Raw genomic sequence first — 225,125 nt, forward strand, 5'->3', positions numbered from 1 at the left:
CTACTCCCCTACTCCCCTACTCCCCTACTATCTTACTATCTTACTATCTTACCACCCTCACCACCGTCCGGTCCGACAGCAGCGGCAGCAGCCGCGCCATGGTTTGCGCCGTGACAGCCACGCAGCCTTGCGTCGGCGTGAAGCCGGGGCGCGCCAGATGGAAGAAGATGGCGCTGCCGCGCCCGCGCCGGCGCGGCGACAGGTTCCAGTCGAGCACCAGGCAGGCATCGTAGAGCCTGTCGTCGCGCCGCATGCGTTCGTGGCTGGCGCCATAGGGAATCCTGACCGGCCTGTTGTAGTTGCGGTCGTCAGGCACTTCGCACCAGCCCAGATCGGGCCCGATCGGCGTCATCGCCAGCCGGGTCCTGCGGCCGCTGGAGAACTGATCCCCCCGGAAATACCCCGACAGGATCCGCATCGCGGCCAGCGGCGTGGCGCCGTCGCCTTCGCGCTTGTCGGCCGAGATGCCGCCGCGCCCCAGCGCACAGGCAAACACCGTTTTCCCGGCCTGCAGCAGGCCCTGGCTTGGATGCCCAGGCCTCGCCCGCACGGTCAGCACACGCAGCCCTTTTCGCAAAATTGCGCCGGCTGCATTGCGATCGTGTTTTTTCTTGTATGATCGTGCCACGGAACAAATCACTGTGAACGGCTGTTACGCCGGTCAGCTTCCGCATAAACAGGCAGCGGTCAACTGAATTTTCTTTTCAAAACAACGGATTGATCCATGACTTCACGCACCATACTGATCGTCGACGACGATGACGACCTGCGCGGCACGCTGGTCGAGCAATTATCCCTTTACGAGGAATTCGACGTGCTGCAGGAATCGACTGCGGCAAAAGGTGTCGCCGCAGCGCGCGGCGGCCTCATCGATCTGCTCATCATGGATGTCGGGCTGCCCGACATGGATGGCCGCGAAGCGGTGAAGATCCTGCGCAAGGGCGGCTACAAGGCGCCCATCATCATGCTGACCGGTCACGACACCGATTCGGATACGATTCTTGGTCTCGAGGCCGGCGCCAACGACTATGTGACGAAGCCGTTCCGCTTCGCCGTGCTGCTGGCGCGCATTCGGGCGCAGTTGCGCCAGCATGAGCAGAGCGAGGATGCCACCTTCTCGGTCGGGCCCTATACTTTCAAGCCCAGCCAGAAACTGCTGCTCGACCCGCGCGGCGGCAAGGTGCGGCTGACGGAGAAGGAGGCCTCGATCATCAAATATCTCTATCGCGCCGACCAGAAGGTGGTGACGCGCGACGTGCTGCTCGAGGAGGTGTGGGGCTACAATTCCGGCGTCACCACGCACACGCTGGAAACCCATGTCTACCGGCTGCGCCAGAAGATCGAGCGCGATCCTTCCAATGCGGAAATTCTTGTGACAGAAAGCGGCGGCTACAAGCTGGTTCCTTAAACATTTTCATTATCCAATGAGCGGCCGGGCGGGGCCGCTTTCGGGTACGATCCAGTTGGAGGGTGGTTTGGATCGAACTCGCAGAGGAGGAGTCGGACTGTCGGTTCGGGGACATAGCTAGATGGCGCTGGATGACGACATCCGCGTTCTGTCCGCCGTGAGGCTCTTCGAGGGCTTCACGCAGGAACAACTGCGCCTGCTCGCCTTTGGCGCCGAGAACACCAGGCTGATTGCCAACCACAAGCTCTATCGCGAGGACGACGAGGCCGATTCCGCCTATATCGTTGTCAGCGGGCGCATCGTGCTCTACCGGGAGCAGAATGGTGAACGCATCCCGATTGGCACGGCAGACCCCGGCACGATCCTGAGCGAACTGGCATTGATCGCCGACACCAACCGGTTGACCAGCGCCTCGGCCGAGATCGATTCGGAAGTGATGCGCCTCAGCCGCAAGATGTTCCGCCGCATCCTGGAGGAATATCCCGAGATCGCGGTCAAGCTGCACCAGCGCATCTCGGAGGAATTTCAGGCGATGATCCGCCGCATCGAGGAACTGGCGCCGCGCTTCTCCGGCTAAATCTAGCGTACCCACGAAGCTGCTGGCTTCGCAGCCGAAGGGAGAAGTGTTTTCAACGACAGCGATGAACTGGTCGTGGCGCACTGCGGCCGTCCGGACGCCCGGATCCAGCGGCAAGGCTCCGTTGACAGGCAAGAGGTGAAATCCTAAAGCACCTCGAAGGCGGCCGGCGCAGCAGGCGCCATCACCACCAGGCTCCTGGGGGGAGCGAGCCATGCCATCAGGGCGGTACGAGACCATTATCTTGTATTCCCGCAATGACGCGTTCGGCGACGGACTGATCCGGATTCCGGCATTGCGCGCCGCCAGAACGGCATTCCCCGATAGTTTCATCGTCTACGGAACCACCCGGTCGTCATCCCTTGAACATAGCCTCAATCGCCATGCCGGCCATTTGGTCGATGCGATCAATGTGCGGACGCCGCTGGCGCGCCTGATCGCCGGTCACAGCAAGGGCAAGGGGCGATTGGCCGTCGTCGATTTCCGCATCTCGGCGCGTTGGCTGCTTCAGGCCTCGGCATCACTGCTCGGCCGCGGCATTGCCTATGAGGCAAACTTTCCGGCTTTCGCCCTTTCCTGGCGCCTGGGCCAAAGGCCTGAAGCACGACCCGGGCACAATGCCTGGCGCTACCATCGCCTCATCGAACGCCTTGCCGGCAAGCGGCTGCCTTTCGATCATCGGCTGGAGCCTAGCCCGGCCGCACGAGCGGCGGCCAGGAGCCTTGCGGACGGCAAGCATGCTCCCTTGATCATTATCGCGGCGCATGGCAGCGCCAGCAAGCGCATGTCGGCGGATCAGGTTGCCGCAATCGCCGACAGCCTGATCGCCGACGGGGTGAACCTTCTCTATGTGAAAACCCCCGGCGACGGTCCCGATATGGCTGAGCTGGCTCAGCGCGTGCCGAAGCTGCGGCTTGTCGATTCCGCCGCGATCGGAGGTGTCGATATCGGTGACATCTTGCTGGCGCTCGGCGAGTTTGCCGATCTTTACATCGGCGCCGAAGGCGGTACCGCACATCTCATGGCAACGGTGATGACGCCGATGGTTATCCTCAATGGCGGCGCCAACATGGCCCGTTGGAGGCCGCTTTCGAACTGCGTGGACGTGATCGCGACCCGCCATGCCAGCCCGACCGGCCTGGTCGCCGATGTCCCGGCGCCGACAATCATCGAAGCGGCGCAACGGATGCTGGCGACACGCCGCCGCGACCATCCCCATCTACCGGATCTCGCAGGCCTGTCAGCGCAGCAGCCCTGGGGCAACGACATGCGTGAAGACGTGAAGCGCGCCGTTTGAGTTCGAATTTATTTGGACGCGCTTCGAAGCGTGCTGGGATTCAGGTCGGGCATTTGCAGGCCGGCCTCCCCTGAACATCGGCGCCATGGTACAATGGGTTCGGTGGAGCGAAGCGCTGCAACCGTTCGATGCTGACCACCGGCACAATGCAGGCGGAGTTCTCGGCGCGGCAGAACTGGCAGCCATCGTAATGGATTAGGCATAGGTCAGCACTTCTTGATCTTTGATTCCAATGGAGTTCCTCTCAGTCCTCAATGAGAATAGCTAATGCCAGAGAACAGCGCGCCGAACACAAAGCATGGCGGCGAATGGACAATAGCCTGGCGCTTGGTCGTGGTGGCGGCGGCGGCGATTAACGTTGCGATGCTCTTGGCCGCGCTGTCCGTCGCGCAAATTCGTGGTCTGGACGCGTGGATCTTTTATCGAGATCCATCCGCAGCCGCCGGAGTCGGTTTCTATACGGGGTGGATTTCGTCCCTGGGTGCTTCGCTATGGATCGGCTCCGGCGCCGCAACCCTGTTTGCTGGCCTGCTCACGCGCCGATGGGATTGCACGTTTCTCGGCGGCCTTACCCTCCTCTTGGGCCTCGATGACCTGTTGTTGATCCATGAGGACGTGCTGCCCATTGTTGGGATACCGGAGATCGTTCCGATGATTGCCTACGCCGCCGCCGGGTTGTTCTGGTTCTTCCGGCTGCGACGGAAAACATTCGACGGCACGATCATCTTTGTGGCCGCAGGCTTCCTGCTGGCGATGTCAGCATCGATCGACCAGCTCGGAGAGCTGTTTCCTACCCCCGGTTCTGCGGCCGCCATCGCCGAGGACGTCGTCAAAGAGCTTGGCATCTTCCTCTGGGCGGCAGGTGCCGTTGGGTACGCGGCGATGGTGACACGATTGGGCCGCCCGTGGGTGGATCCAGCCGGTCCCAACTCTACAGACTGACTGCCGCACGCGGGCATTTTCGACCAGACTAGTCCAGATCGAACCGCGCGATGACAGGCACATGGTCCGACGGGCGCTCCCAGCCGCGCGCCAGACGCAGGATCTCGTAGCCGGAAAAGCTGGGCACAAGGTTCGGCGACGACCAGACGTGGTCGAGGCGGCGGCCGCGATTGGACAGCTCCCAATCCTGCGCGCGATAGCTCCACCAGGTGTAGAGCTTCTGCTCATCCGGCACGTTGAGCCGCATCAGGTCGGCCCAGTTGCCGGCGCGACGCATCGCCTCGAAATTTTCCGTCTCGACCGGCGTGTGGCTGACCACGTTGAGCAATTGCTTGTGCGACCAGACGTCATGTTCGAGCGGGGCGATGTTGAGGTCGCCGACCAGCACCGAGCCGGACACCTCGTCATGTTCTGCCCGGATGGCATTCATCTCGGCAACGAAATCGAGCTTGTGCTTGAACTTCCTGTTGATGACGGGATCCGGTTCGTCGCCGCCCGCCGGGACGTAGAAATTATGCAGCAGGATCGCCTTGCCGCCGGCCCGCACCGTCACCGAGAGGTGCCGGCTGTCCTCGATTTCGCAAAAGCGTCGCTTTTCGACCAATTCGATCGGCCGCCGCGCCACGGTTGCTACGCCGTGGTAGCCCTTCTGGCCATGGAAGGCGATGTGCTCGTAGCCGAGCTTGCGGAAAGCCTTCTCGGGGAACAGTTCGTCGGGAACCTTGGTTTCCTGCAGGCACAGCACGTCGGGCGCATGCTCGACGAGCAGGCGCTCGACGATCGGCATGCGAAGGCGAACGGAGTTGATGTTCCAGGTGGCGATGGAGAAGGGCATTTGGCAATCCAGGACAGCGTGCAACCGGCCAGAACCGATGGGTCCCGGCGGGGAAGACGCCTTTTGACGGAGTCGGTCCGGGAAATTGCCAGCCGCAAGCCGCAAAGACAAGCCGGGCAACGCTCGACGAGGCGCGGCCCGGTGCTTTCCACAGCTATTGGAGCGTTTGAAGCTAGCGCGCCTTGTTGGTGTTGAGCTCGCGGTTCGCCGTGTAGTCGATGGCGAAAGTATCCGGCGCGAAGCTGACGCCTTCCTTGGTGTTGAAGATCATCACCGTCGTATCCTTGCCCTGCGCGTCGGTGATCGTCCACTGCCGCAAGTCGAAGGTTTTCGGATCGAACATCATGGTGATCTTCGAATTGCCGAACACCGATTTGTCGGCGAGCTGGATGGTTGTGAGGTCGTCCTCCTGCTTGACGCTTTTGACGCGGTCGCCGGAGAGGTCGATCCTGTTGTCGAGCAGCAGCTTCAAGGGTGTCTTCGACAGCGGATAGAGATCGGACGTGTTGAGCCTCTTGTTCAGGATGACCACCGACTGGCCGTCTGAAATCACCCGGAAGTTCGAAGAGCCGTCGTAGTTGAAGCGGATCTTGCCCGGCCGTTCGAGGAAGAACTTGCCGCCGGTCTGCTCGCCCTTGGGGCCGAACTGCACGAATTCGCCGCTCATCGATTTGACCGAGGAAAAGTGGTCGGCGATCTTCTGCGCAGCGGCCGGCACAGCCGCCTGCGCCGAGGCCAGCACCTGGAAGCCGGGCACCGCGTTGAAGGCTGCCGCCCCTGCAAACGCCAGACCGAGGCCCAGCAACTGACGCCGGGATGGAGCAAATGTGCTGAGCGCTGAAAGATCGTTTTTCATGTCGGTCACTCTCGTCTGATTCCTGAGTTGTTCTGTGCTTGGACCCCCAGTTGGGCTGAAATTTGGCGGGTCGGGCGTCCCTTGGTCGCTTCAACGCCTTGAAAGGTTCAAGGTTGCCGGATGTCGCAAGGGTCAGGCTTTCTGGTCAGAACTTGTCCTCTTCGGTCGGCACCAGGATCTCGCGCTTGCCGGCATGGTTGGCCGGGCCGACGATACCTTCCTTCTCCATCTTCTCGATGATCGAGGCAGCGCGGTTATAGCCGATGCCCAGCCGGCGCTGGATATAGCTGGTCGAGGCCTTGCCATCGCGCAGCACCACGGAGACCGCTTGATCGTAAGGATCGTCGGAATCCTCGAAATTGCTGTTGCCGCCACCGCCGCTCGCTCCACCCTTGCCTGACGGCTCGTCGTCATCCTCGCCATCATCCTCGGTGATGGCGTCGAGATACTCCGGCACGCCCTGCAGCTTCAGATGCGCGACGATCTTCTCGACCTCTTCATCGGCGACGAACGGGCCGTGCACGCGCTGGATACGGCCGCCGCCGGCCATGTAGAGCATGTCGCCCATGCCGAGCAGCTGCTCGGCGCCCTGCTCGCCCAGAATGGTGCGGCTGTCGATCTTCGACGTCACCTGGAAGGAGATGCGGGTCGGGAAATTGGCCTTGATGGTGCCGGTGATGACGTCGACCGACGGCCGCTGCGTTGCCATGATGACATGGATGCCGGCGGCGCGCGCCATCTGCGCCAGGCGCTGCACGGCACCTTCGATGTCCTTGCCGGCGACCATCATCAGGTCGGCCATCTCGTCGATGATGACGACGATATAAGGCATCGGCTCGAGATCGAGGTTCTCGGTCTCGTAGATCGCCTCGCCGGTCTGGCGGTCGAAGCCGGTCTGAACGGTGCGCGAGATCTTCTCACCCTTCTTGTCCGCCTGGCTGACACGGGCGTTGAAGCCGTCGATGTTGCGCACGCCGACCTTGGACATTTTGCGGTAGCGGTCCTCCATCTCGCGCACGGTCCATTTCAGCGCCACCACCGCCTTCTTCGGATCGGTGACGACGGGCGTCAGCAGATGCGGGATGCCGTCATAGACCGAGAGTTCCAGCATCTTCGGATCGATCATGATCAGCCGGCAATCCTGCGGCGTCAGCCGGTAGAGCAGCGACAGGATCATGGTGTTGATGGCGACCGACTTGCCCGAGCCGGTGGTGCCGGCGACCAGCACGTGCGGCATCTTGGCGATGTCGACGATGACCGCCTCGCCATTGATGGTCTTGCCCAGCGCCAGTGCCAGCTTGGCCTTCGTCGTCTCGAAGTCGCGGCTGGCCAGGATCTCCCTGAGATAGACGGTTTCGCGCTTGGCGTTCGGCAGTTCGATGCCGATGGCGTTGCGGCCGGGCACCACCGCGACGCGGCAGGCGATGGCGCTCATCGAGCGGGCGATGTCGTCGGACAGGCCGATGACGCGCGACGATTTGATGCCGGGCGCCGGTTCGAGCTCATAGAGCGTGACGACCGGACCCGGACGGACGGCGATGATCTCGCCCTTGACGCCGAAATCCTCCAGCACGCCTTCGAGCAGGCGCGCGTTCTGTTCCAGCGCGTCCTTGGACAGGCTGGCGTCGCGCACCACGTTCTTCGGCTCGGAGAGGAAGTGCAGCGACGGCATTTCGAATTTTTCAGAGCCGATCAGCGATGTCTGCGCCTCGCGCTGCACACGGGCGCCGGGCACGGGGCGCGCCGCCGGCGCCTCGACGCGCGTGGCGGCATCGGAACGGAACGGCTGTACCTTGGCGGTCGGCGCGCCTCGGCGTTGCACGACAGGCTCATCGTCGAAATCGGCATCCTCGCCCGCATTGTCGAAGCGGTCGTCGAAGATATCGGCATCGTCGGGGTCGAGCGAGGCGCTGCGGTCGTTGACCATGGCGGCGAAGAATTCCGGCTCGACGCGGGCGCGGCCATCCTGGCTCATCCGCTGCTCGGCGAACTCGGCCGATTCGACCCGTTCGGCGGCGCGGCGCCAGGCGGTGGAGCGCTGCTCCATCTCCGGCTCGTACTCGTCCCGCTCCTGCCTGCGGCGCACGGCGCGGCGGTGCATCCACGCGCGCAGCGACAGCCACCAATGGGTGATGGCGCCGAGCGCCAGGATGCCCTCGTCGCCTTCGTCCTCGTCATTGTCGAACAAAAGGTCGTCCTCGCGCGGATCGACGGCGGGCTCGTCCTCCATCACGGCAAAGCCGTTCTTGCGTCCGATCAGCGCCGAGCCATGGGCGAAGAGCCACAGTGCGGGCGCCGACAGCAGGATGGCGATGATGCTGGCGATCAGCCCGGTCGGATAGCCGCCGATGACGACACCGGGGATCTTCAGCACCATGTCGCCGAACACGCCGCCGAGGCCGGTGGGCAGCGGCCAGGTCTTGGGCGGCACCACGCAGCCGACCATCGCCGCGGCCAGCAGCGCGAAGCCGAACCAGGACAACCCGCGCTTGGGCAGCCTGTCGACACCGCGCGCGGAAAACAGCAGGAAGCCCCAGATGACCGTCGGAACCAGGGCGGCGACGGCGGCGAGGCCGAAGAACTGCATGGCGAGGTCGGAGAACACGGCACCCGCATAGCCCATGGCGTTGGTGACGGAGTTGTTCGTCGCGTGGGAAAAACTCGGATCGGCGACATTCCAGGTGGCAAGGCTGGCAACGCCAAAGGCGGCCAGCGCGAACAGGCCGACGCCAACCAGCCGCCCGACCTGACGCCGCGCGAACGCCTGGATGCCGTGCCCCGTATCGGCCAGCGCGAGCGGTGCTGAAGCCCCTGAACGCATGCTCTTCCCCGTCTGTCGTGGACTCGCCGGGTGCGTGGCGCACTCCGGCAGATTCGGGTCTCAGACTATCGGTGGGAAGGTTAAGGGCGCATTAACTATAAGAGGTTGAGACGCTCAAACCTCATTACCGCCGGTTGAGCCGTATGAGGCAATGATGGACGACGGACCGATGGAGCTCCATCGAACGAAACAATGGCGGGCTGCCGGCCCGCCATTGGTCGTCTGAACGGAGATCGGGCCTCGGCCCGATCGCGGCAAATCAGTTGGCGCCGCCGAGCGCCTGCACATTGGCGCAGAATTCCGCATGCGGCTTGCTCATCGCCGCATCCTGGCATTCCTTCTTCATCGCTTCCTGCTTTTCCATCGGCATGGCCATGAAAGCTGTCTTGAAGCCCGCCATCGGCTTCATGGTTTTCATGCCGGAATCCGTGAAGAACGGCGCCATGTTGTCGGGCTCGTCCAGAGCACCGGCAAACGCCACGCCGCCGATCATGGAAAGAGCAAGCGCTCCGAGACAGATGTTCTTGAGGTTCATGAGATGGTTTCCTTCCCTGTTGTTTGGCACGAGCGTCAGAACGACGATCGTCCCCACGGTTCGGAACCAGAGCGGTCGTTGTTTCCTCAAAAAACATGATCACGCGAACGTGATTGCGTGAAGCCGGGCATTGCCGGAATGGCTTGCCAAAAAAAGAGGCCCGGATGCGATCCGGGCCTCAATGCGTGAACTCCTTTCGGGAGCGTCACGACGGGATCTTTCAAAGCAATTCCAGGAGAACTGTGCAGCGCTTTCCATTCGGAATTGCGTGGAGATATGGGGCCGGCGGGAGGAGGGTTCCGCCCTTACGGCACCACTTCGCCATGCTGGGAGATGTCGAGGCCTTCGACCTCTTCCTGGGTCGTCGGGCGCAGGCCGACAAGCGCCTTGACGATGTAGAGGAGCACGAAGGTGGCAATGCCGGTCCACACGATGGTGACGGCAACGCCGTAGATCTGCTTGCCGAGCGAAGCACCTGCGCCGAGGCTGTTGATCGCCGGGTCGGCGAGCACGCCGGTGAGCAGAGCGCCGACCACACCGCCGACGCCATGCACGCCGAAGGCGTCGAGCGAGTCGTCATAGCCGAACATGTGCTTGACCTTGACCGCCGAGAGGTAGCAGACGACGCCTGCGACGATGCCGACGATGAAGGCACCGGTCGGGTTGACGAAGCCGGAAGCCGGCGTCACCGCGACCAGGCCGGCAACCGCACCCGAGATGATGCCGAGCACGGAAGGCTTCTTGGCGACGATCCATTCGGCGAACATCCAGGCCAGTGCCGCCGCGGCGGTGGCAACCTGGGTGTTGAGCATGGCAGCGCCGGCAAGACCGTCGGCTGCCAGTTCCGAACCGGCGTTGAAGCCGAACCAGCCAACCCACAGCAGTGAAGCGCCGATCACCGAATAGACCAGGTTATGCGGCGCCATGTTGGTGGTGCCATAGCCTTCGCGCTTGCCGAGAACCAGCGCACAGACCAGACCGGCGACACCGGCGTTGATGTGAACGACCGTACCGCCGGCAAAGTCGAGCACGCCCGCCGATCCGAGGAAGCCGCCACCCCAGACCCAATGCGCGATCGGCACGTAGACGACCAGCAGCCACAACGCCATGAAGATCAGCAGCGCCGAGAACTTCATGCGTTCGGCGAAGGCGCCGGCAATGAGCGCCGGCGTGATGATGGCGAATGTCATCTGGAACATCGAGAACACGAATTCAGGAATGTTGGCGACGCCCGGCAGCCACAGCGAGGCCGTGGTGATGCCGTGATGGAAGAACTTCGAGGTGCCGCCGATATAGCTGTTCACGCCGCCGCCGTCCGAGAAGGCCAGCGAATAGCCGAACATGAACCACAGCACCGTCACCAGGCAGGTGATGGCGAAGCTCTGCATGACGGTGGCGAGCACGTTCTTCTTGCGCACCATGCCGCCGTAGAACAGCGCCAGGCCCGGAATGGTCATCATCAGCACCAGCGCCGTCGAGGTCAGCATCCAGGCGGTGTTGCCGGTGTCGAGCACCGGGGTCGGGGCAGCAGCCGGCGCGGCCGCGGCTGCGGCCGGTGCCGCTTCCTGTGCGAAGGCGGCAACCGTGCCCAATGCTGCGAGAGTAAGCGAACCCAAAAGGGCAGCTCGTCCCGTCGTCTTCAAGGTGGAAGGAATATTCATTGAACTCTCCATTGGAATACGTGATCGCCGCTCAGAGCGCGTCGGTGTCTGTTTCGCCGGTGCGGATGCGCACCGCCTGATCGATGCCGAAAACGAAGATCTTGCCGTCGCCGATCTGGCCGGTCTTGGCGGCTGCGGTGATGGCTTCGACGGCCTTGTCGACCATGTCGGCACTGACCGCGACTTCGATCTTGATCTTCGGCAGGAAGCTGACCGCGTATTCCGCCCCGCGATAGATCTCCGTATGCCCTTTCTGACGCCCGTAGCCTTTGACTTCGGTGACGGTCAGGCCCTGGATGCCGACGGCGGTGAGCGCTTCGCGTACCTCGTCGAGCTTGAACGGCTTGATGATTGCCATCACGATTTTCATAAGGTTTCACCCTTTGCTGTTGCGGTCCCCCGCGTTTGTACACCTTCACCGATCCCAAAGAGCCGGAGAGTGCCCACAAGGATTCAAGCTCCGTGCCAAGTGCGGAAGCAGGGTGTTAACCCACTGTAAACAAAGAGATTAGGGAGTGCGCCGACGCAACCTGCCCACAGCTGCGGCGATACGCCTGCTTAAAAATTGGGCAAATTTCGAAAAATGCCTACTCTGCAGGCGATCGCTTGAGCCGGATCAGCCCTTCCTGCGCAACCGAGGCAATCAGCGTACCGTCGCGGGCAAACAGCGAGCCGCGTGTAAAGCCGCGCGAGCCCTGCGTCGACGGGCTGTCCTGCGTGTAGAGCATCCAGTCGTCGAGCGCATGGCTGCGGTGGAACCACATGGCGTGGTCGAGGCTCGCCGCCTGGATATCGCGATCGAAAATGGCGCGGCCATGCGCGAAGGTCGATGTGTCGAGCAGCGTCATGTCGGAGAGATAGGCGAGCACCGCTGCCTGGATGGCGCGGTCCGCCGGCACCGGACCGGTGGTGCGGATCCAGATGTTCTGCTTTGGCTCCAGCTTTTCGCGGCTGGTGTAATGCTTCAGCATCACCGGCTTCATCTCGATCGGCCGGTCGCGCTCCCAGTAGCGTTTGATCCCATCGGGCACCGCCTCGCCGAATTTGCCCAGCAATTCGCGTTGCGACAGCAATGTGTCCGGCCCCGGAACGTCCTGCGGCATCGGCACCTGGTGCTCCAGGCCGACCTCATCCTGCTGGAACGAGGCTTCGAGCGAAAAGATCGCCTGGCCGTGCTGGACCGCCACCACGCGCCGCGTGGTGAAGGAGCCGCCGTCGCGAATGCGGTCGACCTCGTAGACGATCGGCACCTTGGTGTCGCCGGGCCGCATGAAATAGCCGTGCAGCGAATGCACGTACCGATCGGGATCCACTGTCCGCTGCGCCGCCACCAGCGCCTGGGCGATGGTCTGGCCGCCGAACACGCGCTGCCAGTCGAGCAGCGGGCTGCGACCACGATACAGATTGTGTTCCAGCTTCTCGAGGTCGAGAATGCCGAGAAGCTCGTCCATGGCTGCCGTCATATTTCGCGCCCTCGCCGCAGAAGTGTTATGGCGGTTTCCGACAGGACGGACAGGCAGTCAAGGGCGCAAGACCCGGCCGGCGCAGGAGCGAAGATGATGGAACGCAAGGCGGACACGAAAAACAGATCCGGGCTCGATGTCCTGGTCGCCGGCGCCGGCTATGTCGGCCTGGCCGCCGCCGTATCGCTGAAACAGGCGCGACCGGGCCTCGCCATCGCTCTCGTCGATGCGGCACCTGCTGGCGCCTGGCAAAGGGATGGCCGCGCCTCGGCCATTGCCGCTGCCGCCTGCCGCATGCTCGACCAGCTCGGCGTGTGGGCCGAGATCGCACCCCAGGCGCAGGCGATCACTGAGATGATCATCACCGATTCGCGCACCGCCGATCCGGTGCGTCCGGTCTTCCTGACCTTCGGCGGCGAAGTGGCGCCGGGCGAGCCCTTTGCGCATATGGTCGCCAACAAGGTGCTGAACGGCGCCTTGCGGGCCAGCGCCGAAAGGCTCGGCATCGATATCATCGAAGGCGTCGCGGTGCAGGGCTTCGAGACCAACGGCAGTGGCATCACCGTGCATCTCGCCGACGGCGCAGCGCTGAAGGCGCGGCTGCTGGTCGCCGCCGACGGCGTCAACTCGAAGCTGCGCGACATGGCCGGCATCAAGACGGTGAAGTGGGAATATGGCCAGTCCGGCATCGTCTGCACGGTAGCGCATGAACGCCCGCACAATGGTCGCGCCGAAGAGCATTTCCTGCCGGCCGGGCCTTTCGCCACATTGCCGCTCAAACCCGGTGAGGACGGCACCAACCGCTCGTCGATCGTCTGGGTCGAGCGTACGCCCGATGCCGAGAAGCTGGTGGCCGGTGACGATCTCCTGTTCGAACACGAACTCGAGCAGCGTTTTGGCCTGAAGCTTGGCGAGATCCGCGTTACTGATGCGCCGCGCGCCTGGCCGCTCGGCTTGACCATTGCGCGTGCTTTCGTCGCGCCCCGCATCGCACTCGCCGGCGATGCCGCCCACGGCATCCACCCGATCGCCGGCCAGGGCCTCAATCTCGGCTTCAAGGATGTCGCGGCCCTTGCCGAGGTGATCGTCGAGGCCGACCGGCTCGGCCAGGACATCGGCGCGCTCGACGTCCTCGAACGCTACCAGCAGTGGCGCCGCTTCGACACGGTGCAGATGGGCATCACCACGGACGCGCTGAATCGGCTGTTTTCCAACGATATCGGCCCGCTGCGAACCGTCCGCGACATCGGCCTCGGCCTTGTCGAACGCATGCCGCGCCTGAAGGATTTTTTTATCCGGCAGGCGTCGGGGTTGTCCGCCAGCACGCCGCGATTGTTGAAGGGCGAGGCGATCTGAGCGCTATCGCTCAGTTGACCTCGAAACCCAGCTTCTGCCGCAGCCGCAATATCCTCTGGTCGGATATTTCGAGGCGTTTTTCCCCGCCCTGGGCGGCGCGGTTGACCATCTGCAGCAGATCGTTCCGCTCGGCGACATCGAGGCGTTCGCGCAGGAACGGCGCCAGCTTGTCGATGACGACGGTGGTGTCGTCGACCTGCGCCGCCGCCCATTTGGCGTAGATCACCGCCTCGTCGGTCTTCTTCTTGTCGGCGATCTCGGAAATCACCGCGCGGATGACAGCCTCGCGCTGCGGCAGGATGGGCCCATCCTCGGAGACGATTGATGTGATCAGCGTAGCCGCCGCTACGACCGGATCATCGATCGCCGTCAGAGGCGACAGAGCCGCCTGCTTGCGCAGCTTCTTGCGACGGATGTTGCCCTGCACGCGCCCGACAACGTCCGCAACCTCGCGAGCCGCGTCGTTCATCGCCTTCATCCGGTACCACCAGAACGCCGCCGCGCCCATCACGCCAAGGATAGCAATCAGGAAAGGCATGTCGAAATCCCCAAGAACCCCGGCGACGATAGGAGAACTCTCGCCTTGCTTCAACACGCAAAAGTTGCGCACCAAATGAACCGGGACGATCGTTCAATCGAACGCCTTGGTTTCCGCGTGGCTGTAGCACATGGCGGGGGCTATGACCCCGGCACACTGTAGATCGCCCGCACCTCGATGGTGCCGATTTCGGCCAGCGGGATCTCGCCGGCGATCTCCAGCGCCTGGTCGAGATTGTCGGCCTCGATCATGACGAAGCCAAGCAACTGCTCCTTGGTTTCGGCGAACGGGCCGTCGGTGATCAGCCGCTTGCCCTGGCGTCGCCGCACCGTCTTCGACGTTTTCACCGATTGCAGCGCCTGCGCGACGATCAGCACCCCACGATGATCCAATGACCGGTCATGAGCCATCGAATCGGCATCGAGCTTGGCCAGACGCTCCGGCGTCATGGCATGGAGGTCGTTTTCCTCGCCATAGACCAGACAGACATATTTCATTTCCAGCTCCCTTGCTGTGACGAACCATAGGCGATCACGGTATCGGTTGAGTTCTTGCCGGCAGCGACATGGTCGAGAAGGCTGACCGCAATGCCGATGATTGCAACTGCCGCAAGCAGCCGGCCGAAGCCGGAGGGCGGCACATGCAGCGGGCCGCTTTTCCCTGGATCAGCCGTTCGGCAGGTGCTTGTCCAATGGGCAGAAAACAGATTGTTCATGCGAACCTCCATCCGCCACGAGAATCTGTGGCCGCCCGCAGGACGCTCGGGGCCGATGCAAGTCGACATTTTGCACGCACATTTTTTTCAAAAAAGATTCGGTGGGGCTCGCCGGTGCTGCATGCGCGCGCAAACAGCGCGGTGGCCTTCCCTCGCGCCCGCGCTATAGTTGGGAGGAACGCCGCCTGGCCGGCGCCACCGCTGTAATAAGGAGGAATTCATGGACCGCACCGCAAACGCCGTCTGGAAAGGCAATCTGAAAGAGGGCACGGGCACGCTCGACACCCAGAGCGGAACCCTGAAGGGCACGCCCTATTCGTTCAAAGCGCGCTTCGAGGACGAGAGCGGCAAATCCGGCACCAACCCTGAAGAGCTGATCGCGGCGGCGCACGCCGGCTGCTTTGCCATGCAGTTTTCGCATTTCCTGGCCGAGAACGGCACCCCCGCCACCGAACTCGACGCCAAGGCCGTGGTGACGCTGGTTCCCGGCACCGGGATCACCGGCAGCGCCCTCACAGTGGTCGGCAAGGTCCCGGGCATCGACGCGGCGAAGTTCAAGGAATTGGCCGAAAGGGCCAAGGCCGGCTGTCCGGTCTCGAAGGCGCTCGGCGCCATAAACGTATCGCTCGACGCCAAGCTCGGCTGAAGGCCCGAACGGCAAATTCATCCAGAAACCGCTGGCCCTTGGGCCGGCGTTTTCGTTTGCGGTCAGCCCTTCAACGCGGCCGCCCGCACATCCGATGGCGTCGCGCCGTAGCGCCGCCGGAACGCCCGGTTGAAATAGGAGAGGTCGTTGAAGCCTGCCTCGAAGGCGATCGCCGTGATGCTGCGTCCGGCATGACGAGGATTGCTGAGCATCCGATGCGCGCGCAACAGGCGCTGGCACAGCATGAAATCCGACAGCGACGTGCCTTCGCTCTCGAACAGTTTTCTGATGTAGCGGGCCGAAAGGCGGTGACGGCGGGCGATGTCTTCGGCCGACAGGTCGCCGCCATGGGCTGTTATTTCGGCCTTGATGGCACGCAGCCGCGCCACGCGCACGCCTCGGCCCCGGGCGATTTCTGCCGCGTCTCGGGTGGCACCCATGGCCAGAGCGACGAGATCGAAAATATGCGTCGTCGCCAGATGCCAGGCCTCCGGGGTCAGCACGTCGCCGGCATCCTGGATCGACCTGACATAGTCGAGCAGCAGCCGCATCGCCCCGCCGGAGGTTGGCAGCGGCTGCATCAGCGCCGGCGCCGGGTCGCCGATCAGCGGTGACAGTGCCTTGAGCGAGAAGCTCATATTGACGAAGCGAAGACCGCCTGGCTGGATGACATTGAGGCCGACCTCCTCGCCGCTCATCATCAGCGCCTGGCCGTTGCCGACCGGCTCCTCGCGGCCGCGATGCTTCATCACGCTTGCGCCATCGAGGGCGACCAGGAGGACGAGATCGTCGCTGTCGATCAGCGACGTCGAATGATGGACGCGGAATTCCGAACACGTGCCCGTGGCGATGCCGAGGCCAGGCAACGCGCGCACCTGCATATCGACATGCGTCGGGCCGAGTGGATCGAGATCGACCTTGAGCACCGTGCGGCCATAGACCTCGCGCATGACCTCGACGCGATCCCGCTCCGGAAGCGCGTCCGTCATCAGTCGGAACGAGGCGGTTGGCCCCATCGTCGCCGTCACCGGCATCCCCCATGCCTCAGGTCAATCAGAAGCGGCGTGATATGCGCCGCGCCTCCGAAAACGTCAATACAGGGCCGTTTGGGCCGTTTTTAGGGCCGCTGCGTCCAAGCTGCCCGCTTTTGCCGGACCTAGTTTGCAGCGCGTTTCCGATCAGGAAGCGCATCGCAAACAGCCACAAGGGGGTTCGATGTATCATTTGCAATTGTTCAGGACACTGTCGGGGCTCGCCTCGGCAGGCTTCAATCCACGCGTCTATCTGTTGTCCATCGCTCTCGGCGGAACCGTCGCCGACCATCGCGATCCGAAGCGGCCGTGTGGGGAGCGTCGGCCATGAGCGTCCGGCATACAGTCCTGGCGGCACCGGTCCTGTGCCTCGGCCTATCGGGCTGCGTCGGCATCAACCCGGTTTCTGCGGTCGTCGGCATGGCCGGCATGGCGGCGGCCAACTCCGCCGGCATGGCGCAATCGAGCGTCATCAGCCCGCAGGAGCAGGCGAAGTACGCCTCGATGTCCTGTGCGGATCTGCGGCAATTGATGGCAGGTTACGAAGAGGCGAAGAATCATGGGCCGTCGGTCAAGAAATACGGCGGCATGGCGCCGGCCGGCAAGACGGCGATCGTCAACAATGTCATCGGCACGCGGCTTGTCTATCTCCGGCAGCTTGTTGCGAGCAAAGGATGTTGAGGGCCTCGTCACACCACGCCTGCCGGGCGGCACTTGTCGGGCTTGCCGGCTGGCTGGCCTTCAGCGCCGGCGGCGCTTACGGCCAGGGCAAGGGACCGACGACACGCTCGCGCCTCGGTGCGATGCCGGGAGCGCTCGTCGGCAAGTGGGGTTTTGCAGTTGCCAGCGGCAATTATTGCGACACATTCAGCAACTGCGATCCAGGCAGCGGCGGCAGCGTCACCTTTACCTTCGGGGCTGACGGGCGCACCTATTACGCGCTGTTCCAATCGTCTCTGGTCGACGGCTGCGGTCAGGTCCGGTCGCTGACCCTGAAAACCGGCAAGGCCTCCGTGCGCGGTTCGACCCTGGTTTTCACGCCGACGGCAGGAACCTACAAATCCGTCAATGGTTGCCGGCCCGACCTTACGGGCCTCTGGAAATTCAAGCCCGGTGACCTGAAGCCGGTCTCCTTGCGTTGGCAACTGGACGGCAACCAGTTGCGGCTGATCGACCCCGACGGCGAAGCGAGCGGCGTTTACTCGAGGAGGTGAACCTAGCGCTCGCCGGTCAGCGCGTCGATGCGGGCGCGTAACATTGCAATCTCCTCCTCGAGGGCGCTGACGCGCTCCTCGAGGCCGGAGGCAGATGAAGCAGCCGACGCAGCCTGCATGGCGATGGGGGCGATCTGCGGAATCCCGCTCAGCAGATGGACGTAACGCTCCTCGCGCTGGCCCGGTCCGCGTGGGATTTCCTGGATGAGTGGCGGTCGGCGGCCGATCAGCATGTCGAGCTCGGCGCGCAAATCTTCGATCGACGAAAACCGTGCCATGCGCTCGGTGCGCGCCGACAATTCATGGGCCGTCTGCGGCCCGCGCAGCAACAGCAAGCCGATCAAGGCGGTCTGCGGTGTGGTCAGCGAGAAGCGCTGCGCCATCTGGTGCTCGTAGCGCTCGACACGCGAACCGAACATCTGCCGCACCAGCCCCTTTTGTTCGAGCAGCTTCAGCCCCCGGTGCACCTCGCTCTGCTCCAGCGCCATCACCGGCTCGCGCGCCGTCTTCTGGTTGGCGGCGGCCAGTGCCGCGTTGAGCGTCAGCGGATAGACATCCGGCGTCAGCTCCTTCTTCTCGATCAGGCAGCCGAGAATGCGAGCTTCCACAGGGGAAAGGATGGGAAGGTCATCGCTCATTGGATTACTCTCGCCGGCAACCAACCAACCGCCTAAACCCTTCTCTCCACCATCATCTTCTTGATCTCCGCGATCGCCTTGGCCGGGTTGAGGCCTTTGGGGCAGGTCTGCGCGCAGTTCATGATGGTGTGGCAGCGATAGAGCCGGAACGGGTCTTCGAGATTGTCGAGCCGCTCGCCGGTGGCCTCGTCGCGGCTATCGATCAGCCAGCGATAGGCCTGCAGAAGCGTTGCCGGGCCGAGATAGCGGTCGCCGTTCCACCAATAGCTCGGGCACGAGGTCGAGCAGCAGGCGCACAATATGCATTCATAGAGCCCGTCGAGCTTCTCGCGGTCCTCATGGCTCTGCAGCCACTCCTTGGCCGGCTCCGGCGACACCGTCTTCAGCCAAGGCTGGATCGACGCGTGCTGGGCGTAGAAATTGGTGAGGTCGGGCACCAGATCCTTGACCACCTGCATATGCGGCAGCGGGTAGACTTTTACCGCGCCCGAAATGTCGTCGCAGCCCTTGGTGCAGGCGAGCGTGTTGGAACCGTCGATGTTCATGGCGCAGGAGCCGCAAATGCCTTCGCGGCAGGAACGCCGCAAGGTCAGCGTCGGGTCGATCTTGTTCTTGATCCACAGCAGCGCGTCGAGCACCATCGGCCCGCAGTCGTCCATGTCGACGAAATAGGTATCGATGCGCGGGTTCTCGTCGTCGTCCGGCGACCAGCGATAGATGCGGTATTCCCGCAGATTGGTGGCGCCCTCCGGCTTCGGCCAGGTCTTGCCCGGCTTGATCTGCGAATTCTTGGGGAGCGTGAGTTCAACCATGTTCGATCCTCAATACACTCTGGCCTTGGGCGCGATCTTGGCGAGGCTGATGCCGCCGTCCTTTTCAGCCAGCTGCGGCTCGGTGTGCACCGGCCGGTAGGAGAGTGCCACCTCGCCGTCTTCGCTCAGCCTGGCCAGCGTATGCTTGCGCCAGACCGCGTCGTCGCGCGCCGAAAAGTCCTCGCGTGCGTGCGCGCCACGGCTCTCCTTGCGCGCCTCGGCGCTGTAGACCGTGGTGATGGCATTGGCCATCAGGTTTTCCAGCTCCAGCGTTTCGACCAGATCGGAGTTCCAGATCATCGAGCGGTCGGACACTTTGATGTCCTTCAACTCGCCCCAGATCTGCGAAATGCGCTTACAGCCATTTTCGAGCGACTCCTGCGTGCGGAATACGGCCGCGTCTTCCTGCATCGCCTTCTGCATCTTTTCACGCAGCACCGCCGTCGGTGTCGAGCCGTTGGCGTAACGCAGCCGGTCGAAGCGGTCCATGATCTTTTCGACCGAGGCTTCGTTGGGCGAAGGGATCGCCGACTTGCGGTCGATGACCTGGCCGGCGCGGATCGCCGCCGCGCGGCCGAACACCACAAGATCGATCAACGAATTCGAACCGAGCCTGTTGGCGCCGTGCACGGAGGCGCAGCCGGCTTCGCCGACAGCCATCAATCCGGGCGACACCTGGTCTGGATTGAGCGCCGTCGGATTGAGCACCTCGCCCCAGTAATTGGTCGGCACGCCGCCCATATTGTAGTGGACCGTGGGCAGCACCGGGATCGGCTCCTTGGTCAGGTCGACACCGGCAAAGATCTTGGCCGATTCCGAAATGCCCGGCAGCCGCTCATGCAGGACGGCGGGATCGAGATGGTCGAGATGCAGGAAGATGTGGTCCTTGTTCTTGCCGACGCCGCGGCCTTCGCGGATCTCCAGCGTCATGCAGCGCGAGACGACGTCGCGCGAGGCAAGGTCCTTGGCTGACGGCGCGTAGCGCTCCATGAAGCGCTCGCCCTCGGAATTGACGAGATAGCCGCCCTCGCCGCGCGCACCCTCGGTGATCAGGCAGCCGGCGCCATAGATGCCGGTCGGGTGGAATTGCACGAACTCCATGTCCTGCAGCGGAAAGCCGGCACGCGCGGCCATGCCGCCGCCGTCGCCGGTGCAGGTGTGCGCCGAGGTGGCCGAGAAATAGGCGCGGCCATAGCCGCCGGTCGCCAGCACCACCATCTTGGCCGAGAAGCGGTGGATGGTGCCGTCATCCAGGTTCCAGGCGACGACACCGGTGCAGGTGCCGTCCGGCTCCATGATCAGGTCGAGCGCGAAATACTCGATGAAGAACTGCGCATTGTTCTTCAGCGACTGGCCGTAAAGCGTATGCAGGATGGCATGCCCGGTGCGGTCGGCGGCGGCACAGGTGCGCTGCACGGGGGGACCTTCGCCATAGTTCATCATGTGGCCGCCGAACGGCCGCTGGTAGATCTTGCCCTCTTCGGTGCGCGAAAACGGCACGCCGTAATGTTCGAGCTCGTAGACCGCGGCCGGCGCCTCGCGCACCAGATATTCCATGGCGTCGACATCGCCCAGCCAGTCCGAGCCCTTGACGGTGTCGTACATGTGCCATTGCCAGGAATCGGGACCCATGTTGGACAGCGAGGCGGCAATGCCGCCTTGCGCCGCCACCGTGTGCGAGCGGGTCGGGAACACCTTGCTGATGCAGGCGGTGCGCAGCCCCTGTTCGGCCATGCCGAGCGTGGCGCGCAGGCCGGCGCCGCCGGCGCCAACGACCACCACGTCGAACTTGTGGTCGACAAGGGTATAGCCTGCCGTGTTGGCTTGTTTCGCGTCCTTGGCCAACTCAGCCTCCGAATGCCAGCTTGAGCAGGGCGAAGATCGAGGCGACGCCGACCGCTATGGTGAAAAATGTATTGAGCGCGATCAGCGCCAGCTTCATGCCTTCGCCATGCACGTAATCCTCAATGATCACCTGCATGCCGATCCGCATATGGGTGAGACCGGAGATGAGCACCAGGGCCATCACCAGCGCCACGAACGGGTTGGCAAGGGCTGCCCGCACATGCTCGTGGTCGGCGCCGTTGAGCGCGATCAGGAAACCGACGAAGAACAGGATCAGCGGGATGTTGGCGATCGCGGTCAGGCGCTGGCGCCAGAAATGCCCGGTGCCCTCGCGGGCGGAGCCGAGGCCGCGGACCCTCGCCAGCGGCGTGCGCATGTCGGTGTTTTTGCCGCTCATCATCAAGCTCCCCGCGCCATGGTGCCGGCGATCCAGATCAGCAGCGTGAGCAGGATCGAGCCGGCCAGCGTCGCCCAGGCGATCTTCGAGGCGGTATGCTTTTCCAGGCCCGCGCCCGTGTCCCAGATGAGGTGCCGTACGCCGCCCAGCATATGATGCATCAGCGCCCAGGTGTAGCCGAACAGGATGATCCGGCCGAGCCAGGTGCCGAAGGCCGAATTGGCCCAATCGAAGGTCGCCTGCGAGCTTGCCGCCGCCATCAGCCACAGGGCGACCAGCAGCGTGCCGAAATACAGCGCGCCGCCGGTGATGCGGTGAATGATCGACATCGTCATGGTGATCGGCGGCCGGTACACGGTGAGGTGCGGCGAAATCGGCCGTTCACGTCTGGCAAATTCGCGGGTGGCTGGTGATTTGCTCATGGCTCCCCCAGTTCGGCGTCTCTCTGGAGCCTCAGGTGGAAATGCGGCATTGCCGCTTCCGGTTGCGACTTCGGACAGCCGGTTTCTAATGCTCTTTTTGCACCGCGTCAAAGCCAGAAAACCGTTTCGAAAACGTAATTTAGTCTGACTAAAAGGCGGGCTTTGGCTTCAATCGATTAGGCTGGGAAGGCCTGAAGCCGGCTCGATATCGCTGCAGTGCAACATATCTGGCTCCAGGGCCCAGCGGTGGTGAGACTGGCGTCAGCGTTTGCAGGTCTGCGGCGTCGATCCCTTCTTCATCACCAGCGCCTCGCGCCCGTCGATCACGATTGCGTCATGCGTGGCCGCCTGGTAGCGGCTGCTCTGGTTGGCAGGCGACGCCGCAAACTCCTCGGTCGCGCCGTCGGACCCGACCACACGCAACGACGTGCCTAGATTTTGGATGAAAATCATACCGTTGTTGCCGCATCTATAGGTGGCCGTGCCTATGCCTGGTCGCGGCGCGGTAAGGTCGGTGATGATCTTGGGTGCAGCTGCCGGAGGCACCGCGGCTGCGACGGACTGCTGGGCCGGCGCAGGTGAGACGACGACGGTATTGGCTGCCTTCGGCGCGCTGTCTTGCGGCACACAGGCAGCGACGACACCGAGCAACGGGAAAACGGACACCCAAATCGGCCGGCGTAGCGCCATATGCTGTCCTCCCGCGCGGCAAGCGGCCACGATGCTTTGTCCAGATCACGATCGTCCCGACGCCAAGGCGGACGCCGCCGCGATGGTGCGGCCAAGCATGGCCGAATGATGGCCACCGGGTTTTCCATCCAGTCGGATATTAACGGATATTAACCATGTTTACCGAGACATCGCCGCCAAACGCGCCGGCCTCTTAACAAAGGTTAAGAAACCGTTAATTTCTGATTCGAGGAGGCTTTCCCTCAAGACACGGAGGACGCCATGCGTTCGAATTCGGGCAAATCGCGCCTTGCGGCGCTCGTCGTAGCAGCCTCGGTCGCCGGCCTTGCAGCGCCAGCGCTTGCCGGCGCACGGCATCAGGATCGCGTCTACGCCGATTCCTTCGGCAACCTCGTCGTCGACAGCGCCGCCGGCTACAAGCGCATCATCGTCGGCCAAGGCAGGCTGGCCAAGCAGCTCTCCGACTACACCAGCGCCGGCCAGCCCAAGGTGATCTACGAGAACGAAGCCGACGAAATCGGCGGTTATAGCGATTGCTACCGGCCGCCGGTGCTGGTGAAGGGCCGCTCCTATATGTACGGCCTCTCCGACGGCGAGATGCCCGAACTCAGCCCCTGCCGTTAGCTTCCGTTCCGGCTGACGACCAGTTGCCGGCAGGCCCGACGGAGACGCGCACGCAATCGCGCCCGGCATTCTTCGCCTGATAGAGCGCCTGGTCGGCCCGCCGCATCAGATCGGCAAAGTCTTCGCTCGCATGGAGTTCGGCGACGCCGAAGCTCGCGGTGCAGCGGTTGTCAGCCGGCAGTCCGTCTATGGGCAGCGCGCCGAAGGCGCTGCGCGTCCCCTCGGCGAACAGCCGCGCCGCGGCAAGGTTGGTTCCCGGCAGGATGATGGCGAACTCCTCGCCGCCAATGCGGCCGGCAACGTGATGCGCGGCGGCGGCTTCACGCAGGAAGCCTGCAAAAGTCTCGATCACCCGGTCGCCGGACGCATGGCCGAAGCTGTCGTTGACGCTCTTGAAATGATCGAGATCGGCTATGACCAGCGCGACCGGCACGCCTTGCCGCAGGGCGCCAAGCACCGCCAGTTCGGCATGGCGGGTGAAGCCGCCGCGATTGAGCAGGCGCGAAAGCGTGTCCGTCTCCGACTTCGACGTCACTTCGGCAAGCACGTCGCGAACCAGGATGGCCAGCATCAGCAGCGCCAGCGCCAGCGCAAAGACAGTGCCGAGCGATTGCGACACCAGCGCGTAGTTGCTTTGCAGATAGGCTTGCGGATTGGCGCCCCAGCCGCCGAGCGCATGGGCGATGAATGGCTTGGAGGCAAACTGCAGGCCGCTCGCCGCCAGCACGGCCATCAATATGCGATCGAGACGGGCAAGCTTTTGCCTCGATGACCAGACGATGGCCAGCCCGATGAACTGCATGACCGCATAGGGAAGCTGGTAAGCCATGATGCGGATCAGCGACTGGCGGGGCAGGTCCTGTACGAAATACACAGCTATGGTGGTGGCCAACAGGAAAAACAGCATCGCCTTCCAGGGCGGCGCCACGCCGTATTTGCGGGCAAGCCCGCCATTGAACGCAATGGTGGCGGCAAGGAAGACCGCGAAGGCGGCAACGACCGGGAGCCGCGCGTCGGCAAAAGCGGGAATGGAGAATTCGATGGCCGAATAGGCCATGCCCAGCAGATAGCCAAATGCCAGCCAGCGCGCCGGCGCCCGGCCGACATCGTGGAAGGCGACCGCCATGAAGCAGGCCGCCAGCAGGCCGGCAACCGACAGATTGATCAACAGGATGAAGTTGGCGCCGCTCATGTTCTCCCGCACCCGCGCCGACAGCTAATCATCGACGGGCGAAGAAGACGTTAACGTCCTGGCCGGCCAGGATTCAGCCGGTCTTGAGCGGCTCCGGCAGGAACGCCGTTTCCGGCCGCTCATAGGACAGGCGTACACTGTCGCGGCCGTTCTTCTTGGCCTTGTAGAGCGCATCGTCGGCACGGCGCATCAGCGGCTCCAGCGCCTCGTCACCGCTGCGGGCCGCCACGCCGAAGCTTGCCGTCACCTTCGTTCCCTGGGGAAGCCCGTCGACATGGCCGGCCGAATAGACCGTGCGCACCGCTTCGGCGAACAGCCGTGCCGCGGCAAGATCGCTGAGTGGCAGCAGCACGGCGAATTCCTCGCCGCCGATACGCCCGGCAACACCGCGCGCGCCGGCCGCCGACCGAAGCTTGGCGGCGAAATCGGCAATCACGCGATCGCCCGCCCCATGCCCATGCACATCGTTGAGCGCCTTGAAATGATCGAGGTCGGCCAGCACCAACGCGACCGGGAACCGCGCCGAGGCGCAGTGCCGCAAGAGCAGCATGCCGCGCTCCTCGAAGCCACGCCGGTTGAGCAGGCCCGACAGGGGGTCGGTAAAGGTCTCGGTCTTCAACGCCTTCAACACGTCGAGTGCCGCGGCGGAAAACAGGCACAGCGCGATAAGCAGCGACAGCAGCGCGTGCGACAGCAGCGCCGTCGTCCAGTAGGACGAGCCATAGAACCCGTCATAGCTCGTGAAGGGCCCGTGCGCGATGACGACGATAAGGGTGCGCACGAAGAAGTTGACGCCCGACAGCAGCGACAGCACGAACAGGATTTTCTCGGTCGGGCCGTTGTTGCGCACCGGGCGCAGTTCGGCGGCAACCAGAAGGCTGATACCGCCGAAAGCGAAGTTCATCGCCAGGATGCGCCAGGTGAGATCCGGCGCGATGAACAGGAACCAGCAGAACGACGCCAGTCCCCCGCAGGCCAGCGCGCCGATCCCCACATAGGGCACCTTGCGGCCATAGCGGTGGACGATGGCGCCGGCCAGGCAGCAGCCGGCGATGCTGAAGCAGATGTTCGACACCAGCTTGGTCAGCGGCATGCCGATCGGCAAGGTGAAATACTGAAGCAGGAAGCCCACCGCCGAGAGACTGTAGCTGAGCGCCAGCACGGCCAGATAGGGGCGGTGGCGCTGATAGGACCATAGCACGAGGAACGCCGCGCCGAGCGCCAGCGCGATCGTCGGGTTAAGCAGCGCTATGAGCAGACCCGTGTCCAAACGACTATGACTTCCCCTCGCTTACGTCGGGGAAGAGCTTAGAGGGCAAGCCCAAACAAGCGGTTAAGCCTCGCCGCAAGCAGGACCGCCATCTCAAAATAATGTCAGGGAACCGCCGTCTCCGGTCAGCGTTCCTTCGTTGACAATCTGGAGCGACCGATGGCCGACACAATCACACTGACCGACCACGATGCGATCCGCTCGTGGGCTGCCGGGCGCGCCGGCTTTCCCGCAATCGTCGACATCTCGCCCGAAGCGGGGACGCAGCCCATGTTGAGGCTGGTCTTCGGCCAGCACGCCTATCAGGATCAGGACCAGCCTGAACGGCCGCTCAATGCGGGGGGCTATGAACTCGTCGAATGGGACGAATGGTTCAAGCTCTTCGAAGAACAACAGCTTGCGCTTGTGGTCGCGGCCGAACAGCCCGGACGCCGCGAGGAGTTCCACGAACTCGTCCGCCGCGACGGGAAGCGTTGACCCGAGCCGGGTGCGGCTCGGGTCCGTTCAAGTCTGGACTACTTCCACTCGCGAATGTCGACGAAGTGGCCGGCGATCGCCGCCGCGGCCGCCATCGCCGGCGACACCAGATGGGTGCGGCCCTTGAAGCCTTGCCGGCCCTCGAAATTGCGGTTCGAAGTCGAGGCGCAGCGTTCATGCGGCTTCAGCCGGTCGTCGTTCATGGCCAGGCACATCGAGCAGCCCGGCTCGCGCCAATCGAAACCGGCGGCGACAAAGATCTTGTCGAGGCCTTCGGCTTCCGCCTGTTCCTTGACCAGGCCGGAGCCCGGCACGATCATCGCATCGACATGCGGGCTGACCGTCTTGCCTTCGACCACCTTGGCGACGGCGCGCAGATCCTCGATGCGGCCATTGGTGCAGGAACCGATGAAGACGCGGTCGAGCGTGATGTCGGTGATCCTGGTGCCCGGCGTCAGACCCATATAGTCGAGCGCGCGCTGCTTGGAGGTGCGCTTGTTCTCATCGGTGATGTCGTCCGGGTTCGGCACGATGCCTTGCACCGACACGACGTCCTCGGGCGAAGAGCCCCAGGAGACGATCGGCGGCAGCTTGGCCGCGTCGAGCACGATCACCTTGTCGAAATGCGCGCCCTCGTCGGACTGTAGCGTCTTCCAGTATTCGAGTGCCGCATCCCAGGCCGCGCCCTTCGGCGCGCGGGGCTTGTCCTTGACATAGGCGAAGGTCGTCTCGTCCGCGGCGATCAGGCCGGCGCGCGCGCCGCCTTCGATCGACATGTTGCAGATCGTCATGCGGCCCTCCATCGACAGCGCACGGATCGCCTCGCCGGCATATTCGATGACATAGCCGGTGCCACCGGCAGTGCCGATCTCGCCGATGATGGCCAGGATGATGTCCTTGGCGGTGACACCTTCCGGCAATTGGCCGTCGACACGCACCAGCATGTTCTTGGCCTTGCGCTGGATCAGCGTCTGCGTCGCCAGAACATGCTCGACCTCGGATGTGCCGATGCCATGCGCCAGCGCGCCGAAAGCGCCGTGCGTCGAGGTGTGGCTGTCGCCGCAGACGATGGTCATGCCGGGCAGTGTAAAGCCCTGCTCCGGACCGATGATGTGGACGATGCCCTGGCGGATATCGTTCTCGGAATAATATTCGACGCCGAAATCCCTGGCGTTCTTGGCCAGCGCCTCGACCTGGATGCGGCTTTCCTCGTTCTTGATGCCGAACTTGCGCTCGGGCGAAGTCGAGACATTGTGATCGACCACGGCCAGCGTCTTTTCCGGATGCCGGACTTTACGGCCGGTCATGCGCAGGCCTTCGAAGGCCTGCGGACTGGTCACTTCATGGACCAGGTGGCGGTCGATGTAGAGCAGGCAGGTGCCGTCTTCCTGGCGATCGACGACATGGTCGTCGAAAATCTTGTCGTAGAGGGTGCGCGGTGCGCTCATGTGCGTAAATCCGTCGATATGAGAATGGGAAAGAGCAGGTGCCGGACCTCCGGCCCGGCGAAACGACCCCGATGGGTCGGCCTAGGGTAGTCGGCTGGTCAGCGCCCCGGACACGCGCGCGGAGAAGCGCGACGGCAGGCGTTTTCTGTCCTGCAGCACGAACCCCTTGTAGGCCGGATCGCCAAAAAGCTCTTCCATGGCGTGGCTCATATCAATGTTTTGGGTTTTCGGCAATTGGAAGCTGCCTTCGCAGAACTCGGGTTCCTCGTCCTCACTTCCACACCTTCAGGGGGAGAGGAAGGAAGCCAAGATCGGAGAACGCGCCGCTCAGATCACTTCAAACACAAAAGTCTTCACCAGCGCATCCGGCTCGGCGATCGCATAGCAGCGGAACCACGGGCTTTCCTCGACCGGCCGCCATTTCCCAGTCTGCTCCAACTCATCGAACACCGCCTGGAAGCCGCCGCTCTCGAACACCCGGTCGCGCACGGTGAAGATCGCATGGCCGCCCTTGCGGGTGATGCGCACCAGTTCGTGCAGGCCTGTCGCCGGCGCATGGCTGATGGTGAACACGCCTGTCGAGAAGAAGGCGCGGAAATACCCGTCCGGCCACGGCAGCGGACCGCCCAGCATTGCCTGCTTCAGTTCGCTGTAGGCATTGCGGCTGCCGGCGATCTTCAGCATATCGTCCGAGAGGTCGAGCCCCGCAATGTCGCGGTAGCCGAGCGCATTCAGCGACGGTCCCGACAGGCCGGTGCCGCAGCCGGCATCGAGCAACGGGCCATCGCCCGCCGGCACATGGCGCGCCACCCAGGCGGTGATCAGGAAAGGCAGGAGGTAGCCGAGCGAGGCGGTCTCGCTGTCATAGGTCCCGGCCCATGCGGCATAGGCCTCTTCAAGCGCTTCCGGCGTGTCGGCCGTATAGACGGAATCCAGCGCCGCATTGGCTTTGTCGACGATCATGGGACCTCCTCAACGGGAATGCTCGGGGATCGTAGCGCTGCCTTGGCCGAAAAACTATTCCTCGTGCTGGCGGCGCAGCCGCCGTTCCAGCGCCCTGAGCGCCAGCGACAGGCCGACGGTCAGGATGAGGTAGATGTAGGCTGTTATCGAATAGGTCTCGAAGAAGCGAAAGGAGCCGGCGGCGTAGACCTTGCCCATCTGCGTGATGTCGGCAACGCCGAGCACCGAGACCAGCGAGGAATCCTTGACCAGTGCGACGAAATCATTGCCGAGGGGCGGCAGGATGGTGCGGATCGCCTGTGGAAACACGATGAGCCGGAAACGCTGCGCGCGGGTCAGCCCGAGCGCCTTCGCCGCTTCGATCTGGCCCTTCTCCACCGCCTGGATGCCGGCCCGGAAAACCTCCGAGATGAAAGCCGAATAGCCGATGGTCAGCGCCATGATGGCGCGCCACAACAGCGACACGTCGCGCACCAAAAGCTCGCCGAACAGGCCGGCGCTTTGCAGCGGCGCGGTCAGCGCGTTCCAGGCCGCGACGAAGGCCGGCGCGCCGGCAAAGGCGATCCAGAACAACAGCACCAGGATCGGCACGCCGCGGATGATCTCGACATAGAAGCGCGCGATCTGGCGCAGCCAGCGCGAACCCGACATTCCCATCAGCGCGATGCCGAGCCCAATGGCCGACGCCAGCACGAAGGCAATCACGGTGACGAAGATGGTGACGCCGATGCCCTTGGCGACCGTGGCGAACACCTGGGCATAGAGATTGCTGGTGGCGACGAAGACGGCCACCGCGATCGCGATGGTCACGGCCACGACGAGCCACCAGGGGAAGTCGGCTTTGGAGGAAGAGGCGGGAGGCATCAAAAGGATTGCGCCAAGGCAGCCCCCTCTGGCCTGCCGGCCATCTCCCCCTCAAGGGGGGAGATTGGCAGCTTCGTCGACGGCACTCTTTTTACAACTTTGGTGATTGGTGAAAGCGGAAAAAACAGCCAATCTCCCCCCTTGAGGGGGAGATGCCCGGCAAGGCAGAGGGGGGCGTTCAAGCGCGAAGTCAGTGCGAAATCACTGCCCCATCTTGTAATCAAGAAACCACTTCTTGTTCAGCGCATCGAACGTCCCGTCCGCCTTCAACGCCGCAATCGCCGCATTGACCGGCTTCACCAGGTCGGAACCCTTCGGGAAGATGAAGCCGAAATCCTCGGTGCCGAGCGGTCCGCCGATCAGCTTCAGCTTGCCCTCGGAGGCGTCGACATAGCCCTTCCCCGCGGTGCCGTCGGTCAAGACGACGTCAACGTCGCCGGATTTCAGTGCCTGCACCGTGGCGCCGAAGGTCTCGAACAGCTTGATGCGCGGGTTCTGCTCATTGCCGTCGAGCACGCTGTAGACGGCGGTGTAGAAGGGCGTGGTACCGGCCTGCGCGCCGATCAGCCCATCCTTGAAGGCGCCGAAGGTCTTGGCGTCGGTGAAACGGCTTTCATCGCCGCGCACCAGCATGAACTGTTCCGAGCGCATATAGGGGTCGGAGAAATCGACCTTCTCCTTGCGGTCGTCCTTGATGGTGATGCCGGTCATGCCGATGTTGTACTGGTTGTCGGAAACCGCCTGGATCATCGCGTCCCAGGATGTGTTCTGGTACTCGACGGCGAAATTCAGCCGCTTGGCGATCTCGTTCATCGCATCATATTCCCAGCCGATCTGCTTGCCGGTCTTGGCATCGATGAACTGCAGCGGCGGATAGGCGTTTTCGGTCACAACCACCACCTTTTTGCCGCCGAGGTCGGGCAGCGCCTGCGCAAAGGCGGCAACGGGTACCAGGACGAGGGCAAGCAGGCCTGCCAGCAGCAGTTTCGATTTGGTCATGACACACTCCCCGGAAATTGAAGGACCCGGGCACGGCCGGGCTTGTAGGAAAATCCGGCGCCGACTTTAGCTTTCCGCAAGCGTCATGCAAGACGGTCCGCTGCGTCAGCGCGCGCGAAAAGGGATTCCGATGCCTTCATTTCCGGGATTCAGGAATGAACGGTGTCGCGGCAGCGATCAGCTCCGCTTCACGATGCCGGCATCCGCCTTGCGCAAGCCGGAGACGAACCGTGTCAGCGTGCGGTGCAGGGATTTCAACTCGTCGGCATCCAGCGGCAGGTTGCAAAGCATCGCCGCCGGCACGCTTTTGGCCTGCTCACGCAACGCTTGTCCCTTCGCTGTCGGCTCGACCAGAACCCGGCGCTCGTCGGCGGGGTCGCGCCGGCGTGTGACCAGGCCACCGGCCTCCAGCCGCTTGAGCAGCGGCGTCAGCGTCGCCGAATCCAGCCCGAGCGCTTCGCCAAGCTCGCCGACCGTGCTTGGAGCCCGTTCCCAGAGCGCCAACATGGCCAGATATTGCGGATAGGTCAGGCCGAGCGGATCGAGCAGCGGGCGGTAGAGCTTCGTCATCAGCCCGCTTGCCGAATAGAGCGCGAAGCAGAGCTGTTGGTCGAGCCGCGGAACGTGAAACGTCCCGGTGGCCTCCGCCGGGACGTCCCTGGTGCTCTTTGTCGTCTTTTCCGTCATGCCGCCTTTACCGAAAGCGCTACGTCGACATTGCCCCTGATGGCGTTGGAATAGGGGCAGATCTTGTGCGCCTCCGATACAAGCGCTTCCGCCGCCGCCTGATCAAGGCCTTTCGTTTCCGCCGCGAGCGCGACACCGAGCTTAAAGCCTTCGCCATCGGGAAGCAGGCTGACGGTGGAGGTTACCCCGGCATCCGTCAGCGACAGCTTCTGTTTGCGCGCGACAAAGCGGATGGCGCTTTCGAAGCAGGCGGCATAGCCGATAGCGAACAGTTGCTCGGGATTGGTGGCGCCCCCCGGCCCGCCGAGTTCTTTGGGCATTGCCAGATCGACCTTGAGCAGACCGTCGCTGGTCTCGCCATGGCCGGCGCGGCCGCCGGTGACGTGAGCCTGTGTGGTGTAGAGTGCCATATCAAATCTCCAATTACTTTGTGCGCGATTATTTAGTTCACAAAGTAATGCGCCGTCAACAGCCGGATCCTGTGTCTGGCGCTGAAAGCGTTCACAGTCTGGTGAAACGAAAAAAGGCGGCCGAAGCCGCCTTTTTGAATGGGATTTCCGAAAACCTTATTCGGCAGGGGTCGCTTCTGCGGCGGCCTTGGCTGCTGCTTCGGCCTCGGCGGCGGCCTTCTTCTCGGCGGCGTCCTGGGCGGCCTTCTCGACGGCCAGGGCCTCGGCTGCTGCCACCTTCTCGGCTTCGATACGGGCCTTCTCGGCGTTCAGCGCATCGCGCTCCTCATCGTTCAGCTTGCGGGCGCGCACGCCGGTGTTTTCAGAAATACGGGCCGATTTGCCGCGACGATCGCGCAGGTAGTAGAGCTTGGCGCGACGCACCTTGCCGCGGCGAACGATCTCGACGCCTTCAACCATCGGCGAGTAGACCGGGAACACGCGCTCGACACCTTCGCCGTAGGAAATCTTGCGAACCGTGAAGTTCTCCTGGAAGCCGGCGCCGGCGCGGGCGATGACGACGCCCTCATAGGCCTGGACGCGGGTGCGGGTGCCTTCGGTCACGCGGACCTGGACGCGCACGGTGTCGCCGGGCTGGAATTCGGGAAGCTTGCGCTTGGCTTCGATCTTGGCGGCCTGTTCGGCCTCGAGCTGACGGAGAATATCCATCTCAAAAGTCCACTTCTTGTTCTTCCGACAGTCAGAGCGTCCGACACTCGCCTTGCAGTTCCATTGACCGCTTGGCTATGCCTTTTGTCTCCAAGACATTTGTCTTTGAAACATCAGGCAGGGGCGACTACACCGTCATTGTTGACGGGTCCGGCAGATTCTTTCTGGCCGGTACGGGCGGGCACATACAGCTATTTCGCCGCTTTGTCACGCCTTGGGCGCGCATTTTCTGCTCGCATGGCACCATCGTAATCCTGCCGTGCCGGGTTGCGCCGGTCGTTCAGGCTTTCTAAAGCCTGAAATAACACAGTTTTGAGCGGCCGCAATTCATGTCTGTCTTCGATGCCATCGTGCTGTTTCTAGCGGGCTTTCTGTCAGGCGCCGCCAATGCGGTCGCCGGTGGCGGCACCTTCATCACCTTCGGCGCCATGACGTTGGTCGGCCTGCCGCCGATCGTTGCCAACGCCACCTCCTCGGTGACGCAATTTCCAGGCTACATCACCTCGACCCTCGCCTACTCGGCCGATATCAGGCACTTCTGGCGCGGCGCGCTGCTGCTGTGCCTGATCTCGGCCGTGGGCGCACTGGCCGGCGCTCTGATCCTTTTGGCGCTCGACAATCCCTCGTTTCGCGCTCTGGTGCCGTGGCTGCTGCTAGCCGCGACGGCCCTGTTCGCCGCCGGCCCCTGGCTGAAACCAGTGCCAAAGCCCGGCCATGAAGCGGCGGTGGGCTCGCTGGCCGGCTCGCTCGCGCAGTTTCTCACCGCCATCTATGGGGGCTTCTTCGGCGCCGGCATGGGCGTGATGATGCTGGCGACGCTCGGCCTCACCCAGGCCGGCGACTATCACCGGCTGAACGCGTTGAAGAACATGCTGGCCATGGTCATCGCCGCTGTCGCGATCGTCGTCTTCGTCTCGGGCGGCGTCGTCGCCTGGCCGCAGGCGATCATCATGATCCCGGGCGGCGCGCTCGGCGGCTATGCCGGCGTCTGGATCGCCAAGCGGGTGCCGCAAAACGCCGTGCGCGGCTTCGTCGTCGCCGTCGGCCTGTTTTTGGCCTTCTATTATTTTGCCAAGGGCTGAGCAGCGGCAAGCAGGTCCGGACGCCTCTCGGCTGTCAGTCTTTCTGACTCCGCCCGCCGCCAGGCGGCGATCTTCTTGTGATTGCCGGAAATCAGGACCTCGGGAATGTCACGGCCTTCGAACTCCTGCGGCCGCGTATAGTGCGGATGTTCGAGCAGGCCGTTTTCAAAACTCTCTTCCTCGCCCGACATCGCGTTGCCCATGACCCCGGGCAGCAGCCGCACCACCGCGTCGAGCAGCACAAGGGCGGCCGGCTCACCACCCGAGAGAATGAAATCGCCGATCGAGACTTCCTCCAATCCCCGCGCGTCGATCACCCGCTGGTCGACGCCTTCGAAGCGGCCGCACAGGATGACGGCGCCCGGCCCAGCGGCCAGCTCGCGCACACGCGCCTGGGTCAGCGGCTTGCCGCGCGGGCTCATCAGCAGCCGGGGCCGCGCATCGCCTTCCGGCGAAGCATGGTCGATGGCTTTCGCCAGCACGTCGGCGCGCATCACCATGCCGGCGCCGCCGCCGGCGGGCGTGTCGTCGACGGTGCGATGGCGGTCGGTGGCGAAGTCGCGGATCTGGATCGTCTCCAGCGACCACGTCCCGGCCTCGAGCGCCCGGCCGGCCAACGACAGGCCGAGCGCGCCGGGAAACATCTCGGGGTAAAGCGTCAGCACCGAAGCGGAAAAACTCACCGGTTGCCCCCGGCATCGCTCGGTCCGCGCGGCCTGCCCTTCGGATCGAAGTCTTCCTCACGCGGACCACCGCCATCCTCGTCATCGACCAGCCCGGCTGCCGCCGGATCGACACGAACAAAACCCTCGGCGATCGACACTTGCGGTACGGCAGCCTGTGTGAACGGGATCAGCACGCCCTTGCGCCCGCCCAGCGTCACGTCGAGAATGTCGCCGCCGCCGAAATTGTGCACCGCGACCACCTTGCCAAGCACGGCACCCGTGTCGTCGCGGACTTCGAGGCCGACGAGGTCGGCATGGTAGAATTCGTCTTCCTCGCCATCGTCCGGCAGCATCGAACGGTCGACGAACAGCTCCGTGCCGGCCAGCGCCTCGGCCGCATTGCGGTCGGCAATGCCCTTGAAACGGACCACGACGACGGTGTTGGCGGGCCTGATGTCGACGATCTGGAAGGCGCGCCCGTCCCTGGCGTAGAGCGGCCCGTAGTCGGCCAGCGCCAGCGGCTCGCCGGTGAAGGTCTTCACCCGCAATTCGCCCTTGATGCCATGGGCGGCGCCGATCACGGCCATCTGGACAGGATTCTGGAGCTTGCTCATGGCGAAATATCCTTTGGCCTGCTCTAGCCCCACGCGGCTGTCATTTCAATGACGGGCTATTCACCGCTTCCTAACCCGAATATCCGAAAATGCCGCCATGCAGGAATTCCTCATCCCGGCCAAACCCGATCTCCAGGCGGCGCGCGAAAGCTGGCTGAAGATGCTGGCGCGAGAACGTCGGCTGTCGCCCGAGACGGTGGAAGCCTATGAGCGCGACACGCGTCAGTTCCTGCATTTCCTCACCGGCCATTGCGGCGGCTCGCCCGGCATTTCGGACATCGCCGATCTGCGCCCGGCGGATTTGCGCGGCTTCCTTGCCGCCCGCCGCAATGCCGGCGCCGGCGCCCGCACGCTGGGCCGGGGTCTCGCCGGCATTCGTTCGCTGCTGCGTTTCCTCGAGCGGCGCGGCCTCGCCAATGCGGCCGGTGCGGCGGCACTGCGCGCGCCGCGCCAGCCCAAATCGCTGCCCAAGCCGCTGACGGCGAGCGATGCCAAGCATATCGTTTCCATCGAAGGCCAACTGGCGGAGGAACCCTGGATCGCAGCCCGCAACGCCGCCGTGCTGACGCTGCTCTACGGCTCTGGCCTGCGCATTTCCGAGGCGCTCGGCCTGACCGGCGCCGATCTGGCGTCGGCGGCCGACACGGTGCTGCGCGTTGCCGGCAAGGGCGGCAAGACGCGCCTGGTGCCGGTGCTGCCGGTGGCGCTCAGGGCAATCGCCGAATATCGCCGGCTCTGCCCCTACCATCTCGACCCCAAGGGCCTGTTGTTTCGCGGCGCCCGCGGCGGCCCGCTCAACCCGGCCATCGTCCAGCGCGACATGGCCAAGCTGCGCTCGGCGCTCAACCTGCCCGATACCGCGACGCCGCATGCACTGCGCCATTCCTTCGCCACGCATCTGCTCGGCCGCGGCGGTGATTTGCGCACCATCCAGGAACTGCTCGGCCACGCCAGCCTGTCGACGACGCAAATCTACACCGGCGTCGACACCGCGAGGCTGCTCGAGATTTATGAGCAGGCGCATCCCAGGGCGTGAACGCCAGTAACGTTCACCATTTGGCCGAAAGCCTCCCCAACGTCGTCATCCCTGGGCGAAGCAGGAGCGAAGCTCCGTCGCGGAGACCCTGGGATGACGAAGAAATGGGCGTTTCCGCTAATCGTTGAAGCATGAGCCCCATCGACGTCAGTTGAGCGCGATAGCCAGTCCAAGACAATTTCTCAGCACAGGTTAACCGTTTTGCCGCTTTTCAGTCCTAGAAGAGGCTCATGAAACGCGTCATAGCCATCGCCGACCGTGCTGCTTCCGTGTCGCTGAAGCTGCTCGTCGCGCTCAATGTTCTGTTCTTCCTGTCGTTCCTCGCCGTGCTGCTGTTCGCGGCCGGCAAGGCGCATGCCGAAGTCCCGACCTGCACCGGTGCCGACATGCTGTCGGCCCTGCAGAAGAACGATCCGGCGAGCTACCGCAAGATCGAAGCGGAAGCCGCCGCGACGCCGAACGGCAAGGGCCTGTTATGGAAGCTGGAAAAGCCCGGCGAGAAGCCGTCCTTCCTGTTCGGCACCATGCATATGACCGACCCGCGCGTCACCACGCTGCCTCCCGAAGCGCAGAAAGCCTATGACGCCGCCGGCACCATCATCATCGAAACCACGGACGTGCTCGACAAGCAGAAGATGATGGTCGCGATGCTCAAAGAGCCGGACCTGATGATGTTCACTGATTCGACGACGCTGGCGTCGCTGCTGTCGCCCGACGATGCGGCGGCCATGAACGCCGCGCTCGACGCACGCGGCATTCCTCCGGCAACGGTTGCCAAGATGAAGCCGTGGATGCTCTCGGCCATGATGGCACTGCCGGCCTGCGAGCTGGCCCGCCAGTCAGGCGGCGCCCCGGTGCTCGATGTCAGACTGGCGCAAGGTGCGAAGGCTTCCGGCAAGCCGGTGGAAGGATTGGAGACGGCTGAAAGCCAGCTGCGCGCCATGGCCTCGCTGCCGCTGGCGTTTCACATGAAGGGCCTCGTCGACACGCTGAAGCTCGGCGATAAGATCAACGACATCAACGAAACCATGATCGTGCTCTACCAGCGCGGCGACACCGGAATGTTCTGGCCGCTGTTTCGCGTGGCCATGCCGGAGGGCACGGACGACCCCGCGGGCTATGCGGCGTTCGAGGAAACCATGATCACCAGCCGCAACAAGGTGATGGTCGAGCATGCCGAACCGATCCTTGCCAGGGGCAACGTCTTCATGGCGGTCGGCGCCCTCCACCTTCCCGGCCCCGAAGGCCTGGTCGAGGATTTCCGCAAGGCCGGTTACACCGTCACGCCTGTCGGACTTTAGTGACTTCAGCTTACTTCGCCAGGATCTGGGCCAGCATCGCCGGGACGACCATCCGGTGAAACGGCATGATGATCGCGAGATAGGCGCGCCCGAGCCAATTGTGCGTCTTGACGATCGTCGTCGCGGCCACCTCTTGCCGGCCGCTGCCAAGATCCCTGACTTCGACCAGAACACGGAAATCGAGATGTCGGTCGTCGAGGCCAAGCACAACCTTGCCGGGAAACTGGCTGATGAGCGGAAATATCCCGATCCGGCCCGACGGCAACACCGCAGTTTCCAAGCCCGTCTTCAGCCGGAACGGCCTGACGGCAAGATTGCGCAGCGCCATGAGCCTGCCGACCCAGGGCGGCGTTCGCCCCAGAGCGCGTTCGGCCGCGCCGAATGCGGTTAAGGAAAGGCCTTCAGTGACCAGCACATAGCGGTCTGCGAACTGGGCTCTGGCGAGAGCATCGCAGTGATTCGGGACAAGCTGAGCTGACGGATTCGTCACGGCAAAACCCTCTGATTCGACCTTAACAGACGCAAACTTGGCGCGCTGCGTGGCGAAACGACGCCACTCCGGCTGCGGAAGGGCAGGATTGTCCTTGTTTTTGGCGTTTTCCAACCCTAGCGTGAAACCAGTTCAATGATTGCGCGTTGTATGGTGTTGATTGATATTTTTCATCCACGGAGGACACTTTTATGGCGAACACACCGAATCCAAACGACCCGTTCAATTCGTCCACCAACGCACCAAGGCCAAGTGGCGGCGGCGGTGGTAGCGGTTGGCTGATTGCACTGGTCGTCGTTATTCTGGCGGTTGTCGCGTATTATGTTTTCGGAAGAAGTGGTGAGCACCCGGCACCCGCCGAGCCGCCGGCGGCCAGCACACCGGCCCCAGCGCCTGCACCGGCGGAACCGATGAAGCCGGCTGAACCTGCGCCCGCGCCTGCTCCGGCACCTGCAGAACCGGCGCCTGCCCCGGCACCCGCGCCCGCACCGGCTCCTGCGCCGGCACCAGCCCCTGCGCCGGCACCTGCACCGGCCCAGTGATTGGCTCGATATCAGTTACGAACGGCCCGCTGAAAAGCGGGCCGTTTTGTTTTGTAGGGGCCGCCAGAAAGGCCTTTCCAGAAACTCGCTCCGGTGAGTCAGCTGGTGTGGTTTTCGAGAACCGGAGCGCAGCGGACATTGGGTCCGTGAGCAGCGCATGACCCCGAAGATCAGTCCGATTTTTTCGGAGAGGATCATGCGCCAATCAAAAAGGGTCACAGCATCCTTTGAGCGTCCAGGAGGGACGCGCGGCGCTGTGAAAGCGGAGAAAACCTCGCCAGATGGCCGCCGGAGTAGAGTTTATGAAAGGGCCTTAGATGTGGATCGGCTTGAAGAACGTCGCCAGCGCCGCCTCCTTGATCGCCTCCGACATCGTCGGGTGCGCATGGCAGGTGCGGGCGAGATCCTCCGACGAACCGCCGAACTCCATCAGCACCGCCGCCTCGTGGATCATCTCGCCGGCGCCGAAGCCGACGATATGGACGCCGAGCACGCGGTCGCTTTGCTTGTCGGCGAGGATCTTCACAAAACCGTCCGTGTGCAGCATGGCGCGCGCCCGGCCATTGGCGCTGAACGGGAACTTTCCGATCTTGTAGTCGATGCCGGCCTTCTTCAATTCTTCCTCGGTCTTGCCGACCGAGGCGATTTCCGGGCTGGTGTAGACGACGCTCGGAATGACGTCATAGTTCACGTGGCCGGCCTGACCGGCAATGGTTTCCGCTACCGCCACGCCCTCATCCTCGGCCTTGTGCGCCAGCATCGGCCCGGCGATGACATCGCCGATGGCATAGATGCCCGGGATATTGGTCTTGAGATGGCCATCGGTCTTGACCCGGCCGCGCTCGTCGACCTCGACGCCGGCTTCCCCGAGCCCGAGGCTGTCGGCATAGGCGCGGCGGCCGGTGGCGATCAGCACGGCATCGGCCTCGATGGTCTCGGCGGCGCCGCCCTTGACCGGCTCGAAGGTGATGGTCGCACCCTTCTTGGCCTTGGCGACGCCGGTGACCTTGGCGCCGAGCTTGAACTCGAAGCCCTGTTTGCCCAGCAACCGCTGGAATTGCTTGGAGACCTCGCCGTCCATGCCGCCCAGGATGGTGTCGAGGAATTCGACCACGGTGACCTTGGCGCCGAGCCGCGCCCACACCGAGCCGAGCTCGAGCCCGATGACACCGCCGCCGACCACCACCAGATGGCCGGGAACCTTATCCAGCGACAGCGCGCCGGTCGACGACACGATCACCTTCTCGTCGATGTCGACCTTGACGCCGGGAATGCCGGCGACATCCGAGCCGGTGGCGATGACGATGTTCTTCGTCTCGATCTCCTCGACCTTGCCGTCCTCGGAGGTGACCGACACTTTACCGGCGGCGAGCACCTTGCCGGTGCCGCGGAAACTATCGATCTTGTTCTTCTTGAACAGGAAGGCGACGCCGTTGACGTTCGACGACACCGTCGCATCCTTGTGCGCCATCATCTTCTTCAGGTTCAATTTCGGCGCCGATGTCTCGACGCCGAGCGTGTCGAAGGAGTGGCCGGCCTCGGCGAACATCTCGGAGGCATGGAGCAGCGCCTTGGACGGGATGCAGCCGATGTTCAGGCAGGTGCCGCCGAAGGTCGCGTTCTTCTCGACCACCGCAACCCTGAGCCCGAGCTGCGCCGCCTTGATGGCGCAGACATAGCCGCCGGGTCCCGATCCGATGATAACGACGTCATAAGCCATGATACTGTCCTTCTGTTTTGAGCATGATGCCGAAAAGTGTGACGCGGTTTTCGGATAACATCATGCTCGATCTGCTTGAGAGCGCTCAGCGGCCGCCGCTTACATTCAGGATCGCGCCCGTCGTATAGGACGCGGCGTCGGAGAGAAGATAGAGAACCGCGCCCGCGACTTCATCCACTGTACCGGCTCTTTTCATCGGCAGCAGATCGCGGAACCGCTCCACCCGGTCCGGCTGCCCGCCGGAGGCGTGGATGTCCGTGTCGATGATGCCCGGCCGCACCGCATTGACGCGGATGCCTTCTAGCGCCACCTCACGGGCGAGCCCGACGGTGAAGGTGTCGATGGCGCCCTTGGAGGCGGCATAATCGACATATTCGCCCGGCGAGCCCAATGTCGCCGCGGCCGACGAGATGTTGACGATGGATCCGCCCGACCCGCCATGACGGGTCGACATGCGCTTCACCGCCTCGCGGGCGCAGAGGAACGAGCCGACGACATTGATGCGCATCATGCGCTCCAGCCGCGAAACATCCATCTCGTCGACGCGCGCCTTGACGTCGACGATGCCGGCATTGTTGACGAAGGCATCGAGCCGTCCATAGGCGCGGTCGACGGCCTCGAACATGGCCACGATATCGGACTCCTTGCCGACATCGCCCTTGACCGCGAAAGCCTCGCCGCCGGCGGCCTCGATCTCGGCGACCAGCGCCTTGGCGGCCTCCTGGTTCGAAGCGTAGTTGACCGCGACCCGGTAGCCGGCCTTCGATCCGAGCCGGCAGATCGCGGCGCCGATGCCGCGGCTGCCGCCGGTGACCAGCAGCACCTTTTGCGTCCCGCTCATTCCTGGCATCCCTTCAAGGCAAACACATCCCACGGCACTTTCGAAAATCCGCTGCCGCCATAGGCGCTGGATTGGCGCAACGCCGACCCGAGGTCCGGCAGGATCAGCGTCTTCGGCGCTTCGACGCCTTCAGCCGGCAGCAGTCCGATGTTGCCCTTTTCATCCGCCGTGTAGATGACGCCGTGCCAGGGCGTGCAGGCGGCAAGCTCCTCGCCGGTGACGTCGCCCTCGGGGCATTTGTGCATCAGCGCACCGTTCGGCCGCGATACGCCTTCATTCCACATGACGATGCCGTTGAGCACCACATCATTGTCGAGAATCATGCGGAAGGTGTTGGTGACGGTCGCCGAGGTGCCGGTCGGCGTGAAGTCGATCTCGCTGCCGCTCTGTGTATCGCCATAGACAGCGAGCTCGATCGGACAGGCGGCGTGAGCGCCGGCAGCGGCCAGCACCATGCCGGCCGCGATCGATGCGATCGAAAGCACCTTGGAAAGGCTAAGGGAACGGGTCGTCATTCTGCCGCGCAGATCCCTTCCTCCGGCACACATTCCAACAGCCGGATCAGCACCAGACCTCAGAGATCAAGCACCAGCCGTTCCGGATCCTCCAGGCTTTCCTTGACGCGGACCAGGAAGGTCACCGCTTCCTTGCCGTCGACGATGCGGTGATCGTAGCTGAGCGCCAGGTACATCATCGGCCGGATCACGATCTGGCCGCCCACTACGACCGGCCGGTCCTGGATCTTGTGCATGCCCAGAATGCCCGACTGCGGCGCGTTTAGGATCGGCGTCGACATCAGCGACCCGTAGACGCCACCGTTGGAAATCGTAAACGTGCCGCCCTGCATGTCGGCGACCGACAGCTTGCCGTCGCGCGCGGCGATGCCCAGCCGGCCGATGTCCTTCTCGATCTCGGCGATCGACATCTGGTCGGCATCGCGCACCACCGGCACGACAAGGCCCTTTTCGGTGCCCACGGCGACGCCGATATGGGCATAGTTCTTGAAGATGATGTCGGTGCCGTCGATCTCGGCATTGACCGAGGGGATTTCCTTCAGGGCGTGGGTGACGGCTTTGGTGAAGAAGCCCATGAAGCCGAGCTTCACGCCGTGCTTCTTCTCGAACACGTCCTTGTACTTGGTGCGCAGCGCCATCACCGCTGACATGTCGACCTCGTTGAAGGTGGTCAGCATGGCTGCGGTCGACTGCGCTTCCTTGAGGCGGCGCGCGATGGTCTGGCGCAATTTGGTCATGCGCACGCGCTCCTCGCGCGATGCATCGTCGCCCGCGGACGGCGCCCGCACGGCAACCGGTGCCGGTGCTGCTTTCGGTGTCTCGGCCGGCTGCGACGGCGCGCCCTTGGAGATGGCGTCGAGCACGTCACCTTTCAGCACCTGGCCGCGCTTTCCCGAACCGGAGATCTGGTCGACCGAGAGATTGCTTTCGGCGATCAGTTTCGCCGCGGCCGGTGCCGGTGGCATGGTGCGCGGCTCGACCGGGCCGGCATCGCCGGCGATCTTGGCGGTCTCGGCCGCGGCCTGCTTGCCGGTCGATGCCGCATCCGGCGACGAGGCCTGCGACACCGCTTGCGGCTTCGTGGCGGGAGCCGCGCCGCCTGCCGAAATCGACCCCAGCAGCGCGCCGACACCGACCGTCTCGCCTTCCTTGACGGTGATCTCACCCAGCGTGCCGGCGGCGGCGGCAGGCACCTCCACCGTCACCTTGTCGGTCTCGAGCTCGACCAGCGGTTCATCGGCGGCGATTGTATCGCCAACCTTCTTGAACCATTTGCCGACGGTCGCTTCAGTGACGGATTCGCCGAGAGTGGGAACGCGGATTTCGGTAGCCATTGTGCCTGTCCGTTTTCTTTCGGTTCTGTTGTTCGCCCAGATCTTCTCTATTCACCAAGCGCGTCTTCGAGCAAGGCGGCGAGCTGGGCGAGATGCTTCGACATCAGTCCGGTCGCCGGCGAGGCGGCGGCCGGACGGCCGGTGTAGCGCACCCGCTGATGCTTGGCGTCGATATGCGCCAGCACCCATTCCAGATACGGGTCGATGAACGACCAGGCGCCCATGTTCTTGGGCTCCTCCTGGCACCACACCATCTCGGCATTGCGGAACCGCGACAGTTCGGTGATCAGCGCCTTGGCCGGGAACGGGTAAAGCTGCTCGACGCGCAGCAGATAGATGTCGTTGATGCCGCGCTTCTCGCGCTCCTCATAGAGGTCGTAATAGACCTTGCCCGAACACAGCACGACGCGGCGGATCTTGGAATCCTTGACCAGCTTGATCGCTTGTCCGGAAAGCAGCTGCGCATCGTCCCACAGCAACCGGTGGAACGAGCTTTCGCCCGAAATTTCCGGCAGCGTCGACACCGCGCGCTTGTGGCGCAGCAGCGACTTCGGCGTCATCAGAATCAGCGGCTTGCGGAAGTCGCGCTTCAGCTGCCGGCGCAATATGTGGAAGTAGTTGGCCGGCGTGGTGCAGTTGGCGACTTGCATGTTGTCTTCGGCGCAAAGCTGCAGGAAGCGTTCGAGCCGGGCCGAGGAATGTTCCGGACCCTGGCCTTCATAGCCATGCGGCAAGAGGCAGACGAGGCCCGACATTCTGAGCCACTTGCGTTCGCCTGACGAGATGAACTGGTCGAACACCACCTGGGCGCCGTTGGCGAAGTCGCCGAACTGCGCTTCCCACAAGGTCAACGCCTTTGGCTCGGCCAGGCTGTAGCCGTATTCGAAGCCCAGAACCGCCTCTTCCGACAGCATCGAGTTGATGACTTCGTAGCCGGCCTGAGCCGCCGACAGATTGTTGAGCGGGATGTAGCGGGTCTCGTCGCGCTGGTCGTAGAGCACGGAATGGCGCTGCGAGAAGGTGCCGCGTTCGGAATCCTGCCCCGACAGGCGGATCGGATTGCCGTCGAGCAGGATGGCGCCGAAGGCCAGCGCCTCGGCCGTCGACCAGTCGATGCCTTCGCCGGACTCGATCGCCTGGCGGCGGTTTTCGAGGAAGCGGATGATCGTCTTGTGCGCCTCGAAGTCCTTCGGCACCTCGGTCAGCTTCCTGCCGATTTCCTTCAGTGTCTTGACCGGCACGGCGGTCTTGCCGCGCCGCTGTTCGTCCTGGTTGTCGGCAGTGCGCAGGCCCGACCAGGCGCCGTCGAGCCAGTCAGCCTTGTTGGGCTTGTAGTGCTGGCCGACTTCCCATTCGGATTCCAGATGCGCCCGCCAGTCGGCTTTCAACTGGTCGAGCTCGGCCTGGGTGAGGTGACCCTCGGCGATCAGCCGGTCGCCATAGATCTGCACCGTCGTCTTGTGGTTGCGGATGTTGCGGTACATGATCGGCTGGGTGAAGGCCGGTTCGTCGCCCTCATTGTGGCCGAAGCGGCGATAGCAGAACATATCGACCACAACAGGCTTGAAAAACTTCATGCGAAACTCGATCGCCACCTTGGTGGCGTGCACCACGGCTTCCGGGTCGTCGCCATTGACGTGGAAGATCGGTGCTTCGATCATCTTGGCGACGTCGGACGGATAGGGCGAGGAGCGCGAAAAGCGCGGGTTGGTGGTGAAACCAATCTGGTTGTTGATGATGAAATGCAGCGTGCCGGCGACGCGGTGGCCGCGCAGGCCGGACAGGCCGAGGATCTCGGCGATCACGCCCTGACCGGCGAAGGCGGCATCGCCATGCAGCAAGAGCGGCAGCACCTTGGCGCGCTCTTCCAGCGGCACGATTTCCTCGCGGCTGCGGCCGAACAGATAATCCTGCTTGGCGCGCGCCTTGCCCATCACCACCGGATCGACGATTTCCAGATGCGAGGGGTTGGCGGTCAAGGACAGATGCACCTTGTTGCCGTCGAACTCGCGGTCCGACGAGGCGCCGAGATGGTACTTGACGTCGCCCGAGCCTTCGACCTCATCGGGTGCCGCAGAGCCGCCCTTGAACTCGTGGAAGATGGCGCGGTGCGGCTTGGCCATCACCTGGGAGAGCACGTTCAGCCGGCCGCGATGCGCCATGCCGAGCACGATTTCCTTCATGCCGAGCTGGCCGCCGCGCTTGACGATCTGCTCCAGCGCCGGGATCAGCGCCTCACTGCCATCGAGGCCGAAGCGCTTGGTGCCCTTGTACTTGACGTCGATGAACTGCTCGAAGCCTTCAGCCTCGACCAGCTTCTGCAGGATCGCCTTCTTGCCGGCGGCGGTGAAGGTGATCTCCTTGTCGGCACCCTCGATGCGCGCCTGGATCCAGGCCTTTTCCTCAGGGTCGGAAATATGCATGAACTCGACGCCGAGCGTGGAGCAATAGGTGCGGGTCAGGATTTCCAGCATCTGCCGGATGCTGCCGAATTCAAGCCCCAGCACATTGTCGAGGAAGATCGGCCGGTCGTAATCGGCTTCGGTGAAGCCGTAGTTTTCCGGCGACAGCTCGTTGTAATCCTCGAGCGGCTTGGCGATGCCGAGCGGATCGAGATTGGCGTGCAGATGGCCGCGCATGCGGTAGGCGCGGATCATCATGATGGCGCGCACCGAATCGCGCGTCGCCTGGTGCACGTCGGCGTCGGACAGGACGACGCCATTGGTGACCGCCTTGTCCTTGACCTTCTTTTCGATCGTCTTCTCGACGATGCCCCAATTGCCGTCGAGCGCCGACACCAGTTCGCCATTGGCCTGCAGCGGCCAGGAGGGCTTGGCCCAGGAGGCGCCCTTGGCGTTCCTGCGCACATCGCCGGAATCGTCTTTCAGCCCGGCGAAGAACTCCTGCCATTCGGGATTGACCGAGGCTGGATCGTCCTCATAGGCGGCATAAAGCGCGTCGATGTAATCGGCATTGCCGCCATAGAGGAAAGAGGTGAGAGAAAATTGGTCGTTGGCCTGATCTTGTCTTGCCATTTTTGTCCGCGGAGCCCGGCTCCGTCTCCTGTTTTTGGAGGGGAGTAGGGGAATAAGGGAATAGGGGAGCAGGGCTTTTTGCCGCTGCTATTTTCCCTACTGCCCTACTCCCTTACTCCCCTACTCCCTTACCCTTTGATCGCTTCGACCAAGGTCGTGCCCAGCCTTGCCGGCGACGGCGAAACTTTTATCCCGGCCGATTCCATCGCCGCGATCTTGTCTTCGGCGCCGCCCTTGCCGCCGGAGATGACCGCGCCGGCGTGGCCCATGGTGCGGCCGGCCGGCGCCGTGCGCCCGGCGATGAAGCCGGCCATCGGCTTCTTGCGGCCACGCTTGGCTTCGTCCTTGAGGAACTGCGCGGCGTCTTCCTCGGCCGAACCGCCGATCTCGCCGATCATGATGATCGACTTGGTCTCCTCGTCGGCGAGGAACATCTCGAGCATGTCGATGAACTCGGTGCCTTTGACGGGGTCGCCGCCAATGCCGACGGCGGTGGTCTGGCCGAGGCCGACATTGGTGGTCTGGAACACTGCCTCATAAGTAAGCGTTCCCGACCGCGAAACAACGCCGACCGAGCCCTTGCGGAAGATGTTTCCGGGCATGATGCCGATCTTGCATTCGTTGGGCGTCAGCACGCCCGGGCAGTTCGGGCCGATCAGCCGCGAGGTCGAACGGTCGAGCCTGGCCTTGACCCTGATCATGTCCATCACCGGTATGCCTTCGGTGATGCAGATGATCAGCGGGATCTCGGCCTCGATCGCTTCGAGGATGGCTTCGGCGGCGCCTGCCGGCGGCACATAGACGACGGACGCATTGGCACCGGTCTTTTCCTTGCCCTCGGCGACGGTGGCGAAGATCGGCAGGCTTTCGCCCTTCGCGCCGGTCCACGTCTCGCCACCCTTCTTGGGATGGATGCCGCCGACCATTTTCGTGCCGTGATAGGCCAGCGCCTGTTCGGTGTGGAACGTGCCGGTCTTGCCGGTCAGGCCCTGCACCAGCACCTTGGTGTTCTTGTCGACGAGGATGGACATGGGAGCCCTTTTCTAAAAACCGTTGATCGAGGAAAACATGGTCAGAGCCGCTTCAAGTCGGCGACGGTGAGGTCGCTCTTGGCGTTGCCGGTGTTGAGCGTCGTTGCCGGCTCGAACATCAGCACCACGGGCTCAACGGTGAGCGAGCGCGGCCGGTGTTCGACGCCGCGCGGCACGACGATGAAATCGCCCTCGCCGAGTTCGACCGGGCCGTCGCGGAAATCGATGGCAATACGCCCACGCAGCACGAGGAAGGCTTCGTCCTCATTGTCATGCGCGTGCCAATCGAAGACCTCGCCGAACTTGGCGACCTTCGCCTGGCTGTCGTTGACGTCGCCGGCGATATGCGGATCGAAGACCTTCTTGATCTTTTGATCCGCAGCCTCGACCAGGTTTATCTTATGCGGAGGCACCAGATCAGCCCTTCACCGCCGCCACGATCTTCTTGGCTGCATCGTCGAGATCGTCGGCCGACACCACGTTCAGGCCGCTGTCGTTGATGATCTTCTTGCCCAGCTCGGCATTGGTGCCTTCCAGGCGCACCACCAGCGGCACTTCCAGGCCGACTTCCTTGACCGCGGCAATGACGCCCTCGGCAATGATGTCGCACTTCATGATGCCGCCGAAGATGTTGATCAGGATGCCCTTGACCGCCGGATCCCTGGTGATGATCTTGAACGCCGCCGTCACTTTTTCCTTGGACGCACCGCCGCCGACATCGAGGAAGTTGGCGGGTTCGGCGCCATAGAGCTTGATGATGTCCATCGTCGCCATGGCAAGGCCGGCGCCGTTGACCATGCAGCCGATATTGCCGTCGAGCGCGACATAGGCGAGGTCGTATTTCGACGCCTCGATTTCCTTCTCGTCCTCTTCGGTGGTGTCGCGCAGTTCGAGCACGTCGGGGTGACGGAACAGCGCGTTGTTGTCGAACGACACTTTTGCGTCGAGCACGCGCAGCCGGCCGTTCTTCATGACGATCAGCGGATTGACCTCGAGCAGGCTCATGTCCTTCTCGACGAAGGCCTTGTAGAGGATCGGGAACAGCGTATCGCCGTCCTTGGCCGCATCGCCGTCGAGCTTGAGCGCGCCGTTGAGCGCCTTCAGGTCGGCTGAAGTGACACCTTTTTCCGGGTCGATGGCGACGGTGATGATCTTTTCCGGCGTGTCATGCGCGACCGCCTCGATGTCCATGCCGCCCTCGGTCGAGACGACGAAGGCAATGCGGCCGACCGAACGGTCGACCAGGATCGACAGATAGAGCTCGCGTTCGATGTCGGCGCCGTCTTCGATATAGAGGCGGTTGACCTGCTTGCCGGCCGGGCCGGTCTGCTTGGTCACCAGAGTGTTGCCCAGCATCTCGTTGGCGTTGGCGACGACATCGGCCACCGATTTCGCCAGCCGCACGCCGCCCTTGGCGTCCGGGCCGAGCTCGGTGAATTTGCCCTTGCCGCGGCCGCCGGCATGGATCTGGCTCTTCACCACATAGAGCGGGCCCGGCAGCGCCTTGGCGGCGGCTTCCGCTTCGCTCGCCTTGAACACCGGCACGCCTTCGGCCACCGGCGCGCCGAACGACTTCAGCAGTGCCTTGCCCTGATACTCATGGATGTTCATCTGTATGGTCTCCGGATCGACTGGGGGTTCACTTACTGGAGATTCATTTGGAGGCGAGTTGCGGCGCGATCTTGACGCAGGCCTCGGTCAGGCCCTGCACCGTCGCCACGGAGGAGTCGAACATCTTCTGCTCGCTCTTGTTGAGCTCGATCTCGATGATGCGCTCGACGCCGCCGGCGCCGATCACCACGGGAACGCCGACATAGGTATTCTTGACGCCATACTGGCCGGAGAGATACGCCGCACAGGGCAGCACGCGCTTCTTGTCCTTGAGATAGGCTTCGGCCATCGAGATCGCCGAAGCGGCCGGCGCGTAATAGGCCGAGCCGGTCTTGAGCAGGCCGACGATCTCGGCGCCGCCGTCGCGGGTGCGCTGCACGATCTGGTCGAGCTTCTCCTTCGAGGTCCAGCCCATCTTGATGAGGTCGGGCAGCGGAATGCCCGATACCGTCGAGTAGCGGATCATCGGCACCATGGAATCGCCGTGGCCGCCGAGCACGAAGGCGGTGACGTCCTCGACCGAGACCTTGAATTCCTCGGCCAGGAAATAGCGGAAGCGCGCGCTGTCGAGCACGCCGGCCATGCCGACGACGTGGCTGTTGGGCAGGCCTGAGAACTTCTGCAGCGCCCACACCATGGCGTCGAGCGGGTTTGTGATGCAGATGACGAAAGCCTTCGGCGCATACTTCTTCAGCCCGGCGCCGACCTGCTCCATGACCTTAAGGTTGATGCCCAGAAGGTCGTCGCGGCTCATGCCGGGCTTGCGCGGCACGCCGGCGGTGACGATACAGACGTCGGCGCCTTCGATGCCGGCATAGTCGTTGATGCCGGTGAGCCTGGAGTCGAAGCCATCGACAGGCGACGACTGCGCGATATCGAGCCCCTTGCCCTGCGGGATACCTTCGGCAATATCGAACAGCACCACGTCGCCGAGGTCCTTGAGGCCGATCATGTGAGCGAGCGTGCCGCCGATCATGCCAGAGCCGATAAGCGCTATCTTGTTGCGTGCCATGTGAGGATGTTTTCCCTTTGTCGGTGACGACGTCTCAAATCTCTGTGACTTGATGGCGGCGTCGAAGAAGAGGCCGGAATGCTGCGGGGAACCGCGAATTTTCGCCGCACCCAATAGCCCCGGCACGGAAAAAATTCAAACGATTATTTTGGCGTCAGTGTTTTCAATCGGTTAGATCATTTGGGATTTACGTAAACGTCAAAGTTTGTAAGCCGACTTGGGAGGAAATAACCGACGAAGATGGAAATCGTAAGGCTGAATGCGGGTAATGACGCCCTTGTGATGCGGGTGGCCGAGGAGGTTCGAGTTGTAGACGTTGGCATGACAGAGAGGGGCAAAGGATCGCTACCGATGCATTCCCTGGAAATTCAGGCCTGCGCCTGCTGTGCCTCTGGCGCCGGCTTCCCTTTCTGCCGCTCCGCCCAATCCTCCAGCCAGTCGCGGCTTTGCATCTCGATCAGCCGCGATGCGGTGCGCTCGAACTCGAAGACCTCCACGCCGCGCTTGGCGGCATAAAGCGCTTGCGGCGGCGCTTCGGCGCTCACCACCAGCCGCACATGATGGTCGTAGAGCGTGTCGATCAGAAGGATGAAGCGTTTGGCCTCGTTGCGCTTGCCTTCGCCGAGCACCGGGACGTGGTCGATGAAAATGGTTGAGAAGCGTCCGGCGATCGCCAGGAAATCGCGCGCGCCAAGCGGCTTTTCGCAGAGATCGGCGAAGGAGAACCGCGCCGCATCGCCTGCCGCACGCGGCACGATCACCTGCCGCCCTTTGAGGGCAATCGATGTCTCGGCGGTCGGCGCGTTGCGCGTCATGGCTTGCCAGGCCTCGTCGAGTAGCTGGTCCGCCGCCGCATCGGCCGGCGTGACATAGACCGGTGTCCGGGCGAGCTTTTCCAGCCGGTAGTCCTTGTCGGCATCGAGCGCCAGCACCTGTGTGTGCCGCTCCAGTATGCCGATGAAGGGCAGGAAAAGCTGACGGTTCAGCCCGTCGCTGTAGAGGTTTTCCGGCGCCACATTCGAGGTGGCGACCAGCACCACACCGCTGGCAAACAGCGCCGAAAACAACCTGGACAGGATCATCGCGTCGGCGATGTCGGTGACCGAGAACTCGTCGAAGCACAGCACCCAGGCTTGCTCGGCAAGGGCCTTGGCCACCGGCGGGATCGGGTCGTCCTGCTTGACGTCGCCGTTCTTGCGCGCCTGCCGGTGCTTCTGGATACGGTCCTGCACGTCCGCCATGAAGTCGTTGAAGTGGACGCGGCGCTTGCGCCGCACCGGCAGCAACTCGAAGAACATATCCATCAGCATGGTCTTGCCGCGACCGACGCCGCCATGGATGTAAAGGCCTTTGACGGCCTCATGCGTCTCGCGCTTGCGGGCGAACAGCCAGCCCAGCGCGCTCGACTTATGCGCCAGCCGCTTGGCCGAAATCTCATCGGTCAGCAGGTCGAGCGCCGCAACGATCCGTTCCTGCGCCGGATCGCGGTCGATCGTACCGGTTTCCACCAGATGCTCGTAGCGCTGCCTGACGGTCGCATGGGTCTGGAGGCCGTCACGCAGATGCATCGGTCACGTCATTTGTTTATGCATGTCGCTGTCCCGAAATCGGGGTCACTTCTGCGCGACACGCATTCGGAGGACTAAAGCGGTCGTGTCTGAACGGATTCAGACGACCCGCTTTAGATCTTTGTTTTCCCAAAACCGCGGTCACTTTTGGGCGACATGCATTAGCCTACCTTGTAAGCGAAATCGGCTGGCCGTTGGAAGTCTGGCCGTCGAATTTCGAGCCGCCCGAGGAATAGAGCCGCGCCAGCGCACCGCCACTCTCGTCATAGAGCGTCAGCTGCTTGCCGGCGACGTTCCACGACTTGACGCCGTCCATCGGCGCCGGGCAATGCAGCGGCCCAGCGCGGAAGCCGGCGCCGAATTTGGTCTGCGGTGTCGCCACCTTGCAGCTCTGGCCCGCAACGCTGGCGTTCCAGACACCGGCGACGCTGGCGGCAGTCACGTCCGAAGCGCCGGCCGGCGCCGAACCATCCGAAGGCAGCGCGGCGACCTGCGTGTTCGCAGGAGCGGTCGGGAATTGAGACGGGTCGGTGGTGCCGGGCGATGCCGGCGGCGGCAGTTGGTTCGCCGTCACCTTGCCGGCGGGCGCGGCCTCCAGCGGTGCCGGCTGCTGGTCATCCATCGAGGAGAAACGCGAGGTCGAACAGCCGCTCGCAACGAGCGCCGCCAGCGATACGGCCACCAGACCGGTTTTCGAAAAAGTCATTCCAACCTCCGTCGGATCCGGCTGGGGGGAAGCCGTCCGCACAATCTCACCCCCACCAAGATGGAGAAGGTGGCGAAATTTCAACCCGATATGGTTAAAATACAGTTTGCAGCAAGAATTGTTGCAAATTTATCGCAATCGCGGCGGCTGACCGCTTGTCGCGCGTCGCCTGGGGATCCGGTCAAAGCAGTGCAGCGCCGACATCGACGGTTGGACGCTTGCGCGAGCCGCCTTAGCGCCTATGTCTGGAAAACGAAACACCTGCCGGAGCCGCAAAATTGGCCGCGAGAAAGACAGCCGCCAATCGCTATTATAGCGGCCCGCCCAGCGACCATTTCGACGGCGCATTGTTCTTCAATCCCGACGGCCAGCCACCCGGCCGTTTCGCCGACCTGCTGAAATGGCAGTTGAATGGCCAGCGCTCGAAATGGCCGGCGAGCGATGCAAGCCCCTTTCCGCAGGCAAAGCCGGCGACAAGGGTCGAGGGCGCCGCGCTGGAAGTGACCATGGTTGGTCATTCCACCTTGCTGGTCCAGACGGCCGGTCTGAACATCCTTACCGATCCGGTATGGTCGTTGCGCGCCTCGCCGCTTTCCTTCGCCGGACCAAAACGCATCAATGCGCCAGGCATCGCCTTGCCGACCTGCCGCCGATCGACCTCGTGCTGGTCAGCCACAACCACTATGACCATCTCGACCTCGCCACGTTGAAGCGGCTGAAGGCCGGCCACGACCCGCTGGTGCTCACTCCGCTCGGCAACGACGCCATCATCGAAGCCGCCGTGCCCGGCATGCGACTGTCGGCGCATGACTGGGGCGACAGCGTCGAGATCGGCAATGGCGCCGCCGTCCATGTCGAGCCGGTGCATCACTGGTCGGCGCGTGGCGCCCGAGACCGGCGCATGGCGCTCTGGGCCGGCTTTGTCGTCGAAACGCCTGACGGCAAGCTCTATTTCGCCGGCGATACCGGCTTCCACGATGGCATCAACTACCGGCGGATGGCCGAGAAACATGGCGGTTTCCGCTTCGCCATCCTGCCGATCGGCGCCTATGAGCCGCGCTGGTTCATGGCGCCGCAGCACCAGAATCCTGGGAAGCCGTGCAAGGCATGACGCTGTGCAACGCCGCCCATGCCGCCGGCTGTCACTGGGGCACCTTCCAGCTCACCGACGAGCTGATCGACGAGCCGGCGCGCAAATTGACCGAGGCGCTTGACGATCAAGGCATCGGTTCGACGGAACCCCAGCGCTGCAACCGCGTTTTCATGTGGTTGAAATATCTGCCGGTTTGCGAGGCATTGTCATGCTCAAATGGATTATCATTCTCCTGATCGTCGCCGCGGCGGCGAGCTTGCTCGGCATGCCGGCACTGGCAGGTGCCGCGGCCACCGGTGCGCGTATCCTTATCGGCATCGTTCTGATCATCTTCCTGCTGGTGGTGCTGGGCATTTTCGCCGTCACGTAAGTCCGGCGCTTTCGCCGAGACCAAGCGGCTGCGCACTGGTAATTCCTGCCCGTTTCCGCCATATAGCGCCAAACGGACACGGAATTTTTCGGAGCAATGGCCAGCACTGCCCCTTTCGCCAAGATGAACGGCATCGGCAACGAGATCATCGTTGCCGATATGCGTGGCCGTGCCGATCGGGTGACGGCGGCGGCGGCGGTTGCGCTGAACGCCGATGCCGCGACCAGCTTCGACCAGATCATGGCGATCCATGACGCCAGGACGTCTGGCACCGCCTTTTTCATCGACATCCTGAATTCCGATGGAACCGGTGCGCAGGCCTGCGGCAATGGCATGCGCTGCGTCGTCCAGGCGCTCGCCGCCGAGACCGGCCAGAAGATCTTCACCTTCGAGACCGTGGCGGGCATCCTCAATGCGCGCGAACACGCCGACGGTTCGATCTCGGTCGACATGGGCACGCCGCGCTTCGGCTGGCAGGATATCCCGCTGGCCGAGGAATTCCGCGACACCCGCATGATCGAGCTGCAGATCGGCCCGATCGACGCCCCCGTGCTGCATTCACCCTCGGTCGTTTCGATGGGCAACCCGCACGCGATCTTCTGGGTCGACAACGACGTCTGGTCCTACGAGCTCGACCGCTTCGGTCCGCTGCTCGAGAACCACCCGATGTTCCCCGAGCGCGCCAACATAACCATCGCTCAGGTTACTTCGCCCGAAACCATGATCATCCGCACCTGGGAACGCGGCGCCGGCCTGACCAAGGCCTGCGGCTCGGCCTCCTGCGCGGCCGTGGTGGCCGCGGCCCGCACCAACCGGACCGGCCGCAGCGTCAGTCTGTTGACGCCAGGCGGCGGCACGCTGCATGTCGAATGGCGCGACGATGACCACGTGGTCCTGACCGGCGCCGCCGAATGGGAATTTTCCGGCAACTTCGACCCGTCGATCGGGACATGGGCCCGCGACACTGAAAGCGCGGCCTGATGTCCGCTCTGCCCAAGAGCCCGGTGTCCCCGGGGATCGATGTCGTCACCTTCGGCTGCCGGCTCAACACCTATGAATCGCAGGTGATGCGGCGCGAGGCTGAAAGTGCGGGCCTCGGCGCGTTGGAAGGTGGCGCCGTGATCTTCAACACCTGCGCCGTGACAGGCGAAGCAGTGCGCCAGGCCAAGCAGGCGATCCGCAAGGCGCGCCGCGACAACCCGCAGGCGCGCATCATCGTCACCGGCTGCGCCGCGCAGACCGAGCCTGAAAAATTCGCCGCCATGGACGAGGTCGATCTCGTGCTTGGCAATGAAGAGAAGCTGAACGCGAATTCCTACCGCGCGCTGCCGGATTTCGGCGTCAACGACACCGAGAAGGCGCGCGTCAACGACATTTTTTCCGTACGCGAGACCGCAGGTCACATGGTCGACGCCATCGAGGGCCGCGCACGCGCCTTCGTCCAGGTGCAGAACGGCTGCGACCACCGCTGCACCTTCTGCATCATTCCCTACGGCCGCGGCAATTCGCGCTCGGTGCCGATGGGCGCCGTGGTCGAGCAGGTCAAGCGGCTCGCCGGCAACGGCTATGCCGAGATCGTTCTGACCGGCGTCGACATGACTTCATTCGGCGCCGACCTGCCGGGCGCGCCGAAGCTCGGCAAACTGGTGAAGACCATCCTGAAACAGGTGCCCGATGTGAAGCGCCTGCGGCTGTCGTCGATCGATTCGATCGAGGCCGACGACGATTTGCTCGACGCCATCGCCACCGAGCCCCGGTTGATGCCGCATCTGCATCTGTCGCTGCAGTCGGGCGACGACATGATCCTGAAGCGGATGAAGCGAAGGCATCTGCGCGATCAGTCGATCCGCTTCTGCGAGGATGTGCGCAAGCTGCGCCCCGGTATCGTCTTTGGCGCCGACATCATCGCCGGCTTCCCGACCGAGACCGACGAAATGTTCGAGAACTCGGAGAAAATTGTCGAGGAGTGTGGCCTGACCCATCTCCACGTCTTCCCCTTCAGCCCACGCGAAGGCACGCCTGCCGCGCGCATGCCGCAGCTCCGCCGCGAGGTGGTCAAGCAGCGCGCCGCCCGGCTGCGCGCCGCCGGTGAAGTTGCCTATGTCAGGCATCTGTCGTTGCTCACCGGTACGCGTCAGTCGATCCTGATCGAGCGAGACGGCCTTGGCCGCACCGAGGGTTTTACGCTTGCCGCACTCGGCACGGGCGCACCGGGTGAGATCGTCGAGGCCGATATATCGGGCCACGATGGTACCAGGCTGATCGCGGCGCCGCTTGCCGCCCGCGCCGCCTGAGAAACGCAAAGCATGGCTGGTTTTTTCAAGAAGATATTTTCGTTCGGCAAGAAAGAGGTGGTCGAGGAACGGATCGACGAGACCGCCCCGCTACCGCCGATCAAATGGGAAGCACTCGATGCGCTGAAGCCGGCGGCCGAACAGGTCGTCCCGGAGTTCTTGAAGCGCGATGAGCCGCGGCCCGAGGCAGAAACGACGCCGACGGTCGAGCCGGAGGTAATTCCTGCGCCGGAACCGGCGCCTGTCGAGGAACCGGTGCCCGCGCCGGAGCCGACCATCCCGCCAGCACCGGAGCCGACTGTTCCCTCCGAGCCGGAACCTCTGCCGGAGCCCGCGCCGAAAGAAGAACCGGCGCCCGCGCCAGAGACTCCAGAGCCGCCGGCGCCCGAGGAAGTTCCGCTCACCCCTGCGACTCCCGAACCCACGCCCGAACGGCAGCCGCAAGAAGTCCCAGCGCCGGCGCCGGCCGAACCGGAGATCGTCCCGTCACGCCCGGAAAAGCGGCCGGAGCCGGCACCAGTCGAAGTGCCGACGCCGGCCGAGGTTCCGGCAGAAACACCAGCGCCGATCGAGGTGCCCACACCGGCGCCGTCCCCTCTTCAGCCGTCTTCAGAGGCCGGCGCCGCTCCTCATCCGCCTGCCGGCACCTTCTCCCCGTATAGCGACGGGGAGAAGGAAGAAGTTTCAGCGCCGACGCCCGAAGCACCCGCCGCCGAAATCGCACCTCCCATTCGCCAGCCTGCGCCGATCGAATCGCAGCCGGTCATTGCGGAAATTGCGCCCGAGCCGCAGCCTCTTCCACCACCCGCGCCGGAGCCGAAAGCCGCCCCCGGCAAGGTGACCGTCACCAAGAAGGTCGAGCAGAAGGCCGAGCCGCAAAAAGCGCCGGAGCCGGCACCGAGGCGCTCTTGGTTCCAGCGCATGAAGGACGGGCTTGCCCGCTCGTCCAAGGAACTGACCGGCAACATTGCCGGCGTCTTCACCAAGCGCAAGCTGGACGAAGAGACTTTGCAGGACCTGGAGGATGTGCTGATCCGCGCCGATCTCGGCATGGAGACCGCCTTGCGCGTTACCGACGCGCTGGCCGCCAGCCGCTACGGCAAGGACGTTTCCGACACCGAGGTCCGCGCCATCATGGCGGCCGAGGTGGAAAAAGTGCTGACCCATGTCGCCATGCCGCTGGAGCTCGACCTCTCGCACAAGCCGCATGTCATCCTGGTGGTTGGCGTCAACGGCACCGGCAAGACCACCACCATCGGCAAGCTCGCCGCCAAGCTGACCGATGGCGGCCTGTCGGTCATGCTCGCCGCCGGCGACACGTTCCGCGCGGCAGCCATCGAGCAGCTGAAGATCTGGGGCGAGCGGACGAAATCGCCGGTCATCGCCTCCAAGCTCGGCGCCGATGCCGCCGGCCTTGCCTATGATGCATTCGAGCGGGCGAAAGAGGCCGGCTCCGACGTGCTGATCATCGACACCGCCGGCCGTCTGCAGAACAAGACCGAACTGATGGCCGAGCTCGAAAAGATCGTCCGCGTGCTCGGCAAGCTCGATCCGGAAGCGCCGCACACCGTGCTGCAGACGGTCGACGCCACCACCGGCCAGAACGCGCTCAACCAGGTCGAGATCTTCCGCAATGTCGCCGGCGTCAACGGCCTGGTGATGACCAAGCTGGACGGCACGGCGCGCGGCGGTATTCTGGTGGCGATCGCGGCAAAGCACAAATTGCCGGTCTATTTCATCGGCGTCGGCGAACAGGTCGACGACCTCGAACCTTTCTCAGCAAGCGAATTCGCCAGGGCGATCGCTGGAGTAGCTTAACAAGCATGTCCCAAAAAGGTGCAGACTTTTTGGATCAGATCATGCGCAAGAAAGAGATTCCATGAACCCACCCATTCTCGAACGCGATCCGTCGGACCCGCAGAAGCAGAAGAAGGAAGGCGTCAATCCGCTGCTCAAGCTGGTGCTGGAGCTGGGTCCGTTGATGGTGTTCTTCTTCGCCAATGCGCGCAGCGGATGGCTGGTGCAGAAATTCCCTGTTCTGGCCGAGTTCGGCGGGCCGATCTTCGTCGCCACCGGCCTGTTCATGGCCGCCACGGCAATCGCGCTGATCGCCTCGTGGCTGCTCACCCGCACCTTGCCGATCATGCCGATGGTGTCGGGCGTCGTCGTCTTCATTTTCGGCGCGCTGACGCTCTATCTGCAGGACGACATCTTCATCAAGATGAAGCCGACCATCGTCAACACGCTGTTCGGCGGGGTGCTGCTCGGCGGCCTGTATTTCGGCAAGTCGCTGCTTGGCTATGTCTTCGATTCAGCCTTCAGCCTCGACGCTGAAGGCTGGCGCAAGCTGACCTTCCGCTGGGGCCTGTTCTTCCTGTTCCTGGCCATCGTCAATGAGGTGGTGTGGCGCAATTTTTCCACCGACGCCTGGGTTACTTTCAAGGTCTGGGGCATCATGCCGATCACGCTTCTGTTCACCTTCAGCCAGATGCCGCTGATCCTGCGCCATTCGCTGGACGACAAGACCGGCAAAGAAGAGAAGGCCGGGAAATAGAGCCTGCAAATAAGGGGAAAGGGCCATGGAATTCGTCACCACGCGCGACCAGTTGAGGACGATCTACAAGACGCCACGACCGACCGACGGTTCTATCCGAAAGGAGCTGAAAAAACTTGACGGCCATTGCCGCTCCTTCATCGGCAAGAGCCCATTCGTGCTGATTGGCTCGTCCGACGGTGCCGGCAATGCCGACGTGACGCCGAAGGGCGACAAACCGGGCTTTGCCACCGTTCTGGACGACACCACCATCGCCATTCCCGACCGGCCCGGCAACAACCGGCTCGACACGCTGGAAAACATCCTCGTCAATCCCCCGGTCGGGCTGCTCTTCCTCATCCCCGGCATGAACGAGACGCTGCGCGTCAACGGCGATGCCCGCATCACCGTCGACGCAAATTTGCGCGAACGGCTCGCCGTCGACGGCAGGGAGCCGCAAAGCGTTGTCGTGGTCAGCGTCAAGGCGGCCTACATGCACTGCGCAAAAGCCTTCATGCGCTCGGATTTGTGGAAGCCGGAAACCTGGTACGACCGCGCGACGCTGCCGACGCTCGGCCAGATCATGCGCGATCAGCTGGCGGTTGCCGATTCCGCCGAGGCGACCGACCGCTGGCTCGACGAGGAATACAAGAAGACGATGTGGTAGTTTTTGCGGACGCGATTCGCGTCTGGACCGATTCCATACCTTGCTGAACATCCTTGCCATTTCCGGCAGCCTGCGCGCGGCCTCCACAAATTCGGCGCTGATCGCCACACTGGCGCGCGAAGCGCCGTCCGGCTGCCGCGTCACCGTCCATGACGGGCTTGGCCGTTTGCCGATCTTCAATCCCGACGATGAAGGCGAGCGGACACCGCTCGAAGCCTCCAAGCTGATCCATGCCGTCAGTCGAGCCGACGGCCTGATCATCTCCTGTCCGGAATATGCCCATGGCGTGCCGGGCGGGCTGAAGAACGCGCTCGACTGGCTGGTCTCGCGCGATGCCGCCGTCGCCAAGCCCGCCATGCTGGTACACGCCTCGCCGCGCTCGCTGTTCGCCCGCGCCGCATTGGCTGAGATCATGCGCACCATGTCGTTCGCGCTTTACGACGATGTGCTGGAGATCGCCCTGCTCGGCAGGAAGCCGCCGGAGGTGGCGGGCATCCTGGCGGCGCCGGCGAACCGGCAGGCGATGCATGATGCACTGAATGCCTTCGCGGAGTTTATCCGCTCGCGTTGAGCGGCGGCCTCTCTTCCTTCTCCCCTTGTGGGTCCGAAGGACGGGGCGAGACCCGTGGCTCGCCCCAGGGTGGTGGCCTCGCGAGCGAGGTCGGATGAGGGATGTTCCAGCTTGGCACTGACGGCAATCCGTCACCCACCCTCAACCGTCTCGGCCTCCCAAAAGGGGAGAAGGAAAGATCGCGCATTACCCCTTTCGCAGCGTCTCCACATCGGTCTTCCCAACGTACCAATCGCGGGCGTTGACCTCTTCAAAAACCACCCAGACATCGTCGTTGCTCAGCCCGGTGGCGTCCATGATGGCCGCGGTGACCTTCTTGGCGATATCCGCCTTCTTGCCCGCCGGATCGGCGGCGATCACTTCCTTGACGATGCGGATGTTGACGAATGGCATTTCTTGTCCTCCCGGGGATGTTCGTGCTCACGACCCGCTTCGATGAAACCGTCGAACGGTCGCCAGTGTTCAACTCTCAGTATGTCTTGGCGCCGTTGACCATCAGCCGCACCATGTAGAGCGACGTGGTGCCGGCGATGTAGAGGCAATTCAGCTTGTTGCCGCCGAACACGCAATTGGCGGTGACTTCCGGCACCTTGACCTTGCCGATCAGCGTGCCGTCCGGATCGTAGCAATGGATGCCATCGGCGGCACTGGTCCAGATGCGGCCGTCCTCGTCGAGCCTGAAGCCGTCGAACAGGCCGGCGGTGCAGTCGGCGAAGACTTTTTCGCCGGAGACTTTCTTGCCGCCCTTGCCGACATTGAACACCCGCATATGCGCCGGATTCTGCGCGCCATGCGTGCGGCCGGTATCGACGACATAAAGCTTGCTCTCGTCCAGCGAGAAGGCGAGGCCGTTGGGCCTGACCATGTCGGTGATGACGGCTTCGAGCTCGCCGGTGCCGGGATCGACCCGGTAGACGTGGCAGGCGCCGATTTCGCTCTCAGCCCTGTCGCCCTCATAATCCGTATCGATGCCGTAGCTTGGATCGGTGAACCAGATGGAACCGTCGGATTTCACCACCGCGTCGTTGGGCGAATTCAGCCGCTTGCCTTTCCATTTGGCCGCGATCGTGGTGACCGAGCCGTCGAACTCGGTGCGGCTGACGCGGCGGCCCGAATGCTCGCAGGTGATCAGCCGGCCCTGCCGGTCGACGGTGTTGCCGTTCGAGTTGCCGGACGGCTGCCGGAAGACGCTGACATTGCCGTCGGTCTCGTCATAACGCAGCATGCGATTGTTGGGGATGTCGGACCAGACGACATAGCGGCCGGCGGCGAACCAGGCCGGCCCCTCCGCCCACTGGCATCCGGTGAACAGCTTCTCGACCTGCGCGTTGCCGTTGAACAGGCGCGCGAAGCGCGGATCGAGAATTTCATAATAGTCTGCGGCCGCCATGCTTTCCTCCCGGCATCAATGACAGGGATCAAGCCAGCCGGAGGGACAGAAGGCAATGTGGGTACGCACAGTGTCCCACAAAAGATCGCTTGCCGGCTCTGCGCATGACGTTAGCGCCGCATTAACCGGCTATGCGTCCAGCGCAATGGTGCATTGCAACATCTTCTTTTTGCAATGCACCATTACTATGTCATGCTTCGTATCGATCAAGGGAGGAAGAAACCGCCGCCGAAATGCGGCGCCAAAAAGGAACCTTGCTATGATCCTCGACAGTCTCATGACCCGCGCTCGCAACAGCATTGCCAAGCGCAAGCACTACAACCGCCTTGTCGCCGAAATCGACAGCTTTTCCAGCCGCGATCTGGCCGACATGCGCGCCGACCGCTCGGAAATGCTCTACCAGATCCACAAGCAGATCTACGGCTGATCTCAAGCCCGATAAGACGCGCCGCCAAGGTGCGTTGAGATTCAGGTCAGGCCGAGTCGAAAACGGTGGTTTCCGAGAACCGGAGCGGAGCGTACTTTTGGTACGCGAGCACCGGAAGCGCAGGAAGCCGCTGTTTGCAGGCCGGCATCACCTGAATATCAATGCGCCGCCAGTGCCTTGTCGATCTGCGGCAACAGCAACGCCTGCACCGTCTCGGGCGTCAGCGGGCCGACATGTTTGTAGGCGATCTTGCCGTCCTTGCCGATGACGAAGGTTTCCGGCACGCCGTAGACGCCCCAGTCGATCGCCGCGCGGCCCGCTTCGTCGACCCCTATCGCCTGGAACGGATTGCCGAGATCGCCGAGGAACCGGCGTGCGTTTTCGGGCCGGTCCTTGTAGTTCAGCGCTGCCATGGTGAAACGCTTATCCTGCGACAACGCCAGAAGCACCGGGTGCTCTTCGCGGCATGGCGCGCACCACGACGCGAAGACGTTGACCAATGTGACCTTGCCGGCGAAGGTTTTCGAATCGAGCCCCGGCAGGTTTGAGCCCTCCAGCGCCGGCAGGCTGGTTTGCGGCGCAGGCAGGCCGATCAGGGCCGACGGCACTTCCGAAGCATCGCGCCCCGACAGCAGTTGCGACAGGAACAGTCCGGCCAGGCCGAGGAAGATCAGCAGCGGCAGAAGCACGAACAGGCGACGACTGGGCGGCGGCGTTTCCGTTTCGGTGCTCATGGCTTGGCGACCTTGTCGGAGCGACGCCTCACGCCGGACGCCTCCAGTTCGGCAAGCTCACGCTTGCGCGCCCGCTGGTCGAGCAGGATCCAGCCGATCAATCCGGCCAGCACCACGGCAGTGATGCCATAGGCGGCGGTCACGTAGAGTGCATGCGCACTCATGCGGCAGGTCCCGCTGAAGTGGGGCCTTCCAAGCCGATCATGTCGCCCAGTCTAGACATGCTTTTCCTTAGCCTCGCTCCGTCGGCTTCGCAATCGGTCGCCGAGCCGCAGTCATACGCTGCGTCAATCCGTGCCATGGCGCAGCGCCAGCGCCGCCGAGACCGGACCCAGCACGCCAAGAAACAGGGTCAGCGCGGCAAGAATGAGGAAGGGCTGCAGAAACGGGTCGGGATTGGCGGTCGCCCCATAGCTTGCCGAAACGCCGAAGATCAGCACCGGGATGGTCAGTGGCAGCACCAGCACCGAGATCAGCAGCCCGCCACGCGGCAGCGCCACCGCCACCGCCGCACCGGCGGCGCCGATGAACGTGATGGCCGGCGTGCCGACCAGCAGCGTCAGCGCCGTGGCGCCGATGCCGAGCGGCTCCATGTTCATGAACAGGCCGAGCAAGGGAGCCGCAATGACCAGCGGCAGCACGCTGCCCGCCCAATGCGCCAGGCATTTCACCAGCACTGTCAGAGCCAGCATATGGCGATCGTTGCCGAGCACCAGGAGATCGAGCGAACCGTCCTCGCGATCGGCCTGGAACAACCGGTCGAGCCCGAGCAGGCAGGACAACAGCGCGCCGATCCACAGGATGGCCGGTCCGATGCGGGCCAGCAGCTTCAGGTCCGGCCCGACCCCGAACGGGATGGTGACGATGACGGCGAGGAAGAAGATGACCCCGGTCAGCGCTCCGCCGCCGGCACGAATGTTGAGGCGGATGTCGCGCAGGAAGAGCGCTAGCATGGTTTGAGATGCTTTCGCCCAGACACCATCAACCGGCTTCCCCCATCCTCAACTCCATCCCCTCGATCCCGAGCGGCAGATGCGTCGCCGCGACAATCATCCCGCCATCCGCGCAATGCCTCGCCATCAACCCCGCAAACCGCGCCTCCGCCGCCTTGTCCAGCCCCGCCGTCGGCTCGTCCAGCAGCCACAATGGCCGGTGGCTGACCAAAAGCCTGGCGATCGCCGCGCGGCGCCGCTGCCCGGTCGATAGATAGCCGAACGGCAGGTGGCCGATGCCGCCGAGCCCGACCGTTTCCAGCGCCTCTTCGACGCCGAGCTGTCCGTCGCCATTGAAGTCTCGCCAAAAGCGCAAATTCTCCGCCACGCTGAGCGCCGGCTTCATTGCGTTCTGGTGGCCGAGATAGTGACAGGCCGAGGCAACAGACGGAAACGCTTCGCCCCCGTCTTCGACCTTCATGACGCCCTCAATCCTCACGCTGCCTTCCGCCGCCGGCAGCAGCCCGGCGATGATCCGCAGCAAGGTCGACTTGCCCGATCCGTTCGGCCCGGTGACGATAAGCGCCTGACACTCCTCCAAGGCAAAGCCGATGCCGGAAAACACCGCGTCGCCGCCTCGCTCGCCGCCCAGATTTTCGGCGATCAGCCGCATTCCTCGCCTGCCCTGAAACCATGTGTCGCGGCCGCTGCCGCATCGCACAAAATTGCTTTCCAACTGTCTAGAACTATTCCAGAAAATTCTCTATATGCGGTGCATCCGTGCCAGCGGTCGGCACGGGAACAGAATTAGCGCCGAACCAGCGCACGCGCCGCCTTGAACGGCTCGGGTTGCTTGGGAACGGACAGCGGAAATGGCCGTACCCGCACCTTTGCGCGTGATTGCATGCCATCGGCGTCCGTTCCCTTTCAGGCTGAACAGACAAGGATCGCACGTGTCAAAATCCCTCGACAGTTTCAATTGCCGCCGCACGCTGACCGCAGGCGGCGCTGAATATGCCTATTTCGATCTCATCGAGGCCGAAAAGAACGGCCTTACCGGCATCTCGCAACTGCCCTATTCGATGAAGGTGCTGCTGGAAAACCTGCTGCGCAACGAAGACGGCCGCTCCGTCACCAAGGAATCGATCCAGGCGGTGGCCGGCTGGCTGACCGACAAGGGCACCGCCGGCGTCGAGATCGCCTATCGGCCGGCCCGCGTGCTGATGCAGGATTTCACCGGCGTTCCGGCCGTGGTCGATCTTGCCGCAATGCGCGACGCCATGGCTTCGCTCGGCGGCGATCCGCAGAAGATCAACCCGCTGGTGCCGGTCGACCTCGTCATCGACCATTCCGTCATCGTCGACGAATTCGGCACGCCGATGGCCTTCGCCCGCAATGTCGAGCTGGAATATGAGCGCAACGAAGAGCGCTACAAATTCCTGAAATGGGGCCAGCAGGCGTTCCGCAACTTCCGCGTCGTGCCGCCCGGCACCGGCATCTGCCATCAGGTCAACCTCGAATATCTCGGCCAGGTGGTGTGGACCAACACCGAGGACGGCGAAACCACAGCCTATCCCGACACCTGCGTCGGCACCGATTCGCACACCACCATGATCAACGGCCTGGGCGTGCTCGGCTGGGGCGTCGGCGGCATCGAGGCCGAGGCGGCCATGCTCGGCCAGCCGGTCTCCATGCTGCTGCCGGAAGTCATCGGCTTCCGTCTCACCGGCAAGCTGAAAGAGGGCGTCACCGCCACCGACCTCGTGCTCACCGTCACCCAGATGCTGCGCAAGAAGGGGGTCGTCGGCAAGTTCGTCGAGTTCTTCGGCCCGGGCCTCTCCAACATGACGCTGGCCGACCGCGCCACCATCGGCAACATGGCCCCCGAATATGGCGCCACCTGCGGTTTCTTCCCAGTCGACTCGGAAACCATCCGCTATCTCACAATGTCCGGCCGCAGCGAGGACCGCATCGCGCTGGTCGAGGCCTACGCCAAGGCGCAGGGCCTGTGGCGTGAAACCGGCTCGGCCGACCCTGTCTTCACTGATCTGCTCGAGCTCGAACTTGGTTCCGTCGTGCCGTCGATGGCCGGCCCCAAGCGGCCTGAAGGCCGCGTCGCCCTGGAAGGCATTCCGGAAGGCTTCGCCAAGGCGATGGAGACCGAATACAAGAAGGCGGCCGAAATCTCCAAGCGCTATGCCGTCGAAGGCACCGACCATGATCTCGGTCACGGCGATGTCGTCATTGCCGCCATCACCTCCTGCACCAACACCTCGAACCCGAGCGTGCTGATCGGCGCCGGTCTTTTGGCCCGCAATGCCAACCGGCTCGGTTTGAAGCAGAAGCCGTGGGTGAAGACCTCGCTGGCTCCCGGCAGCCAGGTGGTCGCCGAATATCTGGAGAAATCCGGCCTGCAGAAGGAGCTCGACCAGATCGGCTTCAACCTGGTCGGCTTCGGCTGCACCACCTGTATCGGCAATTCCGGCCCGCTGCCGGCGCCGATCTCCAAAACCATCAACGACAAGGGCCTGATCGCCGCCGCGGTCCTGTCCGGCAATCGCAACTTCGAAGGCCGTGTCTCGCCTGACGTGCAGGCCAACTATCTGGCCTCGCCGCCGCTGGTCGTCGCGCACGCGCTGGCCGGAACTGTCACCAAGGACCTCACGACAGAGCCGCTCGGCGAGGACAAGAACGGCGAGCCGGTCTACCTCAAGGACATCTGGCCGAGCTCGGCCGAAATCCAGGAGTTCATCGAGAAGAACGTCACCCGCGAGCTGTTCGCCCGCAAGTATGCCGACGTCTTCAAGGGCGACGAGTACTGGCAGAACGTCAAGGCGCCGGAAGGCCAGACCTATGCCTGGGACGACAACTCGACCTATGTGCAGAACCCGCCCTATTTCGCCGGCATGACATCAGGTTTCGGCAAGATCGGCGACATCAAGGGCGCCCGCGTGCTCGGCCTGTTCGGCGACAAGATCACCACCGATCACATCTCGCCGGCCGGATCGATCAAGGCAGCGTCGCCGGCCGGAAAATATCTCACCGACCACGGCGTCGGTGTCGCCGACTTCAACCAGTACGGCACGCGGCGCGGCAATCACGAGGTGATGATGCGCGGCACCTTCGCCAACATCCGCATCCGCAACCACATGCTGGGCGAGAACGGCCGCGAGGGCGGCTACACCATTCACTACCCGTCGAAGGAAGAGGAATCGATCTACGACGCGGCGATGGAGTACAAAAGGGAAGGCGTGCCGCTGGTCGTCTTCGCCGGCGTCGAATACGGCAACGGCTCGTCGCGCGACTGGGCGGCCAAGGGAACCAATCTGCTCGGTGTCCGCGCGGTCATCGCCCAGTCCTTCGAGCGCATCCATCGCTCGAACCTGGTCGGCATGGGCGTTATCCCCTTCGTCTTCGAGGAAGGCACCTCATGGGCATCGCTCAACCTCAAGGGAGACGAGCTGGTCGAGATCGACGGACTGAGCACCATCAAGCCGCGCCAGACGATGATCGCCAAAATCACCTATGGCGACGGCACGGTGAAGAACGTGCCGATCATCTGCCGCATCGATACGCTGGATGAGCTCGACTACTTCAAGAACGGCGGCATCCTGCAATACGTGCTGCGCGATCTGGCAGCTTAGTAAGGGAGTAGGGGAGTAGGGGAGTAGGGGAGTAGGGAAGGGAATACCTATTCCCCTATTCCCCTATTCCCCTATTCCCCTATTCCCCTATTCCCCTATTCCCCTATTCCCTTACTTTCGGCTTCCCGAACCGCGCCGCGGCGGCCAACAACACACCCAGCATCAGCCCGTTGAGGATGTGCCAGAGGAAGTGCGTGCCGAGCGGGAAGCCGCCGCAGACCAGCGGGTCGATCATCCGGCAGATGACGGACACCACGAAGATCGCCGACCCGGCCAGATTGTACCAGCCGGCGCGATTGCCGCTGGCGGCCACCAGCGCGCCGAAGAAGGCGAGCGCCAGGAACGGCGGCAGATAGCCCGTCGTGCCGTTCGACGCCTGGCGCAGCCAGTCCGGCACGGCAACGGTTATCGCCCCGGCAATCACATAGAAGGCGATGAAGATGGCGATGGCTTTGCCCCATCGCATGCCGAGGAAGCGACGCAGATTGAACAGCGTGTAGGCCAGCGTGAAGCCGGCGATCGGCAGCACGTCGGCCCAGACCGTGCCCTTGGTGGCAAAAGTGTGAAAGATCGTCGAGCCGATGCCGATCGCCACCACCCACCAGGCCAGAACCTCGGCGAAGGCGCCGGTGCCCAGCCTTCGCACCTCGCGCACGCCCCACAGGCCGGCGGCGATGAAGGCGAAGTTGGTCAGGGCGTTGACCGGTTCGGACCAGAATTCCGGGCCGGTCCGCTCGCAATAGAGGTCGACCGGCGCCAAAAACGTTTGCCACATCGCGATTGCCGCCCGAATCGGTTTCTATCCTGAAGCGCAGATCCTTCCTATTGCGGCGTTGCGGTCGGCTGCAACGGCAAAATTTCACCGCAACGTGACTTCCCGTTGACTTCCGGTTCTGCCACATATTTCAGCAATCAAGATAAAGCCGGCATCACCGGCGGGAATCGGAATGGCCATGGCCTCGCGAAAATCATTGTGGCTGGCAGCTCTTGCGCTGGCCTTCTCGGCGTCTGCCGGCGCCGGGCATGCCGGCGAATCCGATCGCGCCCAGACCGACCGGGTCCAGATCGAAAAGCCATTGGGCGTGGTCGAGCTGTTCACCAGCCAGGGCTGCAGTTCCTGCCCGCCGGCCGATACTCTGTTCTCCGAACTTGCCGCCAAGGAAGACATCGTCGCGCTCGCCTATCACGTCGACTACTGGGACTATCTCGGCTGGCAGGACACGCTCGGCCGCAAGGAGAACACCGAGCGGCAATACGACTATATGCGCGCCTTCGGCAGCCGCTCCGTCTATACGCCGCAGGCCGTCATCAATGGCCGCGTCCATGTCAACGGCGCCAACCGCGGCGAGGTCGATGGTGCGCTCGCCCGCATGGCCAAGAGCGGTGAAGGCATGCGCGTCGCCGTCAAGGTCAGCCGTACCAGCGATCGCGTGATGATCGACGCCGGCGATGCCGGCAACGGCCCCAGCGACGCCCATGTCGTCATCGTCTATTTCGACCCGCCGCAGACGGTCAAAGTCGGCGAGGGCGAAAATACCGGCCGCAAGATGACCTACTGGAACGCCGTCACCGGCATCCAGACCGCCGGCATGTGGCATGGCAAGGCACAGCGCTACGAACTGCCGATGAGCGAGATTGCCAAAAAGGGCGGCTGCGCCGTGCTGCTGCAGTCGGTCGGCAAGGACGGCATGCCCGGTCCCATTCTCGGCGCCGCATTCATCCACAAGCCTTGAGATAGAGCGCTCAAACCCCTGCCGCGGTAGCGCGAAGGTTCACCTATCACCAGCCAATAAAAAACCGACGTCAGCTTGCTTCTGACGCCGGTCATTTAGGTTTTGGGATCGTCGCTCCCGGTTCTTCCGAGGAAGAGCCGAGGTTGGTTCGATCCGACGCAGACCCGTGGGCGGGGGGCTTGGGGTTTACGAGCCGGTGCCGGACCGAACCGTCTCAGGCAACGCCGGTAAATTCGTCGGACATTGGGGCATGAGCGCGGATAAAAAAAGGCAGAAATGTGGCGGAACATCACCAATTCCAACACGGCGTTTCATAAAAGTGACTGGACGTGACGGAAACGGCGCGGCGCGGGGCTCGGTTCGCCGGGCCTTGCAATTCAGTCGCGAACACGCCAACTTTGGTTGGCAAAGATTCATTTTGAAGGATCGAGGCATGACCGATGACAGTGGCGGGACGGGGGATGGGGACGCATCCGCAATAATCCCGCTGCACGAGGCGCGACGCGAACGTCTCGATCAGCCGGTGCGGTTCGACCGACGCGAGCTGGACCAGATCCTCAGGCTCTACGGACGCATGGTCGCCGCCAATGAATGGCGCGACTACGCCATCGATCATCTCGCCGACCGCGCTGTCTTTTCCGTCTTCCGCCGCACCAGCGAAGTGCCGCTGTTCCAGATCGTCAAGGATCCGAAACTGGCCCGCAAGCAGGGCGCCTTTGCCGTCATCGCCGCCGGCGGCCGCATCTTGAAACGCGGCCAGGAACTCGGCCGCGTGCTCGGTGTGTTCGACAGCAAGTTGAAGCTGGTCGAAGCCTGAGCAGGGAATTAGAGCAGGGGAATTGAAGAAATGGAGAATTGATGAGTTGAAGAAAAGGCCTCGGCGTCATCTGTTGCCGCCGCTTCTTTTTATTCTTCAGTTCTTCAATTGCGCAATTCTTCAGTTCCTTCTTCAGTCCCCTCTAAGGCGAAACTTCCGCTCTGGCAGCGAACTCGGATCGGGCGGCGCCGATGCCCCGCCATTCAGCGACAGCTGCATGAACACCGTGTCCAGCCAGCGCCCGTGCTTGTAGCCGGAGCCTTCCAGGCGGCCCGAATGGCGAAAGCCGAGCTTTTCGTGCAGCCGCACCGAGGCGCTGTCGGGACGGCCATCGCCGATCACCGCGATGATCTGGCGAAAGCCCGCCGTCGTCACCGCCTCGATCAGGCTTTGCATCAGCTTGAGCCCGACGCCCTGGCCCTTGGCCTCGGGCGCGACATAGACCGAATCCTCGACAATGAAGCGATAGGCCGGGCGTGGCCGGAAGGCACCGGCATAGGCGTAGCCGAGAACCGCGCCGTCCTTCTCCGCCACAAGGTAGGGAAAGCCGCCGGCCATCAGGCTGTCGAATCGAACACCCATCTCCGCGCGGCTCGGCGGCTCCAACTCATAGCTCGCCGTGCCTTGGGCGACCGCGTCGGCGTAGATGCCGGTGATGCTGTCGAGGTCGGCCGCTGTCGCCGGTCGAATCGTAATAGTGCTCATAGTTTATGGGTGCCATTTCTCTGCTCGCGATAACAGCAAAGCCCGGCACAAAAGAAAAGGGCGGCCGTTGGGCCGCCCTTTTGGAACTCGATGGTCCAGCATGCTGAACTAGCGACGGTCGCCCATGAACTGCAGCAGGAACATGAACAGGTTGATGAAGTCGAGATAGAGCGTCAGCGCGCCCATGATCGCCTTGCGGCCGGCAACGTCCGAACTGTCGCCCTCGAAATACATCTCCTTGATCTTCTGCGTGTCATAGGCGGTGAGGCCCGCGAAGACCAGCACGCCGATCGCCGACACGGCAAACGACAGCGCCGACGACTGCAGGAAGATGTTGATCACCGACGCGATGATGATGCCGAACACGCCCATGATCAGGAACGAGCCCATCGCCGTCAGGTCGCGCTTGGTGGTGTAGCCGAACAGCGACAGCGCACCGAAGGCGGCGGCCGTGGCGAAGAAGGTCTGTGAAATGCTGGCCGTGGTGTAGACCAGGAAGATCGAAGACAGCGACAGGCCGACGAGACCGGCATAGACCCAGAACGTCGTCTGCGCTGCCGAAACGCTCATCGACTGGACGCGGAACGACAGGAACAGCACGGCGGCCAGCGGCGCCAGCATCACCACCCAGCGCAGCGGCGAGCCGAAGATCGCGTAGCCGAAGGACGTCAGCATCTCGCCGCTCGGCAGCGTCGCGACAGCCGAAGCCGGATCGGTGGTGGTGGCCAGCATGATCGTGCCGACAGCGGCAAGACCGGTGATGAGGAGGCCAAGCCCCATCAGATTGTAAACCTTGATCATGTAGGCGCGCAGGCCCTGATCGATGTCGGCACCGACGCCGACGCCGGGCACGGCGCGCGTCTGGTAGTTGCGAATGGGATCAGCCATTGTAGTCCTCTATTGCTTCTGCCCCGTCCGGTGTCAGGTCCTTCCGGACCTGGGCGCCGCTGGCAGGGCTCCAGCATGCCTGTGGCGAAATATGATGGTTATTCGCGTCAAGAACAAGACCGTAACCGGATGTAACGGTTCGTGAGAGGGCGAAGCGCCGTTTCCTCGGCTTTTCGGACGGCTTTCTTACCAAGATTTAATCCAGGATGCCCGTTCCGGGCCTGTCGTCACAGGTTGCGCAGCACCGGTGCTGCCTTGTGGCCGAGCACCCGCCAAGTACCGGCGAGACCAATGCCGACCGTGATCACCAGCGAAAACAGAATGGTTGCCACCGCCACCTCCGGCATGAAATGCGACGGCAGAGTCATGATGCGCGCGACGACGAACCAGGCGGCTGCGCTGCCCGCCGCCAGCGCGAAAATGGCGGTGGCCAGCCCGATCAGCATATATTCGAGCGAGAAGGCCGATATCAGCGTCGTGCGTGTCGCGCCCAGCGTCTTCAACACCACCGCATCATGGATGCGCGCCCGGTTGCCGGCTGCAAGCGCGCCGGCCAGCACCAGCACCGAAGCGATCAGCGCCACGCCAGCGGCCGCCCGGATCGCCGTGCCGAGCTGTCCGACCAGCCGGTTGACGATGTCGAGCGCGTCCTTGACCCGCACCGTCGTCACCGCCGGGAAGGCGCGGGTGACGGCGTTGAGGATGCGGGCGTCGTCGGCCGTCGATGCACTCTTTTCGGTCAGCGTCGCCATCCAGCCATGCGGGGCGCCCGCGAATGTGTTGGGCGAGAAGACCATGACGAAATTGATACCCATCGTCTCCCATTCGACTTGGCGGAAACTGGCGATCCTGGCCGTGACGTTGCGGCCCAGCACATTGACGGTGATGGTGTCGCCGAGCTTCAGCCCGATCTCCTTGCCTTCTTGCGCCGAAAACGAAACCAGCGGTTCGCCGCTGTAATTTTCGGGCCACCAACTGCCCTCGGTCAGCGTCGCGTTCTCCGGCTGCCTGGTGTCATAGGTCAGGCCGCGATCCCCCCTCAGCACCCAGGCGCCTTCCGCCGGCACCTTCACCTTGTCGACATCGACACCGTTCAGCGCCATCACCCGGCCGCGCAGCATCGGCACCTTGGCCAGCACGCCCTGCGGCGCCTCCTTGCCGATCAGCGCCGAGAAGGACGCGACATCGGCGCTCTGGATGTCGACGAAGAAGAAGTTCGGCGCCCGTTCCGGCAGGCTGCCTGAGATCTGTCGCCTGAGATTGCCGTCGATCAGCGCCAGCGTCACCAATAGCGTCAGCCCGAGCCCCAGGGACAGCACCACCGATGGCGTCAGGGCGCCTGGCCGATGGATGTTGCCGATGGCGAGCCTGAGCGCCACGAAGCGCACGCGCGGGCTTTTCCTGGCCGCCCATTGCACCAGTGCGCCGACCGAGCGCAGCACCAGGAAGGCGAAGACGGTAGCGCCGACAAAGATCGAGGCGATGCGCTGGTCGCCCGAGAACAGAATGGCCAGCGCCGCAAGCAGCAGCGCGATGCCTATGGCCGCCGCGACATAGGCGGGGCGCGGCAAGCCGCGGCCTTCCAGTCCCATTTCGCGAAACAGCGCGGTTGCCGGCACGTCGCGGGCGCGGCCGAGCGGCAGCAGCGCGAAAGCCAACGTCACCAGCAGGCCGAACAGCGCCGCCATGCCGAGCGCGCCGGGATAGAAGCCGCCTTCGGCCGGCACCGGAATGACGGATTGCAAGGCCGCGCTCGCCGCGAAGGGCATTAGTGCGCCGAGCACAAGGCCTAGCACGACACCCAATCCGGCTATGATCAGGATCTGCACGAGATAGACGGCAAAGACGAAGCCGCCCGAAGCGCCCAGGCTCTTGAAGGTGGCGATGACGCCGCGCTTGCCGTCGAGATAGGCGCGCACCGCATTGGCGACGCCGACGCCGCCGACCACCAGCGCCGTCAGCCCGACCAGGGTCAGGAACTGCGAGAAGCGTTCGATGTTGGACGACAGCGCGGGCGCCGCGTTGCTGCGCGTGCGGATCGACCAGCCGGCTTCCGGAAAATCCGTGGCGGCCTGATCCTGGATGGCCTTGAGCCTTGCCTCGTCGGCGTCCGCCGGCAGCCGGATTTTGTAGGCATTCTCGACCAGGCTGCCCGGCTGGATCAGTCCAGTGGCCGCCAACCCTTCGGTCGAGATCATCAGCCTCGGCGCGAAGCCGAAGCCGTCGGACACGGCATCCGGTTCGGCGACCAGCTTGGCGCGCAGTTCGAAAGTAGCGGTGCCGAGCTTCAGCCGGTCGCCAAGCTTGACGTGCAACCGCTCGAACAGAAGATCGGGCGCTGCCGCACCGAAGACGCCGAACTCTTCGCCGAACAGTTCCTGTTTCGACAGCGCCGGCTCGGTCTCCAGCGTGCCATAGAGCGGATAGACATGGTCGACCGCCTTGGCCTCGACCAGCGCCTGGTCGGATCCGTCGGCGAGACGCGCCATCGAACGCATGCTGGCGGTCCGCGAAACCGTGCCGAGCCCGTCAAGGAAGCTGCGCTCCGCCTGACTGGCGTCACGCTGGTTGATCTGGAAGCGAAGATCGCCGCCAAGCAGCGTCTGGCCCTGATTGGCGACACCGGCGGTGATCGAACGCGCCACCGAGTTGACGCCGCCGATGGCCGCGACGCCGAGCGCGATGCAGGCGAGGAAGATCAGGAAACCGGACAGGCCGCCGCGCATCTCGCGCAGCGAGAAGCGGACAGCGAGCCTCAACGTCCGGGACAGCGGCATCAGGCCGTCACCTTGACCGGCGCCGGTGCCTCGATCCGGCCCGAGTGCATCGAAACCTGGCGCGAACAGCGTGCCGCGAGCGCCGGATCATGCGTCACCAGCACCAGCGTCATGCCGCGCTCGGCCGCCTTCGCAAACAGGAGGTCGGCGACCTGCCGCCCGGTCGCCTGGTCCAGATTGCCGGTCGGCTCGTCGGCGATCAGGATGCGCGGCGACGGCGCCAATGCGCGGGCGATCGCCACGCGCTGCTGCTCGCCGCCCGACAATTCGCCGGGATAGTGGGTGACGCGGTCGCTGAGGCCAACCGCCGCCAGCTCGCGCGCCGCCACCGCGAACGGATCGGAATGGCCGGCCAGTTCCAGCGGCACCGCGACATTTTCGAGCGCCGTCATGTTGGGAATGAGATGGAAGGACTGGAACACGATGCCAATGTTTCGGCCACGAAACGAAGCAATCTGGTCCTCGCTTTTGCCGTTGAGCAGCTCGCCGGCGATTCGGACCGTACCCGAATCGACCCTTTCCAGGCCTGCCAGGACCATCAGCAAGGTCGACTTGCCGGAACCCGAAGGTCCGACGATGCCGGTCGCCTCGCCGGTCGCCACGTCGAGGCTCACCCCCTTCAGCACATGGACCGATGAAGCGCCCTCGCCAAGGGTCAGGGACACGTCTTTCAGCGCGATGACGGCTTCTGTCAAAATGAAATCGTCCTATATCTGGGAATGAAGGCTCTGCTTGCCGGAAGCCGTCGACTGGAGAATTCCTAGCTCATATGGGGCCTGCCGCATGTCTTTCAAACGCAGTATTGCCGCAGGCTTCGTGGTTTTCCTCGCCATTTGCGGCGTCATGTCGTCGGCGCGTGCCGAGCCGTTCAAGATCGTCGGCTTCGGTGACAGCCTGATGGCGGGCTATGGCCTTGGACCCGACCAGGGCTTTACCGACAGGCTGCAGGCAGCGCTTGGCGCCAAAGGCCACGACGTGACCGTCGCCAATGCCGGCGTCTCCGGCGACACGACGAGCGGCGGCCTGGCGCGGCTTGACTGGTCGGTGCCGGACGGCACGCAGCTGGTCATCCTCGAACTCGGCGCCAACGACATGCTGCGCGGCGTCTCGCCCGACATCACCAAAAAGAACCTCGACGAGATGCTGAGCAAGCTGAAGCAGCGCAAGATTGCCGTGCTTCTGGCCGGCATGCGCGCCGCACCCAATCTCGGTCCCGACTACCAGAGCGCCTTCGACGCCATTTTCCCGGACCTGGCGAAGAAATACGACGTCGCGCTCTACCCGTTCTTTCTCGACGGCGTCGCCGGCCAGCCCGGCATGCAGCTCGAGGACGGCCTGCATCCGAGCGCACGAGGCGTCGACCAGATGGTCGAACGCATCCTGCCCGCGGTCGAGAAGGTGATCGCGGCGGTGCCGGGCGATTCCTAGCGGGTTGGAACTGTTTCCGCCCGGCGAGCTTTTAACAGGGACTGTGGCCAACAAACCTCTTGCTCCGTTTGACTATCGATGATTCGCTATGGGTGACAGTTCGATTCGAGGAAGGGAGGCTCTTCATGCCGCGTCTTTTCACCGCCCTCGAAATTCCGCGTGACGCTGCCCTTTCGCTGTCCCTGCTGCGGGGCGGCTTGCCGGGAGCTCGCTGGATCGACGTCGAAAACTACCATCTGACGCTGCGCTTCATCGGCGATGTTCCCGGCCATGTCGCCGACGAGATCGCCAACGCGCTCGACCGCGTCCACCGCCCTTCTTTCTCGCTGGCGCTGACCGGCGTCGGCGCTTTCGGCCAGAAGAAGCCGCATGCGGTATGGGCGGGCGCTTCCGCCTCGCCCGATCTGGCCGCCCTTCAAGGTGAGGTCGACCGCATCTGCCAGCGGCTCGGCATCCCGGCCGACCCGCGCAAATTCATGCCGCATGTGACGCTGGCGCGCTTGCGCAATTCGACCCCGCTGGACGTTGCCCAATATCTGTCGGCGCGCGGCAATTTCTCGACGCTGCCGTTCCGCATCGGCCGTTTCGTTTTGATGTCGTCGCGCGATTCGGTCGGCGGCGGACCCTACATCGTCGAGGAAGCCTGGCCGCTGTCAGGCACGGACGCCCGCGCCTCCAGCCTTGTCGCCAGCGCCTCCGACGCCTCGCGGATCATGCGATAGGCGGAAGCGAAGGCTTCTGCCTCGTCATGATAAGGATCCGGCACGTCGCGTGCCTTTCCCTGCGCGAATTCCAGGAACAGATGGATACGGTCCTGCACGGCCGCCGGCGCCAGCGCCTTCAGGTCAGCGACATTCGACCGGTCCATGCCAAGGATCAGGTCGAAACGGTGGAGGTCCTGCGGCGTGACCTTGCGCGCCCTCTGCCCGGAAATGTCGACGCCGTGCCGCATGGCGACCGCGATCGCGCGTCGATCGGGGGCAGAGCCGGCCTCCCAGTCACTGGTTCCCGCCGAATCGAGCAGGATATCCCGGGCCGACCCGCGCTCGGCCCAAACGGCGCGGAAGACACCTTCCGCCAGCGGCGACCGGCAGATGTTGCCGAGGCAGACGAAGAGAATGGAATTTATAGGCTTCGCGCTCATCGATCCGTCGCTATGGTGAGGGTCGTTTTCGAATAGCACAGGATAGGGACATGGCGAGAGAGAAACTGGGCAGGCAAGCCGCTGAAGCCGCATTGACGGGCCTCGACGGCTGGGCGCTGGCGGAAGACGGCGCCTCCATCAAGCGCACATTCACCTTCGCGAATTTCTCCGAGGCTTTCGCCTTCATGACCCGCGTCGCGCTTGCCGCCGAGGCGATGGATCATCATCCCGACTGGTCGAATGTCTACAAGACCGTCGACGTGACGCTGAACACCCACGACGCCGGCGGCGTCACTGCGCTCGATATCGATCTGGCCACGAAAATGAACCGTTTTGCCGGCGCCTGAGGCCTGGTATCGCCTCGGCAGGCCCAAATCGGCACCGGCATCTTGTAGCGGGGGTCGGGTTTCACCACATTTTCCCCCGCGGGGCAGGCGCCGGATGCGCATGAGCCCCGCAAGGAGAGACTGATGGCGCAACAATCCGGTTTTGATTTCTTCGGCTTTGGCGGCAAGCCGTCAGACGAGAGCGAAGTGCGCGAGAAATTCTGGCGCACAGCCAAGAAGGCCGCGCGGCAGATCCCCTTCATGGAAGAGGTCGTGGCCGCCTATTATTGCGCCATGGACAAGAACACGCCGCTGCGCGCCAAGGGCATTCTGCTGGCCGCGCTCGGCTATTTCGTGCTGCCGGTGGATGTCATCCCCGACTTCGTCTTCGGGCTTGGCTTCACCGACGACATCGCTGTGCTCACCGCCGCGATCACCGCCGTCAGTGCCCACATCACCACTGCGCACCGGCAGGCCGCCAGGGACGCCATGGCCGAGAAGGGCTGAACACGCGCGCGGAACGCCGTTGAAGCCGGCTTTCGGCGACAGCGTAAAAAGTCAAACTCTTGCCGCTTTCGTGGCCTTCAAGTCGCCAAAGGGATGTCGCGCCACCCGCTCGCAGGGCGGCGGCGCGGGTATGGTGGCGGTTTCCTCGGGGTGAGGGTCCTTTTCTCTTCGGAAATTCACCGTTTGGTAACCCAGATTAAATCAAAATGAAGCGACGGGCAGGACGCCAAGCCGGCCTGCCTCCGCACCATTTGGAATACGGGAAAAGCGATGCGCGGATTGATTGCGATAGTTTCGAGTCTGGCCCTGGTGGCCGTGGCAGCGCCGGCACTGGCGCAGTCGGCGACCAAGATCGGCCAGCACAATGCCTGGGGCACCTACAGCTACCAGGCATCGGGCGGCAAGGTCTGCTATGTCCTGACCGTGCCGACCGACAAGCAGCCGCCCACGCTCGACCATGGCGATATGTTCTTCTTCGTCAGCCAGCGGCCCGGCCAGCAAGTGTCCTACGAGCCGCAATTCATTGCCGGCTACAATTTCCAGGAAGGCTCCAAGGCCACCGTGACCATCGACAAGAAGACGTTTTCGATGTTCACGCGCGGCAAATCGGCCTGGGTCGAGAATGCCGCCGAGGAGCCGGTACTGATCGCCGCCATGAAGACCGGCACCGACATGAAGGTGACGGCGAAGTCCGGCCGCGGCAATCCCACCTCCTATGTCTTCTCTCTGAAGGGCATTTCGGCGGCGCTGACATCGATCGCCAAGTGTAAATAGGCAAAGCTACTTTTTTGAGGGAAAGGCCGGGCCGCGAAGTCCGGCCTTTTTTCTTTCATACTTGCCCCGGCCCGGCCTCCGCCCGGCGGCGCCGGATCGCCTCGGCGATGAAGACACGCGATAGCGCGTGATAGAGCGGCTCGTGCGAGATCATGCGCGCCGTGCCGTAGCCCAGCATCGAGGCCAGCATCAGCGCGATGACATTGTCGTGATTGCCGGTCATCTCCAGGATGATGACGAAGGCCGTCATCGGCGCTTGCACCACACCGGCGAAATAGCCGGCCATGCCGAGCAGTGCCGCCACCCCAGTGCTCGCGCCAAAGAGGAGGCCGAGCGAACTGCCGATGCCGGCGCCGACAGCCAGCGAGGGCGCGAAGATACCGCCCGGAATGCCCGAGATCATCGACAGCAATCCCGCCAGGAACTTTTCGGCGAAGAAGAACCACGGCAGCGGCGTGCCTTCGACGGCGCCCCGCGCCTGCACGTAACCGGTGCCGAAGGTCAGCCCGCCCGAGGCAATGCCGATCACCGCCACCGCAAGCCCGCAGATTGCGGCCACGATCAGGGCGCGCCGCAAAGGCTGCCCAGTGTTCCAGCGCCGGATCCGCCGCGTCGCCTTCAACGCCAGCAGCGAGAACAGCGCGCCGAACCCGCCGCCGATGACGCCGCAGGCAATCACCAGCGGCCACTCGGCGGCAAACGAGATGGTGTCCCTGGCGACGCCAAAATAGGTGTAGTTGCCGAGCAGCCCGAGCGAAGCGAGACCGGCCAGGATCACCGCCGTCAGCACCAGCCCGTTGGTTCGCGCCTCATAGGTGCGGCCCATCTCCTCGATGGCGAAGACGATGCCGGCCAGCGGCGTGTTGAAGGCGGCGGCAATCCCGGCGGCCGACCCGGCCAGGATCAGACCCCGGGCCTGCACCATGCCGCCCCAGCGTGCCGCCTGCAGCATCAGCGACGCGCCGACTTGCACCGTCGGACCCTCGCGGCCGATCGAGGCGCCGCAGAACAGGCCGACGATGGTGAGCATGATTTTGCCGGCCACCAGTTTGAGGGACAGGATGTGGCTGCGGTCCTCGTCGTCACGCAGATGGCGGGCGGCGATCGCCTGCGGAATGCCGCTGCCTTGCGAACCGGGAAAGAAGGTGTGGGCAAGCCAGGCGCACAGCACGAAACCCAACGGCGTAATGGCAAGCGGCAGATAGAAACGCCAGCCGCCTGCATCTCCTGTCATCAGTTGAAACAGTTCCTGCGCCCTGTCGGCCAGCACCGCGAACAGCACGCTGATCACACCGATGCCAAGCGCGCCGGCCCAGAACACCAGGCGCGGCTGCCAGACCCGCCGTGAGCCCCACATCGCGCGCGAACGCCGCAGCATGGGATATTTTCGCGATGTGCCGGCCATGTCTGTCCTCGAGCGGGGAATGTTTCGGCCTAACACAGCTGGGCAGTCTATTAAACTAGCGCCGGAAAAACCTGTCGTTGGCGCTCGCCTGAGTGCCAGGCGGAAGCATCGCTTCGGTGAAAGGTCGACCCCCACTCCGTCGAGCTACGCTCGACGGAGTGGGGGAAGCCATCAGCCAAACGCGCTGCCGCCGCAAGACAGGCATTATCGGGAGAAAAATGCCCGCCATGACGAGGGGCGGTGCCGACGTCGTTCCAAGGCGATCGTAGATCGTAAAGCTAGCTGAGCATGACTCTGCCCTCAACCTGTGCTATGCGCCGCGCTTCCTTTCCGGCACGATGCGTGAAATCGGCCGCAAACCGCTTATATCAGTGCAACCATGACCCTTTCATTCGATCTCACCACTGACAGCGCCCGCGACGCGTTGCGTGCCCGCTCGGCACAGCCCGAAAAGCAGTCGCTGATCGGCCTGACGCGGATCGAACTCGCCGAGACTCTGGTTGCATCAGGCGCTGTGCCCGAGCGCCAGGCGACAATGCGCGCCCAGCAGCTGTGGCACTGGATGTATGTGCGCGGCGTCTCCGATTTCGCCGGCATGTTCAACATCTCCAAGGATCTGCGTGCTGAGCTCGACAAGCATTTCACCGTCGCCAGGCCCGAGATCGTCGAGGAGCAGATTTCCGCCGACGGCACGCGAAAGTGGCTGTTCCGCTTTCCGCCGCGCGGCGCCGGCCGGCCTGTCGAGATCGAAACCGTCTACATTCCCGAAGAGGGTCGCGGCACGCTGTGCATCTCCTCGCAGGTGGGCTGCACGCTGACCTGCTCGTTCTGCCACACCGGCACGCAGAAGCTGGTGCGCAATCTGACGGCCGAGGAGATCCTCGCCCAGCTGCTCACCGCCCGCGACCGGCTCGGCGATTTCCCTGACCGCGACACGCCCGACGGCGCCATCGTGCCGGCCGAAGGCCGCAAAGTGTCCAATATCGTCATGATGGGCATGGGCGAGCCGCTTTACAATTTCGAAGCGGTGAAGAAGGCGCTGCTGATCGCTTCCGACGGTGACGGCCTGTCCCTGTCGAAGCGGCGCATCACGCTGTCGACCTCCGGCGTCGTGCCGGAAATCTTCCGCACCGGCGAGGAAATCGGCGTCATGCTGGCAATCTCGCTGCATGCCACCAATGACGATCTGCGCGACTTGCTTGTGCCGATCAACAAGAAGTATCCGCTGAAGGAACTGATCGCCGCCTGCCGCGCCTATCCCGGCCTGTCGAACGCCAAGCGCATCACCTTCGAATATGTGATGCTGAAGGACGTCAACGATTCCATCGAGGACGCCAAGGGACTGATCAAGCTGCTCAAGGGCATTCCGGCCAAGATCAACCTGATCCCGTTCAACCCGTGGCCGGGCACCAATTACCAGTGCTCGGACTGGGAAACGATCGAGAAATTCGCCGACTACATCAACAATGCCGGCTATGCCTCGCCGATCCGCACGCCGCGCGGCCGCGACATCCTCGCCGCCTGCGGCCAGCTCAAATCCGACTCCGAGCGCATGCGCAAGGTCGACCGGCTGGCTCTGGAAGCGATGATGATAGCGGGGCACGGCGAGGCGTGAACCGCCCCTTCGCCTGCCTAAGACGCCTCGCCATCATGGCGGTCGGCTATATCGCCGCCGTGCTGACCTCGATCCTGGTGCCGGTGCTGCTGATCGCTCTTCTGGAAGGCATCGAAGACGGCAACTGGTCGATCATTTTCGCCTTCGACTGGCTTGGCTCGTTCCCGCTCGCCGTGTTGACCGTAATGATCGGCGCGCTGTTGATCGTCGGCCCGGCGCTCTTTGTCGCCGAACGGTTCTCACTTCGAGGATGGTTCTACTTCGCCGCCACTGGTGCGATCACGTCCATTGCCTTTGGCGTATCCATGCCGCGCTCGGCCAGCAGCTTTGTCTTCAATCCGGGCTTTCTGGGTTTTCTCGCCACCGCCGGCATCGCCGCCGGTTGGATCTACTGGCTTCTGGCTGGACGCAGGTCCGGCACGGGCCGGAATCTGGGCCGGGATTGATGGCGCGTCTCGTCGGCTACCTCATCCGTTTCACCGTCATCCTGTTCGGCTATGCCGTCGCCTCGCTGGCGGCGAGCGCCTTCCTCAACATCCTGTTCCTGGCATCGCTCGGCTACACGCCGGAGCATGCGCATCCGACGGCGACGGCTTCCCTGTATTTTTCAATTCCCTTCGCCGCCCTGTTCGTCGCCTATTTCGCCCTGATGCCGGCCTCTGTCGTCATCCTGCTTGCCGAAATCCTGGGCCGGCGCGACTGGCTGTTCTATGCGCTGGCGGGCGCGGTGGTTGCCGGTGTTTTCCTCGGGCTTGCCGACCACAGCGGTGACACCGCCTTCGCCGTCAGGGACACCAGCGCCATCATGGCCGTGATCGGCAGCGGCATGGTCGGTGGTATCTTTTACTGGCTCAGCGCCGGGCGCTGGGCCGCAAGCTGGTGGCAAGGCGAACCAGAATCAAAAGAGGATGGCCGGACAGGATGACGGCGCCTACTTCGCCTGGGCCGTCAGGATCTTGAGGGCGAAGGCGGAGAACACGCCGGCAAACAGATAGTCGACCACCCGCGTAACGCGCGGGCTTGCCTTCATCGCCGCCGAAAACTTTTCCGCCGCCAGCACCATCGGCACCGTCACCGGGACCGACAGCACGATGAACATCGTGCCCAGGAAAAACAGCTTTCCCGGTGCGTTCGGATCATGTGCGGAGACGAACTGCGGCAGGAAGGTCATGAAGAACAGGATGATCTTCGGGTTGAGCAGATTGACGCCGAGGCCCGCCGCCCAGCTGCGCAACAGCGAAATCTCGGGTCCCGTCTTCTTCTCCGGCGAAAAGGCCGAGCCCCTGGTGATTGCCTGCCAGGCCAGGAAGACGAGATAGCCGGCGCCGAAGATCTTCAGCACGAAGAATGCCATCGGCGAGGCGACGATCAGCGCCGAGACGCCGACCACCACCAGCGTGGTGTGGATCAGCGTGCCGCACAGCGCGCCGGCCATCGAGGCAAAGCCGGTGGCACGGCCCTGGCTCAGCGTGCGCGAGACGAACAGGGTCATGTCCGGCCCCGGCGTGATCGCCAGGATGACCGTGGCGATGGCGAACTGGATCAGCGTGGTGGTGTCTGGAATGAACGACATGAGCGGCCCCGGGGAATTGGGAGGCCTATACAGGATGCGCCATGTCGACGCCAGACACAGCAGCGATCCGATCTCGATCCAGCAGGCGTCTGCACGGCATTCGCTGGGCGCCGGCCGCGGCAGTCCTATGCCTGCCTGCTCAGCCGTATCCTCGCTGGCTCCTCCGCGAAGAGTCGATCGTTGCGGACATCGGTGTCCCCGGTGATCTGGTCGATCGGCTTGGGCCGGCCGAGAAAATAGCCTTGCGCCTCATTGCAGCCTTCGACCTGCAGGATGGTGAGCTGGACATGTGTCTCGACGCCTTCGGCGAGCACCGGAATGTCGAGGCTGCGGCCCAGCGTCAGCACCGCCCGGATGATGGCCTTGGCCTGCGGGCTTCGCTCGACATCGGCCATGAATGAGCGGTCGAGCTTGATCTTGTCGAAGGGAAACGAGCGCAGCGTATCGAGCGATGAATAGCCGGTGCCGAAATCGTCGATCGCGATCGTCACCCCAAGCGCCTTGACCTGGCGCAGGACATGCAGCGTGCGCACCTTGTCGGCGACGATCGTCGATTCGGTCAACTCCAGCTCCAGCCGTTTCGGCGACAGCCCGGTCTCGATCAGGATCTGATGGACGAGCTTGGCGAGATCGGCATGGGCGAACTGCACCGGCGACAAATTGACCGCGATCTTGTGGCCATTGCCCCACGAGGCCGCCTGCCGGCACGCGGTCCGCAGCACCCATTCGCCGATCGCCATGATCGAGCCGTTCTCTTCGGCAATCGGGATGAATTCGGCGGGCGGGATCATGCCATGCACGGGATGGGTCCAGCGCAGCAGCGCTTCGTAGCCGCAGGTGGCGCCGGTCGGGACCGAGGTCTGCACCTGATAGTGAAGCGAAAGCTCGCCGCGGTCGATCGCCTGGCGAAGGTCGGTGGCCAAGGCGCGGCGCGCCCGCGCCGTCTCGTCCATGGCGGATTCGTAGAAGCAGACGGCTCGCGTCACGTCGTTCTTCGCCCGGTACATGGCAAGGTCGGCGTTGCTGACCAACCGCTCGCGGTCGGCCCCGTCGCGCGGATAGACCGCGCTCCGTGCTGAACTGCATCTTCTTAGTGCTGCGATGCGGGGCGCCATGGCACGGTCCCGCCAAAACGCCACGGCCCAGGCATCGCGCTCCCGCCATGCGCTGGACCAGAAGCCATGCATGCACGCGTGCTTGCTCGCTCTGCCGTTCCTGCTAAAAGGCGCTGCGACAATCTGTGACGCCCAGGCTGGGGCGTCCGCCACCGACGGGGTAAAAATGTCCAAAACCAAAGACATCAAGAAAGTCGTGCTCTCCTATTCCGGCGGTCTCGACACATCCATCATCCTGAAATGGCTGCAGACCGAGTTCGGCGCCGAGGTCATCACCTTCACCGCCGATCTCGGTCAGGGTGAAGAGCTGGAACCGGCGCGCCGCAAGGCCGAGATGATGGGCATCAAGGACATCCGTATCGTCGATGTGCGCGAGGAATTCGTCGCCGACTTCGTCTTCCCGATGTTCCGCGCCAACACCGTCTATGAAGGCACCTATCTGCTCGGCACCTCGATCGCCCGGCCGCTGATCTCCAAGCATCTGGTCGATATAGCCCGGGAAACCGGCGCCGATGCGATCGCGCATGGCGCCACCGGCAAGGGCAACGATCAGGTTCGCTTCGAGCTCTCGGCTTACGCACTGAACCCCGACATCAAGGTCATCGCGCCGTGGCGCGACTGGTCGTTCAAGTCGCGCACCGACCTGATGAACTTTGCCGAACAGCACCAGATCCCCGTGCCGAAGGACAAGAAGGGCGAGGCGCCGTTCTCGGTCGACGCCAACCTGCTGCACTCCTCTTCCGAGGGCAAGGTTCTGGAAGATCCATGGAGCGAGCCGCCGGAATTCGTCCACCAGCGCACCGTTTCGCCGATGGATGCGCCCGACAAGGTCACCGAGATCGAGATCGAGTTCCTGAAGGGCGACCCGATCGCGCTCAACGGCAAGAAGCTGTCGCCGGCAACCATGCTGGCGGCGCTCAACGATCTCGGCCGCGACAATGGCATCGGCCGGCTCGACCTGGTCGAGAACCGCTTCGTCGGCATGAAGTCGCGCGGCGTCTACGAAACGCCAGGCGGCACCATCCTGATCGCCGCCCACCGGGCCATCGAATCGATCACGCTCGACCGAGGTGCGGCCCACCTCAAGGACGAGTTCATGCCGCGTTACGCCGAGCTGATCTATAACGGCTTCTGGTTTGCGCCCGAACGGCTGATGCTGCAGGCGATGATCGACAAGAGCCAGGAAGACGTCGAGGGCACGGTGCGGCTCAAGCTCTACAAGGGCAACGTCATGGTCACCGGCCGCAAGTCGAAGAAGACGCTTTACTCCGATGCGCTGGTCACTTTCGAGGATGACCGTGGCGCCTATGACCAGAAGGACGCCGCCGGCTTCATCCGCCTCAATGCACTGCGGCTGAGAACGCTGGCAGCGCGCAACCGCGCCAAGTAGGGCGGATGCGCGGTTTCGGTCGCTGCCTGGCGCCGCTGGTTGTTCTGGCGACGCCGGCCGCCGGCCAGGAGTTCGACCCCGCCTCTCTTGACCTTCCCGCGCTGATCGAGTGCAGGGCGGACGTTCCGACTTACAACGACTTTGCCCTGTGGCTGTCCAGCGCACCGGGTGCCGTTGAAACGCTTGGCTGGAAGGAGGTTGCCTCCGCCAATCCGTTTCTCAGCCAATACGAACTGCCGGCCAAAATCCGCGTGTTCAACCGCGAGACAGGATCGATCGTGTTTACCGCTGCGGGGCCGATGGCCGTGCTCGACGGCGTTGCCGCGCCGGAGCTTGCAAAAGAACTCGACGTCATGGCCGTGTTTTCCACGCCGCAAAAATTCCTTGGCGAAAAGGTCGTTGTCCAAAGCACCGAAGAGTCGGAAGGATTGACCTTCTCCACCGACGTCAAGCTCAACGTCTCGACCGTCGAGTCCCATCCCGGCAAGACCCTGGCCGGCTGCTCCTACACGCTCGAAATCAAATAAAAACCCGGCATTCACGCCGGGTTTTCGATCAAGTCAAAAATGGCCGGGGCCTTCTGCCCGGTGCATGTTCCGTCAATCGCCGTCGATCGCCGTGGCAATGCGGGCGATGGCCTGCTGATAGACGCTCGCGGAATTCCAGCCGGCAATCGCGCCCATATTCGCACTCGCGCTCGCACCTGCCCGCCAGCCATGGCCCTTGAGGAAGTTGGCAGTGGAAGCCAGCGCCGTGCCCTTGTCGCGCAGGTTTCCGCCGCCGACGCCATATTTCAGGACGTTTCCTGGCAGGAACTGCGTGTGTCCGATCTCGCCATGCGCGGCCCCGACCGACGAGGCTGTCAACGCCCCGCGATCGACCAGCTTCAGGGCGGCGATCGCATGCGGGTAGAAGAACCCCGGGCGGCGGCAATCATAGGCAAGCGTCAAAATCGCAGAGACGGTGTTCTGGTTGCCCATGGCCGAACCGAAGCCGGTTTCCATACCCCAGATGGCCAGCAACACGCCCGGCGACACGCCGTAATTCGCTTCGATCTTGGAGAACAGCGCCGCATTCGACTTTTTCAGCGACCGGCCCTTGGAGATAATCGCCGCGCCGCCGCGCCGCCGCATGAAATCGTCCACCGAGCCGCTGAAGGCCTTGTGAATGCCGCGGTCGACGGAGATGGTCTTTGTCGCGTAGTTCGCCCCGGCCAGAGCGGCCAGCCCCTTGGCGCCCACACCTTCCGACCTGGCCTGCGCGGCAAAGTCCTGCTTCCAGGCCTCGAAGCCGGCGCCGGTCTTGCCGCAGCTGGCCGCTGCCTGTGCGCCCGTCGCCAGCGCAAGCACCGCCATCGCGGCCGCTGCAAACATCTTTCCCTTGGCAAGAATTGCCATGTTGATCTCCTGGTTGCCTGAATCACGTCCCAATTGCGAACTTGCCAGCGAAACGCGCACTTGTCACTGTCACCGCTGCAATGCTGGCGAATGCCGTGGAATTTGCCTAGGATCAAGTGATTATTGTGGCAAGGGGGCTGCATGCAAGACGTTGATGTCGTCATCATCGGCGCCGGCTCGGCGGGTCTTGCCGCTGCCAAAACCCTGCAGGCGGCGGGGCTTTCCTTCACGCTGCTCGAAGCGATGGACCGAATCGGCGGGCGAGCCTGGACCAGCGACCAGCATTTCGGCGTGCCTTTCGACATCGGCTGCGCCTGGCTGCATGCCGCCGACCGCAATCCCTATTTTCCCGAAGCGCAAGTGGCAGGCTGGACGTTGCATCATCACGACATGAATGTCGATCATCTCTACTACCGCGAGCGCAAGGCGAGCGAAGCGGAAGAAGCCGACATGAAGGCCGCCGACGCAAAGCTGTTCGAACTGCTGGCCAGGCATGAAGTGAAGGACGGAGATGACGATCGTCTTTCGGCGCTGTTGGCAAAAGGCCATGCGCCGCGCGCCGCCGCCACCTTCGCCGGGCCGATGGATTTCGGCGCCGACGAGGACGAAATCTCGATCCTGGACTTCCAAGCCGCCGCCGATCTCGACCCGAACTACTTCAGCAAGGAGGGCCTTGGCGCGCTGGTGGCGCGTTTCGGCGCCGGCGTGCCGGTCGAACTGTCGACGCCGGTGCGTAAGATCCTGTGGGACGTGCCCGGCGTCGCCTGCGTCACCGATCGCGGCACCGTCCGCGCCAAAGCGGTGATCGTGACCGCTTCGCCGGCGGTGCTCGCCTTCGAGGAGATCGCGTTCTCGCCGGCCCTGCCCGACACCCATTTTGGCGCCTTCTTCGACCTGCCGATGGGCATGCTGACCAAATTGCCGGTCGAAATATCGGGCACAAGGCTCGGGCTGCAGCCTTTCGACGACCTGCTGATCGAACGGATGGCCAGGCACGACATCTATTTCCTGTGCTTCCCGTTCGACCTTGACCTGATGGTCGGGTTCGTCGGCGGCGATTTCGCCTGGGAAATGTCGGCGGCCGGCGAGGCGGCCGGCATCGACTTCGTCGTCGACCGGCTGTGCGGCATCTTCGGTGGCGATACGCGCAAGCATGTCGGACGCGCCATGATGACCAATTGGGGCGGCGAGCGCTTCGTGCGCGGCGCCTACGTCGCCGCCCGCCCTGGCCGTTCACTGGCGCGCGCCGCGCTCATGCAGCCGGTGGCCGACAAGATCTTCTTCGCCGGCGAGCACTTGGCCGGCCCGCTGATGCAGACCTGCGGCGGCGCACGGCTGTCGGGCGAAGCGGTGGCAAGACAGGTTGTCGCCCAGCTTGCGGCCAAATAGCTTCAGGAAAATGTGGAACGCCGCGCGGCTGTTCGCGTTGGGCACGGGCCGCCGTGAACATCTATGTCACCTCCGGTGAATTGAGACCGACATGAAACTCTTCGACTGCCCCCATTGCGGCCATCGCATCTATTTCGAGAACGCCCAGTGCCTGAACTGCGGGAACCCCGTGCTCTACGATCCCGAGCACGCCTGTTTCGCGCTGGCGAGCGCCGACGGCATCTTCCAGTGCACCAACGCCGATGAATGCGCCTGCAACTGGATGGCCGAGCCCGGACACGCCTTTTGCCGCGCCTGTGCGCTCAACCAGTTGATCCCGGATCTCTCCGTCGACGGCAACCGCCGCCGCTGGATCCGTGTCGAAGCGGCGAAGAAGCGCGCCATCTATTCGCTGCTGGCCTTCGGGCTGCCGGTGGCGCCCAAGCAGAACCCCGCCGACGAGATCGGGCTGGCCTTCGACTTCCTCGCCGATCCGATCGGCGGCGGCCCCGGCGGCGAGCGGATCCTGACCGGCCACGACAATGGCCTGATCACGCTCAACGTCGCCGAGGCGGATTCGGCCGAGCGCGAAAAGCGCCGCGTCGAGATGGGCGAGAACTACCGCACCTTGCTCGGTCATTTCCGTCATGAGCTTGGGCACTATTATTGGGACCGCCTGATCCGCGACGATCCGCACCGGCTCGAAGCTTTCCGCGCACTGTTCGGCGATGACCGCGCCGATTACGAACAGGCGCTGAAGGCCTATTATGCCAATGGTGCGCCGCCCGACTGGCAGCAAGGCCACATCTCGGCCTATGCGACCTCGCATCCATGGGAGGACTGGGCCGAGACCTGGGCTCACCACCTGCACATCACCGACACGCTGGAAATGGTGCACGCACTGAACTTTCCGCTCGGCCGGCTGGAGACGGTGGAGGCCAACGACTTGCCGCGCGGCGACACAGGCGGCGAATTGCAGGCCGCACCCTCGGAGCCGCCGACCGCGCCCGAGTCTTTCGAAAAGATCCTGGCCCGCTGGCTGGTGCTGTCGGAAGCCTCCAATTCGATCAACCGCTGCATGGGCCTGCCGGACCTCTATCCCTTTGTCATTTCGGACGTCACGGCGCGGAAATTGGACTTCGTTCACGAACTTCTGACCGATTTGCCTGGAGAACAGGGAACAAATCGTGAGTTGGCACAGGCGCTTTAGCGGGAACGCATGAGCTGCTGCCCCGTTTTCGCTGGCGAGGGACCATGAAAACGGAGAGAAACCATGAAATCCCTGTTGTTTCCGGCGGTCGCCGGAATGCTGACCGTGATGTCGGGCGCCGCGTTTGCCGACACCGCCGTCTCAGCCGTCACCGATCTTAACGTTCGCGCCGGACCCGGCCCGCAATACCCTGTCATCGGCGTGCTCGCCGCCGGTCAGTCGGCAACGCTCAATGGCTGCATCGAAAACAGCAAATGGTGCACCATAGCCGAGGCCGGCGGCCAGGGCTGGGTCTATTCCGACTATGTGACGGCCGATATAGGCGGCAGCCGGGTGGTGCTGACGCAACGGCGCGCCAGCGTTGCTGTCGTCTCGCCGCCGGAGGACATCGGCAACTACTCGACCGATTATACCGGCGCGATCATCGCCAGCGATCCGGTCGTCGATGACTTCCCGCCGCCCCCGGCTGAAGTCCGCACCTATGTCGACACGCACCGCCTCGATCCCATCTATCTCGATGGCGAAGTGGTCACCGGCGCGACCCTGCCCGACACCGTCGAGCTGCGCGAGATTCCAGACTACAATTACCGCTATGTCTATGTGAACGGCCAGCGGGCGCTGATCGATCCGCAGACCCGGCGCATCATGTACGTCGTGCGCTGACGACAATTGACATAAGCGGCCGCTGCCACAGCAGCGGCCGCCGGCAGGCGGCACCGCAGCGTCGCCTCTTGTGCGCCGACGCTGCTCTGAGCATTGTCCTTTGCGGAAGACTTCCGATTTTTCCGGCGGTCGGTTAGTCAATAGGCGATGACTTTGGCAAAGGAGCCCGCGTGACCATCGATCCGGCCGCCTTCGAGCGCTACAGGCATTCGCCGAACGCCAGGACGACCTTGCCGCGCCTGTTGCTCGGAACGGGGATCGTCGTCCTTTTTTGGGCAGCAACCACCGTGGCCGTGCTGGTCGGCGGCACCTATGCCTTCTTCGCCCGGCAGGCGGCCCCATCATCCGGCATGCAGGGTTTCCTCGCCTCGCCCATCGGCATTCTCACCGCGCTCGTCTCGTTCGCCGGCATCTGGATCGGCCTGTGGGTCGCGATGCGCTGGGTGCATGGCGAGAAGCTGTCGGCGCTGCTCGGCAACAGCCGGCGTGTTTCATGGTCCGGCTTCCTCAAGGGGCTGATCGCGGTGCTGATCACCTCGTTGATCTCCGAAATCCTGCTCTATCTCTTGCAGCCGCAGATCGCGCGCGGCCCGATCAGCCTGTCGTCCTGGCTGCTGTTTGCGATCCCGATCGCCGCGCTCACTCTGTTGCAGACCTCGTCGGAAGAGTTGCTGTTTCGCGGCTACCTGCTGCGCGGGCTGGCCAGCCGGTTCAAGAGCCCGTTCATCTGGGCGCTGCTGCCGGCCCTGCTGTTCACCTCGCTGCATTGGAGTGCGAGTTCGTCGCCAGCCATCAACGCCTGTGTGCTGGCGTCGATCGCCGCTTTCGCGTTGCTGCTGACGCTTGTCGTTTACGCAACAGGCAATCTCGGCGCCGCGCTGGGTGCTCATCTCGGCAACAACCTGACCGGCTTCCTGCTGATCTCGCATCAGGAAAGCTACAATTCCTTCGCCCTGTTCAACGCCAGGCCGCTCGAGGGACCGGGCTGGGCAACGTCGGATGCGGTTCTCATCGCCTTCATCGGCATCGCCTGCAGCCTGCTGACCATCGGGCTGCTTTTGCATCCGCGCTCGCCGCTCAAGGTCGCCGCCGAGCTTCCGGACCGCGCGAGCACGGCCTGAATGCGGGTCCGGGAATGACGCTACCCGGCCCTTGTCTTGACTCTTGCGCAGATTTCCTGTCTACACGCCCCGAATTCCGCGACGAGTATCCCTCCGAGCAAGCCGACCAGGACGCCGAAACCTCTTTGAGGTGAAGTGCTGTAAATCGATCCTGGAGGCCAACACCCGGCAGCGCTGAGCGCCCCCGGGTGCTTTTTGGTTTTGGCTTTTGCTTGGACTTTTGGTTGGACACTGGGCGCGAACGCATTACCTCTCGGGCACCATCCGGGTGCCAGGGAAAAGGAAAACGAATGTTTGAATCGCTACAGGAACGTCTTGGTTCGATCCTGAACGGCCTGACCGGCCGCGGCGCGCTGTCGGAGGCTGATGTCTCGGCGGCGCTGCGCGAGGTGCGCCGTGCGCTGCTCGAAGCCGACGTGGCGCTGGAAGTGGTGCGCTCCTTCACCGACAAGGTGCGCGAGAAGGCCGTCGGCGCTGCCGTGGTCAAGTCGATCAAGCCCGGCCAGATGGTCGTCAAGATCGTTCATGACGAACTGGTCGACATGCTCGGCGCTGAAGGCGTCGCCATCGATCTCAATGCCCCGGCGCCGGTCGTCATCATGATGGTCGGCCTGCAGGGTTCCGGCAAGACGACCACTTCGGCCAAGATCGCCAAGCGTCTTTCCGAGCGTCAGAACAAGAAGGTCCTGATGGCCTCGCTCGACACGCGGCGCCCCGCCGCGCAGGAGCAGCTTCGCCAGCTCGGCGAACAGGTCAAGGTCGCCACGCTGCCGATCATCGACGGCCAGTCGCCGGTCGACATCGCGCGCCGCGCCGTGCAGGCGGCCAAGCTCGGCGGCCACGACGTCGTCATCCTCGACACCGCCGGCCGCACCCATATCGACGAGCCGCTGATGGTCGAGATGGCCGACATCAAGAAGGTATCGAGCCCGCACGAAATCCTGCTGGTCGCCGATTCGCTGACCGGCCAGGACGCCGTCAACCTGGCCAAGAGCTTCGACGAGCGCGTCGGCATCACCGGTCTCGTGCTGACCCGCATGGACGGCGACGGCCGTGGCGGTGCTGCCCTTTCGATGCGCGCCGTCACCGGCAAGCCGATCAAGCTGATCGGCACCGGCGAAAAGATGGACGGGCTGGAGGAATTCCACCCCAAGCGCATCGCTGACCGCATCCTCGGCATGGGCGACATTGTCTCGCTCGTCGAAAAGGCCGCCGAGAACATCGACGCCGAACAGGCGGCGGCGATGGCCAAGAAGATGCAGTCGGGCAAGTTCGACCTGAACGATCTCGCCGGCCAGCTTCAGCAGATGTCGAAGATGGGCGGCATGGGCGGCATCATGGGCATGATGCCCGGCATGGGCAAGATGAAGGACCAGATGGCCGCCGCCGGTCTCGACGACAAGATGTTCGGCCGCCAGCTCGCCATCATCTCGTCGATGACCAAGGCAGAGCGCGCCAATCCCGATTTGCTCAAGCATTCGCGCAAGAAGCGCATCGCTGCCGGTTCCGGCACCGACGCGGCCGAAATCAACAAGCTGCTCAAAATGCATCGCGGCATGGCCGACATGATGAAGGCAATGGGCGGCAAGGGCAAAGGCGGCGGCCTGATGCGCGGCATGATGGGCGGCCTCGCCTCCAAGATGGGCCTCGGCGGCATGATGCCCGGCGGTATGGGTGGCATGATGGGCGGCGGCATGCCGGACCTGTCGAAGATGGATCCCAAGCAGCTCGAAGCCTTGCAGAAGCAGGCGCAGGCAGCCGGCCTAGGCGGCGGCATGAAAGGCCTTCCCGGCGGCGGTGGCCTGCCCAGCGGCATGCCAGGTTTGCCCGGCGGCATGAAACTTCCCGGGCTTCCCGGCCTCGGCGGTGGCGGGCTGCCCGGCCTTGGCAAGAAGAAGTGAGGACGCCATGAACGAAGAAAAGGACATGGCCGACGCCCGCGCCCTCCTGGCAGATTACCGGGCGTCGATCGACAACATCGACGCAGCCCTCATCCACATGCTTGCCGAGCGCTTCCGCTGCACCAAGGCGGTTGGCGTGCTGAAGGCGACTCATGGCTTGCCGCCGGCCGACCCGGCACGCGAGCAGCAGCAGATCGCCCGGCTTCGCCAACTGGCGAAGGATGCCCATCTCGACCCGGATTTCGCGGAAAAGTTCCTCAACTTCGTCGTCCGCGAAGTGATCCGCCACCACGAACAGATCGCCGCTTCCAACGGCGTGACGAAAACCAACTGAAACCCAATCAACGAACTTAGTTTTTAGGAGAAAAGAAATGCCCTTGAAGATCCGACTGGCCCGTGCGGGCTCGAAGAAGCGTCCTTACTACCACGTCGTCATTGCCGACGCCCGTTCGCCGCGTGACGGCCGGTTCATCGAGTCCATCGGCTCGTGGAACCCGCTGCTGCCCAAGGACGGCGAACGCGTCAAGGTCGACGCCGACCGCGTCAAGCATTGGCTGGCGCATGGCGCCCAGCCGACCGACCGCGTGCTGCGCTTCCTCGACGAGGCCGGCCTCGTCAAGCGCGACGCCCGTTCCAACCCGAAGAAGGCCGAGCCGGGCAAGAAGGCGCAGGAACGCGCTGCTCTTCTGAAGAAGGCGCAGGAAGATGCCGCTGCTGCCGTTGCCGCCGCCGCGGCTGCACCGGCCGAGGCGGAAGCCGCAACCGCCGAATAAGTATTTGCTCTATCGCATCCAGGAAAACGGCGGGCCATGTGCCCGCCGTTTTTTCATTCGACCCTGTCTGTAAAAGCCGCCCGGTCAATAGCCGCGCGGGCAGCGGTCAATATAGACGCGGCCACGGCTATCGCGGTAGCGGCATTCGCCACGCTCGCTCGCCCGGCCGATCAGCGCGCCGGCAACAGCGCCGACAGCACCACCGACGACGGCGCCTTCAACCGGATCGCCGGCGACGGCCGCACCGACGGCAGCGCCACCGAGGCCGCCTACGGCCGCGCCTTTTTCCGTTTGCGAACAAGCGGCGAGCGGCACCAGCAGCGCCATCAAAAGCATCGTTTTCTTCATCGTCGTTCCTCTCCGATAGGAGCCGCCTCCGCCGCCGGGCGAATCTCTAACTCGCAACTCGACGATTCGATCCCTGAGATATTGCCCGGCAAAGGGTTCAGGCTTCGAGCCGAAAGCGGTGCTTCGATCCGGATCTAACGGCTGAACGGGATCAGCGCGCGGAGCCTGGAATCGCGCAGATACAGGCCACCCCACAGGATAATGCCGAGATAGACGCCGAACAGAATGTGCGAGAACAGCGGGTTGTCGACGCGGACATTGGTGGCGATGGCGCCGCCCATATAGGCAGTAAGCAGGATGGCGCCGAGCACCGAGGTGCGCGGCAGCGCGTAGAGAGCGGTCGAGATCAGGCCGATGACGCCAAGCATGCGCGCGACATTCGGATCGGCCGGCCAGCCAAGCGGTACCATCGTCTGGATGACGATATCGAGCGGCGGCAGCTTGATGGCGCCGTCGAAGATCATGAACAGCACGATGACGCCGCTGAGCGCGCGGCCGGTCCACAAAGCGCCCGGCGAGACGGGCGCGGTTTCGGAAATGCTCATGATGGTCCCTCCTGATGGTTCTATCCCCTTCTTGCTGGGGTCGAACCAAGGACGTGGCATGGAGCGGCGATCCGACAGCGGGGCAGATTCTTTTAAGCCCGCGCGCCTTTGCCTACGAAAAATAGAACTTTTCCGCCGGGATCATCTTCGGCGGCGTTTCGCCAAGCGCCTCGAACACCGAGATTTCGCAGACACGGCAGAGGCTGTCGAGAGCGAGGTCGTTGGCTTCGGTCCCGAACGGATCCTCGAGCTCTTCCGACAGCGCGTCGAGGCCGAAGAAAGTGTAGGCGATCAGCGCGGTGAACAGCGGCGTCGCCCAACCGGTGGTCGAGATCAGGCCGATCGGCAGCAGCAGGCAGACGATATAGGCCGTGCGATGCACCAGCAGCGTGTAGGCGAACGGCAAGGGCGTACCGGCGATCCGCTCGCAGCCGGCCTGGATGGCCGCGACCGACGCGAGCCTCTCATCGAGGATACGAAAGCCGATCGTGTCGACGTCGCCCGCCAGGCGCTGCGCATTGGCACGCCGGCCCATGCGCCTGACCATCTCATCCGCCGGATTGGAAAAGGCTGCTGCCTTGTCCGCCTCCGCGTCGATGAAGGCACGGGCATCCTTCATGCTGTCGATCTTGCGCAACTGCCCGCGCAGGAAATGACAGAAGGCGAGCGCTTCCATCAGCAGGGCGCGCTGTTCGGTCTGGTCCGGGATGAGGCTGGTGGTGGCGCGTGCCAGGTTGCGCATTTCGAAGACCAGCGCGCCCCACAGCTTGCGCGCCTCCCACCAACGGTCGTAGGCGGCGTTGTTGCGGAACGAGAGATAGATCGACAATGTCACGCCGACCAGGCCGAAAGGCGTGATGTTGAAGACGCTGAAATCAAGCTGGAACCGGCGCGCCGCGGCCAGGATGATCGCGGAATAAAGCGCGAAGCCCAATATTTGCGGCAGAATGCGTGGCACGACCGAACCGCGCATGATGAAGAACAGCTGCAGGAATGTGGGGCGCGGGCGAACGATCATCGAAGGCCTTTCACGGACCGGCACTGGCCCTCAGCTTCTCTATTGTGCGATGCGACAGCTCTGCAAGCCCAGCCGCCAGCGACATCGCCATGTCGTCCTTGCAGCGCCTGGACTATCGGCACGCGCCGGTCGCGGATATTGAAGAGCACGTGGGCTGCGGCCCGTTTTTTGCAGGCGAGGGAAGACAGATGGCCGGCGAAACCGATCTCAAGACACTGCTGGCGTCGATGACACCGGAGCTGCTCGCCGGCGCCTATGTCTTCGTCACGCTGGCACCCGGCGTCCCTCAGCCGGAAGGCGTTGAGCCGGTGATGGTGTTTCGCGAGCGCGAGGGTGTGACGCTGATCGTGACCGAGGAGGAGGCCAACGCCGCGGCACTGACCGCTTCGTTCCGCTGCCGGATGCTGACGCTGAACATCCATTCGTCGCTGGAAGCCGTCGGCTTCCTCGCCGCCATCACCACGCGCCTGGCCGCCGCCGGCATGGGCGTGAACCCGGTTTCGGCCTTTTATCACGACCATCTGTTCGTTCCCGCCGATAGGGCGGAGGAGGCACTGAAGCTGCTGATCGGGCTGGCCGAAGACAACCGAGTGTAGCGCATCGGCGAAGCTGCCGATCTCCCTCGTGGGGGAGATTGGCCTTCATCAATGCTCCGCAAACCTTCAGCATCCCGGCCGAGGGCGGAGCCCGCGACCGCGGGCCAGCCGCGCTAGCGGCGGTGCGGCCCGTGAGCGAAAACTAAATCAGCCGTCAGGCCGCCTTCTTCTTCGGCTGGATCAGGCCGCGCTCGACCAAAAGCTCGGCGATCTGCACCGCGTTGAGTGCGGCGCCCTTGCGCAGATTGTCGGAGACGATCCACATCGACAGGCCGTTGTCGATGGTCGAATCCTCGCGGATGCGCGAGATGAAGGTGGCGTCCTCGCCGGCCGATTCCAGCGGCGTGATGTAGCCTCCGTCCTCGCGCTTGTCCAAGACCTGGCAGCCTGGGGCTTCACGCAGGATATCCCGCGCGTCGTCGGCGGTGATCGGCTTTTCGAACTCGATGTTGACCGCTTCCGAGTGGCCGATGAACACCGGCACGCGCACGCAGGTCGCCGTCAGCTTGATCTTGGGATCGAGCATCTTCTTGGTCTCGGCGACCATCTTCCATTCTTCCTTGGTGAAGCCGTCGTCGAGGAAGACGTCGATATGCGGGATGACGTTGAAGGCGATGCGCTTGGTGAACTTCTTGACGTCGACGGTGTCGGCGACAAACACCGCGCGTGTCTGCGTGAACAGCTCGTCCATGCCTTCCTTGCCGGCGCCAGACACCGACTGGTAGGTGGCGACAACGACGCGCTTGATGGTGGCGAAATCGTGCAGCGGCTTCAGCGCCACCACCAGCTGCGCCGTCGAGCAGTTCGGATTGGCGATGATGTTCTTGCGCGTGAACAGCGAGATCGCGTCCGGGTTCACTTCCGGCACGATCAGCGGCACGTCCTGGTCGTAGCGGAAGGCCGACGAATTATCGATGACGACGCAGCCCTGCTTGCCGATCTTCGGCGACCATTCCTTGGAGACGTTGCCGCCGGCCGACATGATGCAGATATCGGTGTCGGAAAAATCATACTGGTCAAGCGACTTCACCTTCAGCGTGCGGTCGCCGAACGACACTTCCGTGCCCTGGCTGCGCCGTGAGGCCAGCGCCACCACCTCGCTTACCGGAAAGCCGCGCTCTTCCAGTATGTTGAGCATTTCCCGGCCCACATTGCCCGTGGCGCCGACGATCGCTACCTTGAAACTCATCGAAAAATCTCCTGTCCCTCTCCGCTTGGTTTTTGGAGAAACCCGCTGGCCGCTGCGGGTTCCGTCCCCCGGGCCGAACCCGGGAGAGGGTGGTTAGGCCAAGGGAATCACACCGTTTTGGTGGTGGTTTTGCCAGTTTTCTCGGCCAAGAATGTGGTTTTGCTGAAACGAGGAGATGCGCCGACGCGCCCGGCCCAATGATGTGCATTGAGGCTGGGGGCATCGAATGCAGGAAGAGCCGTCAAAAGGCCGCGCATCGAAACTGTCCCGTTCGGTGCCGGCTTTTACGCGGTTTGCGGCAAGAGTCAATTGCCGAGCGGCGCCTGGTTTTGCGCGCGCCCTGTACAATCGCGGCTGCGCGAAGTACGAACGGCCAAGATTGTTTGGCTGGCGCGAGGCCCGCCCCGGCATGTGCTCCGTGATGAGCGCGGACCCTAAAATTCCGAAAGAGTGAGATGTCCAACTTCGAAGCACTTGTTCCAGCGCTTGCCAGGGCGCTGGAGAAACGCGGCTATTCCGAGCTGACGCCCGTCCAGAAGGCGGTCGTGGCGCCCGAGCTCGGCGAGGCCGATGCGCTGGTTTCGGCGCAGACCGGCTCCGGCAAGACGGTGGCCTTCGGCCTCGCTCTGGCGCCGACCCTGCTTGAGGGCGCGGAGCGCTTCGGCCACGCCGCCGCACCGCTGGCGCTGGCGGTGGCGCCGACGCGCGAACTCGCCTTGCAGGTGACGCGCGAACTGGAATGGCTCTACGAACTGACCGGTGCCACCGTGGCGTCCTGCGTCGGCGGCATGGACATGCGCTCGGAGCGGCGTGTGCTGGAGCGTGGCGCCCATATCGTCGTCGGCACGCCCGGCCGGCTGCGCGACCACATCACCCGGCGCTCGCTCGACATGTCGGCGCTGAAGGCGGTGGTGCTCGACGAGGCCGACGAGATGCTCGATCTCGGCTTTCGCGAAGACCTCGAATTCATCCTCGACGCCGCTCCGGCCGAACGCCGGACGCTGATGTTCTCGGCCACGGTGCCGCGCTCGATCGCCACGCTCGCCCAGGGCTATCAGCGCGATGCGGTGCGCATTTCGGCCGCCGGCGAGGAGAAGCAGCATCTCGACATCGAATATCGGGCGCTGAGCGTCGCCCAGCCCGACCGCGAGAACGCCATCATCAATGTGCTGCGCTATTACGAAGCCAAGAACGCGCTGGTGTTCTGCAACACGCGTGCCGCCGTCAATCATCTGACCGCGCGCTTCAACAACCGCAACTTCTCCGTCGTCGCCCTGTCGGGCGAGCTCAGCCAGAATGAGCGCAGCCATGCGCTGCAAGCGATGCGGGACGGCCGCGCAAAAGTCTGTATCGCCACCGATGTCGCGGCGCGCGGCATCGACCTGCCCAATCTTGAGCTGGTCATCCACGCCGATTTGCCGACCAACCCGGAAACGCTGCTGCACCGCAGCGGCCGCACCGGCCGCGCCGGGCGCAAGGGCGTCAGCGCGCTGATCGTGCCCAACAGCGCCCGCAAGCGCACCGAACGGCTGTTGCAGAACGCCGGCCTCAAGGCGACATGGGCGAGCCCGCCCTCGGCCGACGACGTGATGCGGCGCGACGACGAGCGCATCCTTGCCGATCCGGCTTTCGATGAGCCGGTGAAGGAGGACGAGCGCTCCTTCATCGACGCGCTGCTCGCCAGGCATGGCGCCGAACAGGTGGCCGCTGCCTTCGTGCGCCAGTGCCGCGCCAGCCGCTCGGCCCCCGAGGACCTCATGGAGATCGCGCCCTTCACGCCGTCGCGTGAAAGACCGGCGGGCGAAGGTTTCGCGCGCCGCGACGAGGCGCCCAGCCGCCGCGACGATTTCGGCGACAGCGTCTGGTTCTCGCTGTCGATCGGGCGCCGGCAGAATGCCGAGCCGCGCTGGCTCATCCCGATGCTATGCCGCACCGGCAGCATCTCGAAGCGAGAGATCGGCGCCATCAAGATGCAGCCGGAAGAGACCTACGTGCAGATCGCAGCGGATTGGGCAGACCGCTTCCTGGCCGCGATCGGTCCCGACCGGAAGCTGCAAGGCAACATCCTGGTGAAGCGGCTCGACGGTACGCCCGATCTGTCGCGCGCCGGCTATCAGCCGCCAAGCCCCGACAAGAAGCCGCATCGCGGCAAGGCGCCGTTCGATCCCAACGCGCCGAAGCGCAAATTCGAAAAACGTGCACCGGCAGCAGCCGATCAGCGCCCGACCGCCCCGCATGATGCAAAGCCATGGGCGAAGAAGCCGGGCAAGCCGAAATTCGACACCTCTGGTGCACCCAAGCACAAGAAGGCGAAGAAGCGGCCTTCGTAAGACCGGGCAACGAGCCTCATCCGCCCGCATGACGCCGGCCGCATCCCGATGCGGTCTTGCCCATCGGTTCGGCCATGTGCCACACCTTGGCAGGGACGTGGCAAGTGGGGGTGGCAAATGCGCGGCAAAGTGCTTCATTATGACGAAGTCCAGGGCTTCGGCTTCATCACCGGAGCCGACGGCAACCGCTACACCTTCACCCGCGAAAACCTGCGCCGGGAAACCACTATGCGGAAGGGCGCGGGCGTGGAATTCCAGGCGGGCGGCGGCCAGGCGCGCGACGTCTTTTTGATCGCCGCCGAGACGGCTGCGCCGGCCGGCGACGCTGGTACGAGCGCCGCGCCGACTCAAGCCGGTAACGCACCATCCGCTTCTGCGCCACAGGCCCAGCATTTCGGCCGTTCCTCCGGGCCGGCCGAGCCCACCGATCTCTGGGGCTATTTCTGGCGTGGCGTGACGCAGAACTATTTCAATTTCGCCGGACGTGCCCGCCGCAAGGAATATTGGGGTTATTTCCTGTTCTGGGTGGTCTCGCTGCTTGTCATCGGCGGTATCGGTCTTTTCGCCGACAACGAAATGGGCAATTTCGACAGCAGCGTATCGGCGGCGGTAACCGTCGGCCTTTGCGGCACCTTCGTCCTGGCGACACTGCTGCCCAGCCTCGGCATGACCGTTCGCCGCATCCATGACATCGGCCTCTCGGGCTGGCTTTATCTGGTGGTGCTGATCCCGACCATCGGCAGCCTGATCATCCTGGTCTTCGCGCTGATCCCGACGCAGGCCCGCGAAAACCAGTGGGGACCGGTGCCGGCGGGCGTCAGGGTCTAGGGATGATCGCCTTCAGCGCCTCGCCCGAAAGCCTGAGAAAGACCTTCTGGCCGTGGCGTTCTGCGCCAAGCCGGTCGTAGAAGCGCTGCGCGCCTTCGTTCCAGTCCTCGCTGGTCAGGTCGATGCGGCCGATGCCTTCGCGCAGGCAATGATCGGCGAGAAAGCCGATCAGCGCCCGGCCGACACCAGCGTTGCGGGCTTTGTCGCGCACGAACAGGTCCTTGAGGAACAGCAGCCGCTCGAGATCGATACCGGGATGCGCGATCGCCACCGACGCCAGGCCGCTGACCTCGCCCTCGATGAAGGCGAGCGCGAAATGCGGATAGGCCGGGCTTTCCTCGCCAAGCCATTTTCGTGCCGCAGACAGGGCCCGGTCGGCATCGAGAGGCCGTTGCCGATAATGTTCCGCCATCTCGCAAAACATGGCCGCGAGCGTCGTCGCGTCCTCGATCGTCGCCCAGCGGACGTCGACCGTCACGGTATCAGCCCAGGAATTTGGCGATGATCGCGTCGCCCATCTCAACCGTACCGACCTCGGTCATGCCATCGGACATGATGTCTTTCGTCCGCAGGCCCGCGTCGAGCACGGCGGCGATCGCGCCTTCGACGCGGTCGGCTTCATCGACCATGCCGAAGGAATAGCGCAGGCACATGGCGAAGGAGGCGATCATGGCGATCGGGTTGGCAATGCCCTTGCCGGCAATGTCGGGCGCCGAACCGTGCACCGGCTCGTACAGCGCCTTGCGCTTCTTGGTCTTGGCGTCAGGCGCGCCGAGCGAGGCCGACGGCAGCATGCCGATCGAGCCGGTCAGCATGGCGGCGATGTCGGACAGCATGTCGCCGAACAGATTGTCGGTGACGATGACGTCGAACTGTTTTGGCCAGCGCACCAGCTGCATGCCGCCGGCATCGGCCAGCATGTGGTCGAGCTTGACGTCGGCATAACGCGCCTTGTGGGTCTGGGTGACGACCTCGTTCCACAGCACACCCGACTTCATCACATTGCGCTTTTCCATCGAAGTGACATGGTTCTTGCGGGTCCGCGCCAGCTCGAAGGCGACGCCCGAAATGCGCTCGATCTCGAACGTGTCGTAGACCTGCGTGTCGATGCCGCGCTTCTGGCCGTTGCCGAGGTCGATGATCTGCTTGGGCTCGCCGAAATAGACGCCGCCGGTCAGCTCGCGCACGATCAATATGTCGAGACCTTCGACCACCTCCTGCTTGAGCGAAGAGGACGCTGCCAGTGCCGGATAGCAGATGGCCGGGCGCAGATTGGCGAACAGCTCCATGTCCTTGCGCAGCCGCAGCAGGCCGGCTTCTGGGCGCACTTCATAAGGCACCGCATCCCATTTCGGACCGCCGACGGCGCCGAACAGCACCGCGTCGGCCGCCATCGCCTTTTCCATGTCGGCATCGGAGATCGCCGCGCCATGCGCGTCATAGGCACAGCCGCCGACCAGCCCCTCATCGGTGGCAAAACCGCTGCCGAGCCTGTCGTTCATGACCGCGATCAGTTTCTTGACCTCGGCCATGGCCTCAGGACCGATGCCGTCACCGGGGAGCAGGAAAAGATGCTTCGTTGCCATGGAGAAACCGTCCTGGAAAGATTTGAACCGCGGCCTTGCTAAACGCCAAGCGAGTTGCATGCAAGCAGGAACGCAGCGATCACGGATAACCCGATTCGTTGGTGATCCGTAGCGCCCCCCTCTGCCCTGCCGGGCATCTCCCCCTCAAGGGGGAGATTGGCAGCATTATCGTTTCGCCTCTTCTTTCTGACGTGGAGATTGGCGAACGCCGAGGCGACATCCAATCTCCCCCCTTGAGGGGGAGATGGCCGGCAGGCCAGAGGGGGGCGCTGTCCCGCCGGCATACGTCATCACTGATGCGAGAGAATGTTGACCAGCCGACCGAACGGATCGCGGACGTAGAAGCGCCGCACGCCCCACGGTTCGTCGGCCGGTCCGTATTCGATGGCAAAGCCCGCCGCCTTCATGGCATCGAGCGCCGCATCCACGTCGTCGACCTCGATGGAGAGGTCGGGCACCGGCGTGCCGGAACCGCCTTGCGCCATGAAGCTGACCTGGACATCCATCTTTGCTTGCGAGCCGTAGGTTGCGATCCAGCCGAGATCCATCAGCACGTCGAGGCCGAGCACATCGTGGTAGAAACGCTTCGCCGCCGCGACATCCGCTGTCTCGATATTGGCAACAATGCGCTGGACTTTCATCGTCGGTCGCCCTTCAGGCCGTGCGCCGCAGCGCCGTCACCTCGATCTCGATCTTCATTTCCGGTTTGTTGAGTTGGCAGACGATCATCGTCGCTGTCGGCCTGATGTCACCGAACGTCTCGCCGAGGATCGGGAAGACTACATCCACGAAGGCCTGGTCGGTGATGTAGTAATGCGCCCGCACCACGTCAGCCATCTCGAAGCCGCCGTCCTTCAGCGCCTTGCCGATCGTCGCCAGGCAATTGCGCGTCTGCGCCTCCACCGTCTCCGGCATCGTCATCGTCGCATAGTCGTAGCCGGTGGTGCCGGACACAAAACACCAGTCGCCCTGCACCACGGCGCGCGAATAGCCGGCGGTCTTTTCGAACGGCGAACCGGTGGAGATGAGTTTGCGCATATGAGGGGCCTTGCTTGGGTTGTCGGCCAGCATTAGCAGGCGGAACGGCGCGGGTCGTGGGCCAAGCCAGGCAAACTGTTATCCCGGAAGCGAAGCGCGAACCTCCGAGATTGGTTGAAGCATCCCTTCCGTCGTCATCCTATGGCGGAGCAAGGAGCGTAGCGACGCGGCGCAGACCATAGGATGACGAAAGCGAGGGGGTGCTGCGCAACGCTAAAGCTTTAATTTGCCGCCCCCAGCGCCTTGTCCAACGCCGCCTTCACATCCGCCGGCCATGTCGCCACATCAGGCCAGGCGTTCGGCTGGCCATTGTCGCCGCGGCGCGCAAAATAGAGCCTGTGCTGGGCCGGGTCGACCGCCATGAAGCCGTCATTGCCGCCGCAATCATGCGGCACGCAGCCGCTGGCGTAGAAGGCGCCCGAAGCGGTCTTTTCGGTGCCGCCGCCGACCAGCAGGCTGGTCGCCATGTCGGCCATGTCCTTGCCGAGCAGCTTTTCCGCTTCCTTGTAGACGGCCTCATTGTGGAAGGCGTCGATGATGTTCTGGTACTTTTCCGGATCGATGTCCTTCCAGTCCGTGCCGGGTTCCGGCATGTAGGTCAGATTGCCCGAAATCGTCAGCCCGTCGGTCGGCGACCATTGCAAAGCCGGTTTCTCATCCCCCGGCAACAGGTAGGGCACGAAATAGATGGCGTTGTCGGACACCGCCGAGGGCGGGGCGCCGCACTGGTCCTGCTCGACAGTGGTGCTCTGGATCGTGCCGCCTTCCGGCTTCCAGACGATCACCGTCGCCGGCCCGCATTGGTTGCCGCCGTCGCCGACATCGAACAGCGCCACCTTGACGCCGCCGACCTCGACTATTTTGTCGAAGAAGACATCGTAATTGCTGGCCAGCTGCTTGCCGTCATAGGCAAGCACCTTCTCGCCATACTGTTCCTTCTGGGTGATGGTCAGCGTGCCGCCTTCGAATGGCACCGGGGCCTGCTTGTCGTCATCGGAAGCATCGGCGGCGTTCGTCCCCTGATCGGCGGACGGCTGCTCCGTCGCCGGGGCCGGCTGTGTGGCGGGCGTCTGGGTCTGCGCAGACGCGCTGGCGATTTGCCCCAGCAACAAGGCCAGCCCGCAAAGGCCGGCAAGAAGCGAACGTGTCATGACTGTCCCTCCACTCAGTCGCCGCGAACCGGCCCGAAAGGCCAGATCCACCCGTCCGGAGCGCGCCGCTCAGGCCCAGGGGCGCTGTTCGGCGTTGCGCTTCTCGAACGAAGCGATGGCGCCGGCTTTCTCCATGGTCAGGCCGATATCGTCGAGCCCGTTGAGCAGGCAGTGCCGCTTGAAGTCGTCGAGGTCGAATTTGACCACGCCGCCATCCGGCCCACGGATTTCCTTGGCTTCGAGGTCTACCGACACCGTGGCATTGGAGCCGCGCGAGGCGTCGTCCATCAGCTTCTCGAGATCCTCGGGGCTGACGGTGATCGGCAGGATGCCGTTCTTGAAGCAGTTGTTGTAGAAAATGTCGGCGAACGAGGTCGAGATGACGCAGCGAATACCGAAGTCGAGCAGCGCCCACGGCGCATGCTCTCGGCTGGAGCCGCAGCCGAAATTGTCGCCGGCGACCAGGATCTGCGCCTTGCGGTAGGCCGGCTTGTTGAGCACGAAATCCGGGTTTTCCGAACCGTCGTCCTTGTAGCGCATTTCGGCGAACAGGCCGGTGCCGAGCCCGGTGCGCTTGATCGTCTTGAGATAATCCTTCGGGATGATCATGTCGGTGTCGACATTGACGATCGGCATCGGAGCGGCGACGCCGGTGAGCTTGGTGAATTTTTCCATGGTTTTTGCCCGTGTTTTCGTTGCGGGGGAATTTGCTGAGGCCCGGTTTACACAAAGCCGGCGGCAAATAAAAGGCAACTGTTCGTGCATGGTGGCACAAGCCAGCCCGATGGTGCAATCTGGCGGCCATGGCAGAAAACGCACACGTCCTCTACGAAAGAGAACCCGCGCTCGACATCGCCGAATTCCGTCGCGTGCTGGTCGAATCCGGCCTCGGCGAGACACGGCCGATCGATGATGAAGCGCGGCTGCGGGCGATGCTGTCGGGCGCCAATCTGGTGCTGACCGCGCGCCTTGATATTCAGGGCAAGCCGCTGATCGGCGTCATCAGGGCGATCACCGACTTCTCCTGGGTCTGCTACATCTCCGAACTCGCCGTTTCCCGATCGGCACAGGGGCTCGGCATCGGCAAGGGCCTGATGGACGAGGCGCGCCGGCAGCTTGGACCATCGGTCGCCATCAGCCTGATCTCCATGCCCGATGCCGTCGGCTTCTACGAACGTATCGGCATGAAGCGCATGGCCGACGCCTTCTGGTTCGACCGCAAGGGCTGAGGCTCGCTCGAAATACTCTTCCGCAACCGTGGCGATCCTTCGCGCCAGCGTCAAAAAGGACCTTCCCTTCGCCCGCTCAAATCACATTCAATTCCCGGAACGCCCTTCCCTCCGCCACCCGCTCATACCCGAACGCCGAGCAATCCACCGTGCGATAACCGCCATGCACGATCAGCTCGGCCAGCGCTTTGCCCACTGCTGGCGCCTGCTGCAGGCCGTGGCCGGAAAAGCCGTTGGCGAATAGGAAATTGCCGACGTCGGGATGCGGACCGATCACCGCGTTCTGGTCGAGCGTGTTGTAGTCGTAGTGGCCGGCCCAGGCACGGGTCGGCTTGATCGCCTCGAAGGCGGGAATACGGGTCGCCAGCACCGGCCAGATCACCTCTTCGAACAGTGGCCAGTTTACCTCGAAGTCGCCGGGATCGGGTGCGCAGTCGCCTTCCTCCGGTTCGGCGCCGCCGGTGAGGTAGACCGAGCCTTCCGGACGGACATAGATGCCGGAGGGATCGACCAGCAGCGGCATGTCGGCATATTTCTCGCGCGCCTCGAAGACGAAGACATTGCGCTTGCGCGGCTCGACCGGCAGCTCGAGCCCGGCCATGGCAGCCACCTTGCCGGCGTTAGGGCCGGCGGCGTTGACGACGATGCCAGCCTCCAGCGTCTCGCCATTGCCCAGGCTCACTCCCGTGACGCGGTTGCCATCGCGCGCGATGCCGGTGACATCTGCGGCGATGAAATCGACTTTCTTCTGCCGCAGCGCCTTGCGGAACAGCGTCAGCATCGCATGCGCGTCGAACCAGCCTTCGCCGGTGCGGCCATAGGCGCCGGCTGAAATGCCCTCGGTCGACAGCCATGGGAACCGGCGCACCAGCTGATCCGCGTCCTCCAGCACAATGTCGGCGCCCTCGGCCATCTGCGCCTGGTGATTGCTCCTCAGGATCGGCAAGCCGTCCTCGCCGGCAAGGATGAGGTAGCCGCCCTCGCGAAAGCCGATATCGGCGTCATCCCCGAACTCTTCCTTCAGCCGCCGGAACAGCTTCAGCGTGAACTGCGACAGGCGGATGTTTTCCGGGATCGAGAATTGCTGGCGGATCGAGGCCATGGACAGCGTCGTTGCCGCATGCGCGAATTGCGGATCACGCTCGACCAGCGCGATCGTGCCGGAAAACCCTTGCTCACGCAGGTAATAGGCGACCGAGGAGCCGACGATGGCTCCGCCGATGATGACGATGTCGTAGCGCATGTTCTCTCCGATCCGGCCGATAGTGTCCTTCACGCCACCGGCAGAATGACCTCGAAGCGCGTGCCGCGCTCGCTGTCAACCAGCGCGATCATACCATCATGCGCTTTCAGGAGGGCCAGCACGATGCCAAGCCCCATGCCGGTGCCGCCCTGTTCGCGCCGCGTGGTGAAGAACGGCTCGAAAATGCGCGCCCGGTTGCTCGGCGAAATGCCGGCACCGTCGTCGCTGACCAGGATGCTCGCCTTGCCGCCGGCGCTCGTAGCGGAGACAGAAACCTGCGTCGCGCCATGCCTGGCCGAATTGTCGATGAGATTGGCCAGCACGATAGCCGCGTTCTCGGCCGATATGCGCAATCTGATGTCGCCGCCGGCCCCGATGCTAACCGTGAGCCTGCTATCGACGGGCAGCAGCGACAGTGCCGCACCGAGCGATGTGCTTTCGCCGCTCGGCGCCAGGTTTTCGGCGCGCGCCAGGTCGAGCAGGCGCCGCACCAGCAGATTGAGCCGCCCCGCATCGGTGACGATATTGTTGGAGAAACGCCGCCGCTCCGCATCGTCCATCGCGCCACCGGAATCGCGCAGCAATTCGGCCGCGCCCTGGATCGCCGTCAGCGGCGATTTGAGCTCATGCGAGACATGTGTGGCGAAAGTCTGGACCGAGTCCGACCGTGCCTGAAGCTTCTCGGCCATGTCGAGGAAGGCTGCGGACAGCTCCGCCATCTCTCGCGTGCCGTGGTGGTCGAGCGGCCGGATCGCCGTGCGGTCGCCGGCGGCGATGCGCTCGGTGCGGTCGATCAGCGCATAGATCGGCCGGCTGACGGTGCGCAGGAAGATGAGACCGATGAGCAGCGTGCCGCCGAGAATGGCGATCGCCGCCAACGTCACCTTGCCGCGTTCGCCATAGAGATGCTTGATGATGTTGTTGGGCGTCCGCGACACATAGACGACGCCGGCGACCTGGCCGTCGACAGCGACCGGCAGGGCGACGAAGACACGCACCTTGGTGCCGCGGCTGACCGAATAGAGCGGTGGCGTCGGCTGGTCGGGAATGCGCAGCCTGAGCGCGCTGGCATAGTGGCCGGCAAGTGCTGTGCGCACCTCTTCGACCGCACTGAGCGACTGGCCGACCTCGCCGCGCCCGGCAATGACGACGCCCCGGGGGTCGAGCAGCCGGAAGCCGGCCAACGTGGTTTTCTGGGTGGCGTCGAGGATGCCGGACAGGCGCGCGCCGATCACCGCGAAGGCGGGATCGACGATCACCGGCATCGCCGCCGGCCGGGTCGGCAGGACATAATCCGAGGCAAGATCGAGCTGCGGTTCGATTGGCCTGTAGAGCGGGTCCGGATTGACGCTGCGGCTTGAATCCCCACTTGGCTCCGGCATCGGCGCACCGAGCTTTTCCGGTGGGATGCCGGCGTCACGTACATCCCGCGCATAGATGGCGGCGATGGCAGCGCCTTGCGCGATCAGCTCCGCCTCGGTCTGGCGGATCAGCTGGTTCTCGTAGAGGCGGAAGAAGAACAGGCCGACCAGTGGCAAGGCCATCACCATGATCAGGATGGCGACGACGACCGTGGCAAGCCGTGGCCGCCATTTGCGGCCGATCCATTTGCTGGAGGCCGTCAGCCGCATCGGCCAAGCCGGAAGCCGACGCCATGCACCGTCTCGATGACATTTGGGCAACCCACGGCTGCCAGTTTGGCGCGGATGTTGCGGATGTGGCTGTCGACGGTGCGGCCGGCGACGTGGATGTTTGCGGCATAGGCGCTGGCCGTCACCGCGTCGCGGTCGAGCACATGCGCCGGCCGCGCCAGGAACCCCTTCAGGATCGAGAACTCTATTCCTGTCAACGATAACGGCTTGCCGTCGAAGCTGGCGGTATGGCTGGCCGGCGCCAGAGCCAGTTTGCCATGCGAAAACTGCCTGTCGTCGGCCGGTTCGGGCACCGCCGGGCGGGCGCGCCGCAGGATGACGTTGACGCGGGCAACCAGCTCGCGCGGGCTGAATGGTTTCGTCACATAGTCGTCGCCGCCCATTTCGAGCCCGAGGATGCGGTCGATCTCCTCGTCGCGCGCAGAGAGGAACAGCACCGGCACATCGGATATGTGCCGCAGCCGCCGGCAGACCTCCAGCCCGTCCATTTCCGGCATGCCGATATCGAGCACGACGAGGTCCGGTGCCCGGCGGCCGATTGCCTGCAAGGCGGCGGCACCGTCGGCCACCCCTGTCGTTTTCATGCCGGCCTTCTCCAAGGCAAAGCAGATCACCTCGCGGATGTGCGGGTCATCGTCGGCGACGAGGATGTGATGCGGCATGGATCAGCGGCCCGGCATGGAAGGTTCGATAGCGGAGGGAATCACGAACGGCTCCTTGGTGTCGAGATATCGAAGCAGCCGCCAGTCGCGAAAGCTCCAGGCCCGCCAGTTCTGCTGGATAGTTCGATACCAGATTTCGTCGCTGCCGCGCACGCCGGCCAGTTCGCGGACAGTGCCGGCGGCCGCCGTCTTGCCCTGGTGCTCGAGGAAGCGATCAAGCGCGGGAAACGCGCCCGGACCGAGCGAGTGAAGATACCAGGCGTCTAGGGGAATGCCCTGGCCGGTCATTTCGAGGGAATGGTCGACATTGTAATTGGCGATCGTTGCTGCGAAATTGATGAAACAGCCGGCATAAAGCGTCAGGGATAACGTCAGAAGATTGGCGGACAGCAGCCATTCGTTGGATTTTCTAAGCGCGATGCGGGCAATGATCAGGGCAAGGCCTGCTGCCACCAGCCCCATCCAGACAAAGGCGGCGACGCGCCAGTAGGTCAATGCATAGATGCCGACATAGAGGTCGAGCCGCAGGATCGACGAGATGACCAGCATGATGTTCTGCGCCACCCAGACATAGACCAGCCGGCGGATCAGCGGATCGGCCGAGGTTTCGCTGCCGGGTCGCAGCGCTGCCAGCACGAAGCCGGCGGCAAGCAGTGCCGTGACGATCAAGGGATAGGCGCCACGATGCGCGTAGGAGGCGTAGCTCAGCCCATCGGGAAGCGCTGCCCCGCCCCACAGATAGGCGGCGTCGAGCGCCGTCTGCAGCGCAAACAGGATGTTGAAGACGATCAGGGCGCGCAGGATGGCGGCCTTGCCGAACAGGATGTCTTCGATGGTGGTGGCGGTTTTGCCGGCTTGAGCGCTGACCGCCGGCAACGCGCGCGGGATGCGGCGAACCAGGCGCGGCATGCGCGGTCGCAGAAAAGCCCAGACAGCGGCGAGCACGAACAGCCAGAAGGCAATCCGCGCCAGCTGGATAAGATCGAGCAGCCTCACGAGATCGATCAGCGACAGCCAATAGTCGATGACCGGATTGGCGGCACCGAACAGCGCCAGGAAGACCGCGCCCAGCGTCAGCGGCATCACCCAGACGGCGATCGCCGCCAGCCGGATGCGGCGCCCACCGAACCGCCGCGCCGTCCTCCGCCAGCGGATGAAATCAATGACGAAGCGGAACGGCGCCGCCAGCCCGAACAGCACGATCTGCCCGGCAATGCGGGCGATGCTGTGCCGCAGCCGACCGCTCAACGAAAGCGCGAAGACGGTCAGCGCCGCCAGCGCGATCGAGACCGACAGGGTGCTGACATTTTCAGCCAGCGGCAGCAGCGGGACAAGCAAGGCGATGGGCTTGAGCCAGACCCGGCCGTCGTTGAAGGCGGCCGGGTGCACAGCGACGACCGCCGCGGCAATCAGCAGGGCGAACAGGAAAACCGTGATCCCGGCGGGCTGGCCATAGAACAGAAAATCCGCGAGCGCTGCCAGCAGGATGGCGACACCGAAACGGCTGCAATAGCTCGGCGCGGCGGAGAACAACGCTGTCATGACCTGGCTTTCCTGATGGCTTCCAGCCGAACCGTTGGCGGGCTTCTGCGGACAAAGGGAATGAGGGTTGCGACGGGACACGCGCGCGGCGGATCGGCCAGCCACCAGCCCTCGCTCCGCAGTCGGTGAGGCAGGGACCAACGGGGCTTTGCTCGCTTGTGCATGCCGCTTGTCTCGCAAGCGGGCGGGGAAAGGGCAGGGCGGATCCGAGGAGGTTTTCCGCAGGCCCGTGCAGTTTTCGTGCAGGGGTAAACGCTGCCGATCTCCCCCCTCGTGGGGGAGATTGGTAGCTTCATGCCCCGACTTGCCTCACCCGCCCACAAGCGGCATAGATCATCCATGGAAACCTATCGCCCGCGCCGCTCCGTGCTCTACATCCCGGCCTCCAGCGACAAGGCCTTGGCCAAGATCGCGCAGCTTGCCTGCGATGCCATCATCATCGACCTGGAAGACGCCGTCGCTCCGGCCGACAAGATCGCCGCCCGCGAAAAACTGGCCGGCATTTTCGCCGGCCATTCCGAGAGACGCTGCGAGATGATCGTGCGCATCAATGCGATATCAGGCGAATGGGGCGCCGACGACCTGCTGGCTGCCGCAAGCTGCGAACCCGACGGCATCCTTCTGCCCAAGGTCGACACGCCGCGCGACCTGCTCGCGGCCGGCGACGTGCTCGACGATAATTTCGCTCCCCACAGCGTGAAACTATGGGCGATGATCGAGACGCCCAAGGCGCTGCTCAACATCGGCGCCATCGCCGAACTTGGCCGCGATCCGGCCTCGCGGCTCAATTGTTTCGTTGCCGGAACGAATGATCTGGTCAAGGAGACCGGCATTCTGGCGACGCCTGACAGGCGCTACCTCGTGCCATGGCTGATGCAGATGGTGCTGGCCGCACGCGCCGGCGGCATCGACATGCTCGACGGCGTCTCCAACGATTTTCGCGACCTCGACGCTTTCGCCCATGAATGCGCGGAAGCCGCGGCCATGGGGTTCGACGGCAAGAGCCTCATCCACCCGGCCCAGATCGAAGCCGCCAACCGCGCCTTCGTGCCGTCCACGGAAGCGGTGGCCGAGGCACGCTCGGTGAAGGAAGCCTTCGCGCTCGCCGAGAATGCCGGCAAGGGCGTGATCGCGCTGAACGGCAGGATGGTCGAGCGGCTGCATCTGGCGAAGGCCGAAAAACTGCTGGCGAAGGCAGCCGCCATCGGGTCATAAATGCTCGATGGATGCGAGCGGGCTACAGCTACTCACGACAGGAATTGAACAATGAAACTCTACCGCTTTCTGTCCGCTCCGGACGATGCCAGCTTCTGCCACAAGGTGACAGCGGCGCTGAACAAGGGCTGGCATCTGTTCGGCTCGCCGACCTATGCCTACGACAAGAAGGCCAAAGCGATGCGTTGCGGCCAGGCCGTGGTCAAGGATATCGACGGTCAGGAATACGGGCCCGATACCAAGCTGAGTGACTGGTAGATTTGAAAAGCTCCGACGCAGGGTGTGTTGAGATTCAGGTCAGGCCGAGTCGAAAATGGTGGTTTCCGAGAACCGGAGCGGAGCGTACTTTTGGGTACGTGAGCACCGTTCTACCGCGACGCGGTAGAGCGGGGAAGCGCAGGAAGCCATCATTTGCAGGCCGGCATCACCTGAATATCAGCGCACCCTACTCCGCCGCCTCTTCGATCTTCTCCATATCATCGTCCGACAGGCCGAAATGGTGGCCGATCTCGTGGATCAGCACGTGGGTGACGATGTCGCCCAGCGTCTCTTCGTTCTCGGACCAGTAATCGAGGATGGCGCGGCGGTAGAGCGTGATGCGGTTCGGGCCTTCCCCGGTCTGCGGGTTCCAGCGCTCGGCGATGCCGCGTCCCTCGAACAGGCCGAGCAGGTCGAATGGCGTTTCCAGCGACAGATCGTCCATGATTTCGTCGGTCGGGAATTCGGCGATCTGGATGACGATCTCGCCGGTCAGCTTGCGAAAATCCTCCGGCAGATGGGCGTACGCCTCCAGCGCCAGGAACTCCATTTCGTCCATCGAGGGCGAGAGTTCGTCGTGCCAGGTGCGGGTCTTGTAGATGCGGGCCATGCTTTATCCTTTGATCCCGGCATATAGGCTTTCGCACCGGAATCGGCAAATGAACGGGCCGATGCGCCTGCGCCATCCCTGCAGAGAGGAATAAATTCCCCATGACTCTGCTTGACTCTTGGGATGCGCTCTGGAATCTATAGGAACATAACAGGAACAATTGTGAGTGGAAGCTGACCGTCATGGCGATGACCGCCGTGGCGCGGGAGACTGTTTTTGCCCTGCGCCGCCAGATCGCGAAAATCGAGGGAACGCTGCCCGAGCGCTTGGCTGCGCCGGCAGCCGCACCCTTTGATGCTGACGTCAACACTGATCTCACAATCGTCCGGCGTGGCATTGCCGCGGCGTTGCCGGATGCGTTCCTGCCTATCGGCGTCGGGCGCCTCGATGCCGCCCTGAGCGGCGGGCTGCCGAAGGCCGCCCTGAGCGAAATCCATGGGCTTGAAACCCGCGATGCCGGGGCCGTCGCCGGCTTCGCTTTGTCGCTCACCAGCCTGATCCTCAAGCAAACGCCGGGGCTGCCGGTGCTGTGGATCGGCACATCGGAGATTTTTCGCGAGGCCGGCTTTCCCTATGCCAGGGGGCTTCACGCCTCGTTCGGCATCGAGCCGGAGCAATTGCTGTTTTCCGAGGCGCCAAGGCTCGTCGATGCGCTGTGGGTCGCCGAGGAGGCGGCCCGGATGACGGCGCTCGCCGCCGTCATCCTGGAAATCCGCGGCAATCCGCAGCGGCTTGACCTGACCGCGACACGCCGGCTGCATGCAAGGGCGCAAGCGGCCGGCCGGCCGGTGTTCCTGCTGCGGCAGGCGGCTGGGCCCGAACCGACGGCGGCACCCGTCCGCCTCATCGTCGCCTCGGCGCCGGCGGTGCCGCGCGACACCATCGCCGGGCCGCTGGCCGGCTCGATCGGCCGCCCGGCCTTCACCCTCACCATCGGCAAGAGCCGCACGGCCCTGCCTGGACAATTCACACTGGAGTGGAACCCCGATGAACGCGCATTCGACGAAAGAGCGGGCGAGGCAAGAGACCGGGCAAAGAATCCTGTCCCTGTGGTTTCCCTATCTGGCGGCGGAAAGGATCCTGCGCCAGCGTCTGGGGCGGTCCTGGCGTTCCCGGTCGTCGGATCACCCATCTCACCCGCCGCTCGTGATCAGCCATCGCGACCGCAACGCACAGCGCATCTCGGCCCTCGACGAGCGGGCTGAGGCGCTGCACCTGAAGCGCGACATGGGCATCGCCGATGCGCGCGCCATGCATCCGTCGATCGACGTCGTCGAGGCCGATCCGGAAGCCGATCGCCGCCTGCTCGAAGGCCTCGCCGACTGGTGCGACCGCTACACCCCGCTGGTGGCGCTGGACGGGGCAGACGGCCTGTTTCTCGACGTCACCGGCTGCACCCATCTGTTCGGCGGCGAGCGCGCCATGCTGGACGACATCCTGTCGCGCTTCTTCCATCAGGGTTTCGATGTCCGCGCCGGGCTTGCCGCGACGCCGGGTGCGGCCTGGGCGGCGGCACGCTTTTGCGGCGACCGCATCGTTGTGTCAGGCGAGGAGGAGGCGCTGCTGGCGCCCCTGCCGCTGGCCGCGCTGCGCATAGAACCTTCGACCCGCACCAGCCTGGAAAGTGTGGGCCTGCGCACGGCGGGCGCCGTCATGGCGGCACCGCGCGCGCCGCTCGCCCGCCGCTTCGGCGCCCTGCTGCTCCTGCGCCTCGACCAGGCGCTTGGCCGGCTCGACGAGGCGGTGTCGCCGCGCCTGCCCGTCGCGCCGCTTTCGGTCGAACGCCACCTCGCCGAACCCGTCACCCTGACCGAGGACATCGAACGGCTGGTGGGCATGCTGGCGGCGACCTTGAAGACCGACCTCGAGCGCCGCGGCGAGGGCGCCCGGACGCTGGCGCTGCTGCTCTTTCGCGTCGACGGCGCCGTCAGCCGCATCGCGCTCGGTACCTCGCGGCCGATGCGCGAACCCATGCTGATCCAGAAACTGTTCCATGAAAGGCTGGCCGCGCTCGAACAGGATATCGATGCCGGCTATGGTTTCGATCTGGTGCGGCTCTCGGTGTTGGCATCAGCCACCTTCGACATGCAGCAGGCCGATCTTGCCGGCGAGGTGACCGACGACGGCGCCGATATCGCGCTGTTCGCCGACCGCATCCGCGCCCGGCTCGGCGATGGCGCGGTTCTCCGGGCAGTCGCGGTCGAAAGCCATCTGCCGGAGCGTGCCGTCGCCACCATCCCCTTCACCGACGCGCCGTGCCGGACCACGCCGCCGAAGAAGCCGGACAGGCTGCAGGCACCAAAAACCATATTTCCGCCGGAACGACCGATCCGGCTGTTCCGCTCGCCCGAACCCATCGATGTGCCGGCCACCGAAATGCCGGAAGGACCGCCGCTGAACTTCCGCTGGCGGCGCGCGCTCTACCGGGTCAAGCGCGCCGAAGGGCCGGAACGCATCGCCGCCGAATGGTGGCGGGAAGCGCCAAGCGACGAGGCGGCATCGACGCGCGACTATTTCCGCATCGAGGATGCCGACGGCCGCCGCTACTGGCTCTACCGGCAAGGCCTCTACGGCGGCGCCTCGCAAGTCCCGCCGCGCTGGTTCCTGCATGGAGTCTTCGCATGAACGCGCTGACCGTCATTCCCTATGCCGAGTTCGGCATCCAGTCGAATTTCTCCTTCCTGCGCGGCGCCTCCAAGCCGGAGGAGCTGGTGGTCGCGGCCAAGCTCCTGGGCTTCTCGGCGATCGGACTTGCCGATCGCAACACGGTGGCCGGCGTGGTGCGCGCCTGGCAGCAGGCCAAGGTCGAAAAACTCTCCTATCACCCCGGCTGCCGGCTGGTTTTTGACGACGGCACGCCGGACATCCTCGCCTATCCCCAGGACCGCAAGGGCTGGGGGCACCTCTGCCGCATGCTGACGCAAGCCAATCTGCGCGACGAGAACGAAAAAGGCGCCACCCTTCTCCAGCGCGGCGACCTGCTCGAATGGGGTGACCTGATGTCGCTGGCGGTCCTGCCCGGTCTGTCGACGGGGGCGCAAGACAGTCTTGCCTTGCTTGGTGAGCTCAAGGGCCGTTTCGGCAGGAACCTGCGGCTTGGCGTTTCGCCCGACTACGCCGGCAATGACCGTTTCCGCATCGAGCAGGCGGCAGCACTTGCCGAGAGCGCCGGCATTCCGCTGATGGCGACCAACGACGTTCTTTATCACACCGCCGAACGGCGCCCGTTGCAGGACGTGCTGACCGCGATCCGCCTCAACACGCCCGTTGCCGAGGTCGGGCTACAACTGGCCGCCAATGCCGAGCGCCATCTGAAGCCGCCGATGGAGATGGGCCGCCTGTTCCGCCGGCACCCGCAGGCGCTGGCCGAGACGCTGCGATTTGCGCAAGAGCTGACTTTTTCGCTCGGCGACCTCCAGTACAACTACCCCGACGAGCCGACGGAATCGGGTCTTGGTCCACAGGCTGAGCTGGCGCGACTGGCGCGGGAGGGAGCGGCGAACCGCTATCCGGCTGGTGTGCCGGATTCCGTGACCAAGCGCATCGAGGAAGAGCTCGCTTTGATCGAACGCCTCAACTATGCCCGCTATTTCCTGACTGTCTACGACATCGTCAAGTTCGCGCGCAGCAAGGATATTCTCTGCCAGGGACGTGGATCAGCCGCCAATTCGGTCGTCTGCTTCTGCATCGGCATCACCGAAGTGGGGCCGGAAAAAATCGATTCGCTCTTCGAGCGCTTCATTTCCGAGGAGAGAAACGAGCCGCCGGATATCGACGTCGATTTCGAGCACGAAAAGCGCGAAACTGTAATCCAGTACATCTACGAGAAATACAGCGGCAAGCGCACGGCACTTGCCGCCGCCGTCATCAGCTATCGCGGCCGTTCGGCGCTGCGCGAAGTGTCGAAGGCGATGGGCCTGTCCGAGGATGTCAGGGCATCGCTTTCCGGCTCGATCTGGGGTTGGTCGACATCGGAGCTTGGCGAGAAGGAAGCCCGCGCCGGCGGCCTCGACCGCACCGACCCGGTGTCGGGGCACGTGATGGAGCGTGCCAATGAGATCATGGGCTTCCCCCGCCATCTCTCCCAGCATGTCGGCGGCTTCGTCATCACCAGGGACCGGCTCGACGAGATTGTGCCTATCGTCAAGACGGCGATGGACGAGCGCAAGATGGTCGAATGGGACAAGGACGATCTCGACGCGGTGAAGATCTTGAAAGTCGACGTGCTGGCGCTCGGCATGCTGACCTGCCTGCAACGCGCCTTCACCTTGCTCACGGATCACTATCCTAATGCGCGGGATGATTATGGGCAGCCCTATGTGTTGGCCACCCTGCCGCCGGAGGACAGGCAGGTCTACAAGATGATCTGTCGCGCCGACACGCTCGGCGTCTTCCAGATCGAATCGCGGGCCCAGATGTCGATGCTGCCGCGCCTCCAGCCGAAAACCTTTTATGATCTCGTCATCGAGGTGGCGATCGTTCGGCCGGGCCCGATCCAGGGCGACATGGTCCATCCCTATCTGCGCCGCCGGCAAGGCAAGGAACAGGCCGAGTATCAAAAGCCGGAGCTGGAAGCGATCCTCAAGAAAACGCTTGGCGTACCGCTGTTCCAGGAACAGGCGATGAATATCGCCATCGTCGCCGGCGGTTTCAAACCGGGCGAAGCCGATGAACTGCGCCGCGCCATGGCCACCTTCAAGCGCACCGGCACCATCGGCAATTACCGCGACCGTATGATCAATGGCATGGTCGGCAAGGGCTACACGAAGGACTTCGCCGAGCGCTGCTTCAAGCAGATCGAGGGCTTTGGCGAATACGGCTTTCCTGAAAGCCATGCTGCTTCCTTCGCCCTGCTCGTCTATGCCTCCTGCTGGTTCAAGACCTTCTATCCCGACGTGTTCTGCGCCGCGATCCTGAATTCGCAGCCGATGGGGTTTTACCAGCCGGCCCAACTCGTGCGCGACGCAAGCGACCATGGCGTCGACATCCGCGACGTCGACGTCAATTTTTCGGTGTGGGATTGTACGTTGGAAAAGGCGCCATTCGATCCGGCCCGCATCCTGCCACGCCATGCCGAAATGCGCGGCGTCATCGAGACAAATCATGCGCTGCGGCTCGGCTTCAGGCAGATCAAGGGCCTGTCGAAGGAGCGCATGGAGGCTTTCGTCGAGCGGCGCGGCTCAGGCTATGTATCCGTCAGGGATGTCTGGCTGCGCTCCGGCCTCGATGTCGGCGAGATCGAAAAACTGGCGCAGGCCGATGCCTTTCGCTCGCTCGGTCTTGACCGTCGCGAAGCCCTGTGGGCGGTGCGCGCGCTCGACGGCAAGAGCGCCGCCGAAAGACTGCCGCTGTTCGACCAGCCGGCGCTTCGCCTGCGCGAGCTGGAACCGGAGACGAGGCTGCCGAAAATGCCGCTCGGCGAGCATGTCATCCACGATTACCGCGCGCTCGGCCTGTCGCTGAAGGCGCATCCGGTCGCCTTCCTGCGCGAGCGGCTCGACCGCGCCGGCGTCATCCCGAATGCGAATCTTCCTTCCGTGCGCGACGGCAGGCGCGTCTCGGTCGCCGGCCTCGTGCTGGTGCGGCAGCGCCCCGGCAAGGGCAATGCGATCTTCCTGACGCTGGAGGACGACAAGGCGGTGGCCAACATCATCTTCTGGCAAAGAACCTTCGACCGCTATCGGCCTATCGTCATGGGGGCCCGGTTCGTCAAGGTCACCGGGAAATTGCAGTCGGAATCGGGTGTGGTCCACATCGTTGCCGAGAAGATCGAGGATCTGACGCCCTGGCTGACCGTGCTTCTGGAGAAGGTCAGCGAGACTGCACCAGTGGTTCCTCCGAGAGACCTCGCCAAGGACGGTTCGGATCGCTCCAGCCCCGCCAAACAAAGCGCGCCGATCCGGCAGGATCTCGCAACGCTGTCGGAAGAAGCGGAACAGGTCATGCCCAAGGGGCGGAATTTTCAGTAGGCAAGGCCATGCCAAGAGCGGAACGAAAGCGGACGTCGGCGATCCTTCGCGCCCCCTCTGTCCTGCCGGCCTATTGGGTACAAGAAACGTGCCCCTCAGCCCGGCCCACCCAGACGCGGCGGCGGCGGGGCCAGCACATCCTCCACCGAAAGCGTCCGCGCCTCGGAAGGCAGCATGATCGGGATGCCGTCACGCACCGGATAGGCAATCTTGGCGACCCTGGAAATCAGTTCGCCGCGCTCCGGATCCCAGGCCAGCGGCCCCTTGGTCAGTGGGCAGGCCAGCAACTCCAGCAGCTTGGGGTCGACCTTCTTCCCGTCACGTCCGTCCGCCATCGCGCCCTCTTACTGCAAACTCGACCCAAAATCCTCATTCTCGCGCGCCAGCGCCATTTCGGTGATGGCGATCAGCGTCTCGGCCCGGGTCTTCAAATCCGCCGCTTCGAGCAGCGCCTGTTTCTCGGCTGGCCCATAGGGCGCCATCATCGACAACGCATTGACCAGCATGGCATTTTCGGCCCGGCTGACGCTTTCCCAGTCGGCCTCGAGGTCGTTGGCCTGCAGATAGGCGCGAAATGCCTTGAGCAGCGATGGCCGGTCGATCTCGTTGCCCGCCTGGTCCTCATCGAGATCGGCAAGGAAAGGCGAGGGCTTGCACTGGCGAAACGGCGTCTTGACCGTCAATTCGTGGGCGATGCGGAACCGGCACACGCCCTGCAGCGAAATCAGGTAACGGCCGTCGCCGCTCTCGGAAAAGGCGATGATGCGCCCGGCGCAACCGACATTGCAGAGTTCCGGCTCGCCGTCGTCGCGCAAGGCCCCGTCGAGACTGGGCTGGATGACGCCGATGAGCCGCGAGCCGGCGATCGCCTCGTCCACCATCTGCAGATAGCGCGGCTCGAAGATGTTGAGCGGCATGCGGCCTCCCGGCAGCAAAAGCGCCCCCTCGAGCGGAAAGATAGGGATCGTCGACGGCAAATCCTTGGCGAGCCGGTAATGCGCGTTTCCCGCTTGCACCTCATTCCTCCGATCGCGCCATCAAGAAGCGCGTGAGTTCTTGGCCCTAATCTGGCGCAATCATCGCCGACGCCAAGCCCGTGCGGCAAAACAACCGGCAGCCGGCTCAGGAAAACAGCAGCGCCGACAATTTGCGGCGCGCTGCCAGCGTCGCCTCGTCGGTCATGCCCCAGGCCTCGAACAGCTGCAGCAATTGCGTCCTCGCGCCATCCTCGTTCCAGGCCCGGTCGGCCTTGATGATGGCCAGCAGATTGTCGGCTGCGGCCGTACGGTCGCCGTTGGCGTTCTGGATCATGGCCAGATCGAAACGCGCCTGGTGATCTCCGGGATTTTCCGCAAGGCGCCGCTCGAATTCGGCTGGATTGCCGAGAGCCGCCGCCTGCGCCGCAACCGCCATCCTGGCGCGCAGGGCTGCCACCGGCGGCGCATCCTTCTTGGCCTCCGGGGCTGTTGCCAAAAGCGCCTCGGCGCCTTCCGTGTCGCCGGCCTCGAACAGCAGCTCTCCCAGTCCGGCGATCGCCTCGATCGTCTCCGGCGCCTGCGCCAGGATGGCGTCATAAATGTCGGCCGCGGTCTGCATGTCGCCGGCGTCGCGCGCCTCGGTCGCCGCAGCCAGAGCTTCGGCCACCGGCGGCGCGCCATTGCCCTTGCCGCCGACCTTGGTGATGAATTCGTTGATCTGGCTCTCCGGGATGGCGCCCATGAAGCCATCGACCGGCTGGCCGTCCTTGAAGGCGATGACCGCCGGGATCGACTGGATGCCGAGCTGGCCGGCGATCGACGGATGGTCGTCGATGTTCATCTTGACCAGCTTGACCCTGCCGCCGGCGGCCTTGACCGCCTTCTCCAGCTGCGGCGTCAGTTGCTTGCAAGGTCCGCACCAGGGCGCCCAGAAATCGACCAGCACCGGCTGGCGGCGCGATTCCTGGATGACATCGGCGGCAAAGGCAGCCGTCGTCGTGTCCTTGATCACATCGGCGGGAGCGGCGGGCGTATCGCCAAGCGCGACTTTCGCCGGCGCCGGCGCGGTTCCACCATACTGCACCGAGGTGGTGTACTGGCCGCCATTGCCGCCAAAGGGGCCGCCGAACGGATTGTTGTCGCTCATCTCTTTACCCTTCCGTGGCGCCGCCGGCCGGCGGCCAGGCGCCCTATGCTTCAGACCATCGGTTTTAAGCCATCCATGTGGCGATCACGCGGAGACTTTCAAGATAGCAGCATCGTGCCCGGTTGCCTCGACGAATCTGATCAGGTCGCTCGCTGCGATCGATGTCGTCGCCTCATTGGTCAGCGGATGCCCATTGATCACCGCATGCTCCATCAAATCCTTGTCGAGCACGAGCTTGACCCTGTTTGCCGTGTCGTTGATGATGCCAAAGACCGTGACGGCGCCCGGCGTGACGCCGAGCAGCTCCATCAGCATCTCCGGTTTGCCGAAAGAAACCCGGCTGGCGGCGCCGATCACCTGGTGGATCTGCTTCAGGTCGACGACCGCGTCCTCGCCGACGGTGACCAGAAAGAAATTGTCCTTCTTGTCCTTCAGGAACAGGTTTTTCGTGTGCCCGCCGGCGATCTCGCCGCGCAGCGCCTGCGAATCGGCGACGGTATAGAGCGGTGGATGGCGCTTGGTCGAGGCAGCAATGCCCAGCTCGGCAAGAAAGGCAAAAAGTTCGGCTTCGGTCTTCGGCATCGGTTTCGTCTTCGTCCCGTTTGTGAGCCCATGCCGTTTACGGCCAATGGGGCGGCCGACACAAGGCCGTCATGCGACATCACGGTGAGCGGCACCCGCCCTTTGCGGTGGCGCCCCCGCCGCGTGCCACTCGCGCGCCCGCCGGCGGCTTGCCGGCCTCGCTTGCCGGGTCGTAAAAAAGCCTGCGATTTCCCTGTTGCAATCGCCGCGCTCTTCAGCCATATAGGCCCGGCTTGCGGCCAAGACGCCGTGCGAGCGGGTGTAGCTCAGGGGTAGAGCACAACCTTGCCAAGGTTGGGGTCGAGCGTTCGAATCGCTTCACCCGCTCCAGTTTCCTCTTAGGAAATCAAGCATCGAAAAGCCGCGGTCCGCCGCGGCTTTTTCGTTTTTGGACATTGTCGAACTGGGAGCTTGGGCCGAACTGCGCTTCGTCCATCCGCCTCTCATGTCACATAAAATTACAGCCAGGAACGCTTCCCGCCTCGCCTCGTTAGCCCTCCACCACCTAACGATGGAGAAAAACCAATGCAGGATATTTCCGGTAAGCGCGTCGCTATCCTTGCGACAAACGGGTTCGAACAATCCGAGCTTGAAGTTCCGCTCAAAAAATTACGCGAGGCGGGCGCCGAGGTCGATGTCGTGTCGCTCGCAAGCGGCAAGATCAAAGGCTGGGACCTCAAGGACTGGGGTCGGGAGATTCCTGTCGACAAGACGTTGGATGAGGCGCGGTCGGACGACTATGACGCGATCGTCCTGCCTGGCGGGGTCATCAATCCGGATCTGCTGCGCGTCGAGCGAAAGGCCCTGGACTTCGTCGAATCGTTCTGGTCGGCCAAGAAGGTCGTCGGCGCGATCTGCCATGCGCCCTGGCTTCTCGCCGAGACCGGCATCGTAAGGGGTCGCCGGGTCACGTCTTACAAATCGATCAAGACCGATGTGATCAACGCCGGCGGTCTGTGGGAGGACACCGAAGTCGTCACCGACCAGGGGCTCGTCAGCAGTCGCAATCCCGGCGATCTCGACGCGTTCTGCGACAAGCTCGCCGAGGAGATCAGGGAAGGGCGGCACGACAGAAGGGTTGCTGCCTAGCCGCCTGTCCGCCCAGACGATCGACCGCGCAAGCTTTTCACAGTCAGCCCTTCGCCCCATCCGCCTTCCGCAGCGATGCCTGATGCACCAGCGAGGTCCAGCTGTTGGTCGAGGCGAGGTGGCAATAGAGCAGGCCGAGCGCGCCTGATTTGCGCAGGTCGAGAAACGCCTCGTCGCTCAATTTGTTGAAGGCCGGCTCGTCGATCACCTGGAAGTCGGTGAGGTTGAGCACCTCGCCACCCTCCAGCGTCACCTTGCTCTGGCGCGGCGAAAACAGGCCGTGCGCATCGATCTTTTCGACCATCTCGCGGGTGGCTCGGAAGTCGATCTGGAACTGGTTGCAGAAGGCGAGCGCCTGTCTGGTCGCTTCGGTCGGCTCGTTGCCGGCGAAGAACGGCAGGATCTTGTCGTCGCGCAACGGCGCCAGCAGCTGGTCGACGATGCGATTGCTGGCCCGGTCGGCGCACAGCGTCAGCCGGCCGGCCGATGTCGGGTCTTCGGCCAGGATGAAAGGATAGCGCCGGACATAGGCGGGGATGTAGTGCGGCCCGGTCCATTTGCCGTCGGCATCGACGAACAAATTCTCGTTCTGGCGCACGCCGGTGATGATCACCGGCGACTTGGCCGGGCCGATGAAGACGATCGGGTAGGAGCGCATCGCCGCCGGCATTTCCGACGCGACCACCGGAATGGCGTGCGCCGAGCGGGCGAAGCCGAAGTCACTGCGCGCGGTCAGGCCAAGCGAGCCGTGCCGCGCCGGATTGAGCGCCTCGGGCCTCGAATAGAACAGCGGCAGCGCATCGCCCGTCACGTCCGTCTTTGCATCCGCCATCATCCGTCTCCCGCACGCCCATCAGGCTGCCAATGGTCCCGAAGCCGGGATCTATGCTTTGTTTGCGCTGATCTTGGATCGAAAGGAATCCCGCGCAGGACAAAGTACTACAGCGTCTCTTGCGCGCATAAAAGGACAGGCGGTGCTGTATCTTTGGGATTTGCGGCGATCGATTGTCTTGGGGAACACGACCGCCGCCTGCCCGCCTCTGGACAGCTTGCGGCGAAGCGGCGACAGTGCCGCCGCTGGAGCAATTCCGGGAAAAGTGTGCAGCGGTTTTCCCCTGGCAATTGCGGAGAAACAAAGAGCTGGATCGGATCCGAACGCTGAACCGCTCCAGCGCAAAGATTGAGGCAAACGGGATGGCGTCGGTGTCGGATTTCGAGCAGGGACAAACCTTCACCATCGAAGCCGGGGGCAAGCAGATCCCGCTCGAACTGAGCGCGGTCAAGCCCATCGCCGCCAGCCCGCGCCCGGGTGGCGGTTTCTCGCTGCTGTTTAGAGGCCCGCGCGACATCGCGCTGCCGCAGGCGACCTACCTTTTCACTGGCACAAGCGGCAGCCACGAGATCTTCATCGTGCCGGTCGCCGCCGATGCGGCCGGGCGGCTGTACGAAGCGGTGTTCAACTAGGCGACGTTTGCTCTTTGAGGCGACGCTTGCGCTGCGGCGCGAAACCTTGACGCCAGCGGGACAGCCATCGTCTCACCCCGCCCCGCCACTCGGCGCCGCACATTCCATCAAATCGTATACACCCTTGTCCTCGACCACCGCAAAACCGAGCCTGACATAGAGCCACCTGGCCGGATTGTGCTTCTCGACGTGGATCGATACTGATTTGCCGGCTAACCATGCCTCGTCGATGAGATCGCGCAGCAGTGCGGTGCCGTAGCCCTTGCGGCGATGCTCCGGCAGGAAGGCAATGTCGATGATGCGGTGCTGGCCTGGCCAGCGCTCGATGTAGAGCCGGCCGATGTCTTTCCCCGCTCGTTCCACCACCAGCCAGTCGGCCTCGGGATAGTGTTTTCGGTAATGCGCGTGCTGCGCCTGGAACTGCATGTCGAGGAAGGCGGCCTTCTGTGCCTCGGTCCACGCCGTCACGGCGAGTTCTTCCACGCGCGTCGAGGCATAGAGCCGCGACAGGAACGGCAGATCCGCCTCTGTCGCGGCGCGGAAGCCGAGCCCGGCCTTCTCCGACCGGGACCAGGCTGCGAGCCGATACGCCTGCTTTGCCTCTGTCACGCTGCCTGACGTCAGACCGGCGGCGTCAGGTCGCGCACGACGACGATCTGCTTGAGGTTGCTGGTGGCCAGCGCCGTCCACGTCCACTCCCATTCGGAGCTGTCCATGGCCATCTGGTTGATGGTCCACAGACCATTTGTGCCGTCGTTCTGGACCATCATCGAAAACAGGGCAAGGCGGCCATCGGCATTGTAGTCGAGCGACAGGCTGGTGTTGGCGCCGGAGCCGCCGAAATCGCGCCATCCCGACCAGTTCTGGGTGGCGGCGTCATATTGGGCGTTGAAGGAGTGGACATGCTGCTGGTCGGAGGCGACCAGCATGATGTCGCCGTCGCCCTGGATGCCGGCGCAGAGCGTGTATTTGGGAACCCTGCTGTAACCGGGCGTCGCCCAGGCCGTCCAGGTGTCGGAGCCGGCCGGCAATTGCTTGGTGTGCAGGACCTGGCCTTGCTGCGTCATGGCAAACAGATTGGTGCCGCCCAGCGGACCGACAATCGGCGCCATTTCCGTGAAGGGGTAGCCGGCGTCGATCTGCACCCATGGCGTCCAGTCGGCGACCGTCAGCGCCTGGACCTTGGCCTGCTGGCAGCGATAGAGATGGAGGGCGGAGTTGATGCCGAACAGCGCGATGCGGCCGTCTGCCTGGCGCAGCGCCGTGATCGCCACGAGCTGCCCGGTCAGCTGGATCCAGGCGCTCCACGGCTGGACTGGCGGCCTGAGCTCGTCGACGGTGACGACGATCGGCGTCGTCGTGCCGGGCGGCGTGATGGTTTTCTGCACTTGAACAATCACATCCGGGTTCTGGTAGATCCACCAGATGCGGCCCAGATTGTCGGTGAGGAAGATTTCGACGCGGCCATCGGCATCGCGCGCCATCGTCAGTTTCTGATAGGAGGTGGCACCGGGCGGTGTGCCAATGCTCGTCGGCGCGGTCCATTTGTCGATCGGACCGATCTGGTTGGGGTCTTCGGTGATGAAGGACAGGTTGGTGGTGCCCGAGGCTTGCGCGACCACGGCGACGCGACCGTCCCTGGTGAGGCCCGCCGTCATGATCACCCAGGCGCCGGGCGCGATGAACGACCACGCCGCGGGCCATGACCCGTTCGGTGCGTCTTGAGCCTTCTGGATCAACTGACTTTTGGCGGAATCGATGCCCACCACCATCAGCCGCGACAGTTCGAAGAACGCCGCGCCGGCGGGCTTGTTCTGGTAGATGGGCGGGACGCTGGATCGCCGCGAGCGGGCGTTGGCCTTGGAAGCCGCCCGAGGCGCGGGCGCGGGCGTCCTTGCTGCGGGGGCCGATGCCTTCGACCTAGGTTCAGCTTTCTTGGCCATCGTATCGGTCCTGCCTTGTTGATTCGGAATTCCTCAGCCTCTCGGCGGGAAAAAGCCTTCCAGCGCGATGCAAAAAGTCAATGTCAGGTAGGGCATGCGATTGTTGTGCGGCAGACTGCCACCTGCCGGAGCCAGCATGTTCACTGCCATCGACACGATGTTAGCGGTCGTGTTCTTGTAGGCGTTGGCGTTGCTCGACCTGGCGATCGCCCGATCCGGCGTCGGGATCTGAAGCTCGGCAGGGTCGGTTACGGCGCGGATGTTGTGATTGTGCATCGGCATTTCCGATTCCAGTAGAGACACGGTATCCGAGCCACCGAACTGCCCTAGATCATAAAGCGCCAACCCTTGACCCTGGCCGGGTTGCATCGGCACATTGCCTTGCATGTCCGGCAAGCTGAAGGTCGATCTGCCATCGCCGCCATAGGTCGTGCCCAGCAGCGAGAACAAGGCCGTGTTTTGCGAGATCGGCATGAGCTGACCGTCGCAGGTCGCCCAGCCCCTGGGTGCGAAGTTGGACGGAAAAATTCGGATTTCCGCGACGAATTGGTCCGACATGGTCCTGTCCTTATGTTTGGGTCGGGAAAACGCCGAACAGTGAAATGATGAAATTGACACAGAGGTAAGGCTGCAGGTTGCTGTGAGGCTGGCTGCCACCCGTCATGCCGACCACAGGGTTGGCGAGGTTCGCCGTCGGTGTGTCCTCGACATAGAGCTTGCCTGTAGACGATTGGGCCACAACGTTGTTGGCGGGGCTCGTCTGGTTGGAGACGCTGCTCGTCGCCAGCATGGCGTGAGTGTGGCCGGTCATTTGCTGTATGTTCAGCGTCACGTCCTCGACGCCGCCGGTTTGCCCGATGATGAAACCGGTTCCCTGATGGACCGGCACGCGGCTGGCCAGGTTCGGCAGGTTGAATGTCTCCTGACCGTCGCCGCCATAGGTCGTGCCGATCAACTGGAACAGGGCATCGTTTTCGGAGATGGGTATCGTCTGGCCCTGACAGAACGCCCATCCGGCGGGCGCAAAGTTCCCCGCGAACATGCGAATCTCGCCGATGTAAACTGTCATGACTGCGCGTCCTTCAATTCCGCGACGGGAAGATACCTTGCAGGGCGATGCAAAAATTCAGCACCAGATAGGGCTGCATGTTTTCATGTGCCTGGCTGCCGCCCATCGTGGTGACGCTGCTGGGCACCAGCGTTGTCAGGTTCGATGTCGCGGGCGCGTAAAGCTGCGCGGGCGACGCCGCAAGCACATTGCCGCTGGCGACGAAGAGATCGCCGGAATCCGATGTCGCGCTGGCGGTGTGAGAATGCTGGGGAATCTCGGGCAGTGTGAGCGTATGCGCCTGCTCGCCGCCCCGCTCGCCCAGGAGATGACCTTGGCCGCCAGTATGAGTTGGCACGCGCCCGCGCAAATCGGGCAAGGCGAAAGTCGTTTGCCCATTGCCGCCATAGGTCGTGCCCAGCAGAGCAAACAATGCCTGGTTCTGGTTGATCGGCAGGAGCTGTCCGTCGCAGAACGCCCAACCTTGGGGAGGGAAGTTGAAAGAAATCAACTTGATTTCCGAGAGATACGGCTCGGCCATATACACCCCCAAACGTTCAATTTGTAGTAAAAAGCCAATCTCTACATGACGTTACGTTAGATCACCCACCGCCACAAAGCAATCTGCTCGGCCAATACATTTTGTAATTTATTCCAGCGCCACCGCGCGCAACGCCCGCCTATGGCAGGGGCGGCTCCGTAACCCCAACAATGGTCCCGAAGCCGGTGTTGTTGTGGTCGGCGGCCACTGTCGCGGCACCGCCACCCGAATGGCTGTTGAGACTGGCGAGATAGGCCTGAACCGCCGTGTCGTCGGTGGCGCTGCCGGCATAGCCTTCGATCTTGTCGATCACATTGAACCGCTGCCGCACGCGGATATCGGTGACGCCAGCTGACGGATCGACGCTCAGCGTATTTCCATGGATATCAAAAGTCAGCGCGCCATTGTCGGGCGTGCCGGAGGCACCAGCCTGGCTCGAGGTTATCCCGCCATTGACGCGGATCGCCTCGAGCGCGGCTGCGGTCGTCGTGCTGACGGTGTTGTTGGTGATGGTGGCATTGACGATCCCATTGCCGTCGCCGTTCGCGACCAGGATGCCATAGTTCGCGACGTGCGTGACAGTGTTGCCGTCGAGCTTGACGGTCACCGTGTTGCTGCCGGTGGCGGTCCCGTTGATGGAGACACTGATACCTGGTCCGGTGCCGGAATCCGCGTTGTTGATGTTGTTGTTGAGGATGTTGCCCGTGAACAGGCCACGCACGACCGGCGATGCGGCACCGCCGCGGTTGACGTTGATCTGCGAGCCCGCGCCGCCGGCACCAAACAGGGTCGCATAGTTCGCCGTGGTGAAGGTCGCGTTCAGCACATTGAAATTATAGGTGCCGGCGCCGTTCTGATCCATGTCCACGCCAACGAAATTGTCGGTGAAGGTGCCGCCGCTGCCGGCGACGCCGGCCTGGCCGACATCGAAATCGATGTTGCCCGAGCCGTTGTTGATGAGCTGGATACCTCTCGCGAAATTGCGCAGGAACGACGAGTTCGTGACAAGGCCGGTGATGTTGGCGGTGCCGTCGGCCTGCAGCAGCAGGCCGACATTGCCTGGCGGTCCCACGGAGGTGTCGCGGAAGGTCGAGCCCGAAACAGTGATGTTCAACGTGCCGCTGTTGTTGAAGACGTTGAAATTGTCCTCAAGGCCGTTCGCGATCACCGAATTGGTGATGGCGACGGTGCCGGTCAGGCCGTTATGGGCGGCGTCGGCGGCGCGGAAGCTGATCGAGCCTTCGTCGGCCGCGGCGCTGGTGCCGTTCGTGCCAGAGGTTGCGTTCACCACGCTATTGGTGAGCGCGAAGCCATTCACCTCGAACCCTCGGATACCGAAATTGTCGAAATCGTTCAGCTGCAGACCATTGAGCTGCACATCCTTCGTATTGCTGAGGTAGATGCCGGTGCCTTGCGTGGCGCTGCCATCGGCGCCGGTCTTGTTGGCGATGACGCCCCCGCCGGTCGCGCCGACGTTGGCGCCATTTCCAGTCACATGCAAGCCGCCATTGCCGAGCGCCGTGCCGGTATTGACCAGGATGATGCCGTTGGCGCTACCGCCATTCGATGTGATGCTCTGGAAGACAAGGTTCCCCGAGCCGATATTCGTGTTCTCGACATCGAGCGCGGTGCCGGTCCCCGAATTGATCGTGCTGCCGGAGCCGGTGGCGGTAACCGTGCCGCCGCCGGTGGCGCTGAAGCCGGTGGTGTCGCTGGTTGAGGTATCGATCGCCAGCTTGTTGGTGAAGCTGATCGTCGTGCCGTTGGTGCCGCCATTGGCCACCAGGTTGATGCCGTCGCTAAAGCTATTCGATGTTATGGCGCCGTCGAACGAGATCGTGCTGCCGCCGCCGGCGGTGCCGGTGTGGTTCTGGACGTCGATCGCGGTGGCGTTGGCGGTGTGGGTAATGGTGCCATTGTAATCGATATTGGCCGAACCGCCCGAAACCAGGAACGCCGTACCCGTTGCACCGCTCAGCGCGCCGGAACCGAGGTCGACCGTGCCGCTGACGTTGGTCAGCCTGACATTGTTGGCGCCGCCGACCGAATTGGTCGAATCGAGCGCGATGCTGGCGGCGACGCCAGAGAGATTGATCGCCTGGCCGGTGGTCGCCCTCACCGTTTCTGCGGCAGCGGTAGCTGTGATGCCCATCGTGCCGCCGGTTCCAACAATTCCGGTGCCGCTGGCGGTGTCGATGGTCACGCCGCCGGTGAAGCTGACCGTGCCGCCGGTTTGCGAGACGCCGACGCCGGTGGTCGTGTCAATGTTGGCGAGGCCGGTGATGTTGAGCGTACCGCTCGCCACCTGAATGCCGCCGCCCGCCGTGACGGCGCTGTTCAGTGTCACCGTGTTGAAGGTGAAGACGCCGGTGTTGCCGGCGTTGATCGCCATAATGCCGGCAGTCGTCGCCGCGGCAACGCTCGTGTTGCCGGTGACGGTGAAGGTACCGGCGACGCCGTCGAAAATGATGCCGCCGCTGCTGCCGCCTGAACTGATGCTGGTCACCACCATATTGACGGTCAGCGGATCGAGATCGAACGCCGCGCCATTCCCCGTGAAGACGCCGCCGCTGCTGCTGTTCAGCGTGAAATTGGTGGTCTTGGTGTTGGCTAGGACGCCGGTGCCGCCATTGTTGAAGACGCTGAACGCGCCGAGATCGAGGGTGCCGCTGGTGTTGGTGAAGCTGAGGCCGTCGCCCTGGACGCGCCCTGGGCCTGGTGAGCCAACACCGATCGTTCCGGCGCTGACAGTGCCGCCGGCGCCGTTGGAGTCGAAGCGGACATTGTTGAAGGCGATGCCGCCGCCAGTGCCGCCGAGCACAGTGTTGTCGGCAAAGGACTGGATCTCGACCGAGTTGTCCGTCGCGCTGATGTTCTGGCCGGCAAAGGACGCGGCCAGCGCCGATCCCGTCGATTTCAGCGTATTGCCGTCGATCGAAAGCAGAAGCGTGTTGGCCGGCGCAGCTGATGTGGAGAAATCGAGCGCCCTGCCGCCGGCCGCGATGTCGTTGTTGCGGAGGAAGAAACTGGAGGCGGACGTCGCGTTGACGGCGACACCAGTGCCGGTGCCTGTGTTGCGGATGATGAGGTTCTGGAGGCCGCCGGTGACGACGCCCGAGCCTGATGTCGCCAGATCGACCACCGAGCCGGCGGTGTTGCTCTGCAGGATCGGCCGTAGCGTGTCGATGCCCGCCGGTGCCGCGATGATCGGCGAGTTTTGCACGGTGGTGAAATGGAACGCAGCCGAAGCGCCGGCGCTGGTATCGACGCCGAGCTGCGAGACATCGACGGCCGCGTCGTCGCTCTTGAAGGCGAGCAGTACCTGCCCGTCATCGAGCTGGAACGACGTACCGCCGAGGTCAATCGTCGCCTGGCCGCCGTCGACGTTCTTGTCGATGAGCACAATGACATTGGCGGTAGATGCCTGGGCGTTGGTATAGGTGCCCGGATTGAGCAGGCTGCCGTCGCCAAGGGCGGTGGCATCGGCGGTGACATAGTAGACCTTGTACGAAGACAGGTTCGACGTGTCGCCGCTGAAGTTGACGTCGTTGAAATTGTAGTCGCCCGATGTCGGCAGCGTGTCGGTGGCGTGGATGACCTGGCCGTTGCCGAAGGTCTCGATCTTCGATTCGGCCGGGCTGCCGCCGTCGCCGAACACCAGCCTGGCGTTGGTGGCGCTGGAGAACTGGACGCCCTGGGCGACCTTGGTGATGGTCGACGTCTGACCAGCAGGGCCAGGATTGTTGTTGAGGAGGTCACCGAGCTGGATCTTGCCGGTGCCGGTTGTCGTCGTGCCGGCCATGTCGATGCCGAGCGAACCGGTGGAGTTGCCGCCGTCGACATCGAAATCGTCGGCCGTGATGGTGCTCGTGCCGAGCGCCGCGCCATTGAGGTCGAGGCCGACGGCGTTGGTGGCGCTTGCCGCGATCCCGATGTTCAGGCTGTGGAAATCCAGCGTCGAGCCGAGCGTGCCGGAAACCTGGACGCCGGTGCCAGTGATGCCCTGCAGGTCGACCGCCCCGAGATCGATGGCGCCGCCGCTGACATTGTTGAGTGATATGCCGGTCGCCGCGCCATTGGTCGAAATCGTGTCGAACTTGATGCCGTCCGCGCCGACCGTCGCGCCTGTCGCCCCGGCCACGACCGCCGTCGCATCGCCAAGCTTCAGCGCGGTTCCCGTGCCGGTGGTGATGGTGTTGCCGGTGCCGCTGACGCTGATCGTGCCGGCGCCGAAGGTGCTGGCGCTGAAGCCGGCGCCGCTGGCGGTGGTGATCTTGAGGTTGCCGCCGGTAAAGGCGAGCGAGCCCGTGCCCTGGGTCGGGCCGATGCTGGGGAGCTTGACGATGGCGCCGTTGGCGCCGCTGCTGGTGTCGAATATCTTCGAGGTGCCGGAGAAGGTGGCCGTTCCCTCGGACGATCCGTCAAACAAGACGCCGACGGCGCTCCCGGTATGATTGATCGTGCTCGAAATATTGTACACGCCCTCGGCGTTGCCGCTGAAGGTGAAGACCGCTGTCCCCGGCAGTGCTACTGCCGAGGTCGAAACGACCGAACCGCTCATGTTGAGCTCGCTCCAGTCGCCGCCGCCGACTTGCAAGACGCTACCCGCGCTGACGTTGATCGAGCCGGTGTAGTTCAGTGTGGCGTGGACAAGATCATTGCCGCCGGCGAGCGTGATCGCTGAACCAGTGGTGCTTGTCGTCGCGCCGATGCTGGCGCTGCCGCCATTCCCGCCAACGTTGACGGTCCCGCTCGAGGTCGTCAATGCGATACCGATCTCGGCGCCATCGATGTTCAGGGTGGATCCGGCGACATTGGCGATGTTTATGGTGCCGACCAGCGGCCCACCAATATCGAACCCTCTGTAGCTGACGTCGAGATCGGTCTTGCCGGTGAAATTGACCACGCCGGCGCCGCTCAGGCCGATCAATGAAGCGCCGATGTAGCCGGTATCCCTCAGGCCGCCAATGTTGACGTCGCCGCCGAGATTGATACCTCCAAGCAGCACACCAGCGCCGGTACTCGTGGATACGGCCGAGACGCTGTCGAAGGCAACGCCGCCGGCGCCGACATTGGCGCCGAACAAGATAAGACCGTCGGCGCCGGAATTGATCTCGTTGCCCGTGCCGGTGACCGTAACGGCGCCGGTGGTAAAATCTCCGAAGGCGATGAAGCCGGTGCCGGTCGTCGTCGTTATGTCGAGACCGCCATTGGTGAAATTGATCGCGGAATTGGTGTTGGGGGCCGGTGTGCCTGCGGGGAAATTGCCAACGAGACCCAGGCTGACGGCGTCCGTCGCGCCCGAGCTGATCACCTTGCTGGTGCCCGAGAAGGTGATCGCGGCCGAGTCGTTGCCGGCAATGACGATATTGCCGCCAGCGGCCGCGTTGGTATCAGTCAGGTTGCCCGACAGCGTCACCGAGCCGCCAGTCATGCTCTGGATCGAAACAGCCGCGCCGGTGCCGTTGCTGTTGATGGTGCCGGCATAGGAGATGATCGCGCTGCCGCCGCTCCCGGCAGTCGTCGAGCCGACATTGAAAGCCGTGTTCGCGCCGGTGTTGGTCAGCGTGCCGTCGCCAATGGTCACCGTGCCGGTCAGGTTCTGCAGGTTGATGCCGCCGCCGGTCAGCGTGCCCGCCGGACCGCTGTTGGGCAAGCTGCCACGCGTGACCGTGATGTCGCCGCTGCCGCCATTGGCGTCGAGCAGCGTGCCGGCGACGTTGATGTTGTTGTTGGTGATCGACAAATTGGTGTCGAGGCCGACGACCTTGAACGCTGTCTGGCCCACGGCGACATTGCTGACCGTGACGCCTTCGATGAAGATGCCGCCGGTATTGACGAAGCCAGCCGCGCTCCCGTTGACGAGGAAGACCGAGCCGCTGCCGCCGCTGAAGTCGAAAGCGGTGTCGCGCACCTGGTTGTTGCCGAGCAGATGCAGGGTATCGCTGCCCGTGCTCTTGACCACGCCCTCATCGCCGGTGACGTTGCCGCCAGTAGCGCCGAGATTGCCCTGGACATTGACCGGCTGGACGGTACCGGAGGTGAGGATGGAGGCGCCGTTGCCGAAGCCGATGATCGACTGGCCGGAATCGAGCGTGAACGGGGTGCCGCTGAGATCGACGGTGCCGACAAAGGCGAAGTTCAGCGTGCCGGTCATGGCATCGGCCTCGGCGACCGTGTAGGTGGTCACGTCGGCGCTGAGCCCGTCCGTGTTGGCGTGGACGATGCCACCGCCCTGGGAAATCATGATGGTCCCACCGACCGCGCTGGCCAGATGGGCGGCGCCGGTGAAGTTGACGTCGTCGAAATCATAATTGCCGAGCGTCGGATCGAGCCCGATCGTGTTGACGGTGTAGCCGCCGGCGGCGGCGCTGATGGAGGACTGCAGCCCATCGGCGGACGTGCCGTCGCCGAAGGTGAAGTTGGCGTTGGCCGAGGTCGCGGTGGCGCCGCTCGACGACAATTCGACGCCGACGCCGACATTGGAAATGCTGGAGCCGCGCAGGAAGGTGATGGTCTTGTTGCCGGTCGTCGACGACAGGTCGATGCCGCGCGAGGTCAGGCTGCCGGTGCCGGTGATCGTGGTCAGGCCGAAATCGGCCCTTGTCGAGGAACCGCTCGAGGAACCGCTGAAGTCGATGCCGGTCTGGTTGGCGCCAACCTCGTCGATCGTGGTCGTGCCGAAGCTGATATGTTCGTTGATGTCGAGGAACTCGATGCCGGCGGTGCTTGCCGCTCCCAGCGTAACCTGGGTTGTGCCGAAGGTGACCGTGCCATTGTCGGCAATGAAGATGCCGGTGCCGCCAGGCGTCGTCACGGTGACCTCGCCAAAGCTCGCCGATGCCGTGCTGGCGACATTGGTGACGGACAGGCCGGTGCCCGTGGCATTGGTGATCGACAGCGGCGCGGTCACGTTCAACGTCGCGGTGCCGCCGAGGCTGCTGACAAGCGCCCCGCCGCCACCCGTCGCCGACAAGGTCGGGCCAGTGAAGCTGATGGCGCCGCCGGCCGGGGTCAGCGTCGATCCGACATCGAACAGATCGCCGGTGCCGGTCGAGGTGACCGTACCGCTGAAGGTCACCGAGCCGCCGGTGGTGCCGTCGACCTTGACCGCCGCGCCTGGCGCGGTTGCCGAGCTGGAGATGTTGGCCGCTACGCCGACTGTCGCGCTGCCGCCGGAAACGACGACACCGTCGCCAGCGCCCGAATTGGTGATGGTGCCGCCGAGGATCGTGATCGAGCCCGTATTGTTGGTCAGGCTGACATCGGTGCCCGCGACATTGGTCGCCACCAGATTGGTGATGGTGAAGGTCGATGACGAAGCGTTGATTGCAAGGCCGTTGATGCCGGCAGCGGTGCCGCCGACAGTGACATTGCCACCCAGGAACTGGCCGCCCGAGACGGCATTGAAGTTGAGCGCCGTGGCCGTCGCAACGCCTGTCGTGATGCTGTCGAACGCCATGCCGCCGGTGCCGATGGTGATGCCGTCGAGATTGATCGCCCGGCCGGTGCCGGTGGTGATCTGCTCCGTGCCCGCGGCCGCGACTGTGATCGTGCCGCCCCCGGTGGCATCGAAGCCGGTACCGGTCGTCGTGGTCAGGTCCAGCCCGCCGGTGAATTTCACCGTGCCGCCGGTGTTGGCGGACAGGTCGATCGCGTTGGCCGAGCCCGTGCTGGCGGTGATCTTGCCGCCGAAGGTGGCGGTGCCGCCGGTCTGGCCGATGATCCTGACCGCGTTGGCCGCATTGGCCTGGTCGATCGTGCCGTTGTAGGTGACGTTGGGCACCGCACCGTTGATGTTGAAGGCTACATCGCCCGTGTTGGTGATGGAACTCGCGGCCGCGAAAGTCAGCGTGCCGCTCGAGCCGCTCCAGATGGCCACGCCCCTGCCGCCGCCACTGATGTCGAGATCGTCGAAGGTGGCGATGCCGTCGAAATTGTTGGCGAACAGCCCGACGCTGGCGGCACTGGTAATCTTGGTGTTGCCGGTGAAATCGACGGTCGCGTTCGAATCGACAAGCACGATGCCGGTTTGAGATGCGGTCTGGACGGTCAGGTCGTCGACCGAGACCGTGCCGGTCACACCATTGAGGTAGAGGCCGGACCCGACATTGCTGGCCGTCACGCCCTGGACGGTCAGGCCGTTGATGCCCAGGCCGTAGATCGCCGAGCCGGAACCCCCGGAAACGTTGAAATCGAGCAGCGTGTTGCCGTTGCCCAGCGTCACGACATTACCGCCGCCGGAACTGGTCAGCGTCGCCGCACCCGCTGAATCCGATATGGATTCGTCATGATGGATGTTGGTGCCGGTGACATTCAACGGCACCCCGCCGAGCGAGAACGCGCGGTCGTTGCCGAACGAGGCCAGTTCCTGTCCGTCGCTCAGCGAGAAGCCGGTGGCGTCGTCGATTGTCCCGCGGTTGACCAGGACAATGATGGCGTCGCTGGCGGTAATGCTGTCGGCATATTCGATCGAGGCGAGGTCGGTGATCGACGTGCCGCCGCCCGAAGCCCCGGCCGCAACGAAGATGTAATTGCGCAGATCGTAAAGTTGCGGGCCGGTAAACGCGGTCGTGCCGAAAGCGTAGTGGCCGCTGCCCTCATTGAGCCCGCGCGCATCGAGCGAGGCGGTGATGCCGGAGATGGAGCTGGAATTGCCGCCGAAGGTAAATTCGGCGTTGGCCGTGGCGCCCGGCGTGCCGGCAATGCCCAGCCGCACGCCGGTATCGACATTGGTGATGACGCCGCCATCGGTGATGATGATCACCGCGCCGCCAACGCTCGGCGACGTCAGATCGATGCCGATCGAGCCGGCAGCACCGGTGCCGGTGATGCTGAGCGACTGCGCGGTGAAATTGGTCTTGGATCCGGAGAAGTCGAGGCCGGTGCCGACACCCAGTCCGGAGATGACGATGTTGCCGGCGACCACCGCCGCATTGACGCCGGCAAACGAGATGCCGTCGGCGCCGGGGTTGGTGATGCTGATGTCGCCGAAGCGGATCGTCGCCGGCGAATCCGAAATGGCGATCGCCGGTCCGGTCGTGTTGGAGATCGTCGTCGCACCGTTGACGGTGAAGTTGCCCGCGACATTCTCCAGCACGACACCCGACGTGCCGCCGCTCTGGCTGATCGAGTCCAGCACCACATGGGCGGTGATCGGATCGATGAAGACGGCGGTGCCGCCATTGCCTGACACGGTGCCGCCGGTGGTGGTGAACGTGCCTCCGGTCGACGTGCCCTGCACGGTGATGCCGCGGTCGGTATTGTCCTGCGCATTGACGGTGGCGAAGGTGTAGGTGCCCTTGCCGGTGATATCGAGACCGTCGTCGAGATTGCCCTGCAGCAGCGTCGTGCCGGTGAAATTGTAGGTGCCGTCGCCGTCGATGTGCAGGCCGTCGAGGCCGTTGCCGGTGGCGGTGAAGTTGGAGTCGGTGATGCCGGTCGAACTGCCCGTGAAGTCGGCGCCGTTGCCGCCCGCACCGGTGACCGTCACATTGGTCAGCGTCGCGCCGGTGATGTTGTTGCCGAAGATGCCGTCGCCGCCGCCGGTGATGATGATACCGCTGAGCGTGTTGCCGTTGCCGAGCGTAAAGACGGGGTTGGCGACGTTGGTGCCCTGGATCGTGCCGTCGCTGCCGCCCAGGTTGAAGGTGCTGGTGCCGCCGCCGAAAAGCCTTGCGGTGACGCTTTCGCCGCCGCCGATGACGGTCTGTCCATTGGCAAGCGTCACCCCGCCAGTCGTCAGATTGCCGTTGCCGCCGAGTGCCACGACAAAACCGTTCGCACCCGACTTGGTCACGGCGTCGTCCAGCGTCGTCGGGTCGGCCAGCGTGCCGGCACCGGCGAGGCCGCCATCGGCGTAGTAGAACTTGCCGAAGGCGGCATTGGTGGCGGCGTTGATGGCGACACGCGTCGTCGAGCCGCCGGTCAGCGTCTGCGACTGGACGCGGACGCCGATATCGCCACGCACGCGCTCGTTGACGCGCTTGCGCAGGCCTTCGCTGACCGGATAGACCGGCTCCGGCCCGCTGTCGGCCCCATTGGCGGCGTGGTCCGAGCCGCTGCCGGGATTGAACGGGATGTTCAGCCGCACACTGCCGGCGAACTGGGTGTCGTCGCGATTGTCGTTGCGGACCTCGCCGGCGAAGACCAGTTCCGTGTTGCTGCCGAAAACATCGCCGATCGTATACTCGAAGCCGGCCTTGGCGCCCGTGACGCTGCCGTCGTCGCCATGCGGATCCTCGAAATGATAGACGCCAATGTCGAGCCGCAGCGAATGCTTGTCGGGCAGGTTGACCGGCACCTGCGCGCCGATCTCGCCCTCGATGCCCCATGCCGCGTAATCGCGGTGGTCGAGGACCGAGATCTGCTCGATCAGCTGGTTGCTGACCATCGACAGGGTCGAACTGGTCGAGTGATCCGTCGAATCACCCTTGATCGGCAGATAGACGTTCACATGCGCATCGAAATGAGGCGTGATCGCCTCGGCGCCCAGCGTGGCCGCGGTGAACTGGGTGGAGTTGTAGTTCTCGAGATTGAGATAGGCGTAGCCGCCGATCATCAGGTCCGGGTTGACGATGCGGCGAATGCCGAGGCCGACATCCTGGCCGGAACCATCCTTGAAATCGTGCTTGGCCCGGACATCCAGGAACAGCACGGATTCGGCCGTCTGCTTGAGCGGGATGAAACCTTCGAGCGCGCCGTTGCCGCCATTGTTGTCGGCGCCGATGATGGCGCGGATCTGCGGCTGCCATAGCCCGTTGGGATCGCCATAGGCGGCCATGCCTGAAAGGCCGAGCGCCAGCGTCGTCAGTGCCGTCGTCTTCCAGAGATGCCTGGCGATTCGCGAACGGCGATAGCCGGCGTGCACGCGGAAATCCTCCCCACGCGCCGCCATCTCACCAACTTGCCGAGGCGTCTCGGTAGTTCCCATCCCTGGCGAGTCCTTCGGGGACTGCACGCACCCCGTGTAAAATCTTACTCGAATTCTATTGTATAGCGAGTCTCCGGCGCTTCGATTTCTGAGGGCCTCCTGCAATATTGTTCGTTGTATCCGAAAAGCCACAGTAATTTCGCCGGCTTGCTTGCCTCCTGCTCGGCTTCCGGAACAGTCGCGGGTGTTGTATCAAGCCATGCTCGGGAGAATACCGGGCGCGGCGAGGAAACATGCAAGGCATCCGGCAAAACAACATGACATTTACTTTAGCTAGATCTAATTTACTTGGCATGGCCGCGGGGCTGGCCGCCCTGTGGCTTGCTCTGGCCACCGGCCCGGCCCTCGCCGAAGATGCCAAGCCGGCCCAGCCAAAGCCGGCTGAAACCAATGCAAAACCGGCCGATGCCAATCCGTGGGCGATGAACTGCTCCAGCGGTTCGGCGACCACCGAGCTTCAGTGCCAGCTTTCGCAGAACCTGACCGAGGCCAAGACCGGGCAGCGCGTGCTGACCGTGACCGTGCGCCGCGACAACGGCAATGGCAGCCTCGCCATGCTGCTTGCCCTGCCGCACGGCCTGTTCCTGCCGTCCGGCGCCTCCTTCCAGATCGACCAGGGCCAGAAGACGACGATTGCCATCCAGACCAGCGACCAGAACGGCGCCTATGCCGCCACGCCGCTGTCGGCGGATCTCATCAAGGCCATGAAGTCGGGGACCAATCTGAACATCGGCATGGAATCGGTCACCCGCAAGCCGGTCACCATCCCGGTGTCGCTGGCTGGCTTCACCGCTGCCGTCGCCAAGCTGGAATCGATCAAGTAGCTGTTGTCAGCGGCTTGATTGTCGATGCCCGGAATGCTCCGTTGCCGCTTCGGACAGTGGAGAAACCCATGACAGGCTTTGTCGACCGCCAGCGCGCGGCGCAACTGATGGACCGCGCCGGCATCGAGGCGCTGGTGCTGTGCGCGCCCGAGGCCTTCCACTATGCGACCGGAGCCTCGATCGGCCCGGCGGGACTGTTCCGGCGCGCCGGCGCCGGCTTTGTCGTCATCCCGGCTGGCCGAGACCTGCCGATCGGCGTCGTGGTGGCGGACTTCAATGCGGGACAATTGCAGCGGGTTCTGCCGGATGCTGTCATCCGCAGCCACCCGATCTGGATCGAAGCCGCCACGCTGGACGCCTCGACGTCAGGGCAAGGGTTGCCGCAACGCATCGAGGCCGGCCTTGCCGGCCGGGCGCCGGGTTTTTCTCGGCCCGCGACATTCGAACTCGCTCGTGCCGTCGACGAGCTGAAGCAGATCCTGACCGGGTTCGGGCTCGGGCGCGCAAGGGTCGGCGTCGACCTCGATTTTGTGCCCGCCGCCGATTTCTCGGTCATGCAGGCGCTGTTGCCGGCCTGCACGATGGTCGACGGCTCGGCCGTGCTCGACAGGTTGCGGGCCATCAAGTCGCCGCGCGAGATCGACCTGCTGCAGCAAGGCATCATCCTGTCGGAAGCCGGGCTGGAGCGGCTGCAGGTCGATGCGATGGCCGGCATGCGCCAGGCCGATCTCATTGCCCTCTACCGGCAAGGTGTCGCCACGGCCGCGTCCGGCCTGTCTCATCCGGTCCAAACTGCCGAATATGTGACGCTGGGCGCTCGGGCCAAAGATGCCGATGCGAAAGCGATGCCTGGCGATCCGCTGAAGTGCGACATGGTCTGCACGGTCGGCGGCTACGCCTCCGACATGTCGCGCAACTTCACCTTCGGGCCGCCATCCGCCGAGCAGGCCGAACTGCACGCCATTGCCGAGCGGGCCTTTGACGACGGGCTGGCGTCCCTTGTTGCGGGAACCACGCTCGCCCACGTGCATTGCGTCGCCACCGACAGCCTGGCGCGGCAAGGGCTGCGCACCTACCGCCGCGGCCATTTCGGCCATGGCGTCGGCCAGTCGGTGTTTTCCGAACAATGGCCGTTCATCGCCGCCGACAGCGATGTCGTGATCGAAACCGGCATGGTGCTGGCCTTCGAGATCCCGCTCTACATAGACGGCCTCGCCAGCTTCAATCTCGAGGACCAGTTCCTGATCACGCCGGACGGGCCCAAGCCGATGAACAGGCTGCCGCGACGGCTGGAGAGGATTGGATAACGAGGCGGGTCACTGCAGGGACAGCGCTCTACGCCCCCCTTGCCCTACCGGGCATCTCCCCCTCAAGGGGGGAGATTGGCAGCTTCGCCGTCTCGCCCACCTTACCGTGTAGATGATTTGGCGAAGGCTGTTGAGCGCGTAATCTCCCCCCTTGAGGGGGAGATGTCCGGCAGGACAGAGGGGGCGCCACGGAACTCGGCGGTGGGGTGCCAAGCACCTAACCACTCACCGCCGGCCTTCTCCCCCTCCACGGCATCTCTTGTTCCAGCTGCGCCGACGCGGCCAGCACCGTTGCCTCGTCGCCGTAGCGGCCGACCAGCTGCACGCCGATCGGGACGCCGTCTTTCGACCAGCCGAGCGGCAGCGAGATCGCCGGCTGGCCGGAGATGTTGAAGGGGAAGGCAAACACCGCGTCCGTCCATTTGGCATTGTAGCGGTCGATATCCGTCTCCGACATGTCGTAATAGCCGAGCGGGCGCGGCAGCTGCGTCAGCGTCGGGGTGATGAAGAGATCGTAGGCGCCAAGGTCGCCGACGATGTCGCGGCCGACCTGCCTGAGCTGCTCGACGTCGGAGATGTGCCTGGTGCCGCTGGTCGCACGGCCGCGCTCGATGATCGCGAAGGTCACCGCCTCGACATCGCCCGGTGTCACCGACCGCCCCATCACCGTTTCAAGGTAGTCGAAGGTCGCCGCCGTCTGCACGCAGGTCATGTTGGTGTAGGTCTTCCACACAGCATCGGCGTCGAGCGGCATGTCATGCTCCTCGACATGGTGGCCGAGCCGCTCGAGTACAGCCACGGTCTCCAGCACCGCCGCCTTCACCTCCGGATCGATCGCGGTGCCGTTGGGCGGCGTGACGGAAAAGCCGATGCGCAGCTTCGTTGGCGCCCGCGCCGACAGGCTGAGCCAGCTGCCATCAGGAACCGGCGGCGTGTAGGGGTCGCCCGGCAGCGCGCCGGCGACCGCGTCGAGATAGGCCGCCGTGTCGCGCACCGTGCGCGAGCAGCAGAGGAAATAGGCGCCGCCATACCAATAGTCGCCGAACGGCGCAAGGCTGACGCGGCCGCGCGACGGCTTCAGGCCGACGATGCCGCAGCAGGAGGCCGGGATGCGGATCGAGCCGGCGCCATCGCTGGCTTCGGCGATCGGCACCATGCGCGAAGCAATCGCCGCGGCCGCTCCGCCGCTGGAGCCGCCGGGCGTGATGCCTTCCTTCCACGGGTTCTTCGTCGCGCCGTAGAGCTTTGGCTCGGTGGTGATCGACCAGCCATTTTCTGGGGCGTTCGACTTGCCGACCAGCACCAGCCCGGCCGCCTTCATGCGGCGAACCACTTCGGTGTCGAAATCGGCGACGACATCTTTCAGGTAGAATGAGGAGTTGGTGTTCGGCGCCCCGGTCCAGGACGAGGCCAGCTCCTTGAGCAGGAATGGCACGCCGGCGAAGGGCGCTGATGTGTCGACCGTCTGCGCCTGGCCGCGCGCCATGTCGTAGAGGCGATGGATGACCGCATTGAGCGTCGGGTTGAGCCGCTCGACCAGCGTGATCGCCGCTTCCACCAGCTCCGCCGGGGTAACGTCGCCGCGCTTCACCAGCGCCGCAAGGTCCAGCGCGTCGGACTCGGCATAGGTTTTCAGCAGACTGTCGGTGACGGCGGCCATATCTCTCTCCTTCGGCGGATAGCTTGTGTTGATGCTGCTCCTGCGGAGAACTGTATTGGGGCATCGGCCCCCTCACCCAGCCTCCGCTTCGCTCGGCTGACCTCTCCCCGAGGGGAGAGGAGACTTGCAGCGCCAGCGCCACCCTCTTCTCCCCAACGGGGAGAAGGTGGCCGCGAAGCGGCCGGATGAGGGGGGCTGGCGCGACTTCAGGCCAGGTCGATGGTCCGTCCCAGTGCGATGCTCTGCTCGGCGGCCAGCACGATGCGCAGGCTGTTGACCGCCGCATCCATCTGCTCGGTGAGGTCGAGATCCTCGCGGATGGCGCGCAGGAAGAAGGCCTGCTCGCGATCGCACAGTTCCTGGTGGCCGGGTTCGTCCTCCATGCTGACGATCTCGTCGGGTTTGGAGAAATTCTTGTCGCCGTCGACAGCGGCATAGTGGATCTTCAGCGCATCGGTCTTGGTGTGGCGGTCGATGTCGGCGGAATTCGAAACCTCTGCCAGCTCGGCAACACTGCTTGCCTGCTGGCCGGCGACGATCGACACCGCGCCCTTGGGGCCGACGACGTCCTTCACGAAATAGGCCGTCTCGCTCATCATCGGGCCCCAGCCCGCCTCGTACCAGCCGACCGAACCGTCATCGAAGGTGACGTGCAGATGGCCGTAATTCTGCTTGTCGGCTTCCGCCCAGAGCTTGGCGCCGATGCCGTGCACGCGCACCGGCTTGGCGCCGGTCAGCTGGCACATGACGTCGACATAGTGGACGCCGCAATCGACGATCGGGATCAGCGAATCGATCAGGTTCTTGTGCCAGTGCCAGGCGCTGCCGCTGCTCTGCTGGTTGAGGTTGAGCCGCATCACCAGCGGCTTGCCGAGCGTCTTGCCGACCTCGATGAACTTGATCCACGACGGATGCACGCGCAGAATATAGCCGAGCACCAGCTTGCGGTTCTTGGCCCGCGCCGCCGCGACCACCTTCTCGGCATCCTCGTTGTTGGTGGCGAGCGGCTTTTCCATGAACACATGGCAGTTGGCGGCGATTGCCTTCAGCGCGTATTCGGCGTGGGTGTTCGGCCAGCTGTTGATCGAGACGGCGTCCGCTTTTGTTTCCTTCAGCGCCTGGTCGAAATCCTCGTAGAGTGGGTAGCCGGCTAACTCTTCCGGAATCTTCGTGTTGCTCTTGATCGACCGGCTCATGATGCCGACGATCTCGAAACCGTCGAGCCGGTGATAGGCGCTGGCATGCGACGCACCCATATTGCCGAGACCCACCACCAGCACTTTTACCTTGTCGGACACCGAATATCTCCCAGGTTTTGATTGAATTGTGCGCGGCGATCGGTTGCCGCTCGTATGTCTATCCGAGACAATCACCTCAGGTCAGCGCCGCCGCTCATTGCCCGGCCCTTTCCTCTCCCCCGTCGATCGGGGGAGAGGTGTCGAGCGAAGCTCGACGGAGTGGGGGTCGAGACCCTCGCCGCGCGCTTGAGGTCTCTTGCTCGTCAGATTGTGCCTGTCTTGTGGCGACTGCGCGTTTGACGAACGCCTTTCCCCACTCCGTCGCCGCTTCGCGGCGCCACCTCTCCCCCCTCCGGAGGGAGAGGAAAGGAGCCAAGGCAGGGTAATGGAGGGCGGCCGACATGACCCGTTGCGCAGCCCTACTTCACCGCCGAATCGAACAGATGCGCCTTGATCTTCTCGACATCGAGCGCGGCAAAACCTTCCGACAGCTTGACGCCGTCGGCATCGGCCTTGACCTTGGCCTTGTCGAAATCATTGGCCGGGCCGATCAGATCGTTGGTGCAGACATCCTCGGCCTTCACCGGAGCGGTGATCTGGCCGATCTTGTGGATTTCGTCGAAGAAGCCCTGCCAGCTCGCCATGTCGTGCGAGCCCCAGCCGCCGCGCTTGTCCATGTCGCCGCGGAAAACGTTGATCTGCTGCAGGATCGAGGTGGTGCCGAGCTCCGGCCCGAGATTCTTGGCCAGCGTCGGGAACTGCTCGAACACCGCTTCGACCGCCGCGCGTGGATTCTGGTAGCCGAATTCGAGGCCCATCGCCCAGCCGCGCAGGTACTTTTCCAAAAACGCCTTGCGGTCGGGATCCTCGAGATCGGCGGCACGCACGACGAAGGTGTTGGCCGGCAGCTTCGAATTCTGCACGCCGAGCCAGTATTCGAAGTCGAGCCCCTTGGCGATCCATTCGGCGCGCAGCCCTTCCCACGACAGGGCGGCGTCGCCCTGGCCGCCGGCCAGCGCCGTTCCCCAGGTCGGCCAGCCGGCCTCGACATATTTCACCTTCTTGATGTCGACGCCCTGCGCGGCCAGCAGCGGGTCGGTGATCGACTGCCAGGCGGCGGAGCCGAGCAGGATGGTCTTGCCTTCCAGCTTCTTCAGGTCGTTCGATCCCTCGCCCTTGCGGAAGGCGATGCTGAACGTGTCGCGCGCGCCCATATGGAACACCGACTTCAGCTTCATGCCGTTCTGGATGGCGAAGGAGAACACGCCGGGCGACGGGAAGCCCATATCGGCCTGGCCGACATCGACGAACTTCACCGTCGCGGTGCCGTCCGATGGTCCCGGCTGCATGTCGGTGTCCAGCCCGTCGAAATAGCCGGCCTTCTTGGCCGCCCAGTAGGGATAGTCGTCGAGCACTTCGAGCGTGCCGCGCGGCGAGATCCAGGTGAATTTTCCGTAGGGTTCGGCCCTGGCCTTCAGGCCGGTGGCGCCAAGCGCCGTCGCCGTCACCAGCCCGGCGCCGGTGACCTGCAGGAAGTAGCGGCGGCTGATCCCCGCCGGGTTGATCGAGTTCTCTTTGGTCATGGCATTCCCCTTTTTTGTTTGATGTCAGTTTCTTGCCGCCCGCCTCCCGGGCGCCGTCATATCCCTGTGTTCAAGCCTCCCAGCTCGCCCATTTCTTGCCGATCAGGAAGAACAGCACGTAGATCAGGATGCCGAGCGTCGACAGGATCAGCACCACTGCGAAGAACTGCGGCATCTGGATCATCGACGAATAGGTGGTCAGCCGGTTGCCGAGGCCGAAACCGCCGCCGACCATTTCCGCGCCGACCGCGGTCAGCAGGCCGAAGATGGCGCCGATCATCAGCCCGACCAGGATCATCGGCAGCGCCATCGGCGCACGGATCTTCCAGAAGATCTGCAGGGTGCTGGCGCCATAGGAACGCGCCAGCGCAATCTTGGCGCTGTCGACGCGGCGAAAGCCTGTCGCCGCATTGATCATCACCATCGGCCCGGCGGCCAGTGCCACCGCGATGATGCGCGGCGTGTAGCCGAAGCCGAAGCGCAGGATCAGAAGCGGCACCAGCGCCAGCATCGGCGTGGTGACCAGAAGCAGGATGTAAGGCGCGACGATCTTCTCTGCGAACGGGAATTGGGTGATGACGGCGGCCAGCACCAGGCCGATGATGGCGCCGATGGTGAAGCCGGACACCAGCTCGACCAGCGTGTAGCCGAGATGCGGCGCGATCAGCGGAAACTCGTCGAACAGCGCATAAGCGATCGAGCTCGGCGGCGGCATGATATAGAGCGGCACGTGGAACAGCCGCAGCGCCAGTTCGATGCCGCCGATGATGATCACCGCCACGACAAGAATGGCCGCCACCTCCTTGCCCGACTTGATGCCGGGGCCGCTGGCGAAGGCGGAAAGGTTGGTCAGGCTGACCTCATGGCCGTCGCCCGCCTTGGCGCCCGACTTGGACTTTGAGAATTCCGGAATGGCATCGCCCCCGCTCACGGCCTGATCCTCACGATTTCGGCGCTCGGGCGCTCCGGGGCTTTTGGCCGCGTGCGTTCGCCGACAATGTCCATCTTGATCCGGTTGGTGAGGTCGAAGACCTCCTTCGTCGCCATGATCTCCAGCGAACGCGGCCGTGGGAACGGCACGCGGTATTCCTTGGCGACGCGGCCAGGCCGGGCGCTCAGCACCACCACCCGGTCCGAGAGAAAAATCGCTTCCTCGATGCTGTGGGTGATGAAGACGATGGTTGTCTTGGTGTCGAGCCAGATCTCCTCGACCAGCCGGTTCATCTCCTCGCGGGTGAAACTGTCGAGCGCGCCGAACGGCTCGTCCATCAAAAGCACCGAGGGCTTTAGCGCCAGCGCCCGCACGATCGCCGCGCGCTGCTGCATGCCGCCCGACAGCTCGCGCGGAAACTTGCCGCCGAAGCCATCAAGCCCGACCCGGTTGAGCAGATGCGCGATCCACGCCCGGTCCGGCTTCTCGCTCTTGATCTCGAAGGGGAAGCGGATGTTGGCGTCGAGGTTGCGCCACGGCAGGAGGTTCGCCTCTTGGAAGACGATGCCGATATCGGGATGCGGACCGGTGATGGCCTTGCCGTCGAGCCGGATCTCGCCACTGGTCAGGCTGTGCAGGCCCGACATCGACCACAAAAGCGTGGTCTTGCCGCAGCCGGAAGGGCCGACGATCGAGACGATTTCATTGACGCTGACATCGAGGCTGCAGCGGTCCAGCGCCAGCAGGTCGCCGGAGGCCGTGTGATAGATCTTGGTGGCTGCCTGCACGCCAAGCTTCGGCTTTTTTGCATCGCCCGTGTTCATCTGCCCCCCGGGAAGATTGCGCGATGATCCATTGGCTCATCCCCAGCGAAAATCAGTCTGTAACTATCCTACTTTCCTGTCAAGCACCGACGATAGCGGCCGTATCGCGAAAATCGATTAGTATACCTATCATCTTGTTTTACCGTCGGTTTTACGGCCTTGAAATGCATGTTGCTTTCCTACATACTTCGGAACTGACACGGACCGGAGAGGAACGGAGGAAGGTGAGCTTTCCCCAACGACACGCTGCGGTTGCGATCCGGTCGGGCACGTGGAGCCAGGGCGTGCAAACATGCTAAGACGACAGCCTCGCAACCCAGGGAAAGACCAGGACCCCATGACCGACGCTGGCAGCCAGGACGAGCCTGTTCCAGGCCCCGATACCGAGAGACGCGATCCTGTCCGGCGCATCCCCGACATCATCTCGCTGGTCAAGGATTCCTACAGCGAATTGCGCCCGGCCGAACGGCGTGTCGCCGATGTCGTTCTCGACGACGTCAAATATGCCGTCGACGCCTCCAACGCCGCCCTTGCCCAGCGCGCCGGGGTCAGCGAACCGACGGTGACCCGGTTCTGCCGCGCCATCGGCTGCGAGGGCGTGCGCGATTTCAAGCTGAAGCTGGCGCAGAGCCTCGTCGTCGGCGCGCTCTACCTGGCCAAGTCGCCTTCCGTCAGCAATGACAATGGCATGCCGTTCTGGAACGCCGTGTTCGGCGAGGCGCGCCGGGCGCTGCAGGAGGCCGAGCGGCAGCTCGACCCGGCCCAGCTGCAGAAGGCCGCCGAGCTGATCGCCAAGGCGCGCCAGGTCACGGTCTTCGGCCTCGGCGGCAGCTCCTCGGCGCTGGCGCAGGAAACCCAATACCGGCTGTTCCGCTACGGCATAACAGTCAGCGCCCAGTGCGATCCCTATCTGATGCGCATGACCGCCTCGACGCTCAAGCCCGGCGATCTGGTGATCGCCATTTCGGCGACGGGACGCACCCGCGAGGTGATCGAGGCCGTCGAGCTCGCCAAGCATTACCGCGCCAATGCGATCGCCGTGACCGCGCCCGACACCGAGCTCGCCCGCACCTGCGACGTCAGGCTGACGGTGGCGGTGCCGGAATATCCCGACACGCTGAAGCCGACGGCATCGCGCTTCGCCTTTCTGGCGGCGATCGACCTGCTGGCGGTGGCCTCCGCCTACAAGCTCGACGGCTCGGCCCGCGAGACGGTGCGCCGCATCAAATACAACGCCCAGATCCACCGCACCGGCAAGGAGATGGAGCCGCTCGGAGACTAGGGCTGCGCTTTTCCTTCTCCCCTTGTGGGAGAAGGTGGATCGGCGCGTAGCGCCGAGACGGTTGAGGGGTGGGTGACGGAGTGCCGTCGGCGCCAAGCTGGAGCACCCCTCATCCGACCTCACTTCGTGAGGCCACCTTCTCCCCTTGTGGGAGAAGGGAAGCCGGACATGAAACGAAAGAGGGAAAGAGATGCTCGAAATAGCACCGACGAAACAGGCCGCCGCATGGCTCGAATCCCTGGCACAGGCACTCGCAGCCGGCGACGCTGCGGCGGCGAGCAACCTCTTCGTCGACGATTGCTACTGGCGCGATCTCCTGACCTTCACCTGGAACATCACGACCGTGGAAGGCCGCGCGGCGATCGCCGACATGCTGGCGACGACGCTGGCGACGGCCAAGCCGAGCGCGTGGCGGCTGACCGGCGAGGCGACCTCGGACGACGGCACCATCGAGGCCTGGTTCAGCTTCGAAACCGTGGTGGCCAGGGGGGAGGGCATCATGCGGCTGCGCGACGGCCGCTGCCGGACATTGTTCACGGCGATGGCCGACCTCAAGGGCTTCGAGGAGCGCAAGGGCGCGGCGCGGCCGCTCGGCGTGCGCCACAAGGCCGATCCCCAGCGCGAGACCTGGTCGGAGGCGCGGGCGCGCGAGACGCGCGAACTCGGCACTGATGAACAGCCCTATTGCCTGGTCATCGGCGGCGGCCAGGGCGGCATCATGCTGGGGGCGCGACTGCGCCAGCTCGGCGTGCCGGCCATCGTCATCGAGAAGAATGCCAGGCCGGGTGACTCATGGCGCAACCGCTACCGCACGCTCGTGCTGCACGATCCGGTCTGGTACGACCATCTGCCCTACATTCCCTTCCCCGAAAACTGGCCGGTGTTCACGCCCAAGGACAAGATGGGCGACTGGCTGGAAATGTATACGCGCGTCATGGAGCTCAACTACTGGGTCGCCACCAAATGCCTCAGCGCCAGCTATGACGAGGCCGAAAAAGTCTGGACCGTGGTCGTCGACCGCGTCGGCCGGCAGATCACGCTGAAGCCCAAGCACATCGTCTTCGCCACCGGCGCCTACGGCCCGCCGCGGCGGATCGATCTGCCGGGCGCCGGCCGGTTCAAGGGCGAGCTGCTGCACTCCAGCCAGTATGCCAGCGGCGACAAATTCCGCGGCAGGAAAGTCGCCGTCATTGGCGCTGCAAGCTCCGGCCACGATGTCTGCGTCGACCTCTGGGAGAGCGGCGCCGAGGTCACCATGATCCAGCGTTCGCCGACGACAGTGGTCAAGTCGGACACGCTGATGGAAGTCGGCTTCGAGATCTTCTCGGAAGACGCACTGTCGCGCGGCATCACCACCGAGAAGGCCGACATGATCGTCGCCTCGACGCCGTTCGCGCTGGTGCCCAAGGGCCAGCAGGCGCTTTACGAGGTGATCAAGGCGCGCGACGCGGCCTTCTACGACCGCTTGCGCGCCGCCGGCTTCGCCATCGATTTCGGCGACGACGAGACCGGCCTTCTGATGAAGGCCTACCGCACCGGCTCCGGCTACTACATCGATGTCGGCGCCTCCGACCTGATCATCGACGGCAAGATCGGCATCCGCAGCGGCGTCGCCATCAAGTCGCTGACCCCGAGCGGCATCCTGTTCGAGGACGGCAGTGAACTCGCCGCCGACGCCATCATCGCCTGCACCGGCTATCAGTCGATGAACGAGAATGTCGCCGCGATCGTTTCGCGCGAAGTCGCCGACAAGGTCGGCCCGTGCTGGGGCCTTGGCTCCGGCGTCAAGGGCGACCCCGGCCCCTGGCAAGGCGAGCTGCGCAATATGTGGAAGCCGACCGCCCAGGAAGCGCTCTGGTTCCACGGCGGCAATCTGGCGCTGTCGCGCTTCTATTCGAAATATGTGGCGCTGCAGATCAAGGCGCGGATGGAAGGCATTGAGACGCCGGTTTACGGGGCGGTGAGCAACGCCGGGTAAAGTCGACCCCCACTCCGTCGAGCTTCGCTCGCCACCTCTCCCCCGATCGACGGGGTAGAGGAAGGGCGCCACACAGATCGGCGAGGGAGAGGAAGGCGCGAGTTCGCCGCCCTTGGCTCCTTCCTCTCGCTCCGGAGGGGGGAGAGGTGGCGCTGCGAAGCAGCGACGGAGTGGGGGAAGCCATTCGCCAAGCGCACAGTCCCAAGACAGGCACAAGCTGGCGAGATCAGCTAGTCGTGCCGATGCCCAAAGTGCCTCGCCGCAACCTCGACATGGGTATGCGCGGCATGCGCCACAAACCGCTCAGTCTCGCTGACATCGTTGACCGCTTCGTTCGGCCACCAGGTGCCGCCGATAACGATGCCTTCGCACACCAGTCTCTGATCGGCGACCAATGACGCGCCGACCGCGTCGACGAAGGTGAAGCGGCCCGGGCGCTGACGGAGCACGGCGACGTCGCCGACCGTGCCGACGGCCAGTGTGCCCAGGTCAGGCCGCGCGATCGCCTGCGCCGGCGCTTGCGTGGCGGCGCGCAGGACCTCGACCAGCGGCATGCCGAGCGCCAGGAGCTTCGACATGCAGACGAGGATGTCGAAGGCGGGACCGTCGACGCAGTAGAGATGCACGTCGCTCGAGATCACGTCGGGCGCCAGCCCTTCTTCGAGCATGGCGCGGGCGACGGCGAAATCGAACGAGCCCATGCCGTGGCCGATGTCGAAGATGACGCCGCGCTCGCGCGCCAGCCGCATGTCGGGCCGCACCGCGCCGGAAGCGAACACCGGCGCATTCGGGAAAGGCCGGAAGCAATGGGTGAGAATGTCGCCCTTGCGCAGGCGCGGCAGCACTTCCGAGCGGCCGGGCGGCGGTTCGTCGATATGCGCCATCAGCGGCAGGCCGGCCTGGTCGGCGGCCTCCAGCGCCAGATCCACCGGCGCGATGCCGCTGGTGCCGCCGGCATGCTTGCCCGAGCGAACCTTTACGCCGACCACGACATCGCGGTGCTCGCGCACCGCAGCCACAACCTCGCGCGGTTCGCAGAGCCTGAGATCGCTGCACTCGCCGACCGACACCGTCTGCGAGAAGCCGAAAATGCCGGCAAAGGAAATGTTGACATAGGCCAGGATGCGAACCTTCGAGCGCTCCATGACATGGCGGCGGAAGCCGAGGAAATTGCCGGCGCCCGCACTGCCGGCATCGATGAAGGTGGTGGTGCCGCTCTTGGCGGCCAGCCGGTCGGCATCGACGCCAAGCGACGTGCCGCCCCAATAGACGTGGCTGTGCAGGTCGACCAGGCCCGGCGTGACGATGCAGCCGCCGGCATCGACGATCTGCGCGGCGCTGTCCGCCGGGATATCGGCGTCGACCGCGGCAACGCGGCCATTGGCGATGGCGACATCGCGCAGCGCGTCGAGGCCAGCGGCCGGATCGATCAGCCGTCCGCCCTTCAGCAGGAGGTCGAATTGCATGGAGTAACCTCCGCTCGTTGCTTTGCTTACAGAGGCCGATAGGCGACCGCCTCGACCTCGATCTTGATATCGATCATCAGCCGCGATTCGACCGTGGTGCGGGCCGGCGGGTTCTTCGGAAAGTGCCTGGCATAGACCGCGTTGAAGGCGCCGAAATCGCGCGCGTCTTCCAGCCACACGGTGGTCTTCACCACATCGTCCATGGTGCAGCCGGCCAGCGCCAGCGCGGCCTTGACGTTGGCGAGCACCTGCTCGGTCTGTTCCGATATGCCGCCCTTGACCACGATGCCGTCGCTGCCGACGGGAACCTGGCCCGAGACATAGACGAGATCGCCTGCCCGCACGGCGGGCGACAACGGCACATGCGACGTTCCAAAACACTGTTTCGGCAAGGGACAAGCCTCCTCTGATGACAGGACGGGGTGCCATTGCAGCGCCCGCTTCGATCGACATTTACGCCGATCCGGCCGATCCTCATAGGGGCCTTGTTGGAAAGCAACATTCTTGGAAATCTGCGTTGCTTTATTACAAGAGCCCTTGCATCGTACGCGCTGACGGGCGGCTTGGAAGCCGCACCGCATAGACGGATTTGCCAGAGCGGAGACAGCAGCAATGACCTACGACAAGAACCCGTTTCCATCAGGCGATGCCGATCGCCACGCGCTCTGGGAAATGCTGGTGCGGCGCGACATCGACGCCTTCATCGGCCAGGACTGGGCCATGGTCGAGGACGATTTCGTCGCCGAGAGTTTCTTCGGCATGCATGCGCATTTCCTGCACAACGCCGACGCCTGGCGGCTGCAGTTTCCAAGGCTCGAAGTCTATCGCGACGAATGGCTGCGCCAGGCCAAAGAGACGGCGGCGACCAAATTCGCCGAGCCGCTGCGCGAGGCGCTGTTTCGCGTCACCAACATGCGAGACATCGACGTCGACGGCGACCGCGCCGTGCTGCACAAGAAGTTCGACGGCTCGGTCGCCAAGGCGGACGGCAGCGTCGACCGGCTGAAATGGCAGACGCTGTATTTCTGCAGCAAGGTCGGCGGAAGCTGGAAGATATCAGGCTTCGTCGGCTACATGCCGCATCCGCTCGGCAGCTAGAGCCAGCTGATCAGTAGAGCGTGACGAAGGCCGGAAACAGCATGCCGGTCGCCCGGAAATGCTCGACCAGTTCGATGGCCGGGAAGATGGCGAGGAAATAGAGCCCGTCGAAAAACGTGCGCTTCAAAGCCCGCGTCGAGAACTGCAGTTCGTCATCGTCGCGGTAGAGCAGCGGGTTTGGCCAGAACCGGGGCGTGCTCTTGGTGTAGGCAAGATAGGCTGGGCCGAACTTGCCGAGCAGAAATTCGGCTTCCTTGCGCGCCGTGACGCGAAAGATGAAAAAGCTGGCAAGGCCCAGCGCCACGGCCGTCATCAGCGAGCCGTAGAGCAATCCAATGCCGACCGCGCCGACCGTCGAGAAGAAATAGAGCGGGTTCTGCGTGGTCGAGAACGGTCCCGTCGAGACCAGTTCCTCGTTCTTCTTGCCGCCGACATAGAGAATGCTCCACAGCCGCCCGACGACACAGACGAGCACCAGGCAAAAGCCGAAGAATTCGAGCGTTTCGTGCCCGTCGGAGCCCTCGCTCAGCCCCGGCTTGGTGAGAAACAGCAGCAACACCGCCAGCGCCGCCGCAACCCGCACGAAGATCAGGCGCTTGCGCTGGTCGAAGGCCTGGGAAACCGGCTTGAGGGTAGCGTAGGTCATTTGGTGTTTCCTGGGGCACTGACGAGTGCCCGTGAGCAATGGGCATGACATTGATGGCGGATGAAAGGCGCACGCCCTCTATCGGCGCAGCGCCGGGCGTTCGTAAAGGACTTTGCGCGGCCCACGTCCATTCTTACGAATTTGTATGCCGCCGGACAGGCCGGCGTGAACTCGTTTGCTTACGCTGCGCGGATCGCCACCGCCGCAACCGTCGACCTCAGGACTTCAGCCATGCTCGCGCCCAACAGGCAACAACCCGCCCCACCGAGCCACAACAGAGTTCCCGACGTCACTCTCGATTTCTGGGTGATCAAGTTGATGGCGGTCACCACCGGCGAGACCGCGGCGGACTATTTTGCCGACACGATCGGGCTTGGGCTGACCGTCACCTCGCTGATCATGACCGGCATCCTGATCGCTGCCCTCGTCCTGCAGTTTGCGCAGAAGCGTTACGTGCCGTGGGCCTACTGGCTGGCGGTGGTGCTGATCAGCATCGTCGGCACCCTGGTGACGGACAATCTCGTCGACACTTTCGGCGTGCGCCTGCAGACCACGACCATCGCCTTCTCGGTTGCGCTCGCCGCGACATTCGCGGTCTGGTACGCCAGCGAACGGACGCTGTCGATCCACACCATCTTCACCACCAGGCGCGAAATCTTCTACTGGCTGGCGATCCTCTTGACCTTCGCGCTCGGCACCGCCGCCGGCGATCTCGTCGCCGAAAGCTTCGACATGGGCTACCTCACCACAGGCCTGCTGTTCGGCGGCGCCATCGCGCTCATCGTGCTGGCCTACTGGCTGCTCAATCTCGACGGCATCCTGGCCTTCTGGCTCGCCTATATCCTGACGCGGCCGCTCGGCGCCTCCTTCGGTGACCTGCTGTCGCGATCGGCCAGGCATGGCGGCCTGGGCTTCGGCACCATCTTCACCAGCCTGCTCTTCCTCGGCTGTATCATTGCGCTCGTCCTGCACATGACCCTGAAGGGGACAACCGACGAAGCCGATGAACTGTTGCTGGACCTGGACTAGGTGCAGGGCGGATGCGCTAGCATTGACAATTGCCGAAAACCCCACCGCTTCGGCCAATCGTGAACGTTCTAGCGCCACCATCCCTGCGCCTTCGTGACATCCTAGGAACAAGCCCGTGCCGGTGATAGCCTGTCCATCTCGGCAACGGACCGGACCTTTCATGCGACTGCTTCTCGTCGAGGACGACCACAGGACGGCCGACTATATCGTCAGGGGACTGACCGAGGCCGGCCATGTCTGCGATCTCCTGCGCAACGGCCATGACGGGCTGTTCGCGGCGACCCGGGGCAAATACGACGTGATCGTCGCCGATCGGATGATCCCCGGTCTCGACGGCCTGTCGATGGTCAAGGCGGTGCGCGCCGCCGGCGTGCGCACGCCGGCGATCTTCCTCACCTCCGTCGGCGGCATCGACGACCGCGTCGAGGGGCTCGAGGCCGGCGGGGACGACTATCTGGTCAAGCCCTTCGCCTTTTCCGAACTCCTCGCTCGCATCAACGCGCTTGGCCGGCGGCCGGCGGCGCAGGAGCAGAAAACCGTCCTACGGGTCGCCGACCTCGAAATGGACCTGATCATGCGCCGCGTCACGAGGCGGGGCCAGCCAATCGACCTGCAGCCGCGGGAGTTCAGCTTGCTGGAAGTGCTGATGCGCGGCGAAGGCCGCGTCATCACCCGCACCATGCTTCTGGAGCGGGTCTGGGATTTTCATTTCGATCCCAGGACCAGCGTCGTCGAGACCCATATCAGCCGGCTGCGGGCCAAGGTCGACAAGCCCTTCGAAACCCAACTCATCCACACCGTCCGCAACACCGGCTACAGCCTGCACGCGCCATGACCGGAACCTGGTCCCGCCTGCTGCGCAGCACGCCATTCCGGCTTGCCCTGACCTTCGCCTTCCTGTTCGTGCTGGCCTTCGTCCTGTCTGGCGCCATCGTCTACCAGATGATGAGCGCCGATCTTGCCGAGCGGCTCGACGACACCATCAAGGAAACCTACGCGGTCGTCGCCGCGACCTATGCCGAGAACGATCTCAAGGAGCTGGTTGAGACCGTCGGCAGCCACTCCCTGCGCAGCCTCAAGAAGGAGCAGCTGTTTTCGTTGACCGACGCAACGGGCAATCGCCTGGCCGGCAACTTCACCGCGGCAGGGCTTCCCGACGGCTTCTCGATGTTCGACACCGAAATGCCCGGCGTGCCGCCCGGCGCCGAGTACCGCGCCTATTCCGGCCCGGTCGGCGGCAACACGCTGACCGTCGCCTTCAGCCTTTCCGAGACGGAGGAGCTGGAGAGGATCGTGCTGATGAGCTTTGGCTGGGGAACCCTGATCATCACCGGGCTGGCGGTCGCCGGCGGCGCCCTGCTCGCCTCGCGCGTCCAGCGCCGTCTCGACGGCATCGCCGCCACCATGGTGGATGTCTCGCATGGACGGCTGGACACCCGCATTCCGCTGACCGGCAAGGGCGACGACATCGACATCGTCTCCAGCCAGGTCAATGCCGCGCTCGACCGCCTGTCGGCGCTGGTCGAAGGCATGAAACAGGTCAGCGCCAACATCGCCCACGATCTGAAGACGCCGCTCAACCGGTTGCAGATGATCCTCGACACCGCGTCGGAAAAGAACCTGTCGGGCCGGAAAATCGCCGCTGAACTGGCGGAGGCGCATGCCGAGAGCCTGCAGATCAACGAGACCTTCGATGCCCTGCTGCGCATCGCGCAGATCGAGGCCGGCGCCCGCCGGGCGCGGTTCACCGATGTCGATCTGGGCGAGGTGCTGCAAACCATCGCCGAGATCTATGCCGATGTTGCCGAGGACGACGGAAAGTCGCTGTCGTTGGCGCAACCACAGGAAACGACGGACCGGATCCATGGCGATCGCGAGCTGCTGACGCAGATGTTCGCCAATCTGGTCGAGAACGCGTTGCGCCATTGTCCATCGGGCACGACGATAAAGCTGTCGGTGGCGCGCCAGGACGAACGCGTCGTTGCGGGCGTCGCCGACAACGGTCCCGGCATTCCGGCGGCAGAGCGCGAGAAAGTGTTCCAGCGGCTCTACCGGCTGGACCACAGCCGCTCGACATCAGGCAGCGGCCTCGGGCTCAGCCTTGTCCGGGCCATCGCCGATCTGCACGGCGCATCGATCACGCTCGAGGATTGCCGACCGGGACTTGCGGTGGTGGTGCGTTTTCCGCTGGCTACGGATTAGCCGGCGAAACGGCTGGTGCTGTTCAAGCCCAGCTTGGGTTGAGAGGTCCCCTCACCTATCTATCCGCGTCGACAGGATGATCGACGACAGCGTCCGCTCGACTCCATCCATGGCGCCGATCTGATCGAGCAGCATGTCGAGGTCGCGGATTGATGGCGCATCGACGATGACGATCATGTCGAAATTGCCGCTGACCGAATGCAGCGTCCTGACCGTCGCCAAACCGCGCAGGCCGCGCACCACCTTGTCGGCAAGCTTGGGCGTCACGGTGAGCAGCACATGCGCCCGCACCAGCCCCTGCTCATAATCCGGCGCCAGCCGCACGCCGTAGCCTGATATGATGCCGCGCTGCTCCAGCCGTTCGATCCGGCTCTGCACGGTTGTCCGCGAGACGCCAAGCCGCCGCGCCAGCTCGGCGGTCGAGGCGCGCGCATTCTCGCGCAGCAGCGAAAGCAGGGTCTGTTCGGCATCGCTGAGCATTTCGACGATTCTTCTCGGCGGACTGACCAATCAATGGGTTCGTTTCGTACAGAACCACGCTTCCTTTCGACGGGCAAGCTGCGAATCTGTGCTCACAACCAGTGAGGGATTTGTCATGAAGAAAATTGTCGTTGTCGGCGCCGGCAAGATCGGCTCGACCATTGCCGAGATGCTCGCCGCCACGGGAGATTATCAGGTCACGCTCGTCGACCGCTCGGCAGCACAGCTCGCAGCGGCCGAAGTCCCGGCCACGGTTGCGACGCTGGAGCTCGACATCGAAGCGTCCGGCACGCTTGAAGCCGCACTCGCCGGCAAATTCGCGGTGCTCAGCGCCGCTCCCTTCCATCTGACCACCCGCATCGCCGAGGCGGCGGCCAGTGCCGGCGTGCACTATCTCGACCTGACCGAGGACGTCGTCTCGACCCGCCGCGTCAAGGAATTGGCGCGTTCGGGCAGAAGCGCCTTCATTCCGCAATGCGGCCTGGCGCCGGGCTTCATCTCGATCGTCGCCAACGATCTCGCCAGCCGGTTCGATTCGCTGGAAAGCGTGCGCATGCGCGTCGGCGCCCTGCCGCAATACCCGTCCAACGCGCTGAACTACAATCTCACCTGGAGCACCGACGGCGTCATCAACGAATATTGCGAGCCCTGCGAGGCGATCGTCGAAGGCGAGCTGGTCGAGGTGCCGCCGCTGGAAGAGCGCGAGGAGTTCTCGCTCGACGGCGTCACCTACGAGGCATTCAACACCTCCGGCGGCCTCGGCACACTGGCCGAGACGCTGAAGGGCAAGGTGCGCACGCTCAACTACCGCACCATTCGCTACCCCGGCCACGCCGCGATCATGAAGGCGCTGCTCAACGACCTCGGCCTGCGCCATCGCCGCGACGTGCTGAAGGACATTTTTGAAAGCGCCCTGCCGGCGACATTGCAGGACGTCGTCATCGTCTTCGTCACCGTCTCCGGCCGCAAGAACGGCCGCCTGCTGCAGGAGACCTACGCCAACAAGGTCTATTCCCAGCGTATCGGCCAGGTGGTGCGCAGCGCCATCCAGATCACCACGGCGTCCGGCATCTGCGCCGTGCTCGACATGCTGGCCGACGGCAGCCTGCCGGCGACCGGCTTCATCAAGCAGGAAGACATCGCGCTGGACGCGTTTCTAGCCAACCGTTTTGGCCGCGCCTATGCCCAGCACGAAATGGTGAGTCGGCTGGCGGGGTGAAGCGGCGTGTCTCTCTTGTGGAGAGGCGGGCGGGACAGTGCCCCCCCTCTGCCCTGCCGGGCATCTCCCCCTCTAGGGGGGAGATCGGCTGTCATCTTAGATTTCGCCAATTTTTGAAAGTTTTGGAAGAGGCAGGTTGCCCGAAACTGCCAATCTCCCCCCTTGAGGGGAGATGTCCGGCAGAACAGAGGGGGGCGCTGTCCCGCCGGCATCACCGCTTTTGCGCCATCGCGAATTAAATATGCAGCGCGTGTCCCAGCGCCTTCAGCGCTGCTTCCTGGAATCCCTCGCCCTGCGTCGGATGCGCGTGGATGGTGCCGGCGATGTCCTCCAGCCGCGCGCCCATCTCCAGCGCCAGCCCGAACGCCGCCGCCAGTTCCGACACACCCTGCCCGACCGCCTGGATGCCGAGCACCAGATGGTTGTCGGCGCGGGCCAAGACGCGGACAAAGCCGTCCTCGCCCAGCTTCGTCATCGCCCGGCCGTTGGCCGCGAACGGGAACATGCCGATCTTGATCTCGCCGCCGAGCGCCTTGGCTTCTTCCGGCGAAAGACCAGCGGTCACCAGTTCGGGATCGGTGAAGCAAACGGCGGGTATCGAACGCTTGTCCCAGCTGCGCTTGTGGCCGGCAACGATCTCGGCGACCATCTCGCCCTGCGCCATCGCCCGGTGCGCCAGCATCGGCTCGCCGGTGACGTCGCCAATGGCGAAGATGCCGCGCATCGAGGTGCGGCACTGGTCGTCGATGCGGATGAATTTGCCGGCCATGTCGAGGTCGATCTGCTCGAGCCCCCAGCCTTCGGTCACCGGCTTGCGCCCGACCGTGACCAGGATTTTTTCGGCGGCGACCTTGGCGCTCTTGCCGTCCGAGGTCTCGACCAGCAACGCGTCACCCTTGGTTGAAAGCCCCTTGGCCTTGGCGCCCAGCATCACCTCGACGCCGAGCGCGGTGAGCCGCTTGACCACCGGCCGGGTCAGCTCGGCATCATACTGCGCCAGCACGCGCGGCAAGGCCTCGATCACGGTCACCTCAGCGCCCATCTTGGCAAATGCCATGCCCAGTTCCAGCCCAATATAGCCGCCACCGACGACCGCGAGATTTTTCGGCACGTCGCTGAGTGCCAGTGCCTCGGTTGACGAAATCACCCGACCGCCAAACGGCAGGAACGGCAGCTCCACCGGCGCCGAGCCGGAGGCGATGACGATCGTTTCGGCCCGGATCACCTGCACGCCCGTCTCGGTCTCGACCGCGACCGTCTTGCCGTCGCGAAAGCTCGCCCAGCCATGCACGGTTTTCACGCCTGCCTTCTTGAGCAGGCCGGCGACGCCACTGTTGAGCCGGCTGACGATGCCGTCCTTCCAGGCGACGGTCCGGGCAAGATCGAGCGTCGGCGCGGTGACCGAAATGCCGAGCGGGCTCTTGCCGCCCGCCATGTGCGACACCTTCTCGAACTCCTCCGCCGCATGGATCAGCGCCTTGGACGGGATGCAGCCGACATTGAGGCAGGTGCCGCCCGGCTTGCCGGCCTCGACGATCACCGTATCGACGCCGAGCTGTCCGGCCCGGATGGCGCAGACATAGCCGCCCGGCCCGGCGCCGATGACGAGCAGCTTGCAGGAGATTTCTTTCATGATGGCACGCTCTTTCTGGTGGCGAAGGCCCCCTCATCCGGCCGCTTCGCGGCCACCTTCTCCCCGGTGGGGAGAAGAGGCGAGCACAGACGCCGGCGACCTCCTCTCCCCTCGGGGAGAGGTCGGATTGCCCCGAATTGCCCTTCGCAATTCGGTTTTGGCAATCCGGGTGAGGGAGCCCTTGCGACCGTTCTCATCCCCTCAATCCACGAAAATCAGCGCCGGCGTTTCCAGCAGCGTCTTGATCCGCTGGATGAACACCGCCGCATCCCACCCATCGATCACCCGATGGTCGAAGCTCGACGACAGGTTCATCATCTTGCGCGGCATGAACTGGGTGCCGTCCCACACCGGCCGCACCATCATCTTGTTGACGCCGACGATCGCCACTTCCGGATGGTTGATGACCGGCGTCGTCGCCACGCCGCCCATGGCGCCGAGCGAGGTGATGGTGATGGTCGAGCCGGACAGCTCGTCGCGTGTTGCCGTGCCGGACTTGGCCGCCTCGGCCAGCCTGATGACCTCGGCGCCGCAATCCCAGATGTCGCGCGCCTCGGCGTGCTTGACCACCGGAACCACCAGCCCCGACGGCGTCTGTGCGGCGATGCCGATATGGATGCCGCCATGCTGATGGACGATGCCGGCCTCGTCGTCGAACAGGGAATTGAGATTGGGCTGGTCCGCGATCGCCTTGACCATCGCCCGCATCAGGAACGGCAGCAGCGTCAGTTTCGGCCGCTCCACGCCAGGACGCTTCTCCTTGTTGAGCGCCGCGCGCAATTCCTCCAGTGCGGTGACGTCGATCTCCTCGACATAGGTGATGTGCGGAATGCGCGATTTGGACAGCGACATCTTCTCGGCGATCTTGCGCCGCAAGCCGACCACCTTGATATCCTGCACAGCGTCGTTGCGGGCGAGGCCGGATGCCTTTGCGACCTGCGGCCCGCGGGCCAGGAACGCTTCGATGTCCTCATGGCCGATGCGACCGGCCGGACCGGATCCGGCAACCTGCCTGAGATCGATGCCGGCTTCTTTTGCCCGCAGACGAACGGCCGGCGACGCCAGCGGTCTTTCGCCTTGAAGCCGCGGCGCGCCGGAGACGGAAGGCTGCGCCGTGCTTTTCTGTGAGGCTGCCGGTTTCGCCTTGGGCTCGTCGCTCTTTGGGGATGTCTTCACGACCGGCGCAGCAGCCTCGGGCTTCGGCGTCGGAAGTTTTGCCGGAGGCTCAGCGGACACCGCTTCCGCTTCGGCGCCTTGCGGCTTGGCGTTGCCCTCGCCCGCCACCTTCAGCCGCACGATGGGCGAGCCGATGGCCACCGTGTCGCCGATCTCGGCGCCCAGCCACAGGATCTCGCCATCAACCGGCGAGGGGATTTCAACCGTCGCCTTGTCGGTCATGACTGCGGCGAGCACAGTGTCCTCGCGGACGATATCGCCGACCTTGACGTGCCATTCGACCAGCTCGGCCTCGGCGACGCCTTCGCCGACATCGGGCAGCTTGATGATGTGTTCGCCCATCTCAGGCTCCCATGGTTTCAAGCAAGGCACGGCCAACGCGGGCGGGACCGGGAAAATAATCCCACTCCTGCGCATGCGGATAGGGCGTGTCCCAGCCGGCAACGCGAGCAACCGGCGCTTCGAGGTGATAGAAACAGTTTTCCTGCACCAGCGCCGACAGCTCGGCGCCGAAGCCCGAGGTCAGCGTCGCCTCATGCACGATGACGCAGCGCCCGGTCTTTTTCACCGAGGCGACGATCGTATCGAGATCAAGCGGCAGCAGGGTCCTGAGGTCGATGATCTCGGCATCGATGCCGGTTTCTTCGACAGCCGCCTGCGCGACATAGACCATGGTGCCGTAGGCGAGCACGGTGAGGGCCGAGCCTGCCCTGCGGATCGCCGCCTTGCCGAGCGGCACCGTGTAGTGGCCGTCGGCCACCTCGCCCAGCTCATGCTTCGACCAGGGCGTCACCGGCCGGTCGTGATGACCATCGAACGGACCGTTGTAGAGCCGCTTCGGCTCGAGGAAGATCACCGGATCCGGATCCTCGATCGCCGCGATCAAAAGCCCCTTGGCGTCGTGCGGGTTGGACGGCACCACCGTCTTCAGCCCCGACACATGGGTGAACAGCGCCTCAGGGCTCTGGCTGTGCGTCTGGCCGCCAAAAATGCCGCCGCCGGTCGGCATGCGCACCACGATCGGGCAGGTGAAATCGCCGTTGGAGCGGTAGCGCAGCCGTGCCGCTTCCTGGGTCAGCTGGTCGTAGGCCGGGTACATGTAGTCGGCAAACTGAATTTCCACGCACGGCTTCAAGCCATAGGCGGCCATGCCTATGGCCGAGCCGACAATGCCGGATTCGTTGATCGGCGCATCGAAGCAGCGGCTCTTGCCGTATTTGGCCTGCAAGCCCTGCGTGCAGCGGAAGACGCCGCCGAAGAAGCCGACGTCCTCGCCGAACACGACGACTTTCTCGTCGCGCCCCATCGACACATCCATGGCATCGCGAATGGCCTCGATCATGGTCCGTCTCGGCATGGCTCAGACTCCCGCCTGCTGGCGCTGGCGCCTGAGATGCGGCGGCATCTCGGCATAGAGCCCCTCGAACATGTCGCGCGTCGACGGCTTGCCGCCGGCATGCAGCGTGCCGTGGCTTTCCGCTTCCTTCTGCGCCGCGATAACCGTGTCGAGGATTTCCGCCTCGGCCTGCGCGTGCCGCTCGTCCGACCAGACGCCGAGCGCGATGAGATGGTTCTTCAGCCGCACGATCGGGTCGCCGAGCGGCCAGGCGTCGGATTCGGTCTTCGGCCGGTAGGCGGACGGGTCGTCCGAGCTCGAATGTGCGCCGGCACGGTAGGTGACATATTCGACCAGCGTCGGCCCGAGATTGCTGCGCGCCCGCTCCGCCGCCCATTTGGCGACCGCATGCACCGCGAGATAGTCGTTGCCGTCGACGCGCAGTGACGGGATGCCGAAGCCGAGGCCCCTCGCCGCGAACGTGCCCGAACCGCCGCGCGCGATGCCTTGAAAGGTCGAGATCGCCCACTGGTTGTTGACGACATTGAGCACGACCGGCGCCTTGTAGGTGGAGGCGAACACCAGCGCCGAATGGAAATCGGACTCGGCCGTCGAGCCGTCGCCGATCCACGCGGCTGCGATGCGTGAATCGTTCGATATCGCCGAGGCCATCGCCCAGCCGACCGCCTGGATGTACTGCGTCGCCAGATTGCCGGAGATCGAGAAGAAGCCGTGCTCCTTCGAAGAATACATGACCGGCAATTGCCGGCCCTTCAGCGGGTCGGCTTCGTTGGAATAGATCTGGTTCATCATCGTGACCATCGGGTAGCCATCGGCAATCAGCAGCCCTGCCTGGCGATAGGTCGGAAAGTTCATGTCGCCCGGCGCCAGTGCCTTGCGGAAGGCGCAAGCCACAGCCTCTTCGCCCAGATGCTGCATGTAGAACGAGGTCTTGCCCTGCCGCTGCGCCATCTGCATGCGCGCATCGAAGGTCCGCAGCGTCATCATGTGGCGCAGGCCGGTGAGAAGTTCGTCGCTGGACAGCAGGCTGGCCCACGGGCCGACGGCCTCGCCAGTGCGGTTCAGCACGCGGATGATCGAGAAGGCATGATCGCGGATGGTGCGCGGATCGACATCGATCTCCGGGCGCGGCACAGAGCCGGCCTTGGGGATCGGCACATTGGAAAAGTCAGGCGTTCCGCCCGGCCGCACTTCCGGCTCCGGAACGTGGAAACGCAACATCCCAGCATCGGCCATGACCTTTGTCCTCCAATGTTGCCCGGAACAGATATTTGCATATCTGCGCCGCCAGTGCGAATTCGTCGGGTAGCCTGCGGACGTCGGTCCCGGCCACGCCGGCCGATCCAGCCTCCCGCACCCAAGATGAAGATATGTCCGCGAAATTTCTTGTCGATGTTGGGCGGTGGCGCGCAATTAGAGGGAAGGTTGGGCGAGGTTTGCCGGCAGATAAGGTGATTGGTCGACGAACTCGCGCCTTTCCTCTCCCCCGTCGATCGGGGGAGAGGAAGGGAGCCAAGGCTGGCCAACTCGCGCCCTTCCTCTCCCCCGTCGATCGGGGGAGAGGTGTCGAGCGAAGCTCGACGGAGTGGGGGTCGACCGTTCGCCCAAGCTGGATGCCGCCCCCACATCATGCTAACCAACCCGCCATGGCACAGAAGAAAGCATATGAGGTCGATGGCTGGCTCGCGAAGCCGGACCAGCGGATCTCCATCGTCCTGCTTTACGGCCCCGATCGCGGCCTCGTCTCCGAGCGAGCAAAGGCCTTTGCCGGCAAGACCGGCCTGCCGCTCGACGATCCCTTCTCGGTGGTCAGGCTGGAGGGGTCGGAGGTCGACCGAGACGAGGGCCGGCTGCTCGACGAGGCCCGCACCGTGCCGATGTTTTCCGACCGGCGCCTGCTGTGGGTGCGCAATGCCAGCGGCCAGAAGGCATTGGCCGACGACGTCAAGGCGCTGACGGCCGAGCCCGCGCGCGATGCGATCATTCTCATCGAGGCCGGCGACCTCAAGAAAGGTGTCGGCCTGCGCGCCATCGTCGAGGCGGCCGACAACGCCATGGCCCTGCCTTGCTATGCCGATGAAGCCCGCGACATCGACACCGTCATCGACGGCGAACTGGGCAGGGCCGGCATGTCGATGACCATGGAAGCGAGACAGGCGCTGCGCCGCAATCTCGGCGGCGACCGGCTGGCCTCGCGCGGTGAGATCGAGAAGCTTGTGCTCTACGCCCATGGCCAGACCGAGATCGGCCTGGAGGAGGTCAAAGCGATGTCAGGTGATGTCTCCGGCGCGTCTTTCGACGACGCGGTCGACGCGCTTCTCGAAGGCAAGATCGGCGACTTCGACACCGCCTTCACCCGCCATTGCCAGTCCGGCGGCCAGCCCTTCCTGGTGCTGTCCTCGGCAATGCGGCAGTTGCAGCAGATCCAGATCATGCGCGGCCAGATGGAGTCCGGCAACCGCAACGCCGCCTCGGTCGTTGCCGCCGCCCGCCCGCCGGTGTTTTTCTCCAGGCGCAAGCTGGTGGAGAAAGCGCTGGAACGCTGGAGCACCGAAGCGCTCGGCCGCGCGTTGACTCGGCTGCAGACGGCGGTGCTGCAGACCAGGCGGCGGCCGGATCTTTCCGTCGCGCTGGCAAGACAGGCGCTGCTTGGCATTGCGGTGGAGAGCAGCAGGTTGGCGCAGCGGTAGGAGAGCGATCCTCCTCTTCTCGGCGCCGAGCGCTGCCTCCATCGGTCAATTCATTGTCATGGCGCCCACCTGCTGGAAGGTTGGCAGCGCCTGTGGAAAGACCAGCACCGCCGCGCCGTAAAGAAGCAGAGCGATACCCGACACCTTTGCGATCCCACCTCCGGACGGGAGGGTCTTTTCCGCAAAGATCAGCAAGGTGACCACGGCCATTGCGGCGACGTTCATGATCCCGAGAGGAAAGAGGGCGAGAAACAAAAGCCAGCAGCAGCCCAGGCAAAAAAGTCCATGCTCCAGGCCCATGCGAACCGCACCCCAATAACCATCGCGCCATGAGGTCAGGATGAAGCCAATCGGCGTGCGGCATTTGGCCAGACACAGATCTTTCAGTGGGGAGAGTTGATAGGCGCCCCCAATCATCAGCAGCGCGCCGCCGATACGCGCGGCCGTCGCAGCGGACAAACCCACATGCCCGGCAAGCATCTCCGCACCCGCCGCACCGGCAAAGGCGATAACGCCCATCACGCCCCAAACCAGCATATACCCGGCCACGAACACCCAGCTCGAGACAAAGGTCTCGCCCCGGCTCTGTTTGCCGGCCTGGACCTGGTGAAACGTCAGGATCATGGGCGCGGCCGTCGGAAACATCATGGCAATCATCATGATCATCCAGATGGCAAGAAACAGCGGCGCCTTCATACCCATGGTGAGTGCGTACATTTCCATGCGCATGTCCGCGTCCATGCCCATCTGCTGCCAGACAAGCAGGGTCCACGCCGCCGCAGCGATAGCGATCAGCAGCGCGAGAATGATGTATCGCTGCAACGTCGGGGCCATGGACGAGGTCGTTCCGTGCTACGCTGCCTACGGCTACTGCTGCCCAGACCAATTGATCGGGGCGTAATGTCCGTTTCGGCGGGAATTGTCCCAGCTCATGCCATGATCGCTGAATGTACTGCCTTCCGCCCCCATCGCCAGGGCGAGCCAATCGGGATTGACAGGATGGCCTGTGGCCGCCCACATCTGCCCGTCCTCGCGCATTGTCGGCAGCGGCTCGACCGCCATCTGCATGACGCCCGCAATCTCCGCCGACCGCTTCTTGCCGTCTATCCGGTAGCTTATCGGCACCTTCTTGGCGCCAAGATTCGTGCCAATCATGAGTGCCAGCACCGCCATAGGGCCGCCCGCAGCGCCGGTGAAGATGGCACCTAGCGCCTCTGTTTGCCTGTCATCGGCCCGTTCGTCGATATAGGCGGCGGCCGTCCAATTGCCGTTTGCCATAGGACCCGGCGTGTGAGCGACCATCGCGACACTGAGCCCATCCAATCGAACGTCGCCGTAGTTGCCCGTGTTGATATGAAAGACCAAACCGACGTCGCAAACACCTTTCGTCGGCTTCGATGTCAGCTGCGCGTTGGTGGACAGCAGACAAGGACATACGACATCGCAGCTACAATTTTCGAAGTAACTTCCGGACAATTGCCAACGGACTGCCATTTGCACCTCCCACTTGCGTCAGGCGCGTCGGCATATCGCATTGGCGGGGCGGTGCCATTTCACGATTGTTGTAGGAACGGCAAATAGCCCCCGCCTCGACTGACCGGCACGCTAGGGCACATAATTTAAGCCATATCTAATATAGGTTACGCCGTTGCCTGGCACTGTCAAGCCGCGAGCGGCAGGGCTGGCGGCAGGCGCTGCTTGGGATCGCGGTTGAGAGCGCGAGGCTGGGGAGCGAGCCTGATCTCCCCCTCGAGGGGGAGATGTCGCCGAAGGCGACAGAGGGGGCCGCCGCGCGTGGGGCGCTGACCTCTTCTTCGTTCCCGCAGGGGCCCGGCGCTTGATGTGGGGCGACCCCCTCTGGCCTGCCGGCCATCCCCCCTCAAGGAGGGAGATTCGCGGCGTCACCGATTTCGCCAATCACGAGCGCCCCAAAAGGAAAAGGCCGGCCAAACGGCCAGCCCCTTTCCACATGCGCAATCTCCGGTCTCAATATACTTCGCCGGCTAACTAACGCTCCTGCTTCAGCCTTCTGCACAGCTCATCAAGCTGCTCCAGCGACCGGTATGAAACCCGCAAAGTGCCGCCCTTGCCCTTGTGATCCACTGACACAATCATGCCGATCGTATCGGTCAACAGCTTTTCCAGCGCCAGCGTATCGGCGTCCTTTTGCTCCGGACTTGGCGCCGGCTTGGCTTCCTTGGTGCTGCTGGTGCCGGCCGGTATCTGGGCCAGCGCTTCGGCCTGGCGCACCGAAAGGCCCTCTTCGACGATACGCTTGGCAAGGCCGGCCGGATCTTCCGCCGTCACCAGCGTGCGGGCATGGCCCGCCGACAGCGCGCCGTCGACCAGCATGTCGCGGATCACATCCGGCAGCTTCAGGAGCCTGAGCGTGTTGGCGACATGGCTGCGGCTTTTGCCGATCACCTGGCCGAGATCGGCCTGGGTGTAGCCGTGCTCATCGATCAGCTGCTGATAGCCAAGCGCTTCCTCGACCGCATTGAGGTCGGTGCGCTGGACGTTTTCGATGATCGCCAGCTCGAGCGCGGTGCGGTCGTTGACCTCGCGGATGATGACCGGGATCTCGGACAGCCCGGCGCGCTGCGCCGCGCGCCAGCGCCGCTCGCCGGCGATGATCTCGTAACGGCCGGCCTGTGCCGGCGAAGGACGCGCCACCACCGGCTGGACGACGCCGTGTTCGCGGATCGACTGGGCAAGGTCGGTCAGCTCGGCGTCGCCGAAATGCCGCCGCGGATTCTTCGGATTGGGGGTCAGGAACTCGATCGGCACCTTGCCGTCGGCGCTCATGCCTGGTTTTTCAGGCGCAGCTGGGCGATCGATCTCGCCGATCAGCGCCGCCAGCCCACGCCCCAGTCTCTTTCTCGAAAGGTCTTCGCTCATCTTTATTCCAGGTTCCGGATCGTTTCGGTATCGAATCGGCTCTTTAAATTGCAGGGAGTCTAATCAAGCGGCGCGTAACTTGCGCTCGCGGCGGATCACTTCCGACGCCAGTTGCAGATAGGCCTGACTGCCCGAGCATTTCAGATCGTAAAGGATCGCCGGCTTGCCGTAGGACGGCGCCTCGGACACCCGCACATTGCGCGGGATGACGGTCTCGTAGACCTTGTCGCCCATATGCGCCCGCACATCCTGCACCACCTGGTTGGCGAGATTGTTGCGGCCGTCATACATGGTCAGCACGATGCCCTGGATGGTGAGATCCGGATTGATCGAGCGGCGCACCTGCTCGACCGTCTCCAGCAACTGGCTGAGACCTTCGAGCGCGAAGAACTCGCATTGCAGCGGCACAAGAACAGAATCGGCCGCAGCCATTGAATTCAAGGTCAAAAGGTTGAGCGATGGCGGGCAATCGATCAGCACATAGCCAAAGGGTGCGCCGCGCTCGGTCGCGGCGCGCAGCGCATTACGCAACTTGAGCACCCGGTCGGGCGCGGAGGCGATCTCCATTTCAATGCCGAGCAGGTCGAGCGTCGACGGCACGATCGACAGGCCGGGCACCGCCGTCGGGATGGCCGCGGCCTCCAGCTCCAACTCGCCGGTCAACACGTCATAGGAGGACACCGTCCGATCCTTGCGGTCGATGCCGAGGCCGGTGCTGGCATTTCCCTGCGGATCGAGATCGACGATCAGCACCTTTTCGCCGATCGCGGCCAGCGCGGTCGCCAGATTGATGGCGGTGGTTGTCTTGCCGACGCCGCCTTTCTGGTTGGCTACGGTGATGATTCGGGGGCCATTCTTCATCATGGGTTTATGCCAGAAATTCATTTTGGGCGCCAAATCGCCTGTCAGTGACGGATCAGACAGGTCGCAGGTTGGACAATTCCAGGATGACGCCGCCAGCGTCGGTCACACTGGGATGTTCTACCAGATCGAAGGACCATCGGTGAACGCTTTCTTGCACTTCGGTGCGGTAATCCCGGCCTTTGTGGAACAGGCCGCGCGCGCCTGAAATCAGCCAGGGCGCCGACAGGTCCAGCAACGTCGAAAGCGGAGCCAGCGCCCGCGCCGTGACGATCTGCGGCGTCGAAACAAGCGCATGACTGTCGTCGATGCGGCGCGCCACCACCCGCGCCGGCAGGCTGAACTGCCCAATGACGGTCTGCAGGAAGGATGCTTTTTTGCGATTGCTTTCAACCAGATCGATGCTGGCGCCGTCGCGCTCGGCCAGCAGGAAAGCCATGACAAGGCCCGGAAATCCGCCGCCTGAGCCGATATCCACCCAGCGTGTGGCTTGGGGCTCTATGCGCGCGAGCTGCGCGCTGTCCAATATATGACGCTGCCAGACGTCGCCCGAGGTCGATTGCGCCACCAGATTGATGCTGCGATTCCACTTCTGGAACATCTGCTCGAACGCCACCAGCCGATCGAATGTTTCACGTGAAACCGGGCCTGCCGTGTCCTGCAGGCTCGCTAGGGTCATAGAACTCACGCAACATCCTTTTGCAGGCGCTGGGCGCTCTCCGCGTGACGGACATGCGCGACAATGATCGCCAGCGCCGCCGGCGTCATGCCTTCCATGCGCTGGGCATCGGCGATGGAGCGCGGCCGCCGCGCCTGCATCTTCTGCTTCAACTCGTTCGACAGACCCGGCACTCCGGCGAAATCGACCGTCTCGGGGATCAGCCGGCTCTCTTCATGCCGGATCTGCGCCACATCCGTCTTCTGGCGATCGAGATAGACTGAATATTTCGCCTCTGTTTCGAGGCGCTCCGCCGTCTTGCCGTCGATCGCCGCGAATCGCGAATCGATACGACCCAGCCAGGCCACGTCGACGTCGGGATAGGACAGCAATTCATAACCGGACCGGCGCACGCCGTCCCGGTTGATTTCCAGCCCATGACGCGCCGCCTCGTTGGGCGTCATTGTGAGCAACTTCGCCAGCTCCCGCGCTTCATCAAGATTCTGCATGACATCCCCGTAGCGTCGCATTCGCTGCGCCGAGGCGATGCCAAGCTTCGCAGCCACGGGCGTCAGCCGCTCATCGGCATTGTCGGCGCGTAGCGACAGCCGGAACTCGGCCCGCGACGTGAACATCCGGTAGGGCTCCGCAATGCCCCGGCTGGTCAAATCATCGACCATGACGCCGATATAGGCCTCGGTGCGGCTGAGCACGATCTGCTCGCTGCCCGCCGCCCGCCGCGCCGCATTGAGGCCGGCAAGCAAGCCTTGCCCGGCCGCTTCTTCATAGCCGGTCGTGCCGTTGATTTGCCCGGCGAGGAACAGGCCACTGACGCGCTTCGTCTCCAGCGTCTGATGCAGCTCGCGCGGATCGACATGATCATATTCGATGGCATAGCCGGGCTGCAGCATGACGGCTCGCTCCAGCCCCGGAATGGTTTTCAAGATGTCGAGCTGCACATCCTCGGGCAGCGAGGTCGAAATGCCATTGGGATAGACGGTGTCGTCGTCCAGGCCTTCCGGCTCCAGAAAAATCTGGTGCCCGTCCCTGTCCCCGAACTTGACGATCTTGTCCTCGATCGACGGGCAATAGCGCGGCCCAACGCCTTCGATCGATCCGGAATACATGGCCGAGCGACCGAGATTGGCGCGTATCAACTCATGCGTCGCGGTCGTCGTCCGCGTAATGCCGCAATCGATCTGCGGCGTGGTGATACGGTCGGTCATCAGCGAGAACGGCACCGGATCCGCATCCGCCGCCTGGCTTTCCAGCGACGCCCAGTCGATGGTCCGGCCATCGAGCCGCGGCGGCGTCCCGGTCTTCAGCCGTCCAAGCTTGAAGCCGGCGCGGTCCATCGTTGCCGACAGGCCGAGGCTCGCCTGCTCGTTCATGCGGCCGGCGACGATCTTCTTCTCGCCGATATGGATAAGCCCGCGCAGAAAAGTTCCGGTCGTCAGGACGACCGCGCCACAGACCAGGCGCCGGCCGTCGGCTAGGAGAACCGCCGTGATCTGCCCGTCGGCGATCTCGAAGTCCAGAACCTCGCCTTCGACCACGTCGAGATCGTTCTGCTGCCGAATCGCTTCCTGCATGGCAAGGCGATAGAGCTTTCTGTCGGCCTGCGTACGCGGGCCGCGCACCGCAGGGCCTTTGCGGCGGTTGAGCAGGCGGAACTGTATGCCGGCCGCATCCGCCACGCGGCCCATGAGGCCGTCCATGGCATCGATCTCGCGCACCAGGTGGCCCTTGCCGAGCCCGCCGATCGCGGGGTTGCACGACATGACGCCGATCGTGTCGAAACGCAGCGTCACCAGCGCCGTCCTGGCGCCGGCGCGCGCGGCAGCGCTGGCCGCCTCGCAACCCGCGTGGCCGCCGCCCACCACAACCACATCATAGCGATTGGTCATTTCCAAACGTCCTGGACTCAGAAGAATGAGGGACACATGTCCCTGCGGAGCGACGCTGTCAAGAAAACTCCGCGACAAGTTTCACGTGAAACAGCCGCGCCGCTAGTCAGCCCAGTGTTTCACGTGAGTCATCGGGCCGCCTGACACGTTTCACGTGAGTCATGCAGGCGGCGCAGCGCGGTGGTGGCCCAGATGAAGCCTACCCGCCTTCGGGGTTCGTCGAAAATCACGAAGCCATGCAGCAAAGCAACATACGATCTAAAGGGAGCTCACGCCGCAGCGACCCTGTTTCACGTGAGTCATTTCCCGATGCAGAACTGCGAGAAGATCACGTCCAGCATGTCCTCGACGTCGATGGCGCCGACGATTCGGCCGAGGCGATCGGCGGCGAGCCGCAACTCCTCCGCGCGCAACTCCTGCTCGTTCATCCGGCCGTCAGTGGCGCGATGCAGATGGCGGTTGGTCTCGCCAAGCAATTCGACGTGGCGAAGGCGCGACGGCAGGACATCGCCGACGCTGCCGGCTGACTCCGACGCGCGCCGGCCAATCTCCGCCAGCAATTCCTCCACGCCGGTCCCCTCCTCCACCGAGATGACAAGATCATAGTCGGCGGTCGCGTCGGGCACTGCACGGCCGTCGATCAGATCAAGCTTGGTGCCGACAAGCAGGGTGGGCGCCACGGTCGGCAGCTCACCGACATCCCTTGGTTTCGCCATGTCGTGAAGCAACAGCAAGAGATCGGCGCCATGCGCCTTGGCCCTCGCCTTCTCGATGCCGATCGCCTCGACCTTCCCCGGCGCATCGCGCAACCCGGCCGTATCCGTAAGCCGGACACGCAGCCCCTGAAGATCAAGTGTCACTTCAAGCAGGTCGCGGGTCGTGCCTGGTTCATCCGTTACTATAGCGGCATCGCGCCGCGCCAGGGCGTTGAACAGACTCGACTTACCGGCGTTGGGGGCACCGAGGATGACGACCTCAAAGCCGTCGCGAATGATCTCGGCGGCGCGAAATCCGGCGATGTGCCGGTCGATCTCGTCGATCATCGTTCTGACATCAGACCAGACCGCATCCGAAACGGAACCAGGGACGTCTTCCTCGTCGGCGAAATCGATCTCGGCCTCGATCATGGCGCGGGCATGGATCAGCCTGCGGCGCCAGCCGAGATAGAGTTCGCTCTGTACGCCGTCGGCATTCTGCACCGCGAAGCGCCGCTGCGCCTCCGTCTCGGCATTGACGAGATCCGCCAGCGCCTCGGTCTCGACCAGGTCTACCTTGCCGTTCAGAAAGGCGCGACGCGTGAATTCGCCCGGTTCCGCGTGCCTGACGCCGTCAAACCCGGTCATCGTCTCCAGCATTTTTGCCACAACGGCACGGCCGCCATGAACGTGGAATTCCGCGACGTCCTCGCCGGTGAAACTGGCCGGACCGGGAAAGAACACGACCAGCCCGGTGTCGAGCACGGCTCCATCGGGTGCCCGCATCTTGCGCAGAGCCGCCGCGCGGTCCTTAACCATAGCCCCAGCAATCGTTTCGACGACGAATCGAGTCTGTGGGCCGGAAATTCGGATGACGGCGACGCCGGCAGGCAGCCGGCCGCTCGACAGCGCTACGATGGAATCGCCTGAAATCATTTGCCCGCTCTACTGAACCGCCCTAGCTTCACGCCTATCAGCCAATCGCACCCGAGTTTGCCCAGTGACGCTGCCCGCGCAAAACCTGCTTGCCGAAGAAGCCAGCCCCTATCTGCAGCAGCACAGCGGCAATCCCGTCCACTGGCGGGCCTGGTCGCCGGCTTCGCTCGAAGAGGCGAAAGCGCTGGATAGGCCGATCCTGCTCTCGGTCGGCTATGCCGCCTGCCATTGGTGCCATGTCATGGCGCATGAAAGCTTCGAAAACGATGGCATCGCCGCCGTCATGAACCGTCTGTTCGTCAATATCAAGGTCGACCGCGAGGAGCGCCCGGACATCGACCAGATCTATATGGCGGCGCTGTCCTCGATGGGCGAGCAGGGCGGCTGGCCGCTGACCATGTTCCTGACCCCGGACGGCAAGCCGTTCTGGGGCGGCACCTATTTTCCGCGCGAGCCGCGCTACGGCCGCCCCGGCTTCATCCAGGTGATGGAGGCGGTGGACAAGGCGTGGCGGGAGAAGCGGGCGAGCCTCAACCAGAGCGCCGACGGCCTGACGACGCATGTCGAGGCGAGGCTCGCCGGTTCGCATGCCAGAACCGTGCTCGACCGCGCCACGCTGGCGGAATTGGCCAAGGGCATCGACGGCATGATCGACCGTGATCTCGGCGGATTGCGCGGCGCGCCTAAATTTCCCAACGCGCCGTTCATGCAAACGCTGTGGCTGTCCTGGCTGCGTGATGGCAATGCCGCCCATCGCGACGACGTCCTCAACAGCCTCGAACAGATGCTGCGCGGCGGCATCTACGACCACATCGGCGGCGGGCTCAGCCGCTACTCGACCGATGCCGAGTGGCTGGTGCCGCATTTCGAAAAGATGCTCTACGACAATGCCCAGCTCCTCCGCTTCTGCAACTGGGCCTATGCCGCAAGCGGCAATGAATTGTTCCGGGTGCGAATCGAAGAGACGATCGGCTGGCTGCTGCGCGAAATGCGCGTCGACGGCGGTGCCTTTGCCGCCAGTCTCGATGCCGACAGCGACGGCGAGGAAGGTCTGTTCTACACCTGGAGCCGCGACGAGATCGAAGCCGCCCTTGGCGACGATTCCGCATTGTTTTTCAAGCACTTCACGCTCTCCAGCCCGCATGGCTGGGAAGGCGAGCCGGTCGTCCACCAAACCTGGTCCCAGCAATCGCAATATGTGATCCACCGCGAAGAGATCAGCGCGCTCAAGGCGAAACTCCTTGCTGTCCGGGAAGAGCGGGTCAGGCCCGGCCTTGACGCAAAGACCCTCATCGACTGGAACGGCCAGATGATCGCGGCGCTTGCCGAGGCCGGCCGGGCGCTGGCGCGGCCTGACTGGATCGATGCGGCGGCAAAGGCCTTTGCCCATATCAGCGCTGCCAGCCGCGACGGCCGCCTGCCGCATTCGATGCTCGGTGCCAGAAAACTGTTCCCTGCTTTGTCCAGCGACTATGCCGCCATGGCCAACGCAGCGATCTCGCTGTTCGAGGCCACTGGAAATTGGAGCTATGTCGACCAGGCCGGCCAGTTTGTCGAGCAGCTCGAGCATTGGCACGCCGACGCCGAGAAGACAGGTTACTACCTGACTGCTTCCGACAGCACCGACGTGCCGATCCGCATCCGCGGCGATGTCGACGAAGCCATTCCGTCCGCCACCGGCCAGATCATCGAGGCGCTGGTCAGGCTCGCCTCCGTCACCGGCAATCTCGAGCTGCAGGAGAGAGCCTGGCACGTCGCCGAGCATGCCGCCGGCCGCGCGGCGCAGCAGGCCTATGGCCAGGCCGGCATCGTCAATGCCTGCGCGCTGGCGATCGAGCCGCTCAAGCTGGTGTTGGTGGATGAGTTCACAGATCCAAAGCTCGTTCCGGTTGCGAATCGAAACCCGGACCCGCGCCGCATCGACATCGTCGTGCCGATCGGTACGGCAGCGAATCGATCCTTGCTACCCGGTGGAATCCTGCCGCCGACCGACAAGGCAGGTGCATGGTTGTGCACGGGGCAGGTTTGTTTGCCGGCGGTGACGGATGCTGAAGAGCTCGAGCGATTGTTGCGACGGCGATAGTTTTGCTAACCGCCGGCGAGAGACGCCCCCCTCTGGCCTACCGGCCATCGCCCACTCAAAATGGGGAGATCGGCAGCTTCGCTGTTCCGTTCACCTTACGGCGTTGATAATTGCCGAAAACGACCAAGGGCGTAATCTCCCCCCTAGAGGGGGAGATGCCCGGCAGGGCAGAGGGGGGCGCGAAGGATCGCTACCCCATCCCCTTACGTGTTCATCGAATCGAAGAAATCCGCATTGGTCTTGGTCTGCTTCAGCTTGTCGATCAGGAACTCGATCGCGTCGGTGGTTCCCATCGGCGCCAGGATGCGGCGCAGCACGAAGATCTTTTGCAGGTCCTGCTTGGAAACCAGCAGGTCTTCCTTGCGGGTGCCGGACTTCAGGATGTCCATGGCCGGATAGATGCGCTTGTCGGCCACCTTGCGGTCGAGCTGGATTTCGCAGTTGCCGGTGCCCTTGAACTCTTCGAAGATGACTTCGTCCATGCGGCTGCCGGTATCGATCAGCGCGGTGGCGATAATGGTCAGCGAACCGCCTTCCTCGATGTTGCGGGCGGCGCCGAAGAAGCGCTTCGGCCGCTGCAGCGCGTTGGCGTCGACACCACCGGTCAGCACCTTGCCGGATGACGGCACGACGGTGTTGTAGGCGCGGCCGAGACGGGTGATCGAATCGAGCAGGATGACGACGTCGCGGCCATGTTCGACCAGGCGCTTGGCCTTCTCGATGACCATTTCGGCGACCTGCACGTGGCGCACCGCGGGCTCGTCGAAGGTCGAGGAGATCACCTCTCCCTTCACCGAGCGCTGCATGTCGGTCACTTCTTCCGGCCGCTCGTCGATCAGCAGCACGATCAGATAGCATTCCGGGTGGTTGGCGGTGATCGAGTGGGCGATGTTCTGCATCAGAACCGTCTTGCCGGTACGCGGCTGCGCGTTGATCAAGGCGCGCTGTCCCTTGCCGATCGGCGCCACCAGGTCGATCACACGGGCCGATATGTCCTTGGTGGTGACATTCTCGATCTCCATCTTCAGCCGCTTGGTCGGATAGAGCGGCGTCAGATTGTCGAAGTGGATCTTGTGACGGATCTTCTCGGGATCGTCGAAATTGATGGTGTTGACCTTGAGCAGCGCGAAATAGCGCTCGCCCTCTTTCGGGCTGCGGATCGGCCCTTCGACAGTATCGCCGGTCTTCAGCGAAAAGCGCCGGATCTGCGACGGTGAAATATAGATGTCGTCGGGACCTGGCAGGTAATTGGCGTTGGCGGAGCGCAGGAAGCCGAAACCGTCCTGCAGCACCTCGACCACGCCATCACCGATGATCTCGATCTCCTGGGCGGCCAGCTTCTTCAGGATCGCAAACATCAGCTCCTGCTTGCGCATGACGCTGGCGTTTTCGACCTCGAGCGATTCGGCATAAGCGATCAGCTCTGGCGGTTTCTTGTTCTTGAACTCGGCGAGTTTCATTTCTTGCATAGACGGACCTTGAATAGATGGAGTCTGGGTAGGCTTTGGGAAAATATCGGCGGGATGCGACAAATGCCGGGCGCGGCCGAAAACAACGAGGGGCGGCGCATGACGGGAAGGAAGACCCGTCTTTTATCGTCGGTCGGGTGAAAGAGCAAGCTGCGTTTTGCATGGCCTATGAAGGCCTAAACGCATCAATGCCTGTCGCAGTCTCCTGGCCGTTTTTGAGCGACATGCATCAGAACGGCTTGACCACCACCAGGATGACGATTGCGATCATCAGCAATGTGGGGATCTCGTTGACCATCCGCCAGTGCCTGGCCGGTTTTTCATTACGGTCCTCGGCGAATTTGCGCACCGCGCCGGCCAGATAGCCATGAACGGCGGACAGCAAAAGCACCGCTCCGATCTTGGCGTGCAGCCAGCCGCCCTGGAAACCGAAACCCTTCCAGGCGAGCCACAGGCCGAACACCCAGGTGACGATCATCGCCGGGTTGATGATGCCGCGCAGCAGGCGCCGCTCCATCACCTTGAAGGTTTCCGACTGCACCGAGCCCTTCTCGGCATCGGTGTGGTAGACCAGCAGCCGCGGCAGATAGAGCATGCCCGCCATCCACGAGATGACGGCGAGGATATGGATCGCCTTGGCCCAGGGGTAAAAACTGTCGGGTGCCGCGAAATACAAAAGCGCGGTGAAAACGATCAGCACGGCGATACCTGATATCATGCGCATCATCGCCTGGCCGGTGCTGTTCGTGTTGTTCATCTGAGCCATCAGCGTGTCGCGCTCCGCACCTGTTTCACCATCGCCTCGACATGGGCGATCGGCGTCTCCGGCGTGATGCCGTGACCGAGGTTGAAGATCAGCGGCCCGTCTCCCAGCGCTCTCAGGATCGCCTCGACGCCATCCGACAGCGCCTTGCCGCCAGCGACGAGCCGCAAGGGATCGAGATTGCCCTGAACCGCACCCGAGCGCTGCAATTCCTTCGCCGCGATCAGGGGCACCGTCCAGTCGATCCCCAGCGCCGTCACGCCGGTCTTCTGTCGATAGGTCCGGTAGCGCGAACCGGCGCCCTTGGGAAAACCGATGATCGGGACATCGGGATAAACCGCCCGCACCCGGCCAACGATCTCGGCCATCGGCTGAACGCAGAACAAATCGAAAGTTTCATCGTCCAGCACGCCGGACCAGGAATCGAAAATCTGCACCACATCCGCGCCCGCCTCGATCTGGCGGATGAGATAGGCGGCCGAATGTTCGGCAAGCACCTTCAGCAATCGTTGAAAGGCCACCGGCTCGCGATAGGCAAAAAGCCGCGCCGGCGCCTGGTCGGGCGTGCCATGGCCGGCAATCATGTAGGTCGCCACCGTCCACGGCGCGCCGCAGAAGCCGATCAGGGTTGTCTCGTCGGGCAATTTGGCCCGCAACCGGCGAACCGTCTCGTAGACCGGTTCGAGATTCACGTGAAACACCTTGCCTTCCAGAGCCAGAATCTGCGGCGCGGTGATCGGCGTCAGCAGCGGCCCTCTGCCCTCTTCGAAACGGACGTCACGGCCAAGCGCATGCGGAACGACAAGGATATCGGAAAACAGGATCGAAGCATCGAAGCCGAAGCGCTCGATCGGTTGCAAGGTCACTTCGACGGCAAGGTCTGGATCATAGCAGAGATCGAGGAACGAGCCTGCTCGCCTGCGTGTCTCCCGATACTCCGGCAGATAACGCCCTGCCTGACGCATCATCCAGAGCGGAGGCGGAAAATGAGCCTTGCCCTTCAGGACATCCAGCATGATCCGGTTCTGGGGCATCGAGCGCTCGCTTCTTCCGGCCTCTTCTATAATCAAAGATTCTTATATCTAAGATTCTTCTGATTCTAAGAGTCTGTTGGTTCTGGTGATTGCCACCTGTCCCGCTTTGCCCCGGAAAACACCAGCCAACATATTGTCGCGTGCTTCTTTTTCCCAGATGTAGGGTTCTGGGGATAGGTCGGAATCGATCAATCGAGTCAAAGCGTTAGGCAGAGCGGTGAAAGGCAGGTCCTGTGGACGGACTGTAGGCGAAAAAAGCCGTCCCCAAACTTGTCCCCAGTCGCCCGACGAAGCTGACAGCGCATCGAATTGTGGACAAACTGCCATCTGATACAGTCGCCTCCGACCGCCCCCTCTTTTCATCCCGCTTTATCCACAGAAGCCCACAGCCCCAGGTGACCCCCTGTGAACAAACCCCAGAGCTTCTTCCACCTGCACCTGATTTCCGACGCGACCGGCGAAACGCTGCTCGCCGCCGGCCGGGCGGCTTCGGCACAATACAAGGATGCGCGCGCCATCGAGCATATCTATCCGCTCATCCGCACCGAAAAGCAGGTGGCGAAGGTGTTCGAGGATATAGAGGAAGAGCCGGGCATCATCCTCTATACGGTCGTGGACCAGAAGCTGGCGCGCGGCATCGACGAGCGCTGCGCGGCCATGGGCCTGCCCTGTGTGTCGGTGCTGGAGCCGGTGCTGACCGTGTTCCAGTCCTATCTCGGCACCCCCGCCGGCCGCCGCGTCGGCGCCCAGCATGTTCTCGACGCCGAATATTTCCGCCGCATCGACGCGCTCAATTTCACCATGGACCATGATGACGGCCAGCTGCCGCTCAACATGGACGATGCCGATGTCGTGCTGATCGGCATTTCTCGCACGTCGAAGACGCCGACCAGCATCTATCTCGCCAACCGCGGCATCAAGACCGCCAACATCCCGATCGTGCTCGGTGTGCCGGTGCCGGAAAGCCTGGTTGCCGCCAGCAAGCCGCTCATCGTCGGGCTGATCGCCACCGCCGAGCGCATCTCGCACGTCCGGCAAAACCGCATCCTCGGCAACAGCAGCTCGTATGAGGCATCAGACTATGTCGACCGCGCGGCGATCAGCGAAGAACTCGCCTACGCCCGCAAGATCTGCACGCGCCATGGCTGGCCGATGATCGACGTCAGCCGCCGCTCGATCGAGGAAACGGCGGCGGCCATCGTTGCCCTGCGGGGGAAGAATAGATAGGGCAGGTAAGATAAGTGAGCACCAGCACCCCTCATCCGACCTCGCTTCGCGAGGCCACCTTCTCCCACAAGGGGAGAAGGAAGAACGTGGCACCGTCGTCTCCGCAAGATACCGCCAGTTGGCGATTTGCAGCGGCGTACGCGCGGGACTTCCCTTCTCCCCTTGTGGGAGAAGGTGGCCGAGCGAAGCTCGGTCGGATGAGGGGTGCGTGACGGAGCGCCAACATGGGTGAATCAGCATGATCGAAAAACTCATCCTTGCTTCCGGCAGTCCGTTCCGCAAGGCGATGCTGGTCAATGCCGGCGTCGATGTCGAGGCGGTGCCGGCCGATGTCGACGAGCGCGCGCTCGAGTCGCCTTTGCAGGATAGCGGCGTCTCGCCCGAGGACGTCGCCCTGGTGCTGGCCGAGGCTAAGGCGACCGAAGTCAGCGAGCGCAGGCCGGGCGCCCTGGTGCTGGGCTGCGACCAGACGCTGTCGCTCGGCGACGAGGTGTTCCACAAGTCGGCTGACATGGAGGGTGCCCGCCGTCATTTGCTGGCGCTGTCGGGCAAGACCCATCAGTTGAACAGCGCCGCCGTGCTGGTTCGCGACGGCAAGGTTCTGTGGCGGCATGTCGGCATCGCCTCGATGACCATGCGCAAGCTCGATCCCGCCTTTATCGGGCGCCATCTCGCCCGTGTCGGTGCCAAGGCGCTGGGAAGCGTCGGCGCCTATCAGATCGAAGGCGAAGGCATTCAATTGTTCGAGAAAATCGAGGGCGATCATTTCACCATTGTCGGCCTGCCGCTGTTGCCGCTGCTGGCCGAACTGCGAGACCTGGGGGCGATCGATGGCTGAGGCGTCGAAAAAAGCCTTCGTGTCGGGCCATCCGGTCAAGCATTCGCGCTCGCCGAAGATCCATGGTCACTGGCTGGCCAAACATGGCATCGACGGAAGCTACCAGGCCATCGATGTCGCGCCGCAAGACTTTGCCGTGTTCGTGGAAACATTGCAGGCAAACAATTACCGCGGTGGCAACATCACCATCCCGCACAAGGAAGCGGCCTTCGCATTGGCCGAACGCCGCGACCAGGCGGCGCAAGAAATCGGCGCCGTCAACACGCTGTGGTTCGAGGACGGCATCCTGTGGGGCGGCAACACTGACGGTCACGGCTTTGCCGCCAACCTCGACGATCATGCACCGGGCTGGGCAAGCAAGGGTCCGGCGGTGGTGCTCGGCGCCGGCGGCGCGTCGCGCGCCGTCATCCATGCGCTGAAGGAGCGCAGCGTTGCCGACATTCGCATCGTCAACCGCACTCTGGCCCGAGCGCAGGAATTGCGCGATCGTTTCGGCACCGGTGTCTCGGCGCATGGCATGGCGGCGACCAACGAACTGCTCGGCGATGCCGGCCTGCTGGTCAACACCACCGCGCTCGGCATGCATGGCAATGAAGGCCTGTCGGCGGATCCCGCCCGGCTGCCCGACCATGCCATCGTCACCGACATCGTCTATGTGCCACTGGAGACGCCGCTGCTTGCGGCCGCCCGAGCGCGAAATCTGAAGACGGTCGACGGTCTCGGCATGCTTCTGCATCAGGCCGTGCCTGGCTTCGAGCGCTGGTTCGGCATCAGGCCGCGGGTGACGGCCGAACTTCGGGCCCTGATCGTCGCCGATCTGGTGCCGAAGCCATGATCGTGCTCGGCCTCACCGGCTCGATCGGCATGGGCAAGTCGACCACAGCCAGGATGTTCACTGACGCCGGCGTGCCGGTCCACGATTCCGACGAGACGGTGCATCGCCTCTATGCCGGCAAGGCAGCACCCCTGGTCGAGGCCGCCTTTCCCGGCACCACATCCGCCGGCATGGTCGATCGTGCCAAACTTGGCGCGCGCGTGCTCGGCGATGCCGCGGCGCTGAAGCGGCTGGAAACCATCATCCACCCGCTGGTGCGCGCCGATGCCGATGCCTTTCTGGCCAGGCATCGTGGATCAGGCGCGCCGATCGCCGTCCTCGACATCCCCCTGCTCTTCGAAACCGGCGGCCGCAACCGCGTCGACAAGGTCGTCGTCGTCACCGCCCCGGCCGAGACCCAGCGCGAACGCGTGCTGGCGCGGCCGGGCATGACGGAGGAAAAGCTGGCGTCGATCCTGGCCAAGCAGGTGCCGGACGCGGAAAAACGCCGTCAGGCCGATTTCATCGTCGACACCGGCCAGGGGATGGACGCCGCGCGGGCGGAGGTCGCTGCAATCATCAGCCAGCTGATAGGGGTTGGCAAGCCAGGTGGTTGAGCCCACCGCTCGACCGCCAGCTGTCGATGTGAGAGCCGCTTATCTGCCTGCCGGCTTCGCTCGACACCTCTCCCCCGATCGACGGGGGAGAGGAAAGGTGCAGGGCGATGAGGGGCGGCGCAAACCTGTGCGATTGCCCTGGCCATCATAGTTTCTCATTGCCATTTTGTTCCGCTCTCACGATTCTGCTCCTTTGGAGCGACTGATTCGATGCGTGAGATCATCTTCGACACGGAAACCACCGGCCTCGATTCGCGCGACGACCGCGTGATCGAGCTGGGCGGCGTCGAACTGGTCAACCGTTTCCCGACCGGCAGGACCTTCCACCACTACATCAACCCGCAAGGCCGAGCGATCCATGTCGAGGCACAGGCGGTGCACGGCATCAGCGCGGCGGACCTCGCGGGCAAGCCGACCTTTGCCGAGATTGTGCAGGAGTGGCTGGACTTTACCGACGGCGCCAAGCTGGTCGCCCACAACGCCACTTTCGATGTCGGCTTCCTCAACGTCGAATTCGGCCGGCTGGGTCACCCTGTCATCGACAACGGCGTCGTCGTCGACACGCTGGCGCTGGCGCGCCGCAAGCACCCGATGGGTCCTAATTCGCTCGATGCGCTCTGCCGGCGCTACGGCATCGACAACACCAAGCGCACCAAGCACGGCGCCCTGCTCGATTCCGAATTGCTGGCCGAGGTCTATATCGAGCTGATCGGCGGCAAGCAGGCGGCCCTCATCCTCGACAGCGCCACCGCGCCGGCCCAGGGCGAGAATGTCCGCCAGATCGAAATCGTCGTCGCCCCGCGCCCGGCGCCACTGCCGCCGCGCGTGACAGAAGCCGAACGTGCCGCGCACGCCGGCATGGTCGGGACATTGGGTGAAAAGGCGCTGTGGCTGAAGGTTCACGGGAACTAAAATCGTCCCGTTGGCGATCCTTGGCGCCCCCCTCTGCCCTGCCGGCGCCTCAATCGTCCCGCCCAAAACAAAAAACCCGGCGCAAGGCCGGGCTTTTCACAATCCGTGGCAGGCAGCCCTCAGCTCACCTGGACCTTCGACGACGCCTGGTCCTCCGCCAGCTTCTGCTGGAACATCTGCGCGAAGTCGATCGGGTCGAGCATCAGCGGCGGGAAGCCGCCATTGCGGGTTGCCTCGGCGATGATCTGGCGGGCGAACGGGAACAAAAGACGCGGGCATTCGATGAACAGGATCGGCAGCATGTGTTCCTGCGGAAAGCCTGCGATGGCGAACACGCCGCCATAGACCAGCTCGACATTGAACAGCACTTCCTGGTCGAAGGACGCCTTGGCGTTGAGCGTCAGATTGACGTCGAACTGCTTGTCGGAGAGCGGGTTGGCGTTGACGTTGACATTGATGGCGATGCCCGGCGCCTTGTCGCGGCCGCGCAGCGAATTCGGCGCGCCGGGGCTTTCGAAGGACAGGTCCTTCACATATTGCGCCAGAACGTTGAGCGACGGCTGCGCCGCATTGCCGTTTCCGTTGGCTGCGCCGACCGGCGCGTCATCTTTGCTGGCCATAAGCCTTGTCCTCTTGCCTGGGCAGCGTCGCTGACCGAATTGAAATCGGGCGTTCGCTACCATGGCGGGGATGACAAGACAAGGTTTGCCGCCTTGCTTCCCGGCTGCGGCATGGAGATGGGACGGCGCGCTAATCGTCCTTCAGGCGACGCCACGGCGAGTTGTGATCCGGGCCGCGCTTCAGATCGTCCTCGCGCGAATAGTCGCCGTCTTCGAGGTCGATGACCCTGTCGCGCTGGCGGCCACGAAAACCGCCGGTCGAGAAATCGGTGGCGACGACAATGCGGCCCTTGAACCGGCTCCAGGCAAAGTCGCGCAACGGCGGCAGAAACAGCAGCAGGCCGATAATGTCGGTGATGAAGCCGGGGATGATCAGGAGGATCGCCGCAACCACGATCATGGCGCCGTGCGCAAGGTGGCGGCTGGGGTTCTGGCCGGCGGCCATCTCGTTGCGGATGCGGGCCATGACACCAAAACCCTGGTATCGGAGCAAAAGCACGCCGGCGATGCTCGAGGCCAGCACGAGGCCTACCGTCGCCAGCGCGCCGACCTCGCGGCCGACGATGACGAAACCGGCAATTTCCAGCAGCGGCAGTGCAAGGAGAAAGAAGGGAAGCAGCGAAATGCGCAAGTCTTGCCAACCTTTTTCGATCGTCATGACCGTTTTGATTGTTTTGGCCGCCAGCTGGCAATCGCCGCTGGCACTGAGGCTGTTAGATAGGTATGCCTGCCTTTGATTTGAATGATTGCGCCTTGCGCTCTATATGCTTTGAATGTTGAACGCTATGCGACCGCGGCCGTTGGGCCTGACGGTCCGGCCACAGGGCAGGGATTGATTGGCGGAAGATATGGGATTCTTCGACTTCGGCACGATTTTCTTCCTGATTGCGGCGGTGGTCATCTTTTTCCAGCTGCGCAATGTGCTGGGCCGCCGCACCGGCAGCGAACGGCCGCCCTTCGATCCCTATTCGGCGGCTCGCACCAGCGACAAGGATGCCGCCCAGAAATCCGAAAACGTCGTCTCGCTGCCGCGCAAGCGTCCGCCAGGCGAGCCGGCTCCCGACGCCTATGCCGCGATCGACGCTTTCGCCAAGCCCGATACCGACCTCAACAAGGGCCTGCGCACGATCAAGGACAATGATCCGTCCTTCGAGCCGAAGGGTTTCGTCGACGGCGCCAAGATGGCTTACGAGATGATCGTCATGGCCTATGCCGACGGCGATCGCAAAACGCTGAAGAACCTGTTGTCGCGCGAGGTCTATGACGGTTTTGTCGCCGCCATCGGCGAGCGCGAGGCCAAGGCGGAAAAGATCCAGTCCTCCTTCGTCGGCATCGACAAGGCCGATATCGTCTCGGCCGAGATGAAGGGCGGCGAGGCGCATGTCACGCTGCGCATCATCAGCGAGCTGATTTCGGCGACCCGCGACAAGGCCGGTGCCGTCATCGACGGCGACCCGGAAACCGTGGCCGAGGTCAAGGATGTCTGGACCTTCGCCCGTGACACGCGCTCGCGCGATCCGAACTGGAAGCTCGTCGCCACCGAGGAAGAAGACTAGGGAATACGCGGCGAGGCTCCGGTGTCGCTATCGCCTCTTTTTGTCGAGAAAGCCTTCGGCGATCTGCCCGGCTGGGGCGATGACGACCATTCGGCCGCCTTCGCCGCCTTTCGGCGCTCGGCCTTCCATGTCCTGACCAAACCCTATCGCAGCGGCGCGCTCGGCGTCGACTTCGACGCCTTTGCGGATGTCTACGCCGAGGCCCGGACCGTTTCGCCGGCGAATCGGTCGCCGGTTTTGACCCGCGGCGAAGCTCGCGCCTTCTTCGAGCGCCATTTTGTCCCGGCGCTTATCCCTGCCGAAAATGGGCTCGTCACCGGTTTCTATGAACCGCAGGTCGAGACGTCACCGGTGCGCACGGACCGGTTTTCGGTGCCGCTGCTGTCGCGCCCGGCCGATCTCGTCGATATCGATGACGCAAACCGGCCGCCGGGCCTGGACCCCTATCTCGCTTTCGCGCGCCAGACGCCGAACGGGCCGGTCGAATATCATGACCGTGGCGAGATCGAGCGCGGCGCGCTTGATGGCAAGGGCCTGGAAATCGCCTGGTTGGCCGACAAGGTCGATGCCTTCTTCATTCACGTGCAAGGTGCCGCACGCCTCGCCATGACCGACGGCCGGCTTGCCCGCGTCACCTATGCCGCCAAATCCGGCCAGCGCTTCACCGGACCAGGCAAGGTCCTGAGCGAGATTGGCGAGATCCCGCTGGCGGAAGTGACGATGCAATCGATCCGCGCCTGGTTCAAGGCGCATCCGGACCGCGTCGACGAGATCCTGTGGCAGAACCGCTCCTACATTTTCTTCCGCCCGGCCGATGTCGAGGACGTTGCCCTTGGTCCGATCGCCGCCGCCAAGGTGCCGCTGACGCCGGGCCGCTCGATCGCCGTCGACCGCCTGCTGCACACATTCGGCACGCCCTTTTACATCGACGCGCCGACGCTCGCCGCCTTCGACGCAAAACCATTCCGCCGCCTGATGATCGCGCAGGACACTGGCTCCGCCATCACCGGGCCGGCGCGGGGCGACCTGTTCGCCGGTTCGGGCGATGCCGCGGGCGAGATCGCCGGCGTGGTCCGCAATGCCGCGGATTTTTATGCGCTGGTGCCGCGCGCGCTCATTGCGGGTGCGGTCCGATGACCCGGCGCCCGGACAAGCTCAGCGAGGACGACCGGGTTCTGTGGAACCTGGTGGCGCGCACGGCCAAGCCGCTGAAGGGGAAATTTGCCGTGGACATCCCCGAAATTCCTGCCGAGGCCAAGCCAAGCCAGTCGCAGCCCGCCCAGCCCGTCGCCAATGTCGCAGGGACCGCGAAGCCGAAGGCGCAGCATGTCACGCACCGCCTCGACGAACCGACGCTGGACAAATTGTCGAAGGGCCGGCTGCCGATCGAGGGCCGCGTCGATCTGCACGGCATGACGCAGGACGAGGCCTACTCGCTGCTGTTCTCGTTTCTGCACCGGGCGCATGCCGGCGGCGTCCGCTATGTCCTGGTCATCACCGGCAAGGGCTCGTCCTCCGGCGGCGATGGCGTGTTGCGGCGCGCCGTGCCGGCCTGGCTGTCGACGCCTGCCTTCCGGCCGCTCGTCTCCAGCCACGACCATGCCGCCCGCAATCACGGCGGTTCGGGTGCGCTCTATATCCGCCTGCGGCGGGTCCGTTCATGAGGATGGGCGCATGACCCCGTTCGGCGAGAAGCTGCGGACGCTGAGAAGCGAACGTGGTGTCCGCCAGAAGGACATGGCGGCGGCGATCGGCGTCAGCGCCGCCTATCTGTCGGCGCTCGAACATGGCAGGCGAGGCGCCCCGACCTGGACGCTGATCCAGAAGATCATCGGCTATTTCAACATCATCTGGGACGATGCCGAGGAACTGGCGCGGCTGGCCGAGGCCTCGCACCCGCGTGTAAAACTCGACACGTCGGGTCTTTCCCCCGCCGCCACCGAGCTCGCCAATCTGCTGGCGGAAAACATCGAGAAACTCGACGAAACCGAGCTTCGCCGCATCACCGCATCGATCCGCGGGGCGTTGAACCAGCGGCCGTAGCCTGACGGTCCGCGCCGGTACAAGTTCGCCTGCCTCACGAGGACACTGCCCGCCGGCGGGCAAAGTGGTGAGATCATTTCTTGCCGGCGGTGCCGCCATTTCCACCCCGGCCATGATCGCCGTGGTCGTGGCCATTGTTTCCGCCGCCCAGGCAGTCCGACGCCCCGGCATCACCGCAACAGCGGCCGGCCCAGAGGTCGTTGAGGTTGGCTTTGGCACAGCTGGTGGTCTGATCGGCCATGGCGGATCCGGCCATGCTCGACACCGCGATAGCGGCAAGAAGGGTGTTTCGCAGAAAAGCAGTCATCTGAAGTCTCCATGGTTGGTTTCGGTTCACGGCTGTGTGTCGCTGGCCGGAGCGAAATGGTTCACGGAGAAATGCGAATTCTGGCGGAGGGCCCATCGATTTCGTCATCCACGGGCGGAGCGGACGCGCAGACCCGAGGATCCATGCCGCGAGTTGCGAGCGTCGCGACGGGGCAAAAGATCTGGTGATGACGGTATGACGATTGCAGGCGCCTGTTCCTGCGCCGCAGCGTTCTTCATCGGCATCACGGCATGGATCCCGGGGTCTTCGCGACGGAGCTTCGCTCCTGCTCAGCCCTGTGATGACGAAGCGTTGGATGCCGCCCCTAGGGAAGCCGCCGTTGCCGGTGCCTACTGAACCGCGCCGACCAGAACTTGCTGGCCACCGCGGATCGAGACCCAGCGGCCGGTGTTGTCGATCGCCTGCCGCTTGAGGAAGCGGTAGCCGGTCGCGTCCCATGGCTTGACCTTGTCGGTCAGATTGTCGAGCACATAGTCGCCCTCGTCGGTGCGCACCGTCAGCACGGCGTGGCCCTCGCCGTCGGGCTTGCGCACGACGGTGATCAGAAGATCGGCAAGCGAGATGCTCATGCGCGAAAGCTGGCGTCGCTTTTCCAGCACATAGTCCTCGCAATCGCCGACGCCCTTGTCGGGATAGGCCCAGACCTCGTCCTTGCCGTAGATGTCCATGTCGCTCATCGGCTTGACGGCGGCGTTGACCCTGGCGGTGACATTGAGAAGCTTGCGCATCAGCGCGTCGGTCATCGGAGCCGGCGCCAGATTGGCCGGGCGGATCGAGCACTCGCCCGGATGCAGCTTGCAGAAATCATAGTGGCCGATCGGCTGCGAGGTGAGCCCCCCGGTCGCCATCGCTCCACCCGCCAAGGCCGGTGCCACCCAGCCCGCCGTCATTGCCAGCCCGGCCGCCACATACACGCGCAGCCGTCGCGCCATCGATGAGGAAATCATTGTCCCCGCTCACCCTTTGTTATTAACGAAAGGTTAAGGGGGATTTACAGTCCGTGTCAATTACGACGACGGTCGGATTGTCGGCATGGTTACCCGAGGGGCTGGACAGCGGCACTTGTGCAACAGAATCAGCCAGCCAGCCGGCTTTTACCGGTCAATCGCATGGCTTGTCGCCGTTAAGCTTGGTTTTATGCAAATCATCGTCCCAAAACCCGCAATTTTGGACGACGTGCATTATCTCTTGGCGGCGCGGACCAGCTTCGGCTTCGCCGCGACACGCTCCTGGCGGCCGTAGCTGGTGATGAAGTCGACGATGCGCGGCACGATTTCGGAGCGGAAGCGAGAACCGTTGAACACGCCGTAATGGCCGACCGCCGGCTGCATGTAGTGGGCGTGCCGCTCAGCCGGGATATTGGGGCAAAGATCATGCGCTGCCTTGGTCTGGCCAAGGCCTGATATGTCGTCGTTCTCGCCTTCGACCGTGAACAGCGCGACGTTGCGGATCGCCGACGGATCGATCCTGGTGCCGCGATGCGTCATCTCGCCCTTTGGCAAGGCCTGCCGCACGAAGACGGTGTCGACGGTCTGCAGGTAGAATTCGGCCGTCAGGTCCATGACCGCCAGATACTCGTCGTAGAAATCGCGGTGCTTCTCGGCATTGTCGCCATCATGCTTCACCAGATGCATGAAGAAGTCCTTGTGGGCGATGATGTGGCGATCGAGGTTCATGCTCATGAAGCCGGACAGCTGCAGGAAGCCTGGATAGACCTCGCGGCCGAAGCCTGGCACCGGCCACGGCGCATGCATCACGACATTGTCGCGGAACCAGTCGATGCCTTTTTCCTGCGCCAGCAGATTGACCGCGGTCGGGTTGCTGCGCGTGTCGATAGGCCCGCCCATCAACGTCATCGTCGAGGGCACGAACGGGTCGCCCTTGGATTCCATCAGCGCCACGGCGGCCAGCACCGGCACGGAAGGCTGGCACACCGCCATCACATGCGTGTCCGGCCCGAGCGTGTGCAGCATGTCGATGACATAGTCGATGTAGTCGTCGAGATCGAATTGGCCGTCGGCAAGCGGCACCATGCGGGCATCGACCCAGTCGGTGATGTGCACGTCGGCATAGGGCAGCATCGCTTCCACCGTGCCGCGCAGCAGCGTCGCATAATGGCCCGACATCGGCGCCACGATCAGAAGCTTCGGATCGGGCTTGCGCCCGGCGGGGACAGCGCGCTCGAAGCGCACGAGATTGCAGAACGGCTTCGACCAGACGGTCTTCTCGGCGACCTCGACGCTCTTCCAGTCGACCACGGTCTTGCTCAGGCCGAAGGCCGGCTTGCCGTAGCGGCGCGTGGTGCGCTCGAACAGTTCGGCCGTCGCCGCGATCGAACGGCCCCATTGCGTGTGGGAAAACGGATTGAGCGGATTGGAGTAGAACATCCGCACCGCGTCGGCATAGAGGCGCGCCGGCTGCAGGGCGGCGTGGTTCATCTCATAGAGCTGGTAGAACATCGAGAAACCCCGCTGCTGCCTGCGACCGAAGGCACGACGAGCAGCGCCGAGCCTAAATGTCTCGCGGGGAAGTTAACAACTAATTGCTGCGATGCAATACGTCACGCTGCGTGACCAATGCTTCTTTGGTTCAAGGCCATGGAAATCGGGGCCGAACGGTGCCAGCCGGCTCAGTGTGCGGCTGCGAAATGTGTAGGTAATGTGTCCGGCCCTTGCCGGACACAGGAAGCTCTAGACGCGCGCCATGCACACGGAAGTGTGGCCGGAGCCGATGAAGCCGAGCTGGCCGGCCGCGCCCTTCGACAGGTCGAGCACGCGTCCCTTGATGAACGGACCGCGATCGTTGATGCGCACGACGACGCTGCGGCCGTTGTTCTTGTTGGTCACCCTGAGCTTGGTGCCGAAAGGCAAGGTGCGATGCGCGGCGGTCATCGCCGACGGGTTCATGCGCTCGCCCGAGGCGGTTCTGGAGTGCAGGGCGTACCACGAGGCGCGGCCGCACTGGGCGGCGGCGGTCGCCGAAGAAGCGCCGACCATCAGGCCAGCAGCGATCGTTACCGCGACAATCGCGGTCTGTTTTGGGTTCTTCATATTTGGGGGATGGCTCCGTTTTTGACAGACCCCAGCCGTTAGGTGCCAAATAAGGCGGGAAATGCGGCAGTGATCTGGCGGTTCCGTGGCAATGGCACACGTTTGGAGTCGCTGGGTAACAGTCTGTCAGGGATTTTCCGGCACGCGATGATCAATCAACGATGATCTTTGTGTTGCTATCGGGCATCCGTTTGACAAGATCGAACATTAATATCCAAGTAGAGCTCGGCGCGGCCGGGCCACTTCCTTTGGCTCTTTTATCGCGGTCCCGATGCTGTAACCAATCGACTTCAAAAGGGAGATCCGGCAATGAGGCTGACCAAAAATCTGCTGGCGTTGATTGTGCTTGCCGTCGGCGCGCTGTGGTCGCTGCAAGGCATCGGCGTTGTCGGCGGCAGCTTCATGACCGGCCAGTCGCAATGGCTCTATATCGGCGTCGTCACCATGCTGGTCGGGCTGATCGGGTTGGTGTGGGCGAACCGGTCAAGCGGGTGAGCTTGATGAAAGGTCGACCCCACTCCGGCCCTTCGGGCCACCTCTCCCCCGATCGACGGGGGAGAGGAAAAGCGCGAGCTCGCCGACCTTGGCTCCTTTCCTCTCCCTCCGGAGGGGGGGAGAGGTGGTGCTGCGAAGCTGCGACGGAGTGGGGGAAGGCGGTCCTCCAGGGCCCTGCCCCCGACAGCCCTACCCGAACAGCCGATCCAGAATCTTGCCCTCCAGCCGGGCCAGCTCCACCGAACCGCGCCGGCGCGGCCGTTCCACGGGCACATCCAGATCGAGCGCGACCCGGCCTTCACTGATCACCACGACCCGGTCGGCGAGCGCGACCGCTTCGGCGACATCATGCGTGACCAGCACGGCCGTGAACTTCTGCGCGATCCAGATGCGTTCCAGAAGCTGCTGCATCTCGATGCGGGTCAGGGCGTCGAGTGCGCCGAGCGGCTCGTCGAGAGCCAGGATCTGCGGGTGGCCGACCAGCGCGCGGGCCAGCGCCACGCGCTGCTTCTGACCTCCGGACAGCACCGAAGGCCATTCGTCGGCCCGGTCGGCAAGCCCGACCTCGCCGAGGATGTCGAGCGCGCGGTGCCTCGCTTCGCTACCGGTGGCGATGCCGGTCAGCCCGACCTCGACGTTTTTCACCACGCTGGCCCAGGGCAGGAGCCGTGGCTCCTGGAACATGAAGCGCGTGCGGCTGTGTCCTTCCTCTTCGACGCCGAAGGACAGCGATCCCGATGTCGGCCGGTCGAGCCCGGCCAGAAGCCGCAACAGCGTGCTCTTGCCGCAGCCGCTCTTGCCGATGACGGCGAGGAACTGCCCGGCCGGCACGTCCAGGTCGATGCCGTCGAGCACGGTCTTGTCGCCGAAGCGCTTGCCGGCATGCCTGAAGGCAAAGGCCCGCTGTCCTTCGACGGAGCCGATCGGCCGCACCGGCGTGGCGACGAAGGAACGGGCTGCGGTCAGGCTGGCGGCGGTCATGGGCAATCTCTCATCCGTTCTGGAAGGCCGGATGCCAGCCAAGCGACAAACGCTCGAGCAGGCGGGCGAGGCTGTCGGCGAGCTTGCCGAGCAGCGCGTAGATCAGGATCGACAGCACGACGACATCGATCAGCAGGAATTCGCGCGCCTGCATGGCCATGTAGCCGAGGCCCGAACTGGCCGAGATGGTTTCGGCGACGATCAGCGTCAGCCACATGATGCCCAGGGCATAGCGCAGGCCGACGAAGATCGACGGCAGCGCGCCGGGCAGGATGACGCGGAAGAACAGGGCGCGCCGGTCCATGCCGTAGACGCGGCCCATCTCGACCAGCTGTGGGTCGACGCTCTGGATGCCGAGCAGCGTGTTGACGTAGATCGGAAAGAACACGCCGAGCGCCACCAGGAACAGCTTGGCTTCCTCGTCGATGCCGAACCACAGGATGACCAGCGGGATCAGCGCCAGATGCGGAATGTTGCGGATCATCTGCAGCGTCGTGTCGGTCAGGCCGCGGCTGAGCGTCGACAGCCCGTTGGCAAGGCCAAGCGCAAAACCGATGGAGCCACCGACGGCAAAGCCGGCAAGGGCGCGCGCGGTCGAGACGCCGATGTTGCGGATCAGTTCGCCCGACAGCGTCAGCCGCCAGAAGGCCTCGGCGACCGCGCTGGGCGCCGGCAGCACGTTGGCCGGCATGACGCCGGCGCGGCTGGCAATCTCCCAGCCGGCAATGATCAGCGCCGGCAGCAGCCAGCCGATGGCGTTGCTATGCAGGCGCGTGGAAAAGCTCATGACGAAGCCTGCAGGCGGTTGGCGCCATGGAAGCCGACCGAGAATTCGTTGGCGATGTTCTCATGCGCCCGCTGCCGCCTGGTGCCGAGCCCGAGCTTCGGAAACAGAAGCTCGGCGACGCGGTAGGCCTCCTCGAGATGCGGATAGCCCGAGCCGATGATGGTATCGATGCCGATCGCCTGGTATTCGCGGATGCGCCCGGCGATCTGTTCCGGCGTGCCGACCAGCGCCGTGCCGGCGCCGCCGCGCACCAGCCCGACGCCGGCCCACAGATTGGGCGACACCACCAGCCTGTCACGGCGGCCGCCATGCAGCTCCGACATGCGGCGCTGGCCGACCGAATCCATCTGGTTGAGGAAGCGCGCCTGCGCGTTTTCGATCTGGGCGTCGGTGACATGGCTGATCAGCCGGTCGGCGGCGCGCCAGGCTTCGTCCTCGGTCTCGCGCACGATGAAATGCAGCCGGATGCCGAAGCGCAGTTTTCTGCCGCGCCGCGCCGCCTTTGCGCGCGCCGCGGCCAGCTTCTCGGCGACCTGCGCCGGCGGTTCGCCCCAGGTCAGATACATGTCGACGAGGTCCGCGGCGAGGTCCTGGCCGGCATCCGACGATCCGCCGAAATAGAGCGGCGGCCGTTCCTGGTGCGGCAGAAGGTCGAGGCGGCCATTTTCGACGCGGTAATATTTGCCGTTGAAATTGACCCGCTCGCCGGACACCAGGCCGCGCCAGATGGTCAGGAATTCATGCGCCTGGGCATAGCGCTCGTTATGCGGCAGGAAGACGCCGTCGCCGGCGAGCTCGGTCGGGTTGCCGCCGACCACGACATTGAGCAGCAGGCGGCCATTGCTCAAGCGATCGAGGGCGGCGGTCTGGCGTGCGGCGAAAGTCGGCAGCGTCACGCCCGGCCGCAGCGCGACCAGGAACTTCAGTTTTTCGGTGAGTGTCGCGAGGCCCGTCGCGGTGATCCAGGAATCCTCGCAATTCTGGCCGGTCGGCAACAGCACGCCGGGAAAGCCGAGCCGGTCGACCGCCTGCGCGATCTCCTTGAAGTAGCCGAATTCGGGCGGCCGCTGCTGCTCCTCGGAACCGAGATAGGAGCCGTCGCCATGCGTCGGGATGAACCAGAAGAAATCGAGCGGTGCGGTGCTGGCAGGCGCGGTCATGTCTGGCACAGTCACGGGCGGATCTCCTGGAGATATGGGTGCGAACGCAAATGGCGCCGGGCGTTCTCATCCGGCGCCGTCAGGGGACAAGTCAGTTGCCGGGTGCCGTCCACACCGCGTCGGAGATGCGGACCGCGTTCGGGATCAGCCCGAGCTTGAAGAAGCGGTCTGCGGTCGCCTGCTGGCCGGCGATGATCTCGTCGGTGATCGGGAAGACGCCGAATTTGGTGCGGTTGGCGGCGATGATCTGCGCGTCGAGCGGCACGCCGGTCACCTCATGCAGCGCCGCGGCCACCTTGTCGCGGTTCTGGTCGGCCCATTTCGCCGCCTCGCCCAAGGCTGATATCGTTGTGGTGACGGTTTCGGGATGCGCCTTGGCGAAGTCCTTGTTGGCGAGGAAATAGGTGTTGACCTTCAGCACCTCGCTGGAGCGGGCCAGCACACGCGGCTGGTAGCGGGTTTCGGCGATGGCGAAGAACGGATCCCAGACGGTCCAGGCATCGATCTGGTCGCTGGCAAAGGCTGCGGCCGCATCCGCCGGGCTGAGATAGACCGGCGTGATCTGGTCGAACGGGATGCCGGCCTTCTCCAGCGCGGCGACGAGCAGATTGTGCGCGCTGGTGCCCTTGCCGACACCGACGCGCTTGCCCTTGAGATCGGCGACCGACTGGATCGGCGACGCCGGCTTGACGAAGATCGCCTCGCCCTCGCCATTCGACGGCAGCGCTGCGGCATAGACGATGTTGGCACCGGCCGACTGGCCGAAGATCGGCGGCGCGTCGCCGGTCCAGCCGACATCGATGGCGCCGACATTGAGCGCCTCGACCAGCGGCGGACCGGCGGTGAACTCGACCCACTTGACCGTCACGCCCTTGTCTTCAAGTGCCTTCTCGATCACCTGCTGCTGCCTGGCGATCACCGGCAGGCCGGTCTTCTGATAGCCGATGCTGAACTGCTTCAGCTCCTGCGCCGTGGCGCCGGACGACACGGCAACCGTCGCCGCCAGCAGGCCGATGCCGAAAACACGTCTCGTTAGATTGAACATTGATCCCTCTCCTTCGCTGCGGATCGGCGCCGGAAATGGCCTCGCCGGTTGGAAGATGGATGAGGCTAGGTAATTCTATAAATTTAGTAGAGGAATGATTTTGCGAGTTAGAGGGGAGAATGGGAATTATCTTCTTTGGCTACCTGGAATTCGTCATCCTGGGGTCTGCGCTGCGTCGCTTCGCCCTTGCTCGCCCTAGGATGACGAAGACGCGGGGGCTAGTGCCAATCGCCAATCCCCTCACTGCGACCAGTACTGCCAGGCCCAGTAAAAACTCTCGTCGCGTGGCGGCAGGCGGTCGCGCTCGGCGTCCCAGCGGACCGGCGTTGGCGATTTCGGTTGCTGTTCAAGCGGCTGGCTTTCCCTGGTCCAGGCGAGAAGCCAATTGCCGGCTTGGGCGAACAGCACGGCGGTGGAATGGGTCATCGTCATTCTCTCCTGCTCTTCTGATTCCCAATCATTCGCGTCCCGCCCACGGGACGAGCACGCGCTCGATCCTGCGGAGGGTGAATTCCAGCACGAAGGCAATGGCCGCGATCACCAATATGCCCATCACCACCACGTCGGTGACGAGGAACTGGGCGGCCGATTGGATCATGAAACCAAGCCCGCGCGTCGCCGCCACCAGTTCGGCGGCGACCAGCGTCGACCAGCCGGCGCCGAGCGCGATGCGCAGGCCGGTCAGGATCGACGGCAGCGCGCTGGGCAGGATGACATGGCGGACCACTTGGCGCTGAGTAGCGCCCAGTGAGCGCGCCGCATTGATGCGTTCCTGCGAAACGCCGCGAACGCCGGACGCGGTCGACAATGCCACCGGCGCCAGCATGGAAATAGTGATCACCAGGATCTTCGACGGTTCGCCGATGCCGAACCAGATGATGACCAGCGGCAGGTAGGCGAGCGGCGGGATCGGCCGCAGGAACTCCAGCAGCGGATCGAAGATGCCGCGCCCGATCGTGCTGATGCCGATGGCGAGCCCAACCGGCACGCCGACGAGGATGGCGGCGACCAGCGCGGCGAAAACCCGGCCCAGGCTGGCGACGGCATGCTGCAGCAGCGTCGCATCGACGAAGCCGTCGCGGGCGACGGTGATGAACTTGTTCCACACCGCAACCGGCGAGGGCAGGAACACTGGCGACACCAGTTGCAGGCGGGCCGACAGCGCCCACAGCGCCAGCACCACCAGGATGGTCACCACGCTGACCGCGCGCGCGGAAACGCCTTTGCGTTTCGGGCTGGACCGCGACCACGGCACCGACAGGCCGTCGGCCTCGTCGACCTTGTGTCCCGGCCGCTCGGTGTAGGAGGTAACGGTCATGCCGCCTCTCCTTCGAAGATCGCGTCGGTTAGTTCGCCGCGCGCCGCGGCGAAGGCCGGGTCGGCCTTGATGGTGCGGATGGCCTCGCCCGATGCGTAGCGCCTGGAGAAGCCCGGTTCGAAAGTTTGCACCACGCGGCCCGGGCCAGGCGCCAGCACGACGATGCGGGTGGCCAGCACCAGCGCCTCCTCGATGCCATGCGTCACCATCAGCACGCCGACATCGCTTGCCGTCCACAGATCGAGCAGCGTCGTCTGCATGCGCTCGCGCGTCAGCGCATCGAGCGCGCCGAGCGGTTCGTCGAGCAGCAGGAATTCGGGTTCGGCGGCGAGCGCCCGGGCCAGGCCGACACGCTGGCGCATACCGCCGGAAAGCTCCCAGATGCACTTGTCGCCGGCGTCGGCGAGCTTCACCAGCGCCAGCAGCTCATCGGCGCGCCGCGCCCGCTCGGCCGGAGCGACACCGCGCAGCCTGAGCGCGAAGGCAACGTTTTCGCGCGCCGTCAGCCATGGGAACAAAGCATCGTTCTGGAACACCACCGCCCGGTCCGAGCCAGGTGCTGTGATCGGCTTGCCGTTGATTGAAGCCGTACCGCGCGCCGGCGCGACAAGGCCGGCGGCGACGTTGAGCAGCGAGGTCTTGCCGCAGCCGGAACGGCCGACCAGCACGACGAAATCGCCCTTGGCGACATCGATCGACACCCGCTCGACCGCAGGCGCTGCCTGGCCGTCATAGTGGATCGAGACCTTGTCCAGTACGAGATGCGGGTCGAGCACGAGATGCGGCATGGATGCCTCGCGGTTCGTTGAAATCCGACTGCCCCGGCCCTCGTCAGCGGTTCCGGGGCAGTCAGCACGCGGCGTTAGGGAAAAAGATCCGCGCGCGTTCAGAGCAATTCCAGGAAAAGCGTGAAGCGGTTTTCCGTCCGGAATTGCGTTAAGCGAGTACTAGTTCGAGGCGAGCGCCTCGGTGACGTATTTCGACGATACGTATTTCGAATAGTCGGGAAGCACGGCGTCGATCTTGCCTTGCTCCTTGAGGAAGGTGGATGTCGCTTCGACCGCCTTGACCGTGCCGCCGCCGAGGAATTTGTCGGAGGCCTGCTCTTCCAGCGTCGGGAAGACATAGCCCTTGAGCAGCTGCGGCACTTCTTCCAGCTTGGCGCCGGTGAGTTTGGCGATCGCGGCCGCCTGCGGCGACGATACCGACCAGGCTTCGGGCTTGGCGAGGAACTCGGCATATGCCGCGCCCGTCACCTTGACGAAGTCGCGCACCGCTTCCGGGTTCTTTTCGGCGAAGTCGGTGCGCACGATCCAGGCGTCGAAGGTCGGCGCGCCCCAGGCGGCGACCTGCGAGGAATCCACCACCACCTTGCCCGTCGTCTTGATCTGGCCGAGCGCCGGATCCCAGACATAAGCGGCGTCGATGTCGCCGCGCGAGAAGGCGGCGGCGATTTCCGGAGGCCGGAGATTGAGGATCTCGACCGACTTCGGATCGACGCCCTCATGCTTCAGTGCTGCGAGCAGGCTGTAATGCGTCGTCGAGACGAACGGCACGGCGACCTTCTTGCCGGCGAGATCGGCGATTTTCTCGATGCCGGCGCCGTTGCGTGCCACCAGCGCCTCGGATTCGCCGATCAGGCCGACGATGAAGATGGTCTGGATCGGCAACTCGCGGCTCGCCGCCGCCGCCAGCGGACTCGAGCCGACATAGCCGATATCGACCGAACCGGAAGCGACCGCGGCGATGACATCGGCGCCGGAATCGAATTTGCGCCAATCAATGGTGGCCTTCGTCGCCTTTTCATAGGCGCCGTCGGCCTGCGGCACTTTCGAGGGTTCGACCACCGTCTGGTAGCCGATGGTGATCTTGAGGTCGTTGGCAAGGGCCGGGCCGAGGAAGGCCGCACCGGCAAGTGCCGCCGACGAGAGCAGAAGAATGCGTCGCGAAATGGTGGACATGAAGGGCTCCTGAAAAGAGAAAAACCGGAATGCTTCATAATAGTCAGCTAATTCTATGGTTCTTGTAGAGTTAAATCCTTCCAACCAAGGCGGGCTTGTTAGAAAAAAGCTGTCGATGGTGAGGTGGTGAGGCGGATAGGGTGGTTGCGGTGGGGCAGAGTGTCGCCACAGGGCAGGCCTTTCGACGCCGGCGGGCCAGCGCCCCCCTCTGTTCCACCGACCTTTAACCTCCTGAACTGCGGTGATGGCTCCGCCTACGCCCACCGCGAACTAGAATTCCCGCTTCCGGCCTCTTCCAGGCAAATTCATGCCTCAAATAACCGCCGATTTGACAACCCATTCCGCGTGTTCGAGGGTAAGTATAGTAATCTTATCGACATTGAGATTGGAGGCGACGATGAGCAGTCACCATATCGCGATGATCGCGCCCCCAAACTCGTGCGCTTTTGTGTCCCTGTGGGCACAAAGGCTAGTCAAAATGGCCCGCGCGGCTTGAAAACGAAGCAAAATCAGAAGTTCTCGGCTTGTACATCATGTCACTAGAATTTATGTGTCATGCGGGCTTGGACGCGGCGGCAACGCACGCCAGGCGTTTTGCAACCGATGGTTCCATGCCGTCGCATGCCAGAGAAAATTTGATCTCATGCTCACCAAAAAAGGTAAGTACGGCCTCAAGGCGCTTGTCCACCTCGCGCGATTGCCGGCCGGGCAGCTCGCCTTCGTCAACGACGTCGCCACCGGCAACAACATCCCGAAGAAATTTCTCGACGCCATCCTGGGCGAGTTGCGCAATGCCGGCTTCGTCCAGAGCCGCAAGGGCAAGGATGGCGGCTATCGCCTGGCGCGCCCCGCCGACGAGATCAAGGTCGGCCATGTGGTGCGCGTCCTCGACGGTCCGCTGGCGCCGATCCCCTGCGCCAGCCGCACCCAGTACCAGCGCTGTGAAGATTGCAACGAGGCGAGATGCCAAGTCCGACATCTGATGCTCGAGGTCCGGCAGGCGATCGCCGAGGTGCTCGATCAGCGCAGCCTCGCCGAAATGCGCGATATCTCTCTCGACGACCTGTCGGTCGGCATCGGCGATCTGCCGGTCGCGGTGAAGGTCCAGGCCTGACACTGGCGCTGCGCAGAGCGAAGGCATGCCTATGACCGGGCGCGCCAACTCCATCATCATTGTCGGTGGCGGCGCCAGCGGCGTCGTGCTGGCCGCGCATCTCCTGAAGTCGCCCAATCCCGACCTGCGCGTCACGCTGATCGAAAGGCGCCCGCATTTCGGCCAGGGCATCGCCTATTCGACGCTGCTGTCGGCGCATGTACTGAATGTCAGCGCCGCCGGCATGAGCGCCTATGCCGACGATCCCGGCAATTTCTGGCGCTGGCTTCAGGAACGCGGCCTGGCAACGGCTGAGGAGGCGCCCTTCTATGCGCCACGCAGCATCTATGCCCGCTATCTCGGCGAGTTGCTGGTCGATCTGGAAGCGCGGGAAAAGCAGAGCGGTCGGCTTCGGCTGATCCGCGAGGAAAGCCTCTCGATCACGCCCACCGCCTCCGGCGTCGAAGTGGCGCTGGCCAACGGCACCAGCGTCGTTGCGCATCTCGCCGTGCTGGCCACCGGCCACGACGAGGAGCCGGCGCAAGGCCATGCCATCAGGATGGGATCGGAAGCCGACACAGCACTTCCGCCCGGCGCCGGCGTCATGGTGCTGGGCACCGGCCTCAGCATGGTCGATGCTTTCCTGGCGCTGGAGCAACGCGGCCATCGCGGCGACATCATAGCTGTGTCCAGGCGCGGCCTGCTGCCCTCGCCGCATCGCAAGGGCAATCCGATCAAGCTCGACGTCGCCGACATTCCGCTCGGCACGCAGCTCTCCTATTTCGTCGGCTGGTTCCGCGACCTGATCAAGGAAAACCAGAAGGCCGGCATCGACTGGCGTGACGTCGTCGACGGGCTGCGGCCGTTCAACCAGAAGATCTGGCAGAACTGGCCGGCTTCCGCCAAACGCCGCTTCGTCGAGCACACCAAGGCCTGGTGGGACATCCACCGCCATCGCATGGCGCCCGAGGTCTACGCCCGTGTCACCGAGGCCGTGCAATCCGGCCGCATCCGCCTGGTCGCCGGCCGCGTCGTCGACATTGCGCGCAACGGCGAATTCACCGTCCAGGTCCAGTCGCGTCACACGCAGCGTCTCGAGACCTTCGAGGTTGCCCGCATCTACGATTGCTCTGGCATCGTCAGGGACATCTCGACCTCGTCGAACAGCGTCGTGCGCTCGCTGGTCGACCGCGGCCTGGCAAGGCCGGATCCGCTGCGCATCGGCCTCGACGTATCGACCAAATGCGAGATCATCGCCGGCGACGGAACCGTTTCGGCCAAGATCCTCGCCGTCGGCCCGCTGACGCGCGGCACCTTCTTCGAGATCGACGCCATCCCCGATATCCGCGTGCAGTGTGCGAGGCTGAGCAAGCAGCTGCTGGGGTAGGCTGTGTCGATATTCAGGTGATGCCGGCCTGCAAATGCGGCTTCCTGTGGCTTCCGGTGCTCACGTACCCAAAAGTACGCTCTGCTCCGGTTCTCGGAATCTGCCATTTTCGGCTCGGCCTGACCTGAATCTCAACACACCCTCCAAGCCCTTGAGGCACAAACCGGAATTTCATTCCGCATCTGGCCGGTTGATTGGCACGATCTATCTTCTTTCCGACTGCAAAGGGCTGGAAAAGAGGCTACGCTGCCGCCCTGCCCAGAGGCGGTCGCTTGGTCATGGAGCATCGATATGAGCGAGCATGAGATCGCCACACTGGACAGTGCCCCCTCGGAAGCCGAATTGTCCCGCCTGCGTCCGCCCTACAAGTCGGTGCTCGACCTGATCGGCCAGACGCCGGTGGTCGAGCTGACCAAGTTCGACACCGGCAAATGCCGGCTGTTCATCAAGCTCGAAAGCCAGAATCCCGGCGGCTCGATCAAGGACCGCATCGCGCTGTCGATGATCGCCGCGGCTGAAAAGCAGGGCAAGCTCAAGCGCGGCGGCACCATTGTCGAGGCGACGGCCGGCAACACCGGGCTTGGCCTTGCCCAGGTCGGCATCCCCAAGGGCTATCGCATCGTGCTGGTGGTGCCCGACAAGATGTCGCGCGAAAAGATCCAGCACCTGCGCGCGCTCGGCGCCGAAGTGCGCATGACGCGCTCCGATGTCGGCAAGGGCCATGCCGAATATTACCAGGACATGGCCGAGAAGATCGCGGCGGAAACGCCCGGCGCCTTCTATGCCAACCAGTTCGCCAACCCGGCCAATCCGCTGGCGCATGAAACCACCACCGGCCCGGAGATCTTTTCGCAGCTCGACGGTGATGTGGATGCCGTGGTGGTCGGCGTCGGCTCGGGGGGCACGCTGACCGGGCTTGGCCGCTACTTCGCAAAAGTGTCGCCGAAGACCGAAATGGTGCTGGCCGATCCGGTCGGCTCGGTGCTGGCGCCGCTGATCAAGACCGGCAAGATGGAAGAGGCCGGCAGCTGGACCGTGGAAGGCATCGGCGAGGATTTCGTGCCGCCCAATGCCGATCTGTCGCTGGTCAAGAAGGCCTATTCGATCCCCGACAAGCAGAGCATGCTGGCGGTGCGCGACCTCTTGTCCAAGGAAGGTATCCTTGCCGGCTCATCCTCGGGCACGCTGCTGTCGGCGGCGCTGCGCTATTGCCGCGAGCAGACGGTGCCCAAACGCGTCGTCACCTTCGTCTGCGACAGCGGCAACAAGTACCTGTCGAAGGTGTTCGACGATTTCTGGCTGGCCGAGCAGGGGCTGGCCGAGCACGAGCAGCATGGCGATCTGCGCGACCTGGTGATGCGCTCGCACCGCACCGGCGACACCGTCTATGTCGGCCCGGACGAAAGCCTGCTCAATGCCTATGGCCGCATGCGCCGCTCCGATGTCTCGCAGCTGCCGGTGCTCGACAATGGCAAGCTCGTCGGCATCGTTGACGAAAGCGACATACTGGCCAAGGTCGACGGCCCTTATGACGGCCGCTGGGAGCGCTTCAACGGCCCGGTGCGCACGGCCATGACCTCCAACCTGCACACGCTGCAGGCCAGCCAGACGCTGGACGCGCTGCTGCCGGTGTTCGACCGCAACGAGGTCGCCATCATCTTCGACGGCGACGAATTCGTCGGCCTGATTACCCGCATCGATCTGATCAACCATCTGAGGCGCGCACGATGACCAGCAATACTCCGCCAGCCGGGAAAAACCGTCTGGCTTTCTCGACGCGCACCATCCATGGCGGCCAGAGCCACGACCCGCTGACCGGCGCGGTGATGGTGCCGATCTACGCCACCTCGACCTATGGCCAGCAATCGCCCGGCGTGCACAAGGGCTTTGAATATGCCCGCAGCCAGAACCCGACGCGCTTTGCTTTCGAGCGCGCGGTGGCCGACCTCGAAAGCGGCTCGGCCGCGTTCGCCTTCGCGTCAGGGCTGGCGGCGATCGCCACCGTGCTGGAGCTGCTCGATTCCGGTGCGCATATCGTCGCCACCGACGACATCTATGGCGGTTCCTTCCGGCTGATGGAGCGGGTGCGCAAACGCTCGGCCGATCTGCAGGTCTCGTTCGTCGACTTCACCGACCTTGCCGCCGTCGAGGCCGCGATCCGGCCCGAGACGAAAATGCTGTGGGTCGAAACCCCCACCAACCCGCTGCTGCGCATCGTCGACCTCGAAGGCGTCGCCGCACTTGCCAGGCGCAAGGGGATTCTCACGGTCGCCGACAACACCTTCTGCAGCCCCTATATCCAGCGGCCGCTGGAGCTCGGCATCGACATCGTCGTGCATTCGACGACCAAATATCTCAACGGCCATTCCGACATGGTCGGCGGCGTCGCCGTGGTCGGCGACAACAAGGATCTGGCCGCCCAGCTGAAATTCCTGCAGAACGCCATCGGCGCCATTTCGGGCCCGTTCGACAGTTTTCTGGCGCTGCGCGGCCTCAAGACCTTGGCGCTCAGGATGGAGCGCCATTCCGCCAACGGCCTGAAGATCGCGCAATGGCTGGAAGCGCGCCGCGACGTCCGCCGCGTCATCTATCCCGGCCTCGCCAGCCACCCGCAGCACGCCGTCGCCGTCCAGCAGATGCATGCCTTCGGCGGCATGATCACAGCCGTGCTCGACCGCGACCTAGCCGGCACCAAAAAGTTCCTCGAACGCACGCAATTGTTCACGCTCGCCGAAAGCCTCGGCGGTGTGGAGAGCCTGATCGAACACCCGGCGCTGATGACGCATGGCTCCATACCGGCGGAGAAACGGGCCGAGATCGGCATATCGGATTCGCTGGTAAGGTTGTCGGCGGGGATCGAGGATGGCGATGATCTGATTGCGGATCTGGAGCAGGCGCTGGCGGGTTAGAAGCTTAATCAACTTGCAACTTCAGCGTTGCCCCTCATCGCCCTGCCTTGGCTCCTTTCCTTTCCCTCCGGAGGGGAGAGAGGTGGCTCGGCGAAGCCGAGACGGAGTGGGGGAAGGCGTTCGCAGACGCGCAGTCGCCGCAAGACAGGCACAATCTGACGAGCAAGAGACCTCAGGGCGCGCGGCGAGGGTCGACCCCCACTCCGTCGAGCTTCGCTCGACACCTCTCCCCCGATCGACGAGGGAGAGGAAGGGCAAGGGGCGGCGCGCGGACGTCTCATGATGATGGACCGGCCAATTGACCCCGAACCCCATCTGCCCGAAATGTAGCGCCCCATGGCCACGCGCGAACCACCCAAGCCCACTGAACCCCTCACTTTCGCCGTGCTGGTGTTCCCAGGTTTTCCGATGATGGCGTTCAGCTCGGTCATCGAGCCGCTGCGCGCCGCCAATGTCCTGGCGAAACGGCAATGCTATCGCTGGATCATCGTCGGCGGCACGAAAGGTGCGGTCGAGGCGTCGAACGGCGTCGTCATCCAGCCGGGCTTTTACGCCGAGGATGCGCCGAAGGTCGACCGCATCGTCGTCTGCTCGGGCGGCGATGCCGATCACCTCGTCGCCGAGGACGCTGCACACTGGATCCGCAAGAGCCTGCGCAATGGCGCCCATATCGGTGCGGTGGCGGATGCCGCGTTCTTCCTGGCGCGCGCCGGCCTGCTCGACGGCCATGCCTGCACCTTGCACTGGACCAGCCAGGCCGCCTTCACCGAAGCCTTCCCCAACATCGAGCTCAGGCGCGACCTCTATGTTATCGACCGCAAGCGCTTCACCTCGGCCGGCGGTGTCGGCAGCCTCGACATGATGCTGGAGATCATCACCCGCGACTACGGCGCCGAGCTTGCCGCCGGCGTCGCCGAATGGTTCGTGCACAGCCAGCTGCGCTCCAGCATCGACCGCAAGATGATGCCGCTGCGCCTGCGCACCGGGGTCCAGAACGAGCTGGTGCTGTCGGCCATCGCCATCATGGAGGACGCGGTCGAGGAGCGGCTCGGCATGGCCGAGCTGACCGCGAAGCTCGGCGTGTCCTCAGACAAGCTCGAGCGCTCCTTCCGCTCCGAACTCGCCATCTCGCCCAATGGCTATTACCGGCGCCTGAGGCTCAAACGCGCCGCCGATCTTTTGGCGCATTCGACGCTCGCCGTGCGCGACGTGGCGCTGGCGTGTGGGTTTGCCTCGATGTCGAGTTTTGCCCGGGCGTTTCGCGAGGAGCATGGCCATCCGCCGAAGCTGGCGCGACGGCATTAGGCTTGGCGCTCGCTGACGCGGTGAGATGTTGGCGGGACAGCGCCCCCCTCTGTCCTGCCGGACATCTCCCCCTCAAGGGGGGAGATCGGACTGCATCTCTGCTTTCGCCAATCTCAGATGTTGAAGAAAAGAACGGCGGCATCGAAAATGCCAATCTCCCCCTTGAGGGGGAGATGCCGGGCAGGGCAGAGGGGGGCGCGAAGGATCGCGACGCAACCGATTAGCCAGCGGCATCCCGCACAACAGCTGCGGTTTTCCGCACAATCCTCCCGCCCCTCTTGCGCCATGCTGCGACCTCGCAACCCAGCCAAGGCCGAGCCCATGAGCATCGTCGTTTTCGACCCCGACAGCACCGAGGACGTGAACTTCAAGGATCGCATGCGCCACCCCGCGGCGGCCGATCCGGCCGGCGGCATGTGGCTGTCGGACACCGAACCGTCCTTCATCGATGCCGATGCCCTGCGCAAAGGCCGGCTGGCCAAGCTGCGCGGCTGGATGCGCAAGGCCGGCTATGGCGGCGTGGTGCTGTTCGATCCGTACAACCAGCGCTACGCCACCGGCTCGCGCAACATGTTCGGCTATTTCCTGCGCAACTCGACCCGCTATTTCTTTATCCCGACCGACGGGCCGATCGTGCTGTTCGAATACCCGCAGAGCTATCATGTCTCCATGGTACTCGACACGATCGACGAGGCGCGGCCTTCCAAGTTGGTCTGGTCGTCGGTCTCGGGCCGCGACGACGAGACCGCAGGTCCGTTCGCCGACGAGATCGCCGAGCTTTTGAAAAAGCATGGCGGCGGCTCGATGAAGCTCGGCCTCGACCGCTGCAGCCATCTGCAGGCGCTGGCGCTGGAAAAGCGCGGCTGTGAGGTCAGGGATTGCCAGGGCGAAATCCTGGCGGTGCGCGCGGTGAAGACGCCGGAGGAAGTGAAATGCCTGCAGGTGTCGATGGCCGGCGCCGAGGCTGCCGTCTATGCGGTGCGTGAGGCGATCAAGCCCGGCGTTTCCGAAAACGACCTGTTCGCCATCATGTATGGCGAGGTCATCCGCCAGGGCGGCGAGTTCATCGAGACGCGGCTGCTGACATCAGGCCAGCGCACCAACCCGTGGTTCAACGAGGCCAGCGGCCGCAAGATCCGCCCCGGCGAACTCTTGGCGCTCGATACCGACACCATCGGCTGCTACGGCTATTATTCGGATTTCTCGCGCACCTTCCGCTGCGGGCCAGGCAAGCCGACCCCTTACCAGAAGTCGCTCTACCGCATGGCGCACGATCAGGTTCAGCACAACATTTCGATCGTCAAGCCCGGCATGGCCTTCCGCGAGATCGCCGAGCAGGCGTGGAAGATCCCCGACCGTTTCGTCGACCAGCGCTACACCTCGGTCATGCACGGCGTCGGCATGCATGGCGAAACGCCGTTCATCGCGCATGCCATGGATTACGAGACCTATGGCCGCGACGGCCATATCGTGCCAGGCATGGTGGTGAGCGTCGAAAGCTATATCGGCGAAAAGGGCGGCCGCGAGGGCGTCAAGCTGGAGGACGAGATCCTGATCACCGAGACGGGCACGGAGCTTCTGTCGCGCTTTCCTTATGAGGACGAGTTTCTGGAGACGCAGGTTTGATACGGGCAACCAATGAGCGCCTCGTTGCCTGGCGCCCCCCTCTGTCCCGCCGGCATACGGAAGGGTCTTTGACTGCCTCGCCCATGCATCACGCAGGCGCCGCATGAAAACGCCCATCTCCCTCAAGCCCGGCACGGTGGCCGCGATCTTCATCGACCTGCAGGAAGAGCACCGGCAGGACCCGCGCTACCTCGTCGAGGGCTTTCCCACGATCCTCGCCAACGTCCAGCGCCTGCAGGCGGCGGCGCGGCGGAACCAGGTGCCGCTCTACCACTGGGCCTACATCGTCGATCTCGACAAGCAGGACCGCCCGTTTCATCCGCTCGGCGAGGACGGCAAGTCGGCCTTTTCCGACAAGAGCGATCCGCTGACCGAAATCTGCCATGAGGTGGCGCCGGCCAAGGGCGAGGCGCTGCTGATCAAGGCCGAGGCCAGCGCCTTCCGCACCGGGCCGGCGGCGGGCGACATCAAGTCGGCCGGCATCGAATGGTTGGTCATATCAGGCGTCTGGACCGAGGCCTGCATCGACGCGTCGGTCAAGGATGCGGTGGCCAAAGGCTTTCGCGTGCTGCTGGTCAAGGATGCCTGCGGCAGCGGCAGCGCGGCCATGCACCAGACCGGGATCCTCAACCTCGCCAACCGGCTCTATGGCGGCGCCGTCACCGACACCGACGGCGCCTGCCGGCTGCTGGCCGGCGAAACCGTCACCGTCTGGCAGGTCGAGGGCTCGGTGCCGCTGCGTTTCAGCTTCGACAACGCGGCCGCGCTCTACGCCGATCTATGACGCGCGGCCCCTACGAAACACGGCTCGACCCGGCCCTTTGGGCCTATATCGACGCCGTCAACGCCTGGCATCCGCCCGAGATCATCGGCCTGCCGATCGACAAGCAGCGCGCCGTCTATGACAGGATGAGCCGGGCTTTCCACCAGGGCCGCCCGCCCGGCGTCAAGGCCAGCGACGGGCTGATCGCCGCCGCCGGCCGCGACATCCCGGTCCGGCGCTACCGGCTCGAGGGCAACGCCGCCAAGGCGATGGTGGTCTACTACCACGGCGGCGGCTTCATCCTCGGCGGGCTCGAAAGCCATGACGACATCTGCGCCGAGCTCTGCGCCGGCACAGGTTTCGACGTGCTGTCGGTCGATTACCGGCTGGCGCCGGAGCATCTTCATCCCGCCGCCTTCGATGATGCGGTGGCCGCCTTCGAATGGGCAGCGGCGAGATCAGGCCTGCCGCTGGTGCTGTGCGGCGAAAGCGCCGGCGGCAATCTCGCCGCGGCGGTGGCGCAGGCGACGCGCCGCCACGCCAGCGCTGCCATTGGCCAGGTGCTGATCTACCCCGAGCTCGGCGGCGACGAGCGCGCCGGCTCCTACATCGAACACGCCGACGCGCCGCTGCTGTCGGTGGCCGACATCGCCTTCTACCGCGACGTCCGTTCGGCCAGGCGCCAATCGCTTGACGATCCGACTTTTGCGCCGCTGCGCGACAAGGATTTCACCGGCCTGCCGCCGACGGTGATCGTCACCCCCGAATGCGACCCGTTGTCCTCGGATGGCGAGACCTACCGCGACCGCATTCTGGCCGCCGGCGGCAAGGCGTGGTGGCACGAAGAGCCGAGGCTGGTGCACAGCTTCCTGCGTGCCCGCACCACGGTGCCGGCGGCGGCGGAAGCGTTTGCGCGGATCGTGGCTGCGGTTGCAGCGCTGGGCAGGGGTGAGTGGCCGTATTGAACATAGCGAAGGCCCCCTCATCCGGCCGCTTCGCGGCCACCTTCTCCCCGCTGGGGAGAAGAGGGAAGCGCCGGCGCTGCAAGTCTCCTCTCCCCTCGGGGAGAGGTCAGCCGAGCGAAGCGGAGGCTGGGTGAGGGGGCGTCTCGCGTGAAGCGCCGGCATCCTCTTTTCAACAATGGAACATAGGAGGTCGAGTCCCGTCGTACCGACCCCCTCTGTCGCCTTCGGCGACATCTCCCCCTCAAGGAGGGAGATTCGCGCCGCGCCATCGTCCAACGCATACGCCAATCGCCGACTCCCCCCGCGGAACCCCGCACAATCACTGCGGAAAAGCGAACACTCCGCGGCGTCACCCCGCTCTATCATTCCCCCTCAGGCAACGGCGCCCCGGCGGTCGCGTCCGCCCCCGCGCCTGTCGATCGGCCGGGGCGATTTTTCTGTGCATGCCATTGTCCCAAAACCGCTGGGCACTTTTGGGCGGCATGCATCAACAACAGGGGAACGACGATGAAATTCATGCTGACCGACCGCAAACTCCACCCGCAAGCCAAACCCGTGGCCGACGATTTCAAGGCCGGCGGCATCAACCGCCGCGAATATCTGGCGCTGATGGCCGGGCTCGGCGTCAGCGCCGCCGGGGCGCTGGCGCTGGGCGGACTTGGCACCATCCCTGCCCGCGCGGCGGAACCCAAGAAGGGCGGCGTCCTGCGCGTCGCCATGAACGTCAAGGGTTTCAAGGACCCGCGCACCTTCGACGGCGTCGAGATGTCCAACGTTGCCCGCCACTGCAACGAATATCTGGTGCGCTGGAACACCGACTTCTCCTTCGAGCCCTGGCTGCTCGAAAGCTGGGAGGCGAGCGACGACGCCAGGATGCTGACCCTGCATGTGCGCAAGGGCATCTCGTGGTCGAACGGCGATGCCTTCAACGCCGACGATGTCATCCACAACCTCACCCGCTGGTGCGATGCCTCGGTGCCCGGCAATTCGGTCGCCGCGCGCATGGGCGCGCTGGTCAATGCCGACACCAAGAAGGTGGTCGATGGCGGCATCGAAAAGGTCGATGACTTCACCATCAAGCTGAACCTGCCCAAGCCCGACATCTCGCTGATCGCCGGCATGGCCGACTATCCCGCACTGATCATGCACCGCTCCTATGAGGGCGACGGCGATCCCCTGAAGGCGCTGGCCATCACCACCGGTCCCTGCGAGCTGGTCAGCTGGGATGCCGAGACCGGTGCCGAGGTGAAGCGCAAAGACAAGCCCTGGTGGAAGGGCGAATTCTACTTGGACGGCATCAAATGGGTCGACTACGGCTCCGACCCCAACGCCATGCTCTCGGCCTTCGAATCCGGCGAGATCGACACCGACCACGAGACCGCTTCCGATGCCGTCTCGCAGACCGAGCAGATGGGGCTGATGAACTCCGAGATCGCCACCGGCTCGACCATCGTCGCCCGCTTCAATGTCGCCAACGCGCCCTATGACGACGTCAAGGTGCGCCGCGCCGCCCAGCTCGCCGTCGACAATGCCGCCGTGCTGGCGCTCGGTCTCGGCGGCCGCGGCAAGCCCGCCGAAAATCACCATGTCGGCCCCATGCACCCCGAATATGCCGATATCGGCCCGGCGAAGCGTGACGTCGAGCAGTCGAAGAAGCTGTTGGCCGAGGCCGGCAAATCAGACCACGAATTCGAGCTCATCTCCGTCGATGTCGAATGGCAAAAGAGCACCGGCGACGCCATCGGCGCGCAGATGCGCGAGGCCGGCCTCAAGATCAAGCGCACCGTGCTGCCGGCCGCCACCTTCTGGAACGACTGGAGCAAATACCCCTTCTCCTGCACCGAATGGCTCGGCCGCCCGCTCGGCGTCCAGGTGCTGGCGCTGGCGTATAAATCCGGCGCCGCCTGGAACGAAAGCGCCTACGCCAATCCCGAATTCGACACGCTGCTAGACAAGGCACTGGCGACACCCGACGCCAAGGCGCGCAAGGAGATCATGGGCAAGATCGAGCAGAATCTGCGCGACTCGGGCATCATCATCCAACCCTACTGGCGCTCGGTCTACCGGACCTGTCGCAAAGGCGTCGAAGGCTGCGAACAGCACCAGGCGCTGGAGCAGCACTTTGAGAAGGTGTGGATTGAGAGTTGAGAGGCGGTCCGCGCTAGCGGACGTAAAGCCAATTGCTTGGCTTTACGAGCCTCGAACGCTCTGAGCCTGCGAAGGGCCGGGCGACGGTGATGCGCCGGCATTTCTAACCTTCTCCCCTTGTGGGAGAAGGTGGATTGCCGCGCAGCGGCAAGACGGATGAGGGGTGTTCCAGCTTGGCGATACGCCAACAGTAAACGCCCTGAACCAGAGCAGAACCTTCACCGCCTCACTCCGTCACGCACCCCTCATCCGTCTCGGCGCTGCGCGCCGATCCACCTTCTCCCACAAGGGGAGAAGGTCAGAAGCGTCAGCGCCCCTTCAAGTGCAGGGCTAGCCGGTGGATCGCTGCGATCATCTGACGGGTTGAAAATGGCCGGCGCGAATGCCGGTGAGGCAGTTGCCTGAGCCCGCGCCGGCCACTGGCGAACCTGGGTCCGCCGCCCGGATTTTTTACCGTTCCGCCGATGCCCGATCAACCAGGCCGGACGTTTGGTACGGAAGCGAACAAAGGCTCACCGGGCCGGCTTCAGCAGCGTCCAGATCCAGCCGACAAAGGTCAGCACCAGGAACGGATAGCCGGCGGCGGGCAGCGGCGCCGAGGTCGGCAGCAAGGGCGCGCCCCAGAGGATCATGCAAGCCGAGACGACAAACAGCGCGGCGGCCACGAGCGCGGTGAGGCGCATCCACAGGGCGAATGTCTTCGGCGCGCTGACCATGACCAGTGCGGCCGCCCAAAGCGAGATGCCGCCGACATAGGACGGCACGCTGGCCTCAAGCCCCGCCGCATTGCCGGCCATCAACAGGGTCTCGCCGGCCAGGAAGGTCAGGAAGCCGGCCGCTATGCAATCATTGCCCAGCCGCTGGTGTTTCATCGTCAGCAGCGCGGTGGCGACCACGAGAGCCACGCCGTCGATCGTCCAGAGCGTTTCGCGCAGCGGCGCGCTGGCGACGAAGGTGCCGGCCAGCCCGAAGGCGCCGCCGCAAGGCCGACCGCGGCGGTGGTGTCTGATGTGGTGCGCATTTGAGGGGAGAGAATACCCCGAGGTGGGTCTGCCCTCCCGAACACAACAGTCGCGCTTCTCAGAGCCACGCAATCGGAGAAATGGCCATTTCGTGGCCCCATCGCCGCGTTCGCGCAGGATATGATGCCATCCCGACTCACACTTCAATTTAACCTGATATCAATCGTCTTTTCGTCGCTCGTGGAAAACGCCCCGACTGCATATGCTTCGTCTTCCAAGATCGGCTCGATCATCGCAGTCGCGTAGATTATCTGATGCTCTACCTTACTTTCCTTCGAGATACGGAGGATTTGCAGTTGGAAGTTTTGGCTGCGGATTGCCTCCACCCCCATGTTTTCGTGAGTATCAATCATGCAGAAGCGGGGATGGCGAAAGAACTCCGTCTTAGTTGCTGCAGCAAGGAATCCCAGGTAGAAGCTGCTTTTCAAAATCGCTCTGGAGCTAGCCGAGAAGTAATTCTCCCCGTCTACAGCGATCTTGTTTTGCCCAAACGTAAAGCTGATAGTTTCAGGGTCCTCAAATATATCTTGCCGCCTCAAATCGTTGCGTAGAAGCTCCTTAACCTCGTTAGAGATACGAGTATAGGCGATGGATAGTCTATTCTGCTGTTGAGCGCGAAGTGCATCATTGTAGGATTTTAGCCCAGCGATAGCACCTTCCAGCTCCTCGCGCCGACTCGAAAGCTCTCGTATAGTTTCAACCAATTTGGCCTTCTGATCTAAATCTTCGACCTGTCTCTCCAAGTATCCGGCTCGTCGGTGCAATTCTCCGATACGGTCTCGTAATGTAGTCGATGGCAATCGTTGCACCGAAGCAAGATGTTGGGACGCCTGTTGCCAATCTTCTTCGAGTCGCCGCAGTGAAATATCCAATCGGGTTAGGCGCTCACTTCGCTTCCTTTGAAGTTCCTCCGATTGGTTGATCTGGAGGCTGGTGTCAAGAATCAGACCGGAAATGCGTACTTGGGTCTGTTCGGAGTCAAATGGCGTTTTGCACAAATGGCAAGAATGTGGAGCAGGCTCATCCTCCAAAGGCGCGTAGCAGGCTGGACACCACTGAAAACTGACCTCTCCGATATTTTCGACCACATTCTCAGAGTCCTTCAGGGCCTCGATCTTGTTCCGGAGGCTAACAATGAAAGCATCGGAATCAGCGATCGTAAGCGTGAGGGCGTCACGCTCTTGACGGGTCCGCACGAGGCTCGACTGAATCTCTTGGACCCGCCTGTAAGCGGTTTCTTGCGAGTCCAGTGTGAATTGGTCCTTTGCATCGCTGGAAAAAAGTGCGGCCTCAGATTGTTCGATCGCAGTCTGAACCGCAGCCCGGTCCTTCTCCAGGTTATGTCTCTGAGCCTGAATCCATTCGGTAGTTAATCCCTGGTCCGGCCCTCCTACTCTGCCCAATATCGTAAATAGCGAGTGTAGCTGCCCAATTACCTTGTCCAGCTCTTTGCTATACTCCTTTATTTTTTGCTCGTTATCGTAAAGATCGCTATCGTATGCGCCACAAAGGAGTCGTCCTACCGTATCTCGCAAATTTGCTTGATCAAATCTTTCGAAACGAAAGATGTCCTCTATTGGGCTTAGCTGGTCAGCGTACAGCAATCTAAGTATCTGATGCATAGTTATGTTGCCGGACAGATCGCTTGATACCTCCGGAATTCCCAGGAGGCCAAATATTGCTTGCGAAAAGCTCTCGCGATTGCTCGTACCTCTATATGGATAGCGTATCCAGTCGGATCGGGCAGCCCCTGTCGCCATCTCGTATGGGCCACCAAAAACTTCCATTGGCTGCTGCCCGGTCGACTCGGAAATCTCTCTGCTAAGGGTCACTATGCGCCCGTTTATACGCGCCTCAACGACAACTCTCGTGCAAAGGCGAGCCACTGCGCTCCAATCGGCGAGTTCTCCCCCGAGTCCATAGAAGATGAAATTTAAAACAGTCGATTTTCCGGAGGAATTATCACCACGGACGACATTAACGCCCTCATGGAACTGTTCGTTGTAAACAACGAGATGACCCCGCTCGACCACAACACGCGTCACTATCAGCGTAGGCTCATACCGCATCATATCGATGCTCCAACAGGCCAGTTCTCGCCTTCAGCCCGTTATCCCCTTGCAGAGGATAGTCCGATGCCAGAGTGGCCAAGAAATCCATGAGGTCGGACTGAGATTCGTTGATCTCGGCTACTCGTTCCGCGAGACTCCGAGGAATTGTGGACCCTGTGGCTCTAACTTCCTTTTGCGCAAGCGCATCGACACTCACCAAAGACTTGGCGGCAAGGGTTTGAATGGCCGCTGCTTGCATAGGGCGCATACGTTCGAATACCAACCTGGCATCGGGTAGCTCGCCATAAGGTTTAGTAAAAGCATATCGGTCTGATAGCTTTTTGAACTTCTGATGCTGGGCTGTCAGCCGAATGTCCCGAACTTTGTGAGGGAACAAAAGGTAGAAATCCAGAATCCGCAACTTATCGTAGGCCAGCGCCTCCGAAGGGCCGAGCACATTTCGTAGACGTAAAAACCTAAAAACCGCATGAAAAGCGTCAAAAGCAGGCTGAAAGGAGAGCTGAGTCATTTATGCCAACGGACGAAACATTGTTCTGCCAGCCAGTAAATCATCCCCATTGCGGTGTTATGATCTACCTCCAGGACGCTTGCACCGCAGTCCTCAACAGTTGGAATCACAATTAGCTCATTCATGAACTTGTTTATTTCCACCACGCCACATGTAGAAATTTGTGGGAGGATTATATCATTAAACTGCCGTTCAGCTCTCGCCAACAGATATACGATTATCTGTTGAGCAGAATAATAATGAGACCAGCGCTCTAGAAGTTTGACGAACATTTCCTTCATTTCGATGGCATCAGAGTAGGAATCCTCTCGGCCACTCACGCTCAACTTTGCGCGTAGTCCCCGAACACCGTCGTGCGATCGTTGAGAATAGAACCGTTTGAGTCTGTCGATGGTGTCTCTGGCTACTTGATTTCTTTCAATTTCAAGCTCAAGCTTTTGTAACAGCTTTTCGATCGCGCTTACGCGGTTTGCGGCGATGTTCTTGTAAGTATGGTTGATGTCGCGAGCCGCCATGTCGCGACCCGCGCTGGCTCCCGACTGATCGACTGTGGTTGAATTTGCCGTCACGCTACGCGCCTTTATCGACACGTTACTTCGTGATCGTCTTGTCACGTCCTACTAAGTCGCCACCAGCGGTAGCGCCACCCTGATTAACGGCGTTTCCACCAGGGCCTGCTCGATTTTTGATAATTTGAAATGTTATGAGCGAACCAGCGCCCAGACCTACTAGAAAGCTAATTATTTCAGAAATGTAGTCTGCAATTGCTGCCATGAATCACCCCCGAGCCACGGCCAGTTTAGCACCCTTTTTCTATTTTGAAACTACTTAAGGACCTAGTCCCCCATCTTCAAGGCCTGGATAAACGCCTCCTGCGGAATGTCCACCTTCCCGAACTGCCGCATCCGCTTCTTGCCTTCTTTCTGCTTGTCCAGCAGCTTGCGTTTGCGCGAGACGTCGCCGCCGTAGCATTTGGCGGTGACGTCCTTGCGCAGCGCCGAGATGGTTTCTCGGGCGATGACCTTGCCGCCTATTGCCGCCTGGATCGGGATCTTGAACAGATGGTTCGGGATCAGCTCCTTGAGCTTCTCGCACATCTGCCTTCCGCGCTTTTCCGCCGCCGTGCGGTGCACCAGCATGGACAGCGCGTCGACCGGCTCCTCATTGACCAGGATCGACATCTTCACCAGGTCGCCCTCGCGGTAGTCGGTCAGGTGATAGTCGAAGGAGGCGTAGCCCTTGGAGATCGACTTCAGCCGGTCGTAGAAATCGAAGACGACCTCGTTGAGCGGCAGATCGTAGATCAGCATGGCGCGCTTGCCGACATAGGACAGGTCGGCCTGGATGCCGCGCCGGTCCTGGCAGAGTTTCAATATGCCGCCGAGATAGTCGTCGGGGGTCAATATGGTGGCGCGGATCCACGGCTCCTCGATCGCCGAGATCTTGACCACGTCGGGCATGTCGGCCGGGTTGTGCAGTTCCTTCATCGAGCCGTCGGTCAGAGCCAGCCGGTAGACGACGCTGGGTGCCGTGGCGATCAGGTCGAGGTTGAACTCGCGCTCCAGCCGCTCCTGGATGATTTCGAGATGTAAGAGGCCAAGGAAGCCGCAGCGATAGCCGAAGCCGAGCGCGGCGCTGGTTTCCATTTCAAAAGAGAAGCTGGCGTCGTTGAGGCGCAATTTGCCGACTGCGGCGCGCAGATCCTCGAAATCGGCGGCGTCGACCGGGAACAGGCCGCAGAACACCACAGGCTGCGCCGGCTTGAAGCCGGGCAGCGCCTTGGCGGTGGCGCGCTTGTCCTCGGTGATGGTGTCGCCGACGCGCGTGTCGGCCACTTCCTTGATCGAGCCGGTGAAGAAGCCGAATTCGCCGGGGCCGAGCTCGTCGACATTGATGCGCGCCGGTGTGAACACGCCGGTGCGCTCGACCAGATATTTGGCGCCGGTGCCCATCATGCGGATGGTCTGGCCCTTCTTCAGCACGCCGTCGATGACGCGCACCAGCACGATGACGCCGAGATAGGCGTCGTACCAGCTGTCGACCAGCATCGCCTTCAGGGGTGCCGTGGCGTCGCCTTCGCGCGGCGGCGGCAATTGGTGGACGATGGCCTCCAGGACATCCGGAATGCCGAGGCCGGTCTTGGCCGAGATCAGCACGGCGTTGGAGGCGTCGATGCCGATCACCTCCTCGACCTGCTCGCGGATGCGCTCGGGCTCGGCGGCCGGCAGGTCGACCTTGTTCAGCACCACGACGATCTCGTGGTTGTTGTCGATCGCCTGGTAGACATTGGCCAGCGTCTGCGCCTCGACGCCCTGGGAGGCATCGACGACCAGCAGCGAGCCCTCGCAGGCGGCCAGCGACCGCGACACTTCATAGGCGAAGTCGACATGTCCGGGCGTGTCGATCAAATTGAGGATATAGTCCTCGCCATTGTTGGCGCGGTATTTCAGCCGCACCGTCTGCGCCTTGATGGTGATGCCGCGCTCGCGCTCGATGTCCATCGAGTCCAGCACCTGCTCCTTCATGTCGCGCAGCTCCAGCCCGCCGGTCAGCTGGATCAGCCTGTCGGCAAGCGTGGATTTGCCATGGTCGATATGGGCGACGATGGAGAAATTGCGGATGTGGTCGAGGGGCGTGCTCATGGCGCGCGTTTAGCAGGGGTGGCTTGCCCGAGCAAGCTGTGCGCCTTTGCCGGAGCAGGCAGCACGGGCACCTGTCGCTTTTTTCGCGCTTTTCGCGAAAAATCTATAAATTTTAACCAAGCCCGTTAGAGCATAATTTGCGAACGGGATGTTAGCGGAGGGAAATATCTGATGTAAGGACGAAGGCATGCGGGGGCTTGCAGGCAGTTTTATCGAGTCGCGGAGCGGCTCGTTCGCACCGATACTCATTCTTGCCATGATACCGTTGATCACCGCGATCGGCTTTTCCGTCGACTACACCTCCGCTGTCCAGACCAGGTCGACCGAGCAGGCGGCACTCGACGCCGCGATCCTGTCGATCACCACGATGGATACGGCCTCGACGAAGCCGCAGCGCCAGGTGATGCTCCAGGATACCTACAGAGAAAACGGCGGGCGGGGCGCAGCGACCCTGAACAGCTTCGACGTCAGCGCCAACGGCACCGCCACCGCGCAGGCCTCGGCAAGTTTCGCCATGCCGACCGTGTTCATGCAGATCGCCAGGATTCCCACGGTAACGGTCGGCGTCGCGTCGGCGGTGAGCAAGACGCCGGCGCTGGTCGAAGCTACGTTCAATGTCGATCACGTTTCGGGCTACTGGAACAAGACCATGACTCTGTACGGCCTTCCCTACGGTTGGACCTCCACGACCACGCCGACGGCCATGATGAAGGCCAACTACAACTACAAAGCGTATAGTTATTCCTATACGAGCGGTGGTAAGACCTATACCGCTGCCGAGCCGAAAGGTTACGGGACGACAACTATTACCACGGGACCAACCGATACGCTGGTTCAGACCCAACTGTGCACGACAGTAGGATCAACAACCGATTTCACGGCCACTGCGGGAGTTTACAAAAGCACCGCGGTGGCAAAAAGCGGAAAAACGAACGGCTCCACCGTCTATTTCAAGACGACGTGCGCGACCACGAATTCCGCCGGAAACAGCAGTGGCGCAACAATCAACGTGAGCACGATGGACAAGCTCTATCTGCAGATGGATGTGCCGTCCGGGCCGGTCAACCCGCTCAGGTCGAACAATACAGACACGTCGAACCGGCTCTACCTCGGCGCCGGGTACAGCACCGCGGCACAAAAGGCCCTGAACCCTTCCAAATACCTCCCCGTCGAGGTTGCCAGCAACACGGTCGTCGACATCTTCGCCGTGGTGCCCTGCAGCGAGACCAGCGATCAGGCATGGGAAGACGGCGGCAACAATCCTCCACTGCCAGACGTTACGAACGCCGACTTCTTCTACAGCGTGATGGGCAAGTGCGACTTCAACAAGCGACCGTCCGACACACTGCTGACGCAGTAGATGCTGCTCCTCTTGCCTTCTCCCCTTGCGGGAGAAGGTGGATCGGCGCGTAGCGCCGAGACGGATGAGGGGTGCTGGACGGAGCGCAATAGCTGGCTAATCTAAGCCATGCCGCATCAACCTGTCCCGCCAGCCAAACGAAGCTTCGCCCGTTCGCTCCGGCGTGTAATGACGGAAGCGGAAGACCGGCTGTGGCATGAACTGCGCGACCGCAGGCTCGACCGGATAAAATTTCGGCGCCAGGTTCCCATTGGAAAGTACATTGCCGATTTCGTCTGCTTCGAAGCACGCTTGGTCGTCGAGATCGATGGCAGCCAGCATGCGGAGTTGGAGTCTGACAGCGTCCGCAAAACTCACCTGGAAGAGAAAGGCTTTCGCATTCTGCGCTTTTGGAACGATGACGTTCTGAAAGACATGAACGCCGTTAGCGATACCATCATCGCCTATGTACGGGATACCAGCCTACAGCCTTGGCGGTAGGGGCGCGTTCTTCCCTTCTCCCACAGGGGGAGAAGGGAAGAACGCCTGCGGCCCGATCACAAACCGGTGAGCGCTGTAACGAAGGCGCCGACAGCGGCGAAGTGGGGATATCTGCGGTGCTTCCAGGCGCCGCCGCCCACGGAGCAAGCCGATGTCGCGATCCTGTACGTTCATCAAAGTGTCCAGCCTCTCGGCGATTGCGCTGGCAGCGTCGCTCGGTGCGGCGGCGGCCCAGCCGCTCAGCGTGGTCGAGCTGTTCACCAGCCAGGGCTGCTCGTCCTGCCCGCCGGCCAATGCCAATCTGATCAAGGTCAAGGACCAGCCCGGCGTGCTGGCGCTGTCGTTCAACGTCACCTACTGGGACTATCTCGGCTGGAAGGATATCTTCGGAAAACAGGAATTCACCCGGCGCCAGGTCAGTTATGAGCCGGCGCTCGGTCATGACGGGCCGTTCACGCCGCAAGTGGTGGTCAACGGCCATGCCGATGTCGTCGGTGCCGCACCCGGCGAAATCGAAAAGCTGATTGCGGCGAGCGGCCGGACAAGCGGCCCGGCATTGTCACTCGATGGCGGCAGGATCAGCATCGGCGCCGGCGCCGCACCTGGCGGCCACGCCGATGTCTGGCTGGTGCGCTATGCCAAGGGCGTGGTCGAGGTGCCGGTTTCGCGCGGCGAAAACACCGGCCGCACCTTGCCGCACGCCAATGTCGTGCATGCGCTCGAAAAACTCGGCAGCTGGACCGGCGCGGCCGCGACATATCCTCTGCCCGCCGCGTCCGGCGGCCTGAGCACCGCCGTGCTCGTGCAGTCGCCCGGTGGCGGACCGATCCTGGCTGCCGCGACCGACTAGATCGCGCTTCGACAAGAAATTGCGCAACGCCGCATGGAGCGGCGCCGCATAGCACGGCCGCCAAGAGGGCGCGCCTTCAACGCCAACCCCAAGGAGATCATCATGACCACTTCCCGCCTGACGCTGCCGGCGCTCGCTCTCGCTCTGTGCTCGACGGCGCTGTTTGCCGGCGGCATCGCCCGTGCCGACGACGCGACCAATGCGATGAAGCCGGCTGCAAATGCCATGAAACCGGCCGCGGATGCGATGAAGCCGGCCGCAGACGCCATGAAACCTGCAACGGATGCGATGAAGCCTGCCGACCCGATGGCCACCAATTCCATGAAGCCGGCGGCTGACGCCATGAAGCCGGCAACGGATGCGATGGCTCCGGCCAAGTAAAGGCGGTGCTGTTTCCGGCTTCGGTCCCGCGGGTCCGAAGCCGGATGCACGTGAAAGTGAGGCTTCGGCCGCAACTCGCCCGTCGCATGATCGTATCTTATCCAATAGACTCCACATGATGGACGTCACAGGAGCTCAAGCCATGACCGACATTCAAAAACCAGTCATCAGACAATCGTCGAACGTCTTCCGCAGCGCGCTCGCCGCTCTTGCGCTGGCCGCCGCGGGCGCCGCCTTCTGGCTGACGCCGGCGGTTTCGGCCGAGGACGCGGTGAAGATCCCGCCGCCGGCGCTCGACGAGAAGGCGGCCACCGGCACTGAAAAGGCAGTCTTCGCCGGCGGTTGTTTCTGGGGCGTGCAGGGCGTGTTCCAGCACGTCAAGGGCGTCACCAAGGCCGTCTCCGGCTACACCGGCGGCGACAAGGACACCGCCGTCTACGAGACGGTCGGCTCAGGCCGCACCGGGCATGCCGAATCCGTCGAGATCACCTACGATCCGTCGAAGGTGACCTACGGCCAGCTGCTGCAGGTCTATTTCTCGGTCGCCCACAACCCGACCCAGCTGAATTTCCAGGGTCCGGACTCCGGCACGCAGTACCGCTCGACGATCTTCGCCGAAAACGATGCCCAAAAGAAGATCGCGCAAAGCTACATCGCCCAGCTCGACCAGGCCAAGGTGTTCCCGGAGCCGATCGTCACCACGCTGGAAACCGGCAAGACCTTCTATCCGGCCGAGAATTATCATCAGGACTTCCTGACGCTGAACCCGACCTATCCCTACATCGTCTACAACGACCTGCCCAAGGTGGCGAACCTGAAGGCCCTGTTCCCGGCGCTCTATAGCGAGAAGCCGGTGCTGGTGCTGTCGGCGAGCAACTAAGAATGCCCAATCTCCCCCTCGCGGGGGGAGATTTGCGCACTCAGCCGCCCCGCCCCTGCCGGCTACATGGCCTTCATCGCGTCACACGACACAGTCGGGTTCATGTCGGCGAAGGTGCCGGCCGGGTTCTTCTTCCAGGCCCAGACATGCAGTTCATAGAACGGGCCTAGACCGTAGCGGTTGGGCGCGCTGTCGAAATTGAACAGCTGCCCTTCCAGCGAAGCCGGACCTTTCGAGGTGATGTACTCGACGGCCACCAGCCTCAGCTTGCCGTTTGCCATCGGCTCGTACATCACCGCCTCGGGCTTGGCGAGTTCGACCGCATCGTCCTTCAGATAACCGGCATTGACATAGTGGATGCCCATGGCGCCGCCGGTGATGCCGCTGGCGCAAGGGATCGGCGCATAGCCCTCGGCCGTCGCCATCGCCACGTTCTCGAAGCGGCTGTTGGCTGCCCGCACCTTCTCGTCCAGCGCGCCAGCGTTGTGAGCATTGGCCGCCGTGGCCGCGATCGACAGGTTGATGAGGTGTTTGGTCCACAGATGGATGTTCATGTTCTCTCCTCCTTGTTGATGGCGCGCGGGAGCCGCCGCTCCCGCTGCGACGTCGGATCTCGGCTGCACGCATCATTGGTACCGGGTGAAGTCCCAGTAGTGCGGCAGACCCTCGAGCTCCGGCAGGCCGATGTCGCGTCTCAGATAATCGTCCTGCGGAGGCAATCGACGCCGACTCTTGCGCAATGGCGCGAACAGCAGCGAGGCCAGCCGCCAGAAAGCCCGGCCCGGTAACGGGTCTCGTCCGACGGGTCTCGACGCCGCCGACGGCCCGCTGAACGATTCGTCAGGCACGCTGCCGTCGCCGCGAAGGGCAGTTTGATACTCATCGATCGGGTCAACGGTAAAAGTAAGGGTCAAGAACCCGCACCTCCGTGATCTTGTCGACAGGCAGCGCGTTTTTCTGGGCCGTGCTGCGGATCGCTTCCGGCGAAGGCGCGTCATAGATGCAGAAGCTCTGCTTCTTGTCGGGCGAGACGAAGGACTGCACCCAAGTCACGCCTTTCTCCGCGTTGCGCATGATGACGCCGCCCAGCGCATCGGCGCCGGCCTCGTTCACCGGCACGCTGAGGCCGTTGGGAAATGTACGTTCAACCACATAGCGAGGCATATCAGGTTCCTTTTTACTGTTTCACGCCCGGTTTTGAGCGCGGAGGACATTGATCACGCTCGCCAGGGGCGCGCATCGGAACCTTTCCCTATGTTTCGTGGGACGATTCCCCATGTTAACGGCGTTCACTGCTGGAGCCACAAAGCCGATACCGGGCCGCGCTATCCTGCCTGACGAAAGCGGGGTGCGGCGGCGACCCGGATCACGAAAAGCGGATGATCATGCTTCTGGAACGGCAGACACAGCTGGAGCAGCTGGACGGACTTCTCGCCGAAGCCGCGCGTGGTCGCGGCAGCGTGGTGGCGTTGTCGGGCGAGGCCGGCGCCGGCAAGACCGCACTGGTCGAGGCCTTCGTCGCCGGCGCGGCCAAGGCTACGCGCATCTTGCGCAGCGCCTGCGAGGACCTGTCGATCCCCGATCCGCTCGGACCGCTCTATGACCTCGCCCGCGAGGCGCAATGGGCGATGCCGCAGGCGATCGACGCCAGGCAGGGTCAGCGGCTGCCACTGTTCTCCGGTGCCCTCGACGTGTTCGAGACAAGGACCCAGCCGACGCTTCTGGTAATCGAGGATCTGCATTGGGCGGACGACGCGACGCTCGATTTCGTCCGCTTTCTTGGCCGGCGCATCGCCAACACCCACATCCTGGTCCTGTTGACGGCGCGCACCGACCGCAGCGAAGGACAGGCGCGTGTGCGCCGGGCGCTGGGTGAAATTCCGTCGGGCAACGTTGCCCGTATCGACGTGCCGCTGTTGAGCGAGGCGGCCGTCCTGTCGCTCGCCAGCGCTGCCGGCCGAGATGGCGACGCCATCTACCGGGTCACCGCCGGCAATGCCTTCTTCGTCACCGAGCTCCTGTGTGCCGACAATGAGATGACGCCACCGGCCAGCGTGCGGGACGCCGTTGTGGCGCGGGCCGAACGGCTGTCCGCCGGTGCCCGCTCGATGCTGGACGCGGTGTCGGTGTTTCCCAGGCGGGCCGATGCTTGGGCTCTGCAGGGCCTGTGCGGCGTCGCCAGCGCCGGACAGCTGGCGGAATGTGTGTCGAATGGGCTGCTCGACGATCTGGGCGATGGCTATGCCTTCCGCCATGAAATCGCACGCCGCGCCATCGAGATGATGCTGACGACAAGTTACAGGAGACTGTTCAACCAGCGCGCGCTGTCGGCGCTGCTTGAAAACGGCGGCGTCGCCACCGCACGCCTGGTCCATCACGCCGTGGAAGCGCACAATTTCGAGGCGGTGCGCGAATTCGCGCCGATCGCCGCGCGCGAGGCTTCGCGTGTCGGCGCCCATCGCGACGCCGCCGGCTACTATGAGGTCGCCTTGCGGCAGGCCGACACCTTGCCCGTGGAAGAACGCGCCGGACTTTACGAGCAGTATGCCTTCGAGTGTCACTTGATCGCCCGCATTGACGAGGCCATCAAGGCGCAGGAACAAGCCCGCGCGTTGCAAAAGGCGCTTGGCAACACGCTGAAGGAAGGCGACAGCCTCAGGTGGCTATCGCGCTTCGCCTATCTGTTGGGCGACCGCCCGGCAGCCGACCTGTTCGGCGCCCAGGCGGTCGCGTTGCTGGAGGCAGTTCCCGCCAGTGCCGAACTTGCCATGGCCTATTCGAACCTTTCGCAGCTGGCGATGCTGGCCGAGAGGCTCGACGAGACCCTGTCGCTGGGCGGCAGGGCGATCGAGCTTGCCGAGCAGCTGGACCGGCAGGATGTCGTTTGTCACGCGCTCAACAATGTCGGCGCCGCCGAGCAGTGGCTGGATCTGGCCAGCAGCCGGCTGCATCTCGCCCGCAGCCTTGAAATCGCGCTGGAGCAGAATTTTCAGGAGCACGCCGCGCGTGCCTTCACCAATTGCGCCTGTGGCGAGATCAACCAATTGGGCTACAGCCAGGCTCAATCCTTCCTTGATCGCGGCATCGACTATTGCGTCGAGAACGATCTGGCGACTTGGCGTGACTATATGCGTGGGGTTCGGGCACAGTTGTTGTTGCGTCAGGGATACTGGAACGAAGCCGCCGCCGAGGCTCTGGATGTCATAAGCAATGACCAGGCGACGGCGCTGGTCCGCTATCCCGCTTTGGTGGCCCTGGTGAAACTGCGTCTTCGGCGCGGAGATCCTTCGGCCGAGCCACTGCTGGCGGAAATGAATCGGTTCCTGGAAAGGGGAGCCGAATTGCAGCGGCTGTTGCCGTACGCCGCCATCGTCGCCGAGCAGGCATGGCTCGGCGAGGCGGAAATCGCCGAGGCGCTGCGGCTGATCGACCTTGCCGAGACCCTGTCGCCGACGCGGGCTATGTTTGCCGAACTGGCCAGCTGGCGCCAGATCCTCTCCGCCGGTAGCGACGCGGGGGATACGGCCGGCATGGCCGCGCCGTACCGAATGCTCCTGGCTGGCGACTGGCAAGGGGCGGCCGCGGTCTGGGCGGATCTCAACGCACCTTATGAACGTGCGCTCGCGCTCGCCCAGGGCGATGAGCCGGCGCAGCGTGCGGCACTCGAGATATTCGAGACCCTTGGAGCCAAGCCGGTTGCGAGCCATGTGCGCGAAATCATGCGGCGCAACGGCGTCATTCGCATCGCCCGGGGGCCGCGCCAGACCACGCGCGCCAACAGCGCCGGCCTGACCCAACGCCAGATGGAAGTGCTGCAACTGATCGAGCGCGGCTTCTCCAACAAGCGGATCGCAGAGCATCTGACCATTTCACCAAAAACCGTCGATCACCATGTCTCCGCGGTTCTGGGTAAGCTGGATGCCATCTCGCGTGGCGAGGCCACAGCTGCCGCGCGCGATTCCGGGCTGATCTGAAAGCAGCCCTTCCTGAGAAAGCCCATGGCGCTTTGCGTCAAAGAGATGGAGCGGATCAATCGTAGGTCAGGTCGGTCGCCTTGCCGCCGAACACCCGGTAGGCATAGAAGGAATAGAAGATGATGATCGGCAGCACCACCACGGTGCCGGCCAGGATGATGGCCAGGCTTTCCGGTGCCGAGGCTGCCTGCCAGATGGTCAGGCGATCCGGCACCACGAACGGGTAGAACGACCAGGCGAGGCCGGCAAAGCCAAGCGCGAAGATGGCCGCCAGCGTCAGGAACGGCGTCAGTGAATGGCGGTCGTCGGGCTTCGGCAGATGGAAGGTCTGCCGCCACAGCCACAGAAACAGCAGCGCCGACAGGATCGGCAGCGGCGACAGATAAAGCATCTCCGGCCAGACGAACCATTTGTCGAAGATGCGCGGGCTGGCGAAGGGCGTCGCCAGCGACACCGCGGCCATGCCGAGTGCGGTCAGCACCAGCGTCGTGCGCAGCCAGCGCACCGCCTTCTTCTGCAGCTCGCCTTCGGTCTTGTAGATCACCCAGGCGGCACCCATCGCCGCGTAGGCGGCGGCAAGGCAGAACGCCACCAGCACGCCGAACGCCATGCCGCCGAGGCCGACATCGAGGCCGAGCACATAGACACCCAGCATGTAGCCCTGCGCCAGTGAGGCGATGAGCGAACCCAGGAAGAAAATACGGTTCCAGCGATGCTTCCGGCCAGCTGGCACCTTGGCGCGGAAATCGAAGGCAACGCCGCGCAGGATCAGCCCGAGCAAAAGCACGAAGACCGGAATGTAGAGCGCCGTCAGGATGACGCCATGCGCCAGCGGGAAGGCGACCAGCAGCAGGCCGACGGCCAGCACCAGCCAGGTTTCGTTGGCGTCCCAGAACGGGCCGATCGCGGCAATCATCGTATCCTGTTCGGCGTCTTCGGCGGCGGCGAACAGGATGCCGATGCCGAGATCGAAACCGTCGAGAATGACGTAGATCAGGATGGCGAGGCCCATCAGGCCGGCGAAGATGAGGGGAAGCGCGGTTGGCCAGTCGAAGCTCATCTTCTTCTCCTACTCGCCAGCCGCCGGCTGTGACATGGCGGCGTTCATGACGCCCGGCAGCGGCGATGAATCGCCGTCCTTCGCCGCCTTCAGCGCCAGGTGCACCAGCACGCCGAGATAGGCGATCAGCAAAAGCACATAGAGAACGAGGTAGGTCGCCAGCGTCAGCGCGACATGGCTGCCCGCCACCGGGCCGACCGCGTCTGCCGTTTTCAGCACGCCCGTCACCAGCCAGGGCTGGCGGCCGATTTCGGTGGTGTACCAGCCGGCCAGCGTCGCCAGCCAGCCCGACAGCGCCATCGGTACCATCAGCATGGCGAGCGGCTTCGGCAGGCTGTGCCGGCGCTTGAGGAAGAAGGCCGCCGACCATGAGACGAGCAGCATCGATATGCCTGTGCCGACCATCACGCGGAAACCCCAGAACACCGGAAAGACCGGCGGATGGTTGCCGGGATAATCGTTCAGTCCCGGCACGACACCGCTGGTCGAGTGCCGCAGCACCAGGCTGGCGCCGTCGGGAATGGCGATCTCGAATTTGTTTTCCTTCGCGGCCTCGTCG

The 225,125-nt window shown here is 63.8% G+C and carries 217 protein-coding genes, 1 tRNA gene and 3 pseudogenes (1 of these 221 running past the window's edge); 90 read left to right on the forward strand and 131 right to left on the reverse strand.

All coding sequences use genetic code 11. The features are described from left to right. Positions 1–43 precede the first annotated feature (43 nt). Positions 44–580, reverse strand: a complete 537-nt coding sequence (locus tag EOC83_RS24445) for a L,D-transpeptidase (protein WP_181172690.1) — start codon at positions 578–580, stop codon at positions 44–46. 144 nt (positions 581–724) lie between these two features. Here EOC83_RS24445 and EOC83_RS24450 point away from each other — a divergent pair, with 144 nt between their 5' ends. From EOC83_RS24450 to EOC83_RS24465, 4 genes are all read left to right on the forward strand, one after another. After that, positions 725–1,408: a response regulator transcription factor gene (locus EOC83_RS24450; protein WP_013528898.1), complete on the forward strand. Its 684-nt coding sequence runs from the start codon at positions 725–727 to the stop codon at positions 1,406–1,408. 121 nt (positions 1,409–1,529) lie between these two features. Next, the gene (locus EOC83_RS24455) at positions 1,530–1,985 is read left to right on the forward strand and encodes a Crp/Fnr family transcriptional regulator (protein ID WP_013528897.1); all 456 of its coding nucleotides are present in this window, start codon (positions 1,530–1,532) and stop codon (positions 1,983–1,985) included. Between the two features lie 214 nt (positions 1,986–2,199). After that, on the forward strand, positions 2,200–3,282 hold the full coding sequence (locus tag EOC83_RS24460) for a glycosyltransferase family 9 protein (RefSeq protein WP_082826599.1): 1,083 nt from the start codon (positions 2,200–2,202) through the stop codon (positions 3,280–3,282). Positions 3,283–3,549: 267 nt separating this feature from the next. Beyond that, entirely contained in the window at positions 3,550–4,224 is a 675-nt protein-coding gene (locus EOC83_RS24465; protein ID WP_063169523.1) for a hypothetical protein, read from the forward strand. Between the two features lie 28 nt (positions 4,225–4,252). On the opposite strand, the gene EOC83_RS24470 is transcribed toward EOC83_RS24465, so the two are convergent. From EOC83_RS24470 to tesB, 7 genes are all read right to left on the reverse strand, one after another. Then, a complete protein-coding gene (locus EOC83_RS24470; protein WP_063169524.1) occupies positions 4,253–5,059 on the reverse strand; it encodes an exodeoxyribonuclease III in 807 nt (268 codons plus the stop codon). A 172-nt stretch (positions 5,060–5,231) separates the two neighbouring features. Next, a complete protein-coding gene (locus EOC83_RS24475; RefSeq protein WP_024505000.1) occupies positions 5,232–5,915 on the reverse strand; it encodes an outer membrane lipoprotein carrier protein LolA in 684 nt (227 codons plus the stop codon). A gap of 145 nt (positions 5,916–6,060) precedes the next feature. Then, complete coding sequence (locus EOC83_RS24480) at positions 6,061–8,736, reverse strand: DNA translocase FtsK (RefSeq protein ID WP_063169525.1); 2,676 nt, start codon at positions 8,734–8,736, stop codon at positions 6,061–6,063. A 259-nt stretch (positions 8,737–8,995) separates the two neighbouring features. Next, on the reverse strand, positions 8,996–9,271 hold the full coding sequence (locus EOC83_RS24485; RefSeq protein ID WP_063170403.1) for a hypothetical protein: 276 nt from the start codon (positions 9,269–9,271) through the stop codon (positions 8,996–8,998). Positions 9,272–9,576: 305 nt separating this feature from the next. Continuing rightward, a complete protein-coding gene (locus EOC83_RS24490; RefSeq protein WP_224619141.1) occupies positions 9,577–10,758 on the reverse strand; it encodes an ammonium transporter in 1,182 nt (393 codons plus the stop codon). A 205-nt stretch (positions 10,759–10,963) separates the two neighbouring features. Beyond that, a complete protein-coding gene (locus EOC83_RS24495) occupies positions 10,964–11,302 on the reverse strand; it encodes a P-II family nitrogen regulator (RefSeq protein WP_013528889.1) in 339 nt (112 codons plus the stop codon). Positions 11,303–11,519: 217 nt separating this feature from the next. Further along, positions 11,520–12,395 carry an acyl-CoA thioesterase II gene (tesB, locus tag EOC83_RS24500; protein ID WP_013528888.1) on the reverse strand — a complete coding sequence of 292 codons (876 nt, stop codon included), beginning with the start codon at positions 12,393–12,395 and terminating at the stop codon, positions 11,520–11,522. 96 nt (positions 12,396–12,491) lie between these two features. Here tesB and EOC83_RS24505 point away from each other — a divergent pair, with 96 nt between their 5' ends. Beyond that, positions 12,492–13,751 carry a ubiquinone biosynthesis hydroxylase gene (locus EOC83_RS24505; RefSeq protein ID WP_027163307.1) on the forward strand — a complete coding sequence of 420 codons (1,260 nt, stop codon included), beginning with the start codon at positions 12,492–12,494 and terminating at the stop codon, positions 13,749–13,751. Between the two features lie 10 nt (positions 13,752–13,761). Here the strand turns inward: EOC83_RS24505 and EOC83_RS24510 are convergent, their stop codons facing one another. From EOC83_RS24510 to EOC83_RS24520, 3 genes are all read right to left on the reverse strand, one after another. Continuing rightward, entirely contained in the window at positions 13,762–14,289 is a 528-nt protein-coding gene (locus tag EOC83_RS24510; RefSeq protein ID WP_024504998.1) for a hypothetical protein, read from the reverse strand. 140 nt (positions 14,290–14,429) lie between these two features. Further along, positions 14,430–14,786 (reverse strand): YciI family protein, encoded by a 357-nt coding sequence (locus EOC83_RS24515; protein WP_063169526.1) that lies wholly within the window; start codon positions 14,784–14,786, stop codon positions 14,430–14,432. Continuing rightward, positions 14,783–15,004, reverse strand: coding sequence for a hypothetical protein (locus EOC83_RS24520; protein ID WP_063170404.1), 222 nt, complete (start codon positions 15,002–15,004; stop codon positions 14,783–14,785). Before EOC83_RS24520 ends, EOC83_RS24515 begins: the two co-directional genes overlap by 4 nt. 220 nt (positions 15,005–15,224) lie before the next feature. Here EOC83_RS24520 and EOC83_RS24525 point away from each other — a divergent pair, with 220 nt between their 5' ends. After that, positions 15,225–15,650 (forward strand): OsmC family protein, encoded by a 426-nt coding sequence (locus EOC83_RS24525; RefSeq protein ID WP_063169527.1) that lies wholly within the window; start codon positions 15,225–15,227, stop codon positions 15,648–15,650. 62 nt (positions 15,651–15,712) lie between these two features. Here the strand turns inward: EOC83_RS24525 and EOC83_RS24530 are convergent, their stop codons facing one another. Continuing rightward, the gene (locus EOC83_RS24530) at positions 15,713–16,684 is read right to left on the reverse strand and encodes an AraC family transcriptional regulator (protein ID WP_013528882.1); all 972 of its coding nucleotides are present in this window, start codon (positions 16,682–16,684) and stop codon (positions 15,713–15,715) included. 324 nt (positions 16,685–17,008) lie between these two features. Here EOC83_RS24530 and EOC83_RS24540 point away from each other — a divergent pair, with 324 nt between their 5' ends. Both EOC83_RS24540 and EOC83_RS24545 read left to right on the forward strand, forming a co-directional pair. Beyond that, complete coding sequence (locus tag EOC83_RS24540; RefSeq protein ID WP_013528880.1) at positions 17,009–17,362, forward strand: hypothetical protein; 354 nt, start codon at positions 17,009–17,011, stop codon at positions 17,360–17,362. Then, the gene (locus tag EOC83_RS24545; protein WP_027163304.1) at positions 17,356–17,895 is read left to right on the forward strand and encodes a hypothetical protein; all 540 of its coding nucleotides are present in this window, start codon (positions 17,356–17,358) and stop codon (positions 17,893–17,895) included. Before EOC83_RS24540 ends, EOC83_RS24545 begins: the two co-directional genes overlap by 7 nt. 2 nt (positions 17,896–17,897) lie before the next feature. Here the strand turns inward: EOC83_RS24545 and EOC83_RS24550 are convergent, their stop codons facing one another. The 6 genes from EOC83_RS24550 to EOC83_RS24575 form a co-directional block, all read right to left on the reverse strand. Further along, a complete protein-coding gene (locus EOC83_RS24550) occupies positions 17,898–18,533 on the reverse strand; it encodes a DUF480 domain-containing protein (protein WP_027163303.1) in 636 nt (211 codons plus the stop codon). A gap of 32 nt (positions 18,534–18,565) precedes the next feature. After that, complete coding sequence (locus EOC83_RS24555) at positions 18,566–19,345, reverse strand: succinate dehydrogenase iron-sulfur subunit (protein ID WP_013528877.1); 780 nt, start codon at positions 19,343–19,345, stop codon at positions 18,566–18,568. A gap of 9 nt (positions 19,346–19,354) precedes the next feature. After that, positions 19,355–21,190, reverse strand: coding sequence for a succinate dehydrogenase flavoprotein subunit (sdhA, locus tag EOC83_RS24560; protein WP_063169528.1), 1,836 nt, complete (start codon positions 21,188–21,190; stop codon positions 19,355–19,357). A 1-nt stretch (position 21,191) separates the two neighbouring features. Continuing rightward, entirely contained in the window at positions 21,192–21,587 is a 396-nt protein-coding gene (gene sdhD, locus EOC83_RS24565; RefSeq protein WP_013528875.1) for a succinate dehydrogenase, hydrophobic membrane anchor protein, read from the reverse strand. Positions 21,588–21,589: 2 nt separating this feature from the next. Beyond that, entirely contained in the window at positions 21,590–22,009 is a 420-nt protein-coding gene (gene sdhC, locus EOC83_RS24570; protein WP_063169529.1) for a succinate dehydrogenase, cytochrome b556 subunit, read from the reverse strand. 261 nt (positions 22,010–22,270) lie between these two features. After that, positions 22,271–22,699 carry a hypothetical protein gene (locus EOC83_RS24575; protein ID WP_063169530.1) on the reverse strand — a complete coding sequence of 143 codons (429 nt, stop codon included), beginning with the start codon at positions 22,697–22,699 and terminating at the stop codon, positions 22,271–22,273. A gap of 261 nt (positions 22,700–22,960) precedes the next feature. Here EOC83_RS24575 and EOC83_RS24580 point away from each other — a divergent pair, with 261 nt between their 5' ends. Next, a complete protein-coding gene (locus tag EOC83_RS24580) occupies positions 22,961–23,323 on the forward strand; it encodes a hypothetical protein (RefSeq protein ID WP_024504989.1) in 363 nt (120 codons plus the stop codon). Here the strand turns inward: EOC83_RS24580 and EOC83_RS24585 are convergent. Together EOC83_RS24585 and EOC83_RS24590 are read right to left on the reverse strand one after the other, a co-directional pair. After that, positions 23,307–24,515: a GGDEF domain-containing protein gene (locus tag EOC83_RS24585; RefSeq protein ID WP_063169531.1), complete on the reverse strand. Its 1,209-nt coding sequence runs from the start codon at positions 24,513–24,515 to the stop codon at positions 23,307–23,309. The genes EOC83_RS24580 and EOC83_RS24585 overlap by 17 nt on opposite strands. Before the next feature lie 73 nt (positions 24,516–24,588). Next, the gene (locus tag EOC83_RS24590) at positions 24,589–25,785 is read right to left on the reverse strand and encodes a GGDEF domain-containing protein (protein WP_063169532.1); all 1,197 of its coding nucleotides are present in this window, start codon (positions 25,783–25,785) and stop codon (positions 24,589–24,591) included. A gap of 159 nt (positions 25,786–25,944) precedes the next feature. On the opposite strand from EOC83_RS24590, the gene EOC83_RS24595 reads away from it, so the two are divergent. Further along, a complete protein-coding gene (locus tag EOC83_RS24595) occupies positions 25,945–26,262 on the forward strand; it encodes a hypothetical protein (RefSeq protein ID WP_013528869.1) in 318 nt (105 codons plus the stop codon). A gap of 38 nt (positions 26,263–26,300) precedes the next feature. Here EOC83_RS24595 and leuC read toward each other — a convergent pair whose 3' ends face one another. The 7 genes from leuC to rplS form a co-directional block, all read right to left on the reverse strand. Continuing rightward, on the reverse strand, positions 26,301–27,710 hold the full coding sequence (gene leuC, locus EOC83_RS24600) for a 3-isopropylmalate dehydratase large subunit (RefSeq protein ID WP_063169533.1): 1,410 nt from the start codon (positions 27,708–27,710) through the stop codon (positions 26,301–26,303). Between the two features lie 327 nt (positions 27,711–28,037). After that, positions 28,038–28,673: a class I SAM-dependent methyltransferase gene (locus tag EOC83_RS24610; RefSeq protein ID WP_063169534.1), complete on the reverse strand. Its 636-nt coding sequence runs from the start codon at positions 28,671–28,673 to the stop codon at positions 28,038–28,040. A 54-nt stretch (positions 28,674–28,727) separates the two neighbouring features. After that, positions 28,728–29,537 (reverse strand): amino acid ABC transporter permease, encoded by an 810-nt coding sequence (locus EOC83_RS24615; RefSeq protein ID WP_027163295.1) that lies wholly within the window; start codon positions 29,535–29,537, stop codon positions 28,728–28,730. 201 nt (positions 29,538–29,738) lie between these two features. After that, positions 29,739–30,536, reverse strand: coding sequence for a transporter substrate-binding domain-containing protein (locus tag EOC83_RS24625; RefSeq protein WP_013528864.1), 798 nt, complete (start codon positions 30,534–30,536; stop codon positions 29,739–29,741). 177 nt (positions 30,537–30,713) lie between these two features. Next, complete coding sequence (locus EOC83_RS24630; RefSeq protein WP_013528863.1) at positions 30,714–31,223, reverse strand: MarR family transcriptional regulator; 510 nt, start codon at positions 31,221–31,223, stop codon at positions 30,714–30,716. Next, positions 31,220–31,633: an organic hydroperoxide resistance protein gene (locus tag EOC83_RS24635; protein ID WP_013528862.1), complete on the reverse strand. Its 414-nt coding sequence runs from the start codon at positions 31,631–31,633 to the stop codon at positions 31,220–31,222. The genes EOC83_RS24630 and EOC83_RS24635 overlap by 4 nt, the downstream gene beginning before the upstream one ends. Positions 31,634–31,789: 156 nt before the next feature. Beyond that, positions 31,790–32,341 (reverse strand): 50S ribosomal protein L19, encoded by a 552-nt coding sequence (gene rplS / locus EOC83_RS24640; protein WP_013528861.1) that lies wholly within the window; start codon positions 32,339–32,341, stop codon positions 31,790–31,792. Between the two features lie 329 nt (positions 32,342–32,670). Between rplS and EOC83_RS24650 the strand changes: the two genes are divergently transcribed. Beyond that, complete coding sequence (locus tag EOC83_RS24650; RefSeq protein ID WP_063169535.1) at positions 32,671–33,423, forward strand: sulfite exporter TauE/SafE family protein; 753 nt, start codon at positions 32,671–32,673, stop codon at positions 33,421–33,423. Here the strand turns inward: EOC83_RS24650 and trmD are convergent. Both trmD and rimM read right to left on the reverse strand, forming a co-directional pair. After that, positions 33,405–34,106: a tRNA (guanosine(37)-N1)-methyltransferase TrmD gene (gene trmD / locus EOC83_RS24655; protein WP_013528859.1), complete on the reverse strand. Its 702-nt coding sequence runs from the start codon at positions 34,104–34,106 to the stop codon at positions 33,405–33,407. The two genes, EOC83_RS24650 and trmD, sit on opposite strands and share 19 nt — an antisense overlap. Next, a complete protein-coding gene (rimM, locus tag EOC83_RS24660; RefSeq protein ID WP_013528858.1) occupies positions 34,103–34,702 on the reverse strand; it encodes a ribosome maturation factor RimM in 600 nt (199 codons plus the stop codon). The genes trmD and rimM overlap by 4 nt, the downstream gene beginning before the upstream one ends. A gap of 97 nt (positions 34,703–34,799) precedes the next feature. Between rimM and EOC83_RS24665 the strand changes: the two genes are divergently transcribed. After that, positions 34,800–35,738, forward strand: a complete 939-nt coding sequence (locus EOC83_RS24665; protein ID WP_024504979.1) for a tyrosine recombinase XerC — start codon at positions 34,800–34,802, stop codon at positions 35,736–35,738. Between the two features lie 230 nt (positions 35,739–35,968). Continuing rightward, positions 35,969–37,039: a TraB/GumN family protein gene (locus EOC83_RS24670; RefSeq protein ID WP_063169536.1), complete on the forward strand. Its 1,071-nt coding sequence runs from the start codon at positions 35,969–35,971 to the stop codon at positions 37,037–37,039. Positions 37,040–37,049: 10 nt separating this feature from the next. Here the strand turns inward: EOC83_RS24670 and EOC83_RS24675 are convergent, their stop codons facing one another. The 12 genes and pseudogenes from EOC83_RS24675 to EOC83_RS24735 form a co-directional block, all read right to left on the reverse strand. Beyond that, positions 37,050–37,643, reverse strand: coding sequence for a DUF2867 domain-containing protein (locus EOC83_RS24675; protein ID WP_082826601.1), 594 nt, complete (start codon positions 37,641–37,643; stop codon positions 37,050–37,052). Between the two features lie 741 nt (positions 37,644–38,384). Then, a pseudogene (gene lpdA, locus EOC83_RS24685) lies at positions 38,385–39,800 on the reverse strand (dihydrolipoyl dehydrogenase); the annotation flags it as partial. A 76-nt stretch (positions 39,801–39,876) separates the two neighbouring features. Next, positions 39,877–40,632, reverse strand: a complete 756-nt coding sequence (locus EOC83_RS24690) for an SDR family oxidoreductase (RefSeq protein WP_013528853.1) — start codon at positions 40,630–40,632, stop codon at positions 39,877–39,879. After that, entirely contained in the window at positions 40,629–41,147 is a 519-nt protein-coding gene (locus EOC83_RS24695) for a hypothetical protein (protein WP_063169538.1), read from the reverse strand. The genes EOC83_RS24690 and EOC83_RS24695 overlap by 4 nt, the downstream gene beginning before the upstream one ends. 59 nt (positions 41,148–41,206) lie before the next feature. Continuing rightward, positions 41,207–42,481, reverse strand: a complete 1,275-nt coding sequence (gene odhB, locus EOC83_RS24700) for a 2-oxoglutarate dehydrogenase complex dihydrolipoyllysine-residue succinyltransferase (RefSeq protein WP_063169539.1) — start codon at positions 42,479–42,481, stop codon at positions 41,207–41,209. 47 nt (positions 42,482–42,528) lie between these two features. Then, positions 42,529–45,516 (reverse strand): 2-oxoglutarate dehydrogenase E1 component, encoded by a 2,988-nt coding sequence (locus EOC83_RS24705; RefSeq protein ID WP_027163286.1) that lies wholly within the window; start codon positions 45,514–45,516, stop codon positions 42,529–42,531. Positions 45,517–45,644: 128 nt separating this feature from the next. After that, positions 45,645–46,547, reverse strand: a complete 903-nt coding sequence (gene sucD / locus EOC83_RS24710; protein WP_013528849.1) for a succinate--CoA ligase subunit alpha — start codon at positions 46,545–46,547, stop codon at positions 45,645–45,647. 41 nt (positions 46,548–46,588) lie between these two features. Continuing rightward, on the reverse strand, positions 46,589–46,960 hold the full coding sequence (locus tag EOC83_RS24715; protein ID WP_013528848.1) for a cupin domain-containing protein: 372 nt from the start codon (positions 46,958–46,960) through the stop codon (positions 46,589–46,591). 4 nt (positions 46,961–46,964) lie between these two features. Then, positions 46,965–48,158, reverse strand: coding sequence for an ADP-forming succinate--CoA ligase subunit beta (gene sucC, locus EOC83_RS24720; protein WP_024504973.1), 1,194 nt, complete (start codon positions 48,156–48,158; stop codon positions 46,965–46,967). 43 nt (positions 48,159–48,201) lie between these two features. After that, positions 48,202–49,170, reverse strand: coding sequence for a malate dehydrogenase (gene mdh, locus EOC83_RS24725; protein ID WP_013528846.1), 969 nt, complete (start codon positions 49,168–49,170; stop codon positions 48,202–48,204). 368 nt (positions 49,171–49,538) lie between these two features. Further along, complete coding sequence (gene zapE / locus EOC83_RS24730) at positions 49,539–50,738, reverse strand: cell division protein ZapE (RefSeq protein ID WP_027163284.1); 1,200 nt, start codon at positions 50,736–50,738, stop codon at positions 49,539–49,541. Between the two features lie 166 nt (positions 50,739–50,904). After that, on the reverse strand, positions 50,905–51,444 hold the full coding sequence (locus EOC83_RS24735) for a protease inhibitor Inh/omp19 family protein (RefSeq protein ID WP_013528844.1): 540 nt from the start codon (positions 51,442–51,444) through the stop codon (positions 50,905–50,907). A gap of 278 nt (positions 51,445–51,722) precedes the next feature. Between EOC83_RS24735 and EOC83_RS24740 the strand changes: the two are divergent. The 8 genes and pseudogenes from EOC83_RS24740 to EOC83_RS24775 all read left to right on the forward strand — a co-directional run bounded on the left by EOC83_RS24740 (position 51,723) and on the right by EOC83_RS24775 (position 58,972). Next, positions 51,723–52,773, forward strand: a pseudogene (locus tag EOC83_RS24740) (MBL fold metallo-hydrolase). Further along, positions 52,746–52,907: a DUF1328 family protein gene (locus tag EOC83_RS24745; RefSeq protein WP_013528842.1), complete on the forward strand. Its 162-nt coding sequence runs from the start codon at positions 52,746–52,748 to the stop codon at positions 52,905–52,907. The pseudogene EOC83_RS24740 and the gene EOC83_RS24745 overlap by 28 nt, the downstream one beginning before the upstream one ends. 96 nt (positions 52,908–53,003) lie before the next feature. After that, positions 53,004–53,888: a diaminopimelate epimerase gene (gene dapF / locus EOC83_RS24750; RefSeq protein ID WP_013528841.1), complete on the forward strand. Its 885-nt coding sequence runs from the start codon at positions 53,004–53,006 to the stop codon at positions 53,886–53,888. Beyond that, positions 53,888–55,201, forward strand: a complete 1,314-nt coding sequence (gene mtaB, locus EOC83_RS24755; RefSeq protein ID WP_063169540.1) for a tRNA (N(6)-L-threonylcarbamoyladenosine(37)-C(2))-methylthiotransferase MtaB — start codon at positions 53,888–53,890, stop codon at positions 55,199–55,201. The genes dapF and mtaB overlap by 1 nt, the downstream gene beginning before the upstream one ends. A 12-nt stretch (positions 55,202–55,213) precedes the next feature. After that, positions 55,214–57,019, forward strand: coding sequence for a signal recognition particle-docking protein FtsY (ftsY, locus tag EOC83_RS24760; RefSeq protein WP_013528839.1), 1,806 nt, complete (start codon positions 55,214–55,216; stop codon positions 57,017–57,019). A 61-nt stretch (positions 57,020–57,080) separates the two neighbouring features. Next, entirely contained in the window at positions 57,081–57,755 is a 675-nt protein-coding gene (locus EOC83_RS24765) for a septation protein A (RefSeq protein WP_013528838.1), read from the forward strand. A gap of 25 nt (positions 57,756–57,780) precedes the next feature. Then, positions 57,781–58,401 (forward strand): pyridoxamine 5'-phosphate oxidase family protein, encoded by a 621-nt coding sequence (locus EOC83_RS24770; RefSeq protein ID WP_013528837.1) that lies wholly within the window; start codon positions 57,781–57,783, stop codon positions 58,399–58,401. A gap of 40 nt (positions 58,402–58,441) precedes the next feature. Continuing rightward, on the forward strand, positions 58,442–58,972 hold the full coding sequence (locus tag EOC83_RS24775; RefSeq protein WP_063169541.1) for an NADPH-dependent FMN reductase: 531 nt from the start codon (positions 58,442–58,444) through the stop codon (positions 58,970–58,972). A gap of 186 nt (positions 58,973–59,158) precedes the next feature. On the opposite strand, the gene EOC83_RS24780 is transcribed toward EOC83_RS24775, so the two are convergent. Both EOC83_RS24780 and EOC83_RS24785 read right to left on the reverse strand, forming a co-directional pair. Continuing rightward, on the reverse strand, positions 59,159–59,365 hold the full coding sequence (locus EOC83_RS24780; RefSeq protein ID WP_013528835.1) for a 4-oxalocrotonate tautomerase family protein: 207 nt from the start codon (positions 59,363–59,365) through the stop codon (positions 59,159–59,161). 76 nt (positions 59,366–59,441) lie between these two features. After that, entirely contained in the window at positions 59,442–60,362 is a 921-nt protein-coding gene (locus EOC83_RS24785) for an SMP-30/gluconolactonase/LRE family protein (protein ID WP_063169542.1), read from the reverse strand. A gap of 259 nt (positions 60,363–60,621) precedes the next feature. Here EOC83_RS24785 and EOC83_RS24790 point away from each other — a divergent pair, with 259 nt between their 5' ends. Beyond that, positions 60,622–60,789, forward strand: coding sequence for a hypothetical protein (locus EOC83_RS24790; protein ID WP_013528833.1), 168 nt, complete (start codon positions 60,622–60,624; stop codon positions 60,787–60,789). A 158-nt stretch (positions 60,790–60,947) separates the two neighbouring features. Here EOC83_RS24790 and EOC83_RS24795 read toward each other — a convergent pair whose 3' ends face one another. The 4 genes from EOC83_RS24795 to ccmA form a co-directional block, all read right to left on the reverse strand. Beyond that, on the reverse strand, positions 60,948–61,523 hold the full coding sequence (locus tag EOC83_RS24795) for a DsbE family thiol:disulfide interchange protein (protein ID WP_063169543.1): 576 nt from the start codon (positions 61,521–61,523) through the stop codon (positions 60,948–60,950). Next, complete coding sequence (gene ccmD / locus EOC83_RS24800) at positions 61,520–61,687, reverse strand: heme exporter protein CcmD (RefSeq protein ID WP_013528831.1); 168 nt, start codon at positions 61,685–61,687, stop codon at positions 61,520–61,522. Before ccmD ends, EOC83_RS24795 begins: the two co-directional genes overlap by 4 nt. 123 nt (positions 61,688–61,810) lie before the next feature. Next, positions 61,811–62,476 carry a heme exporter protein CcmB gene (ccmB, locus tag EOC83_RS24805; protein ID WP_024504965.1) on the reverse strand — a complete coding sequence of 222 codons (666 nt, stop codon included), beginning with the start codon at positions 62,474–62,476 and terminating at the stop codon, positions 61,811–61,813. A 28-nt stretch (positions 62,477–62,504) separates the two neighbouring features. Further along, positions 62,505–63,128: a heme ABC exporter ATP-binding protein CcmA gene (gene ccmA / locus EOC83_RS24810; RefSeq protein WP_063169544.1), complete on the reverse strand. Its 624-nt coding sequence runs from the start codon at positions 63,126–63,128 to the stop codon at positions 62,505–62,507. Positions 63,129–63,408: 280 nt separating this feature from the next. Here ccmA and acnA point away from each other — a divergent pair, with 280 nt between their 5' ends. Then, a complete protein-coding gene (acnA, locus tag EOC83_RS24815) occupies positions 63,409–66,099 on the forward strand; it encodes an aconitate hydratase AcnA (RefSeq protein WP_013528828.1) in 2,691 nt (896 codons plus the stop codon). 103 nt (positions 66,100–66,202) lie between these two features. Here acnA and EOC83_RS24820 read toward each other — a convergent pair whose 3' ends face one another. Further along, a complete protein-coding gene (locus EOC83_RS24820) occupies positions 66,203–66,874 on the reverse strand; it encodes a ceramidase domain-containing protein (RefSeq protein WP_063169545.1) in 672 nt (223 codons plus the stop codon). 172 nt (positions 66,875–67,046) lie between these two features. On the opposite strand from EOC83_RS24820, the gene EOC83_RS24825 reads away from it, so the two are divergent. Further along, positions 67,047–67,832 (forward strand): thioredoxin family protein, encoded by a 786-nt coding sequence (locus EOC83_RS24825; protein ID WP_013528826.1) that lies wholly within the window; start codon positions 67,047–67,049, stop codon positions 67,830–67,832. A 433-nt stretch (positions 67,833–68,265) separates the two neighbouring features. Next, the gene (locus EOC83_RS24830; protein ID WP_013528825.1) at positions 68,266–68,649 is read left to right on the forward strand and encodes a DUF2794 domain-containing protein; all 384 of its coding nucleotides are present in this window, start codon (positions 68,266–68,268) and stop codon (positions 68,647–68,649) included. A 132-nt stretch (positions 68,650–68,781) separates the two neighbouring features. Here the strand turns inward: EOC83_RS24830 and EOC83_RS24835 are convergent, their stop codons facing one another. The 4 genes from EOC83_RS24835 to EOC83_RS24850 all read right to left on the reverse strand — a co-directional run bounded on the left by EOC83_RS24835 (position 68,782) and on the right by EOC83_RS24850 (position 73,714). Then, entirely contained in the window at positions 68,782–69,354 is a 573-nt protein-coding gene (locus tag EOC83_RS24835; RefSeq protein WP_063169546.1) for a GNAT family N-acetyltransferase, read from the reverse strand. Positions 69,355–69,462: 108 nt separating this feature from the next. Further along, the gene (locus tag EOC83_RS24840; protein ID WP_013528823.1) at positions 69,463–70,242 is read right to left on the reverse strand and encodes a Bax inhibitor-1/YccA family protein; all 780 of its coding nucleotides are present in this window, start codon (positions 70,240–70,242) and stop codon (positions 69,463–69,465) included. Between the two features lie 227 nt (positions 70,243–70,469). After that, complete coding sequence (locus EOC83_RS24845; RefSeq protein ID WP_063169547.1) at positions 70,470–73,019, reverse strand: ABC transporter permease; 2,550 nt, start codon at positions 73,017–73,019, stop codon at positions 70,470–70,472. Further along, positions 73,019–73,714 carry an ABC transporter ATP-binding protein gene (locus EOC83_RS24850; protein WP_063169548.1) on the reverse strand — a complete coding sequence of 232 codons (696 nt, stop codon included), beginning with the start codon at positions 73,712–73,714 and terminating at the stop codon, positions 73,019–73,021. The genes EOC83_RS24845 and EOC83_RS24850 overlap by 1 nt, the downstream gene beginning before the upstream one ends. Positions 73,715–73,802: 88 nt before the next feature. On the opposite strand from EOC83_RS24850, the gene EOC83_RS24855 reads away from it, so the two are divergent. After that, positions 73,803–74,447: an arylesterase gene (locus EOC83_RS24855; protein WP_013528820.1), complete on the forward strand. Its 645-nt coding sequence runs from the start codon at positions 73,803–73,805 to the stop codon at positions 74,445–74,447. 125 nt (positions 74,448–74,572) lie between these two features. After that, positions 74,573–75,169 carry an RNA 2',3'-cyclic phosphodiesterase gene (thpR, locus tag EOC83_RS24860; RefSeq protein ID WP_063169549.1) on the forward strand — a complete coding sequence of 199 codons (597 nt, stop codon included), beginning with the start codon at positions 74,573–74,575 and terminating at the stop codon, positions 75,167–75,169. On the opposite strand, the gene EOC83_RS24865 is transcribed toward thpR, so the two are convergent. Beyond that, positions 75,073–75,591, reverse strand: coding sequence for a low molecular weight protein-tyrosine-phosphatase (locus EOC83_RS24865; RefSeq protein WP_013528818.1), 519 nt, complete (start codon positions 75,589–75,591; stop codon positions 75,073–75,075). The two genes, thpR and EOC83_RS24865, sit on opposite strands and share 97 nt — an antisense overlap. 50 nt (positions 75,592–75,641) lie before the next feature. On the opposite strand from EOC83_RS24865, the gene EOC83_RS24870 reads away from it, so the two are divergent. The 3 genes from EOC83_RS24870 (at position 75,642) to EOC83_RS24880 (ending at position 77,198) form a co-directional block, all read left to right on the forward strand. Then, entirely contained in the window at positions 75,642–75,938 is a 297-nt protein-coding gene (locus EOC83_RS24870) for a 4a-hydroxytetrahydrobiopterin dehydratase (protein WP_063169551.1), read from the forward strand. Positions 75,939–76,061: 123 nt separating this feature from the next. Continuing rightward, positions 76,062–76,424 carry a YkvA family protein gene (locus EOC83_RS24875; RefSeq protein WP_013528816.1) on the forward strand — a complete coding sequence of 121 codons (363 nt, stop codon included), beginning with the start codon at positions 76,062–76,064 and terminating at the stop codon, positions 76,422–76,424. Positions 76,425–76,694: 270 nt separating this feature from the next. Next, positions 76,695–77,198, forward strand: coding sequence for an invasion associated locus B family protein (locus EOC83_RS24880; RefSeq protein ID WP_013528815.1), 504 nt, complete (start codon positions 76,695–76,697; stop codon positions 77,196–77,198). Between the two features lie 55 nt (positions 77,199–77,253). On the opposite strand, the gene EOC83_RS24885 is transcribed toward EOC83_RS24880, so the two are convergent. Beyond that, entirely contained in the window at positions 77,254–78,603 is a 1,350-nt protein-coding gene (locus EOC83_RS24885) for a chloride channel protein (protein ID WP_063169552.1), read from the reverse strand. Positions 78,604–78,982: 379 nt separating this feature from the next. Here EOC83_RS24885 and rlmN point away from each other — a divergent pair, with 379 nt between their 5' ends. From rlmN to EOC83_RS24900, 3 genes are read left to right on the forward strand one after another with little or no spacing between them, the layout of a single operon-like run. Further along, positions 78,983–80,218 carry a 23S rRNA (adenine(2503)-C(2))-methyltransferase RlmN gene (rlmN, locus tag EOC83_RS24890; RefSeq protein ID WP_063169553.1) on the forward strand — a complete coding sequence of 412 codons (1,236 nt, stop codon included), beginning with the start codon at positions 78,983–78,985 and terminating at the stop codon, positions 80,216–80,218. A 35-nt stretch (positions 80,219–80,253) separates the two neighbouring features. Further along, a complete protein-coding gene (locus tag EOC83_RS24895; RefSeq protein ID WP_224618958.1) occupies positions 80,254–80,664 on the forward strand; it encodes a hypothetical protein in 411 nt (136 codons plus the stop codon). Beyond that, positions 80,664–81,143: a hypothetical protein gene (locus EOC83_RS24900; protein WP_063169555.1), complete on the forward strand. Its 480-nt coding sequence runs from the start codon at positions 80,664–80,666 to the stop codon at positions 81,141–81,143. Before EOC83_RS24895 ends, EOC83_RS24900 begins: the two co-directional genes overlap by 1 nt. Before the next feature lie 6 nt (positions 81,144–81,149). Here the strand turns inward: EOC83_RS24900 and EOC83_RS24905 are convergent, their stop codons facing one another. Both EOC83_RS24905 and EOC83_RS24910 read right to left on the reverse strand, forming a co-directional pair. After that, on the reverse strand, positions 81,150–81,791 hold the full coding sequence (locus EOC83_RS24905; protein WP_013528810.1) for a LysE family translocator: 642 nt from the start codon (positions 81,789–81,791) through the stop codon (positions 81,150–81,152). A 125-nt stretch (positions 81,792–81,916) separates the two neighbouring features. Then, positions 81,917–82,858: pseudogene (locus tag EOC83_RS24910) on the reverse strand (GGDEF domain-containing phosphodiesterase); the annotation flags it as partial. 214 nt (positions 82,859–83,072) lie between these two features. Here EOC83_RS24910 and EOC83_RS24915 point away from each other — a divergent pair. After that, positions 83,073–84,296, forward strand: a complete 1,224-nt coding sequence (locus EOC83_RS24915; RefSeq protein ID WP_063169556.1) for an argininosuccinate synthase — start codon at positions 83,073–83,075, stop codon at positions 84,294–84,296. 5 nt (positions 84,297–84,301) lie between these two features. Continuing rightward, a complete protein-coding gene (locus EOC83_RS24920; RefSeq protein WP_027162880.1) occupies positions 84,302–84,823 on the forward strand; it encodes a hypothetical protein in 522 nt (173 codons plus the stop codon). 72 nt (positions 84,824–84,895) lie between these two features. Here EOC83_RS24920 and EOC83_RS24925 read toward each other — a convergent pair whose 3' ends face one another. Next, positions 84,896–85,693, reverse strand: a complete 798-nt coding sequence (locus EOC83_RS24925) for a lytic transglycosylase domain-containing protein (RefSeq protein WP_024504026.1) — start codon at positions 85,691–85,693, stop codon at positions 84,896–84,898. A gap of 141 nt (positions 85,694–85,834) precedes the next feature. Between EOC83_RS24925 and EOC83_RS24930 the strand changes: the two genes are divergently transcribed. The 7 genes from EOC83_RS24930 to rpsP all read left to right on the forward strand — a co-directional run bounded on the left by EOC83_RS24930 (position 85,835) and on the right by rpsP (position 92,729). Then, complete coding sequence (locus tag EOC83_RS24930; protein WP_063169557.1) at positions 85,835–87,082, forward strand: NAD(P)/FAD-dependent oxidoreductase; 1,248 nt, start codon at positions 85,835–85,837, stop codon at positions 87,080–87,082. Between the two features lie 91 nt (positions 87,083–87,173). Continuing rightward, positions 87,174–88,271 (forward strand): putative zinc-binding metallopeptidase, encoded by a 1,098-nt coding sequence (locus EOC83_RS24935; RefSeq protein ID WP_013528805.1) that lies wholly within the window; start codon positions 87,174–87,176, stop codon positions 88,269–88,271. 63 nt (positions 88,272–88,334) lie between these two features. Then, positions 88,335–88,934 (forward strand): DUF1236 domain-containing protein, encoded by a 600-nt coding sequence (locus EOC83_RS24940; RefSeq protein WP_063169558.1) that lies wholly within the window; start codon positions 88,335–88,337, stop codon positions 88,932–88,934. Between the two features lie 170 nt (positions 88,935–89,104). After that, positions 89,105–90,055: a CPBP family intramembrane glutamic endopeptidase gene (locus EOC83_RS24945; RefSeq protein WP_013528803.1), complete on the forward strand. Its 951-nt coding sequence runs from the start codon at positions 89,105–89,107 to the stop codon at positions 90,053–90,055. Positions 90,056–90,345: 290 nt separating this feature from the next. Then, positions 90,346–91,956, forward strand: coding sequence for a signal recognition particle protein (gene ffh / locus EOC83_RS24950; RefSeq protein ID WP_024504031.1), 1,611 nt, complete (start codon positions 90,346–90,348; stop codon positions 91,954–91,956). A gap of 7 nt (positions 91,957–91,963) precedes the next feature. Further along, positions 91,964–92,290: a chorismate mutase gene (locus EOC83_RS24955; RefSeq protein ID WP_013528801.1), complete on the forward strand. Its 327-nt coding sequence runs from the start codon at positions 91,964–91,966 to the stop codon at positions 92,288–92,290. 37 nt (positions 92,291–92,327) lie between these two features. Beyond that, the gene (gene rpsP / locus EOC83_RS24960; RefSeq protein ID WP_013528800.1) at positions 92,328–92,729 is read left to right on the forward strand and encodes a 30S ribosomal protein S16; all 402 of its coding nucleotides are present in this window, start codon (positions 92,328–92,330) and stop codon (positions 92,727–92,729) included. Between the two features lie 84 nt (positions 92,730–92,813). On the opposite strand, the gene EOC83_RS24965 is transcribed toward rpsP, so the two are convergent. From EOC83_RS24965 to EOC83_RS24975, 3 genes are all read right to left on the reverse strand, one after another. Continuing rightward, on the reverse strand, positions 92,814–93,077 hold the full coding sequence (locus EOC83_RS24965) for a glycine zipper domain-containing protein (RefSeq protein WP_013528799.1): 264 nt from the start codon (positions 93,075–93,077) through the stop codon (positions 92,814–92,816). 134 nt (positions 93,078–93,211) lie between these two features. Continuing rightward, positions 93,212–93,622, reverse strand: a complete 411-nt coding sequence (locus EOC83_RS24970) for a DoxX family protein (protein ID WP_063169559.1) — start codon at positions 93,620–93,622, stop codon at positions 93,212–93,214. A 112-nt stretch (positions 93,623–93,734) separates the two neighbouring features. Next, positions 93,735–94,640: a bestrophin family ion channel gene (locus tag EOC83_RS24975; RefSeq protein WP_063169560.1), complete on the reverse strand. Its 906-nt coding sequence runs from the start codon at positions 94,638–94,640 to the stop codon at positions 93,735–93,737. Between the two features lie 188 nt (positions 94,641–94,828). On the opposite strand from EOC83_RS24975, the gene EOC83_RS24980 reads away from it, so the two are divergent. Next, the gene (locus EOC83_RS24980; RefSeq protein WP_013528796.1) at positions 94,829–95,236 is read left to right on the forward strand and encodes an ACT domain-containing protein; all 408 of its coding nucleotides are present in this window, start codon (positions 94,829–94,831) and stop codon (positions 95,234–95,236) included. A gap of 154 nt (positions 95,237–95,390) precedes the next feature. On the opposite strand, the gene EOC83_RS24985 is transcribed toward EOC83_RS24980, so the two are convergent. Both EOC83_RS24985 and EOC83_RS32885 read right to left on the reverse strand, forming a co-directional pair. Next, positions 95,391–96,425 (reverse strand): aspartate-semialdehyde dehydrogenase, encoded by a 1,035-nt coding sequence (locus tag EOC83_RS24985; protein WP_063169561.1) that lies wholly within the window; start codon positions 96,423–96,425, stop codon positions 95,391–95,393. 107 nt (positions 96,426–96,532) lie between these two features. Then, positions 96,533–96,682 carry a hypothetical protein gene (locus EOC83_RS32885; protein ID WP_164746448.1) on the reverse strand — a complete coding sequence of 50 codons (150 nt, stop codon included), beginning with the start codon at positions 96,680–96,682 and terminating at the stop codon, positions 96,533–96,535. A 198-nt stretch (positions 96,683–96,880) separates the two neighbouring features. On the opposite strand from EOC83_RS32885, the gene EOC83_RS24990 reads away from it, so the two are divergent. Together EOC83_RS24990 and EOC83_RS24995 are read left to right on the forward strand one after the other, a co-directional pair. Next, positions 96,881–98,755, forward strand: a complete 1,875-nt coding sequence (locus tag EOC83_RS24990; protein WP_063169562.1) for a DEAD/DEAH box helicase — start codon at positions 96,881–96,883, stop codon at positions 98,753–98,755. 117 nt (positions 98,756–98,872) lie between these two features. Then, on the forward strand, positions 98,873–99,583 hold the full coding sequence (locus EOC83_RS24995; RefSeq protein WP_063169563.1) for a DUF805 domain-containing protein: 711 nt from the start codon (positions 98,873–98,875) through the stop codon (positions 99,581–99,583). Here the strand turns inward: EOC83_RS24995 and EOC83_RS25000 are convergent. The 6 genes from EOC83_RS25000 to leuD all read right to left on the reverse strand — a co-directional run bounded on the left by EOC83_RS25000 (position 99,573) and on the right by leuD (position 104,033). Beyond that, on the reverse strand, positions 99,573–100,061 hold the full coding sequence (locus EOC83_RS25000) for a GNAT family N-acetyltransferase (RefSeq protein ID WP_063169564.1): 489 nt from the start codon (positions 100,059–100,061) through the stop codon (positions 99,573–99,575). The genes EOC83_RS24995 and EOC83_RS25000 overlap by 11 nt on opposite strands. 4 nt (positions 100,062–100,065) lie before the next feature. Beyond that, the gene (gene leuB / locus EOC83_RS25005; protein WP_063169565.1) at positions 100,066–101,169 is read right to left on the reverse strand and encodes a 3-isopropylmalate dehydrogenase; all 1,104 of its coding nucleotides are present in this window, start codon (positions 101,167–101,169) and stop codon (positions 100,066–100,068) included. A 290-nt stretch (positions 101,170–101,459) separates the two neighbouring features. Then, positions 101,460–101,810 (reverse strand): VOC family protein, encoded by a 351-nt coding sequence (locus tag EOC83_RS25015; RefSeq protein ID WP_063169566.1) that lies wholly within the window; start codon positions 101,808–101,810, stop codon positions 101,460–101,462. 13 nt (positions 101,811–101,823) lie between these two features. Continuing rightward, on the reverse strand, positions 101,824–102,207 hold the full coding sequence (locus tag EOC83_RS25020) for a RidA family protein (RefSeq protein ID WP_063169567.1): 384 nt from the start codon (positions 102,205–102,207) through the stop codon (positions 101,824–101,826). Between the two features lie 221 nt (positions 102,208–102,428). Next, positions 102,429–103,358 carry a hypothetical protein gene (locus EOC83_RS25025; RefSeq protein WP_013528788.1) on the reverse strand — a complete coding sequence of 310 codons (930 nt, stop codon included), beginning with the start codon at positions 103,356–103,358 and terminating at the stop codon, positions 102,429–102,431. Between the two features lie 69 nt (positions 103,359–103,427). After that, complete coding sequence (gene leuD, locus EOC83_RS25030; protein ID WP_013528787.1) at positions 103,428–104,033, reverse strand: 3-isopropylmalate dehydratase small subunit; 606 nt, start codon at positions 104,031–104,033, stop codon at positions 103,428–103,430. Positions 104,034–104,161: 128 nt separating this feature from the next. Here leuD and EOC83_RS25035 point away from each other — a divergent pair, with 128 nt between their 5' ends. Continuing rightward, entirely contained in the window at positions 104,162–104,587 is a 426-nt protein-coding gene (locus EOC83_RS25035; RefSeq protein ID WP_013528786.1) for a GNAT family N-acetyltransferase, read from the forward strand. Between the two features lie 76 nt (positions 104,588–104,663). Here EOC83_RS25035 and EOC83_RS25040 read toward each other — a convergent pair whose 3' ends face one another. Genes EOC83_RS25040 through EOC83_RS25055 form a run of 4 tightly spaced genes read right to left on the reverse strand, consistent with a single transcriptional unit; the run spans position 104,664 to position 109,686 of the window. Beyond that, the gene (locus EOC83_RS25040; protein ID WP_063169568.1) at positions 104,664–105,830 is read right to left on the reverse strand and encodes an FAD-binding oxidoreductase; all 1,167 of its coding nucleotides are present in this window, start codon (positions 105,828–105,830) and stop codon (positions 104,664–104,666) included. Between the two features lie 29 nt (positions 105,831–105,859). Continuing rightward, the gene (locus EOC83_RS25045) at positions 105,860–107,461 is read right to left on the reverse strand and encodes an ATP-binding protein (RefSeq protein WP_063169569.1); all 1,602 of its coding nucleotides are present in this window, start codon (positions 107,459–107,461) and stop codon (positions 105,860–105,862) included. After that, positions 107,452–108,144, reverse strand: a complete 693-nt coding sequence (locus tag EOC83_RS25050) for a response regulator transcription factor (protein ID WP_063169570.1) — start codon at positions 108,142–108,144, stop codon at positions 107,452–107,454. Before EOC83_RS25050 ends, EOC83_RS25045 begins: the two co-directional genes overlap by 10 nt. Positions 108,145–108,147: 3 nt before the next feature. Beyond that, positions 108,148–109,686 carry a DUF4173 domain-containing protein gene (locus EOC83_RS25055; RefSeq protein ID WP_063169571.1) on the reverse strand — a complete coding sequence of 513 codons (1,539 nt, stop codon included), beginning with the start codon at positions 109,684–109,686 and terminating at the stop codon, positions 108,148–108,150. 339 nt (positions 109,687–110,025) lie between these two features. Between EOC83_RS25055 and EOC83_RS25060 the strand changes: the two genes are divergently transcribed. Then, a complete protein-coding gene (locus EOC83_RS25060) occupies positions 110,026–110,901 on the forward strand; it encodes a CoA ester lyase (protein WP_063169572.1) in 876 nt (291 codons plus the stop codon). 51 nt (positions 110,902–110,952) lie between these two features. Next, positions 110,953–111,159 carry a DUF1737 domain-containing protein gene (locus tag EOC83_RS25065; RefSeq protein ID WP_013528780.1) on the forward strand — a complete coding sequence of 69 codons (207 nt, stop codon included), beginning with the start codon at positions 110,953–110,955 and terminating at the stop codon, positions 111,157–111,159. A 187-nt stretch (positions 111,160–111,346) separates the two neighbouring features. Here the strand turns inward: EOC83_RS25065 and EOC83_RS25070 are convergent, their stop codons facing one another. Next, on the reverse strand, positions 111,347–111,769 hold the full coding sequence (locus tag EOC83_RS25070; protein WP_023763026.1) for a metallopeptidase family protein: 423 nt from the start codon (positions 111,767–111,769) through the stop codon (positions 111,347–111,349). A 182-nt stretch (positions 111,770–111,951) separates the two neighbouring features. Here EOC83_RS25070 and EOC83_RS25075 point away from each other — a divergent pair, with 182 nt between their 5' ends. From EOC83_RS25075 to EOC83_RS25085, 3 genes are read left to right on the forward strand one after another with little or no spacing between them, the layout of a single operon-like run. Continuing rightward, positions 111,952–112,974, forward strand: a complete 1,023-nt coding sequence (locus tag EOC83_RS25075; protein WP_024504051.1) for a hypothetical protein — start codon at positions 111,952–111,954, stop codon at positions 112,972–112,974. Then, entirely contained in the window at positions 112,916–114,394 is a 1,479-nt protein-coding gene (locus EOC83_RS25080) for a DUF6504 family protein (RefSeq protein ID WP_063169573.1), read from the forward strand. The genes EOC83_RS25075 and EOC83_RS25080 overlap by 59 nt, the downstream gene beginning before the upstream one ends. Further along, complete coding sequence (locus EOC83_RS25085; RefSeq protein ID WP_063169574.1) at positions 114,391–117,738, forward strand: error-prone DNA polymerase; 3,348 nt, start codon at positions 114,391–114,393, stop codon at positions 117,736–117,738. The genes EOC83_RS25080 and EOC83_RS25085 overlap by 4 nt, the downstream gene beginning before the upstream one ends. Before the next feature lie 95 nt (positions 117,739–117,833). Here the strand turns inward: EOC83_RS25085 and EOC83_RS25090 are convergent, their stop codons facing one another. From EOC83_RS25090 to EOC83_RS25105, 4 genes are all read right to left on the reverse strand, one after another. Next, positions 117,834–118,073, reverse strand: a complete 240-nt coding sequence (locus EOC83_RS25090; protein ID WP_013528775.1) for a Trm112 family protein — start codon at positions 118,071–118,073, stop codon at positions 117,834–117,836. A 9-nt stretch (positions 118,074–118,082) separates the two neighbouring features. Further along, a complete protein-coding gene (locus tag EOC83_RS25095) occupies positions 118,083–118,754 on the reverse strand; it encodes an LON peptidase substrate-binding domain-containing protein (RefSeq protein WP_013528774.1) in 672 nt (223 codons plus the stop codon). Between the two features lie 106 nt (positions 118,755–118,860). Next, a complete protein-coding gene (gene trxA / locus EOC83_RS25100; protein WP_063169575.1) occupies positions 118,861–119,862 on the reverse strand; it encodes a thioredoxin in 1,002 nt (333 codons plus the stop codon). 84 nt (positions 119,863–119,946) lie between these two features. Then, positions 119,947–120,444, reverse strand: coding sequence for a prolyl-tRNA synthetase associated domain-containing protein (locus EOC83_RS25105; protein ID WP_027162861.1), 498 nt, complete (start codon positions 120,442–120,444; stop codon positions 119,947–119,949). A gap of 255 nt (positions 120,445–120,699) precedes the next feature. On the opposite strand from EOC83_RS25105, the gene EOC83_RS25110 reads away from it, so the two are divergent. Then, positions 120,700–120,774, forward strand: a tRNA-Gly gene (locus EOC83_RS25110). 195 nt (positions 120,775–120,969) lie between these two features. Next, the gene (locus EOC83_RS25115; RefSeq protein ID WP_013528771.1) at positions 120,970–121,533 is read left to right on the forward strand and encodes a type 1 glutamine amidotransferase domain-containing protein; all 564 of its coding nucleotides are present in this window, start codon (positions 120,970–120,972) and stop codon (positions 121,531–121,533) included. A gap of 43 nt (positions 121,534–121,576) precedes the next feature. On the opposite strand, the gene EOC83_RS25120 is transcribed toward EOC83_RS25115, so the two are convergent. Further along, positions 121,577–122,365, reverse strand: a complete 789-nt coding sequence (locus EOC83_RS25120) for a SapC family protein (RefSeq protein ID WP_063169576.1) — start codon at positions 122,363–122,365, stop codon at positions 121,577–121,579. A 236-nt stretch (positions 122,366–122,601) separates the two neighbouring features. Between EOC83_RS25120 and EOC83_RS25125 the strand changes: the two genes are divergently transcribed. Next, on the forward strand, positions 122,602–122,997 hold the full coding sequence (locus EOC83_RS25125; RefSeq protein WP_244514245.1) for a hypothetical protein: 396 nt from the start codon (positions 122,602–122,604) through the stop codon (positions 122,995–122,997). 72 nt (positions 122,998–123,069) lie between these two features. Here EOC83_RS25125 and EOC83_RS25130 read toward each other — a convergent pair whose 3' ends face one another. The 6 genes from EOC83_RS25130 to EOC83_RS25155 all read right to left on the reverse strand — a co-directional run bounded on the left by EOC83_RS25130 (position 123,070) and on the right by EOC83_RS25155 (position 137,426). Next, the gene (locus EOC83_RS25130; RefSeq protein WP_244514246.1) at positions 123,070–123,606 is read right to left on the reverse strand and encodes a GNAT family N-acetyltransferase; all 537 of its coding nucleotides are present in this window, start codon (positions 123,604–123,606) and stop codon (positions 123,070–123,072) included. 11 nt (positions 123,607–123,617) lie between these two features. Further along, on the reverse strand, positions 123,618–124,940 hold the full coding sequence (locus tag EOC83_RS25135) for a hypothetical protein (RefSeq protein WP_063169578.1): 1,323 nt from the start codon (positions 124,938–124,940) through the stop codon (positions 123,618–123,620). 33 nt (positions 124,941–124,973) lie between these two features. Next, positions 124,974–125,498, reverse strand: a complete 525-nt coding sequence (locus EOC83_RS25140; protein WP_063169579.1) for a tail fiber protein — start codon at positions 125,496–125,498, stop codon at positions 124,974–124,976. 10 nt (positions 125,499–125,508) lie between these two features. Beyond that, positions 125,509–126,009: a tail fiber protein gene (locus tag EOC83_RS25145; RefSeq protein ID WP_063169580.1), complete on the reverse strand. Its 501-nt coding sequence runs from the start codon at positions 126,007–126,009 to the stop codon at positions 125,509–125,511. Between the two features lie 13 nt (positions 126,010–126,022). Next, positions 126,023–126,529, reverse strand: a complete 507-nt coding sequence (locus EOC83_RS25150; protein WP_063169581.1) for a tail fiber protein — start codon at positions 126,527–126,529, stop codon at positions 126,023–126,025. A gap of 139 nt (positions 126,530–126,668) precedes the next feature. After that, the gene (locus EOC83_RS25155) at positions 126,669–137,426 is read right to left on the reverse strand and encodes an inverse autotransporter beta domain-containing protein (RefSeq protein WP_244514375.1); all 10,758 of its coding nucleotides are present in this window, start codon (positions 137,424–137,426) and stop codon (positions 126,669–126,671) included. Positions 137,427–137,755: 329 nt separating this feature from the next. Between EOC83_RS25155 and EOC83_RS25160 the strand changes: the two genes are divergently transcribed. Both EOC83_RS25160 and EOC83_RS25165 read left to right on the forward strand, forming a co-directional pair. Then, on the forward strand, positions 137,756–138,286 hold the full coding sequence (locus tag EOC83_RS25160) for an invasion associated locus B family protein (protein ID WP_244514247.1): 531 nt from the start codon (positions 137,756–137,758) through the stop codon (positions 138,284–138,286). A gap of 68 nt (positions 138,287–138,354) precedes the next feature. Beyond that, positions 138,355–139,593: a Xaa-Pro peptidase family protein gene (locus EOC83_RS25165; protein WP_063169584.1), complete on the forward strand. Its 1,239-nt coding sequence runs from the start codon at positions 138,355–138,357 to the stop codon at positions 139,591–139,593. A gap of 217 nt (positions 139,594–139,810) precedes the next feature. On the opposite strand, the gene EOC83_RS25175 is transcribed toward EOC83_RS25165, so the two are convergent. From EOC83_RS25175 to EOC83_RS25205, 5 genes are all read right to left on the reverse strand, one after another. Next, positions 139,811–141,253 (reverse strand): amidase, encoded by a 1,443-nt coding sequence (locus tag EOC83_RS25175; RefSeq protein ID WP_063169585.1) that lies wholly within the window; start codon positions 141,251–141,253, stop codon positions 139,811–139,813. Positions 141,254–141,459: 206 nt separating this feature from the next. Next, positions 141,460–142,551 carry a Gfo/Idh/MocA family oxidoreductase gene (locus EOC83_RS25180; protein WP_063169586.1) on the reverse strand — a complete coding sequence of 364 codons (1,092 nt, stop codon included), beginning with the start codon at positions 142,549–142,551 and terminating at the stop codon, positions 141,460–141,462. 359 nt (positions 142,552–142,910) lie between these two features. Next, positions 142,911–144,074, reverse strand: a complete 1,164-nt coding sequence (locus EOC83_RS25195) for an ABC transporter substrate-binding protein (protein WP_013528758.1) — start codon at positions 144,072–144,074, stop codon at positions 142,911–142,913. A 70-nt stretch (positions 144,075–144,144) separates the two neighbouring features. Further along, entirely contained in the window at positions 144,145–145,005 is an 861-nt protein-coding gene (locus EOC83_RS25200) for an ABC transporter permease (RefSeq protein ID WP_063169587.1), read from the reverse strand. After that, positions 145,002–145,829, reverse strand: a complete 828-nt coding sequence (locus tag EOC83_RS25205) for an ABC transporter ATP-binding protein (RefSeq protein ID WP_013528756.1) — start codon at positions 145,827–145,829, stop codon at positions 145,002–145,004. The genes EOC83_RS25200 and EOC83_RS25205 overlap by 4 nt, the downstream gene beginning before the upstream one ends. Before the next feature lie 337 nt (positions 145,830–146,166). Between EOC83_RS25205 and EOC83_RS25210 the strand changes: the two genes are divergently transcribed. Together EOC83_RS25210 and EOC83_RS25215 are read left to right on the forward strand one after the other, a co-directional pair. Continuing rightward, positions 146,167–147,111, forward strand: a complete 945-nt coding sequence (locus EOC83_RS25210) for a MurR/RpiR family transcriptional regulator (RefSeq protein ID WP_063169588.1) — start codon at positions 146,167–146,169, stop codon at positions 147,109–147,111. 190 nt (positions 147,112–147,301) lie between these two features. Further along, a complete protein-coding gene (locus EOC83_RS25215; protein WP_063169589.1) occupies positions 147,302–149,089 on the forward strand; it encodes an NAD(P)/FAD-dependent oxidoreductase in 1,788 nt (595 codons plus the stop codon). 230 nt (positions 149,090–149,319) lie between these two features. Here EOC83_RS25215 and EOC83_RS25220 read toward each other — a convergent pair whose 3' ends face one another. Together EOC83_RS25220 and EOC83_RS25225 are read right to left on the reverse strand one after the other, a co-directional pair. Beyond that, a complete protein-coding gene (locus EOC83_RS25220; RefSeq protein WP_063169590.1) occupies positions 149,320–150,555 on the reverse strand; it encodes an amidohydrolase/deacetylase family metallohydrolase in 1,236 nt (411 codons plus the stop codon). Positions 150,556–150,581: 26 nt separating this feature from the next. Continuing rightward, the gene (locus tag EOC83_RS25225) at positions 150,582–150,947 is read right to left on the reverse strand and encodes a RidA family protein (protein WP_063169591.1); all 366 of its coding nucleotides are present in this window, start codon (positions 150,945–150,947) and stop codon (positions 150,582–150,584) included. A gap of 220 nt (positions 150,948–151,167) precedes the next feature. On the opposite strand from EOC83_RS25225, the gene EOC83_RS25230 reads away from it, so the two are divergent. Then, entirely contained in the window at positions 151,168–151,653 is a 486-nt protein-coding gene (locus tag EOC83_RS25230) for a hypothetical protein (RefSeq protein WP_027162851.1), read from the forward strand. A 10-nt stretch (positions 151,654–151,663) separates the two neighbouring features. On the opposite strand, the gene EOC83_RS25235 is transcribed toward EOC83_RS25230, so the two are convergent. After that, entirely contained in the window at positions 151,664–152,299 is a 636-nt protein-coding gene (locus EOC83_RS25235; RefSeq protein ID WP_063169592.1) for an isoprenylcysteine carboxylmethyltransferase family protein, read from the reverse strand. 231 nt (positions 152,300–152,530) lie between these two features. Here EOC83_RS25235 and EOC83_RS25240 point away from each other — a divergent pair, with 231 nt between their 5' ends. The 3 genes from EOC83_RS25240 to EOC83_RS25250 all read left to right on the forward strand — a co-directional run bounded on the left by EOC83_RS25240 (position 152,531) and on the right by EOC83_RS25250 (position 155,530). Continuing rightward, positions 152,531–153,328: a hypothetical protein gene (locus tag EOC83_RS25240; RefSeq protein ID WP_063170407.1), complete on the forward strand. Its 798-nt coding sequence runs from the start codon at positions 152,531–152,533 to the stop codon at positions 153,326–153,328. A gap of 160 nt (positions 153,329–153,488) precedes the next feature. Then, complete coding sequence (locus EOC83_RS25245; protein WP_013528748.1) at positions 153,489–154,163, forward strand: winged helix-turn-helix domain-containing protein; 675 nt, start codon at positions 153,489–153,491, stop codon at positions 154,161–154,163. Then, complete coding sequence (locus tag EOC83_RS25250) at positions 154,160–155,530, forward strand: HAMP domain-containing sensor histidine kinase (protein WP_024504077.1); 1,371 nt, start codon at positions 154,160–154,162, stop codon at positions 155,528–155,530. The genes EOC83_RS25245 and EOC83_RS25250 overlap by 4 nt, the downstream gene beginning before the upstream one ends. Positions 155,531–155,581: 51 nt before the next feature. Here EOC83_RS25250 and EOC83_RS25255 read toward each other — a convergent pair whose 3' ends face one another. Continuing rightward, positions 155,582–156,010, reverse strand: coding sequence for an Lrp/AsnC family transcriptional regulator (locus EOC83_RS25255; protein WP_013528746.1), 429 nt, complete (start codon positions 156,008–156,010; stop codon positions 155,582–155,584). Between the two features lie 115 nt (positions 156,011–156,125). On the opposite strand from EOC83_RS25255, the gene EOC83_RS25260 reads away from it, so the two are divergent. Beyond that, positions 156,126–157,229 carry a saccharopine dehydrogenase family protein gene (locus EOC83_RS25260; RefSeq protein ID WP_024504078.1) on the forward strand — a complete coding sequence of 368 codons (1,104 nt, stop codon included), beginning with the start codon at positions 156,126–156,128 and terminating at the stop codon, positions 157,227–157,229. A gap of 235 nt (positions 157,230–157,464) precedes the next feature. On the opposite strand, the gene lpdA (EOC83_RS25265) is transcribed toward EOC83_RS25260, so the two are convergent. The 4 genes from lpdA (EOC83_RS25265) to EOC83_RS25280 form a co-directional block, all read right to left on the reverse strand. Beyond that, the gene (gene lpdA, locus EOC83_RS25265) at positions 157,465–158,862 is read right to left on the reverse strand and encodes a dihydrolipoyl dehydrogenase (RefSeq protein WP_063169593.1); all 1,398 of its coding nucleotides are present in this window, start codon (positions 158,860–158,862) and stop codon (positions 157,465–157,467) included. Positions 158,863–159,063: 201 nt separating this feature from the next. Further along, a complete protein-coding gene (locus tag EOC83_RS25270; protein ID WP_063169594.1) occupies positions 159,064–160,380 on the reverse strand; it encodes a dihydrolipoamide acetyltransferase family protein in 1,317 nt (438 codons plus the stop codon). A gap of 1 nt (position 160,381) precedes the next feature. Continuing rightward, complete coding sequence (locus EOC83_RS25275; RefSeq protein ID WP_013528742.1) at positions 160,382–161,395, reverse strand: alpha-ketoacid dehydrogenase subunit beta; 1,014 nt, start codon at positions 161,393–161,395, stop codon at positions 160,382–160,384. Positions 161,396–161,398: 3 nt separating this feature from the next. Next, positions 161,399–162,631, reverse strand: a complete 1,233-nt coding sequence (locus EOC83_RS25280; protein ID WP_063169595.1) for a 3-methyl-2-oxobutanoate dehydrogenase (2-methylpropanoyl-transferring) subunit alpha — start codon at positions 162,629–162,631, stop codon at positions 161,399–161,401. 410 nt (positions 162,632–163,041) lie between these two features. Between EOC83_RS25280 and holA the strand changes: the two genes are divergently transcribed. After that, positions 163,042–164,085, forward strand: a complete 1,044-nt coding sequence (gene holA, locus EOC83_RS25285) for a DNA polymerase III subunit delta (protein ID WP_013528740.1) — start codon at positions 163,042–163,044, stop codon at positions 164,083–164,085. Between the two features lie 45 nt (positions 164,086–164,130). Here the strand turns inward: holA and EOC83_RS25290 are convergent, their stop codons facing one another. From EOC83_RS25290 to mnmE, 7 genes are all read right to left on the reverse strand, one after another. Then, complete coding sequence (locus EOC83_RS25290) at positions 164,131–164,919, reverse strand: DUF2182 domain-containing protein (RefSeq protein ID WP_013528739.1); 789 nt, start codon at positions 164,917–164,919, stop codon at positions 164,131–164,133. A 33-nt stretch (positions 164,920–164,952) separates the two neighbouring features. Beyond that, positions 164,953–165,579: a DUF1326 domain-containing protein gene (locus EOC83_RS25295; protein ID WP_063169596.1), complete on the reverse strand. Its 627-nt coding sequence runs from the start codon at positions 165,577–165,579 to the stop codon at positions 164,953–164,955. 513 nt (positions 165,580–166,092) lie between these two features. Continuing rightward, positions 166,093–166,983, reverse strand: a complete 891-nt coding sequence (locus EOC83_RS25300) for a ParB/RepB/Spo0J family partition protein (protein ID WP_013528737.1) — start codon at positions 166,981–166,983, stop codon at positions 166,093–166,095. A gap of 63 nt (positions 166,984–167,046) precedes the next feature. Further along, positions 167,047–167,847, reverse strand: coding sequence for a ParA family protein (locus tag EOC83_RS25305; RefSeq protein ID WP_013528736.1), 801 nt, complete (start codon positions 167,845–167,847; stop codon positions 167,047–167,049). A 52-nt stretch (positions 167,848–167,899) separates the two neighbouring features. After that, entirely contained in the window at positions 167,900–168,532 is a 633-nt protein-coding gene (gene rsmG / locus EOC83_RS25310; protein WP_063169597.1) for a 16S rRNA (guanine(527)-N(7))-methyltransferase RsmG, read from the reverse strand. Then, positions 168,529–170,409: a tRNA uridine-5-carboxymethylaminomethyl(34) synthesis enzyme MnmG gene (mnmG, locus tag EOC83_RS25315; RefSeq protein ID WP_063169598.1), complete on the reverse strand. Its 1,881-nt coding sequence runs from the start codon at positions 170,407–170,409 to the stop codon at positions 168,529–168,531. The genes rsmG and mnmG overlap by 4 nt, the downstream gene beginning before the upstream one ends. Before the next feature lie 299 nt (positions 170,410–170,708). Then, positions 170,709–172,040 (reverse strand): tRNA uridine-5-carboxymethylaminomethyl(34) synthesis GTPase MnmE, encoded by a 1,332-nt coding sequence (mnmE, locus tag EOC83_RS25320; RefSeq protein WP_127224152.1) that lies wholly within the window; start codon positions 172,038–172,040, stop codon positions 170,709–170,711. A 64-nt stretch (positions 172,041–172,104) separates the two neighbouring features. Here mnmE and EOC83_RS25325 point away from each other — a divergent pair, with 64 nt between their 5' ends. After that, entirely contained in the window at positions 172,105–174,123 is a 2,019-nt protein-coding gene (locus tag EOC83_RS25325; protein ID WP_063169600.1) for a thioredoxin domain-containing protein, read from the forward strand. 203 nt (positions 174,124–174,326) lie between these two features. On the opposite strand, the gene rho is transcribed toward EOC83_RS25325, so the two are convergent. The 3 genes from rho to hemE all read right to left on the reverse strand — a co-directional run bounded on the left by rho (position 174,327) and on the right by hemE (position 177,389). Then, complete coding sequence (gene rho, locus EOC83_RS25335) at positions 174,327–175,592, reverse strand: transcription termination factor Rho (protein ID WP_013528732.1); 1,266 nt, start codon at positions 175,590–175,592, stop codon at positions 174,327–174,329. A gap of 229 nt (positions 175,593–175,821) precedes the next feature. Next, the gene (gene hemJ / locus EOC83_RS25340; RefSeq protein WP_024504091.1) at positions 175,822–176,358 is read right to left on the reverse strand and encodes a protoporphyrinogen oxidase HemJ; all 537 of its coding nucleotides are present in this window, start codon (positions 176,356–176,358) and stop codon (positions 175,822–175,824) included. Further along, entirely contained in the window at positions 176,358–177,389 is a 1,032-nt protein-coding gene (gene hemE, locus EOC83_RS25345; RefSeq protein WP_024504092.1) for a uroporphyrinogen decarboxylase, read from the reverse strand. The genes hemJ and hemE overlap by 1 nt, the downstream gene beginning before the upstream one ends. A 405-nt stretch (positions 177,390–177,794) precedes the next feature. Between hemE and EOC83_RS25350 the strand changes: the two genes are divergently transcribed. The 5 genes from EOC83_RS25350 to dnaQ all read left to right on the forward strand — a co-directional run bounded on the left by EOC83_RS25350 (position 177,795) and on the right by dnaQ (position 181,797). Further along, on the forward strand, positions 177,795–178,616 hold the full coding sequence (locus tag EOC83_RS25350; RefSeq protein WP_013528729.1) for a pyruvate, water dikinase regulatory protein: 822 nt from the start codon (positions 177,795–177,797) through the stop codon (positions 178,614–178,616). Positions 178,617–178,854: 238 nt separating this feature from the next. Next, positions 178,855–179,454, forward strand: a complete 600-nt coding sequence (locus EOC83_RS25355; RefSeq protein WP_063169601.1) for a Maf-like protein — start codon at positions 178,855–178,857, stop codon at positions 179,452–179,454. Next, positions 179,447–180,289 (forward strand): shikimate dehydrogenase, encoded by an 843-nt coding sequence (locus EOC83_RS25360; protein ID WP_063169602.1) that lies wholly within the window; start codon positions 179,447–179,449, stop codon positions 180,287–180,289. The genes EOC83_RS25355 and EOC83_RS25360 overlap by 8 nt, the downstream gene beginning before the upstream one ends. Then, positions 180,286–180,885: a dephospho-CoA kinase gene (coaE, locus tag EOC83_RS25365; RefSeq protein ID WP_063169603.1), complete on the forward strand. Its 600-nt coding sequence runs from the start codon at positions 180,286–180,288 to the stop codon at positions 180,883–180,885. Before EOC83_RS25360 ends, coaE begins: the two co-directional genes overlap by 4 nt. 210 nt (positions 180,886–181,095) lie before the next feature. Continuing rightward, on the forward strand, positions 181,096–181,797 hold the full coding sequence (gene dnaQ / locus EOC83_RS25370; protein WP_063169604.1) for a DNA polymerase III subunit epsilon: 702 nt from the start codon (positions 181,096–181,098) through the stop codon (positions 181,795–181,797). A gap of 119 nt (positions 181,798–181,916) precedes the next feature. Here the strand turns inward: dnaQ and secB are convergent, their stop codons facing one another. Both secB and EOC83_RS25380 read right to left on the reverse strand, forming a co-directional pair. Then, complete coding sequence (gene secB, locus EOC83_RS25375; protein ID WP_013528724.1) at positions 181,917–182,417, reverse strand: protein-export chaperone SecB; 501 nt, start codon at positions 182,415–182,417, stop codon at positions 181,917–181,919. A 130-nt stretch (positions 182,418–182,547) separates the two neighbouring features. Continuing rightward, positions 182,548–183,048: an FxsA family protein gene (locus EOC83_RS25380; RefSeq protein ID WP_082826715.1), complete on the reverse strand. Its 501-nt coding sequence runs from the start codon at positions 183,046–183,048 to the stop codon at positions 182,548–182,550. Between the two features lie 217 nt (positions 183,049–183,265). On the opposite strand from EOC83_RS25380, the gene EOC83_RS25385 reads away from it, so the two are divergent. From EOC83_RS25385 to EOC83_RS25400, 4 genes are read left to right on the forward strand one after another with little or no spacing between them, the layout of a single operon-like run. Continuing rightward, on the forward strand, positions 183,266–183,973 hold the full coding sequence (locus tag EOC83_RS25385; RefSeq protein WP_027161247.1) for a Tim44/TimA family putative adaptor protein: 708 nt from the start codon (positions 183,266–183,268) through the stop codon (positions 183,971–183,973). A 21-nt stretch (positions 183,974–183,994) separates the two neighbouring features. Then, on the forward strand, positions 183,995–185,110 hold the full coding sequence (locus tag EOC83_RS25390; RefSeq protein WP_063169605.1) for a murein transglycosylase A: 1,116 nt from the start codon (positions 183,995–183,997) through the stop codon (positions 185,108–185,110). After that, positions 185,107–185,637, forward strand: coding sequence for a Smr/MutS family protein (locus EOC83_RS25395; protein ID WP_024502221.1), 531 nt, complete (start codon positions 185,107–185,109; stop codon positions 185,635–185,637). The genes EOC83_RS25390 and EOC83_RS25395 overlap by 4 nt, the downstream gene beginning before the upstream one ends. 10 nt (positions 185,638–185,647) lie before the next feature. Continuing rightward, the gene (locus EOC83_RS25400; protein WP_063169606.1) at positions 185,648–186,016 is read left to right on the forward strand and encodes a helix-turn-helix transcriptional regulator; all 369 of its coding nucleotides are present in this window, start codon (positions 185,648–185,650) and stop codon (positions 186,014–186,016) included. A 73-nt stretch (positions 186,017–186,089) separates the two neighbouring features. On the opposite strand, the gene EOC83_RS25405 is transcribed toward EOC83_RS25400, so the two are convergent. The 4 genes from EOC83_RS25405 to EOC83_RS25425 all read right to left on the reverse strand — a co-directional run bounded on the left by EOC83_RS25405 (position 186,090) and on the right by EOC83_RS25425 (position 189,394). Then, on the reverse strand, positions 186,090–186,257 hold the full coding sequence (locus EOC83_RS25405) for a hypothetical protein (RefSeq protein WP_245441843.1): 168 nt from the start codon (positions 186,255–186,257) through the stop codon (positions 186,090–186,092). 416 nt (positions 186,258–186,673) lie between these two features. Then, on the reverse strand, positions 186,674–187,291 hold the full coding sequence (locus tag EOC83_RS25410) for a transglutaminase-like cysteine peptidase (protein ID WP_013528717.1): 618 nt from the start codon (positions 187,289–187,291) through the stop codon (positions 186,674–186,676). A 234-nt stretch (positions 187,292–187,525) separates the two neighbouring features. Beyond that, on the reverse strand, positions 187,526–188,803 hold the full coding sequence (locus EOC83_RS25420; protein ID WP_063169608.1) for a polyhydroxyalkanoate depolymerase: 1,278 nt from the start codon (positions 188,801–188,803) through the stop codon (positions 187,526–187,528). 231 nt (positions 188,804–189,034) lie between these two features. Further along, positions 189,035–189,394: a septal ring lytic transglycosylase RlpA family protein gene (locus EOC83_RS25425; protein WP_013528714.1), complete on the reverse strand. Its 360-nt coding sequence runs from the start codon at positions 189,392–189,394 to the stop codon at positions 189,035–189,037. A gap of 309 nt (positions 189,395–189,703) precedes the next feature. Between EOC83_RS25425 and EOC83_RS32890 the strand changes: the two genes are divergently transcribed. Then, positions 189,704–189,889, forward strand: a complete 186-nt coding sequence (locus EOC83_RS32890; protein WP_024502222.1) for a hypothetical protein — start codon at positions 189,704–189,706, stop codon at positions 189,887–189,889. 189 nt (positions 189,890–190,078) lie between these two features. Here EOC83_RS32890 and EOC83_RS25435 read toward each other — a convergent pair whose 3' ends face one another. From EOC83_RS25435 to tauA, 8 genes are all read right to left on the reverse strand, one after another. Then, positions 190,079–190,870, reverse strand: a complete 792-nt coding sequence (locus EOC83_RS25435; protein WP_063169609.1) for an ATP-binding cassette domain-containing protein — start codon at positions 190,868–190,870, stop codon at positions 190,079–190,081. 10 nt (positions 190,871–190,880) lie between these two features. After that, a complete protein-coding gene (locus tag EOC83_RS25440; RefSeq protein WP_027161252.1) occupies positions 190,881–191,657 on the reverse strand; it encodes an ABC transporter permease subunit in 777 nt (258 codons plus the stop codon). Continuing rightward, positions 191,654–192,817 carry an FMNH2-dependent alkanesulfonate monooxygenase gene (gene ssuD / locus EOC83_RS25445; protein ID WP_063169610.1) on the reverse strand — a complete coding sequence of 388 codons (1,164 nt, stop codon included), beginning with the start codon at positions 192,815–192,817 and terminating at the stop codon, positions 191,654–191,656. The genes EOC83_RS25440 and ssuD overlap by 4 nt, the downstream gene beginning before the upstream one ends. Before the next feature lie 91 nt (positions 192,818–192,908). Further along, on the reverse strand, positions 192,909–193,862 hold the full coding sequence (locus EOC83_RS25450; RefSeq protein WP_127224153.1) for a sulfonate ABC transporter substrate-binding protein: 954 nt from the start codon (positions 193,860–193,862) through the stop codon (positions 192,909–192,911). Between the two features lie 240 nt (positions 193,863–194,102). Continuing rightward, the gene (locus EOC83_RS25455; RefSeq protein ID WP_013528709.1) at positions 194,103–194,288 is read right to left on the reverse strand and encodes a hypothetical protein; all 186 of its coding nucleotides are present in this window, start codon (positions 194,286–194,288) and stop codon (positions 194,103–194,105) included. A 31-nt stretch (positions 194,289–194,319) separates the two neighbouring features. After that, complete coding sequence (locus tag EOC83_RS25460) at positions 194,320–195,180, reverse strand: ABC transporter permease subunit (RefSeq protein WP_063169611.1); 861 nt, start codon at positions 195,178–195,180, stop codon at positions 194,320–194,322. After that, positions 195,177–195,968, reverse strand: a complete 792-nt coding sequence (locus EOC83_RS25465) for a taurine ABC transporter ATP-binding protein (RefSeq protein WP_013528707.1) — start codon at positions 195,966–195,968, stop codon at positions 195,177–195,179. Before EOC83_RS25465 ends, EOC83_RS25460 begins: the two co-directional genes overlap by 4 nt. Positions 195,969–196,127: 159 nt before the next feature. Beyond that, complete coding sequence (gene tauA, locus EOC83_RS25470; protein WP_024502228.1) at positions 196,128–197,141, reverse strand: taurine ABC transporter substrate-binding protein; 1,014 nt, start codon at positions 197,139–197,141, stop codon at positions 196,128–196,130. A 643-nt stretch (positions 197,142–197,784) separates the two neighbouring features. Here tauA and EOC83_RS25475 point away from each other — a divergent pair. The 9 genes from EOC83_RS25475 to EOC83_RS25520 all read left to right on the forward strand — a co-directional run bounded on the left by EOC83_RS25475 (position 197,785) and on the right by EOC83_RS25520 (position 209,337). After that, positions 197,785–198,255, forward strand: a complete 471-nt coding sequence (locus tag EOC83_RS25475) for an Rrf2 family transcriptional regulator (protein ID WP_063169612.1) — start codon at positions 197,785–197,787, stop codon at positions 198,253–198,255. Positions 198,256–198,286: 31 nt separating this feature from the next. Continuing rightward, positions 198,287–199,621: an FAD/NAD(P)-binding protein gene (locus EOC83_RS25480; protein ID WP_013528704.1), complete on the forward strand. Its 1,335-nt coding sequence runs from the start codon at positions 198,287–198,289 to the stop codon at positions 199,619–199,621. 291 nt (positions 199,622–199,912) lie between these two features. Then, positions 199,913–201,352, forward strand: coding sequence for a pyridoxal-phosphate dependent enzyme (locus EOC83_RS25485; protein WP_063169613.1), 1,440 nt, complete (start codon positions 199,913–199,915; stop codon positions 201,350–201,352). Then, positions 201,349–202,530, forward strand: coding sequence for a PLP-dependent aspartate aminotransferase family protein (locus EOC83_RS25490; protein ID WP_063169614.1), 1,182 nt, complete (start codon positions 201,349–201,351; stop codon positions 202,528–202,530). The genes EOC83_RS25485 and EOC83_RS25490 overlap by 4 nt, the downstream gene beginning before the upstream one ends. 336 nt (positions 202,531–202,866) lie before the next feature. Further along, on the forward strand, positions 202,867–203,835 hold the full coding sequence (locus EOC83_RS25495; RefSeq protein ID WP_024504110.1) for a GlxA family transcriptional regulator: 969 nt from the start codon (positions 202,867–202,869) through the stop codon (positions 203,833–203,835). Between the two features lie 321 nt (positions 203,836–204,156). Then, on the forward strand, positions 204,157–205,461 hold the full coding sequence (locus EOC83_RS25505) for a Xaa-Pro peptidase family protein (RefSeq protein ID WP_063169616.1): 1,305 nt from the start codon (positions 204,157–204,159) through the stop codon (positions 205,459–205,461). Between the two features lie 103 nt (positions 205,462–205,564). Continuing rightward, positions 205,565–206,245 carry an isochorismatase family protein gene (locus tag EOC83_RS25510; protein WP_063169617.1) on the forward strand — a complete coding sequence of 227 codons (681 nt, stop codon included), beginning with the start codon at positions 205,565–205,567 and terminating at the stop codon, positions 206,243–206,245. Beyond that, positions 206,242–207,189 (forward strand): alpha/beta hydrolase, encoded by a 948-nt coding sequence (locus EOC83_RS25515; RefSeq protein ID WP_063169618.1) that lies wholly within the window; start codon positions 206,242–206,244, stop codon positions 207,187–207,189. Before EOC83_RS25510 ends, EOC83_RS25515 begins: the two co-directional genes overlap by 4 nt. Before the next feature lie 507 nt (positions 207,190–207,696). Continuing rightward, entirely contained in the window at positions 207,697–209,337 is a 1,641-nt protein-coding gene (locus tag EOC83_RS25520; RefSeq protein WP_063169619.1) for an ABC transporter substrate-binding protein, read from the forward strand. A gap of 512 nt (positions 209,338–209,849) precedes the next feature. Here EOC83_RS25520 and EOC83_RS32895 read toward each other — a convergent pair. The 5 genes from EOC83_RS32895 to lepA all read right to left on the reverse strand — a co-directional run bounded on the left by EOC83_RS32895 (position 209,850) and on the right by lepA (position 215,581). Further along, complete coding sequence (locus tag EOC83_RS32895) at positions 209,850–210,242, reverse strand: hypothetical protein (protein WP_244514249.1); 393 nt, start codon at positions 210,240–210,242, stop codon at positions 209,850–209,852. Between the two features lie 260 nt (positions 210,243–210,502). After that, a complete protein-coding gene (locus tag EOC83_RS25535) occupies positions 210,503–212,431 on the reverse strand; it encodes an AAA family ATPase (RefSeq protein ID WP_063169620.1) in 1,929 nt (642 codons plus the stop codon). After that, positions 212,418–212,939 (reverse strand): ABC-three component system middle component 5, encoded by a 522-nt coding sequence (locus tag EOC83_RS25540; RefSeq protein ID WP_063169621.1) that lies wholly within the window; start codon positions 212,937–212,939, stop codon positions 212,418–212,420. The genes EOC83_RS25535 and EOC83_RS25540 overlap by 14 nt, the downstream gene beginning before the upstream one ends. Continuing rightward, a complete protein-coding gene (locus EOC83_RS25545; protein WP_063170410.1) occupies positions 212,936–213,508 on the reverse strand; it encodes an ABC-three component system protein in 573 nt (190 codons plus the stop codon). Before EOC83_RS25545 ends, EOC83_RS25540 begins: the two co-directional genes overlap by 4 nt. A gap of 267 nt (positions 213,509–213,775) precedes the next feature. Further along, the gene (lepA, locus tag EOC83_RS25555) at positions 213,776–215,581 is read right to left on the reverse strand and encodes a translation elongation factor 4 (RefSeq protein WP_063169622.1); all 1,806 of its coding nucleotides are present in this window, start codon (positions 215,579–215,581) and stop codon (positions 213,776–213,778) included. A gap of 187 nt (positions 215,582–215,768) precedes the next feature. On the opposite strand from lepA, the gene EOC83_RS25560 reads away from it, so the two are divergent. From EOC83_RS25560 to msrA, 5 genes are all read left to right on the forward strand, one after another. Continuing rightward, entirely contained in the window at positions 215,769–216,941 is a 1,173-nt protein-coding gene (locus EOC83_RS25560) for a pilus assembly protein TadG-related protein (RefSeq protein ID WP_063169623.1), read from the forward strand. A gap of 168 nt (positions 216,942–217,109) precedes the next feature. Further along, on the forward strand, positions 217,110–217,421 hold the full coding sequence (locus EOC83_RS25565; RefSeq protein WP_244514250.1) for an endonuclease domain-containing protein: 312 nt from the start codon (positions 217,110–217,112) through the stop codon (positions 217,419–217,421). Positions 217,422–217,572: 151 nt separating this feature from the next. Further along, on the forward strand, positions 217,573–218,271 hold the full coding sequence (locus tag EOC83_RS25570) for a DUF1223 domain-containing protein (protein WP_063169625.1): 699 nt from the start codon (positions 217,573–217,575) through the stop codon (positions 218,269–218,271). 102 nt (positions 218,272–218,373) lie between these two features. Continuing rightward, positions 218,374–218,652, forward strand: coding sequence for a hypothetical protein (locus EOC83_RS25575; protein ID WP_027162827.1), 279 nt, complete (start codon positions 218,374–218,376; stop codon positions 218,650–218,652). A gap of 142 nt (positions 218,653–218,794) precedes the next feature. Next, positions 218,795–219,532 carry a peptide-methionine (S)-S-oxide reductase MsrA gene (msrA, locus tag EOC83_RS25580; protein ID WP_063169626.1) on the forward strand — a complete coding sequence of 246 codons (738 nt, stop codon included), beginning with the start codon at positions 218,795–218,797 and terminating at the stop codon, positions 219,530–219,532. 62 nt (positions 219,533–219,594) lie between these two features. Here the strand turns inward: msrA and EOC83_RS25585 are convergent, their stop codons facing one another. From EOC83_RS25585 to EOC83_RS25595, 3 genes are all read right to left on the reverse strand, one after another. Next, entirely contained in the window at positions 219,595–220,086 is a 492-nt protein-coding gene (locus EOC83_RS25585; protein ID WP_063169627.1) for a hypothetical protein, read from the reverse strand. Positions 220,087–220,158: 72 nt separating this feature from the next. Then, positions 220,159–220,446: a hypothetical protein gene (locus tag EOC83_RS25590; protein WP_013528686.1), complete on the reverse strand. Its 288-nt coding sequence runs from the start codon at positions 220,444–220,446 to the stop codon at positions 220,159–220,161. Further along, complete coding sequence (locus EOC83_RS25595; RefSeq protein WP_063169628.1) at positions 220,424–220,696, reverse strand: DUF4242 domain-containing protein; 273 nt, start codon at positions 220,694–220,696, stop codon at positions 220,424–220,426. The genes EOC83_RS25590 and EOC83_RS25595 overlap by 23 nt, the downstream gene beginning before the upstream one ends. Before the next feature lie 221 nt (positions 220,697–220,917). Here EOC83_RS25595 and EOC83_RS25600 point away from each other — a divergent pair, with 221 nt between their 5' ends. Further along, positions 220,918–223,506: an AAA family ATPase gene (locus EOC83_RS25600; protein WP_063170411.1), complete on the forward strand. Its 2,589-nt coding sequence runs from the start codon at positions 220,918–220,920 to the stop codon at positions 223,504–223,506. A 55-nt stretch (positions 223,507–223,561) separates the two neighbouring features. Here the strand turns inward: EOC83_RS25600 and EOC83_RS25605 are convergent, their stop codons facing one another. Together EOC83_RS25605 and EOC83_RS25610 are read right to left on the reverse strand one after the other, a co-directional pair. Further along, entirely contained in the window at positions 223,562–224,566 is a 1,005-nt protein-coding gene (locus tag EOC83_RS25605; protein WP_013528683.1) for a cytochrome d ubiquinol oxidase subunit II, read from the reverse strand. A 9-nt stretch (positions 224,567–224,575) separates the two neighbouring features. Next, positions 224,576–225,125 carry the 3' portion of a cytochrome ubiquinol oxidase subunit I gene (locus EOC83_RS25610; protein WP_063169629.1) on the reverse strand. The gene runs 812 nt beyond the window's last position, so 550 of the gene's 1,362 nt are visible here — the last part of the coding sequence; the start codon falls outside the window, past its right edge — the gene reads right to left on this strand; it ends in the stop codon at positions 224,576–224,578.

Source organism: Mesorhizobium sp. Primo-A, from assembly GCF_003997175.1.
Taxonomy (GTDB): domain Bacteria; phylum Pseudomonadota; class Alphaproteobacteria; order Rhizobiales; family Rhizobiaceae; genus Mesorhizobium; species Mesorhizobium ciceri.

Bases quoted from the DNA above. Each gene is read 5' to 3' on its own strand.
- EOC83_RS24450 (WP_013528898.1), top strand. From the start codon at position 725: ATGACTTCACGCACCATACTGATCGTCGACGACGATGACGACCTGCGC.
- EOC83_RS24455 (WP_013528897.1), top strand. From the start codon at position 1,530: ATGGCGCTGGATGACGACATCCGCGTTCTGTCCGCCGTGAGGCTCTTC.
- EOC83_RS24460 (WP_082826599.1), top strand. From the start codon at position 2,200: ATGCCATCAGGGCGGTACGAGACCATTATCTTGTATTCCCGCAATGAC.
- EOC83_RS24465 (WP_063169523.1), top strand. From the start codon at position 3,550: ATGCCAGAGAACAGCGCGCCGAACACAAAGCATGGCGGCGAATGGACA.
- EOC83_RS24470 (WP_063169524.1), bottom strand. From the start codon at position 5,059: ATGCCCTTCTCCATCGCCACCTGGAACATCAACTCCGTTCGCCTTCGC.
- EOC83_RS24475 (WP_024505000.1), bottom strand. From the start codon at position 5,915: ATGAAAAACGATCTTTCAGCGCTCAGCACATTTGCTCCATCCCGGCGT.
- EOC83_RS24480 (WP_063169525.1), bottom strand. From the start codon at position 8,736: ATGCGTTCAGGGGCTTCAGCACCGCTCGCGCTGGCCGATACGGGGCAC.
- EOC83_RS24485 (WP_063170403.1), bottom strand. From the start codon at position 9,271: ATGAACCTCAAGAACATCTGTCTCGGAGCGCTTGCTCTTTCCATGATC.
- EOC83_RS24490 (WP_224619141.1), bottom strand. From the start codon at position 10,758: ATGCTGACCTCGACGGCGCTGGTGCTGATGATGACCATTCCGGGCCTG.
- EOC83_RS24495 (WP_013528889.1), bottom strand. From the start codon at position 11,302: ATGAAAATCGTGATGGCAATCATCAAGCCGTTCAAGCTCGACGAGGTA.
- tesB (WP_013528888.1), bottom strand. From the start codon at position 12,395: ATGACGGCAGCCATGGACGAGCTTCTCGGCATTCTCGACCTCGAGAAG.
- EOC83_RS24505 (WP_027163307.1), top strand. From the start codon at position 12,492: ATGGAACGCAAGGCGGACACGAAAAACAGATCCGGGCTCGATGTCCTG.
- EOC83_RS24510 (WP_024504998.1), bottom strand. From the start codon at position 14,289: ATGCCTTTCCTGATTGCTATCCTTGGCGTGATGGGCGCGGCGGCGTTC.
- EOC83_RS24515 (WP_063169526.1), bottom strand. From the start codon at position 14,786: ATGAAATATGTCTGTCTGGTCTATGGCGAGGAAAACGACCTCCATGCC.
- EOC83_RS24520 (WP_063170404.1), bottom strand. From the start codon at position 15,004: ATGAACAATCTGTTTTCTGCCCATTGGACAAGCACCTGCCGAACGGCT.
- EOC83_RS24525 (WP_063169527.1), top strand. From the start codon at position 15,225: ATGGACCGCACCGCAAACGCCGTCTGGAAAGGCAATCTGAAAGAGGGC.
- EOC83_RS24530 (WP_013528882.1), bottom strand. From the start codon at position 16,684: ATGCCGGTGACGGCGACGATGGGGCCAACCGCCTCGTTCCGACTGATG.
- EOC83_RS24540 (WP_013528880.1), top strand. From the start codon at position 17,009: ATGAGCGTCCGGCATACAGTCCTGGCGGCACCGGTCCTGTGCCTCGGC.
- EOC83_RS24545 (WP_027163304.1), top strand. From the start codon at position 17,356: ATGTTGAGGGCCTCGTCACACCACGCCTGCCGGGCGGCACTTGTCGGG.
- EOC83_RS24550 (WP_027163303.1), bottom strand. From the start codon at position 18,533: ATGAGCGATGACCTTCCCATCCTTTCCCCTGTGGAAGCTCGCATTCTC.
- EOC83_RS24555 (WP_013528877.1), bottom strand. From the start codon at position 19,345: ATGGTTGAACTCACGCTCCCCAAGAATTCGCAGATCAAGCCGGGCAAG.
- sdhD (WP_013528875.1), bottom strand. From the start codon at position 21,587: ATGAGCGGCAAAAACACCGACATGCGCACGCCGCTGGCGAGGGTCCGC.
- sdhC (WP_063169529.1), bottom strand. From the start codon at position 22,009: ATGAGCAAATCACCAGCCACCCGCGAATTTGCCAGACGTGAACGGCCG.
- EOC83_RS24575 (WP_063169530.1), bottom strand. From the start codon at position 22,699: ATGGCGCTACGCCGGCCGATTTGGGTGTCCGTTTTCCCGTTGCTCGGT.
- EOC83_RS24580 (WP_024504989.1), top strand. From the start codon at position 22,961: ATGCGTTCGAATTCGGGCAAATCGCGCCTTGCGGCGCTCGTCGTAGCA.
- EOC83_RS24585 (WP_063169531.1), bottom strand. From the start codon at position 24,515: ATGAGCGGCGCCAACTTCATCCTGTTGATCAATCTGTCGGTTGCCGGC.
- EOC83_RS24595 (WP_013528869.1), top strand. From the start codon at position 25,945: ATGGCCGACACAATCACACTGACCGACCACGATGCGATCCGCTCGTGG.
- leuC (WP_063169533.1), bottom strand. From the start codon at position 27,710: ATGAGCGCACCGCGCACCCTCTACGACAAGATTTTCGACGACCATGTC.
- EOC83_RS24610 (WP_063169534.1), bottom strand. From the start codon at position 28,673: ATGATCGTCGACAAAGCCAATGCGGCGCTGGATTCCGTCTATACGGCC.
- EOC83_RS24615 (WP_027163295.1), bottom strand. From the start codon at position 29,537: ATGCCTCCCGCCTCTTCCTCCAAAGCCGACTTCCCCTGGTGGCTCGTC.
- EOC83_RS24625 (WP_013528864.1), bottom strand. From the start codon at position 30,536: ATGACCAAATCGAAACTGCTGCTGGCAGGCCTGCTTGCCCTCGTCCTG.
- EOC83_RS24630 (WP_013528863.1), bottom strand. From the start codon at position 31,223: ATGACGGAAAAGACGACAAAGAGCACCAGGGACGTCCCGGCGGAGGCC.
- EOC83_RS24635 (WP_013528862.1), bottom strand. From the start codon at position 31,633: ATGGCACTCTACACCACACAGGCTCACGTCACCGGCGGCCGCGCCGGC.
- rplS (WP_013528861.1), bottom strand. From the start codon at position 32,341: ATGGATATTCTCCGTCAGCTCGAGGCCGAACAGGCCGCCAAGATCGAA.
- EOC83_RS24650 (WP_063169535.1), top strand. From the start codon at position 32,671: ATGTCTGTCTTCGATGCCATCGTGCTGTTTCTAGCGGGCTTTCTGTCA.
- rimM (WP_013528858.1), bottom strand. From the start codon at position 34,702: ATGAGCAAGCTCCAGAATCCTGTCCAGATGGCCGTGATCGGCGCCGCC.
- EOC83_RS24665 (WP_024504979.1), top strand. From the start codon at position 34,800: ATGCAGGAATTCCTCATCCCGGCCAAACCCGATCTCCAGGCGGCGCGC.
- EOC83_RS24670 (WP_063169536.1), top strand. From the start codon at position 35,969: ATGAAACGCGTCATAGCCATCGCCGACCGTGCTGCTTCCGTGTCGCTG.
- EOC83_RS24690 (WP_013528853.1), bottom strand. From the start codon at position 40,632: ATGAGCGGGACGCAAAAGGTGCTGCTGGTCACCGGCGGCAGCCGCGGC.
- EOC83_RS24695 (WP_063169538.1), bottom strand. From the start codon at position 41,147: ATGACGACCCGTTCCCTTAGCCTTTCCAAGGTGCTTTCGATCGCATCG.
- odhB (WP_063169539.1), bottom strand. From the start codon at position 42,481: ATGGCTACCGAAATCCGCGTTCCCACTCTCGGCGAATCCGTCACTGAA.
- EOC83_RS24705 (WP_027163286.1), bottom strand. From the start codon at position 45,516: ATGGCAAGACAAGATCAGGCCAACGACCAATTTTCTCTCACCTCTTTC.
- sucD (WP_013528849.1), bottom strand. From the start codon at position 46,547: ATGTCCATCCTCGTCGACAAGAACACCAAGGTGCTGGTGCAGGGCCTG.
- sucC (WP_024504973.1), bottom strand. From the start codon at position 48,158: ATGAACATCCATGAGTATCAGGGCAAGGCACTGCTGAAGTCGTTCGGC.
- mdh (WP_013528846.1), bottom strand. From the start codon at position 49,170: ATGGCACGCAACAAGATAGCGCTTATCGGCTCTGGCATGATCGGCGGC.
- zapE (WP_027163284.1), bottom strand. From the start codon at position 50,738: ATGCATCTGCGTGACGGCCTCCAGACCCATGCGACCGTCAGGCAGCGC.
- EOC83_RS24735 (WP_013528844.1), bottom strand. From the start codon at position 51,444: ATGACTTTTTCGAAAACCGGTCTGGTGGCCGTATCGCTGGCGGCGCTC.
- EOC83_RS24745 (WP_013528842.1), top strand. From the start codon at position 52,746: ATGCTCAAATGGATTATCATTCTCCTGATCGTCGCCGCGGCGGCGAGC.
- dapF (WP_013528841.1), top strand. From the start codon at position 53,004: ATGGCCAGCACTGCCCCTTTCGCCAAGATGAACGGCATCGGCAACGAG.
- mtaB (WP_063169540.1), top strand. From the start codon at position 53,888: ATGTCCGCTCTGCCCAAGAGCCCGGTGTCCCCGGGGATCGATGTCGTC.
- ftsY (WP_013528839.1), top strand. From the start codon at position 55,214: ATGGCTGGTTTTTTCAAGAAGATATTTTCGTTCGGCAAGAAAGAGGTG.
- EOC83_RS24765 (WP_013528838.1), top strand. From the start codon at position 57,081: ATGAACCCACCCATTCTCGAACGCGATCCGTCGGACCCGCAGAAGCAG.
- EOC83_RS24770 (WP_013528837.1), top strand. From the start codon at position 57,781: ATGGAATTCGTCACCACGCGCGACCAGTTGAGGACGATCTACAAGACG.
- EOC83_RS24780 (WP_013528835.1), bottom strand. From the start codon at position 59,365: ATGCCATTCGTCAACATCCGCATCGTCAAGGAAGTGATCGCCGCCGAT.
- EOC83_RS24785 (WP_063169542.1), bottom strand. From the start codon at position 60,362: ATGGCGGCCGCAGACTATTATGAAATTCTCGATCCGCGCTTCGCGCGC.
- EOC83_RS24790 (WP_013528833.1), top strand. From the start codon at position 60,622: ATGATCCTCGACAGTCTCATGACCCGCGCTCGCAACAGCATTGCCAAG.
- EOC83_RS24795 (WP_063169543.1), bottom strand. From the start codon at position 61,523: ATGAGCACCGAAACGGAAACGCCGCCGCCCAGTCGTCGCCTGTTCGTG.
- ccmD (WP_013528831.1), bottom strand. From the start codon at position 61,687: ATGAGTGCGCATGCACTCTACGTGACCGCCGCCTATGGCATCACTGCC.
- ccmB (WP_024504965.1), bottom strand. From the start codon at position 62,476: ATGCTAGCGCTCTTCCTGCGCGACATCCGCCTCAACATTCGTGCCGGC.
- ccmA (WP_063169544.1), bottom strand. From the start codon at position 63,128: ATGCGGCTGATCGCCGAAAATCTGGGCGGCGAGCGAGGCGGCGACGCG.
- EOC83_RS24820 (WP_063169545.1), bottom strand. From the start codon at position 66,874: ATGTGGCAAACGTTTTTGGCGCCGGTCGACCTCTATTGCGAGCGGACC.
- EOC83_RS24825 (WP_013528826.1), top strand. From the start codon at position 67,047: ATGGCCATGGCCTCGCGAAAATCATTGTGGCTGGCAGCTCTTGCGCTG.
- EOC83_RS24830 (WP_013528825.1), top strand. From the start codon at position 68,266: ATGACCGATGACAGTGGCGGGACGGGGGATGGGGACGCATCCGCAATA.
- EOC83_RS24835 (WP_063169546.1), bottom strand. From the start codon at position 69,354: ATGAGCACTATTACGATTCGACCGGCGACAGCGGCCGACCTCGACAGC.
- EOC83_RS24840 (WP_013528823.1), bottom strand. From the start codon at position 70,242: ATGGCTGATCCCATTCGCAACTACCAGACGCGCGCCGTGCCCGGCGTC.
- EOC83_RS24845 (WP_063169547.1), bottom strand. From the start codon at position 73,019: ATGCCGCTGTCCCGGACGTTGAGGCTCGCTGTCCGCTTCTCGCTGCGC.
- EOC83_RS24855 (WP_013528820.1), top strand. From the start codon at position 73,803: ATGTCTTTCAAACGCAGTATTGCCGCAGGCTTCGTGGTTTTCCTCGCC.
- thpR (WP_063169549.1), top strand. From the start codon at position 74,573: ATGCCGCGTCTTTTCACCGCCCTCGAAATTCCGCGTGACGCTGCCCTT.
- EOC83_RS24865 (WP_013528818.1), bottom strand. From the start codon at position 75,591: ATGAGCGCGAAGCCTATAAATTCCATTCTCTTCGTCTGCCTCGGCAAC.
- EOC83_RS24870 (WP_063169551.1), top strand. From the start codon at position 75,642: ATGGCGAGAGAGAAACTGGGCAGGCAAGCCGCTGAAGCCGCATTGACG.
- EOC83_RS24875 (WP_013528816.1), top strand. From the start codon at position 76,062: ATGGCGCAACAATCCGGTTTTGATTTCTTCGGCTTTGGCGGCAAGCCG.
- EOC83_RS24880 (WP_013528815.1), top strand. From the start codon at position 76,695: ATGCGCGGATTGATTGCGATAGTTTCGAGTCTGGCCCTGGTGGCCGTG.
- EOC83_RS24885 (WP_063169552.1), bottom strand. From the start codon at position 78,603: ATGGCCGGCACATCGCGAAAATATCCCATGCTGCGGCGTTCGCGCGCG.
- rlmN (WP_063169553.1), top strand. From the start codon at position 78,983: ATGACCCTTTCATTCGATCTCACCACTGACAGCGCCCGCGACGCGTTG.
- EOC83_RS24895 (WP_224618958.1), top strand. From the start codon at position 80,254: ATGGCGGTCGGCTATATCGCCGCCGTGCTGACCTCGATCCTGGTGCCG.
- EOC83_RS24900 (WP_063169555.1), top strand. From the start codon at position 80,664: ATGGCGCGTCTCGTCGGCTACCTCATCCGTTTCACCGTCATCCTGTTC.
- EOC83_RS24905 (WP_013528810.1), bottom strand. From the start codon at position 81,791: ATGTCGTTCATTCCAGACACCACCACGCTGATCCAGTTCGCCATCGCC.
- EOC83_RS24915 (WP_063169556.1), top strand. From the start codon at position 83,073: ATGTCCAAAACCAAAGACATCAAGAAAGTCGTGCTCTCCTATTCCGGC.
- EOC83_RS24920 (WP_027162880.1), top strand. From the start codon at position 84,302: ATGCGCGGTTTCGGTCGCTGCCTGGCGCCGCTGGTTGTTCTGGCGACG.
- EOC83_RS24925 (WP_024504026.1), bottom strand. From the start codon at position 85,693: ATGGCAATTCTTGCCAAGGGAAAGATGTTTGCAGCGGCCGCGATGGCG.
- EOC83_RS24930 (WP_063169557.1), top strand. From the start codon at position 85,835: ATGCAAGACGTTGATGTCGTCATCATCGGCGCCGGCTCGGCGGGTCTT.
- EOC83_RS24935 (WP_013528805.1), top strand. From the start codon at position 87,174: ATGAAACTCTTCGACTGCCCCCATTGCGGCCATCGCATCTATTTCGAG.
- EOC83_RS24940 (WP_063169558.1), top strand. From the start codon at position 88,335: ATGAAATCCCTGTTGTTTCCGGCGGTCGCCGGAATGCTGACCGTGATG.
- ffh (WP_024504031.1), top strand. From the start codon at position 90,346: ATGTTTGAATCGCTACAGGAACGTCTTGGTTCGATCCTGAACGGCCTG.
- EOC83_RS24955 (WP_013528801.1), top strand. From the start codon at position 91,964: ATGAACGAAGAAAAGGACATGGCCGACGCCCGCGCCCTCCTGGCAGAT.
- rpsP (WP_013528800.1), top strand. From the start codon at position 92,328: ATGCCCTTGAAGATCCGACTGGCCCGTGCGGGCTCGAAGAAGCGTCCT.
- EOC83_RS24965 (WP_013528799.1), bottom strand. From the start codon at position 93,077: ATGAAGAAAACGATGCTTTTGATGGCGCTGCTGGTGCCGCTCGCCGCT.
- EOC83_RS24970 (WP_063169559.1), bottom strand. From the start codon at position 93,622: ATGAGCATTTCCGAAACCGCGCCCGTCTCGCCGGGCGCTTTGTGGACC.
- EOC83_RS24975 (WP_063169560.1), bottom strand. From the start codon at position 94,640: ATGATCGTTCGCCCGCGCCCCACATTCCTGCAGCTGTTCTTCATCATG.
- EOC83_RS24980 (WP_013528796.1), top strand. From the start codon at position 94,829: ATGGCCGGCGAAACCGATCTCAAGACACTGCTGGCGTCGATGACACCG.
- EOC83_RS24985 (WP_063169561.1), bottom strand. From the start codon at position 96,425: ATGAGTTTCAAGGTAGCGATCGTCGGCGCCACGGGCAATGTGGGCCGG.
- EOC83_RS32885 (WP_164746448.1), bottom strand. From the start codon at position 96,682: ATGCGCGGCCTTTTGACGGCTCTTCCTGCATTCGATGCCCCCAGCCTC.
- EOC83_RS24990 (WP_063169562.1), top strand. From the start codon at position 96,881: ATGTCCAACTTCGAAGCACTTGTTCCAGCGCTTGCCAGGGCGCTGGAG.
- EOC83_RS24995 (WP_063169563.1), top strand. From the start codon at position 98,873: ATGCGCGGCAAAGTGCTTCATTATGACGAAGTCCAGGGCTTCGGCTTC.
- leuB (WP_063169565.1), bottom strand. From the start codon at position 101,169: ATGGCAACGAAGCATCTTTTCCTGCTCCCCGGTGACGGCATCGGTCCT.
- EOC83_RS25015 (WP_063169566.1), bottom strand. From the start codon at position 101,810: ATGAAAGTCCAGCGCATTGTTGCCAATATCGAGACAGCGGATGTCGCG.
- EOC83_RS25020 (WP_063169567.1), bottom strand. From the start codon at position 102,207: ATGCGCAAACTCATCTCCACCGGTTCGCCGTTCGAAAAGACCGCCGGC.
- EOC83_RS25025 (WP_013528788.1), bottom strand. From the start codon at position 103,358: ATGACACGTTCGCTTCTTGCCGGCCTTTGCGGGCTGGCCTTGTTGCTG.
- leuD (WP_013528787.1), bottom strand. From the start codon at position 104,033: ATGGAAAAATTCACCAAGCTCACCGGCGTCGCCGCTCCGATGCCGATC.
- EOC83_RS25035 (WP_013528786.1), top strand. From the start codon at position 104,162: ATGGCAGAAAACGCACACGTCCTCTACGAAAGAGAACCCGCGCTCGAC.
- EOC83_RS25040 (WP_063169568.1), bottom strand. From the start codon at position 105,830: ATGCGCTACGACATCGTCATCATCGGCGGAGCCATCGTCGGCTCCTCG.
- EOC83_RS25045 (WP_063169569.1), bottom strand. From the start codon at position 107,461: ATGCGGCTGACGGCCTCCAGCAAATGGATCGGCCGCAAATGGCGGCCA.
- EOC83_RS25050 (WP_063169570.1), bottom strand. From the start codon at position 108,144: ATGCCGCATCACATCCTCGTCGCCGACGATGACCCGCACATCCGCGAG.
- EOC83_RS25055 (WP_063169571.1), bottom strand. From the start codon at position 109,686: ATGACAGCGTTGTTCTCCGCCGCGCCGAGCTATTGCAGCCGTTTCGGT.
- EOC83_RS25060 (WP_063169572.1), top strand. From the start codon at position 110,026: ATGGAAACCTATCGCCCGCGCCGCTCCGTGCTCTACATCCCGGCCTCC.
- EOC83_RS25065 (WP_013528780.1), top strand. From the start codon at position 110,953: ATGAAACTCTACCGCTTTCTGTCCGCTCCGGACGATGCCAGCTTCTGC.
- EOC83_RS25070 (WP_023763026.1), bottom strand. From the start codon at position 111,769: ATGGCCCGCATCTACAAGACCCGCACCTGGCACGACGAACTCTCGCCC.
- EOC83_RS25075 (WP_024504051.1), top strand. From the start codon at position 111,952: ATGGCGATGACCGCCGTGGCGCGGGAGACTGTTTTTGCCCTGCGCCGC.
- EOC83_RS25085 (WP_063169574.1), top strand. From the start codon at position 114,391: ATGAACGCGCTGACCGTCATTCCCTATGCCGAGTTCGGCATCCAGTCG.
- EOC83_RS25090 (WP_013528775.1), bottom strand. From the start codon at position 118,073: ATGGCGGACGGACGTGACGGGAAGAAGGTCGACCCCAAGCTGCTGGAG.
- trxA (WP_063169575.1), bottom strand. From the start codon at position 119,862: ATGAGCGACAACAATCCGTTCGGCGGCCCCTTTGGCGGCAATGGCGGC.
- EOC83_RS25105 (WP_027162861.1), bottom strand. From the start codon at position 120,444: ATGCCGAAGACCGAAGCCGAACTTTTTGCCTTTCTTGCCGAGCTGGGC.
- EOC83_RS25115 (WP_013528771.1), top strand. From the start codon at position 120,970: ATGCAGGATATTTCCGGTAAGCGCGTCGCTATCCTTGCGACAAACGGG.
- EOC83_RS25120 (WP_063169576.1), bottom strand. From the start codon at position 122,365: ATGGCGGATGCAAAGACGGACGTGACGGGCGATGCGCTGCCGCTGTTC.
- EOC83_RS25135 (WP_063169578.1), bottom strand. From the start codon at position 124,940: ATGGCCAAGAAAGCTGAACCTAGGTCGAAGGCATCGGCCCCCGCAGCA.
- EOC83_RS25140 (WP_063169579.1), bottom strand. From the start codon at position 125,498: ATGTCGGACCAATTCGTCGCGGAAATCCGAATTTTTCCGTCCAACTTC.
- EOC83_RS25145 (WP_063169580.1), bottom strand. From the start codon at position 126,009: ATGACAGTTTACATCGGCGAGATTCGCATGTTCGCGGGGAACTTTGCG.
- EOC83_RS25150 (WP_063169581.1), bottom strand. From the start codon at position 126,529: ATGGCCGAGCCGTATCTCTCGGAAATCAAGTTGATTTCTTTCAACTTC.
- EOC83_RS25155 (WP_244514375.1), bottom strand. From the start codon at position 137,426: ATGGCGGCGCGTGGGGAGGATTTCCGCGTGCACGCCGGCTATCGCCGT.
- EOC83_RS25160 (WP_244514247.1), top strand. From the start codon at position 137,756: ATGGCCGCGGGGCTGGCCGCCCTGTGGCTTGCTCTGGCCACCGGCCCG.
- EOC83_RS25165 (WP_063169584.1), top strand. From the start codon at position 138,355: ATGACAGGCTTTGTCGACCGCCAGCGCGCGGCGCAACTGATGGACCGC.
- EOC83_RS25175 (WP_063169585.1), bottom strand. From the start codon at position 141,253: ATGGCCGCCGTCACCGACAGTCTGCTGAAAACCTATGCCGAGTCCGAC.
- EOC83_RS25195 (WP_013528758.1), bottom strand. From the start codon at position 144,074: ATGACCAAAGAGAACTCGATCAACCCGGCGGGGATCAGCCGCCGCTAC.
- EOC83_RS25205 (WP_013528756.1), bottom strand. From the start codon at position 145,829: ATGAACACGGGCGATGCAAAAAAGCCGAAGCTTGGCGTGCAGGCAGCC.
- EOC83_RS25210 (WP_063169588.1), top strand. From the start codon at position 146,167: ATGACCGACGCTGGCAGCCAGGACGAGCCTGTTCCAGGCCCCGATACC.
- EOC83_RS25215 (WP_063169589.1), top strand. From the start codon at position 147,302: ATGCTCGAAATAGCACCGACGAAACAGGCCGCCGCATGGCTCGAATCC.
- EOC83_RS25220 (WP_063169590.1), bottom strand. From the start codon at position 150,555: ATGCAATTCGACCTCCTGCTGAAGGGCGGACGGCTGATCGATCCGGCC.
- EOC83_RS25230 (WP_027162851.1), top strand. From the start codon at position 151,168: ATGACCTACGACAAGAACCCGTTTCCATCAGGCGATGCCGATCGCCAC.
- EOC83_RS25235 (WP_063169592.1), bottom strand. From the start codon at position 152,299: ATGACCTACGCTACCCTCAAGCCGGTTTCCCAGGCCTTCGACCAGCGC.
- EOC83_RS25240 (WP_063170407.1), top strand. From the start codon at position 152,531: ATGCTCGCGCCCAACAGGCAACAACCCGCCCCACCGAGCCACAACAGA.
- EOC83_RS25245 (WP_013528748.1), top strand. From the start codon at position 153,489: ATGCGACTGCTTCTCGTCGAGGACGACCACAGGACGGCCGACTATATC.
- EOC83_RS25250 (WP_024504077.1), top strand. From the start codon at position 154,160: ATGACCGGAACCTGGTCCCGCCTGCTGCGCAGCACGCCATTCCGGCTT.
- EOC83_RS25255 (WP_013528746.1), bottom strand. From the start codon at position 156,010: ATGCTCAGCGATGCCGAACAGACCCTGCTTTCGCTGCTGCGCGAGAAT.
- EOC83_RS25260 (WP_024504078.1), top strand. From the start codon at position 156,126: ATGAAGAAAATTGTCGTTGTCGGCGCCGGCAAGATCGGCTCGACCATT.
- lpdA (WP_063169593.1), bottom strand. From the start codon at position 158,862: ATGAAAGAAATCTCCTGCAAGCTGCTCGTCATCGGCGCCGGGCCGGGC.
- EOC83_RS25270 (WP_063169594.1), bottom strand. From the start codon at position 160,380: ATGGGCGAACACATCATCAAGCTGCCCGATGTCGGCGAAGGCGTCGCC.
- EOC83_RS25275 (WP_013528742.1), bottom strand. From the start codon at position 161,395: ATGCCGAGACGGACCATGATCGAGGCCATTCGCGATGCCATGGATGTG.
- EOC83_RS25280 (WP_063169595.1), bottom strand. From the start codon at position 162,631: ATGGCCGATGCTGGGATGTTGCGTTTCCACGTTCCGGAGCCGGAAGTG.
- holA (WP_013528740.1), top strand. From the start codon at position 163,042: ATGGCACAGAAGAAAGCATATGAGGTCGATGGCTGGCTCGCGAAGCCG.
- EOC83_RS25290 (WP_013528739.1), bottom strand. From the start codon at position 164,919: ATGGCCCCGACGTTGCAGCGATACATCATTCTCGCGCTGCTGATCGCT.
- EOC83_RS25295 (WP_063169596.1), bottom strand. From the start codon at position 165,579: ATGGCAGTCCGTTGGCAATTGTCCGGAAGTTACTTCGAAAATTGTAGC.
- EOC83_RS25300 (WP_013528737.1), bottom strand. From the start codon at position 166,983: ATGAGCGAAGACCTTTCGAGAAAGAGACTGGGGCGTGGGCTGGCGGCG.
- EOC83_RS25305 (WP_013528736.1), bottom strand. From the start codon at position 167,847: ATGATGAAGAATGGCCCCCGAATCATCACCGTAGCCAACCAGAAAGGC.
- mnmG (WP_063169598.1), bottom strand. From the start codon at position 170,409: ATGACCAATCGCTATGATGTGGTTGTGGTGGGCGGCGGCCACGCGGGT.
- mnmE (WP_127224152.1), bottom strand. From the start codon at position 172,040: ATGATTTCAGGCGATTCCATCGTAGCGCTGTCGAGCGGCCGGCTGCCT.
- rho (WP_013528732.1), bottom strand. From the start codon at position 175,592: ATGCAAGAAATGAAACTCGCCGAGTTCAAGAACAAGAAACCGCCAGAG.
- hemJ (WP_024504091.1), bottom strand. From the start codon at position 176,358: ATGGCTCAGATGAACAACACGAACAGCACCGGCCAGGCGATGATGCGC.
- hemE (WP_024504092.1), bottom strand. From the start codon at position 177,389: ATGCCCCAGAACCGGATCATGCTGGATGTCCTGAAGGGCAAGGCTCAT.
- EOC83_RS25355 (WP_063169601.1), top strand. From the start codon at position 178,855: ATGATCGAAAAACTCATCCTTGCTTCCGGCAGTCCGTTCCGCAAGGCG.
- EOC83_RS25360 (WP_063169602.1), top strand. From the start codon at position 179,447: ATGGCTGAGGCGTCGAAAAAAGCCTTCGTGTCGGGCCATCCGGTCAAG.
- coaE (WP_063169603.1), top strand. From the start codon at position 180,286: ATGATCGTGCTCGGCCTCACCGGCTCGATCGGCATGGGCAAGTCGACC.
- dnaQ (WP_063169604.1), top strand. From the start codon at position 181,096: ATGCGTGAGATCATCTTCGACACGGAAACCACCGGCCTCGATTCGCGC.
- secB (WP_013528724.1), bottom strand. From the start codon at position 182,417: ATGGCCAGCAAAGATGACGCGCCGGTCGGCGCAGCCAACGGAAACGGC.
- EOC83_RS25385 (WP_027161247.1), top strand. From the start codon at position 183,266: ATGGGATTCTTCGACTTCGGCACGATTTTCTTCCTGATTGCGGCGGTG.
- EOC83_RS25395 (WP_024502221.1), top strand. From the start codon at position 185,107: ATGACCCGGCGCCCGGACAAGCTCAGCGAGGACGACCGGGTTCTGTGG.
- EOC83_RS25400 (WP_063169606.1), top strand. From the start codon at position 185,648: ATGACCCCGTTCGGCGAGAAGCTGCGGACGCTGAGAAGCGAACGTGGT.
- EOC83_RS25405 (WP_245441843.1), bottom strand. From the start codon at position 186,257: ATGGCCGATCAGACCACCAGCTGTGCCAAAGCCAACCTCAACGACCTC.
- EOC83_RS25410 (WP_013528717.1), bottom strand. From the start codon at position 187,291: ATGATTTCCTCATCGATGGCGCGACGGCTGCGCGTGTATGTGGCGGCC.
- EOC83_RS25420 (WP_063169608.1), bottom strand. From the start codon at position 188,803: ATGTTCTACCAGCTCTATGAGATGAACCACGCCGCCCTGCAGCCGGCG.
- EOC83_RS25425 (WP_013528714.1), bottom strand. From the start codon at position 189,394: ATGAAGAACCCAAAACAGACCGCGATTGTCGCGGTAACGATCGCTGCT.
- EOC83_RS32890 (WP_024502222.1), top strand. From the start codon at position 189,704: ATGAGGCTGACCAAAAATCTGCTGGCGTTGATTGTGCTTGCCGTCGGC.
- EOC83_RS25435 (WP_063169609.1), bottom strand. From the start codon at position 190,870: ATGACCGCCGCCAGCCTGACCGCAGCCCGTTCCTTCGTCGCCACGCCG.
- EOC83_RS25440 (WP_027161252.1), bottom strand. From the start codon at position 191,657: ATGAGCTTTTCCACGCGCCTGCATAGCAACGCCATCGGCTGGCTGCTG.
- ssuD (WP_063169610.1), bottom strand. From the start codon at position 192,817: ATGACCGCGCCTGCCAGCACCGCACCGCTCGATTTCTTCTGGTTCATC.
- EOC83_RS25450 (WP_127224153.1), bottom strand. From the start codon at position 193,862: ATGTTCAATCTAACGAGACGTGTTTTCGGCATCGGCCTGCTGGCGGCG.
- EOC83_RS25455 (WP_013528709.1), bottom strand. From the start codon at position 194,288: ATGACCCATTCCACCGCCGTGCTGTTCGCCCAAGCCGGCAATTGGCTT.
- EOC83_RS25460 (WP_063169611.1), bottom strand. From the start codon at position 195,180: ATGACCGTTACCTCCTACACCGAGCGGCCGGGACACAAGGTCGACGAG.
- EOC83_RS25465 (WP_013528707.1), bottom strand. From the start codon at position 195,968: ATGCCGCATCTCGTGCTCGACCCGCATCTCGTACTGGACAAGGTCTCG.
- tauA (WP_024502228.1), bottom strand. From the start codon at position 197,141: ATGTCCACCATTTCGCGACGCATTCTTCTGCTCTCGTCGGCGGCACTT.
- EOC83_RS25475 (WP_063169612.1), top strand. From the start codon at position 197,785: ATGCTCACCAAAAAAGGTAAGTACGGCCTCAAGGCGCTTGTCCACCTC.
- EOC83_RS25480 (WP_013528704.1), top strand. From the start codon at position 198,287: ATGACCGGGCGCGCCAACTCCATCATCATTGTCGGTGGCGGCGCCAGC.
- EOC83_RS25485 (WP_063169613.1), top strand. From the start codon at position 199,913: ATGAGCGAGCATGAGATCGCCACACTGGACAGTGCCCCCTCGGAAGCC.
- EOC83_RS25490 (WP_063169614.1), top strand. From the start codon at position 201,349: ATGACCAGCAATACTCCGCCAGCCGGGAAAAACCGTCTGGCTTTCTCG.
- EOC83_RS25495 (WP_024504110.1), top strand. From the start codon at position 202,867: ATGGCCACGCGCGAACCACCCAAGCCCACTGAACCCCTCACTTTCGCC.
- EOC83_RS25505 (WP_063169616.1), top strand. From the start codon at position 204,157: ATGAGCATCGTCGTTTTCGACCCCGACAGCACCGAGGACGTGAACTTC.
- EOC83_RS25510 (WP_063169617.1), top strand. From the start codon at position 205,565: ATGAAAACGCCCATCTCCCTCAAGCCCGGCACGGTGGCCGCGATCTTC.
- EOC83_RS25515 (WP_063169618.1), top strand. From the start codon at position 206,242: ATGACGCGCGGCCCCTACGAAACACGGCTCGACCCGGCCCTTTGGGCC.
- EOC83_RS25520 (WP_063169619.1), top strand. From the start codon at position 207,697: ATGAAATTCATGCTGACCGACCGCAAACTCCACCCGCAAGCCAAACCC.
- EOC83_RS25535 (WP_063169620.1), bottom strand. From the start codon at position 212,431: ATGATGCGGTATGAGCCTACGCTGATAGTGACGCGTGTTGTGGTCGAG.
- EOC83_RS25540 (WP_063169621.1), bottom strand. From the start codon at position 212,939: ATGACTCAGCTCTCCTTTCAGCCTGCTTTTGACGCTTTTCATGCGGTT.
- lepA (WP_063169622.1), bottom strand. From the start codon at position 215,581: ATGAGCACGCCCCTCGACCACATCCGCAATTTCTCCATCGTCGCCCAT.
- EOC83_RS25560 (WP_063169623.1), top strand. From the start codon at position 215,769: ATGCGGGGGCTTGCAGGCAGTTTTATCGAGTCGCGGAGCGGCTCGTTC.
- EOC83_RS25565 (WP_244514250.1), top strand. From the start codon at position 217,110: ATGACGGAAGCGGAAGACCGGCTGTGGCATGAACTGCGCGACCGCAGG.
- EOC83_RS25570 (WP_063169625.1), top strand. From the start codon at position 217,573: ATGTCGCGATCCTGTACGTTCATCAAAGTGTCCAGCCTCTCGGCGATT.
- EOC83_RS25575 (WP_027162827.1), top strand. From the start codon at position 218,374: ATGACCACTTCCCGCCTGACGCTGCCGGCGCTCGCTCTCGCTCTGTGC.
- msrA (WP_063169626.1), top strand. From the start codon at position 218,795: ATGACCGACATTCAAAAACCAGTCATCAGACAATCGTCGAACGTCTTC.
- EOC83_RS25585 (WP_063169627.1), bottom strand. From the start codon at position 220,086: ATGAACATCCATCTGTGGACCAAACACCTCATCAACCTGTCGATCGCG.
- EOC83_RS25595 (WP_063169628.1), bottom strand. From the start codon at position 220,696: ATGCCTCGCTATGTGGTTGAACGTACATTTCCCAACGGCCTCAGCGTG.
- EOC83_RS25600 (WP_063170411.1), top strand. From the start codon at position 220,918: ATGCTTCTGGAACGGCAGACACAGCTGGAGCAGCTGGACGGACTTCTC.
- EOC83_RS25605 (WP_013528683.1), bottom strand. From the start codon at position 224,566: ATGAGCTTCGACTGGCCAACCGCGCTTCCCCTCATCTTCGCCGGCCTG.